Raw genomic sequence first — 230686 nt, 5'->3', positions numbered from 1 at the left:
GATGGACGAAGGTTTTACGTCATTTATTGAAGACAGCGCGCTGAACAGCATAGCGCCAAAACCGGTCGACAATCCATACGCAGGTGCTTATGCCGGCTACATCGGGATGGCAAATTCAGGCAAGGAACTTCCGCAATCCACGCATGCTGACCGTTTTGATGAAAACCGGGTTTACAGCATTACGTCTTACAGCAAAGGTGAAGTCTTTCTCGCGCAGCTTCGTTACCTGATCGGCAAAGAAAATCTGGAAAAGACACTAAAGAAATATTACGCAGATTTCAAATTCAAACATCCGACGCCGAACGATATTAAGCGCACCGCCGAACGGGTTTCCGGAGCCAATCTCGACTGGTATCTTGTCGATTGGACACAAACCACCAACACGATTGACTATGGCATTAAAGAAGTGACGGAACGCAACGGCACAACGGCGGTTTCTCTTGAACGGATCGGGCGTATGCCGATGCCCATCGACATCACCGTAACCTACACGGACGGTAAGACTGAAAACTTCTACATCCCGCTGCGCATGATGAGTTTTTCAAAAGAAAATGAAAATCCGTTGGTAAAAAGGACGACGCTGCCTGATTGGGCATGGGCGTATCCCACCTACGAATTTGAAATTCCCGCCGCAAAAGCCGGTATCCGCAAAATTGAGATTGACCCCGCCGGTTTTATGGCCGACGTGAAAAAAGAAAACAACGTCATTGAAATAAAATAGTTTGAGCCGCCTGTCGCGGTTCAACATAATCCATAAAAAAACTCCCGTTGCGCTTCGGGAGTTTTTATTTTTATGCCAACGCATAAAATATGTAGTTATCCGCTTTTCCGGCAGTTGCTTCTTCAACCCGCGGATAGTGCTTCTGTATTGATACTTCAAAGATAATGCACTGATACTAAAGGTGTATTTCAAAATTTCAATTGCGGTTTACAGAATTTTAAGCTGTGCGGAATTGGGAAACCCGCGTTTAATTTCGTCACCATCCGTTAGCACTTAAAATTTCGTTAACTATCGGGTATGTAAAACGGAATTTGTAGTTTTACCACACAAAATTCACGATAATGAACACACTCAAATCCGTATTGCTATGCCTTGTCCTGTTGTTATCAGCATCAAAGACTGTTGCGCAGACCTATCGTTTTAAGGCCAGCAGCTTTAGTGTTGCCGAAAAAAATGAGGACGGCAGCTGGGGAAAATGGACCGAACCGGAGCAATCGACCGTCATCATTACGCTTGATGGGAAAAAGGACCGGATTGTCATCGGGTCAAAGGAAATTCAGGTGTACAAAATCATGAGTTACGGTGAAAAAGTCGTCAGTGGTGATGACGAGACCATTCCGCTGAACTGTATGATGACTGATGGCAGGGCGTGTACGATACTCATCATCACGCGCAAAGGACAGGGCAACCGCAAGCAGTTTTACATCAATTTTGAGGACGTCAGGATTGTCTACAATGTCTACGTTAACTGATTAAAGCGGAATTGACAATCCAAATTCGAGATTGGCCGTGTTAAAACCCGCATTCGAACTTTGCAGGCCGGCGTTTGAGGTATGCCTGAGGTTTGGACGCAAATCAATCGTAACGCCATTTACACGGTACGAAAAACCAAGCGACAGCACATCTGAAAATGCAAATCCTCGGGACAGCCTTTCGGTTTCCGTATCGGTGATCATCGGACCTACACTTCCCAGAACATAGATGCTGAATTTTTCGGTAATCGGTCTTCGTACCAGAAATCCGACATTCAGGACATATTCGCGGATGTCCTTCAGTTTGGTATATCTCGCCCGTTTCGCTTCGTAATCAGGCTCTTCGGGTGTAACGAAATACAAATTGATCAGTTGGTGCGTCGCAAAATTGATTTCGGGCTGCAACAGAATCTGGTAGGTGAAATGGTTGCTTTTTTTAAGTTGCCAATAGAGCTGTGGCTTGATGTAATGGTTCGTGTAGGTGTAATCGGTGTTCCTGATTTCGTCGCCAAAACCGAAATGCAGGCCCACAGCCATCGGATGTTTTTTTACCTGTTGTGCAAAACTGCCTGAAACGACAAGCAATCCGCACACGAGAAAGCGTAATTTCTGGTACATCAATTGTTATTTGGTTAGAAAGGTTTGGCTAAAAGTACTCAAATTTCAGGAAGTACGCCGGCATCTTTTGTAACTTTGGACCGAAAACCCGCGTTATGCCATTCAGTTACCCGAAAAACGAAAAACTCAAAAGCCGAAAAACGATCGACCTGCTTTTCTCAGAAGGCAAATCGGTGTCGAAATATCCGCTGCGTTTGGTTTACATGCCTGTCGATCAGGCCGATGGTCCCTTGCGCGCGGGGGTATCGGTGAGCAAAAAATATTTTAAGAAAGCCGTAGACCGGAACTATTACAAGCGTGTGCTTCGGGAAACCTATCGGCTCAACAAGGCCATCCTTGATAATCTGGACAGGCCGTACGCATTTATGTTTTTTTACCAGACCAAAGACCGTCTTACCTACCAGGAAATCAACCTGAAAACGATCCAGCTTTTTGAGAAGTTCGTCAGTCAGGTAAATGCAACGCCAATCCGTTGATTGTTTTCCTCTACCCGTAATAAAAATCGGTAATTTTCCGTTATCTAACGGCTAAAATAATGGTCATTACTGTTGTTTGTGCTGTTTTATTACTATTTTAGTTGCCTTGTTTTTCCGAAACAAAAGGCATCAATTTGACACAATCCATTATGAATATAAGTACCGTTTTCAGGAAGAAATATGTGCTTACGGCCGCGGCCGCGGGTATTTTTTACGTAGGCGCCAGCTTTAAGGACGATTTCTTTGAGATTGCCAAACAAATCGAGATTTTCACCGAAGTCTACAAAACCGTCAACATGAACTATGTCGACCAGACCAACCCGGGTGAAATGATGGACAAAGCCATCAAGACCATGCTTGCGGATCTCGACCCTTACACCAATTATTTTAACGAACAGGACGTCCTCAAGTTCAAGATCAACAACACCGGGGAATACACGGGAATCGGCGCCATGATGACACGAAAGAACGGGCACGTAATCGTGAAGGAGCCGTATAAAGGTTATCCCGCTGACAAAGCCGGGCTCAAGGCTGGTGACGAAATCATCCAGATCGGCGATGTGAACCTCGCTGATTACAAAGACGATGCCTCTCAACTGCTTAAAGGAGGGAAAAATGCCAAATTCGACATCAAATACAAGCGTCAGGGAAAAATAAATTCCACCCAGCTCGTACTCGATGAAGTAGACATCAAGGCGGTGCCCTATTATGGCAAAATCGATGACAAAACCGGCTACATCGTCCTTTCACAGTTCAACCGGAAAGCCTCATCCGAAACCAGGGAAGCGTTGGAACAGCTCAAGCGCGAAGGCGCACAACGGATCGTACTGGATCTGCGGGGCAATCCGGGCGGGCTCTTGGGGGAAGCCGTCAACATCTGCAACCTGTTTGTCCCCAAAGGTGAGGTGATCGTAACCACAAAATCAAAGGTCGAAAAACACAACAACACGTACAAAACCAACAACGAGCCGGTGGATCTTGAGATCCCACTGGTGGTGATTGTCGACGGAAAAAGCGCCTCGGCCTCAGAGATTGTTTCCGGGGCATTACAGGACCTCGACCGCGCCGTGATCATCGGCAGCAGGAGTTTCGGGAAAGGGCTTGTGCAGCGTCCCATCGACCTGACTTACGGCACGCAGGTCAAGGTGACCATTTCGCGTTATTACACGCCGTCGGGCAGGTGCATCCAGGCGTTGGACTATGCCCATAAGGATGCTGACGGTAAAGCGATCCGGACTGATGCTTCCAAATACAATGCCTTTAAAACCCGCAAAGGCCGTACCGTGTATGATGGCGGCGGCATCCAGCCTGATATCGAACTCGAAGAGACCAAACTCAGTGCCATTACGCAGGCCTTGCAGAAAAACGATGCGATTTTTGATTATGTGACTTCGTATTACTACAAGAACCCGAACCTGGGCGATAAGATCCCGACCATTACTGACACGGATTACGCCGACTTCAGGCAGTTCCTGAAAACACAGAAAATTACGTACGAAACAGAGACCGAAATCGCATTGAAAAAAACGCTCGAAGCTGCGAAAAAGGAGAAACTCGACGAGAGCATTACGTCAGAATACCAACAGTTGCTGAATTCCCTGCAGAAAAGTGAGGACGGTCAGCTCATGCTGTATCAGAAAGAAATCAGGAAACTCATCCTTGACGAGATCATCCAGCGTTACCAGTACAAGGAGGGCTTGTATCAATATTATACCAAAAACAATTCCGAAATCAAAAAGGCTACTGCCCTGCTCGACAACACTTCGGAGTACAATAAAATACTGAAAAAATAATGTTCAAGGTTTTAAGGTTACTGCCGTTTTTTATTTTTGCCACGCTGCAGGCACAGGAGGAAGTCGTCCAATCCATCTATTTTCAGACCAGCAAGTATTCGCTTGATGAAAAACAGGCCAGGGAAGTCGTGGAATTTATTAAAAAAACCGATTCCACCCGAATTGAGTCGATCCAGATTTTCGGCTACACCGACGACCTTGGGAAAGAATCCTACAACCGAAAATTGTCTACAAACCGCGCCAATACCATCAGGGACAAGCTGATCCAGCAAGGCATCAAAAACAAGATTATCGTGACGATCGAAGGCAAAGGGCGCATCCTGATTGACGACGACGTGGTCGATAACCTGCCCGAAGTGCGATCAAAGAACCGCCGCGTGGACGTCGTGTTGAACCTCAAGCCGCTGCCCGCCATCGAAATTCCGGGCTTCTTTACATCGATTCAGAAGAAGCACGTGATTGGCGACCACATTTACCTCGAAAACCTGTTGTTTGAACGCGGCAGCAGCAAGCTCACTTTCAAATCGAAAACCGATCTGGATAAGCTCGCCCGCCTTTTGGCAAAGTACAAAAACCTGGAATTTGAAATCCAGGGCCATGTATGCTGTACACCGCCCTATCAGAAAGAAGCCATAGACCGCGACACGAAGAAAAGGCAACTGTCGCAAAATCGTGCCGAAAGCGTATACAAATACCTCATCTTCAAAAAAATCGCGAAGACACGCATGACATTTAAAGGGTATGGCAATACCGTCCCGCTGGGGAAAGGCCAGGAATATGACCGCCGCGTCGAATTGGTCATTACCAAAGTCTGATGCGCCGCCATTTCCTATACGCCGCACTTTTATACCTAGGCACATTGTCCGCACAGGTCGGACAGAAAGAAATCCTCGTCTACTTCGATTCGGGCAGCCATGTCATCTCCGCTGAGGGCGCCTCCACACTTAATGCCCTGTTCGTTACGGATTCCCTCACTATAAATTCGGTATCTGTGGAAGGATTTTGCGATGATATCGGCACGGAATACGACAACCTTGCGCTGTCCCGCAAAAGGGCTGAAAGCGTTGCCGAATACATCCGTACGCACGCTGCAATTCATGATCTGAGCGCGACGGGTAAAGGTGAAATCGCATTAAACAGTGCTGCTGACGCTCTGTCACAACGCCAACACAACCGTAGGGTCGCTGTCGTGGCTTCTTACGCCGTTGCGCCCGAAGAGCCAAAGCCAGTCCGCAGTCAGCCCGCAGCAGTCGACCTGTTTGAAGGCTATAAGATGCCCGGAGAGAATCTTTCTGAAGGGGACAAACTCATATTGCGACAGTTGGTTTTTGTAGCAAGTACAACCGTTTTTGAAGATGCGGAAGCCTGTGAAACCGAGCTGTCAAGATATGTACAATATTTTAAGGCCAATCCTGGCATAAATTTTGAAATTCACGGTCACGTTTGCTGCATCTCGAAATCTTTTTTTGACGCACGCAACATTTATACGGGGAAAAACAACCTGTCTGAGGACCGTGCGAAGCGCATCTACGATTATTTTATTGAGAAGGGTATCGACAAGTCTCGCATGGCTTATAAAGGTTTCGGGCGGAAATTCCCAAGACCGGGTGTCGCGGAAAAATTCAATAAACGCGTCGAAATTGTCATCACAAAGCTTTAATCCCGGATCATCCTGATGTGCGGAATTCCGTCTTCCAAATAGGTTTCGCTTGTCGTGTGAAATCCGCAGTTTTCGTAGAACTGCTGTAGGTAAAGCTGCGCAGAAATTTCAATGCGGCTTTCGCCAAAATGCCTCAGGATACCTCCAATGGAAGCCTCCATCAGCGGATATCCCCACTTTCTGGCACGGAATTCGGCATCAATGACCACGCGCCCGATTGAGGCATTCGCGAAGTAATCACCACGCTTAAACAGCCGGGTGTACGCGACTACCTTTCCGTCGTATTTCCCGATGACATGCCACGCTTTCTGATCCTTATGGTCAATATCCTGATAAATACAGTCCTGCTCGATGATGAACACCGATTCGCGCAGGCGCAGTATCTGATACAGTTCGATTACTGAAAGTTCGCTGAAAGGCTTGATTGTTAGCTGTAACTCCATAAAAATAAACCATAAAAAACCCTGATAAATCATCTCTATCAGGGTCTTCTTATTTTGAAGGGTTGATTAACCGTTGATTTTCAATTTCATTCCCGGCTTTAAATTGTTGCTGCTGATTCCGTTCCATTTCTTGATATCCGAAACGGTGACACCGGGATACTTCTGCGCAATCGTAAACAGCGAGTCGCCTTTTTTCACCAAATAGTGGCTCTGCTTTGCAGCATTGTCCTTTTTAACCCTGGCGGCCACCTGATTGTCGGCTGTAGGTGCTTTCATGATGGTCAGTTTGGCGCCCAGTTGCACATTGGCATCCTCCATATTGTTCCATTCCTGGATCTGGGCGACAGTCACGCCCTGCTTTTTAGCGATAGCGCTCAGGTTGTCTCCTTTCTGCACAACATAATACGAAGGCACCAACGCAGCGGCCTCGTCTTTTAACTCTGCAACTTCGACTTTAGACTTATTGATCTTGAGTTTCGTATCCAAAAGCACATTGGTATCTTCCATATTATTCCATTCTTTCAGATCGGCAATGGAAACACCATATCTTTTAGCGATTGAACCAAGGTTGTCGCCTTTCTGCACCGTGTAGAACTCCGGTGTTGTTTCGGCCATCTCGGTATTCTTTGCCTCCCTGGATGCCAACGCGGTTTTTTCCTCCCTTACAGCTGCGGGTTTTTTTGTGGTTGCGGCGATACTGCTGTTCTCACTGTCGGAAACCACAATCTTTAACTTCCTTCCCAGCGGGGCGCTGTTGCTCCGCAACTTGTTCCATCTTTTGATTTCGCCAATCGTTACGCCATATTTCGAAGCAATCTCACTCAGGTTGTCGCCGCGACGCACGGTATGGAATCTCGTACGCGATCCTGAAGTCAGCACAGAATCTGCGGAGGCGATGGCGGTCGAATCCTTTGCCGTTGTCAGGCGGATGCGCTCAAAAGGCCTTTCCCTCTTTTCACTTTCGTGCTTCACGTAAGCATACACCTTATCCTCGTTTGAGGCAAACATCGCAATCTTTTCAGCAGGCAGCCTAAGGTAATGGGGTACGTTATTATAGTAAGGAATGACATTCATCTTGTAAGACGGGTTCAGCAATTGCAGTTGCGCCACAGGCACGTCGAGCAGGTCTGAAAGCTGCTTGAAAGAAATCTGCTGCTTGATCATAATCGTGTCTGTTGCAAAATGCTTGATGATGGCGCGGTTTGGCACTATCCCGTGCTCTTTATGATAAGTATAAATGTACATTGTAGCGAGGAATGCCGGTACATAACCCTGGGTCTCCTTCGGAAGGTTCTTTCGGATATTCCAGAAATTCTGCTGCCCTCCGGAACGACGGATTGCCTTGGCCACGTTACCCGGACCCGAGTTGTACGATGCCAGGACCAAGTCCCAGTCGCCGAAAATCTTGTACATATTGCTCATGTACTGTGCTGCGGCATCACTCGCTTTCTGCGGGTCGCTGCGTTCGTCTACATAAGAATCGATGTTCAGGTTGTACTGCTTTCCGGTTTGGTACATGAACTGCCAAAGTCCGGTCGCGCCCACCCTCGACACCGCTTTCGGGTTCAACGCCGATTCAACAATGGCGAGGTATTTAATTTCCAAAGGCACGTTCTGCCTTGCAAGAGATTCCTCGAACATCGGGAAATAATACTCCGAAATCGCCATGAGCCTTTCATAGGATTTCTTGCGGTTTTTAAGGAACGATTTGATGATGTTCTCGAGTCCCTGATTCCATTCTATATTGAAAGGTGACTTGGCATCCATTTCCTTAAGGCGTGACTTGAGGAGCTCAGTCGACAATTCATAATCTACTTTCTGGTCCAGATTGATGTTCTTGATATCGGCTGAAAGGTTGTCAAACAGGTCAAGGTTTGTAAGTTCCTTCATCCAAAGGCTGTCCACGCACGAAGCCACGGCATCGCGGCGAAAGGTAGATTTTATGGAGTCCAGGTAGGAAATCTTGATTTCAGGTTTCAGCAGATTAGCTGCGGTTTTGGTCGAGTCCTGGGCAAAAATGGTCCCGGCAACCATCAAAAGAGCAGTTAAGGTGATGTTTTTTATATTCATTATTTACGTTTTTAGGGCTTCTGCATGACAATGTCAGGGGACAGCAAAAGCTTCAATTCGTCTGGGTTACATTGTATAAAAAAGAACTTAGGGGTAGCAAAATGCTATATTTCAAACTATTGCAAAATGCAAACATAGTAATCTTATAATAAAGTCGCCGTATTCTATAACTTAAAATTGTGTGAAAAATTGTTAATTCTATATTGATCAATCGATTATAGCAGCAATTCCGGGTAGCGTTTTACCTTCGAGCATCTCCAGCATGGCGCCGCCGCCGGTGGACACGTAGCTCATTTTCGGCTCCAATCCGAACTGTTTTACGGCCGCCACCGAATCGCCCCCTCCTACGAGCGAAAAAGCCCCGGTTTGGGTTGCTTCGGCAATATAATTCCCGAGTTCGATGGTCCCTTTTGCAAAAGGCTCGAGTTCAAAAACTCCCAGCGGACCATTCCAGAGAATGGTTTTCGATTCAAGGATAACCTTTTTAAACTGCTCCAGGGATTTAGGCCCCGCATCGAGCCCTTGCCATCCGTCAGGAATCTCACGCACGTCTACAATCTTCGTGTTTGCATCTTTTGAGAAAGCATCGGCAGCAACCACATCCACCGGAAGATGGATCTGTACGTTTTTGGCTTTGGCTTTTTCAAGGATTTCGAGCGCTAAGTCCTGCTTGTCGTCTTCGCAGATCGAGTCGCCGATCTTCCCGCCTAGCGCTTTTATGAAAGTAAAAGTCATTCCGCCGCCAATAATCATGTGATCGACCTTGTCGAGGATATTTTCTATTACCGTGATTTTTGAGGATACCTTGCTGCCGCCCAATACCGCTGTTACCGGTTTTTGAGAATCTTTGAGCACTTTGTTCAGGCTTTCGATTTCCTTTGCGAGCAATGCCCCGAAACATTTGTCATCAGGAAAAAACTGTGCTATGATGGTCGTGGAGGCGTGTGCGCGGTGTGCCGTCCCGAAAGCATCGTTTACGTAGACATCGCCCAGCGACGCGAGCGCTTTGGCGAAATCGACATCACCCGCTTCTTCTTCATTATGGAAACGCAGGTTCTCGAGCAGCAATACCTCCCCGGCCTTGAGGGCTTCTGCAGCTGAACTGGCTTTGCTGCCGATACAGTCCTCGGCAAATTTCACCTCGGCGCCAAGAATTTCAGCCGTTTTCCCGACAATATGTTTTAACGAATACTTTTCTTCTGCCCCTTTCGGACGACCCAGGTGCGACATCAGGATGACGCTGCCGCCATCAGCCAGGATTTTGTCGATGGTAGGCTTCGCGGCCTCAATGCGCGTGTCGTCGGTTACATTGAATTCCGCATCCAATGGCACATTGAAATCCACACGGATTAAGGCCTTCTTATTCTTGAAATTGATGTCGCTGAGTGTTTTCATGGGCAAAGTCGTTTGTTTATATTTTAAGAGCGCCACAAATATAAGGTTTTTCGTTAAATCGGGTCCGGAACGGATTTCAACTGAAGCCATTGCGGTCAGTGACAAAAGTAAACCCCGCCGGGAAGCGGGGTTTACCTAACCAAAAAAACCTTAAAATCACGAAATTACTTTTATCAGCGAGTGCTTATTAAAAGTGAGACAAAGGAAAGGCAAATGAGAAAGCACTGAAAATTAATGAGGTAAACGGATAAAAGTTTGCGGTAAACTTTACGGCTTGTAAGAATAAGGCGTCAGGACTGTGCTCTGAGCCCGCATCCGATTTTCGGATCCGGTATCTTACGCCAAAAAAAAACGGCCTGCCGAAGCACACCGTTTCTCAAAAACTATTTATCTTAAAATCTAAATCACGCAAATCTAAAAAATTTTCTGACAATATGAAGGGTGCGACCGATATTTTTCGGATCAAAACTGTCTAGCCGCCGTCATACTGCCAAGTTCCTCCGGACGGGGCATTCAGGAATTCATCAGCGACTCAATCTCATCCGCCTCAATCGGGATGTTGCGCATCAGGTTAAAAGGTTCGCCCTGTTCCTGAACGACCACATTGTCCTCAAGCCTGATCCCAAAACCTTCTGCAGGAATGTAAATACCCGGCTCTACGGTGAATACCATGTTGGCTTTCATCGGTTCGTGTAAAAGTCCGTAGTCATGGGTGTCCAGGCCCAAATGGTGCGATGTCCCGTGCATGAAATATTTCTTGTATGCCGGCCAGTCGGGATTTTCATTTTGCACGTCTGCTTTGTCGATCAGTTTTAATCCGAGCAATTCTGACGTCATCAGCTTACCAACTTCCACGTGGTATTGTTTCCAAAGCGTTCCGGGAACGAGCATTTTCGTAGCTTCATTTTTTACGCGTAAAACGGCATTGTACACCGCTTTCTGCCTTTCGGTATACTTTCCTGAAACCGGGATCGTACGCGACAAATCGCTGGAATAATTCGCATACTCAGCGGCCACATCCAACAGGATCAGATCGCCGGCCTTACATTGCTGGTTGTTTTCGATGTAATGCAAAACGTTGGCGTTGTTTCCTGAAGCGATGATCGGCGTATAAGCAAAACCTTTCGAACGGTTGCGGATGAATTCGTGGATCAGCTCCGCCTCGATTTCGTATTCGGTGACATTGGGTTTCACGAATGACAACAGCCTGCGGAAGCCTTTTTCAGTGATATTACAGGCCGTCTGCATCAAATCGAGTTCCTCACTTTCCTTCACCGACCGGATCCTTTGCAGGATTGGATTGCTTTTTGCCACGGCATGTGCCGGATATTTCTCTTTCCACCATTTTACGAAACGCGCCTCACGGGTCTCAGTTTCGACGGACTGCCGGTAGTGTTCATTGGTGTTGATGTACATCGTGTCAGCGTAGGTCATCAGCTCGAACAAGATCTTCTCAAAATCCTGAAGCCAGTACACCGTCTTGATTCCTGACACTTCAAATGCCCGTTCCTTTGTCAGTTTTTCCCCTTCCCAGATGGCGATGTGCTCGCTGGTTTCCTTCAGGAATACTATTTCTTTCTGGTGTGCATACGGCGCGTCCGGGAACAAAAGCAGGATACTTTCTTCCTGGTCTACACCCGAAAGATAAAAAATATCACGGTGCTGCGCGAAAGGCAAAGTCGAATCTGCCGAGACCGGATAAATATCATTGGAATTGAAAACGGCAACACTGTTTGGTTTCATCTGCGCCGTAAATTTTGCGCGGTTCTTGATGAAAAGGCTGCGGTCGATTTGATGGTATTTCATTGGAATTGCGAATTAAGGATTACAAACCAAAATTAATCAAACCATTGAAACCCCATCCGGCCAAATGGCGTTATTTTATGTTTTTACGGATCCGGCTCATGTGCCTGTCGGAAATACCCAGAAACGAAGAAAGGTAATGCAGCGGTACTTCCTGTAACAGTTTCGGCTCGGATTGCAGCAGCTTTGTGTACCGTTCTTCGGGGGTCATCGTCAGTAAATCGATACGGTAGTCGTCAATCAGGCAAATTTGCTTTTCGATCAGGTTGTAATAACATTGATGGAATGCCGCGTTATTTTCGATCAGATCCTTAAAGGTTTTTAAATCGGCTACATACAGCGTACAATCAGCGATGGCCTTGATGCTTTTGCGGGAAGGTTTCCGAAACAGGAAACTGCTTAATGAGCTGGTGAAGGTATGACGCAGCGCAAGATACGTCGTCACCTCATTACCCGAAATTTCGATCGCGTGCTGCAGGATCCCGCTTTCAATAAAACAGAAATACGGACAGATACCGCCTTCCCTGACAAGGAATTCATTTTTTTTAAGCGTGATTTTCGAAAACGCCGTTGTGGCTTTCCGGAGCATGTCTGCGGAAGCGCTTTTACCATCAGCAAATTGCCGTAAAGCGCTTAAGAATAGATCCGTTTGCTGATTGTCGACCATAACACAAAGCTATGGAATTTGATTCAGGAAATCCATTTGTAATAACGCGCACCGACGAGGTTTGGATTTTCTTTTTCGATGCGTTCGAGAATCCATTCGCCTTTCGGCGGCACAACACTCCCTTTTTGCTCCTTCTTATGCAATTTTTCGTAAGTGCTGAAATCAATCTCACGGCTTTGTTCCAGCGTTTCAAAAAGCTTCACTTTTTCAATCGATGGCTTCCAGTCCTGTTGAATTTCTCCTTCAAAAACCTTCGATTTCGATCCGCTTCCGTAAGCCATAAAACCAAATGTTGCTCCGGAAATTGCACTATTGGTCTCATAAAAATGGCAAAGCGCAGAAAGCAGTCCCATGAATATAGAAGCGGTATACAGGTTTCCGATCAATGAAGATCCGCGTTCTGCCGGCTGCAGTTTTTTGGAAACGAAATCGAGATACCCTGCAGACTTCGCGATGGATTTCAAATCTTCCAACGTGCCATCACCGGCTTCCGTCGCGTACAGTCCCGGCAGCATGCGCCGCCCCTGAAACGCGTACGGCAGGTGCATGATGACGCTGTGCCAGGAATCGAGAAGGTTTCCCTTATCGTTTTTCAAATCCTTAAACCGGAAATACGCATTCCGCGTCCTGTCCGTATAACACTGGTTAGAATACTGCCCGTCAAAAACCGGCTGGTCCTTGTGGATTTGGATTTCGGCTTCCAGGTGACCGAACCAGGCGTCATTGTCTCCATTTCCGGTAATTTCAGATTTGGAAATCGTATGATACGGCTTAAAGAAATCGAAAACGCCCTGGGTATCCACGGCCCATTTGTCTGTAAACGCGATGATTTTTGGATCCGCCGAAACCAACAACGCCACCGCGCCAGCACCCTGGGTATATTCGCCGGTAGAGCCGAGGTCGTATCTGGCAATGTCAGAACAAACAACAATGGCTTTTTTGTGCGGATTCAGGCGGACGAAGTCGAGGCAATTCTGCAGCGCGTCTACCCCGCCGATACAGGCAAAAGTGAGGTCGACGGCGTCGCAATGGCTGAAGCGCCCGTCACCCCACTGCTGTTCCATCAGCGAAATCAAAAATGACGCGATCGGCTTGGAACCATCGACAGCGCTTTCCGTACCTACGTAAATCCGTGCCACGTCATTCGGATCGATGCTATGCTGCGACAACAGGCGGGTCAGGGCATTGGCCGCAAAAACCACGCTGTCCTGATGCGCGTCGGGCAAAGTCATTTTTGACAATCCCAATCCTTTTTCGAGTTTCTCAGCGTCGATGCCACGCGCGTCAGCGAGGGTTTTTACGGGCAGGTGGATTTTGGCCACGTCGAATGCGATTGCTTCGATTCCTGTTATCATGGGTGCAGATTTTGTAAGTGTAAATGTAAGACTATGGGCATGATTTGGCAGCAAATTCCAGATTTCCGAAGCACTTTTACGGATATGGAAATTCAACCCCGGAGAAATTATCGATTCTTCAAGAATTATTTTTGAAAATGGCGTTTTTGCAGTATTTTAGCGGCACTCCTATAATTCCCATCATGAGGTCCATTCCTTTTTTAGCGTGCCTGCTCGCCCATGCGTTGATTTTTTCCCAGCAGAAACCGGCATACCGGATTTTTGACAAATCGGGCAGGGAAACCACTTACGCCAGGATGCTCAAAGCGACGTCAAAAACCGAAGTCGTTTTGTTTGGGGAATTCCATGACAATGCCATTTCGCACTGGCTCGAACTTGAGCTTGCGAAGGATTTGGCGCAGCGGACGAAATTGGTTTTAGGCGCTGAAATGTTTGAAGCCGACAACCAAACGCAGCTTGACGGGTATTTACAGGATCCTTCAGAGGATGCGCAAATAGACAGCACCGCGCGGCTTTGGCCCAATTATAAAACCGATTACAAGCCGTTGGTTGATTTTGCGAAAGAAAAGAAATTCACATTTGTCGCGACAAACATCCCGCGGCGGTTTGCCGGCCTGGTATATAAAAAAGGTTTTGAGGCATTGGAAACCCTGACCGATGCAGAAAAAAATTGGATTGCGCCACTGCCGATCGCATACGACGCGAACCTTCCGGGCTATGTGAAAATGGTACGTGAAATGGGCGGCCACGGCGGTGACAATCTTCCGAAAGCGCAAGCGGTAAAAGACGCGACCATGGCGTACTTCATACTCAGGAACCTGAGAGACGGCTCGGTCTTCCTGCATTACAACGGCTCATACCACAGTGATGATTTTGAGGGGATTTTCTGGTATCTCAGGCAGCGCCGTCCGGATTTGAAAATCCTGACCATTTCTACGGTGACACAGGCCAATATTTCTAGTCTTGAAAAGGAAAATCTGTCTAAGGCTGATTTCATTTTGGTCATTGATGAAGACGTCACCAAAACGTACTAGTTAAACATTTTATATTGATTATAAATAAGCCGTAAAACATTGCGGCAAACCGCAAATAGCACTATTTTTGTATGCTTTTTAAAACAATTAACCGACATGGCACAAACTGCAATCTTGAAGTCCTCCATTGCTAAGAAAGTCGCAATGGCGCTTTCAGGGCTTTTCCTTATTTCATTTTTAGCGCTGCACGTTTCCTTAAATATGGTTTCCGTATTCAGCGAGGATGCTTTCAATACCGCTTCGCATTTTATGGGCTACAACCCTATTATACAATATGTTATGCAGCCTATCCTGGCGGCGGGCGTGATTTTTCACTTCGTCATGGGCATCGTGCTCGAAATCCAGAACCGCAATTCCCGCCCGGTACGATATGCCCGGAACAACGGGGCAGCAAACGCGCCATGGCCTTCACGCAACATGATCATTACGGGATTGGTGGTACTCGCCTTCATGGGATTGCACTTTTATGATTTCTGGTTCCCTGAACTCAATTTCAAATACGTGGCGGCCGAAATGCCTGACGCGACAAGGTATTACGGAGAGCTCGTCGAGAAGTTCCACGATCCGGTACGCACAGGGATTTATTGTGTGTCCTTCATCCTGCTCGCATTGCATTTATGGCATGGTTTTGCCTCCTCGTTCCAATCGGTCGGGTTCAACAACAAATATTCAAGGTCGTTAAGCAAATTCGCTTACGCTTTCGCGGTGGTTGTACCGCTAGGATTCATTTTCATCGCTTTGTTTCACCACCTCAATCATTAATATCATTTCATAATGGCATTAGATTCAAAAATACCTGAAGGTCCAATTTCAGAAAAATGGACAAACTATAAAGACCATATCAACTTAGTCAATCCGGCTAATAAACGCAACCTGGACATCATCGTGGTGGGTACCGGATTGGCGGGCGGTTCGGCAGCAGCAACGCTGGCTGAACTGGGTTACAATGTAAAGGCGTTCTGTTTCCAGGATTCCCCGCGACGTGCGCACTCGATTGCCGCGCAGGGCGGAATCAATGCTGCGAAAAACTATCAGGGAGACGGTGACTCTACATTCCGTCTTTTCTACGATACGGTGAAAGGCGGCGATTACCGCGCCCGTGAAGCCAACGTCCATCGTCTCGCGGAAGTTTCGGCGAACATCATTGACCAATGCGTTGCCCAAGGGGTGCCGTTGGCCCGTGAATACGGCGGATTGCTGGACAACCGTTCATTCGGGGGTACTTTGGTTTCCCGAACTTTTTATGCCAAAGGACAGACCGGGCAGCAATTGCTGCTTGGTGCCTATTCCGCGATGAACCGCCAAATCGGCCGCGGGAAAATCAAGATGTACAACCGCCACGAAATGCTTGAGCTGGTTGTCGTAAATGGCAAAGCAAGAGGGATCATTGCGCGTAATTTAATTACCGGTGAAATTGAACGGCATTCTGCACATGCTGTGGTCATTGGTTCGGGAGGATACGGGAACGTGTTTTTCCTTTCTACCAATGCTATGGGAAGCAATGCCACTGCAGCCTGGAAAATCCACAAAAAAGGGGCGTTTTTCGCGAATCCTTGTTACACGCAGATCCACCCTACCTGCATCCCGGTGTCCGGAGACCATCAGTCAAAACTGACTTTGATGTCCGAATCGCTTCGGAATGACGGAAGGATCTGGGTGCCAAAATCTCTTGAAGATGCCAAGGCAATCCGTGAAGGCCGCAAGAAACCGACCGATTTGTCTGAAGACGAAAGGGATTACTATCTCGAGAGAAGGTATCCTGCGTTTGGAAACCTTGTGCCGCGTGATATCGCGTCCCGTGCCGCCAAGGAGCGTTGTGACGCCGGTTTCGGTGTAAACAAGACCGGTGAAGCCGTGTATCTCGATTTTGCCTCCGCCATCGAAAGGTACGGAAAGGACCAGGCCAGGATCAAGCACCTGGATGAAAATGATGCCGCTTTGGTTAAAAAATTAGGAACAGAAGTCGTAGCAAGCAAGTATGGCAACCTGTTCCAGATGTATGAGAAAATCGTCGACGAAAATCCGTATGTCACCCCGATGATGATTTACCCTGCGGTGCATTACACTATGGGCGGAACGTGGGTTGATTATAACCTGATGACGACCATCCCGGGATGTTTCTCGATTGGTGAATCCAACTTCTCAGATCACGGTGCAAACCGCCTCGGTGCTTCCGCATTAATGCAGGGATTGGCCGACGGTTATTTCGTACTGCCATACACTATCGGAGACTATTTAGCCCCTGATATCAAAATGGGAAAAATCCCAACCAATACACCGGAATTTGACGAAGCGGAAAAAGCAGTCCGCGATCAACTCGAAAAATTCATTAATAACAAGGGCACACATTCTGTTGACCATTTCCATAAGAGACTGGGTAAAATCATGTGGGATAAAGTCGGTATGGCGCGTAACGCCAAAGGCCTTACCGAAGCCATTTCGGAAATTGCCGCATTGCGAGAGGAATTCCACCGTGATGTAAAAGTTCCGGGAACGCTCGACAGTTTCAACCAGGAATTGGAGAAAGCGATGCGTGTAGCCGATTTCCTTGAACTCGGAGAATTGTTTGCCAAAGATGCTTTGCACCGAAACGAAAGCTGCGGCGGGCATTTCCGTGAAGAATACCAGACACCCGATGGTGAGGCACAACGCGATGATGAGAATTTCGCCTATGTAGCGGCCTGGGAGTATAAAGGAAAACCAAGCGATGCGGTACTGCACAAAGAGCCTTTGGTTTTTGATAATGTTAAGCTGGTACAACGCAGTTATAAATAGTATCATGAAAAACAAATCCTTTTTTACGGTATTGTTTGCAATTGGAAGTCTTACGCTACAGGCACAAACCATTTCCAAAAGTGTGATCAACAGTTTTGGAGGAACACAGAGCAGTTCATCTGTAAAACTGACCTCTAACGTGGGGGAGATTATCACCGGGCTTACCGGAAGTGAGGCCTCAGGCCAGCTCAGCAGTGGGTTTTTACCTGCGTTGGATATGAGTGCACTTTCCATTGAAGATCAATCCGTAACCGCAGTGTTGGTTTATCCGAATCCAACAACTGATAAGCTTTTTATTGCCAATAAAAATGCACTTGAACTCTCGGTGACAATCTATTCTGAGACCGGCCAATTGCTTAGGTCCGCCAAAACCAATGAAACCCAGTCCGGTGTTGATGTAAGTGATTTTTCCAAAGGAATTTACATTGTAAATATCGCTTTACCCGGCAACAAAAACAATGCCTATAAAATAATTAAAAACTGATGTTTCCCCTTAACATGAAAAAACTGTTATCCCTTTTTCTATTGATTTCCGCAGTGGCTGCTGCCCAGATTCCTCAGGGACTCAATTATCAGGCTGTCGTCCGTGATGGAAACGGTATTGTATTGGCAAATCATGAAGTGACTTTTTGGATGGGTATCGTAAAGAACACCGCCGATAATTCGGAGACTGAATATCTTGAGACACATACCGTTACAACTGATGATATTGGCCAGGTAAGTTTTGTAATCGGGCAAGGTAACTTTGAAGCAGGAACGCCTTTCAGTCAACTTGACTGGGCACATGGTAATACATATCTCAGAATCGGGATTAATACCGGTAGTGGCTATGTCAACCTTGGAACAACACAATTCATGAGTGTGCCTTATGCTTTGTTTGCCGGTAATGCGATGCCGAATGGAAACAACCCCGGAGATATGCTGTTTTGGAACGGAACCCAATGGCAAACTGTTCCTGCGGGATATAATGGCCAGACATTGACTTTTTGTAACGGTGTACCCACGTGGGGACCTTGTCCGGATTACTTTTCGAGATTGGCTGTCCCGGGCAACCATCAGGGATGGCTCCCGGCCACCGCAGATCAGGTTGCGCTTGATGGCCCTACCGCTACCTACGAAGGTTATATGAGCCTCGATGGTGAGTACAAATTTGTAGCTCCAAACGCAACAGGCAGTTTTGAATGGAATAATCCGATATACGGTGATGACGGCTCTTTTAGCGGTACTCTAATGCCATTTCCCGGAGAAACAAATTGCACCGCTCCTGACGGTTATTATCTCGTGAAAGCAAATATTCAATCCTTGACTTATTCCACGACGCCAATAACAACGTGGGGCGTAATCGGTTCGGCCACACCAGGCGGTTGGGATTACAGTACGCCGCTGACCTACAATACCCAGACCAAAAAATGGACTGGCGTCGTTACCATGAACAGCGGAGAGTTTAAATTCCGTGCCAATAACGAATGGACGTTAAATCTTGGCTTAAACCCGAACTCTGACAATTTCATGGACTATGATGGCGCAAACCTGTCCGTTGACGCCGCCGCTTCTTATTATATCGAGTTGGACCTCAGCAATCCCAGACAATACACTTACACCGCTGTCATGCAATAATATCGGACTTCCGAAAAACAATATTTAATACCGAGCGTATGAAACTCACATTAAAAATATGGCGCCAGAAAAACGCCAAAGACACAGGAAAAATGGTCGATTATCCAATCGATGGAATCGAACCCGACATGTCGTTCCTTGAAATGCTGGACGTTTTGAACGAACAGCTCATCAACAAGGGCGAAGACCCGGTATCATTTGACCACGACTGCCGCGAAGGCATCTGCGGGATGTGCTCGCTGTTCATTAACGGAGAGGCCCATGGCCCGGACCGTGGCGTAACGACCTGCCAGTTGCACATGCGTATGTTCAAGGATGGCGATACGATCTACATCGAGCCGTTCCGTGCGAAAGCATTCCCGGTGATCAAGGATTTGGTTGTCGACAGGAGCTCGTTTGACCGCATCCAGCATGCCGGGGGTTTCATCTCCGTCAACACTTCAGGCAATACCATTGATGCCAATACGATCCCAATCCCGAAACATGATGCCGACCGCGCGTTTGATGCCGCGACCTGCATCGGTTGTGGTGCCTGTGTCGCTTCGTGCAAAAACGCTTCGGCGATGCTGTTCGTGTCTGCAAAAGTGTCCCAGTTTGCGTTGCTTCCCCAGGGAAAAGTGGAAGCCGCCGACCGTGTGCTAAACATGGTCCGCCAGATGGATGCGGAAGGTTTCGGAAACTGCACCAATACCGGTGCCTGCGAGGTGGAATGCCCTAAAGGAATTTCGCTGGAGAATATCGCCAGGATGAATCGCGAATACCTTTCAGCGAGTCTCAAAGGATAGATTAGCAAGAAAAGAATTTCGTAAAGCCGCGTTCATTAATTTGAATGCGGCTTTTTTTTGGCGTCACCCTTCGGGTCGGGCACTCCGCTGTATCTTTTGTTCCGCTGCACGTCACAAAAGGATGCCGCTGCGGTCCCTGACGCGACACCAGCCAAAAGGGAATTCCGTATATTTGGGATGCAAAACCGAAATCATGAAATTTTATTTTTCCCTAGCCTCCCTTTTTATTTCATCGTTTTTCTTCGCCCAGGACTATTCCAAATCCGTAAACCCGTTCATCGGTACGGGCGGTCATGGGCATACCTTTCCCGGCGCAACGCTGCCTTTCGGAATGGTGCAGCTTTCCCCTGATACAAGAGTGGACGGCAGCTGGGACGGCTGTTCGGGCTACCATTATTCCGACAGCGTAATCTACGGGTTTTCGCACACCCACCTGAACGGCACGGGCGTTTCCGATTTCGGGGACATTATGCTCATGCCGACCATGGGTGAACCGTCATTGGACAACAAACAATACGCCTCCTCCTTTTCCCACGAGAACGAGAAAGCGTCAGCCGGATTTTATTCCGTAAAACTGGACAGGCACAACATTGACGTGGCATTGACCGCAACCACGCGTGTCGGACTGCACCGGTATACTTTTAATGCACCCGGTCAGGCCAACATTATCCTGGATTTGAACCACCGCGACAAATTGCTGATGGGCGAAGTGAGGGTCATTGACAACAGAACCATCGAAGTCCTCAGGCGAAGCGAAGCCTGGGCCCGTGACCAATATGTGTACGCACGAATCGAGTTCAGCAAACCGATGGCAATCACCAGAGTGAACAACAATGCGTTTGTACCTGCCAAAACCACCGATACATTCTTTGCCGGAAGCATCCTGGCCTTAAGCTTTTCCACTGATGTAAAAAAGGGTGAAATCATATCCGTAAAGGTCGCCCTGTCCCCCACCGGTTACGAGGGCGCCAAAAAAAACATGTCGGAACTCACAGGCTGGGATTTCGACAAAACGAGAAAAGCCGCTGAGAAGGCCTGGGACAAAGAACTGTCAAAAATCCAGATTACAACATCGGATAAGGATAAGAAAACGGTTTTCTACACCGCTTTATACCATACCATGATGCAACCCAATATCGCGCAGGATACCGACGGAAAATACCGCGGGCGCGACAATGAGATCCACATTGCGGAAGGGTTCGATTATTATTCCGTCTTTTCGTTGTGGGATACATTCCGCGCGGCCCATCCATTGTACACTTTGATCGAAAAGAAACGTACCGCCGATTTCATCAACACCTTTATCAAACAATACGAACAAGGCGGCAGATTGCCGGTCTGGGAACTCGCTTCCAATGAAACCGATTGCATGATCGGCTACCACTCGGTTTCCGTCATGGCTGATGCAATGGTAAAAGGCATCAAAGGTTTTGATTATGGAAAAGCGTTTGAAGCCGCCCGGCACAGTGCCATGTTAGACCATCTCGGACTGGACGCGTACAAAAAAAACGGCTTTATTTCGATTGACGACGAGCATGAAAGCGTGTCAAAAACTTTGGAATATGCCTATGATGACTGGTGTATTGCACAAATGGCGTGGCTTTTGGACAAAAAAGAGGACTATGCCTATTTCATGAAGCGTTCCCAGAACTGGAAAAACCTCTTTGATCCCGAGACCTTATCGATGCGCCCGAAACAAAACGGTGGTTGGAAAAAACCTTTCGACCAAAGGGAAATCGACAATAATTTCACAGAAGGCAATTCATGGCACTATTCCTTTTTCGTACCACAGGATATCCCGGGCATGATTGAAGCGTATGGCGGAAAAGAAAAATTTGAAGCCAAACTCGATCAAATGTTCAACAGCGATTCGGGTACGACCGGGCGTGAACAAGCGGATGTTACAGGTTTGATCGGGCAATATGCCCACGGCAATGAGCCGTCACATCATATGGCTTATCTGTACCAGTTTGTTGGAAAATGGAAAAAAACGGAGGAAAAAGTGAAATACATCCTCGATACTTTTTATAAAAACGCGCCGGACGGACTCATAGGCAATGAGGATTGTGGCCAGATGAGCGCCTGGTATGTGCTGAGTTCGATTGGGATGTATGCAGTCACTCCGGGTTGTAGCGAGTGGAACATCTCCGCTCCTTACTTCAAAGATTTCAGGATAAATTTTGAAGACGGGACGTCAGGTAATCCACACCGTGATATGATATCATCGACGTTCGGAATGGATTTGTCTGAAACCGGCAGCGAAAAGCGATTCTCCACAGAATTTCAAGCGATTCTCCCCGTCCCCGTCATCAATGCGAAAAGCAAATCGTTTCAGGATAAGTTAACCATCGACATGGACGCCAACAACCTTTCTAACGGGAAGTACAGGCAGCCTGTGATTTTTTATAAGGTCGATGGAGATACCGATTTTCGATTGTATGCAAATCCTTTCGAAATCGACAAATCCACTACGGTTTACGCTTATTGCCGGCAGGATTTGGAAGGGCAGAATGTAAGTGACACCATTTCGGCCACCTTCTTTAAGAAACCGAATAACTACACGATCGACATCAAATCAAAATACAACCGCCAGTATGCAGCCGGCGGCCCTGAGGGTTTGATTGACGGCATCAACGGCTCCGATAACTGGCGCAAAGGCGACTGGCAGGGCTATCAGTCACAGGATTTTGAGGCGGTTGTCGATTTACAGCAGCAGCGAAAGGTTTCAGAAGTTTCCGCCGATTTCCTTCAGGATTCAAGATCGTGGATATTGATGCCTGTAAAAGTGGAATTTTACACATCAACAGACAATGTCAGCTTTACTTTGGTCAAGACCATCGAAAACACTTTGGATCCCAAAATTACAGACACCAAAATCATCGATTTCAAAAGCAATATAACTCCCGTAACAGCGCGCTATGTAAAGGTAAAAGCATACAATTACGGGCCGCTTCCCGAATGGCACCAGGGTTATGGGGGCGACGCTTTTATTTTTATCGATGAGATTTCAATCAGGTAACAAATAGACACTATCATGAAAGCAGCGCTGATTCAAGCCACACTGATCTGGGAAAATGCCGAAGCAAACCGAAAGCACTTTCAGCAAATGATTGATTCCATCATCGAAAGTGTGGATTTGATCGTACTTCCTGAAATGTTTACGACGGGTTTCTCGATGGCCCCTGAGCATGCGGGCGAAACGATGGAGGGCGAAACGGTTCGATGGATGAAGGCACTCGCCAGGTCCAAAAATGCCGCTGTTACGGGAAGCGTCATCATCGTGGAAAATGCCAAGTTTTACAATCGGCTGTTATTCGTACATCCTTCCGGGGAAATCCACACCTACGACAAAAGGCATCTGTTTTCGCTGGCAGGCGAAGACAAAGTATACACAAAGGGGCAACAACGCCTGATCATCGATTACCGCGGCTTTCGGATATGCCCACTGGTGTGTTACGACCTTCGCTTTCCTGTGTTCTCAAGAAATACTGAGAATTTCGACGTCCTGCTGTATGTCGCCAATTGGCCCAAGCCACGAATCAACGCCTGGGATGCGCTGTTGAAGGCGCGTGCCATCGAGAATATGTGTTATGTAATCGGTGTGAACCGCGTCGGGGAAGATGCCAACAACCACAACTACATAGGGCATTCACAGGCTTTTGATTTCCTTGGGAATCCATTGTGCGGGGTTACTGAAAAAGAAACGGTCCTCATTGCGGAAATGCAAAAAGGACCGATGCTGGATGTGCGCGCTAAGATGTCATTTCTCGATGACCGTGACCGATTTGATATCGTATTTTAATGGTCAGATAATGTAAGTGTGTTTTTCATCGAAACGGGAAGCTCTTCCCCTTCCGTCCTGACCACGGCCTTGATTTCCTGCACCACCGTCGATGCGGCAACCCAACCGGTTTTTTTGTTCAGTTTAAGATCCGAAACCATTGTGCCGGTGACGTTGGTCATCTCGTTTTCTTCATTAGATTTCGCAGTTCCGGGCGTAACCTTCGCATTGCCTTTAAGCAGATAATACTCAGGCGTGATGTCCGCCAATTCATATACGGTCTCGATTTGCGCGTTCGTGCCTGCTGCCATAACGGTCATCACCGTCCACTTGTCGCCCTTCGCCACGGGCTTCGAGGGATAAATGGCAAATGAGGATTCCATGTTTTTGCTGATGGACTCCTTGCCGTAAGACTGTTCGAGCTGGCCCATGATCTGTTCTTTCTGCATGTCATCGACCTGGCTGAGCTGGCTGATTGCTGCGTTAAAAACCGCCTCGATGCCGCTGACTTCCGTCACTTTGCCCGCCGATGTCATTTTCATCGTAAAGGGTTTGTCAATGATGGCGCCGAGTGTCGTAGAAAAAACGTCCTGTGTGTCCTTTTTTTCAGAGTCGAAGCTCAAATTTCCCTGAGGCATGGTCATCGATAACGTCATTTTCCTGTAACGCGCTTCGAGATTGAAGGTGCCGTTTTCAATTCCGTTGACCTTATAGGACAATTGCATGTCGGCCATCATTCTCATTTTTAAGTTCTGTCCCGCAAAACTCTGCTCGATTTCCGCGTCGATCTTCATATTCTGGTTATAGGTTTTGCCCTGGGCCAGATTGAGCTTCGGCTGCACTTTTTGTGCGGACATCAGGCAGCTGCAGCAAAGTAGGATGATAATGCTAAGGAATTTTTTCATATCAAGTGTTTCTAATTGTTATCCTCCAAGATCGACGTCTTCGGTCACGTCCCAATTCGATCGGACTTCGAGTGGCTCCGCGAAATAAATCACCTCCTCAGGCAGACGCCGTTCGAGGAAATCCCCGGTGTCCCAGTACCTGTTCTTATTGGTGTCGTAGATGACCCGCAGTGTGAACTTGTTCGGCTCCAGGCCAATGAATTCTACCAATGGGGAATTTTCAGCATATTCTTCAGCAAAGACTTTGCCTTTCCCGTCAGTCAGCTGCACAATCACAGGAAACTGCTTCACGCCCTTGAGGTTGATCATCAGGTTTCCATATTCGGATAGTTTCCGGGTGGACAGCGTGTACGACAAGGTATCATTGGCATGGTCATATAAATCTGTCAGCGCTCCGGGCAGTAATGTCACTTTATACTTCTGCTCCTCGTCGCGTCTAAAACCGAAATTCAGCCGCTGTTCAAAGCTGTCGTATGCGGTTTTGTATGGTACCGGCTTGTTGTTTAAATCGGTGACACTTATTTTCGTGGTATCGGTAGTGGCGAGCGGCACAGACAATCTCAGGCTGAATTGCTGTCTTGGGTGAAGCGTGCCTGTGTTTGACGGCGTGACGGCAAGCGAATCTACCTTTTGGTTTTTTAACCTGACGACAAAATCCTTCATGAATTTGTCTTTATCCACGTGAACGGTAATCGAATCGGCTTTGATGGGCTTGAACCAGATTTGTACGGAATCTTTTTCGGGGAAACGCGTCACGACTGACGGGATGATCTCGTTGCCGTTCTTTACGGTCGCATTGACCCCTGCCGGACTGCCCTCATACCCCATCAACAGCCTGCCACCGGCGGCCTGCGTCGGTTTCTGTGCCTTGAATATGGGTACTTCGCTGAACAGTTGCAGGTTGTATTTACGATCGGAAGGCAACACCACGGGTTCGGGGTAAAATGCGATTTTGTCCTTTTTAGGATCAAATTTGTAGTTGGCGACATTGTCTTTCAACGCAATCAGCAGGTATTTTCCGGCTTTGATATTTTCAATCTGAAAACTGGTGAGGCTGTCCAGCGTGTTGGTCACATAACGCGGTTTTGCTTTATAAATGACCGAATCGTTGAATGTCTCGTCCATTTCATACAGCATTACATTGACAAAATTGTCGGTCTTTGTTTCCAGCGCATCCTTGATGCTGCCTTCAATTTTTAGCGAATCGATATAACTGCCCGTTGAAAAAACGTAACGGAACTGCGGGTAAGGATTTCCCTCGTTGTTGTCCTGTATGCTCTGCCCGAAATTCAGGCTGTAGGTCGTATTGGGCTTCAGCGTATCGGTGATGCGGATGTTGATGAATTTGCTGGCCACGGTAGGCGTAATGTCCGGCGCCGAATTCATCGGTGGTGATACGACAAGCTGCTTGCTTACATCCTTCAGTTTCACATATTCGTCAAAATACAGCCTGATGTTTTTCGCGTTGAAGTTCACCGTGCCGTTTTCAGGCTCACTCCGCTGCAGTACAGGCGACAGCGTGTCTTTAGGCCCGCCCGTAATCGTACCCCTTTTGGCGCAACCGATTACGGCTGCAGCCATTATTAAAAAAAGGATAAAAATTCTCTTGTTCAGCATGCCGCATTTTTCTGCCACAAAATAACGATTATATTTAGTGCTGGCGAAATCTTTTAAGAAAAAAACAACCTATGAATGAGACATCGCCATCGTCACCACGCTGAGTTTTGCACCAGGAATCTTCAGTATGGCCTTTCCGCAGGATTCAAGTGTGGCGCCGGTTGTGAGGACATCGTCTATCAGCAGGAAATGTTTGCCATGGTGCTCGTCTGTAAACACGACGTCGAAAATAGTTTCGCTGCCGTAGGCGCGTTGCTGGCGGTTTTTCCGGGACTGTGTTTCAGAATATATTTTACGCAGCAACAGTCCGGGGTCATAATGCACCTGCAACGTTTCCGACAGCGCCTTTCCGAATGCCGTCACCTGATTGAAACCGCGCTGCCGCAGTCTTTTCTTATGGAGCGGTACGGGAATGATGCAGTCAATTGTCTGATCCAGCGCGATCGATTTTAAGTCTTCCGCATACCACTTCCCGATGACGGTTCCGATTTCTTCATGCCCGCGGTATTTCAGGCTGTGGATTATTTCCTGCACAATGCCCTTTTTGTTGAAATACATGAATGCGGAGGCATGCTCCACCGGCAGACGCCCGTAGAACTTTTTCGCAGCTTCATTGTCTGGGTTTCTGTAAAATTCGGTCAGCGGGATTTCATGCCGGCACCAGGTACAAATGACATTTTCGTGCTGCAACAGCACCTCTTTACAGCCGCAGCAGATTTTTGGAAAAAACAAATCAATGAGTTTCTTGAACATCGTAGCGGGATTTTATCTGCCCAAGTTACTCTAAAGCGGCACGTCTGATGTGTGGAAAGTACGCAGCATTTGTTAAAAATAGTGGCATCGGAGTGATTTATGAAAGGGCCATCGTACGTGTCATGCCTGCATACTTTGCATCGGGAAAAATATTTTTATTAAGAAAAACTGCTATTTTTGCACCACTATGGCAAAACAGGAAGATTTATTTAAGAATGTAGTTTCGCACGCAAAGGAATACGGATTTATTTTTCCGTCGAGCGAAGTCTATGACGGTTTGAGCGCGGTCTATGATTATGCGCAGAATGGTGTCGAACTCAAGAAAAACATCCGCGAATACTGGTGGAAATCGATGGTGCAGATGCACGAGAACATCGTTGGGCTTGACGCCGCGATATTAATGCACCCGACAACCTGGAAAGCTTCGGGGCACGTCGATGCGTTTAACGACCCGTTGATCGACAACAAGGATTCCAAGAAAAGATACCGCGCCGATGTCCTTATCGAGGATTATGCCGAAAAACTGAACCAGAAAGCCGAAAAGGAAATCGAGAAGGCGGCTGCCCGTTTCGGGGAATCGTTTGACCGTGCGCAATATGAAACGACCAACCCGCGCGTGATGGAATACCTTTCCAGAAAGAAGGAAATCCTGGAGCGCATGGGCCGTTCTTTAGGTTCGGGTGACCTGGATGATGTGAAAGCGCTCATCGAGGAACTCGAAATCGCCGATCCTGATACCGGCTCGCGCAACTGGACTGATGTCAAGCAGTTCAACTTAATGTTTGGAACGAAATTAGGCGCTTCCGCAGAAAACGCTATGGACTTATACCTGCGTCCCGAGACGGCACAGGGTATTTTCGTGAACTTCCTGAACGTACAGAAATCGGGCCGTATGAAAATCCCATTCGGGATTGCACAGACCGGAAAGGCGTTCCGAAATGAAATCGTCGCGAGACAATTTATTTTCCGCATGCGCGAATTTGAGCAGATGGAAATGCAATTTTTCGTGAAGCCGGGCGAAGAAATGAAATGGTACGAATATTGGAAAACGACCCGTTTGAACTGGCATTTGTCTTTGGGCCTAGGAAAAGAGAATTACCGTTTCCATGACCATGAAAAGCTGGCGCATTATGCCAATGCCGCAGCAGATATTGAATTTAATTTCCCATTCGGTTTCAAGGAACTTGAAGGAATCCATTCCCGCACCGATTTCGACCTCAAGGCACATGAAAGTTATTCGGGCAAGAAGATGCAATATTTCGATACCGAGGAAAACAAGAATTATACCCCGTACGTCGTGGAAACTTCGGTAGGGCTTGACCGTATGTTCCTGGCCGTATTCTCCAATTCGCTTAAGGAAGAAACCCTGGAAGACGGTTCGGTAAGGACCGTACTGCAACTGCCGTCCGTGCTCGCACCAACGAAGGCAGCGGTATTGCCACTGGTCAAAAAAGACGGCTTGCCGGAAGTGGCACGCCGCATCATTGACGATTTGAAGTGGGATTTCAATATGGCTTACGATGAGAAGGATGCCGTCGGCCGACGCTACCGCAGGCAGGATGCCTTAGGCACGCCGTTCTGCATTACCGTAGATCACCAGACGCTGGAAGACCAGACGGTGACGATCCGCCATCGCGACAGTATGAAGCAGGACCGGGTCAACATTTCGGAGCTAAGGGGCATCATCGAAAACGAGGTGTCTATGAAAAACTGGCTCTTGAAAATATAATCTTACACGCTCAAATAAAAAAACCCGATTTTCACAAATCGGGTTTTTTCTTCTTTATTAATTACAAACTACTGCTTGACGATAAGGAACTCGCTTCGGCGGTTTTGCGCGTGCTGTTCTTCGGTGCAGTTTTCCTTACAGTCTACCTTCGGCTCGCTTTCACCATATCCTTTACCAGAAATGCGGTCTTTCTTCACGCCTTGTGAGAGGACATATTGTACGGTAGATTTCGCCCTCCTGTCAGACAGTGCCATATTGTACTGATCAGATCCACGGTTGTCGGTATGCGACTTTACCAGGATCACCATTTCGGGATATTTGGTCATCGCCTGAACCAGTTTGTCGAGTTCGTACGCGCCTTCTTTGGTAATATTGCTTTTGTTGTATTCGAAATAGATGTCATTCAGCACAACGGTTTCCTTCTCGATGATTTTCTCGATGGGCTGCAGCGACGCGTCCACATTAATTTTCCCGCCCTTGCTTTTGGCAACAGGGAAAACTGCACTTTCATAACCGTCTTTGGTCACCTGTACATTGAATTCCTTGTCGCAGTCCACCGTATACACCACTTCGCCATTGGCTCCGGAATCTTTGGTTTCGATGATGTTCTTTTTGGCATCCAAAATGGCGACGCGTGCGCCTTCGAGCGTATTTCCGGTCAACGCATCTTTCACGGTCGTAATCACGTCCACGGTACAAACCGGATTGGCTATATACAGGTTGTCGTTACCGTCTCGGTTGCTCGAGAAGAATCCGATGTTTTTCACTGTATTGAAGCTGAATGCGAAATCGTCTTTGGGCGAATTGATGGGCAGGCCGACGTTCTTGGCTTCCGCCTCGCCGGCTTTCAGCATGAATACGTCAAGTCCGCCAAAACCCTTACGCCCATCAGAAGAAAAGAAAAGGGTGTTGTCATCGGTGATGGATGGGAAGCTCTCGCTTCCTGCGGTATTGACATTTTTTCCAAGATTTTCGGGCGTACCAAAACTGCCGTCCGCCGCGACCGATACTTTCCAGATGTCGTTTCCTCCCTCTCCTGCCGGCATGTTCGAGGAGAAGTATAACGTTTTCCCGTCTTTGCTCAGGCTTGGATTGCTTACAGAATAGCTCTTGTCGTTGAAGGAAACCTCCTTGATGTTGCCCCATTTGTCACCGTCTTTGGTTGCTTTAAATAGGTATACCTGTCCTTGTTTGAGGTTGTTCTTCTTATCCTTAACCGATTCCTTCTCCTTGAAGCTTTCACTGGCAAAATACATCGTATTCCCGTCAGCGCTGATCGTCGCCGGGCCATCATGCCACCTGCTGTTGATTTCGCTCACTGCCTGTGGTTCGCCGAAAGTACCGTCGGCAGACATGACCGAACTGTACAAATCGAGGAATGGCTCCTCGTTCCAGCCGTACTTTTTCTTGCCTTTGTTCCTTGCCGAAGTGAAATAAAGGTGGTTGTCGGCCGACAATACCGCGCCGAAATCCGATTTTTCACTGTTGATGGACATGCTCTTGAGGTCATACAGCTTTTGCTGGCTGCGAAGTTTCGGCAGATAATTCGGATCCTTTTTGAATTCAATCGCGCGCTGATCATTGGGCGCTTTGGTAGCAAACGCGCTCATTTGCTTGTTGGCTTCCTCGTATTTTCCGTCGGCCTTAAGCATTTGGGCGTATTTGTAGTAGGTTTCGGCATCCTGCGGCGTTTCGATCACCTTGGCATACCAGCGGGCGGCTTCCTTGTAATTGAATACATTGTAATAGCTTTCTGCGAGTTGGCTGTATACGTACGGATCGCCCTTGCCGTCCTCCACGAGTTTCTTGTATGCCTCCGCGGCATCCACGTATTCGAGGCTGATGTACAATTTGTCTGCTGCCTCCGTATACTTGTTCTGTGCATTGAGGACAGCGCTGCATACTAAAATCAATACTATATATAATTTTTTCATTATCGGATTGGCTTTTATGTTAGAAATATCTTGGTGAACGTGATACCTTTTTCGGGAAATTCAGGTCGAAGAGCAGGATGATCTCGTGTGAGGACGTGGTCACTGTCTTCAAATCCGAAATGATGTGGTCGTAAGCATAACCGATCCTAAGGTTCGGCGTGATCGCATAGTTCACCATACCCCCGAAGCTGTCATCCACACGGTAGGTCGCCCCAATCTCAAACTTCTCGCTGAAAAGCGCATTGAGCGACACGTCAAGCGAGCTCGGCGAGTTGAAAGCCGACTTAAGCATCGCGAACGGCTTGAGCTTCAGGTCAGGGTTGATCTGGAACACGTAACCTCCCGTCAGGAAGTAGTGCTGTGTCTCGGTACCGTACTTGATCCCGTTGTAGTCCAGGTGGTTTGCCTTGAGCATGTTCGGGACCGAAAACGCCACGTAGTAACGGTCGGTGTAGTAAAAGAATCCGGCCCCCACGTTCAGGTACACATTGTTGGTGTCCTCGCGGAAAGCGTCGTCGTCAAGGTCCGGAAGGCTCGGCGCAATCTCGCTGTTAAGACCGATCCGCTGGAATGTCGCCCCGGCCTTAAGACCAAGTGCCAGGCGGTGCTCACCGCCAAGGTTCAGCGTATAGGAGAAGTCGCCGTATGCGTTCTGCTCCTTCACCGGACCGATCTCATCGGAGATCAGCGAGAGACCCACGCCCACGTTCTTGCCCACAGGAGTAGATCCTGAAAATGAAAACGTGGAAGGTGCCCCGTCGACATTGACCCACTGCTTGCGGTAGAGCAAACCAAAGGACAGGTTTTCCTTGGATCCGGCATAAGCGGGGTTCATCACGTTCATGTTATACATATACTGCGTATAGTGGGGATCCTGCTGCGCACTCGCATCAATCAGGGCAAGCAGGAATAATAAGGCGGCTAATTGTATTTTCTTCATCTCTTTGATTTGTTATTTCATTTGGTTGTGAAAGCTGCCCCGAAGGGCAGCATATCCTTTGTTCCTGTTCGCGGTTACCTGTTGATGTAAACCCATCCGGTCTTCTGCTCGCCGTCGGCCTTGTCGATCACATAGAAATACGTGCCGTCAGGAAGCTCATCGCCCGAGTTGTCCTGGCCTACCCATTGGTTGGTGTAGTTGGTAAACTCGTAGATGACCGTACCGTAGCGGTTGAAGATTGAAAGGTGTTTCACGTTCAGCGCGGTCAGGTCGAACGAATCGTTCTTCGTATCGTTGTTCGGGGAAATCCCTTTCTGGATTACACAGGAGATGTCAGAAACTGAAATAGCGTCTTCTGAGCTGCAGCCATCCTGGCTTACCGTCACATGGTATGTTGCAGGGGCAGAAGTAGCGATGATTGACCCCGGAACTGGACCCTGAGTGAAGTTCCCTCCATCCCAGTCAAAGTCGGCAAGCTGCGGATCAAACGATCCGTTGACAGGAAGCGCAGTGATCACAAAGTCATTGCCGTTGCATTCCGCGGTAAATTCAATGTCAATAGCTGAAGTATTTAACGTAACCGACACCGGGAACAGGGTTTCGCATCCGAACACTTTCACTAACAGGTCATAATCTGTGTTGCCGGTCACCTCAGCTGTGTAGGTAAGCCCTGAGCCGACGACTGTCCCGTTTAGCAGCCAGGTATACTCTGCTGAGGGCTCGTTGATATCAAAATCAACCGCCTCAAATGCCAGTGTCACCGGTTCGCCCAAACAACCACTGTAAGGGCCACCAAATGCCACGTGGTAATCAGCCTGTGTCGTCTGGCTAATGGTAAATTGCTGCGGATCACTGATACATCCCTGGATGTCTGCCACAATTTCATAAGTGCCGGGTGCCTGACCTGAAATCGTAAACGAATTGCTTGTGGTAGATACCGGCGCACCGTCAGGCAGCAATCGGTAAGTATACGTTACAGGAAGATTGTTGGTGTTTCCATTAATGGTAACCACCAGGTCTCCGGATCCGCCCGGGCAAAGTTGCGTAGGACCGGTTACATCTACGGTCCAGTCAAAACTGCCTCCGGTGATTTCGATGTGCCCGGTATTGTCACAACCTGGTCCGATGCCGTTGACAGAATAAGTCACTTTAACGGAATAATCCCCGTAATTCACCGGGTTGTTCGGCGCTGTTCCGGCCACCAGGAGCGTAGGACCATTTTCATTCGCGATCAGGTTACCCTGGTAATACCATTCGTAAGAAATCGAAGCATCATTCAAATTGAAATTGGATGGTGTTACAAAAAGGGTTGTGCTGCCAAACGGGCAGACTGTAGCATCATCGGTGTCCAGCGTGAATTGTGGCCTGAGATCCTGCACACCCAAGGTGAAGGTTACAAACTGGTGACAAGTCGTCGTGAGTTTATTTATCCTGACGTAAATGGTCTGATTGTTGGTCCCTTCGAATGCCTCCGGATTGGTGATCTCATTTTCGTTGCCATCCGCATCTTCCTGCGAAAGGTAATAATGGATATCGTGTGTTCCCGGTGCAAACGGCTGCATAATGGCCGCTTCGTTTACCGTCAGGTCAAAGATGGACGTGCCTGAAGCGTCGCAATCCAGTAAATCCGCGGGTTGACCTGCAACGGCATCCTGGAAGTACTCTACCGTCACGGAATCAGTCGTGTTACAGGTTGTATTTTCATAATTCGCCTGTACGGTATAGACGCCTTCCTCATGTACGATAAGGTTTTCCGAGGTTTCATTCGGGATGACATTGCCATCCTTCAGCCAAACGAAATCATATTCGTCAGGGTTCAGTCCGGAAGTGACCGTAACCGCATCGCCGGTACAAATCGCGCTGCCGTCAGCCTCAAGGAAATCGTTACCCAACTCCACATTCCCGATGTCAAGACTTCCTCCTTTCAGAAATACGACGGAGTCATAAGAGTTGTCCCCCCTGTCGCCAATAACGAGCTTGATGTGGTAGAGATTCCCAGGCGTTACTTCGGCGTGCGCGGTCAGGTCTACGGTAATACCATCATAATCGATAGGTGCGCCGATCGGATTCACGCCGTTGTCACCATAATAGGTATCGAACTGATCCGCATGGGCAGATTCGCAAAAATCATTATAAAGCTCATTGCGGACGTTTGTTACCGACACCTCTGTGCCATCAGGTAACACCGCAATATTCGTCGTGGTGTTGGTTACTGTATCGGTAAGCAGGAAGGCAAAAGCATCCGAATAGCCACACTGAAAGTCTCCATACTCTTCTGATGCAAATTTGTAGTGGAAGTTCAATTCATCGCCATATGGAATGAAATCGAACTCAAGGATGGTGGCATTGTGCGAAGGCTGATCCATATTCGTGGCTACCTCGAGTTCCTCATCTCCCGGCCAATCATAATTACCGTCACTCAATGTCGAATCATTCGGGCCTGGCACATTCAGGGCATTACCCGATGACAGGATGATTCCGTAATCGTAGGCAAAATCAGACAAAGCCTTATTGAAATAACCAATGCCGTTTGTAGAACCGAAATTTGATCCCGTGGACCACGTCACGTTGCTCACCAAAGCACAATCCGAACCAAGGAATACATCCTGTACAAGTTGCGGAACGGTATATTGGTTGGTATTGGTTGTGATCGGAGGAAGGATGCGTCCGATACACAGGTCAAATGTAACATCCTGAAGTACGGCTTCAGAACTCCATACACGGATCTTATAGACATCGCCGACGACGAGATTGTTGACGATGCTTTCGTTTGGATCACTGCAATACAGCGCTGTCAGTGCGCCGCACTGGTCGCCATGATACAAAGCGTGGTTTAGGTTTTGGGTGGTACCCACAATGTTTGATAATGTGATGATCTGCTTTTGGCTCGTGGCAGTAAATTCAAACCAGATGTCATCGTCCTCCGTTCCCGAGCAGGTGCTTGATTGCGCAGACGCCGAAGCCCCTGTGATAGAACCCGGTGTGGACACTAAGCATTCGATGCCCGTGTTGACGACGGCCGGAGTAGCAGCCGCACATTCGTCATTGAGCACAGGCGGTGGTGTGGTGATGCATATCTTAAATGATGCCGAAGGACCCGCATTGCCCGTACTGGTGTAAACCCTGATTTTATAGAAATTTCCAATGACGAGATTCGTCGCGACACTCACATTCGGGTTGCTGCAATACATTTGGGTGAGGGCAGCGCAGTCGTTGCCTGAATATAAAGTGTGGTTGATGTCATCCGCAGCGGCCACCGTCGATACCACATCACTGATCGTGATGATGTGGACGGTTGAGGTCGCCTGGAAGGTAAACCATATATCGTCGTCGGTGTTTCCGGGACAGGCCGGAGCCGTATTCGGGAGCGAACGCGTGGCACCGAGCGTGTTTCCGGTAGCTGACAGCACACAATCCCTCGTCGGGTTCACCGGTACTGTCGTGGCAAATTCACATTCGTCATTGACCGGCTTGGTCGTAAAGGTTTTCGGATTCAATATGGTCCAGGTACTTACGTCGGTGTCTGAACAAATGGCGCGAACATAATAAATATAAGTAGTGCCCGGCTGTAATCCCGTGAGTGTAAAAGGATTCGACGTGGTGATGTGGTAATCACCCGTTCCGGTTACCGGAGACCCGTTTACTGGAGGTACAGCGCCGTTGACCGGTACGGCATACACTTCCCATTTGGTGGCGCTGCCGCTTTCCGTCCATTGTAACTCAACGGAATTCTGGGTAGTAACGGCCACGTTTACATCCAAAGCGGTCGGCTTCGGACAGGTCGGTGGAACGCAATTCCCTAAAATGTTGTCTGCGTACAAAACGGTCAGCGGTGTCCCTTGTCCCGGCAATTTCGTATACACCACGTCGGTGAACGGATTCTGGATCGATACCCCCACCTGGTCCGGCAGTGTTCCGGCCGCACTCCAGTACAAATCAAATGGTACGTTGTCACAGAGCGCGACGGTTACCGTAATCGGGCCGCCTCCGCCAATGGTCTGCCCAATGGTTTGTACGATGATTCCGTTCTGCCTGATCTGCATCCTGGCGCCATTCCAGCCATTGTTGCCTGAATCGGTCATTACAAATTTATAATTGCACTTGTCTGCCGCATCACATGTTACCGTATTGAAGGTATACGGTCCTGACCAGGTACTTTTGTCATTACCCGGGCAGATTGTCCTCATATAAAAATAATAGATTGTCGCGGGAGTAAGCGTTGTTATCGGATGCAATTGTGAATTGGTAGTCTGAAAGAAAAAGCCGCCGGCAGGCACTGTAGGGTCTGCTGGTGATGGTGCCGGAGCCGGCGGTGGTGTAGGGCCGGGCAAGAGCAGTATTTCCCAAAGTGTATCAGCAGGCGTACCGTTGATCCAGGTCAGGTCGGCGCTCGTTGTGGTGATGTTTGAAGCGCCCAGGTTTGTCGGCTTGGGGCAGGTCGGCAGTGTGTGGAATGGGAAAGGACCCGCCCACGCTGAATCTCCGGTAGGGCAATTGACACGTACATAGAACACATAGTCGGTATCCGGAGCAAGTCCTATTACCGAATAAGGGTTTTCATCGATGTCGTTGTATGTCGGTGTCGTATCGACATCAGGCGCCGGATTGCCCGCCGTCACCAGGTAGATGTCCCATGACGTCGTTGCCGGCGCGACCCACAGCAGATCGGCGGTGTTGGTCAGCACGTTATTTGCGGCAAGACCTGTCGGGGTTAGATCACAGCGCGGTGTAGTACAATTGACAATATCGGTGTAGACGACGGAGTTTACCGCACCGGTTCCTGCTGGCTTTGTGAAAATGGTCTGTCCGAAAGAGTTGACTACCGCTACAATACGTTGTTGCGGACTCGCGCCGGCAACACTCCAGAAAAGGTCAAAAGGGATACCGTCACACAATGGAACGACCACCTCAACGGGCCCGGTTCCTGTAGCGGTAGCGCCGATTGTAGCAACGACGATCCCATTCTGCCTTACCTGCATCCTTGTCGCACCCCATCCGGCATTTGTAGTGTTGCTCATGCGGAAAGTGTAGTTACAGGCCAGCGACGGATCGCAAATCAATGTATTAAAGGCGTAAGGCCCTGCCCATGCGCTGTAAATCCCTGAACCGGCGATGCACTCCACCCTTACCCAGAATTGATATTGGGTGGCTGCCGTCAGCCCGGTCTTGACAAACTCGGGTGTACCTGTTACGATATCGTCACCTGGGCCTGAAGGCACCGCAGCGCCTAAAGGCTGTACGGCGACCTGCCATGAGGTATAGTTGTTCGGGTTGTCCCAGGATAAAGTCGCCTGGGTCAACTGGATGTCGGTTGCATTCAGGTTCGCAGGTTTCGGTGTACAATCTTCTTTCTGTATCAAGAGGTTGTACGCGATGGTTTGCGTATTACCACCCGAAGAGATTACTATGGTATAGGTTTGCCCTGCAGTGACGTTGAGCGTAAAAGTCCTCACGTTTAAATTAGAGCTTGCCGCTCCCGCGAGACAGTTTGCGCCAACAGAACCGCACCCTTGGTAAACAAATACCGACGAATTGGTCGACGACGCGCCGATGGGTGTCATCGTCACACTGATCAATCCGGTCTCATCAGCCGTATAGCTGTAAAAGACCTCATTCCCCTGAAGGTAGTTTGTTCCTGTCGGCTGTGCACCGCAATTGGTCCCCTGCGGCGTATCAATGTCGTCACCATAAAGTGCCGTATTTCCGTTGACTTCCTGAAACGGCAAGGCACCGATGACAAGGGGATCAGCACACACTGAGCCTAATGGCAGCGTCGTGGAAATAACCGGCCCGATCCATTCACTATAAGAGGTGTCCGTCCCGATCACGCAAACCCTCCTGAGATAGAATTTGTACGTGAGTCCCGGCTGGAGGTTGGTATAGGTGTAGTTTGTCGGATTGGTTGCCGGAACTGTTATCGGTGTTCCAATATTGTTAAACTCATCGGTCGCAAGCACCGCAGCTACCTCAAAAGTCGTCGACAATTGCGGGTTGGGCCACGATAGCGTCACGCTCGTCGAAGCGATTGATGTCGGAATGACCTCAAGCCCCGACGGATCAGCGCATTTTTCGATAATGTTGACATCATCGATGAGCCAACGGTCACCGTCCCGGCCGGTACCGATCTGGGTGTGTTTTCTTACGAAAGCTACATATACATTCTGCCCCTGCAATGCGGCCGGGAAATCAACCTTAACCTGCTGGTATTCTAACAATGGCAGGGTCGGGTCGATAATCTCATCCTCTCCCCAGCTTTGGAGTACGGTGTAAGCGGCCTGGTTGGTCTGTGAGGCATTGGTGGAAACGCGTATTTCATACACCGTGCCCTGATCGCCGACCGTGGTAAGCCTGGTCCAGAACTGCAGCTGCCCGTTTGCCGGAATAAGCCGCTGGTTCATGATGAGCCAGTCCTCTTCCGTATTTCCGATACCGATCTGCTCATTGTTTACGTAAGCCGCGTTGAGGTTACAGTCGGGGTCGATGTGCGCGCAGTATGGAGAACGGAACGTCGGAAACGGTGTCGTATTTAATATCCACGGCTGTAAGGTCCCTGCGCCATTGGTACCGTTCATCACGGCCCATGTCGATGGGATCCCCCCTTCGAAAGTCTCCAACTGGCTGTAACCAAGTGCAGAGAAAAGAAGGAAGGTAAGTAGTAACGTAATTTTTTTCATAGAATGAAAAGATTTAAGGAATTATTTTCAGTTGAGGTGTTAACTCAAAATTAACTAATTTTAAATAAAAAAAAGAAAAAACGGGATATTTCACAAAATCCTCAATATCGAAGCCATATGTAACACTTTACTGCCGTATTCTCAATCTTTAACAGGATTTCTTTTAACAACGTAATTTCTGTAAACCGCATACCGATCCCGTTTCCCAACAATTGTTATCTTTGGATCCAAATTCCGACACATGCCACTATCCGACGGTAAGAAAATCTATTTTGCTTCCGACCAGCACTTTGGGGCGCCTACCAGGGCACTCAGTTTCCCGCGTGAGCAGCAGTTTGTGAGGTGGCTTGACGAGATAAAATCCGATGCCGGCGCCATCTTCCTGCTTGGTGACCTTTTCGATTTTTGGTTTGAATACAGCACCGTCGTTCCCAAGGGCTTCATCAGGGTATTGGGCAAGCTGGCCGAAATCCGCGACAGTGGCATACCGATTTATTTTTTCGTCGGGAACCATGATTTGTGGATGCACGATTACTTCGAAAAAGAGCTCAATATTCCCGTTTATCACGACAACCAGGAGTATACTTTTGGCGGAAAGACTTTCCTGATCGGCCACGGCGACGGCAAAGGTCCGGGCGATAAAGGGTACAAACGGATGAAGAAGGTCTTCACAAACCGATTCTCAAAGTGGCTCTACCGCTGGCTGCATCCTGATCTGGGTATGAAACTTGCCCAATACCTGTCGGTAAAAAACAAGCTGATTTCCGGCGATGCCGATGTGAAATTTTTAGGGGAAGACAAGGAATGGCTTGTGCTTTATGCCAAACGGAAACTGCAAACCAGGCATTACGATTACTTCGTGTTCGGGCACAGGCATTTGCCGATGACGATTCCCGTCGGCGAAAATGCGACCTACATAAACTTAGGCGATTGGATTGGGTATTTCACGTATGGTGTTTTCGACGGGGAGCGTTTTGAATTGAAGGAATACAAGGGTTAGTTCCCGATATCCTTCACCCGCAGCTGCACGCTCACAGCGCCTTGCCACTCGTTTTCATCAATACAGAAAACAACATCAAACGGCTTGCGGTCTGCAGCGACAGCCGCCTTTTTTCCGAGTCCGAATCCGATAGCGGCAAATCCTTCCGAATCACCCTGCTTTAAAAACAGTTTCAGGTGCGCCTCATCCTGCCCTATTTTCTTTGCAAAACCCGTATCGGTCACCTGTCGTGCCACGAATACCGGCGCCATGTTCATCGGGCCGAACGGCTCAAATTGCTTTAAGATCCGGGTGAGTTTTGGGGTGATTTGCGAAAAGTCAATCGCCGCATCGATTTCTATTTCGGGGGTGCGCAGTTCAGGCAGGATCGTATCGCGCACGCATTGCTCAAAAGCCGTCTTGAACCGGGAGTAGCTTTCCTTTTTCAGCGTCATGCCCGCAGCGTACTTGTGCCCTCCGAATTGTTCAAGGTGCTCCGAACAACGCTCCAGCGCATCGTATACGTCAAAACCGCTCACCGATCTTGCCGATGCCGCATATTTTTCACCCGATTCAGTGAAAACGATTGTCGGGCGGTAATAGGTTTCAATCAGGCGCGAGGCGACAATACCAATGACGCCTTTGTGCCAGCCTGCATTGAAGACCACCGTGGTATAATCTTCCTGTTCCCGGTTTTGCTCAATCTGAGCCAGCGCCTCGGTCGTAATCTGTTTGTCCAGCTCCTTTCGGTCGGCGTTGTATTTTTCGATTTCCGAAGCGTACAGGACAGCCTGATCGAAGTCTGCTTCCGTAAGCAGTTCCACGGCGTGGTTCCCATGGCGGATCCTACCTGCGGCATTGATCCGCGGCGCGATGATAAACACCACATCAGTGATGTCGAAATTTTGTTTTTTGGACAAATATACCAAAGCCTTAATCCCGTTTCTCGGGAACGAATTGATTACCTGCAATCCGAAATGCGCCAGGATCCTGTTTTCTCCGGTAATCGGGACAATATCCGCAGCGATGGCTACGGCCACCAGATCCAGGTACGGCAGCAGATCATCAATGGTCTGGCCTCGCCCGGCACCCATCGCCTGGATCAGCTTGAATCCGACGCCGCAGCCGCAAAGCTCGTCGTACGGATAATGACAGTCGGCCCTCTTCGGGTCCAGGACGGCCACTGCGTCAGGTAAGGTATCGCCGGGGCGGTGGTGGTCGCATATGATGAAGTCAATGTTTTTGGATTTGGCGTACGCGACATGCTCCACCGATTTGATGCCGCAGTCCAACGCGATAATCAACGATACGCCGTTGTCATCCGCATAGTCGATGCCCGCGAACGAAATGCCATAGCCTTCGGCGTATCGATCGGGGATGTAGGTGGCCACGTTCGGGTAAATCGTCTTGAGGTATGAGGAAACGAGCGAAACGGCTGTGGTGCCATCGACATCATAATCGCCGAAAACCAGGATGTTTTCGCTGTTTTCAATGGCTTTTTCAATCCGCAGCACCGCCTTGTCCATATCCTTCATCAGGTACGGATTGTGCAGGTCGTCGAGACTCGGCCTGAAAAATTGCCGCGCTTGGTCATAGGTTTCAATGCCGCGTTGTATCAGCAGTAAGGCGACCAATGGTTCGACGTGTAAGGACTGCGAAAGGGATTGCACCTTTTCAGGTGCCGGTGAAGGTTTGAGTGTCCAGCGCATAGAGTTGATTTTGTATGGTGTATAAGTCTTCCAAAAGTAGCATAAAATCGCGAAAATTTTTGTTTCTTACCGCCACAATTTAATTTTAAAAAAACGAATCGGATGGAACTCAAAGGACAAATCGTCGATATCAGGAACAAGCGCATTTTTCCCGGGATTGTCACGGTAAACGAAGGCCGAATCACTGCCATTGAAGCCAGACAGCACGCTGAAAAACGCTTCATCATGCCCGGCTTCATCGATGCACACATCCATATTGAAAGCTCGATGCTCGTGCCGTCTGAGTTTGCGCGGCTTGCCGTAACGCATGGCACGGTGGCCACCATTTCCGATCCGCACGAAATCGCCAACGTACTGGGCGCCAAGGGCGTGAAATACATGATCGAGAACGGGAAAAAAGTGCCGTTCAAATTCCATTTCGGGGCGCCATCCTGCGTGCCGGCGACGTCGTTTGAGACCGCCGGCGCAGTGATTGATGCTGAAGGCATTAAGGATTTGCTCGCTTCCGCAGACATCTATTACCTGGCCGAAATGATGAATTATCCCGGCGTGATCCATGATGATGCCGAAGTGCTGAAAAAAATCGCCTGGGCAAACCATTTCCAAAAGCCTGTCGACGGGCACGCCCCTGCCGTAAGCGGTGAGGCCCTGAAAAAATATATCGATGCCGGCATTTCCACCGACCACGAATGTTTTACCAGTAAGGAAGCGCTGGAAAAACTGGCGCTCGGCATGAAAGTCATTATCCGTGAAGGCAGCGCCGCAAAGAATTTCGAGGCGCTGGTCTACCTGCTTTCGAAACACTATGAGAACATGATGTTCTGCTCTGATGACAAGCATCCTGATGACCTGATCCTCGGGCACATCAATGAGCTGTGCGCCCGCGCCGTATCCAAAGGCATTGACGTATTCAAGGTATTGCAGGCGGCGTGCCTCAACCCGATTGCGCATTATAATATCCCGGTAGGGTCTTTACGGGAAAACGATCCCGCTGATTTTATTGTCGTAGAAGATCTGGTTGATTTCAAGGTGCTGCAAACCTACATCAACGGGCAGCTCGTCGCTGAAAACGGACAGTCGTTCATAGAACAAGTCGTTTTCGAAAAACCGAATCATTTCAAGGCAAATCCCAAAAATCCCTCCGATTTTGAAGTGGCAGGTTCCGGCGGAAACATCCGCGTGATTGAAGCACTTGAAGGACAATTGGTCACCAAAGAGCAGCACCTGAAATCCTCGGTCAAGGACGGCAAAATTATTTCGGATACGCAAAATGACATCCTGAAAATGGTCGTTGTAAACCGTTACGAAAAAGATGCCCCACCCGCGGTAGCCTTTATCAAAAACTTCGGGCTGAAAAAAGGCGCGATAGCGAGTTCTGTCGCGCACGACTGCCACAATATCGTCGCGATAGGTGTTTCCGACGAGGAAATCTGCAACGCCGTAAACCTTGTCATTGAAAACAAAGGTGGCGTCTGTGCCGTAGACAGGAAAATCCGGAAAATCCTTCCGTTACCCATCGCCGGCATCATCAGCGACCTGGACGGCTGGGAAACCGGAAAGAGATATCAGGAAATTGACAAACTCGCAAAAAGCTTCGGCTGCCGATTGAACGCGCCGTTTATGACGTTGTCGTTTATGGCATTATTGGTAATCCCCGATTTGAAATTATCGGATAAGGGTTTGTTTAGTGGGGAGCGTTTTGAATTTGTGGGGTTGGCGGTTTAACCAATATTCCGTTGATTTTGAAAACAATAACCTGAATGCGATGGAACCGTAAAGTTGGATAATTGCATGTAAGGGGGCGACGTTCGGTGTCCTATTTTTTTAAATCCTGATTATCTATTTTTAAGGTGTAGTGGTTTGCCCCAACTTTTATGGTGCCAAATTTTCTAACTTCATTTGAATAAGTCCAATTGTTTCTGTCGCGGATATCTTTAAAAACCTGCCCTGAGTCGATTGTTTTTACATTCAATTTATCAAATGGATACAGAAAGTCTTTTTTTTCATCGTGCGGGTTTGCGCCACGCATTTCCACGATTTCGATCAGCGTTATTTTGTGGGGTGCGCAGACAGTGAGACTGTCCCTGGCGGCAGCATATCCGTGCTTATACCTGAATACCAAAGACTTGTCAGATTGGTTGTCCACAAAATAATTGTAGCTTATGATGGGATCACAGGCTAACAGGAAATAAGAGATTACCGCTATGGCTATCCATTTTTTCATACGCCAATAAAATGTTTGACGGGGAAAGCCTAAAAATCGCCCCAGTGATGATATATAATCAGTTGATGATTTTGAGAGGTGATAATTGCGAAACCGTTAATCTGGGTTTCCAAGCCCTGGTCTTCGTCAATCGTCAGGAGATCTGATTTAAAATATTGTATGCTTTTATTTTCCATTTTGCCAAATCGCCGTTCAAGGATTTGGTTTGAAAAACTTAAACCGGAATCTGGTTTCCTTACGAATTTCCAGCCATTCATTTCGGCAAACTGCACCACTTCGCCTCGGGTAATTTCCGTTTTGCCTTTCCAGTGTATTTCAGTGGTCCCTCCATATGGACCATTGTTTATTTCTGTTGATATCATTTCAGGATTCCTGAAATTTGTCCAAAATGACCCCGGAGAAATTTTGCTACAGGAAATCATGGCGCCTAAAATTGCAACTGCTAAAAAATATTTTTTCATCGATGACACTATCCCTCTTTTTTGTTCGATTCGCATTTATGAACAATGTATCTCGTACCCTTTGTTCCGGAAATATCCTTTAGTCCTGGGCCTTGTCCCTTAATTCCTTCTTCTCCACGTTTCCCCCGACAACCACAACAATCTCACCCTTCGGCGCCTTAGCCTCGAAATGGTTCAAAACGGCCGCAGCACTCCCGCGCACATTTTCCTCATGCAGCTTCGACAATTCGCGCGATACACAAATGGGCCTGTCCGCACCGAAGTACTGTACAAACTCCGCCAAAGTCTTCACTAATTTGTGCGGCGAAACATAAAAAATCATCGTACGCGTTTCTGCCGCCAAAGCCAGGAAGCGTGTCTGCCGTCCCTTCTTTTCCGGGAGGAATCCTTCAAAAATAAAACGGTCATTTGGCAGTCCGCTGTTGACGAGTGCGGGCACAAACGCTGTAGCCCCCGGCAGGCATTCCACATCAATGCCGTGTTCCACACAGGCACGCGTGAGTAAAAATCCCGGGTCGGAAATGGCAGGCGTACCCGCATCGGAAATCAAGGCGATGGTTTCACCGCCTTTAAGCCGTGCCACAAGATTTTCAACCGTCTTGTGCTCGTTGTGCATGTGGTGGCTGTGCATGTGTGTGGCAATCTCAAAATGCTTGAGTAATTTGCCGCTGGTGCGTGTGTCTTCAGCCAAAATGAGGTCGGATTCCTTCAGGACGCGGATGGCGCGGAAGGTCATGTCTTCGAGATTCCCGATCGGTGTCGGGACGATGTATAACTTGCCCATATAAAAGAAAACCACGGCTTCCCGTGGTTATGATTGTCAGTTGAATTTCCGCTCTACAATATCCAGGAACCGCTGTGCGTAATCGTCCTTGCCTTCCCAGTCGTTGTAGTCGGGTTTTACCATGTCCTCGATGAAATTGCGCGCCTCTTCAAACGAGTCGAAAGTACTCAATTGTGACACCACACGGTTCATGTCCTCGCTGCTGCCTCCAAAAAGGTGTTTTTCAAAACCGATGCGGTCATTCAGCCCGAACGTAAACGAACGCAATGGCTTTTCAGTGGCGGGCTGCACGGGTTCGTAAGCGGGCTCCGGGGTTTGTTCTGCGGCTTCAGCTTTTTCGTGACCGGTGTCGGATGGTAGCGCCTGAGTCGGCGCGGTGGTTTCCGCTGCCGGCTCTTCCTCCTGCGTCGCGTCGTCTTCCGGCTCCGGTGCCTGGGCTTCTTCCTTCCTGTCGCTTACTTTCTCAAACACGGGCTCGGTATAATTGCCCAGGAAATCCTCGAATGAGATCTGTTTTGGCGTTTCCTTTGGCTCGTCTTCTTTCTTTTCAAATGAAAGATCAAATGCGGGTTTAAAGTCTTCTTTTGCTGTTGCAGCCTCCTGTGTTGCTGTCTCAGGATCCGCTTGGTCATGTTCTTCAGTATCCTGTTCATTTGCCGCCTCTTCCTCCCGGTGTTCCGAGTCGGTCGCGCCGGCTTCTTCCTGCAGCGTTTCAGGTACTGCAACCGCCTCTTCCTCTTCGGCAGGCGCAGGTGTTTCTTCCTCCGGTTCGGCAGTCGCTGCGGCAGTTGTCGGGGTGTCCGGAGTATCCTCCGCGGAAGCGCTATCCGCATTATTTTCCGAAACGGTTTCTTCTTCCTGATCAAAAATCGCCTGTAACGATTCAGTCACTTCCTGGTGCCCAATGGTCGGCCTGGTATCTGAGAAATGCGTTTCGACAAACTTCAATACGGCTAATTTTTCATAAAGCTGTTTGGCTTCAAGGTAAAGTTGGTCGATTTCGGACTTGTTCTTCAATTTCAGGATCCGGTGGGCGATGCTGATCAGGTCAGCCTCCAGCTTTTTTTTCATAGTTTTCGGTGCTAAGGAATTTGGCGTGTCGTATTAAAAATTAACTTCTTTCTCATGATATTTCGCAGTCGAAAGAAGTCAGCGTCATAAAATTTTTCTACATTTGAAACCAGCCAAACCACAGCATCCCGATGCGGTTTGTTGGTGCTACAAAGTAATAAAAACTATTCATTTTTACGGGCAGAAAAATAAAAAATGTTTCTCGAAAACACAGTAAACCATAAGGAGCAATTTGGCTGGATTGAAGTGATCTGCGGCTCGATGTTTTCGGGTAAGACCGAGGAACTGATCCGGCGGCTCAAACGCGCGCAGTTCGCGCAGCAGAAAGTCGAAATCTTCAAACCCGCCATCGACACCCGCTACCATGACGAAATGGTGGTGTCGCACGACAGCAACGAAATCCGGTCGACACCGGTGCCTGCCGCTGCGAATATCCGGCTGCTTGCGCAGGGCTGTGAGGTCGTAGGGATCGATGAGGCACAGTTTTTCGACGACGAGATCATCAGCGTTTGCAACGACCTCGCGAATTCCGGGATCCGCGTCATTGTAGCAGGGCTCGATATGGATTTCAAAGGCAATCCTTTCGGTCCGATGCCGGCTTTGATGGCCACTGCCGAATATGTGACCAAAGTACACGCCGTATGTACGCGCACGGGCAACCTTGCCCACTACAGTTTCCGTAAGACTGACAGCGACAAGCTCGTGATGCTTGGGGAAACCGAAGAATACGAACCGTTGAGCCGAGCGGCATATTACAATGCGATGCATAACTCACCCGAAAAAGAGGATTTCCAGGAACGCAACGAACGCAACAAGACCGACTCCATCCTGTAATTGCTTTTGGGTTAAACCAAGAAAAACGTGACACTCTCCATCCAAACTATTGTACCGATACTGCAGGCCCAGACCAACTGCGTTCAGGAAGACTACGACTCGAGCGATAGCGAACAGGCGAAGCAAATCGATTCGGTTTCCATAGACAGCCGTTCACTGCAGAATGGTCCGGGTACTTTATTTTTCGCTCTTGCGGGGCCCAACTACGACGCACACAGTTACATCGCAAACCTGATTGACACCGGCGTACGGCAGTTCGTCGTATCGCACATTCCTCAAAATCTTGAAGGTAAAGCCTGTTTCCTGATCGTTGGAAATACGCTGGATGCGCTGCAGCAGTTTGCGGCATACTACCGCGGGCTGTTCGATTTTCCCGTCATCGGGATTACGGGAAGCAACGGCAAGACCATCGTAAAGGAATGGCTGAATTTCCTGCTCGGACCTGACTATAACATCATCCGCAGCCCGAAAAGCTATAACTCGCAGGTGGGCGTGCCGCTTTCGGTCGTTTCCATTAATGAAAACCACAACCTCGGGATTTTCGAAGCGGGGATTTCAACAGTCAACGAAATGGCGAAACTGGAATTAATGATACGCCCGACAATTGGCCTGCTGACAAACATCGGTACCGCGCACGACGAAGGTTTTTCTAACCTCGGCGAGAAAATCAGGGAAAAACTCAAATTGTTTGCCCACACTGAGCTGCTCATCTGCCATAAGAACAAGACCGTGGAAGCATTCATCAGCCAAAAAGTGAAGACGTTTACGTGGAGCTGCAAGGATGAGTCGGCGGACGTATTCATAGGAAAGACCGCATCAGTCGACAAGACCCTGCTCAACGTGCGGCACCACGGTGGAAAATTTGACATCAGGATCCCGTTTCAGGACGATGCCTCGATCGAAAACGCGATCCAATGCCTGATGGTTTTGCTGCATTTCGGTTACAGCCATGAGACCATCGAGCAGCGTATGGCGCTTTTGTATCCGGTGGAAATGCGCCTGAAAGTCAAGAACGGCATCAACAACACCACACTGATAGACGACAGTTACAGCTCGGATTTCCAGTCGCTCAAGATTGCGCTCGATTTCCTTGAAAGCCAGAAACAATACAAGAAAAAGACGGTTATCCTTTCGGACATTTTCCAAAGCGGACTCGATACCGAAGAACTGTATTCGCGCGTGTCGCAACTGATCATTTCTAACAAGATCCATCGCGTGATCGGCATCGGCGAGACAATCTCAGCATACAAGAACAAATTCGTGAACTGCGTCACCTTCAAGGATACTGAGGCATTTGCGGAGGCATTCGACACGCTGGCTTTCGGCAATGAGACCATCCTGATCAAAGGCGCGCGCACCTTCGAATTTGAAAAAATTGTATTGCTGCTCGAAGAAAAAACGCATGAAACGGTGTTGGAAATCAACCTCAACGCCATCAGCCATAACCTGAATTTCTTTAAATCCAAACTGAATCCGGAAACGAAATTGATGGTCATGGTCAAGGCGTTTGGTTACGGAAACGGCGGTTTTGAAATTGCCAAGCTGCTGGAACACCACCATGTCGATTACCTCGGCGTGGCTTTCGCCGATGAGGGAATTTCATTAAAATCAGCGGGGATTAAACTCCCGATTATGGTGCTGAATCCGGAAACGACCAGCTTTCAGTCGATTATCCAGCACGGACTCGAACCCGAAATCTACAGCCTCAAAGGACTGAAATCCTTTTTACAGATCGCGAAGCAGCGAAAACTCGAACAGTTCCCGATTCACATCAAGATTGACACCGGCATGCACCGTTTGGGCTTCGAGGAAAACAACATCGACGAACTCATCGCCATCTTAAACGAAAACAAATCGGTGAAAGTAAAAAGCATCCTGTCACACATGGCAACGAGTGATGACTTACGCTTTAAGGATTTTGCGCTTTCGCAGATTGCACGCTTCGAAAAATTATCGTCCAAATTGATGCAGGCGTTGCAAATCAGCCCGATCAGGCACATCCTGAATACTTCGGGCATTACGAATTTCCGTGAGGCGCAGTACGATATGGTTCGCCTGGGCATCGGACTCTACGGTGTTTCAAACGATCCCGAGGAGCAGAAGAAACTTGAAAATGTGGGCACGCTGAAATCGGTGATTTCACAAATACGCAGCATTCCCGCCGGCGACAGCGTGGGCTATGGCCGGCGGTTTATCGCGGACAAGCCTGCAAAAATAGCGACGATCCCGATTGGATACGCCGATGGCATTTCGCGTGGCTGGGGCAATGAGAAAGGCTTTGTCACCGTGAAAAACAAAAAAGCCCCGATCGTTGGCAGTGTGTGCATGGACATGCTGATGGCTGACGTGAGCGGAATTTCCTGTAAAGAAGGCGACCGCGTGGTGATTTTTGGCGAAAGCCCGACGGTAAACGAGATGGCGGCGGCGCTGGACACAATTCCTTACGAAATACTTACCGGAATTTCGCAGCGGGTCAAACGGGTTTTTTACAGGGAATAAAGCTTGTTTGGAATTTTTTGTTAATTTTAGTTTACTAAAACAATTAAAATCAAAAATTATGGGAATGATTTCAGAATTCAAAGCCTTTGCCATGAAAGGCAATGTGGTAGACCTGGCCATCGGGGTCATCATCGGTGCGGCATTCAGTAAAATCGTAACTTCATTTATTGAAGATGTGATTACGCCGCTGCTTTTAAAACCTGCGCTGGATGCCGCGCACCTGAGCAAGCTCGAGGAACTCACGATCTTTGGGTCAGTCAAATACGGCATGTTCCTCTCTGCCGTAATCAACTTCCTGATCGTGGCTTTTGTGCTGTTCCTGATCATCAAGGGAATTAACGCATCACGCAAAAAAGAAGCGCAAACGCCAGCTGCCCCGCCGGCACCATCCAACGAGGAAAAACTGCTCATGGAAATCCGCGATGCACTGCGCAACAGACCGTAACCGAACGCTACACTATATATTCTAACTTAAACCACGCCGGCGAGCGTGGTTTTTCTTTTGCTGATAAATCTTCTCAGGAAGAAATATGTTACTTTTGCAAAGCAAAAACACACATTATGAAAGTTGCAGTCGTAGGCGCTACCGGAATGGTAGGCGAAGTCATGCTGAAAGTACTCCGGGAAAGGAATTTTCCGGTAACAGAATTAATACCTGTCGCGTCAGAAAAATCTGTTGGTAAGGAAATCGAGTTCAATGGAAAAAATTACAAGGTGGTCTCGTTGCAGACCGCCGTGGATATGAAAGCCGATATTGCCTTGTTTTCAGCAGGAGGCGACACTTCAAAAACCTGGGCTCCAAAGTTTGCGGCCGCCGGCACCACCGTCATCGACAACTCGTCTGCATGGCGCATGGATCCGGATAAGAAACTGGTCGTTCCGGAAATCAACGCGCATTTGCTGACCAAGGAAGACAAGATCATCGCCAACCCGAACTGCTCGACCATACAGATGGTACTGGTTCTGGCTCCGTTACACAAAAAATACGACATCAGGAGAATTGTAGTTTCGACCTATCAATCCATTACAGGGACAGGGGTAAAAGCTGTGCAGCAACTCGAAAATGAATATGCGGGCATCACCGGCGAAATGGCCTACAAGTATCCGATCCACCGCAACGCGATTCCGCAGTGCGATGTTTTTGAAGAAAACGGCTACACAAAGGAAGAGATGAAACTCGTCCGTGAAACCCGTAAGATTATTGGTGATGAGCACATCAATGTGACCGCCACCGCCGTGCGTGTACCCATAGTGGGAGGGCACAGCGAAGCTGTTAACGTTGAGTTTGCCAATGATTTCGACATCGCCGAAGTGCGGAGCTTACTGCACAATACCCCGGGTGTGGTCGTGCAGGACAATATCGACACATTTACCTATCCGATGCCGAAATATGCGCAGCACAAGGATGAGGTGTTTGTGGGACGCCTCCGCCGTGATGAGAGCCAGCCCAACACGCTGAACATGTGGATCGTTGCCGATAATCTACGCAAAGGCGCTGCGACCAATACCGTACAGATTGCCGAATATCTCGTTAACAACAATTTGGTGTAAGCGGAAATGAAAAATAGGCTGGCTTTCCTGAATGTGTTTTTCGCGCTGTCGATGCTCGCGGCCATCGTGTCGCAGTCGGTGCACGAAATAGCACATTACGCCGAGTTCCAGAAGGAACGCCATTGCCATCATGAGCAGCAAAGCCGCGAAAACATCTCCCACGAACACGTTAACCTGAATCATTGCCCCGTCTGTGATTTGGCTTTTACGCACTTTACGACGCCGGACATTTTCGGCTTCCGGTTACACCGTCCGGTTTTTTCAACCGATAAACCTTTCTCACAAAGCAACGGCATCACGCAATTTTTTCGCGGAAGCCTTTTTGCGCTGCGGGCACCGCCCACTTTAGTGTAAATTGAATTAGAGATTCAGAAATGGAGGCGCTGGATATTGACCGATAACGGATCATTATGCCTGTCAGCTGCCATTGCCTGATGACGTCACCACCTCATTACAATTTCACTAAATCATTTCCAATGAAAAAAATATTCCTGGCCCTGCTATTGGGGTCGCCCCTATTGAATTTTGCCCAGAATAAGCTATCCGGCGTTGTAACCGACAGCGTCAACAAGCCACTGAAAGGCGTTTCGGTATTCCTGCCGGACATTCACAAAAGCGCCGTCACTGATGAAACCGGTGCGTACGTTTTACAAAATCTGCCTTCGGGAACCGTAAAGATTGCCTTTTCGTTTGTCGGATATGACACGGACAACCGATCGATCCCAATAAATCCGGGTGAAAACGTGCTTGACATCCAACTGCAGCCATCGGAATTCAAAATGGATGAAGTCGTCGTATCGACTGTTTTCAACAAACTCCAATCCCAGAATGTCATGAAAGTAGACCACGCCAACGTGCGTCAATTGCAGCACAAAGGCGCAGTGACGCTGATCGACGGCGTTGCAACGATGCCCGGCGTGTCGCAAATCTCAACCGGGACGTCGATTGGCAAACCGGTCATACGCGGACTCAGCGGCAACCGCGTCCTGGTGTACTCGCAGGGTGTACGGCTTGAAAACCAGCAATTCGGCGATGAACACGGCCTGGGACTCAATGATTCGGGTGTGGAAAGTGTCGAGGTCATCAAAGGCCCCGCGTCGCTGCTTTATGGATCCGATGCCTTGGGCGGTGTCTTGTATTTCAACCCGGAAAAATTTGCTCCGGCTCAAACCGTCATGGCTGATTTCGGCCAGAAAGTCTTCTCGAATACTTCAGGAAGCAACACGACGCTTGGCTTAAAAACCTCAACGGAAAACCTGAAATTCCTCGTGCGCGGCAATTATACGACGCATTCGGATTATGCCGTCCCGGATGGTGACAGGGTAACGAACACCCGTTATAATGAGCAGGATTTCAAAACGGGAATCGGCTTCAGCAATGCCAATTATTCGGGTGTCTTACGGTATAATTTCAATGCCTTGAATCTGGGTATTCCGGAAAACGGCATTTCGGAACAAACCCACAGTAAAACGCCAGATTATCCGCGGCAGCGCGTGTACAACCATTTGCTGAGCCTGAACAACTCGGTGTTTTTAGGGAACTCGAAACTCGACCTGGATCTGGGATATATCGCCAATACGCGCAGCGAATTTGAAGAAACCGCCACGCCGAACCTTAAGATGCAGCTCAACACCGTCAATTATGATGCGAAATTCCATTTGCCAAAATTCGGCCGTTGGGAAAGCATCGTGGGCATTCAGGGCATGCACCAATCCAACACGAACAAAGCGGAGGAATTCCTGATTCCGGATGCTGCCACCGATGATTTCGGGATTTTCGGCACGGCAAATTACGAGTGGAAATCAGATGTACTACAGGCCGGACTACGCTACGACAACCGCAGGATCAGCAGCGAGGCACATGGGATTGCAGGGGTTGAAGGGTCTTTTAAATCGATGGCGCGTTCCTTTGACAGTTTTAACGCTTCAGTAGGTTATAAAAAGAATTTAGGCAAACCGGTGACAATACGGCTCAATGTGGCTTCGGGTTTTCGCGCCCCAAATCTGGCCGAGCTCGCCTCAAACGGTGTGCATGAAGGAACCAATCGTTATGAAATTGGGGATCCCGACCTCAAGACGGAGCAAAACCTGCAAACCGATTTGAATCTGGAATACAAAAACGATCATTTCGAGTTTTTCGTAAACGGGTTTTATAACTTTGTAAATCACTACATCTACACCGCGCCGACGGCAGCGCAGATCGATGACCACGACGTCTTACGGTATGTGCAGGACGATGCGGCACTTTACGGCGGCGAAGCCGGATTGCATATCCACCCGCATCCGCTCGACTGGCTCCATTATGAAACCAGTTTTGAGATGGTAAATGGCAAAAGAAAAGATGGCGATTACCTGCCATTGATTCCGGCCAACAACTGGAACAATACCCTACGGGCTGAATTCAGTCTTAAAAATTTCACTGACGGCTATGCCTCACTGAATGTGTCGCATACCTTTGGCCAGCCGCACGTAGGGGCGTTTGAAACCGAATCAGGTGGTTACACTTTAGTCAATTTGGGTTTTGGCGGAAATGTTAAATTAGGGAAGGCTGCTTTCAATGTCAGCCTAAACGGGAATAATATCCTTGGCGAAACATACATTGCGCATTTGTCGAGGCTTAAAACCGACGGCATCCCGAATATTGGCCGGAATATCATCTTAGGGGTACATTTCAATTTGTAGGCGCAGGATAGCCGCGGCACTCATTGCTCAATCGGTTGTTACATCCATGAAAGACCGGCGGATGTTTAGGTACAGGGTACAGGCAGGCGTAGGAATCGTAACCTGGACCCTGTGCTTTTTAAAACCGGTTGTCCCCGTCTAGAAGATTCCCCAGTCCGCCGAGGATACTGCCTTCCTCGCGGTTGCTTCCGCCTGATCTCGGCGCCGAGGCAATGATCCTGTCCGCAAGCCTGCTGAACGGCAGCGACTGCACATATACGGTCCCGGGTCCGCGCAGCGTCGCAAAAAACAGTCCTTCACCGCCAAACAAAGAATTCTTGATCCCTCCGATAAACTCGATATCGTAATCGACATCTTTCGTAAAACCAACGATGCAGCCGGTGTCTACCTTTAGGATTTCACCGACCATCAGCTCTTTTTTGGCTAAGGTTCCGCCGGAATGCACAAAAGCCATCCCGTCGCCTTCGAGCTTCTGCATAATAAATCCCTCACCGCCAAACAGGCCTGTACCCAGTTTCCTTGAAAATTCAATCCCTACCGAAACGCCCTTGGCGGCGCATAAGAAAGAATCTTTCTGGCAGATGAATTTCCCCTGGAACTGCCGCAGATCGATCGGGATAATTTTTCCGGGATACGGCGAAGCGAAACTTACCTTGGCCTTTCCGAAATTGTTGTTGGCGTAGGCCGTCATGAAAAGACTTTCGCCGGTGAGCATCCTTTTTCCGGCCGACAGGAGTTTGCCGAAAAGGCCGCTCTGCTGCTGCGAACCGTCGCCGAAAATGGTTTCCATCTGTATGCCGTTGTCCATCATCATGAAACTTCCGGCTTCAGCGACCACAATCTCCTGCGGATCGAGCTCTATTTCAACGTATTGCATTTCTTCACCAAAAATATGGTAATCGATTTCGTGTGCCTGCATGATTGTTTGATTTTTAATTGTGACTAAGTTAGTAGTATTTTAACCCGATTGGTTACAAACCGGCGGATGCATCAAAGAATTAACGCATCCTTTGAGGATGATTGTGAACTTTCGGACACAAAATCCAATGATAAATAAAAAATTAATTATATTTTTACCATATCCACAACATTTTAAACTGCAATTATGAACTCACAATTTACAAAGATCGTCAGGATAGTGCTGGCGATAATCCTGATCGCGTTTGGACTGAACAAGTTGCTTCCTTCCCCATTTATCCCACTGCCTGCGCCGCCTGAAAAAGCGATGGCTTTCCTGACTTCACTTGGCGAAACCGGCTATGTACTTAAAATGGTGGGCAGTATGGAAATCCTCATAGGCCTGTTGCTGATTTTTAAGAAATGGGTGCCTTTTGCATTGATACTGCTTGTGCCAATTTCGCTCAACATCCTGCTGTTTCATTTGTTCCTCGACGCGTCAGGCATTGCCGGAGCCATCATTGTGGCAGTGTTGAATGGAATTTTGATCTACAAACACTGGAAAGCCTACAAGCCACTTTTTAACTAATTCGGAAGTCGTTTTTGCCTATTTTTACGCAGCCAAAATTTCAATCTATGAAAAAAACATTTCTAATGATGGTTGCTACTTCTGCCATTACGGCCCATGCACAGGAACCGATCGCGTATCCGAAAACCGAAAAAGGCCCGATAACCGATACTTATTTTGATACCAAGGTAAGCGATCCGTACCGTTGGCTCGAAGACGACCGTTCAGAAAAAACCGCAGACTGGGTGAAACGGCAGAACGAAGTCACTTTCAATTATTTATCCAAAATCCCTTTCCGCGATGCCATACGCGACAGGATGGAAAAATTGTGGAATTACGAAAAAATATCGGCCCCGTCGAAAGAAGGGAATTATACCTACTATTACAAAAACAACGGCCTGCAAAACCAGAGCGTGCTGTACCGCAAGGATAAGAGCGGCAAAGAAGAAGTTTTCCTCGACCCGAACACCTTTTCGAAAGACGGCACAACCTCATTGGTCACCGTAGCTTTTTCAAAAGACGGATCGCTGGCGGCTTATTCAGTTTCTGAGGCCGGAAGCGACTGGAATAAGATTACCGTCATTGATGCCGTAACGAAAAAGAAACTTGAGGAAGAGCTCGTCGACGTGAAATTCAGCGGGATTTCGTGGCTGGGCACGCGCGGCTTTTATTACTCAAGCTATCAAAAACCGAAAGGGAGCGAGTTGTCGGCGATGACGGACCAGCACCGGTTGTATTTCCATCAATTGGGCACGATGCAGAAACACGACAGGATTGTATTCGGGGATAAGGACAAAAGGCGCTACGTGGGCGCCAATGTTTCGGAGGATGAAAAATACCTGATCATCAGCGCGGCAAACTCAACTTCGGGCAATGAATTGTACCTGCAGGACATCAGCGCCCCGAATAACCCGATTGTGCCTGTCATCACAGGATTTGATACTGATACGGACTATCTCTACAATATCGGTACAAAACTTTACCTGACCACAAACGACAATGCGCCTAACAAAAAAGTGGTCATGGCCGATGCCGCCGCACCCCAACGCCAAAATTGGAAGAACCTGATCCCGCAATCTGAATTCGTGCTGTCCCCGTCAGTGGGCGCGGGCTATATTTTTGCCAATTACATGAAAGATGCCATCACAATCATAAGGCAATACAGTTTCGACGGCAAAGTGATTCGCAATGTGGAATTGCCCGGATTGGGTACGGCGAGCGGTTTTGGAGGAAAGGAAAAGGATACCGAATTGTATTATTCGTTTACCAATTACACTACGGCAGGTACCATTTACGCCTACAACCCGAAGACCGGCGAATCGAAGATTTATGACAAGCCGAAAATTGACTTTGATGCCGGCCAGTATGAGTCAAAACAGGTTTTTTACAAATCCAAAGACGGCACAAGCGTCCCAATGATCATCACCTACAAAAAAGGCACGCCGCTTAATGGCAAAAACCCGACGATGCTGTATGCCTACGGCGGATTCAACGTAAGCCTGACTCCGGCTTTCAGCATCTCCAATGCGGTATGGCTCGAAATGGGTGGCATATACGCCGTAGCCAATTTGCGCGGCGGCGGTGAATACGGCAAACAATGGCACGACGACGGCACCAGGATGAACAAGCAAAATGTATTCGATGATTTTATCGCTGCTGCAGAATACCTGATTGCCCAGAAGTATACCTCGCGTGATTTCCTGGCGATAAAAGGCGGGTCAAACGGCGGGCTGCTCGTAGGCGCGACAATGACGCAGCGACCTGACCTGATGAAGGTGGCTTTGCCTGCAGTTGGGGTAATGGACATGCTGCGCTACCACACGTTTACGGCCGGTGCGGGCTGGGCCTACGATTACGGCACAGCACAGGATTCAAAGGAAATGTTCAACTACCTTAAAAAATATTCCCCGGTACACAATGTAAAGTCAGGCGTTAAATATCCGGCGACACTGGTAACCACAGGAGACCACGATGACCGTGTCGTGCCGGCGCACAGCTTTAAATTTGCCGCCGAACTGCAGGCGAAGCAAACCGGGAATAACCCCGTCCTGATCCGGATTGAGACCAACGCGGGACACGGAGCCGGAAAACCGGTTTCAAAAACGATTCAGGAAGCTGCAGACCTACAGGCGTTCACCCTATTCAACATGGGCGTAAAGCCGTCGTTTAAATCCTGACACCATGAAATAAGATCCCGGTACTCCCGGGATTTTTTTATAGAAGGAAATACCCCAGCGTTATCGAGCCGTAAATGAAGCCTTTCACGCCATCGTTCTTAGGTTCCTTCCCGCGGTATACAAATATGTAGGCAAGATCCCAGCGGCCTTTCCGATATTTAAGGCCGGCTTCCGCATTGAAACGAAAGGGTACGACCTGAAAAGTCACCGGGCTGTTGTCTGCGAACATACTGCCTTGTATCGTGGCGTCATACAACTGGTAATTCAGGTGCGGCGCAAGGAACAGGTAAAATTCCTGCTGCCGGTCAAAAGCATCCCGGTCCCGGTCTACTGAAGCGTGGTACATGTTCGATTGGTGCATCGGCAAAAGCGGCCTGAGACTGAGCCTGGACAAGATCCCGATTGAAAGGCCTGCATTCACGGTACCTGCCTTTACCTCTGCCGAAGCATACAAATCATGGTAGGGACTGCTTAGTTTGTTCAGGATTTTATAAGTATAGGATCCATTGAGCTGGAGCGCGAGCGCATTCCTGATCTGGTGTTCCCAGCCTTCTACGGCCACATAGCCGAAAGTATTGTGAAAAAACTCCTGCATGTCCCGGCCAAACGCATTCGGGCCCACATATCCGGCCTGGAAATCAAGTTTTAACACCGATTCGTTTTCGAAGAAAATGTGCCTGCCGTAACTCCCGAACAGGTAGCCCGCGAAAGGCCTGTCGTTTCGAGAAATCTCTGCAGCACGGATGTTGTAAGGATTGTAGATGTATTGCCCGATCCGAAAATCATTAATCGATTTGCGGATGGTTGCGGTTTGCTTTTTAGCCGGGTAGCGGTAAAAAATCTCAAAGCCGTTCGTGTAATACCGGTCACTGACGGTAGAGACATACAGGTCGTTGTCGAGTACCAACCCGATTTCAGCCGGGGATTTTTGGCCGTATTCAAAGATCGGAATGAAGAGAACCGGAACTAAAAGACTTTTAATAATCGAGTTTACCGACATAGCGCATGTGATTGATGATCCGGCTTTTGCGCCTTTCGATTTTCGATGAGGAGTTGCTGGCCTTAAATTTTCTTGGATTGGGTAATATCGCGGCGATACCGGCCGCATCACGCTTGGACAAATCGTCGGCTTTTTTCCTGTACCAGTATTGCGAAGCCGCTTCCACGCCATAAATGCCGTCGCCCATCTCGATGCTGTTCAGGTAGACTTCCATGATACGCTCTTTGCCCCAGATCAGTTCGATAAGCACTGTGAAATAGGCCTCAAATCCTTTGCGGATGTAGCTTCGGCCCTGCCAGAGAAATACGTTTTTTGCGGTCTGCTGTGAGATGGTGCTGCCGCCGCGCAGCCGTTTTCCCTTTTCATTGTTTTTCATGGCTTTCTTCATCGCCTTGAAATCGAATCCGTTGTGTTTGAGGAATGTCGCATCCTCGCTTGCAATGACGGCTTTCTGCATGTTGATGGAAATATCTTCGATGGGCACCCAGTCGTGTTTGCAGACCATCTCCCTGCCGTCCCATTTCTGCTCGATGCTGCGGGTGATCATCAGTGGCGTAAACGGCACCGGGACCCATTTGAATACAATAACCGAAAAAATGCTAAGCCCGAAAAACCACAGCATCACTTTCAGGATCAGACGCATGGCCTTGCGCAGGCGCGTCTGTTTTTTGGTTGACGCCTTTTCTGCTCCCTGCTTTGCCGGTTTTCGTTTTGTAATTTTTGTTGCCATCTATACTAAATCTGCTAATTCCTTACCTACGAGGCTGCCAATGGCCACGCCCATACCGCCAAGACGAACGCCACAATAGACATGATCTGTCAATTGGGAAACTATCGGGTTCTTGCTGGCGCCCATGCCCATAATACCACTCCACCGGTGTTCAATCTGCACGTCGCGGCCCGGCAAAATTACTTCTTTCAGGAGTTGCTCCAACCGATCCTGAATTTTTTCAGTCAGGCCGAACCCGGTCGTACATTCCCCTTCAAAATCGAGGTTCCTGCCACCCCCGAACAGTATCCTGTCGCCGAAATTCCTGAAATAATAATACCCTTTGTCGAAATGGAAGGTTCCGCGCAGGTCGAGGTCGGGAATCGGTTTGGTAATTAAAACCTGTGCGCGGGCAGGTTTTACAGCACCGTCGGTCAGCGCCGAAGCAAATCCGTTGGTGGCAAACAACAACTTTTTGGGAAAAAAACTGAAATCGCCCAAAGCCACTTCCACACCATTTGTTTTCTCATGATAAGCGGTGACGGTTTGCCGGTTCAGGATCTGTATGTCCGCGGAAACGGCCAGCTTTAACAGTGCCTGCATCATATTACCGGTATCAATCTGCGCCTCAAATGGGTTGAAGAACAGGTATTCGTTCGTCTTCCCGAAACCGAATCGGTCAACGACCCTGGAAAACACCTCGGTTTTAAAAATGGGAGACAGGATCTCATTGATGAACGGCATCCTCGCCTGCGCTTCAGAAAATCCACTTTCATCGTCTTCGGGAAACAACTCATAGCCACCGTACGGCCTGAAATCAAGGATGCTGTCGCCGAGCGTTTTGCGCAGCCGCTGCAGGCCTTCCCATCTCCGTCTTATGAGTTCAATCACTTCCTGTTCGGAATGGCTCTTTAGATCCTCTATAATTTCCGAAAGGCTGCCGAAACATGCAAATCCGGCATTTTTTGTACTGGCGCCCTGCGGCAGTACGCCTTTTTCAAGTACAAGGATTTTACTTTGCGGAAAGCGCTCGCGCAGCGAGAGTGCGGCATGCAGTCCGACAATCCCGCTTCCGACGATGGTGTAATCGACGTCTGTAAACCAATTTTTGATTTCCCAGTAACTGAAATCCATCTGCTCAATTTTTTTGTAAAAATAGTCGTTTTGCGCTTCTTCCAAGCGCAGGGACTGAAATTAAAAAACGTTACATTAATGGCAATAACAGCGCGACATTTGTTAAATAAATAACTTTTGTTGAAAATTTTGTTATAAAATTTATTTTGGAAGTGATTTAAAATTTTATATTTGGTTGTTAAAATTTTATTAATACCCCAAACCTAAACTAAATTATTTATGAAAAACAAACTACTCTCGATTGCCTTTCTGGTAATCTCCGGTTTTTCGTTTGCGCAGTCTGGCAAAGTCTGGCAAAATACGGTTCGGAAAGCTGATGCGGCTATTGTCGAAAACAAGACCAACCTGTCTAATCCCAGGCTGTTCTCACTCGACATAAACCAATTAAAAAATTCGTTAACGGGAGCCGGCAACAGGGGATCCTCCGGACAGTCGGGCGTGGTGATTTCACTCCCTGATGCTGACGGCGCGATGGTGCCATTCCAGGTGTACCTGAATTCCAATATGGAACCCGGACTTGAGGCGAAATATCCGGATATCAAATCGTACATCGGTATCGGCATTAATGATGCTTCGATGACCGCCTATTTCAGCGTGTCACCGCTTGGTTTCCAGAGCATGGTGCTGTATGCGGACAAGTCGGCCACCTTTATCGAACCTTATACCAAAGACCTGAGCACCTATGCCGTTTACCGAAAATCGGACAAAATCGGCGGTTTAGGACGGTTTGAGTGCCGTGTGATTGAGAAAGTAAAGAATGAGGTACAGCCATCCACCCTGAGACCAAATGCCGATGATGCCATGTTAAGGACGTTCCGTCTGGCGATGTCCGTTACCGGTGAATATACGGTATACTTTGGCGGGACCAAAGCGCTGGCTCTGGCTGCCATCAACAACACGATGACGCGTGTCAACGGTATTTTCGAGAAAGATTTTTCAGCCAGGATGGTGTTGATTTCCAATACTGACACCGTGATTTATACCAGTGCTTCGACAGACCCATATTCTGCAGCCACTGCAGGTGCCGGCGGGGCCTGGAACCAGGAACTACAGACTACATTAACCAATAACATCGGCAGTGCCAACTACGATATAGGACACCTTTTCGGTGCATCTGGTGGTGGGGGTAATGCAGGATGTATTGGTTGTGTCTGTACCAACCCTACCGCGTCTGTTCCATTAGGAAAAGGAAGCGGATTTACATCCCCTAACGACAACATCCCGTCGGGTGACAATTTTGATGTGGATTACGTAGCGCACGAAATGGGTCACCAGTTCGGTGCGAACCACACCTTTACGCACAGTAACGAAGGCACAGGAGTTCAAATGGAACCGGGGAGCGGATCTACCATTATGGGCTATGCAGGAATCACGGCTGTAGATGTCCAGCCACATTCTGATGCCTATTTCCATGCGGTGAGCATCCAACAGGTTACCAATAATATCAAAGCGAAAACCTGTCCGGTAAGCACCGCTACTGGAAATGCCATCCCGACTGTCAATGCCGGAGCGGATTACACCATCCCTAAAAGCACCCCCTTTATGCTGACCGGTGCAGCAACAGATGCGAATGGCGATACCCTCACCTATTGCTGGGAGCAGTTCGATTCCCAAAGCAATGCCACAGCGCCGAATGCTACAAAAACCAGCGGTGTAAACTACCGTTCTTACAACCCTACAACTTCTCCGGTAAGATATTTTCCAAGGATGGCGTCCGTGCTGACCGGCGCGACAACTACTGCCGGAACAGAATTGACCGTAGAGGCTTTGTCATCAGTGGCAAGGACACAGAATTTCAGGCTTACTGTGCGTGACAACCGTGCAGGCGGTGGCGGAAACAACAGTGATGATATGGTCGTAACTGTAAACGCCACAGCGGGACCATTTGCGGTAACGGCTCCAAACACAGCGGTTTCATATGTAGGCGGTTCTTCCCAAACTGTGACCTGGTCTGTGGCCGGGACGACCGCAAATGGCGTAAACTGTGCCAATGTAGATATCTTATTGTCTACAGACGGCGGGAATACCTGGAATACACTATTGGCTGCCACTCCAAACGACGGAACAGAAGCGGTAACAATCCCAAACACCCCCGGGACAACCAACAGGATTATGGTAAAAGGAAGCAATCACATTTTCTTTGATGTGTCTAACACGAACTTCACCATCACAGCCGGCTCGACAGATACGACCGCACCAACAGCCCCAACGTCATTGGCGGCTTCAGGCACCACCCAGACCACCACGAACCTTTCATGGACCGCTTCAACCGATAACGTCGCGGTAACGGGTTACGATGTGTATCAAAATGGTGTATTCAAGGCAACGGTAACGACAACCTCGTACGCCGTCGCAGGATTGACCGCTTCTACTGCTTACGCTTTTACGGTAAAGGCGAAAGATGCCGCAGGAAATGTTTCAGCGGTAAGCAACACGGCAAACGTGACGACTTTAGCCAATGCAGACACTACAGCACCCTCTGCTCCAACGGCACTTGCTGCTTCGGGAACCACTTCAACTACAACGAACCTTTCCTGGACTGCTTCTACTGATAATGTAGGGGTAACAGGCTACGATGTATATCAGGGTGGCGTGTTCAAGGCAAATGTCGCTACAACTTCGTATGCTGTAACAGGATTGACACCATCCACTGCATATTCTTTCTATGTGATCGCAAAAGATGCTGCAGGAAATGCTTCTGCTGCAAGTAACACCGTAAACGTGACAACTTCTTCAGTAGCGGTTTCGTATTGCGCTTCCCAGGGAGGCAGCGTTGCCGATGAATTGATCGGTCGTGTACAATTAGGAACCATCAACAACCCTTCAACAGGAGGTACAGGTTACACTGATTTTACTGCGATATCCACGAATCTTTCACAAAATACTGCGTATACCATCACTGTGACGCCAACCTGGACAGGCAGCGCTTACCCTGAAGCGTACAGCGTATGGATTGATTACAATAAGGATGGAGATTTCATTGATGCCGGTGAGCAGGTTTGGACGTTAGCCGCTTCAACTACAACCCCTGTCAGCGGATCATTTACAGTCCCGGCCGCCGCTTCAATAGGCGCGACAAGGATGAGGGTTTCCATGAAATACAACGGCATCCCAACAGCATGTGAGGCATTCTCTTATGGACAGGTTGAAGATTATACTGTAAATATCCAGGCCGCTTCCGCAGATACTACTGCGCCGTCTGCACCGACTTCACTTGCTGCCTCAGGAACGACACAGACAACCACTAATCTTTCATGGACCGCTTCTACTGATAATGTAGGCGTAACGGGTTATGATGTCTATCAGGGAGCTACCTTAAAAGCGACGGTTGCCACAACAACTTATGCCGTAACCGGACTTACTGCTGCAACTGCTTATACTTTCTCTGTAAAAGCAAAAGATGCCGCCGGAAATGTTTCTGCATCGAGTAACGTAGTGAACGTGACTACGCTTTCAGCCACAGCGACTTACTGTACCTCACAAGGCAACAGCACTGCTGATGAAAAAATTGGCAAAGTGGTTTTCGGAACCATCAGCAATACTTCGACAGGCACGGCGGGTTATGAGAACTTTACGGCGCAGTCGACCAATGCGGTACGTGGAACGGCGTACACCATTACCATCACGCCATCGTGGACGAGCACCGTCTACAGCGAAGGGTATGCTGTATTTATCGATTACAATCAGGATGGCGACTTCATTGATGCCGGCGAAACCGTATTTACCAAAGCGGCCTCTACCGCGACTCCTGCGTCAGGAAGCATCACGATTCCGACTACCGCTACCTTAGGCACTACAAGAATGCGGGTTTCGATGAAATACAGCGGAATCCCTACAGCCTGTGAAGCGTTCTCTTATGGACAAGTAGAGGATTACACTGTAAACATCACGTCTACTGCAAAAGGAATTGAAACTGACGAAACACCTTCAATGGCTATCACCCTGTATCCAAACCCTGTAACAGGCGGGCAACTGAACGTTTCTAACGTAAAAGATGGCGCTGATTTCCGCGTAGTCAATACATTAGGCCAACAGGTCGCAAAAGGTAAAATTGCAAACGGCATGGTCAATGTGTCGAACATCAACTCAGGAACCTACCTTCTCGAAGTGAATGTCGACGGACAAACCACCGTAAAGCGATTCATCAAACAATAATAGAGTGGGTTAAAAGTGAAAAGGCTGTCCTTCGGGGCAGCTTTTTTTATTGTAATAAATCCTTACTTTTAAGGCTCGAAAATCAAACACAATGAAAAAACTCCTTTACCTGATATTGATCATGATAAGCGCAAAAGCTGCCGCACAAAATGTAATGACTCCCGAGTTGCTTTGGAAACTTGGAAGACTGACGCCGATGGGCATTTCCGCAGACGGAAAAAGCATTGTCTATAAAGTGTCCACCCCTTCCGTTGAAGAAAACAAATCCAATTCAAAATACTATACCATTCCTGTAAACGGTGGCAATCCCATTGAAGTTACCGACTATAAATCATTGATAAAAGACAAAAATATTTCCGCCGATGGGAAATACATGGTATACAATGAAGAAGTGAAACTTGCCAATGTCCATGGAAAAGATTTCTATCCTGAACTCGACAAATCCGACGCACAAATTTATGACGGTCTCGATTACCGCCATTGGGACACGTGGAATGAGGGCAAATACAACCATGTGTTCTACAAGGAAAACAAGGAGGGTGCGGCAGGAACCGACATCATGAAAGGCGAAACCTATGATTCCCCGCAAAAACCTTTTGGAGGTGACGAAGATTATATCTGGTCGCCTGATGGCAAAAGCATCCTTTACGTTTGCAAGAAAAAAGCAGGCACGGCTTATGCCATTTCAACCAACACAGACATTTACGAATACAATCTTGCCACAGGTAAAACCACCAATCGGACCGAAGGCAATTTAGGCTATGACACCAATCCACAGTTTTCCCCTTCCGGAAATTTAAGCTGGCTGCAAATGAAACGCGACGGTTATGAAGCAGATAAAAACGACATTGTCGTTGATTTCAAAGGCATCAAGATGAACCTGACCGCCAATTGGGATGGCACCGTAGAAAGTTTCCTGTGGAGTCCTGACGGAAAGAAAGTTTATTTTCAGGCACCTGTAGACGGTACTTTACAACTGTTTGAAGTCAACTTCCCGGGGCTGACAAAGATTGCCGTCACAGTAACACAAGTTACCAAAGGTGATTTCGATATCTCAGGCCTTGTAGGTTTTTCCGGAGATAACATTATCGTGACCCGTACGGACATGAACCACGCCGCCGACCTGTTTTCTTATGACTTAAAAAAGAAAGCCTGGAAACAGCTTACAAACGTCAATGAATCCATTTATTCAACGCTTTCCCTTAGCAAAACTGAAAGACGCTACGTCACAACCACCGACGGCAAAAAGATGTTGGTATGGGTCATCCTGCCGCCAAACTTTGACGCTTCTAAAAAATACCCCACCTTATTGTACTGCCAGGGCGGTCCGCAATCTCCGTTGACGCAATTCTATTCTTTCCGCTGGAACTTCCAGCTGATGGCGGCCAACGGTTACATCGTGGTGGCACCAAACCGCCGCGGTATGCCCGGCCACGGTGTCGAATGGAACGAGCAGATTTCAAAAGACTGGGGTGGACAGGTGATGCGAGATTACCTTTCCGCGATTGATGATGTGGCTAAGGAGTCCTATGTAGACAAAACTCGTTTGGGCTGTGTCGGCGCAAGTTATGGCGGCTACTCCGCGTTTTACCTTGCCGGTATCCACAACAACCGCTTTAAGACTTTTATCGCCCATGATGGTGTGTTTAACACCCAAAGCATGTTCGGCACGACAGAGGAAGTATTCTTTAACAACTGGGATTTTGGCGGTGCGTATTGGGAAAAGGACAATGCCGTTGCACAAAAAACCTACAACGAATTTAATCCGGCCAACCACGTCGGCAAATGGAACAAACCAATCCTGATCATTCAGGGCGGCAAAGACTTCCGTGTCCCGATCGGGCAGGCGCAGGAAGCGTTTCAGGCGGCACAGTTGCGCGGCATTAAGAGCCGTTTCTTATACCTTCCGGAGGAAAACCATTGGGTACTGAAGCCGCAGAATGCCATTGTTTGGCAAAGGGAGTTTTATAAGTGGCTGAAGGAAACGCTGTAGTCACGACCGAATACTGTTTCATCGGGCGCGCCCCCGTTGCGGAACCTGCCTACTTGCCGGAACGCATCCCCGGCAACCGGGTCAGGCTGTCCGCTGTATCTTTTTTTCGTCGCCCGGAACGCTTTGTTTTGTAACCCTGAGGGAACAGATGGGCTCCTCAAAAAAGGATGCCGCTTCCATCCTTCGCGCTGGCAACAACTTCAAATGAAAATGATGCCATTTTTAACCTGACAATGAATAAAAAAACCCGCCTTACAGCGGGTTTCATTATTTATGCAGGTTCTTCCATTTTAAAATCATCCATAAATGCCGTCGTATAATCTCCGGCGACATATCTCGGATCATCCATCAATTGCCTGTGGAACGGGATTGTCGTCTTGATGCCTTCAATCACGAATTCATCCAAAGCCCTTTTCATTTTGTTGATGGCCTCCTGGCGTGTCTGTGCCGTCGTGATCAGTTTCGCAATCATCGAATCGTAGTTCGGCGGAATCGAGTATCCGGCGTAAACGTGAGTATCCAGACGTACACCATGTCCGCCCGGAGCGTGCAGCGTGGTGATCTTGCCCGGCGACGGACGGAAGTCATTATAAGGATCTTCCGCATTGATCCGGCACTCGATAGAATGCAGTTGCGGCAGGTAATTCTTTCCTGAAATCGGCACACCGGCAGCTACGAGTATCTGCTCGCGGATCAGGTCATAATCAATCACCTGCTCGGTAATTGGGTGTTCAACCTGAATACGGGTGTTCATTTCCATAAAGTAGAAATTGCGGTGCTTATCGACCAAAAATTCTACCGTGCCTGCACCCTCGTATTGGATAAATTCTGCCGCCTTGACAGCCGCTTCCCCCATTTTCAGACGCAGTTCATCGGTCATGAACGGTGACGGTGTCTCTTCGGTCAGTTTCTGGTGCCTTCTTTGTACTGAGCAGTCCCTTTCAGACAAGTGGCAGGCTTTTCCATAAGAATCTCCTACAACCTGGATTTCAATATGGCGTGGTTCTTCGATCAGTTTCTCGAGGTACATGCCATCATTACCGAACGCGGCAGCTGACTCCTGACGGGCGCTTTCCCATGCCTTGAGCAGGTCTTCTTCTTTCCATACCGCGCGCATCCCTTTTCCTCCACCGCCGGCTGTAGCTTTGAGCATGACTGGAAAACCGAATTCCCTTGCCAGTTTCAACGCCTGCTCGTACGATTCCAGGATGCCGACTGATCCGGGTACGCAAGGCACGCCTGCGGCAATCATCGTGGATTTGGCGGAAGCCTTATCACCCATACGGTCAATCATTTCAGGACTTGCCCCGATGAACTTGATGCCGTGTTCCTGGCAGATTTTCGAAAATTTTGCATTTTCAGAAAGGAAGCCGTAGCCGGGGTGTATCGCATCAGCATTGGTGATCTCTGCGGCAGCGATGATATTTGACATTTTAAGGTAGGACAGGTTGCTTGGCGGCGGCCCGATACAGACTGCCTCATCGGCAAATTTTACGTGAAGGCTTTCCGCGTCAGCAGTAGAGTATACGGCGACGGTCTTGATGCCCATTTCCCTGCAGGTCCTGATTACGCGAAGCGCGATCTCGCCGCGGTTTGCTATAAGTATTTTTTTAAACATCTCTTTTGAATTAGATAATTAGACAATCAGGTCATTAGATAACAATGCGATTCCCGATTTACAAGGTAAAATCTGAAATCTGCATTCTAAAATCTAAATTCTTTAAGATGGATCAACCAGGAATAGCGGCTGGTCGAATTCTACCGGAGACATATCGTCTACGAGTATTTTTACGATCTTACCTGACACTTCCGATTCGATTTCGTTGAAAAGCTTCATCGCTTCGATCACACAAAGCACATCGCCTTTTTTGATCGCTCCGCCGACCTCAACAAATACCGGCTTATCCGGAGACGGTTTGCGGTAAAATGTCCCAATAATTGGCGACTTGATTGTAATGTATTTCGAAGATTCGTCAGCGGCGGGAGCCGGGGCAGCCGGAGCGGCAGGGGCAGCCGGAGCCTGTGGCAATTGTGCCTGCGGGGCAGCCTGTTGCAACATACCCTGCGGAGGCATCTGAACGTAAGTGGTTTCAGGAACACTTCCTTCCAAAGTGGTCTTAATGGTGATTTTTACATCGTCCATCTCCAGTTTCACTTCAGCAACTCCTGAATTGGCCACAAATTTAATCAGGCTCTGAATTTCTTTTAAATCCATAATATAATCGTTTTAGTTATCAGTTATCGTTTGTTTTAATATGCCCATTTTAAGTAGATCGACCCCCAGGTAAATCCGCCGCCGAAAGCCGCGAAAATCAGGTTGTCGCCTTTTTTGAATTTGTCCTCGAAATCACTCAGCAGCAGCGGCAAAGTGCCCGAAGTCGTATTGCCGTAACGGTGAATATTGACCAAAACCTTGGCCTCATCAACGCCCATCCTTGACGCCGTTGCATCGATAATCCTTTTGTTGGCCTGATGCGCCACAAGGAAATCCACATCGTCTTTTGACAAACCATTGCGCTGCATGATTTTCTCACTCACATCGGCCATGCCGGAAACCGCGTATTTGAAAACGGTCTTCCCGTCCTGAAACACATAATGCTGCCTGTTTTCGACCGTTTCCTTCGAAGCCGGAAGTATAGACCCGCCGGCATCAATTTTCAGGAATTCACGCCCGATGCCGTCTGACCTCAGGTATTCATCCTGGAGCCCGAGACCTTCCTGGTTTGGCTCAAATAAAACGGCACCTGCGCCATCCCCAAAGATGATGCAGGTGGCCCTGTCTGTATAATCAATAATCGATGACATTTTATCAGCCCCGATCAGCAGTACTTTTTTGTAACGTCCGGACTGGATGTAGGCGGCAGCGGTCGACATGCCGTAAAGAAACCCCGAACAGGCCGCCTGTAAGTCATAGGCAAATGCGTTCACCGCGCCAATCTGGCTGGCCACGTACACCGCTGTAGACGCCACAGGCATGTCCGGCGTAGTGGTGGCCACAATGACCATATCGATTTCGGCCGGGTTAATGTTTTTTCTGGAAAAAAGATTTTCTGCCGCTTTGATGGCCAGGTAAGAAGTGCCGAGGCCTTCCCCTTTCAGGACCCGTCTTTCTTTGATACCGGTCCTTGAGGTGATCCATTCGTCATTGGTATCCACCATCGATTCAAGCACCTGATTAGACAGTACAAAATCCGGGACATAGCCCCCAACTGCAGTAATAGCGGCTGTTATTGTGTTCATAGGGTTCAATTATTTTCTCTTGGAAACTGCCGTTTAAAAAGAGGTGGAAATTACGAAAAATTTTCTAAACCTGATGAAGTATTTTACCATCATGATTTGGAAACCGCAAGATCAACTCCAAAATATTAGGCAACAAAAAAACTCCCACCAGGTGAGAGTTCGTATTTTTTATACCGAAAAAGTATTAGGCAGCAGCAACTGATTTGTCAATAACAACCTGTCCCCTGTAATACATTTTCCCTTCGTGCCAGTAAGCCCTGTGGTACAAATGTGCCTCGCCTGTTACAGGACATGTAGCGATTGTAGCAACGGTTGCTTTGTAATGCGTTCTTCTCTTATCTCTTCTCGTTTTGGAGACTTTTCTCTTAGGATGTGCCATTTTACTATATTATTTATCCGTTAATAGTTGTTTTAATTTGTCCCAACGGGGATCTGTATTTTCCTCTTTCGTATCTGCTGCTTTTACTTCTTTCACACTCATTTGCTGCAGCCTGTCCAGTGCTTCTGATTTCAATGTGCCGTCCTTAATGCCGGGATGTATCCTTTTGGTCGGAATCGACAACGCAATCATTTCATAAATGTACTGCGATACGTCAATCTGGTGCTCGCCATGCGGCAGGATCAGCAGTTCCTCATTGTCATTGTTGAATGCCTCACCGAACTGCACCACAAGCCTGAGCTTTCCTTTCACGGGCAAATCAAACATTTCGCCGGTTAAGTCGCATGGTACATGAACCATACCCTTATGCTTGAAATGCAGCTCGAGCATCGTGCTTTTCTTCTCGAGAACGACATTTACCTTAATGTCGCAGCTTTCGAAGTCATCGTATTCATAAGCGGCAAAGAACGTTTTATCTATCTGATATTCAAATTGGTGTTTCCCTAACTTTAACCCTATAAAAGGAATCAAGAACTCATTCAGCTTTTTCATCGTAACCTCAATTTGACCCGGTCCTGAAAATTCAAAACGGGTGTGCAAAGATATAAATTTATCGCAATAACAAAAGGGTTATAAACATTTTTTTGTTTATAAGTGTTTTTCCTTTGTTTTCAATGGTTTCTTACTGATTTCGGCGTGTTGATGACGCGAATTATAAATGTCAATTGCCAGATATACAGCTTCCTTAAACGAATTATAGTCGGCCTTGTCCTTGCCGGCAATGTCATAAGCAGTACCGTGGTCCGGCGAGGTCCTGATCTTATCGAGACCCGCAGTATAATTTACGCCATTCCCGAAAGACAGCGTCTTAAATGGTACAAGCCCCTGGTCGTGGTAAGCCGCAATCACCGCATCATATTTTTCATATTGGCCACTGCCAAAAAATCCGTCCGCAGGATACGGGCCAAAAACCAGTGTGCCTTTCTCGAACATCCTTTTCACGACCGGGCGGATGATCATCTCATCTTCCTTACCGATGACACCGCCATCGCCTGCATGGGGATTCAGTCCAAGCACCGCAATCTTGGGTTTGTTGATGCTGAAATCCTGTATCAGCGATTGCCTGACCGTCTCGATTTTCTGCCTGACCAACGCTTCTGTCAGATGCGAAGCCACTTCATTTACCGGAACATGGTCCGTCAGCAATCCCACGCGCAGCTTGTCGTGCACCATCAGCATCAGTGCATTGCCCTGGAGTTCCTTGGCGAGGTAGTCCGTATGTCCGGGAAACTTAAATTCTTCGGACTGGATATTGTACTTATTGATTGGTGCCGTGACCAGCACATCCACAAGGCCTTCCTTCAGGGCATTGGTGGCAGCCACAAACGATTTAATGGCATATTCCCCCACCACCGGATCGTTAACCCCGTAGGCCAGTTCTATATTCTCACGCCATACGTTCAGCACATTGATTTTCCCGGTAACCAGCTGCTCCAGCTTGTCTATGCCGTGAAGCGGTGCGGCCGATTCAAAACTCTTGCGCAAATGCGACAAGGTCTTTACGTTAGCAAAAATCACCGGCGTACACATTTCCAGCATGCGGTTGTCCTCGAAGGTTTTGAGCACGATCTCGCTCCCAATCCCGTTAAGGTCGCCGATGGAAATCCCGACAATGATATTTTCTGCTTTTTTCATGGTAATTATTGTAATTTTGAACTGCAAATCTAAGTAAAATAAACCACAAATGTTTACAGGAATAATCGAATCGATGGGCGTTGTCCGCGAACTTAAAAAAGACGGCGGCAACCTGCACATCACCGTTTCGGCTGCCATTGCGCATGAGCTGAAAATCGATCAGAGTGTTTCCCATAATGGCGTATGCCTGACCGTCGTCGGGATCAATACCGATGAATACACTGTTACTGCAATCCGCGAGACGCTGGACAAAACCAACCTCTCCGACTGGAACGTGGGTGACTCCGTTAATCTCGAACGTGCGATGAAACTCGGAGACCGGCTTGACGGCCACATCGTGCAGGGCCATGTCGACCAGACCGGAGTATGTACGTCCCTAGAAAACGCAAATGGCAGTTGGTATTATACGTTTGAATATGATTCTTCCTTAAATAACATCACCATAGAAAAAGGCTCCATTACCGTAAATGGCGTAAGCCTCACGGTCGTCAACTCACACAAAAACAGCTTCAGTGTGGCCATCATTCCCTACACATACGAACATACCAATTTCAAGGATTTTCAAGCCGGGACACGCGTGAACCTCGAATTTGATGTCATCGGGAAATATGTTTCCAGACTGCACGCGCTTACAATTTAAATGTCTATCTTCCGTTTTCTTTTCCAAAAAACATCAATTGCTATGAAAAAAATCATTACTCTTTTACTACTCGCTACTACGACAATTTACGCACAGGACCAGCGTCCTGACATTTTTGACCGAAAGCACGAAGTGAAACTGGGCGCGATCAAATTGCTTGCCGGCCCGATCCTCGAAGGCACATATGAATACATTCAGAACCGCGATTTTACCTTTGGCGTTTCCGTGCTGGGCAATCTCGATAGCAAGAACGATTATTACGAAGACTTTTCCGTTACGCCATTCGCAAGGTTCTATTTCCAGGAAACCAAGGAATTCGGTGCCAAGGGATTTTTTGTCGAAGGGTTTGCAAAATATTCGTCAGGAAGGAATACGACCGATGACTGGCTCGATGAAGAGTCAGAAAAATACAGTGCAGCAGCCTTAGGCATCTCGCTGGGCAAAAAATGGATCAACCGTACCGGCTTCGTGTTCGAGATCCTGGGTGGTATCGGCCGTACGCTGGGCAATTCTGACGCCGCACCTGACGTGATTTTTCGTGGCGACCTGAATTTAGGGTACCGGTTTTAAGAAGTCGCAGGGCGTTAAATCCTGTTTCACCCGCTGAAATTCGTCACGACACCTGCTGCGTTTGCCTTATTTTAAAGCCGTAACCTTTGCCGGACCCGCCGTCAAAACTGGTCGGTAAGTAAAATCACCGCTTTTCGGAATTGTTATATTTACAAAAAACGATTCCGTTATGCGCTACTTTACCGTGTTTGCCTGTTTCCTGATTTTTCTCGTCACTTCGGCACAACAACGCAGCCACCGCAACTTTGATGAGGGCTGGAAATTCCATTTTGGACATGCGGCCAATCCCGAAAAGGACTTCAATTATGGTATCGCCGCGTCTTTCTCAAAATCAGGCAAATCTACAGGCACGGCCATCGAGCCCAAATTCATCGATACGGCCTGGGCCAATATAAAGCTGCCGCACGACTGGGCCGTAGCACTGCCTTTTGTGAACGTTGACAACTTCGATGTACAGTCGCACGGCTATAAACCGGTGGGCGGATTGTTCCCGGAGACCAGTATCGGTTGGTACCGCAAGCATTTTACCCTGCCAAAATCAGAAGAAGGCAGGCGATTCGACCTCCAGTTCGACGGGATATTCCGCGATGCCGAAATCTGGGTGAACGGCTTTTACCTTGGCAATAATAAAAGCGGCTACGTGGGCGCGCATTACGACATTACCGATGTTTTGAAATTCGGAGAGGACAACGTGGTCACCGTACGCGTCGACGCCACGCAATACGAAGGATGGTTCTATGAAGGCGCTGGCATCTACCGCCATGTGTGGCTCAACAGTTACGACAACATACACATACTGCACGATGGTATTTTCGCTTCCGCAGAATATACTCCGGGGAAAATGTCGCTTACCGTCGCCACCGAAACCACCAATGAAGGCTTCAGCCCGGCAACTTACAATGTTTCCTATTACGTTAAAGACCGATTGGGAAAAACCATCTGGAAATCGGGTTCAGAAATGGTCAAACTTGCCGTGAATGAAACCAAAACCACCAGACAAACGGTAAAGACGCCCTATCCCGTGATGTGGTCACTGGAAAACCCATACCTGTACCGCATTTATGTTGAAATAAGGCAAAACGGAAAGCTCATCGACACGCAAACCGTAAAGTTCGGGTTCCGCGAAATCGAGATCAAGGCAGACGGCGTTTATCTGAACAAACAGCGCATCAAGATTCAGGGCACCAACAACCATCAGGACCATGCGGGCATCGGCAGCGCGCTGCCGGACTACCTGCAATATTACCGCATCAGCCTGCTGAAGAACATGGGCTGCAACGCATACCGGACCAGCCACAATGCGCCCACACCGGAACTGCTTGAGGCCTGTGACAGCCTGGGCATGCTGGTCTTAGACGAACAGCGGCTGCTGAACAGCGGCGCAGAATCGCGCGACCAGTTTACGCGGCTGCTAAAACGCGACCGCAACCATCCATCAGTGTTCCTGTGGAGCATCGGCAATGAGGAAGGGATGATCCAGGCCAACCAGACCGGGAAGCAAATTGCCCGAACACTATTGGCGCAGCAAAAACAATTCGACCCTACCAGGACCAGCACGTACGCCGCTGATTTGCCGAATGTCTACACCGGCGTCAACGAAGTGATTCCTGTGCGCGGCTTTAACTACCGGCAGTTTGATGTCGCTGCCTACCACAAAGACCATCCGTTGCAACCCATTATAGGCACTGAGATGGGCAGCACCGTCACCACCCGGGGCGTGTATGTGAAGGATTCCATCCGCGCTTATGTGCCTGACCAGGATATTACCGCCCCGTGGTGGGCGAGCACCGCAGAAACCTGGTGGAAACTGGCCGCAGAAAACGACTACTGGCTTGGCGGATTCATCTGGACGGGTTTTGATTACCGCGGAGAACCGACGCCATACCAATGGCCCAATATCAATTCCCACTTCGGGGTGATGGATGTATGCGGTTTCCCGAAAAACATATATTACTATTACCAAAGCTGGTGGACCGATAAGGATGTGCTGCACATTTCCCCGCATTGGAACTGGCCCGACAAACAGCATTGGGACAAACCGAATGATGAGGTCGAGGTTTGGGTAAACTCCAACGCAGATAACGTCGAATTGTTCCTGAATGGTAAATCATTGGGTAAAAAAAACATGCCACGAAATGGCCACCTGAACTGGACAGTGCAATACAAACCCGGGAAACTCGAAGCCATCGGCTATAAAAAAGGCAAAAAGCTCACTGCTATGGTAGAGACCACCGGCGCTGCCGCAGAAGTGGTCATGACACCTTATAAAACGACTATTTTGGCCGACGGCAGCGATGTGTCTGTGATCAACATTTCAGCGGTTGACAAGGAAGGCCGCGAAGTTCCGGATGCCGACAACATGATCCGGTTTTACCTCTCGGGCGATGCCAGGATTATCGGTGTGGGCAACGGCGACCCCAGCAGCCACGAGCCGGATCAGTGTCCTGACGGCGCCTGGCAGCGTTCTTTATTCAACGGCAAATGCCAGCTGATTGTGCAATCGGGAAAGACGTCGGGGCTCATACACCTCGAGGCCAAAGCGGCCGGATTGTACGCGGGCGCCACCGACATCGTAACAGTACTTCCCGAAGCCGCGGCTTTGGTAACCAAAGACGCCGCATATCAGTTAAATGGCGAGGCAGCGCAAATGCGTCCCGTCGACAAGGCCATCGGAGCCGATATTTCCTTTTTGCCCGAACTGGAGGCGCGCGGCATGAAATTCTCAGACAAAGGCGTAGAGAAAGATGCCATACAGATCTTAAAAGACCACGGATTGAATTATGTGCGCCTTCGAATCTTCAACGAACCTGCAAATGAAAAAGGTTACTCGCCGGGTAAAGGCTTCTGCGATTTGGAGCATACGAAGGCTATGGCCAAACGCGTCAAGGCAGCGGGCATGAAGTTGCTGCTGGATTTCCATTACAGTGATTATTGGGCCGACCCGGGCAAGCAATACAAACCGAAAGCGTGGGAAGGGCTTTCGTTTACCGAATTAAAGAAAGCGCTTTACGACTACACTGTCAAAGTGATGACTGAACTGAAAAATCAGGGCACCACACCCGATATGGTACAGGTAGGCAATGAAATCAACCATGGCCTCGTCTGGCCAGAAGGAAATGTAAACAATCCTGACGGCATGGCCCAATTGTTTAACGCGGGTACCGCGGCCGTAAAATCGGTAGAACCGACTGTCCCGATTATGCTCCACCTGGCGTTGGGCGGACAAAATCACGAATGCGTGGAATACATTGACGGGATGCTCAGGAGGGGCGCCCATTTTGATGTGATTGGGTTGTCATATTATCCGAAATGGCATGGCACGCTTGACGACTTGCGCGACAATATGAACGACCTGGCAATGCGTTACCGGAAAAACCTCATCGTGGTAGAATATTCCCAGCTGAAACGTGAAGTGAATGAGATTGCGTTTAACACCGTGGCGCAGAAAGGAAAAGGGACATTTATCTGGGAACCGCTAAGCACCTGGGAGCAATTTTTTGACGCCGACGGAAAATCGAATGAATTGTTGCAGATATACGATGAACTCAGTGGGGCATTCCTGAGCCAGGGGCCCTCGGTGAAACCGGCCGAACGCAAATAAAATTCTAGTTATCCGACGCGTACCATTCCGCAAACGAGGTTTCGGTTTCCTGAAGTTTTAACGAAAACAACGAGATCCCGGCTGGCAGCCTTTTCTGGATCTTTTGGGCGAAATCGATGACCATATTTTCACTCGTGGGTTGGTAATCTACCAAAATCACATGGTGCCCGCGTGTCTTAAGCTCACTGGCGAGTTCGACATGGGGCGTGTTTTTGTTGAACACGGTGGCGTGGTCAAAATGGTCTACGATTTCTTCTTTTACGATGTGCTTGAGGTCGGTAAAATCAATGACCATGCCGAATTTCACATTGCCGGCGTCGGAAATGGGCGTACCGATTACGGTTACCGAAAGTTTGTAACTGTGCCCGTGTACGTTCTTGCATTTGCCGTCGTAACCATACAGTGCATGCCCGGTTTCAAAACTGAATTGCTTGGTAATCCTGATCTTACTCATCGTCATTAATTTGGCGCAAAATTACGCAAATAAATACAAATACGTCGTATCGCGCGGAAGCCTAGCCCCGATAGAGGCAAATATCCTTTTGATTTTTTCTTTAAAAATCAAAAGATATGGCCGAAAGCGGGACCATGCTTCAAATAATCAATATTATTTTAGAAATGTTTTGCAATATGCCGTAAAATAGTATATTTGCCGAACGATTTGGGGGATTAGCTCATTTGGCTAGAGCGCTTGCCTGGCAGGCAAGAGGTGACCGGTTCGAATCCGGTATTCTCCACACAAAGCAGTATCTACGGGTGCTGCTTTTTTTGTTTACAGGATGGGGGTTAGCCCGGAAGTTGTGTCAATTAACATTTACTCATCAGAATGCCGCCGTCACCCAAAATCCAAAGCTCAGCTTGTCGTTGCGTGTATTCCATTTGCCCTGGCTCGCGGCGCGCGTGATTACGGGGGTTCCTTTATAATCTGCGAGGAAATGCAGGCCACTTTCGCCCATTTCCTCAATCAGCTCGATAGACACGAAAAAGTCGCCTTCAGCCCAGATGTTGTAATCTGTGAGGTCTACATTGAGCAGGCCGCGCCTAATGTCTGTCGTCACGATGATGTTCTCGCTCAGGAGGCTGTTATTGGGCAGGCCGTCTTTCAGATCATAAAAATTGAGCCTGAATTTGAGCTCGCGGTAGCGGTTGAAATCGATTACTGCATGAAAGGCCTTAATATAAGCCGGTTTGCGTTTCAACTTTATGGTTACGCCCATTTCGTTACCCAGGATATTTTTCTCAAATCCAGCCGATTCCGTTTTCTTTCCGGGTATATTGCCCAGCGTTCCGGTCTGCAGGTTTTTATTGCGGACCACCACTTCTTTTAATGCCGACATGCTGCGCTCGAGCAATAAAACGGGATTTTCGGTGACTTTGGCTATGAAGTCTGATACGGTGAAGGTTTGCGGCTCATAGCCCACCATCGAAATCCTGATTGTTTCCGCATTAAGCGCCGTCGTCAGCGGCAGTGTAAAATGGCCGTTCACGTCAGAAACGGTCCCCATATTTTTATTGACCACACCGATATTGACATACGGCAATGCTTCGCCTGAAGCTTTGTCCTTTATCGTACCGGCATATTCTGTCTGTGCATGTATCACCGTGCCGCACGACAGCAGCAGGATCAGCAGGGCTTTGAAGAATTTCATTTATTCTGTCTTGACAGGGGCGGACTCGGGATTCAGCAATGCCGGCGTCGATGACGGCTGTGTCACCGGAGTGATCGTGGCGGTTCCCGCTTTTTTAGGGGCCGAACTCAGCGGTTCTCCTACCCCGATGTCGCAGCGGTGTCCCGGCTGCCCGTGAGGCGGGTTCATTCCCGGCGCGGTCTTTACCGGTGTTTGTGTTACGGTCATCCCGTTAGCGTTGGCCGGCTTTCCGGGTGTGATGGTTGCGGTGGCTCCCTTAGGTGAATTCAGCGGCGCGCCTACGGCGATATCGCAACGGTGTCCCGGCTGTCCGTGTGGCGGATTCATACCCGGCGCGGTTTTTACCTCGGCCGGAGCAGTGGCCTGCACAGTTTGGGTTTGTCCTTGTACGGGCTGCTGCATAGTGATAGGTTGTGCATTGGCCGGCGCAGGGGTCGCAGCGGTTTTAGGGGTGTCCGAATTGTCCTGTGGCATAAGCTCTTTCTTGCAGGAGGCGAGCAGCAAAGCGGCTGCAAACAATATGGGAAGGGATTTTGATGCCATAATTTAAATTTTTAATGGTTTCAAATATAGCTAATTTGGGGAATTATTGGTCGATTGGGGAATATTTAACGGAATGGGGGCCTTTATCTTTTTGGTATTGCAGGCTGAGTCGATTGCTGAATTACCTGCCCTGGGGCTTCACCGTATACATCGCCTGGCCAGACCAAACGGACTAAAAAACAAAGCCTTACAAACATTATGTTTATAAGGCTTTCCAAATTTAAAACGTGGTCCCACTTGGGCTCGAACCAAGGACAACCTGATTATGAGTCAGGGACTCTAACCAACTGAGCTATAGGACCGGGTTAGGGCTGCAATATTAGTGTATTTTTTGATGGGGTGCAAATGTTTTTTGCGGATTTTAAGGCGGCATCCGTTAACACGACAACCGCCGGTGTGCGGCCACTACGGACTGGAGATTCCAACCGATTTAGGGCTACTACATCCCTGCAGTGTCTGTCATCCGCGCTCCTGACACAGCTCAATGAGCACGCCATTGGTGCCTTTGGGATGCAGGAAGGCCACAAGCTTGTTGTCGGCGCCGGGTTTTGGGGTCTCGTTCAACACCGTAAAGCCTTCACTTTTAAGCCGTGCGATTTCAGCCACGATGTCTGTGACATCGAATGCGATATGATGGATTCCCTCGCCCTTTTTTTCAAGGAATTTCGCAATCGGGCTTTCCGGGTGGGTAGCTTCCAGCAACTCGATCTTGTTGGGGCCGTTCATGAAGAAGGAAGTCTTCACCCCTTCACTGGCGACCTCTTCACTTTTGTAAGGCGGCGCGCCGAAGATTTTCTCAAAAAGGCGGTTCGAAGCCTCAAGATCGCTGACCGCAATGCCGATATGTTCAATTTTGTTCATCGTTCCTTTTTAAAATGATACGCAAATATAATACAATCCGCTAGCCCTGATGGCAGCGGATATCCTTTTTCCTGCTTCTTTAGCAGGGAAAAGATAGCAGCGTACAGCAGGATCAGGCTCCCGGACAAAAAACTCAATGGCGTGTTAAACCAGCCACTCGGCAACTTTTTCATACCTTTGCCTCATGGAAACGAACAGACAGAAAAAAATAGGCGGCGTACTGCAACAGGATTTGGTGGACATTTTACAGGGGGAAATCCGCAAGAACGGGATTACGAACCTGGTCATCTCTGTGTCTAAAGTCAGTGTCACCACCGATTTGTCGGTAGCCAGCGTGCACCTGAGTATCTTCCCACAGGACAAGGCGGCGGAGACGCTGGCCGCAATCCGCTCGAACGGCCCGTTGATCAAGCATGACCTTGCCCAGCGCGTTAAGATGCAGCTGCGTAAAGTACCCAACCTGACGTTTTATCTCGACGATTCTTTGGATTATATTGAAAAAATCGACAATGCGCTGTCCGGAAAAGAGAATCCGATAACCAATCCGGAATTGCTCGCGCGTAGAAAAAAATTCTAGTGAATTTTCCGCTGTACATAGCCAGGCGCTACCTCAAAAGCGTCAGTAAGAACAACGCGATCAACATCATCAACCGCATCGCGTCGGTGGGGATCATTACGGGTTCCGCGGCTTTGTTTATTGTACTTTCGGTATTCAGCGGACTGGTGAACTTCAGCCTTTCTTTTTCTAACACCATCGATCCCGACATCAAAGCGGTGGCCGCTACGGGCAAATCGTTTTTCATTTCACCGAAACAGCTGCAGGAACTCCGCGATGTAAAGGGCGTAGCAGCATTCAGCAGTGTTATTGAAGAACGGGTGCTTTTTGTTTTCGATGAAAAATCGGAATTTACCTACATTAAAGGCGTCGACAGCCTTTGTACTAATGTGAGTACCATCAAGAAGGGCGTCGTGAATGGCGCTTGGCTTGAAACCGGGACAAACCAGGCGGTCATCGGGTACGGTTTATATGAGAAACTCGGCGTAGGTCTGGGCGAATACAACCGGCAGCTCGAGATTTATGCCCCAAAACCGGGCAAGGGCCTTATCGAAAACCCTGAAGAAGCGTTCCGCCGGACGTCTGTAATTCCCGTCGGGATGTATGCCATCAGCGAAGAACTGGATTCGAAATATGTGTTTACCGATCTGGGCCTGGCCACAGAATTGATGGGCTACCGCCCGGGACAGGTTACTGCCCTGGAACTCAAACTTACCGCTGCGGAAGACGAGGCCGCGGTGACCAGGTCGCTGAAACGGATTTTCGGGAACCAACTGGTCATACGCAACCGCGCGCAGCTCAACGATGCATTGTACAAGATGCTGCGCACTGAAAACCTCGCGATTTACCTGATTTTTACACTGGTTATCATCCTGATCCTGTTCGCCTTCGCCGGTGCAATCATCATGATGATCCTCGATAAAAAATCCAATCTGAAGACGCTGTTTTACCTCGGTGCCGAAATTCGCGACCTGCGTAAGATTTTCCTGTTGCAGGGTACATTGCTATGCCTGAAAGGCGGGTTGATCGGCATTGCAATCGGAAGCGTCGTGGTGGTGGTGCAGCAGTATTCGAAACTGGTCATGATTACCGATACGCTGGCTTATCCGGTAGTGTTTTCCATCATGAACATCGTGATTGTGATGGCAACGATCATTTCACTTGGATTCCTCGCGTCGCTGATTGCCTCGGGCCGCGTGAGCAAAAAACTGATGGAATAAAAAAACGGACCAATTTGCATTAGCCCGTTTTTCCGTGTTCAAAAAAAAATCTAAAATCTCAAAACTTAATTTTACTTCTCCAGCGCGTACCTTCTGGCGACTTCTGTCCAGTTGATCACGTTGAAGAATGCCTCGATATAATCAGGTCTCCTGTTCTGGTAATTCAAATAGTAGGCGTGTTCCCACACATCCATGCCAAGGATCGGAGTGCCACCGCATCCGGTATCAGGCATCAGCGGATTGTCCTGGTTTGGCGTGCCGCATACTTCGAGCTTGCCGCCCTGGTGCACGCAAAGCCAAGCCCATCCGGACCCGAATTGTGTTGCGCCCGCTTTTGAGAACTTTGCCTTAAACTCATCAAAACTGTCAAAATCCCTTTCAATGGCGGCCATCAGGTCGCCTGTCGGCTTGCCGCCACCATTTGGTGACATGACGGTCCAGAACAGGTTGTGATTGTAATACCCGCCGCCGTTGTTGCGTACGGCAGCATTTTTCTTATCCAGGTTGATCAGTATGTTCTCGATGGTCTTGCCTTCCATATCCGTACCGGCGATGGCCGCGTTCAGGTTTGTGGTGTAGGCATTGTGGTGTTTCGTGTGGTGTATTTCCATCGTACGCGCATCGATGTGTGGTTCCAGCGCATCGTATGCATACGGCAATTTGGGTAATTCAAAAGCCATAATGTTAGTTTAAGTGGTTTCAAAAATCAAATTTAAACATTTAACTTTGGAAATGGAAATACTATTTGATTATAATGGAATTAAAATTACTGATAGGCTGTTACCGGATAATTTTCGGCGGTCAGTCCGGATTCCGCTTCAGTTTTTCCTGAAAAACCAAATGGAAAAAGCCAGTTCGCTTAATCACTAGCCGTAAAGCTTTCATCAAGACACCGCTCTCAATCCAAACTTATATGCAAACACCTTCCTTTTCGCTCTACGACGCTTCAGCGGGCTCCGGCAAAACCTACACCCTCGTGAAGGAATACCTGAAAATTATCCTGCGGTCTGAAAAACATGATGCCTACCGAAACATCCTGGCCATCACCTTTACGAACAAGGCAGTGCATGAGATGAAGTCACGCATCGTGGGGAGCCTTTCTGAATTTGCAAAAGACAGTCCCTCGGGCAAAGCGGCGGCGCTCATGGAAACCATCGCAGGGGAAACGGGGATTTCCGTCGCTTCGATCAGATTGAAAGCGCAGCAGATCATCCGGCATTTGATCCATAATTATGCGGCTTTCGACATTTCCACCATCGACAAATTCACGCACCGCGTCATCCGTGCTTTTGCACACGACCTCAACCTGCCTGTCACATTTGAAGTCACGCTGGATACCGAAAATCTGTTAACGGAAGCGGTAGACACGATCATCGCACGCGCGGGCGAAGATGAGACACTTACAAAACTGCTCGTTGACTTCACGATGGAAAAAACCGATGACGATAAAAGCTGGGATATTTCGCGCGAGATCCTTGAAACGGGCCGACTTGCATTAAACGAAAACAACCGTCACGAGATTGTACATTTCAATGAAAAGACCATTCCGGAATTCATTGCCATCAAGAACAAACTGGTCGAATCGATCAGGGAATTGGAGTCAGGCGCCGTGGTTTTCGCCCAAAGCGCGCTGGATATCATCAAAGCCAACAACATCAATCCGGCCTCATTTTCAGGCCAATATTTTCCGAAACACCTCGAATCCATCATAGAGGGCCGCTTCAACCCGAAAAACAAAACCTACCGAGAGCCGGAAGATTTCCGCATCAATAAAAACGCACAGGACAGCGAAGTCATTCAAGCGCTGGTTCCTGAGTGGATTTCGATCCTGGCGCAGGTGTACAGGAATTTTGAAAAACGGGATTTTTACCGCGCATTCCTGAGGAACATTACACCGCTGTCGCTGCTTAGTACCGTGAGCCGCCAGCTGACTGACATCCAAAAGGAACAAAATGTGCTGTCCATAGCCGAATTCAATGCGATCATCCACCGCGAAATCCAGAACCAGCCTGCGCCATTTATTTATGAAAGGCTCGGCGAGCGTTACCGGCACTTTTTTATCGACGAATTCCAGGATACTTCGGAAATGCAATGGCAAAACCTGATCCCGCTGATTGACAACGCGCTTTCCGGGCAGGACGAAACCGGGCAGAAAGGTACGCTGATGGTTGTGGGCGATCCGAAACAATCCATTTACCGTTGGCGTGGTGGCAAGGCGGAGCAATTCATCGAACTTGGAAAAGGACACAATCCATTCAGCAATCCGGAGAAGGAACGTTTTTCGCTGGATACGAATTGGCGCAGTTACTCGGAAATCATCCGATTCAACAACGATTTTTTCAGATTCCTTTCGGGTGAATTTGAGCATGCCGACTACCGCGATCTTTACGAAAAACAAAGTTTCCAGAACACCAACCACAAAGAAGGCGGCTACGTGGATATTTCGTTTATCGACGGCAGTACGGCAATCGAAGAGAATGCACCCGAAAAAACCGACCTGTATGTGCAGGCCACACTCGATACGATCAGGAAAGTAAAGAGTCTCGGTTTCCACTACAGCGACATCGCCATCCTTACCCGGAAGCGCGGGCAGGGCATCGCGGTGGCTGACTTCCTTACGGAAAACGACATCCCGCTGTTGTCGTCAGAAACCCTGGTGATCGGCAATGCGTCTGAAGTACGCCTGGTCATCAGTGTGCTGCGCTACCTGAAAAACGGCCGCGATGTCGAGGCCAAAGCGCAGTGGCTTGTGTTTATGGCGAAAAATCTTCAGGTTGGCATGGCAGTTCATGATTTTGTTGCGGAAGGCATGGCTTTTGACACGGAAAAGGATCTTGAGCAATGGCTTTCGGAAATGGGCATCAGGATGGTGTTTCAGGAAGTGCGGCGCAAATCATTGTATGAGGCCGTCGAAGTCATCATTGACGCCTTCCTGGCTAAAAAGCACAATGCTTATCTACAATATTTCCTCGACATTGTGCTCGAGCGGGACGTGCGTGGACAAGCAGGGATTTCAGATTTCCTTGAATACTGGGAGAAAAACGGCGCGAAATTCAGCGTTCCATCGCCGGAAGGCAGTGACGCGGTGCGGATCATGACCATCCATAAATCCAAAGGACTTGAATTTCCCGTGGTGATTATGCCGTTTGCAGAAGAAGATTATGGCAGGAAACCGAAAGACAAACTTTGGCTGGAAACCGACGAAGAAAGTCTGGGCCTGCCCAAAGCCCTGATTGACAACAGCAGCGCCGTAGCGGGTTTTGGCGAAAGTGCATCGGCCATTTACCTGCAGAAAAAGCAGGAAGAGCTGCTCGACAATGTGAACGTCCTATATGTCGCGCTGACCCGGGCTGAAGAGCAACTGTACATTATTTCGAATAAGAACATCAATGCGAATGGCGAAGTCAAGGCGAATGACATGTCGTCCTTTTTTGTAAAATACCTTATCGACAAAGGTGTGTACGATGAAAATACCCTGCGGTATGCTTTCGGAAATCAACTAAAATTATCTGCCGCGGCGGCGAAAAACGACGACAACAAACGTATCGAAACGGTGCACGAAGCCCTTGACATGGCCAACATCAGGATTGCCCAGCGCGAATCGTTAATGTGGGGCACCAAACAGCAGGCCTCTATTGAATACGGCAACCTGCTGCACGAAATCCTTTCCGGGATCAGGACGGGGAAAGACGTCGATTATGCCATTGAGAAAGCTGTCGGCGACGGACTGATTTCAATCGACAACGAAGTTACGATACGGGAAAGTATTGACTCCATCATGACGCATCCTGAACTGGAGGAGTATTTCCTGGCTGAAAACAAAATCCTGAATGAGCAGGCGATTATCCGAAAGGAAGGTGCGCTTATTAAACCCGACCGGATCACCATAACACCTCAAAACGAGGTGATGCTGCTCGATTATAAAACCGGCCTGCACCAGCCTAAATACAAGCTGCAACTGGAAACCTATGAACAGGCCATCCGGAAAATGGGCTATAAAGTGACAAAAAAAATACTGGTGTATATCGGCGAAAGGGTGGAAGTGGTAACTTTGTGACCAATCGGGTCATTGCGCCTGCCGCCTTTTGACTTAAACAAAACAACCAAAATTATGTACGGAAAAATCAAAAACCACCTGCAAAGTGAGCTGCAGGCGATTGAAGACAACGGGATTTTCAAGAAAGAAAGAATCATTACCACGCCGCAGGGTGCCGAAATTAAGGTGTCAACGGGAGAAACCGTCCTGAATTTCTGCGCGAACAATTACCTGGGGCTGTCATCGCACCCTGAGGTAATCCAGGCGGCAAAGGATGCCCTCGACAGCCACGGTTTCGGGATGTCGTCGGTGCGTTTTATCTGCGGTACCCAGGACATCCATAAAACGCTGGAACAGAAAATCGCTTCGTTTTACGGCACAGAGGACACAATATTATATGCTGCCGCTTTTGATGCGAATGGCGGGGTTTTCGAACCTTTGTTCAACGAACAGGATGCCATCATTTCGGACAGCCTGAACCACGCGTCCATCATCGACGGCGTGCGTTTGTGCAAAGCCATGCGCTATCGGTACGAAAACAGCAATATGGAAGACCTGGAGCAACAGCTTGTTAAAGCGGATGAAGCCGGGGCGCGGTTTAAGATTATCGTGACCGACGGCGTCTTTTCAATGGACGGCCTGGTGGCGCCTTTGGATAAGATCTGCGACCTGGCCGACAAATACGATGCGATGGTGATGGTCGACGAATGCCATGCTGCCGGATTCATCGGGGCAACCGGCAAAGGCACGCTTGAGGCCAAAGACGTGATGGGACGTGTAGATATCATTACTGGAACCCTCGGGAAAGCACTCGGCGGCGCGATGGGCGGCTACACGACCGGCAAAAAGGAAATCATCGAATTGCTGCGCCAGCGTTCGCGCCCGTACCTGTTTTCGAATTCGCTCGCGCCGGCTATAGTGGGCGCCTCGATCAAGGTTTTCGACCTGCTGGAACAGGATACCACACTGCGCGACAAGCTGGAGTGGAACACCAATTACTTCAAAGAAGGCATGAAAAAGGCGGGGTTTGACATTATCGACGGCGATTCGGCGATAGTGCCCGTGATGCTGTACGACGCAAAATTGTCGCAGACCATGGCCAACGAATTGCTTAAAAAAGGGATTTACGTGATCGGATTCTTTTTCCCTGTAGTCCCGAAAGACAAAGCGCGCATCCGGGTCCAACTCTCTGCAGCTCACCACAGGGAACATCTTGACAAAGCCATTGCCGCCTTTACGGAAGTTGGGCGCGCGCTGGGGGTTATATAATTTTTTTCAAATGTTATAAGGTTTAAATTTTATAGTATTTTTCAGCGTTTTTTTTAACATCATATTTTGTAGTTAGGTATTAAGCACTTACTTTTGCTCCATATTTAACTGATGATAATCAAATAAAAACAAGTATGAAAAATCTAAACAAAATTTTTGCTGCCGCCTTACTGCTTGCAGGATTGAGTTCCCAGGCACAGGACGCTGACAACCCGTGGGCTATTTCCTTCGGTGTGAATGCGGTTGATACCAGGACCAGTGCAGGAGACAAAGACTTCTTTGCGCATTTTGACCAGCCTTTCCACGTAAAGGAAAACTGGAACATCCTGCCTTCAGTATCTTACTTAAATGTGTCTAAGTATGTTGGAAGCGGATTTACATTCGGTGTAACAGGATCTATCAACAGGATTGATAAATTGGTTTACCGTTCAGAATTGAACCCAAAAGACTTCGTCGTACAAAATCCTGGTGATTTAAGTTATTACGCTGCTGATGCTGTGATCAAATACAGCTTCATGCCTTTGCTTGATTCAAAATGGTTTGATCCTTCGCTTCATATTGGTGGAGGTTATACCTGGTTCGGAGATTACGAGACAGGAACTGTGAATGGTGGTTTGGGACTGACTTTCTGGTTGTCTGAAACTGTAGGTCTTTCATTGCAATCTACATACAAGCATTCGTTTGATGACAGCGATGACAGGGCCGTTGGCGTTCCTTCACACATCCAGCACTTTGCAGGCCTTACTTTCAAATTCGGAGGTAAAGATACTGACGGTGACGGAATCTACGACAAATATGATGCCTGCCCTGAAGTAGCAGGTCCTAAAGAACTGAATGGTTGCCCTGATACAGACGGCGACGGTATCCTTGACAAAGATGATGCCTGCGTTACTGAGAAAGGTCTTGCAGAATTCCAGGGATGTCCTGACAGGGATTCCGATGGTGTAGCTGATAAAGATGACGCTTGTCCGGATGAAGCAGGTTTGAAAACTTTCGGTGGATGCCCTGATACTGACGGTGACGGAATCCAGGATAAAGATGACAAATGTCCTACAGTAAAAGGACCAAAAGACAACAAAGGATGTCCATGGCCAGACACTGACGGCGATGGTGTACTTGACAAAGATGACAGGTGTCCTGAAGTTAAAGGTACTGTAGCTAACAATGGTTGTCCTGAAATCACTGAGGAGCAAATCAACAAATTGAACGCTTACGCTAAAACGATCCTGTTCAACAGTGGTAAATCAACTTTCAAACAGGAAACTTATGCTGTACTTCAGTCAATCACTGCAATCCTGAAAGAATATCCTTCTTCAAGATTCAGCATCGAAGGTCACACTGACAGCGACGGTAAGGATGCCATGAACCAGAAATTATCTGAAGACAGGGCTGCTGCCGTGAAAAACTACCTGATCGAAAACGGCATTGCCGCTGAAAGGTTGTCATCTGCAGGTTTCGGTGAGTCAAAACCAATTGACACGAACAAAACTGCTGCTGGTAAAGCAAATAACAGAAGGGTAGAAGTGAAATTGGTAAAATAATTTCCTCCCTTAAATAAATAGGAAACGCCCCGATAATATCGGGGCGTTTTTTTATTTTTATGGCATGGCACAACATACTTTCCTCGCCCGACTGGCCTCAGTCATCCTGGCCGACTATTCCGGAAATTTAACCGAAACCACAATCATCCTGCCCAATAAGCGCGCCAAGGTTTTCCTGATCAATGAACTTAAGCTCCAATCAGAGCATATCATCTTTGCGCCGGATATCATCAGCATCGAGGATTTCATCCAGGATATCGCTGCCATCCGCGCTGTCGATCCGATTGAATTGCTGTTCCATTTTTACGACGTATATCTTTCGGTAACCGAAAAAGACCCACAGCCGTTCGAATTGTTTGCAAACTGGGCCAAAACACTGTTGCAGGATTTCAATGAGATCGACCGCTACCTGCTCGACCCGCAGCATGTCCTTTCTTACCTCAAAGACATTGAAGACATCAGGCGATGGGGTGTCGAGCCGGAGAATAAAACCGCCCTGCTGGAGAATTATGTCGGCTTCTGGAAATTGTTGCCTGCCTATTACGACGCATTATACCAGCACCTGCTTGGTAAAGGGATGGGATATCAGGGCCTGATTTACAGGGAAGCCGTTAACAACCTGAGCCATTTCTCGGCCACGGCGGAACATAAAAAATTCGTTTTCGCGGGTTTCAATGCGCTCAATGCCGCCGAGGAACACATCGTGCAGCACCTGCTTGCTGCCGGCCTCGCCAAAGTGTACTGGGACGCAGACCGCGCATTCCTCGATGACACCTACCACGACGCCGGACTTTTCCTGAGACGCTTCAGGGCGCAATGGCGCCATTATAAAAGCCACCCATTTGAGTGGATTTGGGACGATTTCAGCACTGAAAAGCAGATCCGTGTGATTGGCACGCCAAAGACCGTCGGACAGGCTAAAATCGCCGGAAAATTGCTCGAAGACATCATGGCTGCCCCTGAAAGTCAATGGGACAAAACCGCCCTGGTCCTTGGGGAAGAAAACCTCCTCATTCCGGTCCTGCACGCGCTTCCGGCATCGACGACTTCATTGAATATTACCATGGGTTATTCGGCGAAAAATAACCCGGCGCAAATCCTCGTATCTAAATTTTTCAAGATGCACACCAGCGCGCTCCAGCGAAGCGCCTATGTTTTTTACTACAAAGACGTGCTTGACGTGCTCACCCACCCGTTAATCGAGCCATACGCGGGTACGCAACATCTCGTAGACACCATCAACAACAACAACTACACGTTCATCACGCACACGCGCCTGCTTGAACTCGGACCGAAAAATTCGGCCCTTTTCACCCTGCTTTTTTCACAGTGGCAACAGGACAATATCGCCGTGCTGGATTCGGTCTCAGCGCTGTTGCAGGCGATCAAGAGCAACCTCAGCAATGAAAACCGGGAAGAGAAAATTACCAAGGCGTTCATTTATGCTGTCTTCAAGGTTGTCAACAAACTCATTTCGCATTATACCACGCATCCCGCAATCGGTAAGGTAAACACACTTTACGCGATATACAAGCAGGTCATCGACCTCGCCGAAGTATCATTTGAAGGCGAACCGCTGACCGGATTGCAAATCATGGGCGTACTCGAAAGCCGCGTACTCGACTTTGATACCGTGATCGTCACTTCGATGAACGAAGGCAATTTCCCCGCGGGCAAATCCCAGCAGTCGTTTATCCCCTACGATGTAAAGCGCGAACTGGGCCTGCCGACATTCAAGGAAAAAGACGCGATTTATACGTACCATTTTTACCATCTGTTGCAGCGCGCCAAAAACATTTACCTGTTGTACAACACCGAAAGCGAAGGTTTGGATGCGGGCGAAAAAAGCCGTTTTATTACGCAGCTTGAAGTAGAAAAGCAGCCGCGACACCTGTTGACACAGGAAATCTACAGTCCGTTTCTGCCCGAAAAGGCCTATGAGCCGCTGGTCATCCCGAAGTCTGAAAAAGTCATGGCGCGGCTCAGGGAAATCTGTGAGAAAGGATTTTCGCCATCGGCGCTGACGATGTACATCCGCAACCCGATTGACTTTTACTATAAAAAAATCCTGCGGATCAGCGATGTCGAGGAAGTAGAGGAGAACATAGCGCTGAATACGCTGGGCACGATCATTCATGAGGCGCTTCGGGTATTGTATGAGCCTTTCATCGGCAAATTCTTATCGGAACGTGATATTGAAATTTGTTTTAAGAACCTCGATCAGGCGGTCCTGGAACAATTTAAACTGGTCTACAAGGAAGGTGAAATCCGGAAAGGCCGCAACCTGCTGGCATTTGAAGTGGCAAAGCGCAATATTTTCAATTTCCTCACTGCAGAATTGGAGTTGCTTAAACCAAAAAATGGGGTGGAAGGCGACAGCGTAAAAATCATCGCGCTGGAACAAAACTACTCCCGCCTGCTCGAACATCCCGATTTGCCGCATCCGGTCCTGATTGCCGGAAACGTTGACCGTATTGAGCTTCGCAACGGTAAAATCCGCATCGTCGATTATAAGACCGGGAAAGTCGAAGCGCGCGATGTAACCTTAAAACAGTGGGAAAACCTGACGCAGGACATCAAGAGCGACAAGATCATCCAGGTTTTGGCTTATGCCTTTATGTATGCGCCGGAAGTAAGGACGGAGGAAACAGAAGTCGGGATTATCTCCTTTAAAAACCTCAAATCCGGGTTTCTGCCGTTTAATTTCAAACAGGAAAAATCGGTTGTTTCGGTTGTCAATGAGGCGCTTGCTGAAAAATACATAGATCAGCTGGTACTGTTGCTGAAGGAAATCCTGGATCCTGAAATTCCGTTTGCAGAGAAACTATAAAACCTGAAGGCATGGAAATGAAGCCGCTGCGAAAAATTATTTTACAGACCTTAAAAACAACGCCAATTCCTGCAGCAGCGCGTCCCTGTTCTCGATCGGCGACATATGGCCATCGGGGAATGCCACAAGTTTCACGGCCGTATTCTCGATTTGGTCCAGATTTTCATGGTAGTTTAAAACCGGATCTTTTTTACCCAGAAACAACACCATCGGGTAGGGCGCAAAATGCAGCAGTACTTCACGGTCTTTCCTGATTTTCATGCCTTCGAGCGAGGCCACAATGCCTTGCAGCGGGGTTTTCAAAGCCTGCTGTTTTACGTGCTCAATTTCCGACGCGAGCTTCTCACGGTTTTCTTCACTGAAAAGATTTGCGATCGAGAGCCTGACAAAATTGGTATAATTCTCTTTGACGGCTTTTATTGCCCGGTCGCGGTTGGTTTTGCGTTCGTCGCTGTCGGCAAGGGAAGTAGAATTAATCAATGCCATCCCCTTTACCATGTCCGGGTACAATTCGGCGAAGGCCAGTGCGACATAACCACCCATCGAATGACCCGCCAAAACGGCCTTCCTGACGCGAAGCTCCTGTAAAACGGCATGTACCGCGTCCGCATTGTCTTCCATTGTCTGCACATAACCCATGGGCTGCGTTTGGCCATGGCCAAGAAGATCTATCGTGATTACCCGGTATTTCCTTGACAATTCAGGTACGAACTCATCCCACATCGTGCTGTTTTCCAGGAAACCATGCAGCAATATCAGGGCTGTTCCTTTGCCGGATTCAGCATAAGCTATGGAAGTGTTTTTATGGAGTACGGTTTTCAAGGGTGCGCTTTATACAAAAATAATCTTTTTCGGTTAACCGCCTCAATTATTCAGAATTGCCCTGCTTTTCCGAAATAAAATCACATAACGGATTGGTTTTCACCGCGTAATACATTTTGTTAGCCGCAAAAAATTTGCTGTTCGCGAAGTGGCCCCTATTTTAGCGGCCGGAATTGAGGTTGCAAGGGCCTGTTCCTGCCTCAAATACACTTTATGTTTACACTTTTCAAAAACCGAAGCAAAAGCAAACCGAAGCATTCTGCGGTAATCCATAAATCGGATTCCCGTGCCCGATTGGAAACTGATATCTTCCAATGCCTTTCGGTTTTTAATTTCGGATCTGCCTATGATGAATCCCGAAAGCCATTTGGCGCGCTGAAGGTTTTCAACGAAGAGACTTTGGGTGCCGGCGAATCCGTGACGATGTCAATTCATGAAAACAGCGATGTACTGCTGCTTCCGCTCGCCGGTTCCATCGATTACATGGACACTTTGGGCAACCAGGACATGATCAATACCGACGAAATCCGCGTTTTTTCAGCTCAGAAAGACATGGCTTTTGACCTTGTAAACCCTTACGAAACGAAAACGATCAATTACCTGCAGATCTGGATTTCTAATGAGCGGGGAGACGCTGCGCCGTTCTCGTTCCAGCACAAATTTGATTTTTCGATCCGTAACCTGCTCATGCCTTTGTACGAATCTTCGTTTGCCAGCTGCAGGATGGGCGTATTTGATCGGCGACGGGGTGATGTTTTCACGATGGCTGACAACCGCGACGGACTTTTTGCATTTGTAGTCAGCGGCACGTTCGAGCTCGACGGAAGGGTGCTTGACGAGCGCGATGCCGTTTCAGTCTGGCAGCCCAGCAGGGTATCGTTCAGGGCGCTGTCTGACAATGCCATTATCTTATTCATTGAAGTGCCGCTTTTTAAACACGAACCATGATTATTGCGATAAGCCTTTTTTGCCTCAAAATGCTTAAGAAGTTGAAACACCCCTAACCGCCTGGAAAACGGCAGTGGCCGGCATGTTCAATTTTTTGCCCTTTACCCCAAATAAAAAAGCCTCTTTACGGAGGCATTTTTTTTATGACGCAATCGGTCTTAGTCGTCCTTTTGGATCCTGGCAAGGAATTCCTTCTCATAGCTGGCACTAATCGGAATCTCCTCATCGCGGATGAAAATCACCTTGTTGCGGATCTTTTCAATTTTCGACATTGGTACGATAAAAGAGCGGTGAACGCGTGCAAACTCTGATGCCGGAAGTTTTTCAGTAATCGACTTCATCGTCATGCGGGCCACTACGGTTTTCTGGTTGTCAATGTGGATCTTGAGGTAATCGTCAAGCCCCTCAACGAACAGGATGTCTTTGAGCGGGATTTTCATCAGGCTGTAATCGGCGCGGACGAAAAGGAATTGCTCTTCGATTTTCTGGTTTTGGTTTTCGAGTTCCATCTGTGCTTTGACGCGTTCCATAGACTGCAGGAACCGCGGCTGGGAAATCGGTTTTAAAAGATAATCCATCGCACTGAGGTTGAAACCCTCGACGGCAAATTCAGAATAGGCGGTCGTAAAGATCACCATCGTCTTATGCGGGATCTTCTTATGAAAATCTATACCTGAAATCGACGGCATATTGATGTCGAGGAACAATAGGTCGACCGGATATTTTTTTAAGTATTTCAATGCCTCTTCGGCTTTGGTAAAGGTTTTCTGCAAATCGACATACTCGACCTTGCGGCAGAAATTTTCGAGTATCGCCAGCGCAGGCGGTTCGTCGTCAAGGGCAATTGCTTTTATTGTCATAATTCCATGGTGAGTTTTACCGAATAACTTTCGTCAAGATCAGCGATTTCGAGCGTATGGTCAGGGTACAGGTGTTCGAGCCTTTCAATGGTATTGCGCATACCCATGCCGCTTTCTGTCTGTACTGAATGGACTTTCCTATTGTACACCAAAAGCCTGAGTTCCTGTCCCGTCACATCAATCAGGATGTCAATTTCGGAATTTTCTTCCGGATTCACACCATGTTTAAATGCATTTTCGATGAAGGAAATCAGGATCAGCGGCGTGATTTTTTTCCCGATCATGTTCCCTGTCGCCATGTAATTGATCTTCGCGGTCTCTTCGAGCCTCGATTTCTGTAAAGAAATGTAGTTGCTGATGTAGTCTATTTCCTTATTGAGGTCGATCATATTGTCATTGGCATTGTTCATGATGTAACGCATCAGTTCGGCGAGCTGCACGATACAATCAGAGGCGCGGTCGTCATTGCGGATCGACAGAGAATAAATGCTGTTCAGGGTGTTGAAGAGAAAATGCGGATTGATCTGTGCCTTGAGCAAGGAAAGTTCCGCAGCGATCTTCTCCCGTTCGGTGGCCTGCAAACGCTTGTTTATCGAAAAGAACAGGCTGCTCAGTACTCCAATAATGTACACCAGGATGGTATGCTCATCCTGTGCGGGTTTGCCAAACGGCGGCGCAGCATGAAGATGCCCGCCGGCCACAGCATCGGCAGCCGGACGGTCGATGAAATTGGAGACCCAGAGAAAAAAAAGCAGCGTCAGCACGATGACCACCACGTATAAAAACCGTTTTTCGTGGAAATACAACTTGGGAATCAGTACAAAATAATTGAAATAGAAGAACAGCAGCAATGCAAAATACATCCCGAAGTAGGTGCGGTCGTGCTCATTATTGAAGTCCGGGAACCTCAGGAAAGTCCCGGCTGAACTGAACATGTAAGGCAAAAGGATAAATGCTGTACAGATACAGATGTGCAACGCATAAACCGCAATACTGTTTTTCATGCTCTTGTTGATGTAAGCGTAAAAATAACGAGGCACCCCCGCTTTATCAAGGTTTTGCGGTGAATGGGAGATTTTTGTAGATGAATGCTTTTTTTGCTGCAACATGAATTTATTGCCAAATATAGGTAAACGTGAAAGCTCTGTAGTCATTCCGTACGGAAGTGCCCCCGAAAATCCTGGATATGGTGATGCAATACGCGATAGGTACGGGCGGCGGACTTACGAACTTTTCCTATATTTGCCTTCATGCAGTTTTCACACATCCTGGCACAGGATTACATCAAAAGCCATTTGACCAAAAGCGCCGGCTCAGGACGCATCCCGCACGCGCAGCTTTTTATCGGCCCGGAAGGCAGCGGTACATTGCCGATGGCAATCGCCTACGCCCAATACATCCTATGCCACAATATTTCAGGCGAAAATACCGGAGGTAACGAATCCTGCAACCTCAAATTTGAACATTTTTCGCATCCCGACCTGCACTTCGTTTACCCTACAGTCACTACGGACAGTATAAAATCGAAACCCAAAAGTGTCGATTTCCTAACCGAGTGGCGCGAATTCCTTGCGGCCAATCCCTATGGCAGCCTGTTCGACTGGTACAGGGTGTTGGGCGTACAGAATAAACAGGGTGAAATCCGCGTGGACGATGCCCAGGAAATCCTCAAATCGCTATCGCTGAAATCTTACGAGGGCGGCTATAAGGTCATGATCATCTGGATGGCCGATAAAATGAATGTTCCCGCGTCGAACAAATTACTGAAATTGCTCGAGGAACCTACTGACAAAACCCTTTTCATCCTGATTTCCGAAAACGAGGAAGACATCATACAAACGATCCGTTCGCGCTGCCAGGTACTGCATTTCAATGGGCTGAGTGAAAACGTGATTGCGCAGGCCTTGGTCTCGCGCCACCATGTCGAGCCACGGCTGGCCGCAAAAATCGCGCACCAAGCGCAGGGCAACTACAATAAGGCGCTTCAGTTGCTAAGTGACGACGGTGAAGAGGTGTATTTCGAAAAATGGTTTGTCGATTGGGTCCGGGCCGCTTTTCGCGCAAAAGGCAATGCGGCCGCAATCCAGGACCTGATCAGCTGGAGCGAGCTGGTGGCGGGTCTGGGCCGCGAAACCCAGAAAAAATTCCTTTTATTCTGCACCGACATGTTCCGGCAGGCATTGCTGCTGAATTACCAGGCGACAAGCCTCGTGTACATGGAACCGAAAATCGAAAAGTTCAAGCTCGAGAATTTTGCGCCCTTTGTTAACGGAAAGAACATCAACGAGATTTTCACCGAGCTGTCCGATGCCATGTACCACATCGAGCGCAATGGCAATGCGAAAATCATCCTGACCGATTTGTCAATAAAACTCACAAGGCTCATCCATAAAAAATAAGTTATGAATAACATCGGGTCTGTATTGCTGCTGATATTGCTCGCGATCACTTTCGTACAATCCGGGTATGAGAAAACCATGTACTGGAACGACAATGTGACCTGGCTCAGGCAACATTTTGAAAAAACGCCCATCAAAAACACTGTGCCTGCCGCGCTGTTCCTGATCCTGGTTTTAGAGGTAATCTCTGGCATTCTATGCATTTCGGGCTGTATCCAGATTTTGGTAAACAATGTCCGTACGTTCGGGCTGTATGGCGCCATCTTCAGCTGCGTGACGCTGTTGTTCCTGCTTTTGGGTCAGCGTATGGCGAAGGATTATGATGGCGCGCGCACTATCGTGATCTATTTCATTCCTGCAGTCATGGCGGTGTACTGGCTCAGTTAAGCCGTCTCCGCATTCAGCGCGGCCCTGAATAATCTCAGTTCATCCCAGGTAAACCGATCGCCATGAATTTCCCTGAGCCCATGCAGCGTCTCTTCATGGTAATCCCTGAAGGCGTCGGCAAGGGCTCGGATTTTGTCTTCAGGCAACACATCGGTGATGCTGATCGTATGCGCTTCGATGAGTTTACCCAGGTGCGTATTGATCGTTTGTACCGTCAGCTTGCGTATGCCGGCGATTTCCTTCACCGAGTGTTTTTGAAGCCACAGTTCGTACGTTTCGTTCACCGTGTTTTTTTTGGGTGCTTTCTGCGCTTTCTTTTTGGGTGCGTAGCGACCGTAGTCCTGTTCGTCATCGATCATAGTCACATTTAAAGCCTTGAATTCGCGTCGGACGAGATCAGCCTTCCTGCTTCTGTAGCCGCTGATTTCGACGGACTGCATGGTTTCCCTGGAAATCGGTTTTCCGGAGAGCACTGTTTGTATCAGCAGCCGCGCCTTCATAAGCCGCTGGATCGCCTGCAGCTGCAGGTCTTCAAGCTGCGCCAATTCTTCATAAAACGCCTTCGCTTTTTTCATGCGGCCGATTTCCTCCAGTTTCCAAAGCAGGTCATAATGGATCTGTTCCATCGGTCCTAAAAAATAATCGATAGCGGCATGGATCCTGTCACTGATAAACGCCAGATCGGTATCAGGCCCGTAAAATAGCTTGTCGAGCTGGGATTTGAATTTCCCGGCGGGCTCGAGCAGGCTCCATATTGTCCTGGTCCTCTCGGCAGCCCAGAGCGCGTGCCCGGTTTTAGGCGATTTCTCTGCGTCTGTGCGGTAGCTGTACTCGTGGTTACGCCATTCCTGTGCAATATCGTCCCAATGAAAGCTGCCCGTGAGGTACTGGTGCAGGAATTTTTTAGTTTCCGATTCCAGCAGGCTTTCCAGGACGTCGCCGTCAGCTTTGCTTTGAGCGTAATCCATGACATCGCGGTCATTCGAAAGTCCGTTCATCTGCAGCGGCGAAAGCAAAATAAGCCCTTCTAACGAACGAAGGCGCGACAAAGCCACGTAAGCCTGTCCCGGGAGAAAAACCTGCGATACGTCGAGCGCTGCTTTGTCAAACGTCAGTCCCTGGCTTTTATGGACGGTGATCGCCCAGGCAAGTTTGATCGGATAATGCACGAAAGTGCCCAGAATGTCTTCCTGTATCTCTTTGGTATCGGGGTTTACGGTGTATTTGATGTTTTCCCATTCGTAGCGCTCCACCTCGATGGTCTTATTCTCCTCAGGGAAATGCACGAGGATTTCCGCTTCCGAAAGTGATTTGATTACACCCATCTTGCCATTGAAATAATTTTTTTCGGGTGAAAGATCGTTTTTCACAAACATGACCTGCGCACCGGTTTTAAGTTGCAGATTGGCATCGACAGGAAAAATTTTATCCGGGAACTCACCTGTAATTTCAGGCGAATACGAATGCAGCTGGCCCGGAAGATCACCTAATGCCGCCGCGTTTATCTCGTCGGCTTTCGCATTGTGGGTTGTCAGGACAATATAGCCCTTGTGTTCCCGAACGTCGAAATCCGGCTTCACATAAGCATTCAACGCAGACACATCTGCGGCTGAGATCGTGTTGTGGCGCAGGTTGTTGAGTATTGAGATGAAGCGGTCGTCAGTCTGCCTGAATATTTTCGATAATTCGATGTATACCGGTGGGTGCTGCTGCACTACCTGCGAATGGAAAAAGAATTTCCCTTTGTAATACTGCCTCAGCGTGCGCCATTCCTCATCTTTGATTACGGGCGGCAACTGCAGCAGGTCGCCGATAAACAGCACCTGTACGCCGCCGAACGGTTTTTTATTGCGGCGCACGCTCTGCATCATAAAATCGATTGCATCGAGCACATCGGCACGCAGCATACTGACCTCATCGATAATGAGCAGTTCCATATTTTGGATTACGGCTTTCTTTTGGCCATTCATCCGGAAATGCCGGCCCAGCGTATTCTTGTTTTCAAATTTGACAGAATCCGACAAATGTTTGCCTGAATGGTCCGGGATAAATCCCGCAAACGGCAGCTGGAACATGGAGTGGATCGTAACCCCTCCGGCATTCAGGGCGGCGATTCCCGTAGGCGCCACCACCACCGTGTTTTTATGTGTCGTTTTGATGATTTCGCGCAATAGTGTGGTTTTTCCGGTGCCGGCCTTGCCGGTAAGGAAAACGGAGCGCTGGGTCTGGTTGATGAATTGCAGGGTGTAAGAAGCGGCTTCTGTAATGGTGTCCATGGCGTATAGTTTATGTCAGGCGCTGGTTACGGTCACTTTCAGACTGCATTCGGAACCTGCACCTGTTTCAGGGATATAAAAATATTGAAATAAATCAAAACAGCGCCGGGTTTTCAGGAAAATGAACCCATCCCGATTGAAATGAAAAAAAAGGGATCAAAGCTGCGCACCATAAAAAAAGGCCACCCTTTCGGGCGGCCCTAAAAAACAACTGAAAAAACCTTTATTTTTTGATAAGCTTTCTGGTCTCTGCCTCGCTTGAAGAAGGATCAGTGAACCTTACGATGTAAATGCCTTTAGGCAATCTTGAAATGTCTGTAGCAATTGTGTTCGCGCCCGCATTCAACTGGTGTTTCACGCTGCTTACCAGATTGCCGCTGAACGCATATACGGAAACGGTTGTTTCAGACGCCTTGTCAGTCCTGATGTCAATGTTAAAAACATCCGATGCCGGGTTGGGATACAGTTCTGAATAGGTTGTTGTCGCAACAGACTCGGCTGCAGGACGGGCACAGCTCTCCTTAGTAAGGGTCAGTTTCTTTTTACCGCCAATGCCGTTGCAGGCGTTGTTATACTGAACCGAAATGGTTGAAGATGCAGGAAGTGCATTATTGAAAATTACGGTAAGCGATGCCGTTCCCTGACCGCTGACGATGGTAGCTCCCGGTGGTACGATCCAGATGTAAGACGTCACATTTGGTGCGCCCACAGTGGTATACGTCACCTGCTGTCCGATCAAGGCGCAGCTCACAGTCGCCGGGCCGTTCAAAACCGTTGGGGTAGGCATTGCTTTAGCTACATCCTGGTTGTTAGGGCCTACGCTCATGCCACAGCCGTTGGCCGATCTGAAGCTCAGGGTTCCCGAAACGAAATCCACTGGATAAGTTACCGTAAACGCGTTCTCAGACGTCGTCAAAGTGTTCGTGGTGTTCGACGGGAAGTTTAACGACTTGATTACCGCTCCTGCAGGCGCCGTAAAGGTATATGACGTCGCTGCCGCGATAGCTGGAAACGAGTAGCTGTAAGTGTCGCCCGGACAGATTCCTTTTAGCCTGCCGTTGATGCTTGAAGGGTTTTCAGGCAGGTTACGGTATACCGTCAGGTTCCTTGCCGCACTTGATCCGATATTATTCACAGAACTTACCGAGACCACGCCGTTTGCAGTAAAAGCAGCTGTGTAGTTCACGGTTATGGAAGGTCCGTGGGAATTTCCGACGATGGACGCACCCGCAGGCACGGTCCAGTTGTAGGTCGTGACGTCAGCAATCGGTGCAATGGAGTACGTGATGCTGCTTGAAGGACCGGCAGTGACGCATACGTCAGACGACGAGGCATTGATATTGGCCGGCCTGGCAGGCAACGCTTTGAAGAGGCTTAAATTTCTGGCTGGAGACGGGCCGCAGGGAGCGACAGACTTAACAGAAATTACACCCAAAGAACCCACCGCTGTAGAAGCATTCAGGAAATTTACTACAACGGACGTACTGCCCTGGCCTGAGATAATCTGTACACCGGCAGGAACGGTCCAAAGGTACGATTGGGCATTGGCGACAGCAGTCGTCGTGTACGTAACTGTTGTGGTTGTGCCAACATAATTCCCAACAGAAGTAGCACCTGAAATACTTGCCGGTGCAGCCGGAAGGATTTTGGTCAGGCCTAAAGTCCTTGCAAGACTCTTACATCCGTTTACAGAGACTGCCTGCACACCGATGTAAACCGTACCGCTGCCCTGGGCCGCATTCTGGAAACTCACCGTGGCGGTCAGCCCGTCAGGCGATGTTGAAACCAAAGTGGCACCCGCCGGCAATGTCCAGCTGTAGCTCGCTGCGCCTGCAACTGCAGTCGTGGTGTAGGTCAACGTATCGGTGCTTCCGATGTAATTACAGATTGCCGTTGTTCCTGTGAGTGTTGCCGGCATGTCGGGCAGCCCGTACACATTTACCGTAACGACCGCTTTCGGGCCTTCCAGTCCGTCAGGATAAACCTGGGCAACATAATAATTCCTGGTGCCCACGCTTGATGAATTTGTCATGGGTGTAGGCGTTCCGGCTAAAGGCGTGGTGCTGCCTGCCGATGCGTACCATCTCAATTGCGTACCGCCGTACACCAAAGTCGCTGACAATGGCGAGGCGACATCATTCCGGCAATAGTTTACCGGGGAAACTACCGTCGGGGCTGATTTCTCAAGTTTTCCGTTGAACGGCGCGTCAGCAAAACTGGCGCCTGACAGCAGGATAGAACCTGAAGCCGGCCTGTAATCCAATCCGGTATAGGTGAACGCGTTTCCGTTGTCGTAAGCATTGGCCAGCAATCCTGAATTTGTAGCGACGGTCGTGTTGCCATTGGCGGCGTACCAGCTTGTCATGTTAAAGGCGGCGTTGTTCCCGGCAGTGATTGTTCCCGGAGCGGTAATCTGCAACACTTTTGACGTGGTGGTGATGCCTGCCAAAACGTTGTTGTTGAAACGCAGCTGCCCTGCGACCGCGGCATTTTCGGAAGCGATTCCGTCGATATGAAGCCCTTCTAGGTAATCCATGAAGACCGAGTTGTATATTTTCAATTGTGACGCCCTGCGGATGCGAAGCGCCCTTTTGTAACCTGCTGCGAGTGTGCCTCCGTTCGGCAACGTCTGGCGGAACGTGGGCCCCACCATCGTGAGGTTAGAGAAGATGGCGCTGGTGTATGGAGACACGGCGCTTCCGGTGCTGTTGTTATCGGATTCAAATCCTTCAGAAGTGGACACCGCTGGTACGTCAGCAATTTGCGGATCCCTTACTGATAAAGCAAATTGCACGTTCCCGCTGTAACCGTTATCGGTATCAAAATCGTCGTCGAGGTTGCGGAATGACACCAGGTGTTTGCAATTGACGGCGCCGCCGAACCATTCGAATCCGTCGTCATTAATAAACGAGGTCTGTACATAATCGATAGTCGTCCCACGGCCTACCGCGCCCATGGTGAGCCCGTTAATCTCGTTGTTCGGTGCAAAAACGTAGCCTCCGAACTCGATGCGCACATACTTCAGCATACCCGAATTGTCATTATCATCAGGATTGGCACCTCCGCCATATTGCGTATCGGCAGATGCGGTGATCCCTTCAATATTGTTCGTACCGCCGTTGATGTTGAAAGACCCTTTACCCAATAGGATAATGCCTCCCCAATCGCCTTTGTTCCTCGCGCCAACCGGTTTATCCGACGTGAATACGATCGGGTTGGTGGCGGTTCCGACGGCGTTGATTTTTGCGCCTTTGGTCACTACCAATGCAGAACCCGAGTTGTCACCCAGGATTTTTGTTCCCGGCTGGATCGTCAGCGTCGCATTGTTCTTGACGTAAATTAATCCGGAGAGTAAGTACGTGTTTCCAGAAGTCCATGTCGTATTTGTCGTAATCGCGGCATTTACCGTCACTGTAGGTGCAGGATACACCGTATTCTGCGGATCAAAATTGGTCCAGCTGTCAGTCCACATGGCTGCGGGTGCAGGGGCAAATGCCCCACGGTAGCTGGTAGGCTGGATTTGCGCATGTAAAAGATTGCCTGCCATCATGAGCAATCCCAATAGATAAATTTTTCTCATTGTAGAAGAAATTAAATTGGTTTATAATGTCCAAAACTACATCGGCTATGTTAACAGGATTTTAACACGTATTTATCTAATAATGATTGTTGTGTTAACAAACCAAACAATTGGAAATTAATCGGTTATAAAATGTTAAGGGAATGTAGTCTAGAAGTTGTAAGTGGCTGTAAGGGAGAAGGTTCGGCCGAATTTCTTAGTTTTCCAAAACAGGTCATCATTTTTGTCGTAACCGTTGTTATTGCCGGAATCGCCAGTGAAAATATTGTTAAAAAAGCCTTTGATGCCTGAGGCCTCCCTGTGGTCAATATTCTTATTTTGGTAAAAGATGGATTCCTGGTCGAGCAGGTTTTGCATATTGAGCCTGATTTCAATGCGCTTGTTCAGGAATGTTTTCGAGAGTTGTGCGTCGAGCAAAGTCCGGCTTTGTTCCCACAGCGTAGGCTCACCATCAGGCGGATTCCCTACGATTGCGATCCTGTCGCCGATGCGGTTTAAATTGGCTGACAGCGACCAGCCATTACGGCTGTCAATGTACTGCGTGCCCAGGTTGAACACGTAGGGCGACTGGCCCTGCATCGGGCGTGACTTTTCCTGGTTGGTGATCGAGACCACATCGGAAGCATCCACTTCTGATTTGATTACTGCCAGGTTCGAAAACACGGTCAGGCCATTGAGGAACGCTGAGTTTTCGTTGTTAAATACCGATCCCAGCAGTGCGCGGAATTCCATTTCAAATCCGTAATTCTTTGCGGAATTCGCGTTACCGAAAGTCACTTCCTTATTGTTTGCGCCGGCGACCGTCTCAATCGGATTTTTAAACTTTTTGTAAAATGCTGATACGGAAAACAATTGGTTCTTCCCCGGGAAAATCTCATAACGCACATCGGCATTGTCAATCACTGCTATCCCAAGTTCCGGATTTCCGTTGGTGAAATTCTGCGTCATAAAATCATAAAAGCCAAATGGTGCCAGCTCGCGGAACTCCGGACGGTTGAGCGTCTTCGAATAACTCAGCCGGAGGTTTTGCTTCTCGTTTAGCGCGAAAATCGCATTCGCAGAGGGCAGGAAATCGGTTTGCTCGTTATACACATTCAGGCTTTCTGTATCCGACTTTTCCGTTTCAAGACGCTGTATGTAATTTTCGGTGCGGAAGCCCCAGATTAATCGCAATTTCCCGATGTTGTTGTCAAGCATGATGTAGGCCGCCTGCAATTCAGAAGATGCCGTGTACGCGTCAAAATATTTAGTGCCGTCAAAAATCGTGAATCCGCCGACATTGGGCGCAATGACACCGATATTTTCAGGCTGGAAAATCGCGCTGTCCCCAAGCAGCAACAAATCCCCATTGAAAATAACGGGATCATCGCCACCGAGGTTGTTTAACTGATTGTACTGCAATTGCCTGGCGTAAAAGTCCCTGTTGCGGTACTGGACAAACCCACCGAACTTAATTTCATCGCTCTTAACTGGACTGTCGCTGATTTTAGCCGAATAATCGGCTTTGCCGCTATAGATGTCCTCATTATTTTCCGAAAAAAACATGCTGCCTCCGTATAGCGTACCGGCGTTCCCATCTGCAATGTTGGCGTAAGGCACGACATCGGAAGGATTGTCCGGATCCTGTGGTATTAGCGTGTATGAATTGCGCCTCAGGTTGGGGATGTCGCGGCTTACGCGGCTGTAGGCGCCCATCCAGTTGAATTTTGTACGGCTTGCAGGGAAAAAGTGTTCCCCGTACAACTGTCCGGAATAAATGGTATTGCTTGTAAACCACCGAACGGTAGACGATACTTTCAGGGCATTCGGATCGGCTGCCTGATCAGGCGCGCCGAAACGCTCTACGACCTTATCGTCGGAATTGATGCTGAAGATATTCTTGAAGCTTATACTGTTGTTGGCATTGAATTTCAGGCTGAAATTTCCCATCAAGCCCAGCATGTACTGCTCGATATAGTTTTTGTCGTTGTAATCGCTCAGGATGGTCGAGGGGACGTCGTCAGCCGGCGCCTCATAATCCTTGCGGACTGTCTCGTTGAAGGTGTTGTTTCGGCTATAGGAAACCGAAAACAAAGCGCCCAGGACTTTATCGCCGCCCAATCCGAACCTCCTGCCATTGGTATACTGCAGACTTAAATTAGGTGCAAAATTTTTGGTTTTCAGGCTCCAGTCGCTATTGAGGTATTTGGCGTATGCGGCCCTTTCCACCGGACCCAGAGAATTTAAGGTGCGGAAATCTGGAATTTTTGAGGAAAGTTCGCGCGTACCGTCATCGAGACCGAGCCAGTCGGTTTTGCCGCCTTCATAATACAACTGCTTTTTTCCGGTGGTGATGGTGTTATAACCGCCACCAACAGAAATGGTCTGGAAATTCCTGTCCGGAATGCTTTTGGTATTGATTTGGATTACACCCCCTGCGAACTCGCCCGGAATATCCGGTGTAGCCGTTTTTGTAATCACGAGGTTGTCGAGCATGTTAGCCGGAAAAATGTCAAATGAAAAGGCCTTCCTGTCCGGCTCTGAACTGGGCAGTGGTGCGCCGTTCAGGTACGCCGCATTGTAACGGTCGTTCAACCCTCGGATTACGACGAATTTGTTGTCCTGTATGCTTGCACCGCTAATCCTTTTGAGCACATCGGAGGTGTTCTTGTCCGGCGTACGTTTGATGGTTTCGGCCGAAATCCCGTCAGACACATTGATGCTGTTTTTTTGCATCAGCAATAGCGTCTTGACTGATTCGGCCCGCGCTTTAGCCGATTTGATCACGACTTCATCAAGGGCTTTTGTACCGCCCTCTGCGAGCGAGACATGCAGCACGGTAATGTCGTCTGAAAGCACTTCGGTCTCGGTAATTATTTTGGGTTGGAATCCCATCATTGAAAATGCGATATCATACTTGCCGGGCGGCAGACTGGCGAAGTAGTTTCCCTGTGCATCGGACATCGTTGAAACTCCGACGCTTTTTACAGTGACCGTTACGCCGGGAATCGGCTGGCCGCCTGGTTCAGAAACGATAGTGCCCTTGACGCCGGACTGGCTGAAAATCAATTGCGTGAATAGAAATAGCAGGAACGTAGTTGTAATTTTCATTTCAGGTTAGGTTTAGTCATTTTGAAAGTGGCTAATCTATCCTGTGGCTATGTGCTGAATGTTAAAACGGGTTTATAAAATGTTAAACAAAAGGAGGCTCGAAAGACGTAAATGTTAAAATAAAATGGAAAAATCGTTAAATTAAAAAAGCCCTTACACTGATTTCCAATGCAAGGGCTTTCAAATAATGTGGTGTCCGTTATTTCTTAGCTGCCGTCTTCGTTTCTGCAGCGGCGGGTTTTTTGCCATTTGCCTCATACTTTTCGTTGAGGAGTTTTACGATGTCTTTGGTGATGTCATACTGCTCTTTGCCGTACAAGAGCGCACCGCCGTCGCCTGACACATAGATGTAGTCATATCCGTTCTTTTTACCATAGTCAGAAATGAACGCTTTGATGCTCTTAACCAGGGTGTCCATTTCTGCGCCCTGCTCCTGGCGTAATTTGGCATCTACCTGCTGCGCGTAGTACTGAATCTGTTGTTGTCTTTGTTGCAGTTCGCCGCCTTTCTGCTGCGCCCACTCCTGACCATTTGACTTGGCATTTTTCTTGAAGTAATCTACATCAGAATCGAATGCGGCCTGTGCTTCGTCGAGTTTCTTGCCTTCCACCTCGGATTTTGCCTTGAACTTTGCTGTCAGGTCTTTGGCTTCGGTATAATCTTTCATCAGTTTTTCGGAATCCACGCACGCGGTCTTCAGCCCATTTGATGCTTTAACGGTATTTTCCTTGTTGCAGGAAATCAGGCTTGCGGCACAGAGTAATATTGCAATCGATTTTTTCATGATATGACTTTTATTTTTTCGTTGCCAAAAGTAGCGAATTTATAGTACGCGTGGAAGTGAAATTTCAGTGACGATACGGTATAAGAAAAACTTATTTGTAATCGGAAGGTCATTATTTTTCGCTATTAATTTTGACTTTAAATAAAGCGTTTTAAGCCACTTTTAAATTTAAGCGATATCTTTTACGATGGTGGCTTCCGAAAGTTGATCAAATGTCTTTATTTTACTTTTTAGTGCTTTTCAACACATAAATATGCGACGAATACTCCATATTTCGTCTTCCGTTCCAATTTGACCGAAGTCCGGTCATAAATGCCTTTACAAAATTCATCCGGCCGGTTTTATACTTTTCGGAAAGCAGGCTGACATAAAACGCATCGTATTTCATCGGAAGGATTTTTTCCAGTCGGAATTCGTGTGCCTCAAAAAGTGTTTTTATGGCCGTTTTTGAAAAGTGTGTTAAATGTCTTGGGACGTCGTAAGCTGCCCAAAAGCTGCCATAGTATTTAGCGTCGTAAGAATTGAAATTCGGGACAGCGATAAGCACGGTCCCGTTTGGTTTTATCAGTCTGCTTAAGGTGGCAATTTGCTTTTTTACGTCGGGGACATGTTCGAGCACATGCCACATGCTGATTACATCAAACGCGCTATCATTTAATGAATCATCGTTTTCGGCAAACGGAACACCTTTTTTTGACGCGGTTTCTCGTGCTTTGGCATTGGGCTCGATACCGAGTACGTTCCATCCTTCGTTTTTCGCCGTGATTAGAAAGTCGCCAGTTCCCGCACCGATATCCAGAATAATGCCTTTCGGACCAAACGAATTTATCAGTTTCACCTTTTTGCGCAAAGCCCGCGATTTCACAATATGATAGGCCTTCTCAAACAAAGACCGTTTGGCATCAGTGTGTGAAATATAATCCTCACTTTCATAATATCGTGCGAGATACGCGCCTTCAGGTTTGGGAAACGTCACAAGCATGTCCAGCGCCTGATCCTTGAGGAGCTCGAAATCCTCGCCGGAAACCGAATGGTCCCTGACGGTAAGGAATGGGGTAAGTTTGGATGAATCCATCAGCGTTTGTAGTAATCTTGTTTTAGTGTTTTGAGAAAATTAACTGCCACGTTGTAGTAAAGCGACCGCTCCTCGAGACAGTCTTCATTGTACTCATTGATCATTGAGATGGCGATAAATTTAGGCCGGTTGCTATTGTCAGGATCGGTATCAAAATGGGTTTGTATGAATTCTGATACACGAAAATACTTCTCGAGTTCATTGTTATCGTACACGAGTATCTTATATCTCGAACCATCAATGGTCACCCAGAATTCGGGAGCCCTGAAATTATCGACAGGGTACCGCTCGGCAAGAAAAGCCTGGAACGATGTTGGTTTGGTCAGTGTTTCGAAAATAAACGCATGTAGTCCACTCTTTACACCGACAACCTCTTTTCCTTCCGGTAGCACCACGTAATCATTGATTACCGTCTTGTAGCGGGAAGCGCAGGAAACAGTCAATAAAAGGGCAAATATGATAGCAATACCTTTATTCATAAGCATTCGCAGTTGTCGTTCCACGTGAAACATAGATTATCTTCCCATATAAATCAGTAAGACTGAAATGTCACTTGGCGATACGCCACTGATCCTGGACGCCTGTGAAATCGTAACCGGTCGTATTTTGGCGAGTTTTTGCTTTGCCTCGGTAGACATCGATTTAATTTTATTGTAATCAAAGTCAGCGGGAATGGCAAGGTCTTCCAGTTTCGTGAGCTTATCAGCATTGTTCCGTTCCTTGTCAATATAACCGGAATACTTCACCTGGATTTCTGCCTGTTCCAGCACTTCCCTATCCAGTTCATTTTGCGAAAGGTATTCCTTCACCTTTTCAAACTGCATGACGTCTTCAAGATTAATTTGGGGTCTCGAAAAAATCTTAAACATTTTATCTGATTGATTCACCAAAGCGCTTTCCTTGGCTTCAAGAATCGGGTTTACTTCAGCGACAGACACACTGGTTTCCCTGAAAAATGCGACGAGTTTATCGGATTCGCGCTGCTTGAACTCCATTCGCCTCATTCTTTCTGCGGAAGCGAGCCCGATTTCAAATGACTTTGGCGTCAGCCTGAAGTCGGCATTGTCCTGCCGCAGCAACGTACGGTACTCTGCCCTTGAGGTAAACATCCTGTAAGGCTCCTCCGTACCTTTGGTAATAAGGTCATCAATTAAAACCCCGATGTAGGCTTCATCGCGCTTCAGGATTAGAGGCGCCTGCTCTTTAATTTTCAGGTGTGCATTGATTCCGGCCATCAATCCCTGGGATGCGGCCTCTTCGTAGCCCGTCGTGCCATTGATCTGCCCGGCGAAATACAAGCCGTCTACTAGCTTGGTCTCCAGCGTATGTTTGAGTTGTGTAGGCGGAAAATAGTCGTATTCGATGGCGTATCCGGGCCTGAAGAACTTCACCTTTTCAAACCCGGCGACACTGCGCAATGCTTTAAACTGAACCTCTTCGGGCAGCGAAGTGGAAAACCCGTTTACATAGACTTCCACCGTATTCCATCCTTCGGGTTCAACAAAAAGCTGGTGCCGCTCTTTATCAGCAAACCGGTTGATTTTATCTTCTATGGACGGACAATACCGCGGCCCGATGCTTTTGATACGGCCGTTAAACATGGGCGAGCGATCAAAACCCTCGCGTAATATGTCGTGCACAAGCTCGGAAGTATACGTCATGTAACATGACTTTTGGTGTTTCAGCGGTTGCGTCGCGTCTGAATAGGAAAACTTGTCGGGACGATCGTCTCCTTTTTCCTCATTCATTTTGGTGTAGTCCAACGACCTGCCGTCAACCCTTGGAGGCGTCCCGGTTTTCATTCGTCCCGCTTCAAACCCGGCCTTAACGAGATCTTCAGTAATACCAAACGCCGCACTCTCGCCTGCCCTGCCACCGCCAAATTGCTTCTCCCCAATGTGTATCAAACCATTTAAAAATGTGCCGTTGGTCAACACTACTGCTTTCGACCTAATCTCGACACCCAATGAGGTCCGGATGCCTTTTACCTTTCCCTTTTCAATAATCAACCCTTTTACCATCTCCTGGTAAAAATCCAGATTAGGGGTTTGCTCCAGCATCAGGCGCCATTCTTCAGCGAATCGCATCCTGTCGCTCTGAACTCGAGGCGACCACATCGCAGGTCCTTTAGACTTGTTGAGCATCTTAAACTGTATCGCAGTCTTGTCTGAAACAATCCCTGAATACCCGCCCAACGCATCGATTTCCCTAACAATCTGCCCTTTTGCAATTCCGCCCATTGCCGGATTGCACGACATTTGGGCGATGTTTTGGAGACTCATCGTTACCAAAAGGGTTTTCGAACCCAGGTTAGCGGCAGCAGCGGCAGCCTCAGAACCGGCATGTCCCGCACCCACAACAATCACATCATATTCATCTTCAAACATGCTCATATTTGTATTGTTCCACGTGAAACATTTGAATAACTAGGAAAAACTACAGTTCCACGTGGAACATTTTCATTTTCTCGTCTTCCTTTTCACGCATTAAAACTTCGTCTTTGTTGGTTTTGTCCTTGTAGCCACAGAAATGCAGTATACCATGAGCCATGACCCGCCTGAGCTCGTCATCAAACGACACACTGAAGTCCGCCGCATTGTCGCGTACCCTCTCAACGGAAATAAAAATATCGCCATGGATCTCGTTGCCTAATGAATAATCAAAACTGATAATATCCGTCAAGGTATCGTGCTGCAGGTACTGCATGTTGATATTATGAAGGTAATCGTCATCACAGAAAATGTAATTGATGTCGCCCCCTTTCTTGTTTTCAGACGTGACCACCGCACTAACCCATGACCTGTATCGGTCTTCGTTATCGAGCTTAAAGTCGGTCTCGTAGTTAAACTCAATCATCTTTCCTAAAATATTCCTGAACCTTCTGGTTAAAATTGGAGCGCAAAGGTAAGCTTTGTCTGTTTAAAATCTCCACACTATTCAAATATTGTTGCAATGCCGGATTTAACGCATTGGTCTGGTTGTTAAACTCCTTTTTGTTCGTTTGGGATTGCCGCTTCTTTTCTTCACCCTGCTCCTGTATGGCTTTGTCGAGCTTCAGAAGCTCCTGCTTCACGTTCAGGATTTTTTGAAGGACTTCGTTCTTAAACCCCTTATTCAAAAGCTGCTTCTCGATATCTTTCATCTGATCTAAGGTCTTCTGTCCCGCACCATTCATGCCATTCTTCTCGAGTTCCTTTTGCAACGCATCCCGCAATTGACGTTGCTCCTTGTAGATGTCCATAATGGCTTTGGCATTTCCCTCGCCGCCTTCACCTTCTCCGTCTGCATCGCTCTTACCGTCCTTACCGCTTTGGCCTGGCTTTCCTGTCTGGCCCGGCTTGCCTTTATCGCCGGGCTTTTGCCCAGGTTTATCGCCTGGTTTTTCTCCCGGTTTGTCACCGGGCTTTTCTCCTGGTTTATCGCCGGGTTTATCGCCGGGCTTGTCACCGGGCTTCATGCCTTCTTTCATCTTTTCGCCGAGCTGCCCCTGTTTCATGATGATGTCAGGAAGCTGCATGCCTTCTCCCTGTCCCGGTTTTGGCTTACCCATGCCCATCCCTGACATCGACATCTGCATGCCGTTGAGTATATCACTCAGCATATCAGCCAGCTTGTTCGAGGACGTAACCGCATACTGCTGGTGCGATACACCTTTGGCAATCATGCCCTCTACAAGCGTCTCTAACGAACGGTCCATATTGTAGTGCACGTTACCGATTTCCTTTGTAATCTCCTCACCGATTTTGGGATTGCGCAACGACATCGCAAAAAGGCTGTCGTCAACATGTCGGAACTGTTGCTTGAGGTCCTGTTGTGCCTTCAGACTCTTGTTAAATGATGGAGAGGTGCGTTTAAGGTCTTTGAACTGCTTCAATAAGTCCTCCTCTGAGAATGAAAACGCCAGCAAATTATCGAGAATCTGCCGAAGCATCTTGACGTCTTCATCTATTTGCTCCTGTTCGCCACTTTGCATGCTGTCGCTCATCTTGGCGCTCATTTCGCGCATCTTCTTTGAAGCGCTTTTCTGCTTCGGTTTGGCCTTCGACTTATTGTTTTTCTTCAACTCCTCTGAAGCGTTCTTTAAATCCTGGTCGATATCTTCCTGTTTCTGCCCGTCGGTTGGGATGTCCATTGGCGATTTAAGGTCCTTATTTTCCTTCTCCAAATCTTTCAGGTCCTCTTGAATCTTGTCAAATTCCTCATTGATTTCCTTTTGCTTCTCAGCATTATTCTCATCCTCCTTGTTGGCCAGTTGATCCTGCTTTTCAGCCAATTTTTCCAAACGGTCAGCCAGTTGCTCCGCCTTCTTCTGCACGTAGTAACGTTTGGTGAGTTCTACAAGCTGCTGGAGGTTTTTGGTCTGGTTTTTGGAACTTTGCTTGAGTTTGTCCATTTTCTCCATCAGGTCCTCCTGTTGGATTTTATCATTGAGTTCCTTGAGTTCGTCTAGCAACTTTTGGGTTTCTTCAGACACTTTCTCGACCTTCTCCATCTTTTCCAACAGTTCCTTTTTCTGTTCGTCTTTCGGATCCGACTTGAATTTTTCAAGGTTGTCCTTCATCTTTTCCGAAAAGCGTTTCATTATCTCATCCTGTTCCCGTTGCTTTCTGATGAAATCATTCACCTTCTGCTGGTCCTTAAAATCGAGATTATCCTTTTCCTTTGCCATTTTCTGGAGCTTCTCAAGTTCACTAAGCTGCTTGTCTTGGCTTTTCAGGGACTTTTCCATACCGTTGATATTGTTGTTCTGGTCCTGGAATATCTGGTCCTGCTTTTCCTCTTCAGTCGCAATCCTGTCAGAAAATACCGAAGATTTAGTACTCTTGTAGTGATGAATGGCATCGTTGTCGAAAACTTCGAAGTAATACTCATAGGAAACACCCTCATCCACGGGCAGCGTTCCGGGGAAACTGAAAACGAACTGGTCGAAAACGTCGCGCTTCACACTTAAACCCGCCTTGCGTCCATTTTTAGGATTATTCTTCGGATAGTAAACAATCTGTAATCTGGAAATCCCGTAGTCATCAGAAACCTGGCCGATAACCACATTTTTAGCCACATTAAGGCTATCCGGGGCGTTGCCCGCGCTGATGGTAGGAAATTGGTCTTTTACGACAGAAATCTGATAATTCAGCTTTTCATAATGCTTCACTTTCGCATTCGACGTCAAAATCTGATAGTCGACGTTTTGCATGATGCCCTTAGACAAACTAAAATTATTTTCATTGGCCGCGAAGGGCACCGTCGTTGTCATATCGGACCATTCCACTTTGCCCGTAGCCAGCGCCGATACTTTCCAGGTTACACGCGTGCCTTCGGGTACGATCGCATTACCGGTTCCCTGTACGGTTTCCGATTTCTTACGCAGGTAGGACGGAAAATCAAGGACCATCCGGAAGTTGGCGATCGTTGGCACCGCCACCACGCCAAGCTTGTAGTCGAGTGAAGCGATATCGTTAGCCTCCACGTGAAACGCAACATCCTTCGACGGCTTTTCAAATCGGTACTGAAAAACTCCGGGAGAAACATTTTCCATAGAATATGATTCATCACCGATAAAAATCATCGTGTTTTCAGGTACAACCCTGCCTTCCGTCCTGATCTTCAGGATGAAATCGTTGCCCTGTTCGGTTTGCAAATTCTTGTTGAGGAGCTTAAATTCAAACGGCGCGGGCGGTAAGTACTGCTGCTTGAAATGCACTACGCGATCGAGGCTTTGCGAAATCATCCTGCTATTGCCTGAAATGTAGAAAAAGGCGAAAAACAATATCGGAAGAATCGCCAATGGCAGGTACTTCCTGTTCTTCCGGAAGTTGACCGCATTTGTAAACGGAACGGGCTGCAACGTACCGGCCTTCTGTTCAATCGACGCAAGCAGCAGCTCTGATTTGTTGTTATCGTGCGCCAGTTGCAGAAAATTGGTCAGTTTGTCATCTACCTCTGAGAAATGATTGCCGATAATCTTCGAGGCCTCGGCGTACCCGATCCCTTTCTGTATCTTGAATAATTTCGAAATCGGGAACAGGATATAACGGAACAGCAAAAACGTCTCAACAGCAATAAACAGCCAGAAAAGCGCCGTTCGCCCGGTAGGTTTGAGCCAAAGGAAGTACTCAACAAACAACGTAAACAAAAGGTATATTAAGCCAAGGCCGGTAAAGAAAATCACGCCACGCAGCAATTCGTTCGTATAATATTTTCTGATAAAAGCCTCTAACTTCTCGTAAATGAGCGATGTGGTTTCCAATTTGTCTGCGATTTTATTTGTAACCGATAAAAGTAGTAATTATGGCGTTAGCGAAATGTTAAAAAACAAAGCCGGCGTTCAGGAGTTCCTTGCCCGCTTTTTCTTTTTACGAACCGCTGTACCCTGAACCCTGAACGTTTTCATATCTTTGCAAAAATTCCAAAAAAATGTCCAAGCCAATCCGTGTGCGTTTCGCACCAAGCCCTACAGGTCCGCTGCATATCGGCGGTGTCAGAACTGCGCTTTTCAATTATCTCTTTGCCAAAAAACATGGCGGTGTTTTCTATTTACGTGTTGAAGATACAGACCAGAACCGATTTGTTCCGGGCGCCGAAGAATACATCATGGAAGCGTTGGAATGGCTTGGGATTGCCCCTTCGGAAACCGTTGGAAAGAATGAGAAATTCGGGCCCTACCGCCAGAGTGAGCGAAAAGATTTGTACAAACAATATGCCGACCAGCTTGTAGATTCGGGTTGGGCGTACTACGCATTTGATACCGCTGAAGCCCTGGATGCGCATCGTAAGCAGCATGAAGCGGAAGGAAAGACCTTCATTTACAACCACCACAACCGTGAAAAACTCGATACTTCGTTAGTCATCCCAAAAGATGAAACCGAAAAAAGGATTGCTGCCGGAGAAGATTTCGTCATCCGTTTCAAAACGCCGGTGGATGAAACCCTGCATTTACATGACATCATCCGTGGCGACATTAAATTCGAAACAAACTTACTCGACGACAAAGTGTTGTTCAAAAGTGACGGCATGCCGACGTACCACCTGGCCAATATCGTCGATGATCACCTGATGGAAACTTCACATGTGATCCGCGGCGAGGAATGGCTCCCGTCAATGCCTTTGCACGTGTTGCTGTATCGCGCATTCGGTTGGGAAGCGCCCGGGTTTGCGCATTTGCCATTGATCTTAAAACCCATCGGAAACGGAAAATTATCCAAACGCGACGGCGATAAAATGGGTTTCCCGGTATTTCCTCTGGAGTGGAAATCTGAGGAAGGCATTTCCTCAGGCTATCGCGAAAAAGGATTTTTCCCTGAAGCGGTGATCAATTTCCTCGCGCTTTTAGGATGGAACGATGGTACGGACAAAGAATTATTTTCCCTGGAAGAACTCGCTGAAAGTTTTGATTTGAACCGCGTACACAAAGCCGGTGCCAAATTCGATCCCGAGAAAAACAAATGGTTCAACCACCAGTACCTGATCAAACAGGACGACGACACTTTGGCGAAAGCCTTTGCCCCTATCGTCTACGAAAAAGGAATTGCGACAGATTATGGTACTTTGGTTAAAATCGTGTCTGTGATTAAGGAACGGGCGCATTTCGTTTCTGAATTCTGGGATTTGGCTGATTATTTTTTCGTTGCGCCAACCTCGTACGATGAAAAAGCATCAAAAAACTGGAGAGAGGAAACGCCTGAATTGATGAAACAATTGATGTCCGTTCTGGAAAAAATGGAAGGATTCCATTCCAAAAACATCGAGGATATCGTAAAAGACTGGATGGCCAAAAATGAAATCGGTATGGGCAAGATCATGCAGCCGTTCCGTTTAAGCCTCGTCGGTGCGTTGAAAGGGCCGCATTTATTCGACATCGCTGAATTGATTGGTAAGGAAGAAACCATCAAAAGGATTCAAAAAGCCATCGACACCTTATAAAAAAAGCTCCTGATACGGAGCTTTTCTGTTACAGGTAAAATACCAGGTTCGCATTGAGCACCCCCGGATGCGCGCTGATGTGGCTTCCATGGTTTTTATTGACCCTTTCAAACGTATTGAGCACGCCATATTGGTAAGATACATTCGCCCGGAACTTTAAAAAGCCCGCTGTCAGGCCAACCACGGGTGATACATTGAATTTAGAAATGTCACGCAGCTGCTCAACGGTCAGCGGCGTTCCAACGACAAGGTCTTCTTTTTGCTGTCTGTCGTAATCCATTTTACCCTGGAAATGAAATGCCGGACCTATTTCTACGCTGAAGTGCCGCGGTACGATCTTGTAGCTGAACTGCAGCGTCACCTGCCCGCCCGACATCGTATAATCCGCTTCCCGGGGAATCCCGATCGCATTGGTCGACGCGACCGAAAAATGGTATTCGCTGAACTGCATCGCATACACCATATCCCAGTTGTTGTAAAAATTCCCGCGTACTGACAGCCCTGCGTTCCAACCGGTGCCGCCTTTTGTCTGCAATCCGTCGGAAACCATTGTCATCTGATTGATGCCTCCGGTAATCCCGATCATGTTTGAATCCTCGTAATCGTATTGTGCTGTGGCCGTGAATGATATTACCGTGGCGCACAGCAGGATGATGTTTTTCATAAGTGTAGATTTTTAAGGCAAACGTAGGATTATTTGCGGGAATTGCTGAACAACACAAAAAATTAATTTGTAACATTTAAATCATCGGACCGTATAAACACCATTAACCTTAAATCCAAAAACAATGACATTTGAAATTTCGTTTGCTATTATCGGTTTTATCGGTCTGTTTATTTTCTTTTCCTCCTTTTTTACGGTCAAGCAGCAAAGCGCTGTAGTGGTAGAGCGTTTCGGGAAATTCCTGAGTGTCCGTAACTCCGGTTTGCAGATTAAGATTCCGGTTTTCGACCGGATTGCGGGCCGCGTGAACCTCAAAATCCAGCAACTGGACGTGATCATTGAAACCAAGACGCAAGATAACGTGTTCATCAAGATGAAAGTGTCAGTGCAGTTCAAGGTGATTCAGGACAAGGTTTACGACGCATTTTATAAATTGGAGTATCCGCACGACCAGATTACGGCTTATGTGTTTGACGTGGTGCGTGCCGAAGTGCCTAAACTCAAGCTCGACGATGTTTTTGAAAGGAAAGACGACATCGCGATTGCAGTAAAGCGTGAATTAAACGATGCCATGATGACTTATGGTTATGACATTATCAATACTTTGGTTACTGATATTGATCCTGATATTCAGGTCAAAAATGCCATGAACCGCATCAATGCTGCCGATCGTGAGAAAACCGCTGCCGAGTTTGAAGCGGAAAGTTCGCGCATCCGGATTGTGGCCAAAGCCAAGGCCGAAGCTGAGAGCAAGCGTTTGCAGGGACAGGGTATCGCTGACCAAAGGCGTGAGATTGCCCGAGGTCTTGTAGAAAGTGTCGAGGTTTTGAACAACGTAGGCATCAATTCTCAGGAGGCTTCCGCGCTGATTGTTGTTACCCAACATTATGACACGCTTCAGGCGATTGGTGCAGATACAAATTCAAACCTGATCCTGCTGCCCAATTCGCCGCAGGCTGCCACAGACATGCTTAACAACATGGTCGCCTCATTTGCCGCCTCAAACCAGGTCGGTGAAATGATGAAACGCAAAACGCCGAAAATAGAAAAGAATACATCACGGTTCACTGACATGCCGGAGAATCCGGAGAACCCTGATATCACGGTATAAAAAAAGAGGCTTTAGGGCCTCTTTTTTTTATAGACGGAACAACTTCTTCAGTACAAACGAAAGCGCCATGCCCTTGATCGGGCCCGCAAGACCGCTTAACGCATTTACGGCAACAGAGGGCAAACTGCTTTTAATCATTTGCCCGGGCGACAGGCTGTCCTTGGTTTTACTGAAACTTTGCGCCAATTTTCGGAACTGGATCTCCTTTTCGAGTTGCAGGATTTCAAGGTCTCGGTCAATCTCTTCGTAAGAACTGTATCGTTTATTTTCCATCGCCTAATCGTTAAAAAAGAATTCAGAAAATTTCTCGAGGATCGGTCCTTCAACAATCTTATCCTTGATCCTGTACACAAAAAACCCGCAGATGGCATAAAATCCACCGATGATCAGGAACCCGTATGCAAAATTATCCAGCGCATAGCCGATGGCCAGGGCTCCTGCAACCGAAAAGAATAAAATCACGAGCACCAGCACCACACTCAAAAGGAAAATCTTCAACAGCATTGTCGTCGATTTCATAGCGACTTTGAAAAGCCACAATTTGTAATACGATACATTGCTTTCGAGGAATGCTTTCGCCTGTTCCTGCAAATCTTCAGCGTTCTCCCTGATATTGTCAAAAGCCATTATTTCCTGTTTTTGGTCGCTTCTGCCGTTTTCTTAAGTTCGGCGAGTTTATTCTCGAGCGTCACTATCACATCGTCAGTATGCTCATCGACGTTCGCAACCAGATCATCGAAACTCGATTCGAGATCAGCCTTGGTGGCGGCAAATTTGGATTTTACTTTTTCAGACAATTCACCAAACTTATTTTTAAGCTCGTCTTTCTTGTCATCAAATCCGTCCTTTATTTTTCCGCGTGTATTAGACCCTTTGTCGGGCGCAAATAGAATGCCGAGTGCGGCGCCTATCGCGGCTCCTGCCAAAATGGCGATAATGGTATTTCCCCTGTCGCTTGCCATGGTAATTGGATTTTTAAGATTAAACTTTTTAAAGTTAATGAATTTAACATTTTCCGATGTTAACACGCCGTTAAAAGTCGGATTTAAAAAACAGGGGTAGAAATAAGAACTAAAATCCAAAATGAAGCGTTCTTACGCATTTAATCCATTAGAATAAATAAGTACTTCAATTGAATTTTATTTTGCTTTAAATCGCTTGTATGTGAGTAGATTTTGATTGCTTCCGATAATTACGAATTAAATTACAATAGGATTTGTATATAATTGAGAAGCCCTTTAAATAAAGGGCTTCTTATATAAAAAATCGATAGTGCTGCCTAACGTGCTTTTTCAATTTCGGCTTGAAATTTTTCGGAATTTGAAAAATCTGCTTTTAAATTATCGATCGCCGCTTTTTTTACAAACACCGACTCGCTTCTTAAGGACATCGAATACAACTTTTCCAAAAGGTCAGCATCGACATCTGAAAATCTGATTTTGTCCGAATGTTTCAATATGAAATTCGAAAACAGCAACGAAGCTTTATTGTTGTTCACATTCTTACGGATCGAATTCTGAAGCAAACTGAAACTGCTTACTGATTTGATATTCTCAGCAATCATCTTTTCAATCGCCAGACGTTCGTCATCACCCTCCACTTTGAAATACTTATTGATTTCTTTCAATGAATTGTTGATGGCATTCTCTTCTTTTTTACCCTTTTCCTCCCAGGCATCTTTCAATCCTACAGTTTTATTGAAAACTGGTTTTTCCTCGGTAGAATCCTTGTCGACAGTGAAATACCCCAGTCTCTGGAACTGGAATTTCTCTTCATTTCTCGCCGATTTGAGGCTTGGTTCCAGATACCCCGTCACCACCTTCAATGAATCGGGATTGACGAATTCCAGAAAATCCTTCTCCTTATGCATATCAGGTGCCTCTTCGTTGAAAAGGCGGTCATACAGCCGCACTTCCGCCGGAATCGCGTGCGCTATCGAAACCCAGTGCAGCGTTCCTGAGACCTTTCTTTGGCTGGCTTCTGTCCCACTCCCGCTTAAGCTGTCGGTATCGTAAGTGGCATGAATTTCAGTAATATTCCCGTCACCATCCTTGACAACTGACTCGCCTTTGATGATGTATGCATTCTTGAGCCTGACTTCGCGCCCGATACTCAAACGGAAGAACTTAGCCGGCGCATCTTCCATGAAATCTTCCCTTTCAATATAAATTTCCCTTGAAAAAGGCACTTTACGGAAACCTGCCGTTTCGTCTTCCTGGTTGTTTTCGGCGTCAAGCCATTCCTCTTTTCCTTCCGGATAATTCGTAATCACGAGTTTCACCGGATCTAAAACCGCCATCACACGGGGTGCCGTTTTGTTCAAATCCTCACGGATACAAGCTTCCAAGCGCGACACATCAATCAGGTTATCACGCTTGGCAATCCCAATCACTTCGGCGAAATTGCGCAGCGATGCAGGCGTATAACCCCTTCTTCTTAAACCGGAAATCGTTGACATTCTTGGGTCATCCCAGCCTGCAACATGTTTGTCCTGAACGAGTTTCAACAATTTCCTTTTGCTGACAACGGTATGACTTAAATTTCTTCGCGCGAATTCCCTTTGCTTTGGCCTGACTTTGGTTTCATCATAAATCTGGTCTAAAAACCAATCATAGAGCTCGCGGTGCGGCAGGAATTCAAGCGTACAGAACGAATGCGAGATTTGTTCCAGATAATCGCTCTCGCCATGTGCCCAGTCGTACATTGGGTAAATACACCAGTTGTCGCCTGTACGGTGGTGGTGTTTGTGTAAGATTCGGTACATGATCGGGTCGCGCATCAGCATATTGGTCGATTTCATGTCGATCTTGGCACGAAGAATGTGCGTTCCTTCAGCGAATTCACCATTTTTCATTCTTTCGAACAAATCGAGGTTTTCTTCAACAGAACGGTTCCTGTACGGACTGTCGGTGCCTTCCGTAGAAGGAGTGCCCTTCTGCTCGGCCATCGCTTCCGAAGTCTGGCTGTCAACGTACGCCTTTCCCTTCCTGATAAAAACTACCGCCCAGTCGTACAATTGCTGGAAGTAATCAGAAGCATAACGTTCCTCAGCCCATTGGTAACCGAGCCATTGCACATCGCGCTTGATGGCATCTACAAACTCCTGCTCTTCCTTGGCCGGGTTGGTATCGTCAAAACGCAGGTTTACCGGCGCGTTGTAACTGAGGCCCAAACCGAAATTTAACGCAATGGAACTGGCGTGCCCAATATGCAGGTAACCATTCGGCTCAGGCGGAAAACGAAAGCGGAGCTTATCATCTCCGAGTCCGTTTTTCAGGTCATCTTCTATGATTTGTTCGATAAAATTCAGCGATTTCTCTTCGGTAGACATGTTGAAATAATTTGTTGCCAAAGATAGCAAAGAATCGTTTACAGTTTACGGTTTAAAGTCGGGCAAAACCTGTAACTTTACCCAAGGCGTTGCCGCCCGGCTGGGAGCGCAACAAAATTTAACCTTAAACGATGAACCTTTTATGGGAACGATAAAACTCAAAAATATTCGTACGCATTCTTTCCACGGCTGTCTTGAAGAGGAAAGCAAAATCGGGTCAGATTATATCGTAAATCTCGAAATCAAGACCGACTTAAGGAAATCTTCCGTTTCGGACGAGCTGTCAGATACGGTCGATTATGTGTTGCTGAACCGTATCGTAATGGAGGAAATGGCCGTACGCTCGAAACTCCTGGAACATGTGGCACACCGCATCATCAAAAGGATTTTCAGCGAAATCGCCGCTGTATCGCGCATTCTCGTGGCGGTGTCGAAAGTGAACCCACCGATCAACGGCGATGTGGAAATGGTGACGATTGAAGTGGAGGAATATCGGAATTAAGGCCATGTACATCTAGCAGCTTCTGGAAGCGTTTCCGAGGCACCAAACAGATTTGAAACGTAACTTTTAAAATGGTTTTTACAAAAAAAAACCTCCCGGTTTGGAAGGTTTTTCAGAGGCATCGAGCGGATTCGAACCGCTGTAGGAGCTTTTGCAGAGCCCAGCCTAGCCACTCGGCCACGACGCCATTATTTCTATGGAGCGCAAATGTAAATAAAAAGTTTAAATCAGCACAACTTTTTATGCATTTACTTCTTTTCATGAGGTCCGATAATATTTACCGCGTCCTTCACAAATTTCTGGTCGCTGGGAAACCAGCCCTGCAGCATGATGGAAATGCCGAAAATCACCAAAAGAATGCTCGTGACTTTCTTTATTTTTAAGATGTTAACAGGTGTCATTTTATTCTTAAGCTTTTTGGCGAGGAACATTTTTGCAATGTCCACTGCCAGATAGGTGCCTATTACCGAGGCGAAAAACAACGACATCCGGGAATAATCCAATTGTAGCGAGGGTCCGAAAGTGATAAAGATAAGAACCCAGAAACCCAACACGCCGACGTTGATGAAATTCAATAAAAAGCCTTTCAGATACAGGCTTCCGTAATTTTTTTTGATGATTTCAAGTTCGGGCTCCTCGGGCTCTATTTTTGCGTTCTTCCTGAGCTTCAAAAAGGAAATGATGCCATAGGTAACCATGATCAACCCTCCAAAAATAAACAAGGCCGGATCGTCCTTAATCCTGTTGATCAATCGGTAACTGCTGAAAAAAGCGATGGCAATGAATACGATATCGGCAGTAACGACACCCAGATCAAACACCATTGCGGCACGGAAACCCTTGGTAGCGGCCGTCTCGAGCAGCACAAAGAATACCGGGCCTATCATGAAACACAATAAAATGCCTAATGGAATGCCTAATAAAATGTCATGGATCATCCGTTTTTGGTGCTAAATTATTTTGTCCTGGGCTTGGAAACACAAATATAATTCAAAAAAATAAATCCCTGATCACTGTTTTGATTCGACGATATCGCCGCCGAGCATCGTATTCCTGTTGATCTGCTTCGGATGGCCGTAAATGGTGATCGTCCCCCCTGCCCTGACCTTTGCGTCTACCAGTTCCGATGCGTTCACGTCCGCTTCGCCGCCCGTGGTAATGGACACAGTGGTTTGAACGGTTTGCAGGTCCTGAGCTTCAAGGATTCCGCCTGTGCCGAGCGACGCTTCCTGGTTTTGTGCTTTCCCGCGGATCTTCACGATGCCCCCGGTAACCGATTTGATTTTGGCTTTTGCCACATCGAGTGCCAGGTTGATTTCGGCGCCTTCTTTGGCAGTAACCTCGAAAGCAGTTTGCCTGAAAGTGGCATCACTGCCGATGTACGCGCCTTCACTTGCATCTACGCTCTGGATTTTCGTAAAATACAATTTTGCCATAACGTCATCGCCTTCAAGCAGTTTACCGAATTTCATCCGAATTTTCAATAGCCCGTTTTTGTTGACGATTTCGACCTCTTCGCTGCGCTGTCCGCTGATCTCTATCCGATTTTCGGAAGATGGTACCAACTCCACGTTAATCCTGTCAAAGACTTTGACCTCATTGAAATCGCCAAGTGTCTTATCAATCTGCGCCGCGGCAATGTTGGCAAAAAATGCCATTAAGATGACCACTGATGTTTTCATACTCTTCATTTCTAAAAATTATTCGTTGCGCCTGATGAAGTGGAAATCAAGCTGCTTTTTGACCAAGTCCGCATTCTTTACCTTCACGAAAACTTCGTCTCCCAGTTGGAGCAGCCTCTTTGACACTTCCCCAACGAGGGCATACTGCTTTTCGTCAAACGTGTAATAGTCGTCCCGGATCTCACGGATGCGGCACATACCCTCACATTTGTTTTCAACGATTTCTACATAAATTCCCCACTCAGTCACACCGGATATTACACCCAGGAACTCCTGATCCTGATGGTCCTGCATATACTTGACCTGCATGTACTTGATGCTGTCCCGCTCAGCACTGGTAGCCAGGGATTCCATACTGGAGGCGTGCACGCATTTTTCCTCATACACTTCTGCGTCTACTGATTTACCGCCGTCGAGATAAAACTGGAGCAGCCGGTGAACCATCACATCAGGATAACGGCGTATGGGCGAGGTAAAGTGCGAGTAGTAATCGAATGCCAGACCATAATGCCCGATGTTATCCGTAGAATATTTGGCTTTGCTCATGCTTCGGATCGTAAGGGTATCGACCAGGTTCTGTTCCTTTTTACCGTTTACGTTAACCAGCAATTCATTGAGTGATTTTGAGATGTCCTTTTTCGATTTAAAATTGATGCTGTAACCGAATTTTGATATGATCCCCTGTAAGCCGATCAGCTTGTCTTCATTGGGCTCATCGTGGATACGGTAAACAAAAGTCTTGTTTTGTTTGCCTATAAACTCAGCCACCTTGCGGTTTGCCAGCAACATGAACTCTTCGATAAGGTGGTTTGAATCCTTGCTTTGCTTAAAATAAACGCCGATGGGTTCATCATTTTCATTCAGGTTGAATTTAACCTCCACCTTATCGAATGAGATTGCGCCGTCTGCCATCCTTTTGCTGCGCAGGATCTTAGCGAGTTCATCCAGTTTCAGGGTCGCTTCAGCAATGGCGTCCGGCACCCTGTACGCCTGGCCGGTCAATGAAATATCTGCCGGGATGGTCTTGTCCTTTGTTTCAATGATGTACTGCGCTTCTTCGTACGCAAACCGCTGGTCTGAATAAATAACCGTGCGTCCGAACCATTGATTGACGACCTGCGCTTTCTGGTTGATTTCAAAAATCGCTGAAAACGTATACTTTTCCTCATGCGGACGCAGCGAACACGCAAAATTCGACAGCACTTCGGGAAGCATTGGAACCACGCGGTCGACAAGGTATACTGACGTTCCGCGCTGGTAAGCCTCATCATCGAGGATCGTTCCTTCCTGCAGATAATAAGATACGTCGGCAATGTGGATTCCGATCTCATAATTGCCGTTGTCTAATTTTTTAAACGACAATGCATCGTCGAAATCTTTCGCATCTTTAGGATCAATCGTAAAGGTGAGCGTATCGCGCATGTCGCGGCGCCTGGCAATTTCCTCAGTGTGGATTTCAGTGTCAAGCTTTTGTGCAAACACTTCCACTTCTACAGGAAAATCGTATGGCAGTCCGTATTCGGCTAAAATGGCGTGGATTTCGGTGTCGTGCTCGCCTGGCTTTCCAAGGATTTTGATGATGGATCCAAACGGGCTGTCGGCTTTTTTCGGCCAATCCTCTATTCGGGCAATGACGACGTCTCCCTGTTCCGCATCGCCAATCTTATCTTTTGGGATGAAAATATCGGTATACATCTTCGCATTGGCGGTCGATACAAACGCAAAATTCTTCTGGATGTCGATCACCCCGACAAATTCCGTTTTCTTGCGTGAGACGACTTCAATCACTTCACCTTCAGGACGCTTCCCTTTACGACGGTTGTACACATATACTTTAACCGTATCGCCGTCAAGGGCGCGATTCAGGTTATTGGTCGGAATAAAGACATCTTCCGCAAACTCATCTTTACAAATAAAATAAGCCGTCTTGCGGCTGGTCATGTCGATAGTACCCTCGTAATAATCTTTACTGATGGCCTTTACAAGGTATTTCCCCGGCTCTGATTCAATGATTTTTTGCTGTGAGGCAAGGATTTTCAGGTCCTTGATAATTTCATTTCGGCTTTTGGTGTCGTCTACATCCAGGATGGCAGCAATCTGCTTATAGTTGAATCCTTTATTGGCGTGGGCTGCAAGGATTTTTAATATTTTTCCGGAGAAGTCTTTCTCTTTTTTTCCAAATTTTCTTGGCTTTTGACTCATATATATTTTCTTAAAAACGGAAAAATACGAATAAGAATCTACAACGCTTCCATACGCTTTAACATTTATAAAAAATATAACGCTTACGAATCGCCGAAGTTTTCAACAACAATTAAAAACATCAGAAAAAAAAGAATTGAAATTATAAATTTATGGTGGTTATTATTGCGTGTTAATAGCTGCAATAAATTTTCCGGCAATCCTATTGCGGAGCGGTTTACACTTCTTATAACAATTTACTAACATTATATTTACATTGCAACCGACTGTGGATTAGGAATTTTTTGCATTTAATTAACAGTTGTTGAAAAACTATAAAGCGTCAGGTTTGTTGCAAAATTAATCGTTCACAACTGTTGATAAACCACTATCGAGACATGGATAACTAATCAAAAAAAACTGCAAACATTTGTTGCGTGTGTCATTTCTGTTTTGGATTAGCAATTAAAGCGATACGGCCAAGAAAAACTTCTGAAATTCTGTTTTAAGTTGTAAACAAAATATGTTAATTTAAATCACCTTGACTATCAGTCGCTTGCATATTGTATTAACATCGGGATAATTTAACATTTCCGTACTAATATTTATATTAAACTTATAGGATGTCTTTCGCAATTGTTGGTATAAAAGTTTGTAACTAACTTTGTGCAACACAACTAAACTTCAAAAAATGAAAATCTCAATCGGAAACGACCACGCCGGCCCGGAATACAAAAAAGCCATACTCGAAATGCTTGAGTCGAAAGGTCATCACGTAACTAATCATGGTACAGATACCTCAGACAGTGTGGACTATCCCGACTTCGGGCATCCCGTCGCTGCAGATGTGGAAAGCGGGAAATCTGAATTCGGCATCGTTATCTGCGGCAGCGGAAACGGGATCAACATGACCGTCAACAAACACCAGGGCATCCGGGCAGCATTGTGCTGGACCAAGGAAATTTCGGCGCTGGCGCGCCAGCACAACAATGCGAACATCATCAGTATCCCGGCGCGTTTCACCTCGATTGCGCAGGCCGTCGAAATGGTAGATACTTTCCTGAACACGGCTTTTGAAGGCGGTCGTCATGCCAACCGTGTCGATAAGATAGCCTGCAGCTAGATGGCACACGATCACCACCACCACTCCCACAACGGCGACAAAAACCTGTCGGTTTCGATTGTGCTGAATATCGGGATTACGGTGGCACAGATTGTCGGAGGGATAATTTCAGGAAGTTTGTCCTTGATTTCGGATGCATTGCACAATTTCAGTGATGTCATTTCATTGTTTTTAAGCCTTGCTGCACACCGACTGGCCAAGCGCAAAGCCAGCGCGATGCGCACTTTCGGGTTCAAGCGTGCCGAACTACTGGCTGCGTTCATCAATGCCTCAACGCTGGTCATCGTGGCGTTTTACCTAATTTATGAATCGGTTGTCCGGTTTTCGGAACCAGTCGTGATTGAATCCGGGCTCGTGATCTGGATGTCATTGATCGGCATCTTATTCAACGGATTTTCAGCAGTCCTGATCCGCGAAGAAGCCAGGCAAAGCATCAATATGAAATCGGCTTACCTGCACCTTTTTACAGACATGATGGCATCCGTAGCCGTCCTGGCGGGTGGTTTGCTGATGAAATATTACCAGATATTCTGGGTTGACAGCGTGATCACCTTTGCCATTGCGGTGTACCTGATCATCATGGGTTTCGGTTTACTGAAATCATCCACAAAAATGCTGATGCTTTTCACGCCTGAGAACCTGAATATTGATGCGATAGCCGAAAGCGTGCATAAAGTTACCGGTGAAAATAAGCTTTATCACATCCACCTTTGGCATTTGAACGATAACGAACTGCATTTCGAGGCGCATCTTGACTGTACTCAGGACATGTCGGTGTCTCAGTTCAACGCGCTTGCCGATGAGATCGAGGAGCTGCTTCGCCATGAATTCAACATCACCCATTGCACGATCCAGCCGGAATTTGAAAAGGCCTGCCAGAAAGATTTCATTGTAGAGGAATAAATCCGCATAAATTCGGGCTTCAGGCACAAATGCCGTATAAATGTCACGTAAAAACCGTTACCAGCCGGTTGTCTCCGAGTATAATTTTGTATGAACTTTAATTACAAAAACATGGAAACCATTGGAGAGAGAATTTTAAAAGTCAGGAAACAAAAAGGAATGTCACAGGAACAGCTGGCCGATTTGTCAAAAATCAATTTGCGGACATTGCAACGCATTGAGAAAGGTGATAATGAGCCCCGCGGAAATACCTTAAGGCAAATTTGCGAAGTGCTCCAAATCAACATTGAAGAATTGGTCGATTACGGTAAAATCAATGACCGCAAGTATCTTATCTTCCTTCATTTATCAGTGATGACCGGAATTATCATCCCGTTGGGAAATATTATCCTTCCTGCTATTTTGTGGCTCAACAAGCGCGATAAAATTTTTAATGTAGATGTTCACGGAAAAAGGATCCTCAATTTCCAGATTTTGTTTACGATACTTGTCAATGTCTTCCTGGTTATTGCCGTTTACGGTAAGATTTCGCATGAATACCAAATCCCTTCATTTTTTTATATTTATTACCTGTTGATCCTGGTGGCGTTGCTTTACCCGATATTTATTGCGTCGAGAATCAATAAAGGGAATAATAGAAAATTTTACCCGAATCTGATTAGATTTGTGAAATAAGAATCAAAATTCATTTCATAAATGACCGCTGTCCAATTCATACAAAATCAGGTAAGTACCGCACCTAAAAACATTGAAAACACCTTAAAACTTTTAGCCGAAGACTGTACGATCCCTTTCATTTCGCGCTATCGGAAGGACCAGACCGGAAATTTGGATGAGGTCATCGTGGAGCAGATAGCGAAACTGAATGCGTTTTACCAGGCCATCATCAAACGAAAGGAAGCCATCCTGAAATCAGTGGAAGAACAAAACGCGCTGACACCGGAGTTCAGGCAGAAAATCGATCAGAGCTTTGACCTTCAGGAACTCGAGGATTTTTACCTTCCGTATAAAAAGAAGAAAAAAACCAGGGCAGACGTTGCCCGGGAAAATGGTCTTGAACCTTTAGCCAAAATCATTATGGCACAGGGAAATGATGATGTCGATTTTATTTCGACCCGTTTCCTGAACAAAAATGTCAAAAACGAAGACGAGGCTTTGCAGGGCGCACGTGATATTATCGCTGAATGGGTCAACGAAAATATTTACGTCCGAAAGCAGCTGCGCCGTTTGTACCAAAGAACCGCGTTGATCGAGACCAAGGTGTCAAAATCAAAAAAAGACGACGAGGCCGCACAGAAGTTCAGCCAGTATTTTGACTGGTCGGAAAGTCTCACGAAAGCCGCGCCACACCGGCTTCTGGCGATGCTGCGTGCGGAAAGCGAGGGATTTGTGAAACTTAAGATTGATACCGATCAGGACGAAGCGTTCAATCTGGTCAGCCAGATCATCATCAAAAAAAATAACGATACCACACCACATATCGAACTCGCGATTGAAGACAGTTTGAAACGACTGTTGGCGCCGGCGATTTCGAATGAGGCATTACAGGAAGCCAAAGCCAAAGCAGATGCCAATTCCATACAGGTTTTCGCAGCAAATTTGAGTCAGTTGCTGTTGGCACCGCCTTTGGGAGAAAAGCGAATCCTCGCGATTGATCCGGGTTACCGCAGCGGCTGTAAAATTGTCTGCCTTGATGAAAAAGGCGATTTGCTGTATAACGAAACGATTTATCCGCACGCACCCCAAAACGAGAGCGCAATTGCGATGAAGAAAGTAAAATCGATGGTCAATGCCTACAAAATTGAAGCCATTGCGATTGGAAACGGGACGGCTTCAAGAGAAACGGAATTTTTTGTCAAGAAAATCCCGTTCGACAAGCCGGTACAGGTTTTTGTGGTGAGTGAAGCCGGCGCCTCGGTGTATTCGGCTTCGAAGATTGCGAGAGAGGAATTTCCGTCGTATGATGTGACGGTCCGTGGCTCGGTTTCTATTGGAAGAAGATTGTCAGATCCATTGGCGGAATTGGTAAAAATTGACCCGAAAGCCATAGGCGTGGGCCAATACCAGCATGATGTCGATCAGGGAAAGCTGAAGGAGGAGCTCGATACTGTGGTCGTGCGCTGCGTGAATTCCGTCGGTATCAATATCAATACGGCGAGCAAGCATTTATTGTCGTATGTAAGCGGAATCGGGGAGAAGCTGGCGGAAAATATCGTGCAATACCGTTCTGAAAACGGGCCATTTGAAGACCGGAAACAATTGAAGAAAGTACCGCGTCTGGGAGACAAGGCTTTCCAGCAGGGTGCGGCTTTTATCCGGATTTCGAATGCCAAAAACCCGCTGGACAATTCGGCGGTGCATCCGGAAGCCTATCCGATTGTGGAGAAAATGGCCAGGGACCTGAAAATATCCGTAAATGAGCTGATTGCCAATAAGGAAAAAACAGCATTGATTGCGCCTGAAAAATATGTAACCCCTGAAATCGGTTTACTCGGATTGAAAGACATCATCCGTGAATTGGAAAAACCGGGACTGGACCCGCGGAAATCGGCCAAAGTTTTTGAATTTGACAACAATGTCAGGACAATTTCCGATTTAAAGAACGGCATGGTTTTGCCGGGGATTGTGAATAACATTACAAATTTCGGCTGTTTTGTTGATATTGGGATTAAGGAAAGCGGGTTGGTGCACATTTCTCAACTCAAACAGGGGTTTGTATCCGATGTGAATGACGTCGTGAAGCTGCATCAGCATGTACAGGTTAAGGTCACCGATGTGGATGAGGTCAGGAAACGCGTGCAGTTGACTATGGTGATATAAAAATAAAAATCCCGGCCTAAACCGGGATTTGATTAAATCTTTTCATCCTCCCTGCGCACCGCAGGGGCTTCTTCTTCACCTTTGGAGGCATTTTTGAATTCTTTGACGCCGCTTCCGAGGCCTCTCATGAGTTCCGGGATTTTCTTACCTCCGAAGAGCAACAACACGATCGCGAGAACCAGAATAACTTTCATGGGAGTGATTTCTCCAAGAAAAAAATATAGTGTATTCATAATAATTTATTATTTGTATAACCTAAAGATAGGCATTAATTTTTAAATCCAGCGGTTTCTTATGCCTTATCCTCTTCCTGCGGAGCAGGGGGGGTGTCAACGGCGAGCTCGGCGCAATCGGATCGGTGGATACCGGCCTGCTATCGGCAGACTTATCATCTTTGGCGGCATTTTTAAATTCCTTGACGCCGCTTCCCAGTCCACGCATCAGTTCCGGGATTTTCTTACCACCGAAAAGCAACAGGATGATTATAATAACAAAAATGATTTCGGGACCACCAAATTCACCCAGAAAAACAATCGAAGATATCATATGTAAGCAATTAATATAGGATAACAAAGGTATAAAAAATCTTTGGCCTACGGTAAAAGCGGGTTTTATTTGTGATTATTTTACCATATCGGCGCAGGCATAGGTGATGTTGACACAGATTCCGGATGTGGCTCCGATAAATTTTTATATTTGCAACACAAACACAGGCCAATGTCCAAAAAAAGACTCAAAAGACAGCGGATCAAAAACAAACTGTTTACCAAAAACAGGCTGGTAATCCTCAACGAGGACACCTTTGAGGAAATCTTCTCCCTGAGGCTTACGCTGATGAATGTCTTTGTGGTGGCGACGGTGGGCGCGGTACTGATTATTTTTGTAACCACTTACATCATCGCGTTTACGCCTTTGCGTGAGTACATTCCAGGCTATGCATCGTCCAAACTTAAAAAAGATGCGACCGAACTCGCGCTTAAATCCGACTCACTGACCAACGCGCTCAGGAAGAATGAGGCATACATTTCCTCCATCAGGAAAATCCTTACCGGCGATGTCGATTATGCCCGTCTCAATAAGGATTCAATTACGGCGGCAGAGACGGTCGACGTTTCCAAACTTGATATGGAGCCCGGGGGGGAAGACCTCAAATTGCGGAGGGAGGTCGCACAGGAAGACAAATACAATTTATTTGAACAGGCTTCGTCCAAGGCCGGCGCCGTGCTGTTCTCCCCGGTCAAGGGCATAGTAACCGAACCGTACAGCGTCAGGAACAGGCATTACGCGGTCGACATTGCGTTGGCGAAAAACACCCCGATCAAGTCGGTTGCATCGGGCTCAGTGATTTTTGCCGATTGGACGCCTACAAACGGTAATGTGATCCTATTGCGCCACAACGACGGACTGATCTCGGTTTACAAGCATTGTGAGTCGCTCACCGCCGAACAGGGCGACAAGGTAAAAACCGGCGAAGTCATCGCCATTGCAGGTTCGAGCGGCGAGCAGTCAACCGGAATTCACCTACATTTTGAATTGTGGAAAGACGGCTACCCGATTGATCCTTCACAGTTTATAGCATTTGAATAATATGGCATCCATCAAGGCAATCGCCGCAAAGATTTTCGCTGCACAGGTTTTCAGGAAAACGCAAAAATGGGCGCAAAATCCTGTCGTGTCACAACAGAAGGTCTTCGCATCGCTGATCTCAGACGCAAAAAATACCCGATTCGGGAAAGACCATCAATTTGGGCAGATTAAAACGCATCAGGACTTTGTAAAGAACGTCCCGATACGTGATTACGAAGAGCTCAGGCCGTATGTTGACGAAGTGGTCAATGGTGAACCGGATGTGCTTTGGCCCGGCAAGCCGCTGTATTTCGCCAAGACTTCCGGAACCACGTCGGGCGCAAAATACATTCCGCTGACCAGGGCGTCTATGCCGTTCCATATTCAGGCGGCACGGGATGCGATCCTGCATTACATCCATGAAACCGGAAATGCCGGGTTTGTAGACGGTAAAATGATCTTCCTGCAGGGCAGTCCGGAACTGGAAGAAAAAAACGGCGTGAGCTTGGGAAGATTGTCGGGGATTGTTGCGCATTATGTCCCTAAATACCTTCAGAAAAACAGGCTTCCGTCATGGGAAACCAACTGTATTGACGACTGGGAAACCAAGGTCGATGCCATCGTAGCAGAAACCCTGCGCGAAAACATGACCGTTATTTCCGGTATCCCGTCGTGGGTACAGATGTACTTTGAGAAACTGAACCAAAAAACAGGAAAGCCCGTCGGCGAACTGTTCCCAAATTTCAACCTGTTCATTTACGGCGGTGTCAATTTTGAACCGTACCGCGCCAGGTTTGAAAACCTGATTGGCAGGAAAGTCGACAGTATCGAGCTATTTCCGGCTTCGGAGGGATTTTTTGCCTACCAGGATTCCCAAAAGGAAAAAGGCATGTTGCTGTTGCTGGATGCCGGGATTTTCTATGAATTTGTAAAATCGGATGCATTTTTTACCGAAAATCCCAGGCGTTATACCATTGGCGAAGTGGAGTTGGGTGTGAATTACGTGCTGATTATCTCTACCAATGCGGGTCTTTGGGCCTATAATATCGGTGATACCGTACAGTTTACCTCTTTGAAGCCTTACCGTGTCGTAGTGTCGGGTCGCATCAAACATTACATTTCTGCGTTCGGGGAGCATGTAATCGGCAAAGAAGTGGAAAGCGCATTGCAGGAAGCCATGGAAAGTACCGAAATACGCGTCAATGAATTTACTGTAGCGCCACAAATCAATCCGATAAGCGGCTTACCCTATCATGAATGGTTCATTGAGTTTGAAAATGAACCGGCGGATATGGATGCTTTAGCCCAAAAAGTTGACAATGCCATGCGGAAGCAAAATACCTATTATGACGACCTGATTTCAGGAAATGTATTGCGAACGCTTGTCATTACCAAAGTGCCGAAAAATGGTTTTCAGGAATATATGAAGTCCATCGGGAAATTGGGCGGGCAGAATAAGATCCCGCGCCTGTCGAACGACCGGACGATTGCAGAGGCATTGGGAAATTTAAAAATTTAAACATTGAAAAACTTAAGAACTGTCTACTGGTATTTTCTGATGCTTTTCCTAAACTTTTCAGCGTTCGGTCAAATCCGGGGCGTCGTAAAAGACAGTATTTCGGGGCAACCGGTACCTTATGTAAACATCTGGATCGAAAACGGAAACATCGGGGCGACTTCGGAAGAAGACGGCAGTTTTGCGATTACCGCGACACGCGCCGATAAACTTGTTTTTTCTGCGGTGGGATACAAATCAAAAAAGGTTGCAGCCGCGAACATTGCAATGGTTAAAATGCAGGAATTGGTGCAGCAACTCGATGAGGTCCGCATTTCGGTTAAAACCCCCGAAGCCACCAGGACAATTGAGATTGGCGGATCGAAACAAATAGCCCATACTTATATATCCGGTGCGACACCGTGGATCTATGCCAAATTTTTTCCTTCAGACAGTTTGTACTCAGATACACCATTTATCAAAAATGCTATTGTATTTACAAAAAGCAATATCAGGAACGCCACATTCAAATTGAGGATATTTTCAGTGAACGATGAAGGATTTCCGGGGAATGACATGATTGATGAGGATATCATCGTCACTGTAAAAAAAGGCTCAGAGAAAAACACAATCGATCTTACGAAATTCCACCTCACTATGCCGGATAATGGAATTTTCATCGGCTATGAATGGATGATAATAGAAAAGAATAAATATGTTATGAAGTATAAGACGCTCGAGGGCAAAATGGAACAATTTGACACCTACGCTCCGGTTATCGTCTGCAATCCGGTCGACGCAGCAAACACATTCCATTTCATAGGAGGCAAATGGTATAAAAGGCAGTCTTCTAAATCCCGAACTAACGATGACGGAAAAATCACGGAACCCGCGATAAATCTTACACTAACCAACTAAAAAATAAAAACCCTACATTTGCGGGTTAGAAAATAACATTTAATGAGTGAAGTGAAACACATTTCGCGCTCCAGGGCGCAAGAATCGTCAGCAGCTATTGAACGATTGTACATTACCATCAGGCACCTTTTTAACCGCGGCTTCTATAAGCCCATGGGCGTTTCGGGCGAGACGCTGCGGGAGGCCCTGTTAGACCTCAGGCCTGAGATTTACGGCTCCATTGCCGAAGAAAAAGTAGAACTGAGCGGCCTTTTGTATGTGATTGAAAGGCTACCGGTTGGGATCGAGGAGTGCCGTTTTATTAATCTGATATCAGATGAAGGCTATTCAAAATCCCATTTCAAAGCCATCGTCCCGCCAAAAAGGAAAAGAAACTGCTACCGCATCGATGAGGAGCAGATGAATGTTGAGATTACGCGTGGGCGCTCTGATATTTATGACATCCTGACCCACCTGACGTTCATTTTCATCGAATCCCACAAAATCAAGAACCGCATCCTGCTCGATGAAAGCGGCGAAGTATCGCGCGATTGGCAGAAACTCGAACAGACGGTGCTGCAAACCAAAAAGCTCACTCAGATTGAGAAGGAAAAGGCGATTTCGCATACGGCTAACATATTGGGGCGTTCGTTTGCGGAAATCCTTGCCATCTACGACGGTTTCGGCACGGCAGACAAACCCGACCGTTTCCTGCATACGATTTACTGGCTCGGGAAAGGCGCCCTGGAAGAAGTCCTGGAAAGCAGCAAGCGTACAATCACGTTCAGCCCGATTCTGCGCGAAAGGCTTGGACACCACATCCATGGTGAGATCTGGGCGACCAACATCAAACAGACATTGAAGGAAAACAACCTGCTCGACAGGCCGATACACATCATCAGCGCCAACATGCACAGCGTGATGAACTCTATTTTTGCGCCGTATGTCCACCGGCTGAAATACAAGGACAAACCTGATTTTCACGTTTATGAGGAACTCAGTAAGCCCGGCGCGCACGAGGTGCGTGATAAGGTCGAGGAGTTTGCCAAACTGCACGGGATGATTTCGCTTCCGGATACTTCGGGGACCAACATCGACGTACAGGTTTTCGACACAGCGAAAATTGACTGGAAAAAATCCGCTTTTGAAAAAGCCAAACCCAACGGCGAACCCGTGATTATCGTCATGGATTATGCCTTCGGGGAGCAGGCCTACGAAACGATTGACGAGTTGCTGAAGCCGTTCCAGGAATCGAAGCACGAAAAGCATTTCCTGAATGTAGAATCGGTTTCGATCATGGGTAAAGCGGGCATCCTCGAAGGCGGCAAGGGCGACATCATGATCCCATCGGCACACATCAACGAGGGTACAGGTGACAATTATCCGTTTGAGAATGAACTCACTGCCGAGATGCTCGAAGGCAACGGCATACCGGTGTTTGCCGGTCCGATGGTGACCGTGCTCGGAACTTCACTGCAGAACAAGGATTTGCTGAAGTTTTTTCACGAATCTACCTGGGGTGTCATCGGACTCGAGATGGAAGGCGCCTATTACCAGAAAGCCATACAATCAGCATCAAAAATCAGGAAAAGCATCAATCCGGATGTGAAAGTCAGGTATGCGTATTATGCTTCGGATAACCCGCTGGAAACCGGAAGCACACTGGCTTCAGGCGGATTGGGTACGACGGGGGTAAAGCCGACCTACCTGATCACCATAAAGATATTGGAACAAATTTTTAACGTAAAATAAGACAAGCGAAATGAGTAATACCCCAAAAAAGGTTTCTGATGATCAGGAGATAGATCTGGCTCAGATTTCCAAAAAGATTAACAGCGGTTTTAAAAGTGTTGGTACCGGGATCTTTAAATCGATCCGGTTCTTTATAAAAAATGCGATCATTATCGTGATATTATTTGCAATAGGTGTTGGATTGGGAATATTCATGGATAGCAATCAAAAGAAATACAATCACGAAATCATCGTCCTGCCTAACTTCGGAAGCTCAGATTACCTGTATTCTAAAATTGAACTCATCAATTCCAAGATCAGCGAGGGTGATACGGCTTATCTGAAGTCTATGGGATTAAAGTTTCCTAAGAACATATCGAAGTTAAAAATAGAACCTATTGTTGACCCGTACAACTTTGTCAGGGACCGCGAAGAAAACATGGAACTTTTGCGCCTCATGGCCGAAAACGGAAGCATTGACAAGGTGTTGAAAGACAAGATTACAAGCAAGAACTACTCCTTTCACCTGATAACCTTCTCTACAAAAGGTAAGGCAACGGACGCCAATACCATTCAGCCGCTGCTTGCAGCCCTCAACGATAATGAGTATTTGAAGATTATCCAAAGAGAGGCGGTCGAGAATGTGAAGCAAAAGATGCAATATAACGAGCAGACCATCAACCAGATCAATGCGTTACTGGACAATTTTTCCAATACTGACGGGAAAGGCACAAAAAACAGCAACCTCATTTATTATAGCGAGGATACGCAAATCGATGAGGTGCTGAAATCAAAATACAATCTTGTCACTGAACAGGGCAACAGGAGAATCGAGCTGATCAACTATCAAAAAGTGATTAAGGATATCAGTGTCGTATCTAATATCGAAACGCCTTCTTCGGAAACCTATATTTTTCCGCTGCTCCTGATCATACTTTTCATTTGTGGAAAATTATTTATCAGCTTTTACAGAAAACAATCCTTAAAATTCAGGGAGAATACCGCAAACTAAGTCATATGAAAGGAATCATTCTCGCAGGCGGCTCCGGGACGCGTTTGCACCCACTGACACTCGCTGTAAGCAAGCAGCTGATGCCGATTTACGACAAACCGATGATTTATTATCCGCTTTCCACACTGCTGTGGTCAGGGATCAGGGAAATATTGATTATTTCCACGCCGCATGACCTGCCGCTGTTCAGGCAGCTGCTCGGTGACGGCTCGAGGCTCGGTTGCCGGTTTGAGTACGCCGTTCAGGAGCACCCTAATGGCCTTGCGGAAGCGTTTATTATCGGCAGGGACTTTATCGGAAATGATAAAGTAGCATTGATCCTGGGCGACAATATTTTTTATGGTACCGGTTTGTCTGACCTTTTGCAGGCCAATAATGATCCGGACGGCGGCATAATTTATGCCTACCATGTCCACGATCCGGAACGTTACGGTGTGGTGGATTTTGATGCCAATGGAAAAGTACTGTCGATTGAGGAAAAGCCTGCTGCGCCAAAATCAAATTATGCTGTTCCGGGCATTTATTTTTATGACAATGCGGTGGTCGACATCGCCCGCAATATTAAACCGAGCCATCGCGGCGAAATTGAAATCACCGATGTCAACAAAGAGTACCTCAGACAAGGCAGGCTTAAGGTCAGCATCCTGGATCGCGGCACAGCCTGGTTTGATACCGGGACATTCAACTCACTGATGCAGGCCTCGCAATTTGTGCAGGTGATCGAGGAGCGGCAGGGTCTGAAAATCGGGTCGATAGAAGAGGCGGCTTACCAAATGGGATTCATTGATGCGGAGCAACTCCGGGAAATCGCGCAGCCATTGCTGAAGAGCGGTTATGGAAAACATTTATTAGATATTATTTAACCGATGAATTTCATTAAAACGGAACTTGAAGGCTGTTTTATCATTGAGCCAAAACTGATTTACGACGGCAGGGGGTATTTTATGGAAAGTTTTAATGAAAAGCTTTTCAATGACAAGACCGGATCCGATACGCATTTTGTTCAGGACAACCAATCCTATTCCACCCGGGGCGTACTGCGCGGGTTGCATTACCAAACCGGTGACCACGCTCAGGCAAAACTTGTGCGTGTCCTGCACGGGGAAGTATTGGATGTGGCAGTAGACATCCGTCCCGGTTCCCCGACGTTCGGCAGGCATGTCGATGTAATCCTTTCAGGGGAAAATCAACGCCAGTTCTTTGTACCGCGCGGTTTTGCCCACGGATTTCTGGTGCTCAGCGATACGGCGACTTTTTTTTACAAATGCGATAATTTCTACAATAAGGAATCAGAAGGCGGCATCATGTATAATGACCCGGACATCGGCATCAACTGGCAATTCGACGCTGAAACACTGATCATTTCAGAAAAAGACCAGTTCCTCCCGAACCTTGCCAACGCCAGAGAAATATGGTAGTCTTAGTCACCGGAGCCAACGGCCAGCTGGGCCAGTCGTTACAGTCCGTTTCCGGCAATTATCCCGGAATGGATTTCCTGTTTTATGGCTCTCAACAGCTTGACATTTCCGACAAAGCGGCTGTAAACGAGGCTTTTGCGAGAACCAGGCCGGACTATTGTATCAACGCGGCAGCTTATACCGCTGTGGACAAGGCAGAAACTGAATCCGCCAAAGCCCGGCAGATCAATGTCGAAGGCGCTGAAAATATTGCGCAGGCGGCAAAAGAACACGGTACGGTCGTACTCCATATTTCCACGGATTTTGTCTTTGACGGGAACCAAACCGTCCCGTATACCGAGCTTGACACGCCAAACCCCACGGGTGTTTACGGCCAGACCAAGCTTGACGGCGAGAAGGCCATCAGCAACATACTCGATAAGTGTTTCATCGTGCGGACATCCTGGGTGTATTCTCAATTCGGCCATAACTTTATGAAAACGATGCTTCGGCTGGCAACAGAGCGCGACACACTCAGCGTCGTGGATGACCAGATCGGGACACCCACCAACGCCGTTGATTTGGCAGAAGCGCTATTGGACATGATCCAATTCTGTGCCGGGAACCCGAATTCTGTCTCCTACGGAATTTACAATTTCAGTAATGAAGGGCAATGCAGCTGGTTTGATTTTGCAAAGAAAATATTTGAAATCAATAAAATTAAAATAGATTTACAGCCGATTCAGAGTATTGCTTACCCAACCCCGGCTTCGCGCCCGGCTTTCAGCGTACTGGACAAAAGCAAAATCAAAGCGGTTTTTGGAATTCAAATCAACAACTGGGAAACGAGTTTAAAGAAATAATTGTGAACAATAATCCTAAAATATCGATTGTAAGCCCGATTTATAAAGCGGAACATTTTTTAGACAGACTCGTTGATGAAATTGAAAAAGCGATGCTCGTCCTTGATGTTGAGTATGAAATAATTCTTGTTGACGACAGGAGTAAGGACAGGTCCTGGGAAATTATGAAAGCCCTGTCGTCAAGGAAATCCAGTATAAAAAGTATACGATTGAGTCGTAATTTTGGACAGCATCCCGCAATTATGGCCGGATTAAGTCATGCAAATGGTGAATGGATTATCGTAATGGATTGCGATTTACAGGATCAGCCAAAAGAAATCGTAAAACTGTATCATAAAGCCCAGGAAGGTTTTGAAATCGTGCAGGCCAGAAGAAAAAACCGCGAAGACGGTTTTTTAAAAAAACTATCCTCAAAGATTTTCTCGAAAGTTTACGGCTATTTTACGGATACTAAATACGATAATGAAATAGCAAATTATGGGATTTACAAAAAACAGGTCATTAAATCATTGCTGGAAGTGTCAGATTACATCAAGTTTTTTCCGTTGTTTATAGCGTTTGTAGGGTACAGATCCACTTCAATAACTGTTGAACATGCGCCGAGAGCGTCAGGAACGACAAGTTATACTTTTTCAAAATTAATGAGTTTGGCTTTTAACACGATAATTTCCTTTTCAAACAAGCCTTTAAAACTTTTTGTGAAATTCGGGATGGTTATTTCGTTGTTATCATTCTGCGTAGGAATGTATTACATTTATCAGGCAGTGCACAATGAAATTGAGGTACTCGGATTCACTTCGATAATTGTATCAATTTGGTTCCTGTCCGGAATTATCATTACCACAATAGGGGTAGTCGGGATTTATATCGGAAAAATATTTGATCAGACCAAAGGCAGGCCAGTTTACATTATCGACGAAATAGTATGATACAGAGACTGGATTGGGATAGTGACTTCTTCGGGTTCAGGATTGGCGAAGTTTTTTATCAGGAAGACCTAGATGAAACGCCTGACTACGATTTATTATATGTGAAAGGCAGCAATGAGTTTAATGCCCGGATAACAGGATTCGAGGAAGGTTTTTCAGAATTAAAATTGGTTTTTTCAAAAGATATTCCAGTCAGGAATCGCGAGGCACGCCCTGTTTTCCCAATAGATCAAATAGTTTACGATATAGATGAAATATACAATCTGGCCTACGAAAGCGGTAAATTCAGCCGCTTTTATTTAGATAAACATTTTAATTCGGGAAAGTTTGGCGAATTGTATAGGAAATGGGTAGACAATTCCATTTCTAAAGCGATAGCAGACGATGTGCTGGTTTATGTTGAGGAAAATGAAATTTCAGGCTTTGTGACGTATAAAACCGCTGGCGATTCAGCAACAATCGGACTGATTGCAGTCAGCCCCAACCATCAGGGCAAAGGCATAGGCGGGAAGCTATTGCAATCTGTTGAGGACAGGCTGGCGGAACAAAACATAAAAAAACTTCGTATCCCGACACAGCAGGAAAATCAGCCGGCATGCCATTTTTACACGAAACAGGGATACGAGATTTGCGAAAGAACATTTATCAAACACTACTGGGCAGTAAAGAATGAGTAATAGAAACATGGGGTTTTTTAGTAAGAAACACGGAATTTTTGAGTTGATTATTCTGGTATTTTTAATTTCCATTTTTAATCATCTGACGTATGTTGTTGCGACCGACATCCAGTTGCATGCACAATTTATAAAAAGCTACGCAGACGGGCAGATTCCGTTTCAGGTAAACTTTATGTATTATTTTACGGTTTACGCGTTGAGTTTTTATTCCAGTGATCTGATCCTGATACTATTCGTATCCATTTACGTGTTGGCAGCACTGACATACTTTAAATATTATGTCGTCAAAAAAATTGTCTACTCGGAAATTGAGGGGTCTGCTAAAAATCCAGTTGTCGTATCGTCGCTCGCGGCCTTTTCGTTACTGGTATGCTTCAGCCTGCCATCAATCCTGTTCCTTGATAACATTTATTATCTTGCGAACTTCCCGGCGAATATCTGGCACAATTCTACGATAATATTTGCGATGCCGTTTGTTGTAATGCTGTTTTGGGTTTCATTGAAGCAAATTTCAGAGTACAAACACACCCGAACACTTGCCATCATCTTCCTGATTGCCCTAAATATCGTAATTAAACCAAGTTTCATTTTTGTGTACGTAATTGCCTTTCCGTTGATTAACTTGCTGAGGTTTAAGTTCGGAAGACATTTTTGGCTGAACCTCATTCCAGTTGTGGCAGCTTTCATTTTTGTAATCCTGCAGTATTATTATGTGTTTATTTCTGCTGAAACGATCACAACCCAATCTTCTGTAAAAATCCATTTCTTTAATGTTTTAGCCCATTGGACGGGATCAACACATTGGTATCAGATTTTATTTATCGTATTAAGTACGGTGATCTCGAGTTATTTGTTTCCTTTAGTTTTTTTAACGCGCAACAGGGGTCTTTTGAAGCAGGATATGGTTTTGTTCGCGGTTTTTTGCGCAGTGATTGGTTTGTTGATCTTTTATGCATTAAGCGAAACAGGTGCGCGGGAATTCGACGGCAATTTCATATGGCAAACCTTCATGTGCAGTTTCTTACTGTTTTTCGTGTGTATCGTTCAGTTGCTTAAATCCATTTTCGACAATCCATTGGGCTGGAAAGCATATAAGATTGAGATAATCGCTTTTTCACTCCATTTGATATCCGGGATTTATTATTTTTATCGCTTGATATCCTTAGACACCTATAATTAAAATGCTACCATTTAACAAACCTTACTTTACCGGAAACGAAACGAAATATATAGAAAGCGCCGTAAGTTCCGGCAAAATCTCGGGCAACGGAGACTACACCAAAAAATGCCAATCCTTTTTTGAACAGAATTTTGGCATCAAAAAATGCTTGCTGACCACATCCTGCACCGACGCGCTTGAAATGGCGGCAATATTAATCGATATTAAACCGGGGGATGAAGTGATTATGCCGAGCTATACTTTTGTGTCGACTGCAAATGCTTTCGTCCTGAGAGGTGCCACAATCGTTTTTGCCGACAGCCGGAAAGACCATCCGAATATTGACGAGAATGCAATAGAGGGATTAATAACTTCAAAGACCAAGGCGATAGTCCCTGTCCATTATGCCGGTGTTGCTTGTGAAATGGATACCATCATGGATATTGCAAAGAGACACAATCTCTACGTGATTGAAGATGCGGCCCAGGCTATTGATAGTTATTATACCGGAAAGGATAATGTGAAAAGGGCTCTTGGATCTATTGGGCATCTCGCCGCATTTTCATTTCATGAGACGAAAAACATCATTTCAGGAGAAGGTGGACTTCTCGCAATAAATGACGAAAAATTCATAAACAGGGCTGAAATCATTTGGGAGAAAGGAACAAACAGGTCGTCTTTCTTCAGGGGCGAGGTAGACAAATACGGTTGGGTCGATATCGGAAGCTCTTTTCTGCCTTCAGAAATCATCGCTGCATTTTTATGGGCGCAACTGGAAAATTTAGAGCAAATCCAGATGGTTAGGAAAAATCACTGGGAAAGTTACTTTGATAAACTGGCTACATGGGCTCGGGAGAATCGGATCGAATTGCCACAACTTCCGGATTATGCCAGCAACAATGCGCATATGTTCTACCTGATATGTGACAGTCTGGAACAAAGGACAAAATTGTTGGATTATTTGAAACAGCATGACATCCTTGCCGTTTTTCATTACATCAGCCTTCACGAAAGCCCGTTTTACGACAAATTGCATAAAGGCGGGGTGCTACCCGAAACAGACAGGTTTACAGACACACTGGTGCGATTGCCGCTGTTTTATGAATTAAACCCGAACGTAGTGATTGATGTGCTTCTGAAAGCGGCTTTCTAAATCCGGATTATTCAAAATAAAGTGGAGATCCTTTTTCATTTCCCAATTTCACAACGACGATATTGTTGAACATCCTAACTGATTCCTGGTTCGGCCAGACGGGCATCTTAGCGATAGAGTCCTTAACGGTGTTCAGTTGTTCTTTGGTGTCCAGCATTCGATACTCAGCAACGTCAGCTTCCCTGAAGAAATTTGTGATCCGGTAGTTGTTTCCGTTGTCCCAAACGAAAATCGAACCGCTGAAGATCTCGGAGTTTTTCAGTTGGAACTTCTGGTAACTGTCAAATGGGAAGTGGCCATAAAAATAGACGTATTTTTCTGAAGCTGAAAAGGAAGGGTATTTCGTTTGAATGGTAAAATCGATCTTTTCCGCAATCCTCCTGTCGTAACTGTATATTTTGTGCACAGCATTAAACAGCTTTGTGACAAAGAAGAAATTTGTGAACATTATCATAACCACGGCCAATTTGACGAAATTCTTGGCACTTAGGTTAAAATGGTCAGTGACGAACACTATAATAAATGCGAAAACAAGGTTAGAGGTCAGATATAAACGTGGAGGATGATACCCGTTTGTTATTATCGAAGACATCAGGAACGGAAGCATTAAAATAATCAGCAATGTTACGAAGCGCACAACCAGTTGTTTTTTTGCAATAAAAAAGTAAACAAAAAGAACTAAACCGCACAACGTCGCTAAAATAAATAAGGTCTCTCCATAATAAAATCCGCCTACAAGGTTTTTTGACCAGATGGAACAAAAATTCAGGAAGCGGTTATCTGTGGAACCTTCCGAAACGAAAGAAGTAAGATAGCCTCCCTGTTGGACAGGACAAATGATTTTAACCGAAATGTAGTATAATACCAACGCAGATACCAGGATACCGCCGAAAACCAATGTTTTCCGTATTTCCGATTTCAGGTCAAAAGATTGCTGAAAAGTATTCTGGAAAAATAGGATTGTGTATATCGCTGTGGGCACCAGGATGAATGCCTGATACATAGACAAAGTGAATACGAGAAGCAGTGCCGCTGATAAAAAATACGGGAATTTCTTTGCAGGTGTGGGTACCGCCAGGCCTTTCAGAAATAATTCGACCACAAAAACCGAAAACAGGATACCGAGCGCAGCAATATCTGCCATCATGCCAAAAACAACCTGATATGATATTTGTGGGAACGTAACAAACAGGCCACAGAAAAATAAAGCGGAATAACCCTGGAATTTGAATAAGTTCGACAGGCGGATAGCACAAAAACTAAAAAGAAAAAGGCTTAGTACAAGTGAAAAGTATTGCAAGTGTCCTTTAAAAATATGATAGACGATGAGGTTTTGACCCCATCTTCCCAAATCAAGCCCGTAATCCGGCAAAATCGGTATTTCATTGTCAATACTTACGGTGAAATTCGTAAGTGCAAAACCATATGTGAGCAAGGCCATTGCAAATGAAAAAACAAATAACTTGTATGGGCTGTCAGCACTGGTTTTAATGGAGTTTAACATAAAAAATATTACTAAGGAAAGGGGTTAATTATATTTGTGTATTAGGAAAAAAATCATTTAGTTTGCAAAATAAAGCAAATAAATTGTAACTCTCTAATCCAAAACTATATGAAATCCGGATTTTACTGTGTAATATCTTTTTTTATTTTAACATTAGTAGGCTGCAAAGACAAACCAGACAGCCAGACTGGTAATGAAACACCGGAAGCCCAGGTAAATACTTTCAAAGTGGTACTTAACGCCATCGTTAAAAAGAATGATGATTTTTGTGTACTTTATACAGAAAACGGGTCATTAGAATTCAATGATGGGAGCTGGAAAGGCGTTACAGGAATGGAGAATGAGCAGGCCATAGAAATAGCCTTACCTCCTAATGTATACCCGACGCAGTTGAGACTCGATTTAGGAAAAGGCCAGGAACAGGACGATATTGTGCTTAAATCGGTTAAATTTGAATATGCAGGCAAAACCAGGGAATTAAAGGGTGCGGAATTGGGACTATTCTTCAGGCCGGATCCATCAAAATGCACATTTGATTCTTCAACCGGCTTAATAAAAGCGTTAGTGAAAGACGGAAAAAAACAAACGCCTTCGTTATATCCTAATGAGTCGATAATGGCTGCAGAGCTTCCTAAGTTAGCGATGTAAATTTTAACATCTTGTACAAAAGCCATAGATTCCTATGGCTTTTGTTTTTTATACTATCGATAATGCGCGGCTAAACATAATGATAAAAGAAAAATTACTTTCCGTCCTGTATAAAAAAAAGACAAAAGACTTTTTGGTATATGGAATCGGACAGGTCGTAAACATTCTGACACCATTATTGATCACGCCATACCTGCTGCACATTTGCGGATTTGAGAAGCTCGGCATCATAGCGATGGGACAGGCGTTTGCCTACATCCTTATCGTCGTGGTAGATTACAGCTCCTATATCGTAGGTGTCCGGGAGACCTCGATTAACCGGGGCAACCACGCCATACTTCAGCACCTGTTTAAAACCACTTATGCAGCCAAATTTCTTTTGCTGTTCCTGGTGTGCCTGGTTACGGTACTGCTCACTTTATTCGTTCCCTATTTCCGTGAGAACATGACCGTTTTTTATCTGAGCGTAAGTATCATTGTAGGACAGGTCATCAATCCCACGTGGTTTTTACAGGGGCTGGAGAATTTTTTGTGGATTACAATTATCAACATCATCTCGAAAGTAATCAATGTCATCGGCGTTATTCTGTTTGTCACGTCGGACACCGACTACATATATGCTAACCTTTGGCTTGGAGGCAGCGCCATGGCAGCCAATTTAATGGGATTTTTGTGGCTCGTAAGAAAATACAACATTTCTTTCAGGAATATCTCCAAGGATGCAATTGCAGATTTGTTAAAGAAAGATTTTTCGTTCTGCGTTTCCCAGCTATTTTTTTCAATACGAAATTACTCGTCAGTGATGATTATCGGGTTTTTCGCCGGAAATTATGTGGCCGGGCAATTCAAGGTAATCGAGCAGATCATTAACCTGTTCCGGACGTATCTGCAGATGTTCTTCAAATTCTCCTACAGCTACATCTGTTTCGAAATTGACAGGAACTTAACCCGGGGGATCCAATTGTGGAAAAAGTTTAATGGCCTCAACACCATTTTCCTGATCAGCCTGCTCGCTGCTGTATTCGTATGTGCTGATTTCGTATTGCGATTTTTCAAAGTAGAAAATGCTTTGCTCCCGGAATTCATCACCTACCTGCACGTGGCCCTGTTTGTCCCTTTGCTTATAGGGATTACCCTGCCGATGGAGCAGCTGCTTTTCAGCCTTAACAAGAATAGGTATTATATCCGGATTACGATTCTCTCAACATGCCTGAACGCTTTGGGTATAGCACTTTCGATGACATTCTTTGGATTGCGCGAAGCGTTTTTCGTCCTGATCATTACAGAACTTTCGCTGACATGTATTTATTTATTGATATTAAAGCCTTATTTTGCGGCATCTAACAGCACGCGTTAATAATTATTTAAAATTGTAATGAATTTCCTAAGGCTACTTTACAAGAAAATTTACCAGAAGTTAAATTATGATGTCCAAAAGGCCCTGTTGCTCAACGGAAAGATCTTATCAAACCAAAATAACGGGAAGCAGCAAATTAAATCCTTGGATGAAGTGGAGTTTCAGGTGTTTTCGCAAAGGGGTGAGGATGGGATCATACAATACATCATCAACAAGATTGAGATACCCTATCCGATATTCGTAGAGTTCGGCGTGGAAACCTACACAGAGTCCAACACAAGATTTTTGCTGTTTAACAACAACTGGTCCGGGCTTGTGATCGACGGTTCTGCCAAAAATGTCGACTTCATCAGGAAAGACCTTGTGTATTGGAAATATGATCTTGTTGCCCTGAATAGTTTTATAACCAGGGAAAATATAAACAACCTGATCAGCAGCTACACCAAAGTACGCGACATCGGGTTGTTAAGTGTTGACATCGACGGTAATGATTACTGGATATGGGAATGTATTGACTGCATTAATCCGCGGATAGTGATTTGCGAATACAATTCGGCATTCGGGGGCAAAAAGAAAGTTACGGTTCCCTACAAAGCGGATTTTGTGAGGAGCAGAGAACACCATTCAGAACTCTATTTCGGCGCGTCGCTCGCAGCATTCTGTGATTTGGCGGAAAAAAAAGGCTACGACTTCATCGGAACCACACGGGCGGGAGTTAACGCTTATTTTGTGCGGAAGGATCTTTCGGCACCATTTTTAAAATACGATGCGCAAACCGGTTTCAATGAGTCAGCCAACAGGGATTCAAAAAACGAAAAAGGCGAATTACTTTTTCTAAGGCATCATGAAAGGCTGGACGTGATCAGGGAACTTCCGGTATTCGACATTGAAAAACAGCAACTCACCAAAATCAGCGACATCAACTGGTCATAAAATAAAGACGCCGGCAAAGCAATGATATCCATCCGTAAAAGCACATTCCATAAATCGCTACTGATCGCGTCCGTACTGGTGCTGTTATTGACGAGCTATGAAATGACATTCCTCGTGTGGTCATTGTCAGCATTTGTCTCATTAAGGAACCGTTATTCAGTTCAGATATCCAAACTGATCCTGATATTTTCCACAATTATGCTGATTGCGCTGTTCAGCTCCTTTTTTCAGGATTTCAGGAGTTATAATTTTTTCAGGGATGTTGCCTATCTGCTTAAACCGATCCTTGGCCTTTTGGTCGGATATAATTTTTGTAAGAGCGTCGGTAAGCCCGCGATTAAAACGATTATCCATTCAGGCGTCGCCCTTGCGGTAATACATATCGCGACCATAGCATTCTATTATGTGGTATTCGGGATAAGGAGCATGAACGAGTTGAGGCAGTACGGCGGCTATTTCGATGACTACGAAATATACGTCCTGGTACTTTTGATGTTTTACAAGCGCTTCGACATCGGCTTAAAACGGACTACGGTATATTTATTCATAGCGATTATTTCATTCTCTTCGTTTTTGTATCTCGCGCGAACAAACATTATTCAGGTCCTGATATTGGTGCTGGCCATGAAAGGCCATCTACGGATGACAAAGCGGAGCCTCAGCATATTGGGAGCATTTATCATCATTTCGACGCTTTCTTACACCGCAATTTATTATTCCTACCCCCAGCGGAATGCGCGGGGTCTAGAGGCTTTTTTCTACAAGATAAAAATTGCGCCGATTGAAGCATTTAAAACACATATCAACGAAGACGACTGGAAGGAATTTAACGATAATTACCGTTCTTTCGAAAACATCATTACCGTAAAACAGGTGACCGGAAACGGTTGGTTTACGATCATATTCGGTGAGGGGATGGGATCTACGATTGACATCGGCAGGGAAATGTGGACGAATGATGGGGAGTACATCCGGTACGTCCCGGCACTGCACAATTCGTACATGACTATTTTCCTGAAATCAGGGATTTTGGGCGTGTTGCTATTGATTTACAGTATTTACGTTGTCTTTAAGCAGCCGAGGTCGGACAGCGAAATCATCCGTAACATCAACTATTTGCTGGTAGGAAGCGCTGTTTTCCTGATTCTGTCGAATTGGGTATTCATGGGTTTTTACCTGAAGCTGGATAACAAATCCATTTTTATTGGTTTCTTACTCTGCTATAAAGAGCTCCTGTTAAAGGAACAAAAACAGTATGAAAACGAATAATAAGCTCCGCATTTTTGTCGATTGCCACGTGTTTGACAAAGGATTTCAGGGCACAAGGACATACATACAGGGATTGTACCTTGAACTGGTAAAAGACAGTTCAAGGCATTTCTTTTTAGCCGCTTCAGACACGGAGGGTTTACAGCGTATTTTCGGACAAGCGGACAACATTACCTACCTGAAATATAAATCGTCAGGAGCGTTATCAAGACTTGGCTATGAAATCCCAAGGATGATACGCAAAAATCAAATCGATTTCGCACACTTCCAGTACAGGGTCCCGCCGATAAAGCTCTGCCGATACATCGTGACGATACATGATGTGCTTTTTGAGGATTTTCCTGAAGATTTCCCAAAACTCAACCGCGTACAGAGTTTCCTTACTTACAAAGCCAGCGCGCAAATATCGGATATTGTCCTGACCGTTTCGCCATACTCGAAAAAACAGATACAGCGCCACCTGAAAGTAAAAAAGGTATGGGTGACACCCAATGCCGTTGAAGACGTTTTTTTCGAATCCTATGACAAAGCCCAGGCAATCGCACGGGTTTCAAAAAAATTCGCCATAGCCCCACGTTACATCATTTATGTGAGCCGATGGGAGCCCAGGAAAAATCATCACCTGTTACTGGAACAATTCGTTAACCTGGGGCTGTATCGTGATTTTGATTTGGTGTTTATTGGAGATACCACCTTTAACAATGGGAAATATGATGAACTCTTTGACAGCCTTGACGCCGATATCAGAAAGAAGATTTTCAGATTTCAAAAAGTGGATTTTCAGGACATGCTGCTCCTTTTAAGGGGTGCTTCCGTCGCAACGTATCCGTCCCGGGCTGAAGGATTCGGAATCCCCCCGCTGGAGTCCGTCGCCGCGAGGGTACCCACAATCACATCAAACCTTACGGCGATGTCCGATTTTGATTTTTTGGACGGTGTTTCCTTTAATCCTGATAATCGGAAAGATTTTGGCGAAAAACTTCTCTACGTGACACGTGACAATCTTGATTACGGCTTTGATGCGAAGATTGCGGCCCTGAAACAGAAATACAACTGGCCGCTGGCCGCTGCGATTTACAATCAGGCGCTTACTGATTTTTTGCAGTAGCGCTTCCGAAGAACCTGTTTTTTGTCTTTACGAGCAAATTATAGTTTTTGGCAAATTGCTTTTTCCAGAATGAGGCATCTTCTTTTGGAAACCAGTCTGTAGTCCTTGGTGTTTCGATCAGCATTTCATGTACCTGATACGCATAGGTCGCAATTGAGGTACGGTACCTTCCTTCCGGGAAGTTCGTCATGTCATATCCGTGAAGGGTATACGGGGCACACTGCTGGATTATCATCCTGTTGAACGGCACATCGAGTGCTGCCTCATCATTTGTCCTTAAATCCTTAATCTTAAGCTGACCTTTATATTCGGGCTTCCAGTCTTTGTTGAGGTACAAAAGCAGGTTCAATTCCCGATACCAGTTTTTATTCAGCGGGTGGTAATTGAAATCAAGGTGCATGTCCAGGAAACTGTTCTTCTTGCCCTGGTGCAGTCCGCCTCCGAAATTCTTTGGGTCGACAAATGTTTTTTTAGCCGTAATGAAAGCAAGAATCTTATTGAACCTTTCTGAAGACAGGTCATTGTACAATTCAAGGAACTCAGGACAGATCTCCTTGTAATTAGACTTTTCGAATTTATTATTCGCAAATGCGTAATCGCGGCTCTTGTTATTGAGTTCAGGTACATTGCTGTAAGCCTTCAACAGTTTTTCCTCATCACAGAAATTGTCAATCAGCAAATGAGGAAACGGTTGCGCGGATAAATACTGGATGCGTAGTGTTTCCAGGTTTTTTTCCAGAAAGTCAAAATTAATCATACGGATGAGGCATTACAGTTCGGACAAAAATAACAAAATAAAGAAATTAATCACACAGAATCATCCCGGTAAAAGCGGGAATGTTTGTTAAAGTTATAACCGCTAAAAAGAAGTTGATAAAATTGTTTTTCATTCAATGAAATAATTCTCATGTGAACCCCGCCGTCGCTGCAGTGTTTGTCGCCACCGAGGAGTCATCATAACCCCCGCCACAAAGTAGCCGTATGATTTGCGCAGGGACTTTTTCAGCCCGCAAATCCTGTCATGATGGTATCCCCGTCTAAAATTGCGTCTGTAATTCGGTTGATTTTCCTTAACATTACGGCTCGTAAGGGGGTTCCGCACTAGTCATTTTTGAGATGGTGCAGCCGTTGAACGCTTTTGAAGAACGTTAAAAACACTTGTTATGCTAAGTGAATCGCTCCATCAATACGGGAGTCAGGATACGGACTGCTAAAATTTGCAAACATAGCTGTGTTTTTGTTTGTGCCCGATTACAAAAAAAAACCTATTTTTGGCAACCGAAAAAGAAATGTACTGATGAAGATAGCGATACTCGGAACCCGCGGCATTCCCAACTATTATGGTGGTTTTGAGCAGTTCGCCGAATTTTTCTCAGTGTACCTTGCTGAAAAGGGGCACGAAGTCTACGTTTACAATTCCCACAACCATCCGTTCCAGGAACCGGTTTTCCACAACGTCAACATTATCCATAAAAATGATCCGGAACACAAGCTGGGCACGTTCGGGCAATTTATCTATGATTACAACTGTATCATGGATTCCCGTAAACGCGGTTTCGACATCATCCTGCAATTGGGCTACACCAGCAATTCAATCTGGTTCTTCCTGCTTCCGAAAAAGCCCGTCATCATCACGAATATGGACGGAATCGAATGGAAGCGTTCGAAATATTCGCGCCCGGTGCAGCAATTCCTCAAATTTGCCGAGCGGCTCGCCGCCTTGAGCAGTGATTTCCTGGTAGCCGATTCGCTGGGGATAAAAGATTTCCTCAAGAAACGTTACGGCAAAGAATCGACCTACATTGCCTACGGCGCGCATCCGTTTTACAATCCGGATGAGTCGCTGCTGGAGCAATACCAGGTCCGGGCCGGTCACTATAACATGATCATGGCACGTTTTGAACCCGAAAACAACCTGGACATGGTACTGGACGGCGTCGTGCTCAGTGGTGACAAAACCCCGATCCTGGTCGTAGGCAAGCATGAGACCCGCTACGGAAAATACCTTAAGGACAAATTCCGCGGGCATCCGCACCTCAGGTTCATGGGCGGTATTTACCACCTTGAACACCTAAATAATCTCAGATTTTTTTCCAATATTTACTTCCATGGGCATTCCGTCGGCGGCACCAATCCCTCGCTGCTTGAAGCGATGGCTTCGGGGGCATTCATCGCGGCGCACGACAACAGCTTCAACCGCGGCGTGCTCGGCGACAATGCAGCGTACTTTTCGGATCCGGCGCAGGTGAAAAATATCCTTCAGTCAATCAAAAAAAATGATAACTTGCATCTGGTTCAGCAAAACTTCGAATCCATCGTAAATGACTTCAACTGGGAAAAAATCAATGGCAAATACCTCCAATTATTCCACGAATGCCTTTCAGGAACTAAAAAACGAGACTAAGCGCAACCCGCCTTTTTTATTTTTCATCCTTGCGGTGCTTTCCATCCCGATGCCTTATGCGGTAAACGGGATTGCCGTCGGCCTGTTTGCTTTGGTGACCGTCATCAGTTGCAAAAAATCGAACATCCGCATTGAAAGATCCTTGGTTTTCCCGATTTTGCTGTACCTGCTTATGGCGCTCTCGCTGGTCTGGAGCCATGACAGGGAAGCGACGACCCGGGCAATATCCAAAGTACTGCCTTTGCTGGTTTTGCCGGTCTGCTTTATCATCGGGCCGAAATATTCGCTCAACCAGAAACGGAAAATCATGATGTTCTACAGTTACGGCATTTTGCTGTACTGCATTTTTTACCTGCTAAAAGCATTGGTGACATATTTCCGGACGCAGGATTTCTCTGTCTTTTTCTATCACAACCTTGTTACCGAAGATGTCAATGCCATCCACGTTTCGATATACGCCGCGCTGGCATTCTTTTGGTTTTTTACCAAGAACACCAAGCGCCTGGCCGACAAACTGGCGATGTTCCTGATGGCGACGTTTATCGTGTTGCTGTCGTCCAAAAACGTCATTTTCGTACTCGTGCTGCTCATTATCTTTTATGAGATTTTCTATTATAAGGCCACCCAGAACATAAAGTGGATCACGCTCGGGCTATTGGTCCTGCTTTCTGCCACCATGCTGTTTTCCGGCAAGATCCGCGACCGCTTCCTTGTCGAGTTCAGGTCGAACCAGCAGGAAGGAACGCTCAACACCGATTTCGGACCACAGGGACAGGTGTACAACGTAAGCATCAAACAGGCATGGGAAAAAGAGCATTTTCAGCAGAATGAGTACTTTCCGGGAGCGGCGTTCAGGGTGTACCAGTTCAGGATTTTTACAGAAATGCTTGCTGAGGACCCGATTTTTTTCACGGGCTACGGCCTCAACGCTACTGATTTCAGGATTGAGCAAAAAGGGCTCGAACATACCATTTTTTCAGGAAATGCGGAAAACGAGGGTTACCAGAAAAAAAACTTCCACAACCAGTATGTGCAGCTATTTGCGGAAACCGGCGTTTTTGGCTTCCTGCTGCTGTTGGTCATTGTTTTCCTGAATTTAAAAAACGCCTTTAAAACCAAAGATTTTGTGCATATTTCTTTCGCAATTCTAATGATAAGTTTATTTTTGACCGAATCATTTCTGGCGAGGCAACGTGGGGTGGTGTTTTTTGCAGCGATCTATTGCCTTTTCAATTCGGGGATTGCTATGAAATTCCGGGATAAAGAATAAAAAACACTATGAAAAGAATACTAATAACCGGCGCGGCAGGTTTTTTAGGATCGCATCTGTGCGACCGTTTTATCTCAGAAGGATATTACGTCATCGGGATGGACAACCTGATTACCGGCGACCTTAAGAATATCCAGCATTTATTCAGCCACAAGGATTTCGAGTTTTACCACCACGATATTACCAAATTCGTGCACATTCCCGGACCGCTCGACTACATCCTGCATTTTGCCTCTCCGGCCAGTCCGATTGATTACTTGAAAATCCCGATACAGACACTTAAAGTCGGCTCTCTGGGCACCCATAACCTGCTAGGATTGGCACGGGTAAAAAAATCAAGGATCCTGATTGCCTCCACATCTGAAGTTTATGGCGATCCGCTGGTGCACCCGCAAACAGAAGATTATTATGGCAACGTCAATACCATCGGGCCACGGGGCGTTTATGACGAGGCTAAGCGGTTTCAGGAATCCATCACGATGGCCTACCACACATTTCATAACGTAGAAACGCGGATTGTGAGGATTTTCAACACCTATGGCCCCCGGATGCGCCTCAACGACGGGCGTGTGATTCCGGCATTTATCGGTCAGGCGTTGCGCGGTGAGGACCTTACGATCTTCGGTGACGGTATGCAGACGCGTTCCTTCTGTTATGTCGACGACCAGGTGGAAGGCATTTTCAGGCTGCTGCAATCTGATTATGCGCTGCCGGTCAATATTGGCAACCCCGACGAAATTACGATTAAGGATTTTGCTGAAGAAATCATCAGGCTCACGGGTACCAAACAAAAAGTAGTATACCATCCGCTGCCCGTAAATGATCCGCTACAGCGTCAGCCAGATATTTCCAGGGCCAAAGCCATCCTCGGATGGGAGCCTAAAGTAGACCGTGCAGCAGGCATGAAAATAACCTACGACTATTTCAAATCGTTGTCTTCCGAAGAACTGCTTAAGGAAGAGCACAAAGATTTTACGGGATTTATACATTAAAATGACCGCAGCCCATACAGGTAGATATTCGAAATACATCCGTCCCATCAGTGTCGCCATCGACCTCCTGGTGATTAATGTATTGTGCCTGTTCTTCTTCAGGGAACTCAACCTGAATACGCTGTATTACATCGCTTACCAGACCCTTGGGTGGTTTATTATCGCCTATTTCGTGAAGTTCTATGAGATCTATCGCTTTACCACCCCGGTCGAAATCCTGTCAAGGCTCTTCAAGCAGGGTGTAATTTTCACATTGATTGTCATCGCTTTTTTTCCGTTTGCCAAAAAGGCGCTTTTCAGCGGAAACGCGATCGCAGTGTTCATGATCTGGAGTTTTTCCCTGATTACGATCTTCAAATTCCTGTTGTTCTATTACCTCAAGAAATACAGGATTGTCACCGGGAGCAATTTCCGAAGCGCGGTCATCGTCGGATATACTCCGGAAGCCATACGGCTCAAGGAATTGTTTGAGGTCAGGAACGACTACGGCTACCGTTTTATGGGTTATTTTTCCGATAAGAAAAGCAATCAGAACATCACCGGGAAAATCGACAGCCTCAAGGCATTTGTCGTGGCGAACCACATCGACGAAATCTACTGTTCGCTGAATGAGATGAGCAATGAGCAGGTCAGGGATCTGGTTGATTTTGCTGACGAGAATAACAAAACCATCAAGTTCATTCCCGATTCGAAGGAAATTTTCTCTAAGAATCTTAAGATTGATTATTATGAGATGTTTCCCGTATTGTCGTTAAAGAAAACCATCCTGCACGACCCGGCCACCAAAGTCTTTAAAAGGTGTTTCGATATGGTCTTTTCTATGGTCGTGATTGTGGGCCTGCTTTCCTGGCTTGTCCCGATTCTGGCAATCCTGATCAAGATGGAATCGCGTGGCCCGGTGTTCTTTAAGCAGGGCCGGCCCGGAATTGACGAAAAGGAATTTTTCTGCTATAAATTCCGCTCGATGAAAGTCAATAAGACCACCGAACGCGAAGCATCCAAAAATGACCCGCGCGTCACCCGGATCGGGAAATTCATGCGGAAAACCAGTATCGATGAAATGCCGCAGTTCCTCAATGTATTGCTCGGCGACATGTCGGTGGTAGGCCCACGGCCGCACCTTTGGTCACAAAACAAGGCATATGGCAGCAAGATCAAGAAATACATGATGCGCCATTACGTAAAACCCGGGATTACCGGGCTCGCGCAGGTTCGCGGTTTCCGTGGCGAAATCGAAACCGATGATGACATGATCAACAGGATCAAATTTGATGTGTTTTACATCGAGAACTGGTCGCTGCTGCTCGATCTGAAAATTATCGTGCAAACCGTCGTAAACATCTTCAAAGGCGAAGAAAAAGCCTATTAAGATGGAGAGGCCGATTGTCAGCATCATCACTCCCGCATACAATTCCGCTGCTTTTATTGCCCAGACCATAACTTCTGTACAGTCGCAGACATGCACCGACTGGGAAATGCTGATTACCGATGACTGCTCGACCGACGGCACTATCGGAATCATCAACAACTTCATTGCCCGGGACAGCAGGATCAGGCTGTTTACGCTGCCGCAGAATGCAGGGCCCGGCGTGGCACGCAACCACTCCATCAGCCAGGCAAAAGGCAGGTACATTGCCTTCCTCGATGCCGACGACCTTTGGATGCCCGAAAAACTGGAGAAGCAAATCCGTTTTATGGAACAGTCCCGACAGCATGTCACCTTTAGTTTCTATGATTGTATGGATGAGAGTGGGGTGCGGCTGCCACAACGCATCGAAGCCCCGAAAAACCTCTCGTACAGGCAGCTTTTCTTTTGCAACTATGTTGGCAACCTGACGGGGATTTACGACAGCGATTATTTCGGGAAAATCCCGATTTCGCCGATAAAAAAACGCCAGGACTGGATTGTCTGGCTTACTGTGTTCAAAAAGCTCCGCCATGCGCGTCCCGTCCCGGAAAGCCTTGCGGTGTATCGCGTCAGGACCGGATCGGTGTCGTCTTCAAAACTAGGTTTACTGTGGTACAACTACGCAGTATACCGTCAGTTTCATCGGCTGAACGTGGCCGCCGCATTGGGTTGCATGGCCGTATTCCTGTTTGTGCAGCTCCTGGTCAAGCCACGGTACGTAAAAAAATCAGAGTAAACTCCGGAACTGCCTGAGCTTGCCGCGGCTGCCGCGCTCGAGCACCGTTTTCCTGTTGAAATTAAAATGAAGTCCCGGCTCGAGGTATTGCGCAATCGCTGCTTCAATACCCGTTATCTGCTGCGGAGTCAGCGCCTTGTCGCTCACATAATCAATTTCAAACGCATCGGTTTTCGTCTGCGTGATGACAAACTCCTTGACATTCCCGTCGTCCTCAATGATGCTTTTGGTCACATAATAAAAGGTCAGACCCGGCGATTTTTTGCCGCTGGGCAGCACGGCAATGTCATTGGTGCGGCCTGTCAGTTTCTTCAACACAGGTTTCTGCAACGTGCTTTTTTCATCCAAAACCCCGATGTCGCCGATGTCGTACCGGAGAAACGGATGCGCGGTATTGTAAAGTGAACTGATCACAATGCGGCCTTCCCGGCCATATGGCAGCACGGCGCCGGCGTCGTCCAGGATTTCAACGAACAGGGTTTCTGCGTTTACCTGCCATTCGACGTGTGGGTTTTGGAAAGCGATGAGGTCGAGTTCCGAGGCGCCGTATTCATTCACGACAGGAATGCCGAACTGAGTTTCGAGCAACGTTTTGTCATCGTCAAAAAGCATTTCAGAAGTGACCATACACACTTTCAACGTCGGGCAAATGTCTTTTAGCACAATTTGCCGGCGTTTCAGGAATTTGGCAAAAAGGACAATTGAACTCGTATATCCGTTGATGTAATCAAACTTTTTAGTACGGAAATGGCCCAGAAATTGTTCCAGGACGGCATCCGAAAGGTCAAAGACCGGGAATCGGTATCGGTGTGCAAGCCAATCTTTGATGCGCTCTTTTTTATAGCCGAGGGCATCCAGTGGAATCCCGTAAAAACGTGCCTGCAGCGATTGGTTGAAGTCGATGCCGTACCATCCGAAACGGTAAATATTCGAGGCCCAGGTCATCGCGTGGCTGTACTTGTCCTTCGCGAAAACAAACGGATCGCCTGAGGAACCGGAGGTCTTGTTCACGTAAATTGATTTTGCCGAAAAACCACCGGAAAGCCTTTGCTGTAAAGGAATTTGCAAGGATTTTTTCGTAAGCACGGGCAGACTTTCCCACGAAGTAAAATCTGCGGAGGGGTTTAGATTCCTGTAAAAACCATTGTTTTTCAGATGGAATGCCGCGATGTCGCGTTTTTTGCCCTCTATGAAATCACGGTGTTCGCCCTCGCTGAACCGGACGATGCGATCCAATTCGGCTTTTGCTTCCCGCATCGGGAAACCATTGAGCGTTAAAGTGAGGTCGAATAATTTCAAAACGCGGCAGTTTCGGACAAATATATTGTTTTCCTGGCCAAATTGCGTGAAGCGGGTCGGCAGTTTGGACTGTAAAAATTATTTTTTATTCCCAAAACAGCCTATTTTTGCGGCACACAACTAAACACGACAAGATGACTATTTTACTTTTGGGTTCCGGCGGCAGGGAGCATGCGCTCGCATGGAAAATGCTCCAAAGCCCCTTATGCGATGCACTTTTCGTCGCACCGGGAAATGCGGGGACGGGCGCCATCGCAGCCAATGTTGCTATCAGCCCGACCGATTTCACAGCGATTAAGGATTTTGTACTGAGCCATAACATCGATATGGTCGTGGTGGGGCCCGAGGATCCATTGGTACAGGGCATTTTCGATTTTTTCCGTGATGACAGCTCCCTGGAGCATATCCCGGTGATCGGGCCGTCAAAGCTGGGCGCACAACTCGAAGGCAGCAAAGAATTTGCCAAGCAATTTTTGATGAGGCACCACATCCCAACTGCCGCTTATGAAAGTTTTACGGCTGACACCGTCGCACAGGGATGGGATTTCCTCGAAACCCTGCAGCCGCCCTATGTGCTGAAAGCCGATGGTTTGGCCGCAGGCAAAGGGGTGCTGATCCTGCACGACCTGGCCGAGGCCAAAAGGGAATTGCACCACATGCTCGTGGACCGGAAATTCGGTACCGCCAGCACCAAAGTCGTAATCGAGGAATTCCTGGACGGTATAGAGCTGAGCTGTTTTGTCATTACCGACGGCAAGAGTTATAAGATCCTGCCGACGGCGAAGGATTACAAGCGGATAGGGGAGGGCGATACCGGACTCAATACCGGAGGAATGGGCGCCGTGTCGCCGGTGCCATTTGCCGATGCCGTCCTGATGGATAAAATTGAAACGCGGATTGTGAAGCCAACGATCGACGGGCTTCAGCAGGATGGGATTCCGTATAAAGGTTTTGTATTTATCGGCCTGATCAATGTAAAAGGCGAACCGATGGTGATAGAATACAACGTGCGCATGGGAGATCCGGAAACGGAGGTTGTGATCCCAAGGCTAAAGTCGGACCTGGTGGCATTGTTTGTCGCGGTGGCGAACGGCCAACTCGACGATTTTCCGTTGGAAATCGACACGCGCAGCGCCACAACCATCATGGTCGTTTCGGGCGGATATCCTGAAGACTATGAAAAAGGGAAAGCAATTACCGGAATTGACAGCATTGAAGATTCCATGGTATTTCATGCCGGCACTGCCGAGCGAGACGGTGACATAGTCACTAATGGAGGCAGGGTACTTGCCGTGACCTCCTACGGTGACCACTTCGATGAGGCCATAAAAAAATCTTACCAAAACATAGCGAAACTACATTTTGATAAGATGTATTACAGAAAGGATATTGGCTTCGACTTATTTTAAGAACGAATGCGCCGTCGTATCCTGGTTTTCTTCATTGTTGTCCTTGTGTAGCTGCAACTGCTTGATCCAGTACACGGTATAATAAGCACAAATGCCCATCAGGATCCAGCTGATGCCGTTCGAAATCCACCAGCCATACCAGCTTTTCAGTTCCAGGTGCCTCAAAAGGTCAAGTGGCTTGAATAGGATGTCCACAAAAAGGAACTGGATGGCTTCAAAAAATGCTTTAAACATGGTTTCAAGTATTATATTTACAGCACAAAAATATAAAATATCCGCATGATAACAACTATTTTTAGCAAATCAAGGCCATTTAATTATGTTTTGGTCACGGTGCTGCTGATGATATGCTTCGTGGTGATTCAATCGGCCCACCTGACCTCGATTGGTTTCGGTTTGGTGCTGGCCAAAAAAGCGGCTTTCCTCGCGATACTGATCAGCTCGCTTTTCATTACGAATTTTGTTACCAAACGCAACGGACTCAGCAAAGACAGCACCTACCCGTTCCTTTTCTTCTTCCTTTTCCTGATACTGTTCCCATCGGTTCTGTTGGATTCGAAAATCGTAGTGTCAAACTTCTTCCTGCTTTTAGCGATGCGCAGGCTGGTGTCACTGCAGTCGCTGATCACGCCGAAGGAAAAGATATTCGACGCCTCATTGTGGATTTTCGTCGCGGCGCTGTTCCACTTCTGGGCGATCCTATTCATTCTTTTGGTGTTTATCTCCGTGTTTTTTCATGTGTCACGCGATTACAGGAACTGGATCCTGCCGTACATCGCATTTTTCGGAGTGGGCGTCACGTACCTGATGGTGGCGGTAATATTCAACAAAGGCCTTATCGACGATATCATCAGCCAATCACAGATTGACCTGACCTTCGATTATTTTACCAACAAGGCGCAAAATATTGCGTTCTCTGTTTTCGCCGCCATCGCGTTCCTGTTTTTTGCAGCCCAGCTGTTGTCACTGCCGTCAAAACCCCTCATTTTACATGCGTCTTACAAAAAAGTGCTCTTCTGTTTTGTCATTGCGGTGGTGGTGTTCGTAATCTCGCCGGGCAAGGACAACAGTCTGCTGGTGTATACCTTCATGCCGTTGTCTATCATGGCAACCAGTTATATCGAAAACCTTAAAATCATGACCGTAAGGGAAGTGGCCATGCTGATTCTTGCGGCGACGAGCCTGTTTTCGTTTTTTGCACAATTATAATTTGCTGCCGTAAGCCAGGTCACCCGCATCCCCAAGGCCGGGCACAATGTAATTTTTCGCATTGAGTTTTTCGTCGAGTGTGGCTACCCACAGGTGGCAATTGTCGGGCAATGCGTTTTTAAGGTAGGCCACGCCTTCCGGGGCGGCAATGACTACGGCGATGTGGATTTCCTTCGGACTTCCTTTCTCGAGTAACGTATTGAACACGGCCACCATCGAGTGCCCCGTGGCCAGCATCGGGTCGATCAGTAGTAACGTCTTGTCCCCAATATCGGGTACTGCCTGGTATTCCACCTTGATCGTAAATTCGTCATCGTTGTTGTGGTGGTGGCGGTACGCTGAGACAAATCCGTTTTCGGCATTGTCGAAATAATTCAGGAAACCCAGGTGCAATGGCAAACCGGCGCGTAGTATTGAGCACAGCACCAGCTCGTTAGCGATGGCTGTCGTCTTCTTGATGCCCAGCGGCGTGGTAATGTCAACATTTTCATACACCAGGTCCTTGCTGAGTTCATAAGCCATAATTTCGCCGATGCGCTCGATGTTCCTGCGAAAACGCATGCTGTCTTTCTGGACATGGATGTTCCGGATCTGGCCAAGGAAATGGTTCAGGACACTGTTGGCTTCGGAGAGGTAATGGATCTGCATGATAATTAGGGGATGATGGATTAGCGGATTGGCGAATGAATCCGCAAACCTTAAACTTTAAATTTTAAACTTTCCAAAAGTAAAAGTATAAAAAGTATCTTTGCTTTTTAAAATGTAAAAATATGTTTTCAAAACTAGCCTATTCCGTTTTTGAACAGAGTATTAAGGATTACCACCAGTTTGACAACGTGGACCAGCCGGTAAGCAATCCGTATCCTAAGGATAAATTCGAACATTTACTATATCTCAAAAACTGGATCGATACCGTGCAATGGCATTTTGAAGACATCATCCGCGACCCGCAGATCGACCCCGTAGCGGCGCTAACCCTGAAGCGACGCATTGACGCCTCAAACCAGGAACGCACGGATATGGTGGAATACATCGACAGTTATTTCCTGCAGAAGTACAGCGGCGTGAAGGTGAAGGAAACCGCAAAAATCAATTCAGAAAGTCCGGCCTGGGCGTTTGACAGGCTCTCCATCCTCGCACTGAAGATTTACCACATGCAGGAAGAGGCCAATCGTGCCGAAGCCTCGCAGGAACACCGTGACAAATGCCAGGAAAAACTCAACATCCTGCTCGAACAGCGCACGGATTTGTCTACGGCAATCGACGATCTGCTTAAGGATATTGAAAACGGCGACAAGTTCATGAAAGTGTACAAACAGATGAAGATGTACAATGACGACGACCTGAACCCGGTGCTGTATCAGAATAAGAAGTAATTTTTTCAGGAGCTATTCCGGCTATCCGTTCCAATCTTTTTTAGCGTCAGGACGAGCCTACTGCAAAAGGCGTATCGGACGCGCTAAAAAAGGATTTCCACTGCTATCCGGGCTAGGGTCTAAACGCTGTATCACTTGCCGAAGAAAATTTCACATATCGCCGTCATGAGGCTCTCCGCAATGGGAGACGTCGCGATGACGGTTCCTGTTTTGCGTGCGTTTTCACAGCAGTATCCGGACATCAGGATTACCGTCATTTCCAGGCCGTTTTTTAAGCCGTTTTTTGACGGCATCCCAAACCTTTCATTTTTCGCTTTCGATGATAAGGAAAGGCACAAAGGCTTTTTCGGCCTGCTGAGGTTGTTCCGGGATTTGAGAAAACGGGACATCGACGCTTTTGCCGATCTGCATAACGTATTGCGGTCCGTCATCTTACGCACGCTTTTCGCATTCGATGGTAAGAAAACCGCGTTTGTAGACAAAGCCCGCGCAGCCAAAAAAGCACTCGTGCGGCCCGACGACAAGATCTTCAAACCACTCCCGACAATGTTCGACCGTCATGCTGAGGTGTTCCGTCAGCTGGGATTTCCGCTGGATTTGTCACAGCCGCAGTTTCCGGCCAAGGCCATATTATCGCAGGATCTCACCGCAGTGACCGGCGAAAAGACGGCAACCTGGATGGGGATCGCGCCGTATGCACAATACGAATCCAAAGTCTATCCAGCCGATTTGATGCAACAGGTTGTTGACCGCCTCTCGGAAGATAAAGAATGCCGGATTTTTCTTTTTGGCGGAAAAAACGAAGTGGACTCCCTGGCTGCGTTCGCCAAAGGAAAACCCAACGTGATCGTCGTTGCCGGAAAAATAAACTTTGCACAGGAACTGCAACTCATCAGTAACCTCGACCTGATGCTGTCAATGGATTCGGGCAATGCGCACATCGCAGCGATGCTGGGCGTGAAAGTCATCACGCTTTGGGGTGCCACCCATCCTTATGCAGGATTTCTGCCCTTCAACCAAAAAATGGAAAATGCACTGACCGCTGACCGCAGCCAATTCCCGAAAATCCCCACATCGGTATATGGAAATAAGAAGGTTCCGGGATATGAGAAGGCGATGCGCACGATCACGCCGGCAGCCATTGCGGACCGGGTGTATTCCCAATTGCGGTCGGATCCGGAATAGTTGCGCGCATTCCAAGCGCCGGCTAAATTACACGTCGTCGTAATCCACGTAAATCGCGGCAGAAGTAGGATGTGCCTGGCAGGTCAGTATCAGGCCTTCGGCAATTTCGCTGTCGGTCAGGATCGCGTTTTTCTTCATTTCTGCGGTACCTGAAGTGATTCTTGCCAGACAGCTGCTGCAGATGCCGCCCTGGCAGGAGTAAGGCGCATCAAGTCCCTGCTTGAGTGCCGCGTCGAGCAGCGTCTGTTTTTTAGACATCTCGAAAGTGGTTTCCTCATCATCCACCATGACGGTGATTTTGGTGTGTCCTTCGAGCGGGTCATTGATGTTGTCTTTTGTCAATCCGGTTGAAAACAGCTCGAACTTAATGTCTTTTTCCGGCACATTGTGTTCCTTGAGCACACTTGACACCAGGTTGATCATTTCTTCCGGTCCGCAAAGGTAAAACTTATCAAAGGTGAGGTTTTTGTATTTGTTGTTCAGGATGAAATTTACGGTAGACTTCTCAATGCGCCCGAATAATTCGTTTTCAATTTTAGATTGGCTGTACACATAATGTACCATCAGGCGGCCCACATACTGCAATTGCAGGTCGTGCAGTTCCTGGTGGAAGATGGTTTCGGCAGGCGTGCGGTTTCCGTAAACCAGCACAAAAGTGCTTTCGGGTTCACCCATCAAAACCGATTTAAGGATACTCATCACGGGCGTAATGCCGCTTCCGGCTGCAAAGGCTGCATAGTTTTTTTGCTTGCCGGGTTGCGGTTCGAAGGTGAACTTTCCTTCAGGCGTGCCGACTTCCAGTATGTCTCCGGCTTTTAAAGTGGAATTTGCAAAAGGGGAAAATGTACCATTTTTTACAGATTTTACCGCAATGCGGAGCTCTCCGCTATCAGGCGACGAACAAAGCGAATAGGCACGGCGGATTTCATTTCCGTCGAGCGTCAGCTTCAGGTTGATGTATTGACCTGCGGTGAATTTGTAGTTTGGCCTGAGTTCGTCGGCAACATTAAAAAGTACGGAAACCGCATTTTCAGTTTCCCGTTTCACTTCTTTAATCTGTAATTTATAAAATGAGGACATGTAAATTTCTTTTTTTGCAAAGATACTAAACCGTTGAGCGTCCTGAAAGTGACTTTTGAAATTTATAATACATAAAATTCTTATGTATAAAAATCTTATGTATATTAGCGTCGAATTTTGCATCATGAAAAACTCTCAATTATACAAAGGAAGCCTTACGACAATCATCATGAAATTGCTGCAGGAAAACGGCCGCATGTATGGTTATGAAATCACACAGAAAGTGAAAGCCATTACCGAAGGCGACCTGAACATTACAGAAGGGGCACTATATCCGGCGCTTCATAAGCTCGAAGCGGATGGATTGCTTGAGGTCGAGTTTGAGAAAGTAGACAACCGTCAGCGGAAATATTACCGGCTGACTTCAAAAGGCGTTACAGAAACAAAAAATCTCCTGTCGGAATTGGAGGATTTTATTAGGAATATGCAAACATTAGTAAAACCAAACCTTGAATTCTGATGTCGCTTACATCTGAAAATATTGAATTTATCGACAATTATCTGAAGCATTCCAACGTAATCTATGCGGACATACGCTCTGAAATGACCGATCACATCGCTACGGCGGTAGAAGCGGGAATGACGGAAACCGGCTGGGAATTCCTTACCGTATTCAAAGAATACATGGCGAAGCATAAGAAAGAACTTATGAAAATGAATAATCGCAGCCAACGTTTTTCCATGGATTTATTGAAGCATTATTTCAGTTTTCTTACAAAGCCATGGATGATCTTTTTTGGGTTCGTGAATTTCTTCCTGCTGATGGTTTATTTCCGGATTCCTGCTAATGATTTCCAAATGGCGGTTGATTCTTATACCGTGCCACTCATTTGGCTATTGATCATCTTGTTACCACAATTGATAGTATACATGTTTACGCGGAAACGCTTTTACTATATAGAAAGAAATGGGTTCTTGGCAGCGGCGTTATACCAGATTTCGCTGCTGCTTACTTTGATTTCGGCTGAGGTAATGCCATTGGGTATCGCATGGTGCAGCTACGTCAGTATCGGGTACATACTCTACATCCTGGATAACCTCAGGCAATTTTACACCAATAAAATTTATTTAACATCGATAACAAAATGAGGCTAGACGACCAGCAAATACAGCAGCTTTACGATTTCACCAAAAAACATTACGTGGAATATTACGACGTGCAATCTGAACTTGTAGACCACCTCGCCAATGCCATAGAAGAACAGATGACTGAAAACCAGAACCTTAGTTTTGATCAGGCGCTGCAGGCTGAGTTCAAAAAATTCGGGATTTTCGGGTTTATGGATGTAGTGGAAAGCAGGCAGAAGGCATTAACACGGAAGTACCATAAGATGGTCTGGCAGCATTTCATCAATTTTTTTGGAATTCCAAAAATCGTATTGTCCGCTTCAGCGGTGGTGGTGCTTTTCTACCTCTTGAAAGTATTGTTGTGGAGCGAAATCATTTTTGGCACACTGCTGTCAGCTCTCACCCTGGTGCTTTATGTAAAGATGATTGCGTCTGCGATAAAGAGTCGCAAAAAAGCGACACCCGAAAAGAGATGGCTTTTTGAGCAGATTATCAATGGTTACGGGAGTATTTCGGCATTACTGATTATCCCGCTGCAGCTTGTCGGCAGGATATATGATAGTACGGCATTGCAAAGCGATAACGCGTTGTGGTTTGCGGCAACGGCAATGGTCACGTACTCTATTTTGGTGTATGTCATCGCGGTGTTGATTCCGCTTAAAGCAAAACGGTACCTGACCGAAATGTATCCCGAATATTCCGTTGCTTAAGTGTAACAAATTACTATTTTAGCAACTCATTCGCAACAACCAAAACCACATAACATGATTGGAAAATTCCTGTATCTTGAATGGAAGTCGTTTACCCGTTCGGCCTCCTTTGCGACAAACCTCGCCCTGAAAATTTTCATGGGATTCATGGCACTGTATATGATCACCGTATTCCTGCTGGCCGGGATAGCCGGATTTTATGTAGTGCGCGAGGAATTAGGGCTTGACCCTTTAAAATTCCTCAATAAAATGATTATTTATTATTTTATTATCGACCTGATCATCCGGCTGCTGCTGCAGAAAATCCCGGTAATGAACATCCGCCCGATGCTGGTGCTGCCGATCAAAAGGCCGGTAATCGTCAATTTTGCGTTAGGGAAGACGATGCTGTCATTCTTCAACCTGATCCATGCATTCCTGTTCGTACCGTTTACGGTCGTGCTGCTGCGCGAGGGCTACGATGTGAGCGGGGTATTGCTGTGGCACTTATCGGTTATCTGCCTTTTTTACTGCAACAACTTCCTGAACATCCTGTTGAATAACAAAGACAATCTTTTCGTTATTTTTCTCACGGTGGTAGCCGCACTCGGTGCGTCACAATACTACGGGCTTTTCGATGTAACAGCATACACCTCCGTTTTCTTCAGCGGGTTGTACACCACTGTCTGGATGTTTGTAATCCCGCTGGCCGCAGCGGTAGGACTGTATATCGTCACCCATAAATACCTGCTCAGGAACCTCTACCTCGATGCCGGACTTGCCGCAAAGCACGCCGTGGCAAAGACCGAACAGTTCGACTGGCTCAATCAGTTCGGCACCATCGGGACTTTCCTCAAGAACGACATCCGGATGATCAAGCGCAACAAGCGTTCGAAAACCACCGTTGTGATGAGTGTGGTGTTCCTTTTTTATGGGCTGCTGTTTTTCTCCGGCGGCATCGAAGCCTACGACAATCCGGCGATGCATATGTTTGCCGGTATTTTCGTAACGGGCGGGTTCCTGTTCACTTTCGGGCAGTTCGTGCCAAGTTGGGACAGTGCCTGCTACCCGCTGATGATGACACAGAATATTCCGTATAAAGGGTATCTGAGTGCCAAATGGTGGCTCATTGTGATTGCTACGGCGATATCGACGATCCTCGCATCCTTTTATGTGTACTTCGGATGGCATGTATACCAGATGATTGTCGTGGGCGCAATCTACAACATCGGATTTAATTCACACCTGGTGCTGCTTGGCGGCGCTTATACTAAAACACCGGTAGACCTGACTTCGAGCCGTGGCGCCTTTGGCGATAAGAAAGCTTTTAATGTTAAAACGATGCTCATATCGCTGCCCAAACTGCTTTTACCGATGCTGCTGTACGTCATCGGGACGAAAATCTACAACCCGAATCTGGGGCTTCTGCTCGTTGCCGCTGTCGGGATGCTTGGATTCGCATTCAGGAACAAGGTCTTTACCCTGATCGAAAAAATTTACAAAGCTGAAAAATATGCGACGCTCGACGCTTACAAACAAAAAAACTAAAACACACAAACCATGATACAAGTTACCAACCTTTCGAAATCATACAACGGCCAGCGTGTCCTGACCATAGAAAATCTTAAGATCAAACCGGGCGAGAGCTTCGGGCTGGTCGGCAACAACGGTGCCGGAAAAACCACCTTTTTCAGTTTGTTGCTTGACCTGATCGAGCCTTCCACAGGGCAAATTACCAGCAATGGTGTACAAATCAATGCGAGCGAGACGTGGAAGACATTCACGGCCTCTTTCCTCGATGAAAGTTTCCTGATCGGCTACCTGACGCCGGAGGAGTATTTTTATTTCATCGGGGAATTGCGCGGGCAGAACAAAGCCGATGTAGATGCGCTGCTTGCAAAACACGAGGAATTCTTCAACGGGGAAATCCTGAAAAGCAAGAAATACATCCGGGATTTCTCAAAAGGGAACCAGAAGAAAGTCGGGATTATCGCTACACTGATTGGAAATCCGGAAATCATCGTGCTTGATGAGCCGTTTGCCAACCTGGATCCCACGACGCAATTCCGGCTCAAGAAAATCATCAAGGAACTGGCAGACGACCCCAGGGTCACCATCCTGGTGTCGAGCCATGACCTGATGCATACCGTTGAGGTTTCGGACCGGATTGTGGTTCTCAATAAAGGCGAAGTAGTTAAAGACATTGTCACGTCAGCGGAAACGTTGAAGGAACTCGAAGCGTTTTTCGCGATATAAATATGTTTGATCGTTTTTTTAGTAAAAGAATACTACTGGCTGTACTTGTTACAGCCAGTATTTTTTCATGTAAAAGCCCTGCAAGCTCTATTTATGGTACAAATAAGAAAGTTGAAACTAATGTAATCCGATACCTTAATGTTTTCAAGCAGCATGATATTGATGTAGATAAGGTGTATTTTTTGGAAAGTGATTCTATCATAAATATAAATTACCGCGTTAATTTTTTGAGGTTATTTCACAGAAATTCAGACTATTTTTATTTCGGAACAGCATACACTACAGACTCGACTTTCTTTTTCAAGCAAACAAAAGATAAAAAATATGGCTGTAAAGAGGTTTATGAGTCAATAAGAAATGAAAATGAATTTCCATTTCATATTGATGGAGAGTTTAAAGAACTGTTATCAAAGTACAAATTTTCCACAGTGGATAACAACCCGCTTATCATCAAAGATAAAAAGACGGTCATATTACTTTACCATCACAGTATGGGGCGTTTGTTCTTTAAGGACACTAAAGATATCAGGGATTACGCATCCAAAAATAAAGGCATCCAATATATCATACTGAGTACGGATAGCTATGATTTTAAAAACAAAAGATTTCTTCCTTCATAAAAATTCACAGTAGGTCTCCCCGTCTTAATTCGGGAAGTTATTAAAACCGCCCAAATTTTTCCTCATATCAAAAAGAAACGTATTTTTACCGGTTGTATACTAAAAATAGCTTTTGGAAGTTATGCCTAAAAACGTTTTGAAATTGAAGAATAACCACTTACGATATATATTTTCCCTGTTTTTTCTGCTGTTATTGTTTGCCTGTTCCACCAAAAAGGACCGATGGGCAAACCGGAACTGGCAGGCCCTGAACACCGAATACAACGTACTTTACAACGGAAATATCGCGCTCGATAAGGGGATTGAAGACGTAAAACTGACATATGCCGACAATTTCTGGCAAATCCTTCCCGTAGAGCGCATGCAGGTTACCACCGAGAATATCCTCCCGGGCCAAAACCGCAATGCCAATTTTGCACGCGCAGAAGAAAAGGCCACCAAAGCCATACAGAAGCGCTCGATGAATATCGAAGGAAAGGAAAAAAACCCACAGATGGACGAAGCGCACCTGCTGTTGGGGAAGGCCCGTTATTACGACCAGCGTTACGTGCCCGCGCTCGAGGCGTTTAATTACATCCTTTACAAATACCCGGAAAGCGATAAGATTTATGAGGCCAAAATCTGGCGGGAGCGCACCAATATGCGTATGGACAATGATGCGCTGGCCGTGAAAAACCTAAAGAAATTACTGATTGACATCAAGCTTAAAACCAAACTCAAGAAGCAGGTATATGCCGATGTCAATGCCACTCTGGCCCAGGCGTTCCTCAATCTGGAAGAACGTGACAGTGCCCGCGCGCGGCTTAAGGATGCGCGCGAACTGACCGGTTCAAAGGAAGAAAAGGCGCGATACACCTTCATCCTCGGTCAGCTGTATGATGAGGCAGGCGAAAAGGACAGCGCCTATGCCGCGTTCCAAACCGTGATCGATATGAAGCGCAATTCGCCGCGGCGTTACATCATCCAGGCCCATGCGAGACAGGCGGCGCAATTTGACTTTTCCAAAGGCGATACGATCGCGTTCCTTAAGAAGTACAAAAAGTTGATGGACGACCGCGAGAACAGGCCGTTCCTCGACGTATTAAACCACCAGATGGCCTTGTTTTATGATAAGAAAACGAACAGGAAACAAGCCGTTGCATACTACAACAAATCGCTGCGGACCAAGTCGCAGGACCAATACCTGATGGCTTCAAACTACAGGAATCTGGCCAAGATTTATTTTGACAACGCCAAATACCAGCAGGCGGGACAGTACTACGACAGTACGCTCACCCGGCTTACACCGAAAACCCGCGAATACCGATACATTAAGAACAAGCGTGAAAACCTTGCCGACGTGATCAAGTACGAAGGCATTGCGCAGCATCATGACAGCATCCTCAATGTAGTATCGTTATCTCCGGCCGACCGTAAAAGTTTTTATGAGGATTATATCGTCAAACTGAAAAAATCCGACGCTGAGAAGGCCGCCGCGGAGAAAGCCGCACAGGAAAAGGCGGAAAGACTGGCCCGTAACGTGAACAGCGACGACGACGTCATCGATCCGGTGACCCGCAAATCGCCTGGCATGCCGACGGCTCCCGGGGCAGGCATGCAGGGAAAAACAGGTGCCGACAGGCTATCTGACAAAGCCGGATCGGCAAAGACAGGCACTGACATGGCGCCCAAATCGGGGGGCGCGAAAAACGACGCATTTTATTTTTACAATCCGTCGACGGTAGCGTACGGAAAACTGGAGTTCAGGAAGAAATGGGGCAACCGCGGGTTGAAGGACAACTGGCGCATCTCATCGACAAAGGAATCCGACGCCGATAAGAAAAGTGACTCGGCAGCCAGCAATGACAGCCTTTCCGGCAATTCGAAAAAAGACAAGATTGACGAACGATACACCGCCGATTTTTACCTCAAACAGCTTCCAGACGACAAAAAATTGCTGGACAGCCTGGCAAAGGAACGCAATTTTGCGTACTACCAACTCGGCATCATTTACAAGGAAAAATTCAAGGAATACCAGTTGGCCGCTTCAAAACTCGAGCAGCTGTTGCTCAACAAACCCGAGGAAAGGCTCGTGTTGCCATCGATGTATCATTTATTTAAGATTTACGAGATTATCGACAAGCCAAAGGCAGAAGCGATGAAAAACAAGATCATCAGCCAGTATCCTGAATCGCGTTATGCGCAGATCCTCAAAAATGGCGTTACCGATCCGGACAGCGCCGCACTTTCGCCCGAGCTCGCCTATAAGAACATTTACAGGATGTACGAAGACGGCCAGTTTATACAAACACTCGATGCATTGGACAAAGCCACCGAACAATTTACCGGAGAGGAAATTGTACCTAAGATGGAATTGCTCAAGGCAGCAGTCGTCGGCAAACTCAAGGGTCTCGGAGAATACAGGAAAGCGCTGAATTATGTGGCGCTGAATTACCCGAATGTGCAGGAAGGCAAACAGGCTGAGGAAATGATTGCCAAAGATATTCCGGCTTTAGAGCAGCTGCAATTTGATGCTGCTGAGCCGCTGAGCTGGAAAATCATTTACAAGGTCAGTAACGTAGAAACACCCGTCACCAAAGCCGCTGAAGACAAACTCAGGAAATTTGCCGCGGAGCGCACGACCGAAAAACTGACTTTATCACAGGATGTGTATACGATGACCGAAAACTTTATCGTCATCCACGGTATCGGCAGCCAGCAAAAAGCCACTGATATTGCCACGATCCTCAAAGACTACAAGGACTACAATATCCCGTTGCAGGCTATTGTGATTTCAAACGAAAATTACAAAATCGTCCAGATCAAGAAGAACCTTGAAGAATACCTCAAGCCGGGCCCTAGGGCCCAGGGTCCGACACCGGTAACACAGGACAAAGCCAAGCCTGCCGAAAAATCCGCTCAACCCGCTCCAAATCAGCCGCAGCCTCAAAAAGGACTGCCGCCGGCACCGGGCAGCATGCCGCCATCGGCCGCGGACGCCAAAAAGAATCAGCAGCAGATTATCGAGCAGCAGGTCCGTGAAGCGGAGCAGAGGCGAAGGGAACTTGATGAGAAAACCAGGAAATCTGAGCCACCGCAGCCGGTAGATTCCGATGACCCGGAAGAAGTACCCAGCACACCGGCACAACCTGTGAAAGGAAAATAAGCAATCATGTTTGAGAAAAGTCCCAAATCGTACACCGATCTTTTAGGAAAGACCAACCGTATTGTGGAAGGAACGACAATTACCGGTGATATCGTATCGCAGGCTGACTTCAGGCTCGACGGCGAATTGCATGGAAATTTTACTTCCAAAGGAAAAATAGTGATCGGGCCGGCAGGTGTAGTTAAGGGCGACATCATTTGTAAGAATGCCGATATCGAAGGTGTTTTCGACGGCAGGATACAGGTGACGGAAATCCTCAACGTGAAGTCTAAAGCCAGTATCCATGGCGAAGTGGTCTGCGGAAAACTTTCGGTGGAGCCGGGAGCCGACTTCAGTGCGTCCTGCCTTATGAAACCCAATAGCAAAAACCAGCCGCCAAATGACGCCAGACAATACCCCGAAGAAAAAACCCAATAAATGGCTGGCACTGATCAATATTCCGATACAGATGGGAATCATTGTTTTCGCATTTGCGTGGGGCGGGAAATGGCTCGATGAAAAATACCACAATGAGAACGGGCTCTGGGTCAAGATACTTACTATTGCAGGTGTTGGAATTGCTTTTTATAACATCGCCAGGCAATTGAAGGAAATCAATAAGATGGACAATGAATCCTAGCCTGAGACCATTATCCGAAACGGCTGTCTTAGCCGCAACGGCCTTCGCCGGCCATGCCCTTTTGCTGCATTTTATTTGGCCCGGGCGCACAGCAGACTGGCATTATCCCATTGTGGCACTGTACGGCTTTTTTTCACTCTGCTCATTGTTTATCGCCTACATCCTGGGCAGGACGAAGGTAAAGAATATCGACAGTGTAGGCAGTACCTTTATGTTGCTGACATGCATCAAGGCTGTGCTGGCCTATGTGTTACTGCATCCGGTCCTGACATCGGGCAAAATGGATGTCGAATTCGAGAAGATGAACTTCTTTGCGGTTTTTGCCATCTTCCTTACGATAGAAACTGTAGTTTCGGTAAGGCTGCTGCAGAAAAAATAGCATTTGTGCAAATTTCCCAGTTTTTCACAATGTATGGGTTTTCCCCGGGCGTATTATTGCAAATTAATGCGTAAAATTCTCCCATTCCCGAAAAATCAGCAAAAAAAGTTTTATAACCCTTTTTCTTATCAGGAAAAAATATACCTTTGCACCGAATTTCAGGAGACTAAATTTAAGTTTACACACTATGGTATTTTTGAAAAAAACACACCTTAATATTGTTGTTACATTTTCATTGCTGATTTCCTCGCTGGGATGGGCTAATCCGGCTGATTCTTTAGCGGTTAAACACGAAGCCAACACACCACATTCTGAGCTAGCCGTCCCCATGTCAGAAGACGAAAAGAAAGACAGCGAGCGTAAGGAGTTCATCAAGCACCACCTTTTAGATTCTCACGACTTCCACCTTTTTTCTTACGGCGAGGGTGCGCATGAAAGCCATGTCGGTTTTCCACTTCCGGTAATCTTGTGGGATGAGGGTTTGCACGTTTTCTCCTCTTCAAAGTTTGAACATGGCCATGCCGTAGCGGAATCTGACGGCAAATATTACATGATCAGCCACCATAACGGCAAGATTTACCGTACTGACGCCAACGGCACCGAAACACTCGACAAGAAAGGCCACCTTGAAAACGTACAGCCGATTGACTTTTCGATTACCAAAAACGTGGTCATGATCATTTTCACGGGTTTGCTGATGTTTCTGATTTTTGCCGGCCTTGGTAAGTCTTATTCCAAAAACGGATCAATCGCCAAAGGCGCGGGCCGCTTCTTCGAACCGATTGTATTGTATATCCGTGATGAAATCGCAATTCCCAATATTGGCGAGAAGCACTACAGGAAATACATGAGCTTCCTGCTTACGATTTTCTTTTTTGTGTGGTTCCTGAACATTTTCGGACTGTCGCCGCTCGGGGTTAACGTAACGGGTAACATCGCCATAACTGCGGCTTTGGCCATATTGACATACATCATTACGACCTTTACCGCAAAGAAATCATACTGGGGACACATTTTCTGGATGCCGGGTGTACCGGTTCCGATGAAATTCGTTCTCGCCCCGATTGAACTGCTGGGAACCATCATCAAGCCGTTTTCATTGATGATCCGTCTTTATGCCAACATCCTTGCAGGGCACGTCGTATTAATGAGCCTGGTCGCGCTGATGTATAAAGCGAACCACTTTGTAGGCACGCCACTGGCATTCCTGCTGTCTTTCGTATTGATGCTTCTTGAGGTTTTGGTAGCGCTGTTACAGGCTTATATCATCACGATGCTGTCAGCATTGTATTTCGGGGCGGCCGTTGAGGAGCACCACCACGAGGAGGCACACCACTGATAGCGATGGCTGTCAGCTTAAATTGAATGTTTAATTTTTAATATATACAACATGGAAATTCCTAGAATTATTGGAGCAGGTTTGGTAGTTATCGGTGCAGGTATCGGTATCGGACGTATTGGTGGTTCAGCAATGGACGCTATTGCCCGTCAGCCTGAGGCTACTGGTAAAATCCAGACTGCGATGCTGATCGCTGCCGCTCTTATTGAAGGTATCGGTTTCGCTGCAATCTTTGCATCGTAAATCAAAAAAGATCAAAAGCTGTAACGGTTGGTTGCAGCTTTTGTTTAAACATTAAATTAAGACTATAAAATACAGATATAATGGAAGAATTATTCGGACAATTTTCATTAGGCCTTTTTATCGTACAGACCATACTGTTTGTAGGTTTGATTTTGCTTTTGAAGAAATTCGCCTGGAAACCGATCCTTGACGCAGTCAATGAAAGGGAAGACGGTATCAAGAATGCGTTGCTTTCTGCAGAAAATGCGCGAAAGGAAATGCAAAATCTTCAGGCCGATAACGAACGGACTCTGCAACAGGCCCGTGCCGAGCGTGATGCGATGTTGAAAGAGGCGCGTGACATCAAGGAGAAAATGATCGCTGAATCGAAAAACGAAGCACAGGCTGCCGGCCAGAAAATGATCGAGCAGGCCAAAGCCGCTATCGAAAGCGAGAAGAATGCTGCCATGGCTGAGTTAAAAGCCAGGGTGTCATCATTATCCCTTGACATTGCGGAAAAATTATTGCAGGACGAACTTTCCAACAAAGAAGCCCAAACCAAACTGGTTGAGAAAATGTTGGGTGACGCTAAACTGAACTAATCATGGCAGGAAGCAGAGCAGCAATCCGTTATGCAAAGGCAATCCTCGACCTCGCACAGGCTAAAGGTGTGGCGGCTGAGGTGAGCAACGACATGGATACCATTGCAGCAACCATCAACAGCAACCTGGAACTCACTACTTTTATCCAAAACCCGACCACCAAAGTCGCGGTGAAGGAAAGTGCGGTGTCTGAAATCTTTGCAAATGTAAACGGCGTAACCAAAGGTCTTTTCCATCTGTTGCATGAAAACAAGAGATTCGAGATACTGGGAAAAATTGCTTCTGAGTACGGAAGGCTTTTTGACGAAATGAACGGTATGGAGAAAGCGACCGTTACGACGGCTTTCCCGATGACTCCGGAATTGGAAGCCAAGGTACTGTCAAAAGTACTGACGCTTTCAAACAAGAAAATCGTATTGGAAAATATAGTCGATCCGGCCATCATCGGCGGATTCATACTAAGGGTGGGCGACAAGCAGTACAATGCTTCAATTGCCAACAAATTACAGGGATTAAAAAGAGAATTAAGTAACTAGTTATTTATATCATTATGGCGGAAATTAAACCTGCTGAAATTTCAGCAATATTAAAGAAACAGGTTGAGAATTTTGAGTCAGGAGCCACACTTGAGGAAGTAGGGTCTGTACTACAGGTTGGAGACGGTATTGCCCGTGTTTACGGCTTATCAAATGTTCAATACGGAGAGCTCGTCGAGTTCGACAACGGTATGGAAGGTATCGTACTGAACCTCGAGGAAGACAACGTGGGTGTTGTATTGCTGGGCCCGTCAACAGGTATTAAGGAAGGTTCTACCGTGAAAAGGACGCAACGTATCGCGTCATTGAAAGTGGGTGAGCAGATTGTAGGCCGTGTAGTCAATACGCTGGGTCAGCCAATCGACGGAAAAGGCCCAATCGGCGGACAACTTTACGACATGCCTTTGGAAAGAAAGGCGCCTGGAGTTATCTTCCGTCAGCCGGTAACCGAACCGCTTCAGACCGGTGTAAAAGCTGTGGATGCCATGATTCCCGTAGGACGTGGCCAAAGGGAACTTGTAATCGGTGACCGTCAGACAGGTAAGTCTACGGTTTGTATCGATACGATCCTGAACCAAAAAGAATTTTACGATGCAGGCCAGCCTGTATTCTGTATATATGTTGCGATCGGGCAAAAAGCTTCGACCGTAGCGGGAATTGCAAAAACGTTGGAAGAGAAAGGTGCAATGGCTTACACTGTAATCGTTGCCGCTAACGCTTCTGACCCTGCTCCGATGCAGGTATACGCTCCAATGGCGGGTGCTGCTATCGGGGAGTACTTCCGTGACACCGGCCGCCCGGCATTGATCGTCTACGATGATTTGTCTAAACAGGCGGTTGCTTACCGTGAGGTGTCCCTTCTTTTGAGAAGGCCACCAGGGCGTGAGGCGTATCCTGGAGACGTTTTCTACCTACACAGCCGTTTATTGGAGAGGGCTTGTAAAGTAATCAACAACGATGAGATCGCTAAAAACATGAACGATCTTCCTGATAACCTGAAACCTATCGTTAAAGGGGGTGGTTCGTTGACGGCTTTGCCAATCATCGAAACACAGGCGGGTGACGTTTCTGCATACATCCCAACAAACGTAATCTCGATCACTGACGGACAGATCTTCCTGGAGTCTGACTTATTCAACTCGGGTGTACGTCCTGCCATCAACGTGGGTATCTCTGTATCACGTGTTGGAGGTAACGCACAGATCAAATCCATGAAGAAAGTATCCGGTACGTTAAAGCTGGATCAGGCACAATTCCGTGAATTGGAAGCGTTTGCCAAGTTCGGTTCTGACCTTGATGCCGTTACGTTGAACGTAATCGAAAAAGGTAGAAGGAACGTAGAGATCCTGAAACAAGGTCTTAACGACCCTTTTAAAGTGGAAGACCAGGTGGCGATTATCTACGCAGGTTCTAAAAACCTGTTGCGTAACGTTCCTGTAAACAAAGTGAAAGAATTCGAAAAGGATTTCCTTGAATACCTTAATGCGCAGCACAAAGACACGCTGAATGCCCTGAAGGCCGGGAAACTCGACGATTCCATCACTGACGTGATTGAAAAAGTAGCGAAAGAAATTTCAGCAAAATACAATTAAGATTATTTTAAATTTTGAATTTTAAATTTTGAATGTATGACTTTCTCAATTTAAAATTCATCATTTAAAATTTAAAATAATAAAAACAAATGGCAAACTTAAAGGAAATCCGTAACAGAATTACCTCCGTTTCATCAACGATGCAAATCACATCGGCGATGAAAATGGTTTCTGCGGCCAAGCTGAAGAAAGCACAGGATGCAATCACAGCCATGCGCCCTTATGCCGAAAAACTGACGGAACTGCTTCAAAACCTTTCTGCAACACTTGACGGTGATGCAGGCGGAGAGTTTACCACACAGCGCATCGTGAAACGCGTGCTGGTCGTGGCAATCACTTCCAACAGGGGATTGAGCGGGGCCTTCAACTCGAATGTCGTCAAGGAGACCAAGCGCCTGCTGGAAAACGAATACGCCGGGAAACAAGTTGATTTCGTGACCATCGGTAAAAAAGGAAACGACATCATCCGCAAGAACAATACGGTATTGTCAAACCACAACCACATTTTCGATGACCTGACTTTCGAGCGTGTATCCGAAGTGGCTGACGAGTTGGTAAAGCTTTTTACAGATGGCAAATACGACAAGATTGTTTTGGTTTACAACCAATTCAAGAATGCCGCCACGCAGATCATCCAGACCGAACAATTCCTGCCATTGGCGCCTGTAGTTTCAGGTTCTGCGAACGCCAACGTTGATTATATCTTTGAGCCCTCAAAAGAGGAAATCGTGCTGACATTAATCCCGAAAATGCTTAAGACACAATTGTACAAAGCTGTTCGTGATTCATTCGCCTCAGAACACGGTGCGCGTATGACTGCGATGCACAAGGCAACCGATAACGCGACCGCTTTGCGCAACCAGTTGAAGCTGACGTACAACAAGGCCCGTCAGGCTGCCATTACAAACGAAATCCTTGAGATCGTTGGTGGTGCGGAAGCATTGAAAGGATAATTATTTTATCAGAAATAGCAAAAGCCGGTCATTTGATCGGCTTTTTTGTTTTTGTTTTTTTGGGCGTTGCCTGCGGCCCGGACTTTTCACTGCAATCTTTTTATAGATTGCCTGCGCTCCGCTCCGGCATCTGTTGAAAGAATTTCCGCCGCATAAGGGGCCAAAGGCCGAACTGACCGAAGGCAATCCCTGACGCAGTCCTACTTACATTAATGTGTAAAGCAAAAACCCGAAGAAATCCGCCTGTGCTTCCTTACGGTCCTGGTAGGTGGATATTTTGCCCGAGTGCCCCGAATTGCGCTGTGTCCTGAGATACACCGGATTTTTCTGTGCGGGACGGTTTTGCATTTTGGCCGCAAACTTGTAGGACTGCAAAGGCGGTACGCGGTCGTCGTTTTCAGAAGTTACAATCAGCATCGTCGGGTAGTTTACGTCATCTTTGATATTCTGGTACGGTGAATAGGCCAGCATCCTTGCGTAATCCGCCTTGTCGTTCGGATTGCCGTATTCCTCCAGGTGAAATCTTCCTGAAGTATATTCGTCGATACTAAGCACATCCATACGTCCGGAATAAGGCACAGCCACTTTAAACAAATCAGGTCTTTCAATAACTGCGCCGGCAACGACCAACCCTCCATGCGAGCCTCCGGTAATGGCCAGCTTTTGCGGCGAAGTGTATTTTTCAGCAATCAGGAATTCGGCCGCATCGACAAAATCATGGATTGAATTGGGCTTGTTTTCATCCTTCCCGTCACGATGCCATCCCAATCCTTTTTCGCCGCCGCCACGAACTTCGGCAAAAGCATAGACACCGCCTTTTTCGAGAAAATACAACAAGCCGGTATCATAATCGGGTCCGGAAACATTCCCAAAGCCACCGTAGGCTGAAAGCAGCGTCGGATTGTTGCCGTCCAGCGTAAGGTTTTTACGGTATACAATCGTAATCGGGACCGGCACGCCGTCGCGGCTGTTGTAGGTAATGTTCCTGGTGATGAAATGATCAAGCGGAAACAGTAAAACCTTCGGTTTGATGTATTCATTGTAATAGTAACCGGCATCACCGGTTTCAATATTGAGACGGAAATTCTGGAAAGAAATGGTGGTGGAATAAAAGGTTACAAACAGTTCCTTGGTATCTTTTACATAAAAGCGCAGGTCGAAATCCATGCCTGCGGGCGCATCAAATTTCCTTACAAACTGCCCGGTTTTGGAATACACAACGATATAGTTCTTACTCACGGTCTTGTATTTGCAGAAAAGGTATTCGTCAGAAATTGTCAGTGAGACCAGCAGATTCTGGTACAACTGCGGGACCACCTGGACGTCGTCTTCCGGATGCCTCGGGTCGAATGAACGGATGTCGCCCCAATCAAATTTTCCGGAGGCATAATAGATCCTCCCGTCGCTGTACCCGAAAAAATGAAAGCCCGGCACCTCATTTTCATAGTATTTTACCAAATCAAATTCCTCGTCGTCCAGAATGCAGTAATAGTAGTTTGTCTTTCCGGTTTTCGGATTGGATTCATTCACGAACAGGTAATTGTCCTGTGTGTGGAAACTGATGGTCCCGTCGTTTTTACTGGTGTCAAGCACCAATTTGTCAGCGCTTTGTTCCGTCCCAACCCTGTGATAAAACAACTGATACGTCGAATCACGTGCGAAGGTACTTCTGTTCATATTCTTTTTGTAAAACACACCCTTGTCGCGGTTCCAGCTTACTCCGGAAAATTTCACATCTGAAATCACCTCGTCGACTTTAGCCGAGCCCGAAAACGTGCAAAACCGGATTTCCTTGCGGTCGCCGCCATTCTGGGTCAGCATGTAGGCCATATACACTGAATTTGCGGACGGCGCATACCCGTCGAGCACGACATTCTTGTTTTTGGTCACTTTATAAGGATCGACCAGTTCTATCGCCTCGCCGGCCAGTGTTTTGCGATAGTACAATGCGGCCGGGAAATTCTTGTCGGTGCGATAACGCGAATAAAAATAAGCGCCGCGCCTTACGGGCAGCGGGTTCGACGACAGGTAATCGTATTCCTTGATTTTAGAGATCGGATCATAGGATTTCCGTGCGAGGGCAATGGCCGCATCGGTATTCCGGTTGTTGGCTTCCACCCAGCTTTCGGTGTCCCGGGAATCCATCTGCTGCAGCCAAGTATAATCGTCTGTGTAGGACAGGCCGTGGCGCGTGATGATAGTTGGCGTCTTCCTGGTTTCGGGCAGCTGCGCCTTAAGAACAGAAAACGGGAACAGCAGGCAAAGCAACGCGATTTTTTTCATGATAAAGAATTTCACCGTAAAAGTATATGATTAAGGGTCAGTTGCGGCAACAAAATATAATTACACAGGCTACAAACGGCAAAGATTGGTTATTTTTGGGCCATAAAACGACCGATACCTTTGAGCCTGTACAAAAATCTTTTCAAGCAAACCGCCATTTACGGACTTGCCACGGTGTTACCGAGGATTTTCAGTTTCCTGCTCGTACCCTTATATGTGAAATTACTCGATACCGCCCAATACGGTTCGGTTAATGTGATTTTCTCGTACATTATTTTTTTCAACGTCATTCTTGCCTACGGCATGGAAACGTCGTTTTTCCGCTTTTACAATAAGGAATCCGATAAGGATAATGTGATAAGGACCGCTACGATATCCATATTCTGGTCGTCAATAGCATTTCTGGGCGGCGCACTGCTGTTTCGCAATGCACTTGCGCATTTGATCGGTTTCGACGTTCGGTTCATCACCTATACGATCTGGATCATCGTACTCGATGCGCTCGCGGTCGTGCCGTTTTCGAAATTGCGCGCGCATGGCCGACCCCTGTTTTATGCGTTTGTAAAAATCGGTAATGTGGTCGTCAACCTGCTGCTGAATCTTTTTTTCCTGATTTACCTGCCGAAAATTGCGACCGCCTGGCCGGACTCGTTCCTGGCCGGATTTTACTTCCGGGATTTCCAGACCGGCTATATTTTTATATCCAATATTATTGCGAGCGGCCTCACACTGCTGGTATTGTCCCCTAATTATTTCAACATCAGGTGGCGGTTTGATTTCGCGCTCTGGAAACGGATGATGGGTTACGGCCTGCCAATTCTCGTCGCCGGAATCGCGTTTGCAATCAACGACCAGTTCGACAAGATCCTGCTCGAGAAATTACTGCCCGCGAACATCGCCAAAGCGGAAGTCGGTGTGTATGCGGCCTGCTACAAGCTCGGCCTGTTCATGGTGCTGTACCGCACGGCCTACACGCTGGGCATTGAACCCTTTTTCTTCAGCCATGCCGACAAGGACAACGCCAGCCAGACTTACGCCACGATCACCAAATATTTTGTGATCTTCGGATCGTTCATATTGCTTTTTGTGATCGTTTTCGCAGACTTGTTCAAGAAAGTCATGATTCCGAATCCCGAATATTGGGAAGCGATGAAAGTCGTGCCGCTGATTATCCTTGCCAATTTCTTCCTTGGAATTTACACGAATCTTTCAGTGTGGTATAAATTAATCGACAAGACCTACATTGGCGCATACATTTCGGTCATTGGGGCGGTCATTACACTGGCGCTGAATTTCATGCTGATCCCTTTGTTTGAAAACAGCGGCTATGACGGATATATGGGCTCGGCCATCGCGACGATTGCCGCCTACGGCAGTATGATGCTGATTTCCTATATCTGGGGCAACCGCCATTACCCAATCCCGTACGACAGTAAAAAAATCGGAAGCTATTTAGGTATTTCCATCCTGCTCTCCGCGCTTTCATTTTACGTTTTCAGGGAAAATTACGCCATCGGCCTCGCCTTCCTGCTGATTTTCCTATATTTCATATATTACAACGAAAAAACGACGCTGCAGGCCATCCTGAGCCGGAAACAGGCGGCGCCATCGGCAAAAGATATAATACCAAACACCCAAAATCCAGATGAAGATCCAGATCGTCAATAAGTCACAACACGCATTGCCCCATTATGAAACCATTGCCTCGGCTGGCATGGATCTGCGGGCGAACCTTGACCGGCCGGTGATATTACAACCGCTGGAGCGGGCCATTATCAAAACCGGCCTTTTTATCGAACTGCCAGTAGGGTACGAAGCGCAGGTCCGGCCCCGCAGCGGACTGGCCGCAAAAAATGGCATCACGGTACTGAATGCGCCCGGAACGATTGATGCGGATTACCGTGGGGAAATCGGCGTGATTTTAGTAAATTTATCGAATGAGGATTACACCGTCGGAAACGGCGAGCGTATCGCACAACTCGTTATTGCAAAGCACGAGCGCGCCGAATGGCAAGAGGTAGACATGCTCAGTGAAACTTTGCGCGGCGAAGGGGGTTTTGGCAGTACGGGGGTGAAATAATTTATAAGAAATATCGAGAACCAATAAATAGGAAGCGGTCCGGAAAACCGGAGTTTCGCCTCCGCATTTTAAAAATTCAATTATTTAACATGAAAATAATAGTACCCATGGCCGGTCGCGGCTCCCGCTTGAGGCCACACACATTAACCGTCCCGAAACCACTGATCCCGATTGCCGGAAAACCGATTGTGCACCGTCTCGTTGAAGACATCGCGGGAGTAATCAACCAGCATATCGATGAAATCGCATTTATCATCCACGAGGATTTCGGGACGCATGTTGAAAAAGACCTGATTGCCATCGCCGAGAAGCTCGGTGCCAAAGGCACGATATACTACCAGAATGAAGCCCTGGGGACCGCACACGCAATCCTGTGCGCTAAAGAATCCATGCAGGGACCGATTGTGGTGGCGTATGCTGACACGTTGTTCCGGGCAGATTTCACCCTAGACACTACCGCGGACAGCGTCATTTGGGTAAAACAGGTGGACGACCCAAGCGCTTTCGGGGTAGTTCAATTAGACGAAAACAATCAGATTACGGACTTTGTCGAAAAGCCACAGACATTTGTCTCAGATCTGGCGATCATCGGAATCTATTATTTTAAAAGCGGTGAAACTTTACGCGATGAATTACAATATTTACTTGATAATAATGTTGTAAAAGGTGGCGAATACCAGTTGACCGATGGCCTGGAAAACATGAAAGTGAAAGGCCTCAGGTTTGTGCCCGGGAAAGTCGATGAGTGGATGGATTGCGGCAACAAGAATGTTACCGTGGAAACCAACTCGCGGATGCTGGCGTTTCTAAATGCCGATGGTGAAGACCTGGTCGATGCGCATGTCAAGGCGGAAAACTCGAAAATCATCCCGCCGTGTTATATCGGGCCGGATGTGATCCTGATCAATGCAACCGTCGGACCCAATGTCTCGCTGGGGCGCGGCTGTCATATCATCAACAGCTCGGTAAAGAACAGCCTGATCCAGACGCATTCAAAAATACGCAACGCCGACCTGGACAATGCCATGGTGGGAAGTCATGCCATTTTCGACGGTAAATTTACGAGCATCAGCATAGGCGATTACTCGGTTTTAGAATAATAAAATATGAAGAGGATTTTTTTACTATTGATTGTATTGCTTGCCGGTGTCAGTCCGCAGCCGCTGCATGCACAGGCCGAGCCTGAGGACATTGCCGCAGTGACCGACCAGTTCCAGGAATCGTTTTTTGAATCGCTGAAACAGAAAGGCATCGAAAACTATGACAAGGCAATCGAATCATTGGAAAAATGCCTCAAACTACAGCCGAATAATCCCGTTGTGCTTAGCGAACTCGGCAAAAATTACCTGCACCTGAAACGCTACAAAGAGGCCTACGATTCCTATGAGAAAGCCTCGCAGCTCGAACCGGATAACCGCTGGTATCTCGCCGGGATGTATGATGTCACTTACGAAACGAAGGATTACAACAACTCGATTACGCTGGTCCAGAAACTCATCCCGTTTGATGAGAGCTACAAGGAAGACCTCACTTCGCTGTACATGAAAACGGGCCAGTTTGATAAAGCCCTGACGTTAATTAATGAACTCAACGAATCGGCCGGGCATTCCGACAAACGGGATGCTTATAAGTCTGATATCCTGAAGGACACCCGGTACCAAGGGTCCGAGAAAGACAACCTGCTCGAACAGATCAGGAAGAATCCCAAAGAGGAGTCGAATTACATCGCATTGATTTACCTGTACTCCAACAGCAACCAGGAACAAAAAGCACAGGAAGTTGCAAGGCAGCTTGAGAAGGAAATCCCGACATCAGACTGGGCGCAGGTCAGCCTCTTCAAGTTCCACCTGAACAATAATGACGGTGATAAGGCGGTGGCTTCGATGAATCAGGCGTTAAAGAGCAGCAAGATCGATAATAAGGTCAAGCAGCGAATCATCAACGAGTTCCTGATTTTCACCAAGACCAATCCGAAATACGATGCCGATCTTGAAAAGGCAATCGGTTATGTGAGTGATGACAAAAGCGTCAATGCGGCCAAGGAATTGGGTAAATTTTACCAAAACCAGAAAGACTGGGCCAAAGCCGCCAAATACTATGAGATTGACACGGCGAACCATCCTGATGATCTGGAAACCAAGCTGTTGCTGATGCAGGCTTACGCCGAAGACCGGCAGTTTGATGTTTTGGCAAAAAAGGCTGACGCGCTGATCGAGCTCTACCCGCTGCAGCCGGAATTGTATTATTTCTCAGGATTGGCATACAACCAGCTAAAGAATTTTAAAAAAGCCAAAGACACGCTCGAAGCCGGAATCGATTACCTAGTCGACAACCGCGATATGGAAATCAATTTTAACATCCAACTCGGTGAAGCCTGGAACGGTTTGGGCGACGCCAGAAAAAAGGAACAGTATTTCCTGAAAGCGGATCAATTGCTAAAAAAGAAAAAATAATGAAAAAGTATATCCTTTTCGGGCTTCTCATCGGACTCGCATCGTGCAAGGCGACCAAAGGCCTCGTGTCTGAAACCATTGCGACCACGGCGTTGTCTGCAGCCAAGGTCATCGAGAGCCACTATGCCACCAGGCGCGATTTCAACACGCTTTACATTAAGGCGCGCGTTTCCTATAAAGATGACAGGCAATCCCAGAATGTCAATGCCGAGATCAAGATTAAAAGGGATGAAAAGATCCTGGTCAGCATTAGGGTGTTGGGCATTACGATGGCCAAAGCACTCATTACCCCGACGGAAGTGAAGTACTATGAAAAAATCAATGGCAAATTCTTTGAAGGTAATTATTCGACATTGAGCAAATGGCTGGGCACCGACCTGGATTTTTATAAAGTGCAGCACATGCTCATCGGTCAGGCCATGGACGATCTGGCTAAAGGCAAATACAAGTCGTCAATCGAAGACAACCTTTACAAACTGGAAGACCTCAATGGGCGCGACACCCAGAAGGAGTTCTTTTTTGAAGCCTCGAAATTCCTGGTCAAGAAGCAGGATATCGAGCAGATCCAGAAGAACCGCATGCTGCATGTTTCGTACCCGAATTACAAGGAATACCCTGTGATGATGCTGCCGTCCGAGATTAAGATCGAGGCCTATGACAACCAAAAGAAAACCGCCATCAACATTGAGTACGAAACTGTGACCTTCAACGAAGACCTTACCTTTCCCTACAGTGCGCCTGATGGGTATGAAAGAGTCAATATTGACTAGATGCAAAACCTGATCGATATGCCAAAAACCATTGCCACCTTACTGTTCTTTTTTGTTTCAGCGCTATGCTGGAGCCAGGCAGACCAGGAAAAGCTTGAGCGGCGCAAAGCCGAAATCCAGGAGGAAATCCGTGAGAAAGAACGCCTGCTCGAATCACAGAGCCAGAAGCAGAAATCGGTTACGACGATCATCGCCCAGCAGACCGAAAAAATCAAGCTGCGCGAAAAGCTCATCAATACCACCGAAAAGCAGGCAAAAATCCTCAAGAACAACATGTACATCAACCAGCTTGAAATCAACAGGTTGAACCGTGACCTGACTGACCTGAAGGCGGAATATTCGAAAATGGTCGTCAAGTCCTACAAAAGCCGTTCGCAGCAGAGCCGGGCGATGTTTTTACTGTCGTCCAAAAATTTCCTGCAGGCATACAAACGCGCCCAGTATATGAAGCAGTATGCGAATTACAGACGGGCACAGGGTGCCGAAATCGCGAAAAAGCAGCAGGAGCTGTCCAGTTTCAACACCAAACTTGACGTGCAGCAAACCGAAAAGCAAAAACTGCTGGCTGAGCAGGAACAGGAACGCAGGAAACTCGAGCAGGAAAAGCAGGAGCAGGAAAAACTGGTCAATTCGATTAAGAAAGACAAAAAGAAAATAGCCGCCGAAATCAAGAAGAAACAACAGGAAAGCCGCGCCATTGACCGTCAGATTGATAAGTTGCTGCGGGCCGCCATTGCGGAAGCCAACAAGAAGGCCGCGGCTGCAAACCTCAAAGCCAACCCCAAAACGACGACTGCCGCTGAAACCAAAAAGATTGAAACCTCTACTAAGATTGTGCTGACACCCGAAGCCAAGCTGGTTTCGGATAATTTTAAGGCGAATAAGGGAAAATTGCCATGGCCTGTAGAGAAAGGCACTGTGAGCCTGCGTTATGGTGACCAGCCACACCCGCAGATCAGTTCGCTAACCGTGCATTGCAGCGGTGTGGAAATCACGACAGATAGGGATGCCAGTGCCCGCGCGGTATTCGGCGGAATCGTGAAAAGTGTCCAGATTACCTCGCCCATAAACAAGGCCGTAGTCATTCAGCATGGTGATTTTTTTACGATATACCAAAACCTGAGTAGTGTTTCGGTAGGCATCGGCGATAAGGTCTCGACCAAACAGGCGATTGGCAAGGTGCGCCATAATAACGACACGGGAAAAACCGTAATCAAGTTCATGATTTCGCAGAACACGACCTACCAGAACCCGGCGAGCTGGTTGTACAATATGTAGTGCGATATGTTTTCCCGGATTCAAACCCATAAAAAAAGCGGCTCAGATTGAAGCCGCTTTTTTATTTCCAACCGCTGAAGGGCTTCTACAAGTCATTCAGCATCTTGCTGATTTCGTCCAGTTTTGGCGTCAAGATAATTTCAATGCGGCGGTTTTTCGACTTGCCTTCCGCGTTGTCATTTGAGGCAATAGGCGCAAATTCCCCGCGGCCGGCGGCGGTCAGGTTTTGTTTGTTGATGGATTTATTTTCCGAAAGGATGTTCACTACGGCAGTCGCGCGTTTGGTGGATAAATCCCAGTTATTTTCCACCCCGCCCACGGCACCGGCAAACTTATCATTGTCGGTGTGCCCTTCAATCAACACGCTGATGTCCGGATTTTGCGCAAGCACTTTTCCGAGTTCGGTGACGGCTTTCTTGCCTTCCGCACCGACGGTCCAGCTGCCCGTTTGAAAAAGCAGCTTATTCTCCATGGACACATATACTTTCCCATTTTTCTGCTCAATCGTAAGCCCTTTGCCTTCGAAAGCGTTCAGTGCCTTTGAAAGTGTTTCCTTGAGTTTCTTCATGCCGGCTTCTTTCGAGGCCATCATTTCCTCAAGTTCGGCGACGCGGTTCGAGCGCTCCTGGAAATCGGCCATGAGTTTGTTGATGCGCTCCTGCTCTGCGGCCAGCGCTTTTTCCTTGGCTTCGAGTTTGGCCAGCAGTTCGCGGTTTTTGGTCATATTTGACTGCAAAGCATCATCGCTGTTTTTTTCCAAAGCGGAATAGGAAGCCTGCAATGTTTTCATATTGGCATTCGCGGCGGCGAGGTCGGCCTGCAGTTTGTCGCGTTCGGATTTGGTTTTGTCGTACTCCTTCTGAAGGTTAGACTGGTCGATTTCGAGTTTGTTCTTGTCCGCGAGCAGGGCCTCGTTGTCATCGGCCATTTTACGGTTTTCTTTTTTCAGGTCGGCGAATTTGTTCTCCAGGTCAGTGTATACTTTTTTAGACACACATGAGGTGGACAATGCCATAATTAGTAAGGCGACAGAAACTTTCTTGATCATTTTTTCGATATTTAAATTGTAGTGTAATTGTTCATTGTATATGGGGCACCAACCTGTATGAAGGCGACCCGTACGTGGGAAAATGCCCAGGCAATACTCTTTATTTTTGTCACCGGGCAGGCTGTCCAACGGCTGTTATCCCAACAAAAAGACACCGCGTGCAGCAGCGATGGGCAACTACTGAATCTCAGCCAGCACCGGGCAATGGTCTGAATGCTTTGCGTCAGGCAGGATCACAGCGCGCGTCAACCTATTCTCTATGGTCTTGCTCACCAAGATATAATCGATTCGCCAGCCCTTGTTGTTGCCACGGGCACCGGCGCGGTAGCTCCACCAGGTATAATGGTGCGGGTCTTTGTTGAAATGTCGGAAACTGTCGACAAACCCACTATTGATAAAGACATCGAGCCATGAACGCTCTTCAGGCAGAAACCCGGAAACAGTCTTGTTGCGCACCGGATCATGGATGTCAATCGGTTCGTGGCAGATGTTGTAGTCGCCACAGATGATCAGATTGGGGATGCGCAGGCGTAAATCAGTGATGTAATTATGGAAATCGTCCATGTAAATGAATTTGTGGCTGAGCCTGTCAATGTTTGTTCCCGAAGGCAGGTAGAGGCTCATGACCGAAACATCGTCAAAATCCGCGCGCAGGTTGCGGCCTTCGAAATCCATATGCCCGATGCCGGTGCCGTAAACGACCTGGTTCGGTTTTATTTTCGACAGGATGGCGACGCCGCTGTAACCTTTCTTTTGTGCGGGATACCAATAATGGTAATGGTAGCCCAGGTTTTCAAACTCATGCAGCGGCACCTGCTCCGGTGTTGCCTTGATTTCCTGCAGGCAGATCACATCAGGATTTGCCTGTTCGAGCCAGATGAGGAAGCCTTTTGCAATCGCGGCGCGTATTCCGTTGACATTATAAGAGATTATTTTCATGTAAATCGAGGATATCTTTCAAAAATATTGGAAAACGCCGCAGGATAAAAATCAAAAAAGAAAAACTGTCAACAGAGATATGCACAAATCCCAATTGTAAATGTGATTTCCAAATCGGAATCGGCTGTCTTTGCTTAATTCATAATTCTGATTCATAATGAGCAATTCAATTTCGCGGTTGGCATTTTTTTCTATCTTTGTTTTCACCTAAAAAACAAGACAACAAATGGGTTTAGTAACCGCAAAGGAAGTGGCTAAGGCAATCAATGCGACAAAGTACGGGTTTCTCGGCACTTTTGCAGGTTGGCTGCTGATGAAGGTGCTGAAGATCTCGCGACTGAATGCCATTTATGACAAGAACAAGCACCTCAGTGATGTAGAATTCCTCAATGCGATCCTGGACCAGCTTGAAATCCGTTTCGAGATTCCTGAGGAAGACCTTAAGAGACTGCCGAAAGACGGCGCTTACATTACCATTTCGAACCATCCGTTGGGCGGTGTTGACGGAATCTTGCTGTTGAAGCTGATGCTCGAGCGCGAACCGAATTTCAAGATTATTGCCAATTTCCTGCTGCACCGTATCGAGCCGCTGAAACCGTACATCATGCCGGTGAATCCGTTCGAAAACCACAAAGATGCAAAGTCGAGTGTGGTCGGGATCAAGGAAACACTGCGGCATTTGAGTGACGGGAAGCCACTCGGGATGTTCCCGGCCGGTGAAGTGTCCACATATAAAGATGGAAAACTGGTGGTGGACAAAGAATGGGAAGAAGGTGCGATTAAAGTCATCCGCAAGGCACAGGTACCCGTCGTTCCTATTTATTTCCATGCGAAAAACAGCCACTTTTTTTACATGCTTTCAAAAATTGGCGACACGCTGCGTACGGCGAAGCTGCCATCGGAATTATTTTCGCAGAAAGACCGGATTATCAAGGTCCGTATCGGGAAGCCGATTTCGGTAAGCGAGCAGAATGAGCACGAGACGATTGAGGAATATTCTGAATTCCTGAGAAAGAAAACCTACATGCTCGCCAATCCTTTTGAAAAGGAGCAAAAACTACTCAACACACCGACGCTTAAAATTCCGAAGAGCCCAAAAAAGATCGCGAATGCGGCGAGCAACGACATGCTCGTGCGCGAGGTCGAAAGCCTCAGGAAACTGGACTGCCGTTTGCTGCAGAGTAAGAACTATGAGGTGTTTTTTACCAAAGCCGATAAGATCCCGAACATCCTGCATGAAATCGGAAGGCTGCGTGAGATCACCTTCCGCGAAGTTGGTGAGGGCACCAATGAGTCGACGGATCTCGACCCTTACGACAATTACTACTACCACATGTTCCTGTGGGATGAGGAAACCAGCCAGATTGCCGGGGCATATCGCATGGGGCTGGGCTCTGAGATTTTCCCGAAGAATGGGATTGAAGGATTCTATTTGCACGAATTGTTCCGTTTTGAGCCTGAATTGCACGACATGATGAGCAAATCAATCGAGATGGGTCGCGCGTTCATTATTAAGGAGTACCAGCAAAAGCCGATGCCGCTGTTTCTTTTGTGGAAAGGCATCATACACACCACGCTGCGCTATCCGGAGCATGTGTTCCTGCTGGGCGGCGTAAGCATCAGCAACCAGTTCTCTGAGTTTTCAAAGTCGCTCATGATCGAGTTCATGAAGTCTAACTATTACGACCCTTATATCGCGCAGTATGTACACGCCAAAAAGGAATTCAAGGTAAAGCTCAAGGATGCGGATAAGGATTTTATTTTCGATGAAGCGGAATCGGATCTGAATAAGTTCGATAAGATCATCGATGAGCTCGAACCGGGGAGCCTCAGGTTGCCGGTACTGATTAAGAAGTACATCAAGCAGAATGCGCGGGTGGTGGCCTTTAATGTCGACCCGATGTTCAATAATGCCGTGGATGGATTGATGTACATCCGGATTGCGGACATCCCCGAAAGCACCATGAAACCCGTCATGGAAGAATTTCAGGCCGAACTGGAACGGAAACTTCTGGAAAAAGGCGAAGCACTCTGAGCGATTGGTAAAGCATTCTTGAACCCGTACGGTTGCATTTTGTGCGCAATTTTATAAAATAAGTTTTCTTATTTGTAACAAATTTAAAATTTACAAAAAAAATGATAAATTATTGATAATTAATCATTTATTAACTTACTAATAAAATTACGATTTCTCTCGAAAATTTCCCCTCTTTCAAAAAAATCTACATCAAATTACACTATATTGTAAAATATTCTTATTTTATGATTTAAATACGCTGATTTACTCGTTAAATTTATTTCTTTCGTATTGCAAAAAATCGTATGTTTGTAAAAAATTTAAAACTTAGAATGATGAAAAAACTTTTACTCACATTAACTTTCGTTAGTACTTTGAGCCTTAGTGCACAAACTGATACTGAGACTGCTCCGGAAAGTGTCGATAACGGGTTCAATAAATGGTCGTTGGAACTGAACGGGGGTGTAAACAAGCCTTCAAGCCCATTTGCGCCCGGATACTTCAGTGCTACACCAAGTTTCTTTAACGCTGATTTCGGGGCAAGGTATATGTTTAACAACAAGTTCGGGGTCAAGTTTGATTTCGGATACTACAAATTGCAGGACAACGAAAGTTCATTGCCATTCAATACAAAATATTACAGGGCCGATATTCAGGGAGTTGCCAACATCGGACGCATCATGAATTTTGAAACCTGGACTAAAAGAATTGGCGCTTTGATCCACCTTGGAGGTGGTTACATGCAGTTCAGGAGTAACAATTTGAGCTATACAGACCGCGGCGGTAACTTCATCGTGGGTCTGACAGGACAATACAAGCTGGCCAAAAGGGTTGTAATTACAGGTGATTTTACCTCTATTACAAACGTTTCCCAGGATAAGACTTTCGACGGAACATCAGGTACAGGACAAATCAGGGGATTTGCCGGAGGTATTTTCTCAGGAACTATCGGTCTGACCGTATACCTTGGAAGCCACGAAGAGCATGCTGACTGGTATGTTGATTCTTCTGTAAAAGACGAAGAAGTTGACGCGCTTAAGAAAAGGGTTGGGGATCTTGAAACCATGCTGAACGATACCGATAAGGATGGTGTGCCGGATTACCTGGATGCAGAGCCGAATTCTATGACAGGCGTTGCTGTTGATTCTAAAGGAAGAACAGTCGATGCTAACGGAAACGGTGTTCCTGACGAGTTGGAAAGCTACATGAATAAGACTTACGGAGCCGGAAACACAGCCAACAATACCAACATCAACAACACGCCAAACAACAATGCTTTGGTGAAAGCGCTGATCAACGACGGTTATGTAACGACTTATTACGATTTCAATAAATCAACACCAACTAACGTATCTACTGAAGGTATTGACTTCATCCTTACTTACCTGAGGAATAACCCTACCGCTACAGTAGACATCATCGGTCACGCTGACGAAATCGGAAGGACACCTTACAACGATAAATTGTCACAGGCAAGGGCTAACAGTGTGAAAAACATCCTTATCAAAGCTAAAATCGATCCTTCAAGATTGAACGTAGTTCCTGCAGGCGAGGATGCATCAGTTGACAAAGAATCTGCCGGTGCAAGGAAACTGGTTAGAAGAGTGACATTCAAAGTGAAATAGTATTCCCTCATCATTATAAAAAAAACCCTGAAGCGATTCAGGGTTTTTTATTTTATATCTAATCCAAATGGTTCTCGGTGATGATTGTTAAGTGTTCAGGTTTCAAAGGCTGCTCAAAGCCCCAGCGTCGCTTTCCGGATGATTTTGCCGTTTCCGGTTTCAGAGAACTGTGCTACAAAAACAACCTCCCTCGGTTTTTCATATTTATCGAGATGATTAAAAAGCCCTTCAGGTAAAACGTACGGCGACCCTTCAACAACCAGGATGAGTCTTTCACCCAAATCCTCGTCAGGAACACCTGCAACAAAAAAGCGCCTGTCCAGTTGCTTGTAAAGCTTTTCCTCGATTTGCTCCGGGCTGAGTTTGACACCGCCGCTGTTGATTACGTTGTCAATCCTGCCTTTCCATATAAATTGCGTTTCGGAGATCAGGTCGACCAGGTCATTGGTCACGATAACATCAGCAGATATGGCAGGCGCCGAAATCACGAGGCAGCTGCGGTCATCTACTGTGACAGCGACGTTTGGGAGTACGGTAAAAGGGCGCTCACCGACTTTCTTCGCGGCAATATGCGACACAGTTTCGGTCATGCCATAGGTTTCAAACACATCGCCCGGAAGGTTTTGTAATTCTTTTTCGAGCGTTGCGTTGATTTTTGCACCGCCTACTATGAGTTTTCTCACCTGATGCAATTCGCCAATAGAATTTTGCGCCTGCAGCGGCACCATGGCTGAAAATTCGTACGGGGTGTCATTGTTCTTTAAAGGACGGGCGGTAGGTGCGACAAAATCCATATCAAGGCCCAGGATAAATCCGCGTACCAGCATCATTTTTCCCGCAACATATTTTACCGGAAGGCAGTTAAGGACCTTATCCCCGGGTGAGAGCTCGAAAAAATCCCCGGTAGCGAGCGCCGAATTGACCATCGCCTGTTTTTCCACCCGTATCACTTTTGGGATTCCGGTACTGCCGCTTGTATTCATCTCGATGAAATCGTTGTGGTCAAACCAATCGAGTAAAAAGTGGCCGACGGGACGCTCAAAGTCATCACCTTCTTTAATAAAACTGTATGCGACACGGCACAGGTCATCGCGGTCAAGATGAAATCCATTCAGCTTAAACTGGTTGTGAACGTTGAGGTAAGTAGGCGAACTCATAATGGTGGATTTTGATTTTCAACCGGGGGAAGTACAATTTTCCCGAAAAGTTTTTCCTTCCAGCCTGACCATTGGTACTTCTTACTAAAGATAAATAAAAGTATCGGGAATATGACCAGTACCGGAAAAATCACTTCCAGCCCCGCGGACGGCTCTGACTTGTCAATCAATACAGAATCCGTTTGGAACACCGTCCAGTCAGAAGTCACCAGCAGTGCCCCGGTGATATTATTTGCAGCATGAAAACCCAGCGACAACTCCATACCATCATCCATAAGTGTCATGATGCCCAGCAGGAAACCTGTGCCAACGTAATACACCAAAAGTATGTATCCCATTTTCTCCACCTCGGGATTTGCACCGTGCAGCAATCCGAATATGACAGACGTTGCCACGAGGGGAACCCATTTTCGCCTGGATACCAGCCCGATTCCCTGCATCAGGTAGCCACGGAATAAGTACTCTTCAAAGCTTGTCTGGAATGGAATCAGCGTTAAGCTTATCAGCGCTAAAGCCAGAAATGGCCTGAGGTTGAAGTTAAACAGGAAACTTTCCGGATCCGACTGGTAACTGATGAAAATCAGTAAGGTGCTGAATCCACCCCAAACCAGGAAAGAAAAAAATATCCTGTGCCAGTCAATTTCCGGACGCGAGGTCGTCAGGGAAAGTATCGATTGCCGGTGCATGTACTTTACCCAGAAAAAAAGCAACAGCATCAGGATTGCAAACGGAACCAGATTTGAAAAGAAAAACATGCTCTTTCCGTAGCGTGCAATCTCGTTCCGGATGATGGTGTTTGTGTCTTCGGTCGAAACCATGAAATTTGCAGCCATCAACCCCAGGAAAACCAATGGGAAAGGGAGGTATGCGATTAAATTTCTCCGATTGCGGTAAGCTTGTTCTATAAACATAAGCAACATTTATTTGGATCCGGATTTAGGATTGCCCTAAATTAGTCCAATTTTACAATTCAAATCGATTACTTTGCAAATAAAATGATACAGGTTTACCACAATCCGAAATGCTCAAAATCCAGGGAATGCCTGGCCGTACTCGATGCCTCGGGCCACGATTGTGAAATCGTGAAATACCTCGAGGAAACGCCAGACGAATCTGAAATCAAGACTTTGGTGGAAAAACTCGGAATCAAGCCGATCGACCTGATTCGCACCAAAGAGCCGCTTTGGAAAGAAAAGTTCCAAGGCAGGAAGTTGACCAGTGCACAAATTATCAAAGCCATTGTTAAAAATCCCATCCTGTTAGAACGCCCGATAGTGATTCATGGGGACAAGGCCATCATAGGCAGGCCGGTGGACCGCGTCTTCGATATTATAGGCTGATTGGTTTTTTAACAAACCATTGTGATTAGCCGCCTAAACCAAGCCTTACTTTTGTGGTCGTAAAGCGCTATAAAAATTAAGCCTGATGAAATTATCCAGATTTGCGGTTCTTATTTTGACGATTTTAATTCCTTTTGTGCACTCCGCACAACAACAGCAGGGAGGTGAAAAAGTGAGGGTTTCGGGGAAAATTATCGAAAAAGGGACCACCATCCCAATGGAATACGCAACCATCACGCTACAGGATGCCGTAAATCCGAAAATAGTTACGGGCGGCATTACCGATGGAAAGGGGGAATTTGATTTTGAAGTTGGTGTAGGGACATACAACATTAAGATCGAGTTTATTTCTTTCAAGCCATTTGAAATCAAGCAGAAAGCCATTACCGAAAACACCAACCTGGGGACGCTCTCGCTGGAACCGGATGCCACGATGCTTAATGAAGTTGAAATCCGTGTTGACAAAACCACCGTCGAAATCAAGCTGGATAAAAAAGTCTACAATGTCGGGAATGACCTGATGGTTAAAGGGGGTACGGTGAGCGATGTGCTCGACAATATCCCTTCGGTTTCGGTTGATGCCGATGGCACCGTAAGCCTTCGAGGCAATGAGAATGTGCGCATCCTTATCGATGGAAAGCCTTCCAACGCAATCAATATCACAGAAGCGCTGCGCCAGATTCCGGCTGACGCGATTGACAAAGTTGAAGTGGTTACAAATCCTTCTGCGCGTTATGATTCTGAAGGTGGCGGCGGACTGCTCAACATCATCCTCAAAAAAGGTAAGAATCTCGGCATCAACGGGACACTCATCCTTTCGACAGGTGATCCGGAGAATTACGGCGTTTCTGGCAATGTAAATTTTAAATCAGAGGGTTTTAATCTCTTTACCACGACCGGATACAACTACCGGAACAATCCCGGCAATTCCTTCACAGACACTCAATACCTCAATAGCGACGGCTCTACGCGGAATTTCATTGATGAAAAACGATACAACGAACGCCTCAGCGAAGGTGTGAATTCCAATTTCGGGATTGACCTGTATCTAGACAAATCCACCACCTGGACCCATATTTTCAACTACAGGAAAAACAACGGCAACAATCCTGAAAACGTAACGTACAATAATTATGATGCGAATCGTGAGAACCTTTTCGTGACCTCGCGCTTTAACGACCAGCGAAGCAACAGCCGCAATGTGGAATATTCGACCAATTTCACCAAAAAATTTAAAAAGGAAGGGCATAAATTCACAATCGACGCCTCGTTTGCGACCAATGACGACCAGGATGAATCCATGATTGAAAACAACTCGGATGTAATCAAATACGAACAAACCAGCAACGACCAACAGCAAACCCGGAACATGATCCAATCCGATTATGTGCTGCCCATCGGGAAGAACAGCCAGTTCGAAGCAGGTTATAAAGGGGAATTCAACAAGCTTCTCACCGATTATGAGGTGGATACGCTAAACACCGTCATCAACCGTTACCTCCCCAACCCGCGTTACACGAACGAGTTGCAGTACAACGAAAAAATCAATGCACTGTATACCCAATTCGGCACCAAAATCAAGAAATTCTCTATCCTGCTCGGCCTGCGCTGGGAAGATTCCAACATTACGATAAACCAACTTACCACTTCCGATTTTAACACCAAGAGGTATAACAATTTTTTTCCGAGTGCTTTCCTGACCTACGAAGTTTCCGACCAGTCCAGCGTGTCGCTGAGCTACAGCCGGAGAATTTCACGCCCGCGTGGCAGGCAGATCAATCCGTTTTCAAATTATTCGAGCAACATCAATATTTTCCAAGGCAATCCTGACCTAAACGCCGCTTTCACAGATGCGTTGGATCTGGGCTACCTGAAACGCTGGGATAAGCTCACGCTGAGCACTTCGATGTACCTTAACAAGACCACAGATTCTTTCCAGTTCATACGTAAGGAAAGCGGCGATTTTGTCCCGGTAATTGCCGGAGGTAAAGACATTGTGAACAACGATGGCAGCATCACAATCGTAGACGGTGAGGATTACAACATTCCCGTAATCCTGTCCACCCCGATAAACCTCGCTACAGAATACCGCTTCGGGTTCGAATTCACGTTGAACTATTCGCCCTACAAGTGGTGGAAGCTCAATTCGAACTTTAATTTCTTCCGAAACCAGACCGACGGCGACTACACGTATGTGGATTTTCAGGGCAACACCATTTCGCAGGATTTTGACAATACCGCCTACTCCTGGTTCACCAGGCTGACTTCGAAAGTCACGTTGCCTTATAAAATTGATTGGCAGACAAACCTGACCTACAATGGGCCACAGAACAATGCGCAGGGCCGAAGTCTTGGCAACTTCAGTGCAAACCTCGGTTTCAGCAAGGACATCCTCAAGGATAAAGCTACGCTCGCGCTGAATGTGCAGGATGTATTCAACTCCAGGAAAAGGATCATGGACACGAACCTCCCGCTCTTGAATTCCCACAGCGAAATGCAATGGCGCGTGAGGCAGGTGAATTTCTCCTTTACCTACCGCTTCAATAAAAAGAAAACCGATAAGGAACGCCAGCCGAAACGCGACAACGGAGACGACGGCGGGGATTTCCAGGGATAGATTAACAAGGATAGTTTCGGCAATCCTGTTTGTTTGGGCTAAATCGGGTATCTTTGCGCTTTTACGGTAATTATGAACGACAACAAGGAAAAAGCGGTACGGACAGCTTACCTGAGTATCTTCGGGAATATGGCATTGGCTTTTGCCAAAGGCATTGCGGGCTACTTCGGCAACTCCTATGCGTTGATAGCCGATGCGATAGAATCAGCTACCGATGTATTTTCTTCAGTATTGGTGCTTTTTGGCATACGATATTCCAGCAAGCCCGCTGATGAAAACCATCCGTACGGACACGGCAGGGCAGAGGCGTTGGTGACGTTTGCCGTAGTCGGTTTCCTGTTGGTTTCCGCGACCATTATCGCTTATGAGAGCGTCCACAACATCATGACACCCCATAAGACGCCTGAGAAATTCACGCTGATTGTGCTGGGTGCCATCGTCATCATCAAGGAAATCTTCTATCGGATTGTGTCCAAAAAAAGCGACGACGTCAACAGCAGTTCGCTCAAGGCCGATGCGTGGCACCATCGCAGCGATGCCATCACGTCGGCTATGGCTTTTGTTGGTATTTCCATCGCGATTATTTTCGGACCGGGGTATGAAACCGCCGACGACTGGGCGGCGTTATTGGCCTCGTTTTTCATTATCTACAATGCCTACATGATTTTCAGGCCGGCCCTGGGTGAGATACTCGACGAGCACTTGTACGACGATGTGATTGGTGAAATCCGGGAAATTGCCACCACTGTGGAAGGCGTTATTGATACCGAAAAGTGTTTTGTCCGGAAAACCGGAATGACCTACCTGGTCGACCTGCACCTGACCGTAAAAGGCAGCATCACCGTTACCGAAGGGCACGAGATAGCGCACCGCCTTAAAGACGCCATACAGCATCAAATCCCTGAAGTGGCCGATGTGCTGATTCACGTCGAGCCCAATCCATAAAAAAATCCCCATGAAGGGGATTTTGTTTTTTACCAGATCCTGACCCGTTTATCCGAGGGGATGAACATGCCGTCTCCCTGCTTGATGCCAAAGGCTTCATAGAATGCATCCACATTCTGCAAAGGCACATAGGCGCGGTACATGGCCGGCGAATGCGGGTCGGTTTTTACCTGGTTCTTTATCGCTTCATCGCGCATTTTAGCACGCCAGATGGTGGCCCAGGAAATGAAAAAGCGCTGCTCGGGTGTGAAACCGTCAATCAGTCCGGGGTTACCGTTTTCCTTCAGGTATAACTTCAAACCGTCGTAAGCCGCATTGATACCGCCCAGATCCCCGATGTTCTCGCCCAACGTGAATTTCCCGTCGACAAAGGTTCCCGGCAATGGTTCCAACGCACTGTACTGTGCAGCCAGTGCGCCGGTGAGTTCACCGAACTGCTTCAAATCATCGGCTGTCCACCAGTCCACCAGATTGCCGTCTGCATTGTAACGCGCTCCAGAATCGTCAAAGCCGTGCGAGATTTCATGCCCTATGACACCGCCTATGCCTCCATAATTCACGGCCTCATCAGCCTGGTAATTGTAGAACGGCGGCTGCAGGATGGCCGCAGGGAATACGATTTCATTGTATGACGGATTGTAATAAGCGTTAACCGTTTGCGGTGACATGCCCCACTCTGACTTGTCAACGGGTTTGCCGAGTTTTTTCAGGTCTTCCTCATAGTGCCATTTAGCGAGGTTTAGGCTGTTGGAGTAATAACTTCCACCGTCGGCAGGCGCCACGATGGTGAGTGACGAATAGTCCTTCCATTGGTCCGGATAACCGATTTTGACCGTGAGTTTGTTGAGTTTCTCAATGGCTTTCTTTTTGGTTTCGGCACCCATCCACGTGAGGTTATTGATCCGCATTTCATACGCACGCATGATATTCCTGATCATGGTTTCCGCTTTGGCTTTGGCCTCGGCAGGGAATTTTTTCGCTACATACAATTTGCCCAATGCTTCTCCGACCGAGCCGTTCACTGCCTGCAATGCGCGTTCCTCCCGCGGGCGTTGCTTCAGCGCGCCGGTAAGCGTTTTGCCATAGAATTCCCAGTTTGCATTTTCAATATCTGTAGACAACCTGCCGGCGGCGCCGTTAAGCAGGGTCCATTTGAGGTATGCTTTCCAGGTATCGGTTTTTTGCTCTTTGAGTATTTTTTCGAGTGCCGCAAAATAATTTGGCTGCGTAACAATCAGCGAATCGGTTTTCTGCAATCCCGTTTCATCGAAAAACTGCTTCCAGTTCACCGATGGCATCAATTGCTGCAATCCGGCAACCGACATCGGGTTGTATGACAAACGGCTGTCCCTGCGCTGCACCCGGTCAAAGCGGGGTAGCGACATCGCCGTCTCAATGGCCAGGATTTGCTGCGCCTCAGACTTAGCCTGTTGTGGCTTTTCGCCGAGGTACTGCAGCATTCGGCTTACATGGGCTGTATAAAGTTCCCGTTTTTCCTTTGAATCCTTGTCGTCCGAAACATAATAGTCACGGTCCGGCAAGCCAACACTGCCGGGCGCCAGGTATACGATATTGCGGTTGCTGTTCTTCTCATCAGCGTCAATGCCAATGCGGAAAAAGCCAAGCCCGCCATAAGGCTGCGCTTCAGTGAGCAATTTTTGGAGGTCCTTGATAGTGCGTACTGCATCGATTTTTGCCAGTGTCGCCTTGAGCGGATCGATGCCCTGCTTGTTTCGTCCGACCGTGTCCATCACCGATTTATACACGTTGATTGCCTTACCCTGGTCGGTAGCCGATTTGTATTTAGGATCAGCCGCTGCTTCCTTAAGTATGGCCAGAGCATCTTTATCGGTGTTCTGGCGTAACTCGTTAAAACTGCCCCAATTGGTTTTGTCGGCGGGAATTTCAGTTTTATCCAGCCACGCGCCGTTGACGAAACGGAAAAAATTATCGTTCGGCCGCACGCCCTTATCCATGTAGGATGTATTGACGCCGGGTTCTTTTTGTGCGGTGGCTTCGGCCATTGAAAGCAAAATCGCCGGAACCAGAATCGCGTTTTTAATATCTATTTTCATCAGTATGTAATTTGTGTGCAACAAAAATACCGATTATAGTTTTAAAAGGCGTTAATTTAAAAGTTAATGCGACGCCGGATACTTGCGCTTTTGTACTTTTGTACCAAATTTATCTCCATGGCTGGCTTCTTTAAGAAATACCGGATTTTCATTATCGCAATGGGCTTGCTCACAGTAGTTTTCCTGTCTGTGGCTTACCGGATATTGAAGCCGAAACCGCAATTGCCGGTATTCAATCCGTCCGATGTCAATCCTGAAATGGTGGACACCTCGATACAATATATCAGTAAAAACCACACGATTGCCGATTTCTCTTTTGTGAACCAGAATGGCAAAACCATTACGCAAAAAGACTATGAAGGTAAGATTTATGTCGCCGATTTTTTCTTTACGACCTGCCGGACCATTTGCCCCATTATGACAGACAATATGGTCGAAGTGCAAAAGGCTGTCAAAAACAACCCCAAAGTCATGCTGCTGTCGCACTCGGTTTTTCCGGATCAGGACAGCGTGCCCGTGCTTAAAAAATATGCGGTGGAAAAAGGTGTCATCGACAGCAAGTGGAACCTGGTTACAGGAAACAAAAAAGACATTTATTATCTCGCCCGGAAATCTTACCTGGCGGTTAAAACGGCGAATGCGTCGGAGCTGTACGATATGGTGCACACCGAGAACTTTATCCTTGTCGATACCCAGAGGCGCATCCGCGGATTTTATGACGGCACCAAAACCGAAGAAATTCAGCGGCTTATTAAAGATATCGCGATCTTATCTGCCGAAGAATAATTCGAAAATTGCAGCCTCGATTCCTGCCCGATCTCATTAATTTTTAATACTTTTGCCTTATTCAATCTAAATAAGATTTGCAGACCACCATTGCCCAGCTCGAAATAGGCGAAAAAGCCATCATCACTGATTTTGACATCAACACCGTCCCGTTGAAGTTGATCGAAATGGGCTGTTTGCCGGGAAACACCGTGGAATTGCTCCAGATTGCCCCGTTCGGCGACCCGTTGTTCCTTAACATCAACGACAGCCATCTTGCCATCCGGCTGGAAACGGCTTCCGCAATCGAGGTTGAAATCATTAAAAATCCTTCCTGAGAATGCCGGACCATAGCATTAAAGTTGCGCTTATCGGGAACCCGAACACGGGAAAGACTTCGGTATTCAACCAACTCACGGGACTGAACCAGCAGGTGGGGAATTATCCCGGAATCACGGTGGAACGCAAACAGGGTTTTTGTAATTTACCATTAGGATTTAAAGGGGTCATCCTTGATTTACCGGGTACGTACAGCCTCAATGCCAGTTCAATTGACGAAAACGTCGTGATTGAATTGCTGCTTAATAAGAACGACAGGGACTATCCGGATGTTGCGGTTTTGGTCACCGATGTGGAAAACCTCAAACGGAACCTGCTGCTTTTTACCCAAATAAAAGACCTCGAAATCCCTACGATCCTGGTCATCAATATGGCCGATCGTATGGAACTCAAAGGCATTTCGCTGGATATCCCGTACCTCGAGAGCCATCTCAAAACAAAGATTGCGCTGGTGAGTGCGCGGAAAAAAACCGGCATCGAAGCGTTGAAGAAGCTGATTGTCGATTACAACTCATTGTCGGTCGAACCGTGCCTGAACGCCTCAAATATCGACACTGATTACTTCAACGGCCTGAGAAAAGCCTTCCCGAAGCAATCGCTATACAAGCTTTGGCTCGTCATCACGCAGGACGTTAATTTCTCGAACCTGAACAAGAATTTCATCGATACGCATAATTTCGCAAAACCCAATGCTGAGCTAAAACGGCTGCAGCAGAAAGAAACCATCAAACGTTACCAGTTTATCAACGATGTACTCAAAGAAGGTCGTACCGTTGACACCGGGAAAGCGCGCGATTTCAGGAGCCGCCTCGACCGTGTCCTCACGCATAAAGTCTGGGGTTATGTGATTTTCTCGTTCATACTGCTGCTCATCTTCCAATCTATCTTTGATTGGTCCAGTTACCCGATGGATTGGATTGACAATAGTTTTACCTGGCTCAGCGCGTTTGCGGCGGAAACACTTCCAAAAGGCATTTTCACCGACCTGATTTCGCAGGGAATCATTCCCGGAATCGGCGGTATTGTCATCTTTATCCCCCAGATTGCCTTCCTGTTCCTTTTCATCTCGATACTTGAGGAAACCGGATACATGAGTCGCGTGGTCTTCCTGATGGATAAGATCATGCGCCGGTTCGGACTCAGCGGCAAAAGCGTCGTGCCGTTAATTTCAGGGACGGCATGCGCCATTCCGGCCATCATGGCTACGCGCAATATTGAAAACTGGAAAGAACGGCTGATCACCATCTTAGTCACACCATTTACGACCTGCTCGGCGAGGTTGCCGGTATATTCGATCATCATTTCGCTTATTATCCCGAAGAACAGGGTTTTAGGGATTTTCAACACCCAGGGGCTTACGCTGATGGCGTTGTACTTACTGGGGTTTGCGACTGCGGTATTGTCAGCCTATATTCTGAATAAAGTGCTCAGGATAAAAGGCAAAACCTTCTTTGTAGTGGAAATGCCAAACTACAAATTGCCGCTGTTTAAAAATGTCGCCTTGAATGTGGTTGAAAAAACACGAGCATTTGTGCTGGGTGCCGGGAAAATTATCCTTGCCATATCAATTGTGCTTTGGTTCCTGGCTTCATTCGGTCCGGGGAAAAATTTCAGGAATGCCGAAAACATCGTCCTGGATGAGATCAAGCAGGAGAAGGGGCATTTCGATAAGGCGTATGTCGATGAACGGATCGCGTCTTACAAACTCGAAAATTCCTATATCGGGATCATGGGGAAAACCATTGAGCCCGTCATCAGGCCGCTGGGTTACGACTGGAAAATAGGTATTGCAATTTTGAGTTCGTTTGCAGCCAGGGAAGTCTTCGTGGGCACGCTGGCAACCATTTACAGTGTGGGCGACGCAGACAACGAAGACACTATCAGAGACAAGATGCAGGCGGAAACCGATCAGCAAACCGGAAATAAAATCTTCAATTTCGCTTCCGGGATTTCATTGCTGCTGTTTTATGCATTTGCGATGCAATGTGCCAGTACGCTGGCCATCACGAAAAAAGAAACCAATACCTGGAAATGGCCGATGGCGCAATTGGTATTTATGAGTTCGCTCGCATACATTGTCGCGTTTGTTGCCTTCCAGGCCCTGAAATAAATAGAGTAGAAAGCAAAGCAATGGATGATATTCAGGATATATTGGCGTTCACGACATTGGCACTGGCCATCGCATTTTTAGTGCGCAAGTTTCTTCTGAAGAAAAGAAAACCTGCTAAAAACTGTGGCTCAGATGGTTGCGGATGCCATTAACTCCGCTGCACAAAGAGATTAGACGCAATCTTACTTGAGATTGCATTTTCTTTAGTTCCTATGGCAATCCGGAGCGATTGGTCAAAACTCTCTTTAACGAGCACCTTAATTTCTGCTCCTAATGCAATTCCCAGCTTGTCAAGGTATTGAAGGAACTCGGATGAGGTGTCTTTCACGCCAACGCAGACACCGGATTGGTTCTCGTTGAGTTCAGACAGCAACTGCTTTTCAATCTTAATGATACGGCCATTGGCATCCGGAATCGGGTCACCATGCGGATCTTCGGTCGGGTTGCCAAGAAAATCGTCGAGCTTGTTGATGAGCTTTTCAGACTTGATGTGTTCGAGCTGTTCGGCGATATCATGCACTTCATCCCAGGCAAAATCGAGCTTTTCCACAAGAAATACTTCCCAAAGGCGGTGTTTTCGCACAATCATTTTGGCCGCAAGCCGACCGTTGTCGGTCAACGATACCCCCTGATATTTTTTATAGTGGACCAAATCCTTTTCGGCCAGTTTCTTCAGCATATCAGTGACTGAAGAAGCTTTCGTTTCCATTTTATCGGCTATAGCGTTCGTGCTGACCCCACTGTCAGTGAGGATGGTGAGGTGGTAAATCGTCTTCAGGTAATTTTCTTCCGAAAAAGTCATAAGGTCAGTTTTGGCAAAAGTAGTAAAGGTTTATTTTTTTACAATAAAAAGCGGAATGCTGACTTTATGCCGGACCTTATTTACGGTGGTACCGAACAGCAGGTCCTTAAAACCGGTGTGCCCGTGTGCGCCCATCACGAGTACATCAAACGGCATTGAACTGACAATTTCAGGAATGACCTTGGCGGGTTTTCCGAAGCCGAGGCGGGTTTGCACACGGTAGCCTTTCAGCGTAAGCATTTCCCGGTACTCGGCTAGCAGCTTCTCATCGATACTGGTTTCATGGTCCTCAATATTGCCACCGTAATACATTGCCCCAACTGTTTCCACAACGTGAATCAGTGTGTACTGGGCTTCAATCCCGCCCATCTCAAAGGCATTGTTGATGGCAAATTCGTCCGCCGAAGAAAAATCGACCGAAATCGCAATGTTTTTCTTGCCAAATGCAGGAGACTTCGAAAACTTCAGTTGGAGATTGTGTGGCGAATGGTTGTCAATCGCATGGGAATGTTTCCTGAAAAATGGCGTAAAAACAATATACAACAGCAGGATCAGGAACCCGATTGCCAACGGAACGGCAGTAAGCCAAAGTACCAACGGGTTTTCAGAAGTTTCCAGCCAGCCATTCAATTCGTCGAAAACGAGTTTTGCGTTCAGCGACACAATGATGATGGCGATAATCCAGGCGGCAATCCGGGTTGGGATCCCGATTTCAAAACCTTTCATCTTGCGTTTGTCGCTCACAAAATGGATTAATGGGATGATCGCAAAGCCCAGTTGCAGGCTCAGAATCACCTGACTGAAAATCAACATTTTTCCGGTAACGCTTTCCCCGAAAACAGAAATCACGATCACAGCCGGTACAATAGCAATGAGCCGTGTCAGGATGCGGCGCACCCACGGTTGTATGCGCAAATTGAGGTAACCTTCCATAATAATCTGGCCGGCGAGCGTGCCGGTGACCGTCGAACTTTGGCCGGCTGCAATCAAAGCGACCGCAAACAGTACCGGAGCCCATTGCGTCCCAAGATAGGGCTGCAGGAATTGGTGTGCATCCTGGATTTCGGCGACATCGAACTTCCCGTTTTTATAGAATGTCGCCGCTGCGAGAATCAAAATGGCCGCATTCACGAAAAATGCCAGATTGAGCGCAATCGCCGAATCGATAAAATTGTACTTGAGAGCCTGTAAGATCCCGGCCTTGCTGCGGTCGAATTTCCGCGTTTGCACCAATGAAGAATGCAGGTAGAGGTTGTGGGGCATCACTGTAGCCCCGATAATCCCGATCGCGATGTATAAAGCCGTTTCATTTGGTATCGATGGAATCAGTCCCGCGAAAACCTTGGGTAGTTCGGGCTGCGCAAAAATCATCTCGAAAACAAACGACACCCCGATAATAGCGACCAGTGCGATAATAAAAGCCTCCATTTTGCGCATGCCCTTATTGATCAGGAACAATAATAAAAAGGTATCCAGCACCGTAATCATCACCGCGGGGACCAGGTCGATGTCGAACAGCAGGTTAATCCCGATAGCCATTCCGAGTACTTCGGCTAAATCGCAGGCCGCAATAGCAATCTCGGCCAGGAAATATAAAATGTAGTTGACAAAGGGCGAGTAGGTTTCTCTCGAGGCCTGCGCCAGATCAAGCTGCGTTACAATCCCTAACCGGGCACTGAGGCTTTGCAACAGCAGGGCCATGATGTTGCTCATCAGCAATACCCAAAGGAGCGCATAACCGAACTGGCTTCCGCCCGCGATGTCCGTAGCCCAATTCCCCGGATCCATATACCCGACGCTGATCAGGTATGCCGGTCCGAAAAATGCCAGGACTTTCCGGAATACGGAGGTCTTATTTTGTGTAGAAATGGACTGGTTGACCTCTTCTAAAGATTTGCCTTTCATAACGAACGTATTTTTTTCAAAGCAAATATAAATAATATTTTTGTTTGCAAAATAATATTTTTAGATTTGTCTAAAAATAAATTATGAAAAAATTTTCACTGATACTACTGATGCTGCCGCTGGGCCTTTTGGCACAACTAGTCCAGCCCATACAGACCGACCGCCCGGACCAGACCGAAACGCCGGCACTGGTCCCTAAAGGCATGTTCCAGATGGAAAACGGTTTTTCGTATGAAAAGGCAAACGCAGACGCGCAGGCTGTCACCGCGCCATCGTCCCTTATAAAATTTGGCGTAAACGACCATTTTGAACTGCGGCTGATCCTGGAGTTTGAATTCAGGGAAGAGTTTGACCAAAAGGTTTCAGGGCTGAATCCCGTTTTAATCGGGTTCAAGACCAGGCTGGCTGAAGAACAGGGCATCGTGCCAAAAACGTCGTTCATCGCGCACCTTGCCATTCCTGACCTCGCGTCGAAAGAAATGAAAGCCACGTTTTACGCGCCGGAGTTTCGTTTTACCATGCAACACACCTTGTCTGACAGGCTGTCATTGGGCTACAACCTGGGTGCCGAGTGGGATGGTGAAACACCAGAACCCACCTTTATTTATACGCTGACAACCGGAATTTCGCTTTCGGGCAAGGCGGGTTGCTACGTGGAATTATACGGTTTCTCACCGCAAAAATCCAGGCCTGATCACCGATGCGACGGCGGATTTACCTATTTACTGTCAAACGATATGATGGTAGATGTTTCCGCTGGTATCGGAATCAGCGAGAATGCACCCGATTATTACGCTGCGGTCGGATTTTCGTTTCGTTTGTAAGTGTAAAAATCTATCTTTATGCTTTAAATCATCAGATGAAGCATTACGACTATATTTTTTCGGGCACCGGGTTGGCCGCACTGATGACGCTTAACCAGATGGTCAAGTCCGGGGGATTTTCAGATAAAAAGATCTTATTGCTGGATCAGGATGCCAAGCAAACCAATGACCGGACCTGGTGTTTTTGGGAAACCGGCAAAGGGGCGTGGGACAAAATCCTCACGCAGAAATGGCGGTACGTTTGGTTTAAGAACGAAAACTCCAGCCGTAAGATGGACTTGTCGCCGTACGAATATAAGATGATCCGGGGGATTGATTTTTATAACAAAATCCTGAAACGGATCGCATTGCAGTCTAATATCGAGTTTGTGCAATGCAGGGTGACCGGTTACAGCGAATCTGCCGGGAACGTGGTCGTGCAGACGGATGCGGATGATTTTTCGTGCCGGAAGCTCTTCAACAGCGTTTATGACCAAAAACCGGTTTTGGAGCAAACAGGATTTCCGCTGCTGCAGCAACATTTCGTCGGTTGGAGGGTGAAGACGGAAACGCCTTCTTTTGACCCGAATGTCGCGACGTTTATGGATTTCTCGGTTCCGCAAAAAGGAAATACGCGGTTTATGTATGTGCTGCCGGTTTCTGATACGGAAGCGATTGTGGAGTATACGTTATTTTCAAAAGATCTTTTGCCGCAACACGAGTATGAAGCTGCAATTACAGCCTATCTGTCGGATCTACACATTGCGAATTACAAGATTGTCGAAAAGGAACGCGGCAGCATCCCGATGACTTCATACCGATTTTGGAAGCACAATACCAAAAACATCGTACATATCGGATCGGCAGGTGGCTGGACCAAGGCAAGTACAGGATTTACGTTTAAAAATTCCGATAAACTTTCAAAACGCCTGGTGCATTTCCTGCAGCGTCAGGCCGACTTCAGTAAGTTCCACAAAAACGACCGCTTTTGGTTTTATGACTTGTTGCTGCTCGATATCCTGTCTGAGAATAATGAAAAAGGCGCCATGATTTTCAGTGCGATGTTCAGGAAGTCACATCCCGCACTGATACTTAAATTCCTTGATGGCGAAACCACCCTCTATGAAGACCTGCAGGTGATATGGCAATGTCCGAAAGGGCTGTTCATCAGGGCGCTGGTCCGCAGGATATTCCGATAGGATTTGGCTATAAAACGGATAGTAAATCTTTATCGCTGCCTGAACAGCGGCACGAATTTCTGAGTAACTTTGCAACTCAACATTTAAAATTTAAAAATATGTATCCCGAAGAAATGGTAAGCCCCATGCGTGCTGAACTTACAGACGCCGGCTTTGAAGGACTATATAGCGCAGAGGCAGTAGAACAGGCTGTCGCAAAAAAAGGCACGACGCTCGTTGTGGTGAATTCCGTTTGCGGATGTGCCGCACGCAATGCGCGCCCCGGTGCCAGAATGAGCCTTAATGGCGCCAAAAAACCAGACCACCTTGTGACGGTTTTCGCCGGTGTTGACACGGACGCCGTCAATGCGGCCCGCCAGCACATGTTCCCATTCCCGCCGTCATCGCCAAGCATGGCCTTGTTTAAGGATGGTGAACTCGTCCACATGCTCGAACGCCATCACATCGAAGGCCGACCTGCAGAAATGATTGCTGAAAACCTGCAGGACGCATACAACGAGTATTGTTAATCAGTTACAGCGCGGCACCATCGCAACATGTTAGAGCACCGGTTTTCGGTGCTTTTTTTTTTGGAGCTATTTCCCACTTTTCGCAATATCTGTCCCTCCGCCGCACCCGAGGCCAAAGGCTGAACTGACCGAAAGTAATCGGAGCCAGGGCTTCCTCCCGCAAATGAGGGCATCGCCGTTGCCGCGGATTTCTCATAAAACGCGGAGTGTGCTGAGGTCTTGCAAATACGGATCTTTCCTTTAACTTTGCATCCGAAAATAACTCCACTTAAAACTGTTTATAGCATGCAACTGTACAACACTTTAAGCGCAGAAGAACGTGCCGTCCTTATTGATGACGCCGGAAAGCAACGACTCACGTTGTCTTTCTACGCTTATGCGCAAATTGAAAATCCGACACAATTTAGAAATGAACTGTTCCTGGCCTGGAATCCGCTGGAGGTCTTGGGGAGGATTTATGTTGCCCGCGAAGGGATCAACGCGCAGCTTTCCTTGCCTGCAGACAATTTCTACGAATTCAAGGACACCATCGAACAATACGATTTTATGAAAGGCATCCGGCTCAATGTCGCAGTTGAGCACGATGACCATTCGTTTTTAAAGCTCACGATTAAGGTGCGTGATAAGATTGTCGCTGACGGACTCAACGACGATACTTTTGATGCGACCAACATCGGAATCCATCTCAAGGCGAAGGAATTCAATGAACTGCTTGAAGATCCCGACACGATTGTCGTGGACATGAGAAACCATTATGAAAGCGAGATCGGGCATTTTACGAAAGCGATTAAGCCTGACGTCGATACCTTCCGCGAATCATTGCCGATCATTGAGGAACAGCTCGCCGAACACAAATCGGACAAAAAACTGCTGATGTACTGCACCGGCGGCATCCGTTGCGAGAAAGCCAGCGCGTATTTTAAGCACAAAGGTTTTGAGAATGTATACCAACTCGAAGGCGGTATCATTGAGTACACGCGTCAGGTCAAGGCAGAAGGATTGGAGAGCAAATTCATCGGGAAAAACTTCGTGTTCGACCACAGGTTAGGCGAGCGGATTACCGATGATATCGTCTCGCAATGCCACCAATGCGGTAAGCCATGCGACAACCATACAAATTGCGCCAACGAAGGCTGCCATTTGCTTTTCATACAATGTGATGACTGCAAAGCTTCGATGGAAAACTGCTGTTCTACAGACTGTGTTTCAGTGATCCATTTGCCGGAAGAGGCGCAAAAGGAAATCCGGCGCGGCATCAAGAACGGCAATATGATTTTCAAAAAAGGAAAATCCGATAAACTGACGTACAAAAATGCGGAACATCCAATTTCAAAATTAACGGAGCAGGCACCAAAACCCAATACCCAACGTGCAGCACCCAAAAAGAAGCTTATCGGGAAAGGACTTCATTTTTTTCCAAGAGCATCAATTGGACAGTTTTTTATGGAGTCCGGTGAATTGAAAATCGGCGATGAAGTCCTGATTAAAGGCCCGACCACCGGCGAGGAGCAAATGGAAATAAGGGAAATGTTTGTAAACGACGCTCCGGCGCAAACGGCCGTAAAGGGAAATGTGGTTTCGTTCAAATTACCATTCAGGATTCGTCTTTCGGACAAATTATATGTCATTGAACGACAAAACGCTTAGCCCCGATAGCCCCGGCCTCCCCTGTGAGGCACGAACGAAGATAAAGGCGACACCGGGATAAAGCGCGCCAAAAAATCAAAACTGTTTCATAAGATGAAGCAGTTTTTGCATTTAAAAACTTTGCGACTTTGCCGGTCAGTTACTTTGCCACTTTTCTCTAAAATATACTATCTTTACCCGCAAAACGTTTTACGAACTTAAGTTGTGCGCGTCACAACACTACATATAAAATATGGCATGTACAAGTTGCTCAACTGCTGACGGCGGAGCGCCGAAGGGTTGTAAGAACAATGGGACCTGCGGAACAGACAGCTGCAACAAGCTGACGGTTTTCGATTGGTTATCAAATATGAATTTACCGAATGGCGAAGCGCCATTTGATTGCATAGAAGTCCGTTTCAAGAACGGGCGCAAGGAATTTTACCGAAACACGGAGAAACTGACTTTGAGCATTGGCGATATCGTAGCAACCGAGGCGTCTCCGGGGCACGACATCGGGATTGTCACGCTGACGGGCGAGCTGGTGCGCATCCAGATGAAGAAGAAAGGGGTGAAGGACAACGCAGAAGTGCCTAAAGTGTACCGTAAGGCCTCTCAAAAAGACATCGATATCTGGTCGGCGGCCCGTGATAAGGAAGAGCCGATGAAAGTGCGCGCGCGTGAACTCGCCATAGCCCAGAAACTGCAGATGAAGATTTCGGATATTGAATTCCAGGGCGACGGTTCTAAAGCCACCTTTTATTACACTGCCGAGGACCGCGTCGATTTCAGGCTCTTGATCAAAGATTTTGCACGCGAATTCTCTACCAGGATCGAAATGAAACAGGTTGGTTTTCGTCAGGAAGCCTCGCGTCTGGGCGGCATTGGGTCGTGCGGACGGGAACTGTGCTGCTCTACCTGGCTGACGGATTTCCGCAGCGTGAATACCTCCGCAGCACGGTACCAGCAATTGTCGCTGAATCCGCAGAAACTGGCCGGACAATGTGGTAAGCTGAAATGTTGCCTGAACTATGAACTGGATACTTACATGGACGCCTTACAGGGATTTCCTGATTTCGATACCAAGCTGATGACCGAGAAAGGCATGGCGGTGTGCCAGAAGCAGGACATATTCAAAGGGCTCATGTGGTTTGCCTACACCGATAATTTCGCCAATTGGCACACGCTGAAAATCGAGCAGGTCAAGGAAATCATTGCCGAAAACAAAGAGAAAAACAAAGTCTCTTCGCTTGAAGATTACGCTGTCGAAGCAGCACCTGCTCCTGAAAAGGATTTCAACAATGCGATGGGCCAGGAAAGCCTGACCCGTTTCGACCAGCCGAAGAAACGAAAAAGGCCGAACAACAAAAAACGCAAGCCCGGAGACACGGCTGCCGTAGCGAGTGAAGTCATCCGTCCGAACGGCGACAACCGCCAGCGCAACGACAACCGTAATGAGAACCGGCAGCGCAACGAAAACCGTCCGCCTAGAAACGAGAACAGGAATTCAGGCGAAAATAAGAATACCGCGGACAACAGGCCGCAGGGACAAAACAGGCCGGCCGGCGACAAACCCCGGAATAACAACAACCGCAACCGGAACAGGAAACCATCGGACAATAAAAACCAGGGCAACAATGGGCCTAAAGAATAGTATAGTATTGCTTTTAACGTTGTCTTTGCTCGCCTCCTGCGACAAGAAGCGCGTGTTTGACGAATACAAATCGGTGGGGGCGGCCTGGAAAAAAGACAGCGTTGTGACGTTTAAATTCCAAAGCCCGGACACCGTAAAGGCATACAACCTGTTCGTGAACATCCGCGACAACAAAGATTACCAATTCAGCAATCTGTTCCTGATTGTGGCATTGGAGCAGCCCGGCGGACTCACAAAAGTCGATACGCTGCAATACCAGATGACAGAGCCCGACGGTTCGCTGCTGGGTGACGGTTTTACCGACGTCAAGGAAAATAAGCTGTTTTATAAAGAAAAAATGAAATTCCCGAAACAGGGTGAATATCAGGTGCGCATCAGCCATGCCGTACGCCAGACCGGAAAAATCCCGGGCGTTGCGGAACTGGCGGGCGTCACCGATGTGGGTTTCAGGATCGAATCAACAGAATAAGCTATGGCAATTAAAAAAAACAACAATAAACCGGACGTCGTCAGGGATATTGATTATTACAGGAAAAAGTTCTGGCGCGTATTTTTGTACACGCTCGGCGGGATTTTTCTTTTTTTCCTGCTTGCGTCCTGGGGGCTTTTAGGGCACATGCCTTCGTTTGACGAGCTTGAAAACCCGAATTCCAACCTGGCTACTGAGATCATTTCGGCAGATGGCGTCACGATCGGTAAATTTTACAATGAAAACCGTACTTCGGTAAAATATTCAGACCTGCCGCCCCATCTTGTGAAAGCGTTGGTTGCGACTGAAGACGAGCGTTTCTACGAGCATTCCGGTATTGACGGCAAACGAACCGTGGGCGCCGTAATGAGATTGGGGACCAATGGCGGTGCGAGTACGTTGACACAACAACTCGCCAAGATGCTGTTCCACGGGGAAGGATCGAGATTCCTTCCGTTCCGTGTGATACAGAAAGCCAAGGAATGGATTATCGCCGTGCGCCTTGAACGACAGTACACGAAAAACGAGATCATCGCGATGTATTTTAATAAAGCCGATTTCGTGAACACCGCCGTGGGCATCCGTTCTGCGGCCAAAGTGTATTTCGGCAAAGAGCCGAAAGACCTCAATATTGAGGAGAGCGCCATGCTTGTCGGGATGCTTACCAATCCATCCTATTTCAACCCGGTACGCCGCGCCGAACGTGTGAAGACGCGCCGCAACATTGTTTTGGATCAAATGGTGCGCAATGGCGTGCTGGACAAGGAAAAAGCGACGGTGTTGAAAGAGAAACCCATCACACTGCACTTTCACCCAGAGAGCCATACCGACGGGATCGCGACGTATTTCCGCGAATACCTGCGTGACTTTATGAAGGAATGGGTCAAGGAAAACAAAAAGCCGGACGGCAGCGATTACGACATTTATACCGACGGGCTCAAGATCTACACTACGATTGACTCCCGCATGCAGACCTACGCCGAGGAAGCTGTTACGGACCACATGGCCAACCTGCAACAGGAATTCTGGAGCCAGCAGAAAACCAATAAAAATGCCCCCTTTGTCAATCTGAACGAGGCCGAAACCGAAAGGCTGATGATGCGCGCGCGGAAGAACTCAGAACGCTGGAGCCTGATGAAAGCCGAGGACAAATCCGAAGAGGAAATCCTGAAATCATTCAACGTGAAAACCAAGATGAAGGTGTTTTCATGGAAGGGTGAAAAAGATACCATAATGACCCCTAACGATTCAATACGGTATTACAAGCATTTCCTTCAAACCGGAATGATGGCCATGGAGCCACGCACCGGGAACGTAAAAGTCTGGGTAGGCGGTATCAACTACAAACATTTCCAGTACGATCACGTGGCACAGGGAGCCCGCCAGGTCGGATCGACATTCAAGCCGTTCGTGTATGCCACGGCCATCGAGCAGGCGGGAATGTCACCGTGCGACTCAATCCTTGATTCGCCGTTCACCATCCCGAAAGGAAGACACCACGTTACTGAAAACTGGACGCCCAACAACTCCAACGGGGAGTACCGCGGTATGGTGACCCTCAAAAAGGCGCTGGCCCTTTCAATCAACACCGTGTCCGCAAAACTGATAGACAAGGTCGGGCCGGAAGCGGTCATTGACCTGACACATAAACTGGGCGTCAAGTCAGACATCCCGGCACAACCCTCGATTGCTTTGGGCGCGGTGGAAATCACCGTTGAGGATATGGTCGCGGCTTACAGTACTTTTGCTAACGAAGGCGTGTACGTCAAGCCCCAGGTGATCGTGAAGATTGAGGACAAGAATGGCGTGGAACTGTACAAGCCGGTGACCGAATCGCACGATGTACTCAACAAGGATATTGCTTATGCCGTCCTCAAATTGCTCGAAGGGGTGACCGAGTCCGGTTCCGGAGCGCGTTTAAGGACGCAGGGTGGCGGCAACGGTTACAATCGCGTGACCGGTTACCCATACGTTTTCAAAAACCCGATTGCGGGTAAGACCGGAACAACCCAAAATCAATCTGACGGCTGGTTCGTCGGGATGGTTCCGGACCTCGCAGCCGGCGTGTGGGTTGGGAACGAGGACCGTTCGGCCCACTTTAAAGGCATTACCTACGGACAAGGTGCTACGGCAGCGCTGCCCATCTGGGCCATGTTCATGAAAAAATGCTATGGCGACAGTTCGCTGAAAGTTTCTATGGAACCATTCAAACGCCCCGCGAATCTGGCCATCAAGGTAGACTGTTATACCCCTGTGGTAAAGGACACCACCGATACCGAGGGGGGTCAGGAGCAGGATACGGAGGAACTGGATCTGGGCGGTTAAACCCATGATTTTTATTTGAAGCCAATCCGGCTGTGCGCTGTATCTTTTCCCTGCTAAAGGAGCAGGAAAAAGGATGCCGCTTCCATCCGGGCTAACAACCACGATATGATCAACAAGAAAGTAAATACTGTCAGTGAAGCGCTCGCCGGGATTAGCGACGGGCAAACCATCATGCTGGGTGGTTTCGGGCTTTGCGGCATACCGGAAAACAGCATCGCCGAACTCGTCCGTATGGATGTCAGGAACCTGACCTGCATTTCGAACAATGCGGGCGTCGACGATTTCGGACTTGGATTGCTTTTACAGAAGCGACAGATTAAGAAAATGATTTCATCCTACGTTGGTGAAAATGCCGAATTTGAGCGCCAGATGCTGTCCGGCGAACTTGAGGTCGAACTCACGCCACAAGGGACTTTAGCCGAAAAATGCCGCGCCGCACAAGCCGGAATTCCGGCCTTTTTTACGCCTGCCGGCTACGGGACGGAAGTCGCTGAGGGAAAAGAGTCAAGAGAATTTAATGGGAAGATGCACATACTTGAGCATGCGTACCAAGCCGACTTTTCCATCGTAAAGGCCTGGAAAGGCGACGAAGCGGGCAACCTGATTTTTAAAGGTACAGCCAGGAATTTCAATGCACCTATGGCAGGAGCCGGGAAAATAACCATTGCCGAAGTTGAGGAGTTACTCCCTGCCGGCAGTCTGGACCCGAATGAAATCCACATTCCCGGAATTCTGGTGCAAAGGATTTTCAAAGGAGCAAAATTTGAGAAGAGGATTGAACAACGAACTGTAAGGAAAAAATAGACTTAGCAGTCAACAGTAACGGTTTACAGAAATACACAAGAATACTGTTTGCCGTTTGGACCACTGTTAACTGTAAGCCGTAAACTGTAAACTATGCTCGGTAAAGAAGAAATTGCAAAGAGAATTGCGAAGGAAGTCAAAGACGGATATTATGTAAACCTGGGTATCGGGATTCCGACTTTGGTTGCCAATTATGTCCGCACCGATATTTCAGTGGAATTCCAGAGTGAAAACGGCGTGCTGGGCATGGGCCCGTTTCCTTTTGAAGGGGAAGAAGACGCTGATGTAATCAACGCCGGAAAGCAAACCATAACCACACTGCCAGGCGCGAGTTTCTTTGATTCGGCTTTCAGCTTCGGGATGATCCGTAGCCAAAAAGTCGACCTGACAATCCTGGGTGCAATGGAAGTGGCCGAAAATGGCGATATCGCGAATTGGAAAATTCCCGGTAAAATGGTCAAAGGTATGGGCGGCGCGATGGATCTGGTCGCTTCCGCAGAAAACATTATCGTAGCGATGATGCACGTCAACAAAGCCGGCGAGTCAAAAATATTGAAGCGTTGTACTTTGCCATTGACCGGTGTCGGCTGTGTGAAAAAAGTTGTAACCGAACTGGCCGTGATGGAAATCACACCAAAAGGGTTTAAATTACTTGAACGTGCTCCCGGCGTAACCGTAGAACATATCATTGCCTCAACGGAGGCCGAATTGATTATTGAAGGAGAAATTCCGGAAATGGTAATCTAGACCCAGGTTTTTCAGCCTACTGCCCAAACTGCTTCAAATGATGATCGAGATGGATGTACTGCAGCTGGCCCCACTCCTCATCGGTCATCTGCCCAAAGAAAGGGTGCTTTTTATTTATGATTACTGCCGGTCCTTTGTGACCGAATTCCAATACCAAATCCATTAACGTCTTTTTTTCTCTTGTGAAATCCGGTGTTTCTGCAATCTTAAATTGTGGGGCTGTGGGGGAGTTTTTCCCGAATCCAAGATTTTTAAGGAAGCTTTTCTTGGCCATTTTCCCGAAAAGCCAACCAATAATGCCCGACTTCAGGGCGAGCCTGCCGGTAGCAACATCCAGGGGTTTCTGGCAGTGCAGCAGCATCTGGGAAACAGTCATTTTCCCCCACAGGGGCGTGGCTTCCGGAGACAGTCTTTCAAGTCGGATGACCAGCTCTTTATTGTCTGCAGCGTTAAAGATATCAGGCATACGGTAATTAATTTCCTTTCGGTATAGCGTTAATCAGCCTTTTTGTGTAAGCCGCCTGAGGATGCGCGTAAATCGCATCCGCATCGCCGATTTCCTCAATCCTGCCCTTATTCATCACCAGCACCTGGTCGCTCATGTACTTCACCACGGCAAGGTCATGTGAGATGAAAATATAGGTAAAACCGAAATTCTCCTTCAGTTCATTCAGTAAATTCAGCACTTGCGCCTGCACCGAAATATCAAGAGCCGACACCGATTCGTCGCAAACAATCAGTTTAGGGTGCAAGGCTATGGTCCGGGCAATCCCGATACGCTGCCGCTGCCCGCCCGAAAACTCATGCGGGTAACGGTGAAAATGTTCTTCACCGAGGCCAACGCGTTGCAGGATGTCAATGGTTTTGGCTTTGCGTTCCCGGTCATTTTTATAGAGGCCATGCACCTGCATCGGTTCCATAATCGCTTTCCCGACCGGAATCCTCGGATTCAGCGATGAATAAGGATCCTGGAAAATAATCTGGATCTCTCGGCGCAGGGCCTTGATGGCTGCGGCATCCAGTTTCGTAATGTCTTTCCCGCGGTACAGGACCTGCCCGGCGGTTGCTTTGTCCAGCTGGAGGATGACGTTGCCAAGCGTCGATTTTCCACAGCCCGACTCGCCTACCAACCCCAGGGTCTCGCCTTCGTACAGATCAAAACTGACATCGTTTACGGCCTTAAAACCGTGTTTTTTGCCGAACAGCCCGACGGCTGAAAAGTATTCCTTTTCGACATTCCGCACTTCGAGTAACGGGGGATTCTGATACAGTACGGATTGCCTGTTTTTTCTCGCTTCCGCAGAAAAGACTTCGTCAGGCACCTCGTGGTTGAGGTAGTCATGGATTGTCGGAAGGCGCTTGAGGCGTACGTCAAGCGATGGGCGCGAACTGATCAGCGCTTTGGTGTAGAGGTGTTCGGGATGGTGGAATACGGTCTTGGATTCGCCCTGTTCCACAATGTCGCCTTTGTACATCACCAGTACGCGGTCGGCGATTTCGGAAACCAGCGACAAGTCGTGTGAGATAAAAATGATGCTCATTCCGGTTTCTCTCTGTATTTCTTTGAGCAACAGTATGATTTCGTTCTGGACGGTAACGTCGAGCGCCGTGGTAGGCTCGTCAGCAATCAGCAGTTTGGGTTTGCACGCAATGGCCATCGCAATCATGACACGCTGCTTCTGGCCGCCTGAAATTTCATGTGGGTATCGTCCGTACAGGGCATGAGGATCGGGCAATTTCACCTTCTCAAATAATGAGATTACTTCTGCCTTGGCCTCTTTTTCAGACAGCCTCGTATGCGTCAGCAATACCTCGAGCACCTGGTAACCACAGGACAATGAAGGGTTCAGCGAACTCATCGGCTCCTGGAAAATCATTCCGATGTCATTTCCGCGCAGTTGCCTCATGGCTTTAGTACTTAATTTCGAAATGTCATTGCCTTCGAAAAGCACGCAACCTGACGATATTTTGGATATCTCCTTAGGAAGCAAGCCCATGACAGCCAGCGAGGAGACGGATTTTCCTGATCCGGACTCCCCGACGATTCCCAGGATTTCATCTGCGTACAGCGTGTAGGAGATATGGTGGACAACGGATTGCCATCCGTCCTTCCCCTTGAAAGAAATGCTTAGGTCCTGTACGGCCAGCAAAGGTTTTGGATTCATCGCATAAAAATAGTAAAAATACCCGGGAGCCACTTGGTTGCACGGGGTTTAAATCTTAAAATTTAACAAGGGAACGCACCACTTACTCATGAAATGCGTATATATTTGGCCAACTTTCCTAAAAAAGAAAACTATCTTGAAAACACTATCCAGAATCAATGCCCTGGTCGCTGTAGCGATGCTTATTTCGGCCGCTGCCTTTTCCCAGAATGCGAAACAGGTCGGAGAGATCGTTAAAACATACGACCTCAATAAACTGAAATCGCTCGAGCAGCGATACACACGCAAGTCTGAAATCGAAAAAAAGAAAGCGCTCGAAGCAGCCGCGGTAAATGGCTGGCCGGAATTCAGGACTGCGCGCGACGGTTCTTACGAGGAGCTTATGAAACTTTCGCCGCAGGGTTTCCCGATTTACTATTCCACCTCAAACGTGAATGCGGCCAATTCAACCCGTGCCAATGTGCTGCAGTCGGTTTATAACCTCAAAGGGCAAGGCATGACCGCACGCATCTGGGACGGTGGGAAAGTACGTGCCTCACACCAGGAATTCGGTGGGCGCGTCGCTGTCGTAGACGCAACTGCCGGCCCTGACGGAAATAATTTCCATTCGACACACGTTACGGGAACGGTCGTGGCTGCGGGAGTAGATCCGGCGGCAAAGGGCATGGCACCGATGGCCAATGCACGGACGTTCAACTGGACCAACGACACGGGCGAAGCGCTGTCAGAAGTGCAGGCCGGGATGTTGCTTTCCAATCATTCCTACGGCGTGCCGTCAACCTCGGTGCCGGGTTGGTATATCGGGTCCTATGATGACGATGCCAGGTCCTGGGATGAGATTGCCTACAATTCACCCTATTATCTTATGGTGGCTTCGGCGGGGAATAACGGGGATGATCTGAACAGTCAGGGGTCTACGTCGGGATTTGACAAGCTTACGGGCAACAAAGTGTCTAAAAACAACCTCGTTGTGGCCAACTGTCAGGACGCGGTGATTTCACAGTCGGGTAACCTGGTATCGGTTTCCATTAACAGCAGCAGCAGCCAAGGACCGGCGGATGATTTGCGCATCAAGCCGGACATCACCGGGAACGGCACCAATTTATATTCGACATTTGAAGGCAGCGATACCGATTACGGCAGTATCTCCGGGACATCGATGGCATCTCCCAATGTCATGGGAACATTGCTGCTGCTCCAGCAACATTACAACAATGTAAACCAGCATTTTATGAAATCGGCAACGCTCAAAGCACTGGCCTGCCATACGGCTGATGATGCCGGTATTTCGGGTCCGGACGCTGTTTTCGGCTGGGGGCTGCTTAACGGGAAAAAGGCTGCGGAGGCTATTTCGGGCAATGGCACAGCATCCGTGATCACAGAGGAAACCCTTACCCAGGGACAAACGTTTAGCATGACGGTAAACGCAAGTGGTGTCAGTCCGCTGATGGCTACGATCGCCTGGACCGACGTTCCCGGCAATGTCGGTAGCGGGAACCTCAATGACACGACACCTGCGCTGGTTAATGATCTGGATATCAGGGTTACAAAGAACGCGGCGGTTTATTTTCCATGGAAATTACGCGCCAATGCGAACCTGGCGGCAACCAACACGTCTGACAATAACGTAGACAACGTGGAGCGTGTTGATGTTTTGAACGCGACAGGTACATACACCATTACGGTGACCCACAAAGGCACACTCGTAGGCGGCTCCCAGAAATTCTCGCTGATTGTCACCGGCACCGATTCGGAATTTTCATTGACGCCATCATCACCGGACCAGGTGGTCTGCAGTTCAGGTACGGCATCATACAGCTTCAATTTCAATACGACTTCATTTAACACCACTACGTTTTCGGCGGTGGGATTGCCGCCCGGAGTGGTTGCAACTTTCAGCGAACCATCATTGGCACTGCCGGACGCTGTCACGATGACGCTTTCCAATCTTCAGGTTCTCGCTCCCGGCGATTATGTAGTCGGTTTCAAAGGGCAAACTGATACAGAGGAAGAAATCAAGAATGTGAATCTCAGGATTTATACCCCGGAATTTGGGAATGTGCAATTGAACGCGCCCGCGAACATGCAACAGGGACTGGCCACGACGCTGAATCTTGACTGGGAGCCTGACAACAACGCGCAAAGCTATCGCTTACAGGTTGCCACCACACCGGATTTCATCACTTTGATGACCGACACCGTCACCACCCAAACCGATTACACGCTGACCGGATTGAATGAGGCTACGAAATATTACTGGAGGGTGCTTCCAATCAATATCTGCGGCCAGGCAGCCTCAAATACCATAAACAGGTTTGATACAGGATCTCAGACCTGCAACATCGTGTATACTGCGACAGATTACTCCAATGCGGCTATTGCGGATACGGCCAATTCGGTTGGCTCTGTACCGATTAACGTATCCGGCGGAATGACCGTTGGCAACCTCTCTGTGAACCTTAATATCGCCCATACCTACATTGAAGATTTCACCGTATACCTCGAAGGCCCGGACGCTATCGGCAACCCATTCATCAGGTTGTTTGAAGAACCTTGCGGCGATAATGACAATATCATTGCTACCGTGAGCGATGCGGGAACGCCTTTTGTCTGCGGCGCGAATCCCGGCATTTCGGGAACCGTGAGGCCTGTCGATCCGTTAAGCAGTTTTAACAGCATGCCTGCAGATGGCATCTGGACACTCTATGTGGTTGATGCTTATAACGGAGACGGTGGAACCATCAACAATTTCAGCCTCAATTTCTGTAATGTCGTACCGGCCAACCTGAACACCGGCAGCCAGCAATTCGAAGCGGCAATATCGGTATATCCGAACCCGACCAAAGGCGTGTTGAATGTCAGGCTTCCGGATGGTGCGGATGCGACCACCATCACCCTGTATGATCTGCGGGGAAGGAAAATCTTTTCGAAACAGACCCAGGCCGTTTCAGACAGCATGAATATCAGTTCGCTCGAAGATGGCATCTACGTGTTGTCGTTTGAAAATGATAAATTTCGCGTTTCAAAGAAAGTGGTGCTGAGCAAATAGCCTTTCAGAAGTGTGTAAATCCGGGAAACAGCTATTTGTCATGCTGTTTCCCGGATTTTCTTTTTTAGACATGTATGATTTCCTCGTCAACAAGCAATTCCTCGCGCCGCAGCCTTAAAAATACCTGCGCGACGGCCACCACATCTTTTTCACAATAGGTAATGATGCGGTCAATGTCTTTCTCGACATAATAAACATGACCCACCTGGCTCCCGTCGATATCGCCTTTTGGAGACGGAATACCAAGGACTTTGGTGAGTAATTTTAATGAGGTAAAGTGTTTATAATCCCCGAACTTCCACAATTCCAGGGTGTCTAAGTGCGGTATTTCCCATGGCTTCTTGCCGAAAAGATTCAGTTTGGATGGGATTGCAATACCGTTAATGATCATCCGCCGGGCGAGGAACGGGATGTCGAATTCCTTTGCGTTATGTCCGCACAGCACATGTTGTGGCTGGCCAAAGTGGTTGTTGAGCAGGTTGTTGAACTCCCGTAGCAGGTTGCTTTCATCGCCAAAAAACGACGTCACCCTGAAATGCCGGATGTCACCCTTTAACGTGAAATATCCCGCGGAGATACAGATAATTTTACCGAATTCCGCCCAGATGCCCGCGCGGTCGTAAAAAGCTTCCGGCGTGTACTCGTCCCGTCGTTGGTACTGGGTTTTCTGTTCCCAGAGCAGTTGCCATTCGGGGTCCAGATTGTGGTAGTGCTCCTCACACGGAACAGTTTCAATGTCGAGGAACAGGATGTTCTGTAGTTGGATTTTGTCTATCATGGCGTGTATTTAGAATTTCGGCGTGTATCATTTCTTATTCGACAGCATCTTGGTCGCTTCTTCCAAATATACATAAAAATCATCACCAAACGGACTGTCAGTTGTCGTTTTAATCGTGCTTTTGCCGAGCCTTACGATGAGGACATCCTGGTCGGGAAGCACGATCACATACTGGCCCAGGTGCCCCCGCATGCAATAGCCTTTCTTGCCATCGTGGTCAAACAGCCACCAGCCGTAACCATATTGTGGCGACTCATCAAATCTCGGTTTGATGGATTTGGCGACAAACGCACTGTCGATAAGCTGTTTGCCATTCCATTTCCCATACTGCTTGTAAAGCCTGCCGAAACGCGCAAAATCCCGCGCATTGGAAGCAATACAGCAATAGGCTTTGACCATCCCGTCCTTATGATCGGTTTGCCAAAGCGCCTCGTTTTCTGCGCCCATCGGTTTCCAAAAACTGTCAGATACATAATCGGCCAGGCTTTTTCCGGTCGCCTTTTCAATACACATGGCGAGCAGCTGGGTGTTGCCACTAAGGTATAGGTAAGATTTTCCAGGGTCTGTCGTTCCTTTCAGTCCGAGGATTACCGAATTCAGGTCGTCGTCAAAATAAGCGCGTGTCGTGATTGAAAACGGACTGTAATAGGATTCATCCCAATTGAGTCCTGAAGCCATCGACGACAAATCGCCGACAGTCATGTTGGCCGATTTCCCGTCTTTGAATTCGGGAAAGAAATCCGAAACCTTCTGGTCCAGGCTTTTGATTTTACCCTCGGTGATGGCTTTTCCCAAAGCTGCCGAAACGACGCTTTTGGCCATTGAGAAGGAATTGGATCTGGAGTCCTTGTCATATCCGTCATAATATGCCTCATGCCAGATGCTGTCATTCTTAATGATCAGGAATGCCACGGTACCGGTTTTCCTGTTGATTGAATCGAGCGCATGGGTTTGCGCCACCTTATTGTAATCTTTGGCTTCTGCCCAGGGCTGGGGCTCGCCTTTAGCGACGGTACGATTGTCGAAATACTGGTAATCGTCGAGAAATGCGGTCACATGCCCGTGGAAATATATCGTGCGTACGGCCGTAAGAAGATAGCCGTACCCGGTAAGGTACAAAGCGGCAACCAGCACCATCAGGATGCCGAAAAACCAAAGCAGGAATTTTTTAAGGGATTTCATATAGCGGAAGGTTAGCTGTACGAATGTAGCGAAAATTTATTTCTGTCAGAAAAGGCTTTGCTGTGCCGAGGGCGATTCATGTTCCAAAAGCCATTTTTTACGCCAGAGTCCGCCTGCATATCCGGTAAGTGAACCATCGGTACCGATGACGCGATGGCACGGTACAGCAATCCACAATGGGTTTTTGCCATTCGCCGAGGCTACCGCGCGGATTGCCTTGACATCGCCGAGCTTTTTGGTAATGTCCATATAGGAAACCGTCTTACCGTATGGGATTTTGATCAATTCCTGCCAGACGCTTTTTTGGAATTCGGTGCCGGACGGGTTCATCCTGAAAGTAAAATCGGTTCTTTCGCCTTTAAAATAATCCCGGAGCTGGGTAACCGCTTCTTTCAGTTCGGCGGGGATTTTTTCGGATATTTCCTTTTCCGCACTTTGGATTGAGATTTTACAAATGCCGTTTTCATCTCCTGAAATTTCGGCGGTTCCGAGAGGGGTCTTGATGTAAGCGGTTTGCATTTGATAAAAGTAATCAGAAAGAGGCAGAGTTGCAAAGCGGCGGCGCGGCAGTTTTTTTGGCCGGGATCCTGCGACATCGAAAAGAACGTTTTATCGCTGTCAGGCGGCGCTACTCAAAAGAATAAATGTATGCCTCCAACCCCTTCAATTCCCCGTCTGAAAATGTCTTCGTCAGTTGCAGGTTGACTTTCATCGCTTCATATTGGGATGGATCAACCAACGGATCGGCATTTTCTTTCAGGAACTCGACAAGATTGCCTTTTTTGGCTTTATAGGTTCTGGAAATTTCCTGTATGCTTGGCCCGATGACTTTTTGGTCTTCGCGATGGCAGGCGAAACAGTTTCCTTTGCCGTTGAAAATCTCCTTTCCTAAATCTATAGGTGTTTGTGTTTCCGCAGCTTCGGGATACAATTCGGATTTCGGTGCTTCTTTTTTGCAGCTGATGAAAAGTACCGCGGTCAATAATAGTGCAAATGTTGTTTTCATGTTCAATCCCTAGCCCCGATTGAGCCGATATCCTCGTAGCGCAGCGGAGAGATAAAGGCGAAAGCGGGATTAGCTCCTTAAAAAATTATCTGTTTAACAAAGCCGAAGCCTCTTTGGCAAAATACGTCGAAATTAAGCTCGCCCCGGCACGCTTGATGCAATACAGCTGCTCAATCATAATGCGGTCATGGTCGAGCCAGCCACGCTCGGCAGCCGCTTTGATCATTGCATATTCCCCCGAAACATGGTAAACGGCCACGGGAACATTTACGGCATTTTTCACTTCACGGACGATGTCCAGGTAAGCGATTCCGGGTTTTACCATCACGATATCAGCACCTTCAGCGACATCGTCGAGCGCTTCCTTGATCGCCTCGATGCGGTTAGCATAATCCATCTGGTAGGTCTTCTTGTCTTTTGGGATATTTTGTGCATCGACAGGCGCAGAATCCAGCGCGTCGCGGAACGGGCCATAAAACGCCGACGCATATTTTGCACTGTAGCTCATGATGCCAACGTTATGGTGGCCGTTTTCTTCCAATGCTTTCCTTATCGCATATACGCGGCCGTCCATCATGTCGGAAGGAGCAACGAAGTCGGCACCGGCTTCGGCATGGGAAAGGCTCATGCGTGTCAGTGCATCAATCGTGGGATCGTTGACGACATAGCCGTTTTCAATAATGCCGTCGTGGCCATAGATAGAATACGGGTCGAGCGCGACATCGGGCATGACGATCATTTCCGGCACGGCATCTTTGATGGCCTTAATGGTTTGCTGCATCAGTCCGTCCTTGTTCCAGGCTTCCTTTCCGGTGTTGTCCTTGAGGTTTTCGGACACCTTCACATAAATATTGACGGCCCGGATGCCCAGCTCCCAGGCTTCCTTGACTTCCTTGATGGTATGGTCCAGCGAGTGCCTGTAAATGCCGGGCATTGATGGTATCGCGGATTTAATGTCTTTTCCTTCTGCGACGAACATGGGGAGCATGAAATCCTGGGGTGAAAGCGAGGTTTCGCGGACGATACTTCTTATGGATTCATTTACCCGGAGGCGACGATTTCTATTAAACTGATTCATTTTAAAAATTCAAAATTTATAATAATCAAACCCAATTGATTGGGCTTTCCAACACTTTAATCAATTTTTCCTCTTCACTTCCTGCTGCCGGATGATGGTCATACACCCATTGTACTCTTGGCGGCAAACTCATCAAAATGCTTTCAATGCGGCCATTGGTTTTCAGTCCGAACAGCGTGCCTTTATCATGAACTAAGTTAAACTCGACGTAGCGTCCGCGACGGATTTCCTGCCAGTTGCGGTTCGCATCGTTGTAGGAAAGGTTTTTTCTTTTGTCAAGAATGGGGATGTAGGCTTCGGTAAAACTGTTCCCGACTTCAGTTACAAACTCATACCAGCTTTGCATTGTCATGCCCTCATTGGCTTTACAGTAATCGAAAAACAACCCGCCTACACCGCGTGCTTCATGACGGTGAGCGTTCCAGAAATAGGCATCACACTGGACTTTGTATTTCGGGTAAAATACTTCCGAATGCCTGTCGCAGGCGGTTTTACAGGTTTGATGGAAGTGTCTTGCATCTTCATCAAACAGATAATAAGGCGTTAAATCCTGGCCGCCACCAAACCATTGGTCTATGATATTTCCATCGGCATCATACATTTCGAAATAACGCCAGTTGGCATGAACCGTAGGTGCCATCGGGTTTTTTGGATGGATAACAAGGCTTAATCCGCAGGCAAAAAAATCGGCTTCACCCACATTGAACAGTTGACGCATCGTGTCCGGCAATTGACCATGAACCGCAGAAATATTAACGCCGCCTTTTTCAATGACTGCGCCATTTTCGATCACGCGTGTCCTTCCGCCACCGCCTTCAGGCCGTTCCCAGAGGTCTTCGCGGAATTTGGCTGAACCGTCCGATTTTTCGAGTGCGGCACAGATCGTGTCCTGCAGAGATTGGATGTACTGGTAAAATTGATCTTTCATTTTGCAGTTACCGATGGTTGTTAAACAGCTTCAGGTCATCAAAAACGAAGTTCTGGGTCGTCATGTTTTATTGATTGTATTCCTTCACGGCATCCACAAAAGCCATTGCATGATCCACCGGAATATTGGGTAAAATCCCATGACCCAAATTCACTATATATTTGTCTTTCCCGAATTCGTCAATCATCTGGTGCACCATTTTCTTAATCGTCGGAATCGGCGATAATAAGCGCGATGGGTCAAAATTCCCCTGTAAGGTAATATTTCCGCCTGAAAGATAACGGGCATTCCTTGCTGAGCAGGTCCAGTCTACGCCCAGCGCAGACGCTTTACTTTTGCCCATTTCGCCCAAAGCAAACCAGCAGCCTTTTCCAAAAACAATTACATGTGTCTCGGGTGCCAAAGCTTCCACGATCTGGTTGATGTATTTCCATGAAAATTCCTGATAATCCACCGGCGAAAGCATGCCGCCCCAACTGTCGAAAACCTGTACGGCATTGACACCGGCTTTCACTTTTTCCTTTAAATAAGCAATCGTCGTATCGGTGATTTTCTGCAATAATACGTGTGCGGCTTCCGGATGCGTAAAGCAGAATCCTTTGGCGGTATCAAAACTTTTCGAGCCTTTGCCTTCGACGGCATAACAGAAAATTGTCCAGGGCGAACCGGCAAAACCGATCAGCGGCACTTCATCATTGAGCATTTCCTTGGTCAGTTTGATGGCATCCATGACGTAGCCTAAGGTTTCGTCGATATTCGGCACAATCACTTTTTCGACATCCTGCGGCGTACGGATCGGGTTTGGTAAAAATGGGCCAACGCTTTCTTTCATCAGCACTTCAATACCCATTGCCTGGGGGACGACAAGAATATCCGAAAACAGGATTGCCGCATCCGGAGCAATCCTGCGGATTGGCTGTACGGTAATTTCGGCAGCAAGTTCCGGCGTCTGGCAACGCGTGAAGAAATCATATTTATCGCGCAATGCTATGAATTCAGGCAAATATCTTCCAGCCTGGCGCATCATCCAAACGGGCGGTCTCTGTACGGTTTCGCCGCGCAGGGCTTTCAGGAATAGGTCGTTTTTTATTGTTGACACAGGTATTTATTTAAAATGTTGTATGGTTTGTATGATGACGTTTTCCACGCTGGGCTTGTTTGCCATCACGATATTTTTTGTTTGTTTCTCCAATGCTTTTGCGGTGATGGCACCGATGCAGAAGCAGGTTTGATTGTCAATTTTATTTTCCATTAAATAACTTTCGACAGCTGACGGACTGAAAAAAAGCAACCCATCCACTTCGGATTTTATTTTTTTGGGTGCCAAAACCGTTTCATATACTTGCATTTCATTAAAACGGATTCCGGAAATTTTCAGACTCACCGGCAGCGTTTCCATCCGCAGGCTTCCGCAAAAAAAAGTAAAGCTGTCGGCCGCATAATTATTTTTGATGATTGCTGCCAAATCTGATGCATTGTCAGCAGTTTCCATCACTGTAAACCCCACTTCGTCAAGCAACGCTGCTGTTTTTTCGCCTACACAAAAACACGGTTTGCGACGGATTTCCTGTACATCAGGATGTTCGGCTACAGCTTTTACGGCGTTGGCACTGGTGAAAATCAGGTTGTCAAAAATCTCAGTGAACGTGAATGGTTTCGCCTGAATCGAAATAAAATCGGCTTCGACGACCGATAATCCTGCATGCAGCAAAAACTGCCTCTGGTTCGGCAACAGCTTTTTTGTGGAAAGGATACGGATCATTTGTTTAAATCTTTCCGGATTTTCTCCATGACCGCTTCACCGCCATTTTCCAGAATTTCGACAGCGCATTGATTGCCGAAATGGTGATATTGGTCTATAGCGATTGCTTTTTCAATATTGATTTTCTCCTTTCCGTCGAGCGAACACAAAACGCCCGTAAAACGGATGTCGTTCCCGATGATTTCTGCCAGGGCCCCGATCGGCGCCGTGCAGCCGCCTTCGAGTTGTTTTAGGAAATCACGTTCAATTTTCGTGCATATTTCGGTATGGAAATGATTCAGTTTTGCCACTGCTTCAGTGCAATAATCGTCATGCTGCATGCTCACGACGACCATGGCACCCTGTGCCGGAGCCGGGATCATCCAGTCCAGATCGATATGGTTTTCGGGCTTCAGGTTGAGTCGTTCCAGTCCTGCGGCGGCAAAAATGGCACCGTTCCATTTGTTGTCCTTTAATTTTTGTAATCGTGTATTTACGTTTCCGCGTAAGTCAACTGTGGTGTGGTGTGGGAACCGATTCAGCCATTGTGCCTGACGGCGTAGGCTTCCGGTGGCGATGGTGGCGTTTTCGTGATAGAAATCCTCGTTTCCGTTGTAGACCAGGATGTCTTTTTCGTTTGCCCTTTCCAAAACTGCGGCCTGGACAATGCCTTTCGGCAAAGCCGTCGGCACATCTTTCATCGAATGTACGGCAATATCCACCTGGCCGTTGATCATGGCGATGTCGAGCGTTTTGGTAAAAATTCCCGTAATTCCTAATTCGTACAGTGGTTTGTCGAGTATGATATCACCGGCAGATTTCACGGCGATAATCTCAGTGGAATACCCTAAATCATTGAGTTTTTTTTCGACCGTGTGCGCCTGCCATAGAGCAAGTTCGCTGTCGCGTGTCCCAATCCGGATGGTTTTGCTCATTTTGCGGAAGCTTCAATCTGGAACACTTTTTCAATCCATTCAATGCTCTCATCGACCATGGTGTTGTCGTCTTTAAGATGATTGGCAAAATGCGTGGTGATTTTCTGGATGATGCGCGCACTGATAATCTCGGCCTGTTCTCCATTGAATCCGGCAATTTTCCGGCTTTGGAAATCCAGTTCTGAATCTTTTATCGCATTCAGTTTTTCTTTCAGCGCGTTGATGGTTGGGGCAAATTTACGTGCCTTGGTCCAGTTCACAAATTCTTCCTTGATGTCCTCGATAATGGCTTCGGCGGCAGGAATGTGTTTTTTCCTGTTTTCCAAAGTATCATCGGTCATTTGCGCCAGATGGTCCATGTGGATTAAAGTCACCCCTTCGAGTTCCTGGACGTCTTCGTTTACATTTTTCGGGATTGAAAGGTCGAGGATCAATAATGGTTTCTTCAGGTTCAGGATGGCTTTGTCGACCGTCGGGTTTTGCGCGCCCGTGGCCACAACGACCACATCGGCTTTTTGAAGCTCTAAATGCAATTCTGAAAAATCCTTTACAATCAGGTTCAGTTTTCCCGCAAGCTTTTCAGCCTTGTCTTTGGTACGGTTGATCAGCGTAATGTGTTCGTTCTTGGTGTGTTTAACCAAATTCTCACAGGTATTTCTTCCGATTTTCCCGGCGCCGAACAACAGGATATTCTTGTTGCGGATATCAGGCACATTGCGGATAATATATTGTACCGAAGCGAAAGCCACCGACGTCGCGCCGGAGCTGATTTCCGTCTCATTCTTGATTTTTTTGCTCGCCTGTATCACGGCATTGATCAGGCGGTCCAGAAAAGTGTTTATCAGGTCAAATTTACGCGATTCGCTAAAACCGGCCTTCAGTTGGCTGATGATTTCAAAATCGCCCAGAATCTGGCTGTCAAGGCCCGTTCCCACGCGAAAAATGTGGTTGATGGCTTCCTGGTTTTTGTACACGAAACCGGATTTCTGAAATTCCTCCGCAGTGCCTTTACTGTGGTCACAAATCAATTTTATCAATTGGTAAGGATGCTCCGCGAAGCCGTAGATTTCAGTGCGGTTACAGGTCGAGGTGACAATCAGGCTCTCAATGCCTTCTTGTTTCGCCTGTTGCAGCAGGCTGGTTTTGGCAGCGTCATCGAGGCTGAATTTTCCGCGCGCTGCGGCATCCGCTTTTTTATAGCTTACTCCCACAGCATAAAAATACTGGTGTTTCGATATGTAACTATTTGCCATAAACACTTCTTCAGAAAGTTAAACAAAATTATTATTATGACTTTTATAAAAATAACGCTGTAAGGACTTTTTGTATCGCTTCGGGATATTTTAAACCAAAATGCCCTGAACAACGTAAATCTTTGTAAATTTGTAATGAAATCAAGCCTTTTGAAATGACTTATGTAGAACTATTCTAAATAAATATTTTCGCTTATTTCAGATTCATATACGGAAAAACATCGCTATGGGTTCATTGGAAGAGATTAAAATTGAGGAAGATTTTGTAATGCTTCGATTACAGAACGATGGCAACGAGGTGTTTCGCGCTGAAAAACAGATACATCAGGGATTGATTCAGTTTCATTTCGGGATCAAGGGCAAAGCGAAATTTATCTTCAATCAGGGCAATTACGGTTTAGACCTGAATGAGGAAAAAGCACTTTTATTATACAATCCGCAAAAGGAACTGCCACTGAATCTCGAACTGGCACCAAATTCATGGGTGATCTCGATGATTATCTCTATCAAAAAATTCCACTCGCTGTTTTCTGCAGAGGCCGACTACATCCCGTTCCTGAGCGAAGGAAACCAGGACAGGAAATATTATGACGAAAGCAATATCAGCCCATCGATGGCGATTGTGCTGAGCCAGTTATTCCACTTCAACCTGAATCCGTCAATCAAGAACCTTTACTACAAGGGCAAAGGCTATGAACTGCTGAGCCTGTATTTCAACCGAAGCGAGGATCCTGATGCCGAGCAGTGTCCATTTCTTATCGATGAGGAAAACGTAATGAAGATACGGCGGGCGAAGGAAATCATTATTGCGAATATGGCTGAGCCGCCCGGGCTGCAGGAACTCGCAGACCAGGTAGGCCTGAACCTAAAGCGGCTCAAAACGGGATTCAAGCAGATTTACGGCGACACCGTGTACGGTTTCCTATTTGATTACAAAATGGACTATGCACGCAAATTGCTCGACAGCGGCTCGTATAACGTGAATGAAGT

The 230686-nt window shown here is 47.3% G+C and carries 193 protein-coding genes, 3 tRNA genes and 1 pseudogene (2 of these 197 running past the window's edge); 114 read left to right on the top strand and 83 right to left on the bottom strand.

Annotated features, from left to right (window positions below; all coding sequences use genetic code 11):
• Nucleotides 1–721: the 3' end of a M1 family metallopeptidase gene (locus tag HYN48_RS04245; RefSeq protein WP_108369944.1), read on the top strand. It extends 1154 nt beyond the left edge of the window; 721 of the gene's 1875 nt are visible here — the last part of the coding sequence; its start codon lies off the left edge, out of view; it ends in the stop codon at nt 719–721.
• 341 nt (nt 722–1062) lie between these two features.
• Nucleotides 1063–1473 carry a hypothetical protein gene (locus tag HYN48_RS04240; RefSeq protein WP_108369943.1) on the top strand — a complete coding sequence of 137 codons (411 nt, stop codon included), beginning with the start codon at nt 1063–1065 and terminating at the stop codon, nt 1471–1473.
• Here HYN48_RS04240 and HYN48_RS04235 read toward each other — a convergent pair whose 3' ends face one another.
• Entirely contained in the window at nt 1474–2091 is a 618-nt protein-coding gene (locus HYN48_RS04235) for an acyloxyacyl hydrolase (protein WP_108369942.1), read from the bottom strand. It lies immediately after the preceding gene.
• A gap of 95 nt (nt 2092–2186) precedes the next feature.
• On the opposite strand from HYN48_RS04235, the gene rnpA reads away from it, so the two are divergent.
• From rnpA to HYN48_RS04215, 4 genes are all read left to right on the top strand, one after another.
• Entirely contained in the window at nt 2187–2567 is a 381-nt protein-coding gene (rnpA, locus tag HYN48_RS04230) for a ribonuclease P protein component (RefSeq protein WP_108369941.1), read from the top strand.
• 149 nt (nt 2568–2716) lie between these two features.
• Nucleotides 2717–4360 carry a S41 family peptidase gene (locus HYN48_RS04225; RefSeq protein ID WP_181248525.1) on the top strand — a complete coding sequence of 548 codons (1644 nt, stop codon included), beginning with the start codon at nt 2717–2719 and terminating at the stop codon, nt 4358–4360.
• On the top strand, nt 4360–5175 hold the full coding sequence (locus HYN48_RS04220; RefSeq protein WP_108369940.1) for an OmpA family protein: 816 nt from the start codon (nt 4360–4362) through the stop codon (nt 5173–5175). Before HYN48_RS04225 ends, HYN48_RS04220 begins: the two co-directional genes overlap by 1 nt.
• Nucleotides 5175–6020, top strand: coding sequence for an OmpA family protein (locus HYN48_RS04215; RefSeq protein WP_108369939.1), 846 nt, complete (start codon nt 5175–5177; stop codon nt 6018–6020). Before HYN48_RS04220 ends, HYN48_RS04215 begins: the two co-directional genes overlap by 1 nt.
• Here the strand turns inward: HYN48_RS04215 and HYN48_RS04210 are convergent.
• From HYN48_RS04210 to HYN48_RS04185, 6 genes are all read right to left on the bottom strand, one after another.
• Nucleotides 6017–6463 (bottom strand): GNAT family N-acetyltransferase, encoded by a 447-nt coding sequence (locus HYN48_RS04210; protein ID WP_108369938.1) that lies wholly within the window; start codon nt 6461–6463, stop codon nt 6017–6019. The two genes, HYN48_RS04215 and HYN48_RS04210, sit on opposite strands and share 4 nt — an antisense overlap.
• A 66-nt stretch (nt 6464–6529) precedes the next feature.
• A complete protein-coding gene (locus HYN48_RS04205; RefSeq protein ID WP_108369937.1) occupies nt 6530–8533 on the bottom strand; it encodes a LysM peptidoglycan-binding domain-containing protein in 2004 nt (667 codons plus the stop codon).
• Nucleotides 8534–8740: 207 nt separating this feature from the next.
• The gene (locus HYN48_RS04200) at nt 8741–9928 is read right to left on the bottom strand and encodes a phosphoglycerate kinase (protein WP_108373358.1); all 1188 of its coding nucleotides are present in this window, start codon (nt 9926–9928) and stop codon (nt 8741–8743) included.
• 513 nt (nt 9929–10441) lie between these two features.
• Nucleotides 10442–11734, bottom strand: coding sequence for an aminopeptidase P family protein (locus HYN48_RS04195; RefSeq protein WP_108369936.1), 1293 nt, complete (start codon nt 11732–11734; stop codon nt 10442–10444).
• Nucleotides 11735–11804: 70 nt separating this feature from the next.
• Complete coding sequence (locus HYN48_RS04190; RefSeq protein WP_245945981.1) at nt 11805–12398, bottom strand: Crp/Fnr family transcriptional regulator; 594 nt, start codon at nt 12396–12398, stop codon at nt 11805–11807.
• A gap of 23 nt (nt 12399–12421) precedes the next feature.
• Nucleotides 12422–13753 carry a hydroxymethylglutaryl-CoA synthase family protein gene (locus HYN48_RS04185; RefSeq protein ID WP_108369935.1) on the bottom strand — a complete coding sequence of 444 codons (1332 nt, stop codon included), beginning with the start codon at nt 13751–13753 and terminating at the stop codon, nt 12422–12424.
• Nucleotides 13754–13935: 182 nt separating this feature from the next.
• Between HYN48_RS04185 and HYN48_RS04180 the strand changes: the two genes are divergently transcribed.
• The 8 genes from HYN48_RS04180 (at nt 13936) to HYN48_RS04145 (ending at nt 23766) form a co-directional block, all read left to right on the top strand.
• A complete protein-coding gene (locus HYN48_RS04180; protein WP_108369934.1) occupies nt 13936–14787 on the top strand; it encodes a ChaN family lipoprotein in 852 nt (283 codons plus the stop codon).
• Between the two features lie 96 nt (nt 14788–14883).
• Nucleotides 14884–15549: a succinate dehydrogenase cytochrome b subunit gene (locus tag HYN48_RS04175; RefSeq protein ID WP_108369933.1), complete on the top strand. Its 666-nt coding sequence runs from the start codon at nt 14884–14886 to the stop codon at nt 15547–15549.
• A 12-nt stretch (nt 15550–15561) separates the two neighbouring features.
• Nucleotides 15562–17562: a fumarate reductase/succinate dehydrogenase flavoprotein subunit gene (locus tag HYN48_RS04170; RefSeq protein ID WP_108369932.1), complete on the top strand. Its 2001-nt coding sequence runs from the start codon at nt 15562–15564 to the stop codon at nt 17560–17562.
• Between the two features lie 4 nt (nt 17563–17566).
• Nucleotides 17567–18046 carry a T9SS type A sorting domain-containing protein gene (locus HYN48_RS04165; protein ID WP_181248524.1) on the top strand — a complete coding sequence of 160 codons (480 nt, stop codon included), beginning with the start codon at nt 17567–17569 and terminating at the stop codon, nt 18044–18046.
• Nucleotides 18047–18060: 14 nt separating this feature from the next.
• Nucleotides 18061–19179 carry a cadherin repeat domain-containing protein gene (locus HYN48_RS04160; RefSeq protein WP_181248523.1) on the top strand — a complete coding sequence of 373 codons (1119 nt, stop codon included), beginning with the start codon at nt 18061–18063 and terminating at the stop codon, nt 19177–19179.
• A gap of 38 nt (nt 19180–19217) precedes the next feature.
• Nucleotides 19218–19964: a succinate dehydrogenase/fumarate reductase iron-sulfur subunit gene (locus HYN48_RS04155; protein ID WP_108369929.1), complete on the top strand. Its 747-nt coding sequence runs from the start codon at nt 19218–19220 to the stop codon at nt 19962–19964.
• Between the two features lie 193 nt (nt 19965–20157).
• Nucleotides 20158–22983 (top strand): GH92 family glycosyl hydrolase, encoded by a 2826-nt coding sequence (locus HYN48_RS04150; protein ID WP_108373354.1) that lies wholly within the window; start codon nt 20158–20160, stop codon nt 22981–22983.
• A gap of 15 nt (nt 22984–22998) precedes the next feature.
• A complete protein-coding gene (locus HYN48_RS04145) occupies nt 22999–23766 on the top strand; it encodes an amidohydrolase (RefSeq protein WP_108369928.1) in 768 nt (255 codons plus the stop codon).
• Here HYN48_RS04145 and HYN48_RS04140 read toward each other — a convergent pair.
• The 3 genes from HYN48_RS04140 to HYN48_RS04130 all read right to left on the bottom strand — a co-directional run bounded on the left by HYN48_RS04140 (nt 23763) and on the right by HYN48_RS04130 (nt 27020).
• On the bottom strand, nt 23763–24650 hold the full coding sequence (locus HYN48_RS04140; RefSeq protein ID WP_146171717.1) for a DUF6263 family protein: 888 nt from the start codon (nt 24648–24650) through the stop codon (nt 23763–23765). The two genes, HYN48_RS04145 and HYN48_RS04140, sit on opposite strands and share 4 nt — an antisense overlap.
• 18 nt (nt 24651–24668) lie before the next feature.
• A complete protein-coding gene (locus tag HYN48_RS04135) occupies nt 24669–26231 on the bottom strand; it encodes an Ig-like domain-containing domain (RefSeq protein ID WP_245945980.1) in 1563 nt (520 codons plus the stop codon).
• Nucleotides 26232–26336: 105 nt separating this feature from the next.
• Complete coding sequence (locus tag HYN48_RS04130; RefSeq protein ID WP_108369925.1) at nt 26337–27020, bottom strand: ComF family protein; 684 nt, start codon at nt 27018–27020, stop codon at nt 26337–26339.
• 187 nt (nt 27021–27207) lie between these two features.
• Here HYN48_RS04130 and HYN48_RS04125 point away from each other — a divergent pair, with 187 nt between their 5' ends.
• Nucleotides 27208–28749 (top strand): glycine--tRNA ligase, encoded by a 1542-nt coding sequence (locus HYN48_RS04125; protein ID WP_108369924.1) that lies wholly within the window; start codon nt 27208–27210, stop codon nt 28747–28749.
• A gap of 68 nt (nt 28750–28817) precedes the next feature.
• On the opposite strand, the gene HYN48_RS04120 is transcribed toward HYN48_RS04125, so the two are convergent.
• The 3 genes from HYN48_RS04120 to HYN48_RS04110 form a co-directional block, all read right to left on the bottom strand.
• Nucleotides 28818–30683: an OmpA family protein gene (locus HYN48_RS04120; RefSeq protein WP_108369923.1), complete on the bottom strand. Its 1866-nt coding sequence runs from the start codon at nt 30681–30683 to the stop codon at nt 28818–28820.
• A gap of 19 nt (nt 30684–30702) precedes the next feature.
• On the bottom strand, nt 30703–31623 hold the full coding sequence (locus HYN48_RS04115) for a PorP/SprF family type IX secretion system membrane protein (RefSeq protein ID WP_108369922.1): 921 nt from the start codon (nt 31621–31623) through the stop codon (nt 30703–30705).
• A gap of 74 nt (nt 31624–31697) precedes the next feature.
• A complete protein-coding gene (locus HYN48_RS04110; RefSeq protein WP_108369921.1) occupies nt 31698–38297 on the bottom strand; it encodes a choice-of-anchor L domain-containing protein in 6600 nt (2199 codons plus the stop codon).
• A 241-nt stretch (nt 38298–38538) separates the two neighbouring features.
• On the opposite strand from HYN48_RS04110, the gene HYN48_RS04105 reads away from it, so the two are divergent.
• Nucleotides 38539–39297: a UDP-2,3-diacylglucosamine diphosphatase gene (locus HYN48_RS04105; RefSeq protein WP_108369920.1), complete on the top strand. Its 759-nt coding sequence runs from the start codon at nt 38539–38541 to the stop codon at nt 39295–39297.
• Here the strand turns inward: HYN48_RS04105 and recJ are convergent.
• Nucleotides 39294–40985 (bottom strand): single-stranded-DNA-specific exonuclease RecJ, encoded by a 1692-nt coding sequence (gene recJ, locus HYN48_RS04100; protein WP_108369919.1) that lies wholly within the window; start codon nt 40983–40985, stop codon nt 39294–39296. The genes HYN48_RS04105 and recJ overlap by 4 nt on opposite strands.
• Nucleotides 40986–41087: 102 nt before the next feature.
• On the opposite strand from recJ, the gene ade reads away from it, so the two are divergent.
• Nucleotides 41088–42710: an adenine deaminase gene (gene ade / locus HYN48_RS04095; protein ID WP_108369918.1), complete on the top strand. Its 1623-nt coding sequence runs from the start codon at nt 41088–41090 to the stop codon at nt 42708–42710.
• Nucleotides 42711–42801: 91 nt separating this feature from the next.
• Here ade and HYN48_RS04090 read toward each other — a convergent pair whose 3' ends face one another.
• The 4 genes from HYN48_RS04090 to HYN48_RS04075 are packed head-to-tail and all read right to left on the bottom strand — an operon-like array spanning nt 42802 to nt 45525.
• Nucleotides 42802–43209: a hypothetical protein gene (locus tag HYN48_RS04090; RefSeq protein WP_108369917.1), complete on the bottom strand. Its 408-nt coding sequence runs from the start codon at nt 43207–43209 to the stop codon at nt 42802–42804.
• A 29-nt stretch (nt 43210–43238) separates the two neighbouring features.
• Nucleotides 43239–43706, bottom strand: coding sequence for a hypothetical protein (locus HYN48_RS04085; protein ID WP_219909598.1), 468 nt, complete (start codon nt 43704–43706; stop codon nt 43239–43241).
• Nucleotides 43707–43749: 43 nt separating this feature from the next.
• Nucleotides 43750–44454: a 16S rRNA (cytidine(1402)-2'-O)-methyltransferase gene (rsmI, locus tag HYN48_RS04080; protein ID WP_108369915.1), complete on the bottom strand. Its 705-nt coding sequence runs from the start codon at nt 44452–44454 to the stop codon at nt 43750–43752.
• A 36-nt stretch (nt 44455–44490) separates the two neighbouring features.
• On the bottom strand, nt 44491–45525 hold the full coding sequence (locus tag HYN48_RS04075; RefSeq protein WP_108369914.1) for a PspC-like choline-binding domain-containing protein: 1035 nt from the start codon (nt 45523–45525) through the stop codon (nt 44491–44493).
• Nucleotides 45526–45720: 195 nt separating this feature from the next.
• Between HYN48_RS04075 and HYN48_RS04070 the strand changes: the two genes are divergently transcribed.
• The 6 genes from HYN48_RS04070 to HYN48_RS04045 all read left to right on the top strand — a co-directional run bounded on the left by HYN48_RS04070 (nt 45721) and on the right by HYN48_RS04045 (nt 53090).
• The gene (locus HYN48_RS04070; RefSeq protein WP_108369913.1) at nt 45721–46359 is read left to right on the top strand and encodes a thymidine kinase; all 639 of its coding nucleotides are present in this window, start codon (nt 45721–45723) and stop codon (nt 46357–46359) included.
• A gap of 27 nt (nt 46360–46386) precedes the next feature.
• Nucleotides 46387–48858, top strand: a complete 2472-nt coding sequence (locus HYN48_RS04065; RefSeq protein WP_108369912.1) for a bifunctional UDP-N-acetylmuramoyl-tripeptide:D-alanyl-D-alanine ligase/alanine racemase — start codon at nt 46387–46389, stop codon at nt 48856–48858.
• 58 nt (nt 48859–48916) lie between these two features.
• Nucleotides 48917–49303, top strand: coding sequence for a large conductance mechanosensitive channel protein MscL (mscL, locus tag HYN48_RS04060; RefSeq protein ID WP_108369911.1), 387 nt, complete (start codon nt 48917–48919; stop codon nt 49301–49303).
• Nucleotides 49304–49419: 116 nt separating this feature from the next.
• Nucleotides 49420–50409: an aspartate-semialdehyde dehydrogenase gene (locus HYN48_RS04055; RefSeq protein WP_108369910.1), complete on the top strand. Its 990-nt coding sequence runs from the start codon at nt 49420–49422 to the stop codon at nt 50407–50409.
• Nucleotides 50410–50415: 6 nt separating this feature from the next.
• On the top strand, nt 50416–50763 hold the full coding sequence (locus tag HYN48_RS04050) for a DUF2946 family protein (RefSeq protein WP_108369909.1): 348 nt from the start codon (nt 50416–50418) through the stop codon (nt 50761–50763).
• A 122-nt stretch (nt 50764–50885) separates the two neighbouring features.
• Nucleotides 50886–53090, top strand: coding sequence for a TonB-dependent receptor (locus HYN48_RS04045; protein WP_108369908.1), 2205 nt, complete (start codon nt 50886–50888; stop codon nt 53088–53090).
• Nucleotides 53091–53208: 118 nt separating this feature from the next.
• Here HYN48_RS04045 and HYN48_RS04040 read toward each other — a convergent pair whose 3' ends face one another.
• Complete coding sequence (locus HYN48_RS04040; protein ID WP_108369907.1) at nt 53209–54009, bottom strand: TIGR00266 family protein; 801 nt, start codon at nt 54007–54009, stop codon at nt 53209–53211.
• 186 nt (nt 54010–54195) lie between these two features.
• Here HYN48_RS04040 and HYN48_RS04035 point away from each other — a divergent pair, with 186 nt between their 5' ends.
• Together HYN48_RS04035 and HYN48_RS04030 are read left to right on the top strand one after the other, a co-directional pair.
• Nucleotides 54196–54576 carry a DoxX family membrane protein gene (locus HYN48_RS04035; RefSeq protein WP_108369906.1) on the top strand — a complete coding sequence of 127 codons (381 nt, stop codon included), beginning with the start codon at nt 54196–54198 and terminating at the stop codon, nt 54574–54576.
• Nucleotides 54577–54623: 47 nt separating this feature from the next.
• Nucleotides 54624–56732 carry a prolyl oligopeptidase family serine peptidase gene (locus HYN48_RS04030; RefSeq protein WP_108369905.1) on the top strand — a complete coding sequence of 703 codons (2109 nt, stop codon included), beginning with the start codon at nt 54624–54626 and terminating at the stop codon, nt 56730–56732.
• A 37-nt stretch (nt 56733–56769) separates the two neighbouring features.
• Here the strand turns inward: HYN48_RS04030 and HYN48_RS04025 are convergent, their stop codons facing one another.
• From HYN48_RS04025 to HYN48_RS04015, 3 genes are read right to left on the bottom strand one after another with little or no spacing between them, the layout of a single operon-like run.
• Nucleotides 56770–57732, bottom strand: a complete 963-nt coding sequence (locus HYN48_RS04025; RefSeq protein WP_108369904.1) for a lipid A deacylase LpxR family protein — start codon at nt 57730–57732, stop codon at nt 56770–56772.
• Nucleotides 57710–58462 carry a monofunctional biosynthetic peptidoglycan transglycosylase gene (gene mtgA / locus HYN48_RS04020; protein ID WP_108369903.1) on the bottom strand — a complete coding sequence of 251 codons (753 nt, stop codon included), beginning with the start codon at nt 58460–58462 and terminating at the stop codon, nt 57710–57712. Before mtgA ends, HYN48_RS04025 begins: the two co-directional genes overlap by 23 nt.
• Entirely contained in the window at nt 58463–59575 is a 1113-nt protein-coding gene (locus tag HYN48_RS04015) for an NAD(P)/FAD-dependent oxidoreductase (protein ID WP_108373351.1), read from the bottom strand.
• 219 nt (nt 59576–59794) lie between these two features.
• Here HYN48_RS04015 and HYN48_RS04010 point away from each other — a divergent pair, with 219 nt between their 5' ends.
• Entirely contained in the window at nt 59795–63730 is a 3936-nt protein-coding gene (locus HYN48_RS04010) for a GEVED domain-containing protein (protein ID WP_108369902.1), read from the top strand.
• A 91-nt stretch (nt 63731–63821) separates the two neighbouring features.
• The gene (locus HYN48_RS04005; RefSeq protein WP_108369901.1) at nt 63822–65723 is read left to right on the top strand and encodes a S9 family peptidase; all 1902 of its coding nucleotides are present in this window, start codon (nt 63822–63824) and stop codon (nt 65721–65723) included.
• 271 nt (nt 65724–65994) lie between these two features.
• On the opposite strand, the gene accC is transcribed toward HYN48_RS04005, so the two are convergent.
• From accC to pdxA, 6 genes are all read right to left on the bottom strand, one after another.
• Nucleotides 65995–67341 carry an acetyl-CoA carboxylase biotin carboxylase subunit gene (accC, locus tag HYN48_RS04000; RefSeq protein ID WP_108369900.1) on the bottom strand — a complete coding sequence of 449 codons (1347 nt, stop codon included), beginning with the start codon at nt 67339–67341 and terminating at the stop codon, nt 65995–65997.
• 102 nt (nt 67342–67443) lie between these two features.
• The gene (gene accB, locus HYN48_RS03995; RefSeq protein WP_108369899.1) at nt 67444–67938 is read right to left on the bottom strand and encodes an acetyl-CoA carboxylase biotin carboxyl carrier protein; all 495 of its coding nucleotides are present in this window, start codon (nt 67936–67938) and stop codon (nt 67444–67446) included.
• A 35-nt stretch (nt 67939–67973) separates the two neighbouring features.
• Nucleotides 67974–68963: a beta-ketoacyl-ACP synthase III gene (locus HYN48_RS03990; protein WP_108369898.1), complete on the bottom strand. Its 990-nt coding sequence runs from the start codon at nt 68961–68963 to the stop codon at nt 67974–67976.
• A gap of 184 nt (nt 68964–69147) precedes the next feature.
• Nucleotides 69148–69342, bottom strand: coding sequence for a 50S ribosomal protein L32 (gene rpmF, locus HYN48_RS03985; protein WP_108369897.1), 195 nt, complete (start codon nt 69340–69342; stop codon nt 69148–69150).
• Nucleotides 69343–69351: 9 nt separating this feature from the next.
• Nucleotides 69352–69894: a YceD family protein gene (locus tag HYN48_RS03980; protein ID WP_108369896.1), complete on the bottom strand. Its 543-nt coding sequence runs from the start codon at nt 69892–69894 to the stop codon at nt 69352–69354.
• A 96-nt stretch (nt 69895–69990) separates the two neighbouring features.
• Entirely contained in the window at nt 69991–71037 is a 1047-nt protein-coding gene (gene pdxA / locus HYN48_RS03975) for a 4-hydroxythreonine-4-phosphate dehydrogenase PdxA (RefSeq protein ID WP_108369895.1), read from the bottom strand.
• A 49-nt stretch (nt 71038–71086) separates the two neighbouring features.
• Here pdxA and HYN48_RS03970 point away from each other — a divergent pair, with 49 nt between their 5' ends.
• The 3 genes from HYN48_RS03970 to galA all read left to right on the top strand — a co-directional run bounded on the left by HYN48_RS03970 (nt 71087) and on the right by galA (nt 75848).
• Nucleotides 71087–71677 (top strand): riboflavin synthase, encoded by a 591-nt coding sequence (locus tag HYN48_RS03970; RefSeq protein WP_108369894.1) that lies wholly within the window; start codon nt 71087–71089, stop codon nt 71675–71677.
• A gap of 42 nt (nt 71678–71719) precedes the next feature.
• A complete protein-coding gene (locus HYN48_RS03965) occupies nt 71720–72247 on the top strand; it encodes a DUF3575 domain-containing protein (protein ID WP_108369893.1) in 528 nt (175 codons plus the stop codon).
• A gap of 169 nt (nt 72248–72416) precedes the next feature.
• The gene (galA, locus tag HYN48_RS03960) at nt 72417–75848 is read left to right on the top strand and encodes a beta-galactosidase GalA (RefSeq protein ID WP_108369892.1); all 3432 of its coding nucleotides are present in this window, start codon (nt 72417–72419) and stop codon (nt 75846–75848) included.
• Nucleotides 75849–75852: 4 nt separating this feature from the next.
• Here the strand turns inward: galA and HYN48_RS03955 are convergent, their stop codons facing one another.
• Nucleotides 75853–76302 (bottom strand): 6-pyruvoyl trahydropterin synthase family protein, encoded by a 450-nt coding sequence (locus HYN48_RS03955; protein ID WP_108373349.1) that lies wholly within the window; start codon nt 76300–76302, stop codon nt 75853–75855.
• A 209-nt stretch (nt 76303–76511) separates the two neighbouring features.
• Between HYN48_RS03955 and HYN48_RS03950 the strand changes: the two genes are divergently transcribed.
• Nucleotides 76512–76585, top strand: a tRNA-Ala gene (locus HYN48_RS03950).
• Between the two features lie 84 nt (nt 76586–76669).
• Here HYN48_RS03950 and HYN48_RS03945 read toward each other — a convergent pair.
• From HYN48_RS03945 to mce, 4 genes are all read right to left on the bottom strand, one after another.
• A complete protein-coding gene (locus HYN48_RS03945) occupies nt 76670–77497 on the bottom strand; it encodes a carboxypeptidase-like regulatory domain-containing protein (protein ID WP_108369891.1) in 828 nt (275 codons plus the stop codon).
• Nucleotides 77498–78040 carry a hypothetical protein gene (locus tag HYN48_RS03940; RefSeq protein WP_181248522.1) on the bottom strand — a complete coding sequence of 181 codons (543 nt, stop codon included), beginning with the start codon at nt 78038–78040 and terminating at the stop codon, nt 77498–77500.
• 228 nt (nt 78041–78268) lie between these two features.
• Nucleotides 78269–78342: transfer RNA gene (locus HYN48_RS03935), tRNA-Ile, on the bottom strand.
• A 157-nt stretch (nt 78343–78499) separates the two neighbouring features.
• Nucleotides 78500–78901, bottom strand: coding sequence for a methylmalonyl-CoA epimerase (gene mce, locus HYN48_RS03930; RefSeq protein ID WP_108369890.1), 402 nt, complete (start codon nt 78899–78901; stop codon nt 78500–78502).
• A 184-nt stretch (nt 78902–79085) separates the two neighbouring features.
• Here mce and rbfA point away from each other — a divergent pair, with 184 nt between their 5' ends.
• Both rbfA and HYN48_RS03920 read left to right on the top strand, forming a co-directional pair.
• Nucleotides 79086–79478, top strand: coding sequence for a 30S ribosome-binding factor RbfA (gene rbfA, locus HYN48_RS03925; protein ID WP_108369889.1), 393 nt, complete (start codon nt 79086–79088; stop codon nt 79476–79478).
• Nucleotides 79478–80677: an ABC transporter permease gene (locus tag HYN48_RS03920; RefSeq protein WP_108369888.1), complete on the top strand. Its 1200-nt coding sequence runs from the start codon at nt 79478–79480 to the stop codon at nt 80675–80677. The genes rbfA and HYN48_RS03920 overlap by 1 nt, the downstream gene beginning before the upstream one ends.
• Before the next feature lie 71 nt (nt 80678–80748).
• Here HYN48_RS03920 and HYN48_RS03915 read toward each other — a convergent pair whose 3' ends face one another.
• Complete coding sequence (locus tag HYN48_RS03915) at nt 80749–81357, bottom strand: superoxide dismutase (RefSeq protein ID WP_108369887.1); 609 nt, start codon at nt 81355–81357, stop codon at nt 80749–80751.
• A gap of 233 nt (nt 81358–81590) precedes the next feature.
• Here HYN48_RS03915 and HYN48_RS03910 point away from each other — a divergent pair, with 233 nt between their 5' ends.
• The 4 genes from HYN48_RS03910 (at nt 81591) to HYN48_RS03895 (ending at nt 90353) form a co-directional block, all read left to right on the top strand.
• Nucleotides 81591–84734, top strand: coding sequence for a UvrD-helicase domain-containing protein (locus HYN48_RS03910; protein ID WP_108369886.1), 3144 nt, complete (start codon nt 81591–81593; stop codon nt 84732–84734).
• Nucleotides 84735–84788: 54 nt separating this feature from the next.
• Nucleotides 84789–85982 (top strand): glycine C-acetyltransferase, encoded by a 1194-nt coding sequence (gene kbl, locus HYN48_RS03905; protein WP_108373347.1) that lies wholly within the window; start codon nt 84789–84791, stop codon nt 85980–85982.
• A gap of 134 nt (nt 85983–86116) precedes the next feature.
• A complete protein-coding gene (locus HYN48_RS03900) occupies nt 86117–87523 on the top strand; it encodes an OmpA family protein (protein WP_108369885.1) in 1407 nt (468 codons plus the stop codon).
• A 64-nt stretch (nt 87524–87587) separates the two neighbouring features.
• On the top strand, nt 87588–90353 hold the full coding sequence (locus HYN48_RS03895) for a PD-(D/E)XK nuclease family protein (protein WP_108369884.1): 2766 nt from the start codon (nt 87588–87590) through the stop codon (nt 90351–90353).
• A 36-nt stretch (nt 90354–90389) separates the two neighbouring features.
• Here the strand turns inward: HYN48_RS03895 and HYN48_RS03890 are convergent, their stop codons facing one another.
• On the bottom strand, nt 90390–91175 hold the full coding sequence (locus HYN48_RS03890) for an alpha/beta fold hydrolase (RefSeq protein WP_108369883.1): 786 nt from the start codon (nt 91173–91175) through the stop codon (nt 90390–90392).
• A 213-nt stretch (nt 91176–91388) separates the two neighbouring features.
• Here HYN48_RS03890 and HYN48_RS03885 point away from each other — a divergent pair, with 213 nt between their 5' ends.
• On the top strand, nt 91389–92123 hold the full coding sequence (locus HYN48_RS03885) for a pirin family protein (RefSeq protein ID WP_108369882.1): 735 nt from the start codon (nt 91389–91391) through the stop codon (nt 92121–92123).
• 158 nt (nt 92124–92281) lie between these two features.
• Here HYN48_RS03885 and HYN48_RS03880 read toward each other — a convergent pair whose 3' ends face one another.
• Both HYN48_RS03880 and HYN48_RS03875 read right to left on the bottom strand, forming a co-directional pair.
• Nucleotides 92282–92983 carry a LytR/AlgR family response regulator transcription factor gene (locus tag HYN48_RS03880; RefSeq protein WP_108369881.1) on the bottom strand — a complete coding sequence of 234 codons (702 nt, stop codon included), beginning with the start codon at nt 92981–92983 and terminating at the stop codon, nt 92282–92284.
• Nucleotides 92980–93987, bottom strand: a complete 1008-nt coding sequence (locus HYN48_RS03875) for a sensor histidine kinase (RefSeq protein ID WP_181248521.1) — start codon at nt 93985–93987, stop codon at nt 92980–92982. Before HYN48_RS03875 ends, HYN48_RS03880 begins: the two co-directional genes overlap by 4 nt.
• 246 nt (nt 93988–94233) lie before the next feature.
• On the opposite strand from HYN48_RS03875, the gene HYN48_RS03870 reads away from it, so the two are divergent.
• Both HYN48_RS03870 and HYN48_RS03865 read left to right on the top strand, forming a co-directional pair.
• Nucleotides 94234–95382, top strand: coding sequence for a DNA polymerase III subunit (locus tag HYN48_RS03870; protein WP_108369879.1), 1149 nt, complete (start codon nt 94234–94236; stop codon nt 95380–95382).
• Nucleotides 95383–95385: 3 nt separating this feature from the next.
• On the top strand, nt 95386–95769 hold the full coding sequence (locus HYN48_RS03865; RefSeq protein WP_108369878.1) for a DoxX family protein: 384 nt from the start codon (nt 95386–95388) through the stop codon (nt 95767–95769).
• On the opposite strand, the gene HYN48_RS03860 is transcribed toward HYN48_RS03865, so the two are convergent.
• The 9 genes from HYN48_RS03860 to HYN48_RS03820 all read right to left on the bottom strand — a co-directional run bounded on the left by HYN48_RS03860 (nt 95766) and on the right by HYN48_RS03820 (nt 112821).
• Complete coding sequence (locus HYN48_RS03860; RefSeq protein ID WP_108369877.1) at nt 95766–98045, bottom strand: helix-turn-helix domain-containing protein; 2280 nt, start codon at nt 98043–98045, stop codon at nt 95766–95768. The two genes, HYN48_RS03865 and HYN48_RS03860, sit on opposite strands and share 4 nt — an antisense overlap.
• Before the next feature lie 223 nt (nt 98046–98268).
• Nucleotides 98269–101625 (bottom strand): T9SS type A sorting domain-containing protein, encoded by a 3357-nt coding sequence (locus HYN48_RS03855; protein WP_146171715.1) that lies wholly within the window; start codon nt 101623–101625, stop codon nt 98269–98271.
• Nucleotides 101626–101775: 150 nt separating this feature from the next.
• Complete coding sequence (locus HYN48_RS03850; RefSeq protein WP_108369875.1) at nt 101776–104715, bottom strand: TonB-dependent receptor; 2940 nt, start codon at nt 104713–104715, stop codon at nt 101776–101778.
• A gap of 199 nt (nt 104716–104914) precedes the next feature.
• Nucleotides 104915–105499, bottom strand: coding sequence for an OmpH/Skp family outer membrane protein (locus HYN48_RS03845; RefSeq protein ID WP_108369874.1), 585 nt, complete (start codon nt 105497–105499; stop codon nt 104915–104917).
• Nucleotides 105500–105722: 223 nt separating this feature from the next.
• On the bottom strand, nt 105723–106574 hold the full coding sequence (locus HYN48_RS03840; RefSeq protein ID WP_108369873.1) for a class I SAM-dependent methyltransferase: 852 nt from the start codon (nt 106572–106574) through the stop codon (nt 105723–105725).
• Complete coding sequence (locus HYN48_RS03835) at nt 106574–107053, bottom strand: hypothetical protein (protein ID WP_146171714.1); 480 nt, start codon at nt 107051–107053, stop codon at nt 106574–106576. Before HYN48_RS03835 ends, HYN48_RS03840 begins: the two co-directional genes overlap by 1 nt.
• Nucleotides 107054–107089: 36 nt before the next feature.
• The gene (gene mnmG, locus HYN48_RS03830) at nt 107090–108961 is read right to left on the bottom strand and encodes a tRNA uridine-5-carboxymethylaminomethyl(34) synthesis enzyme MnmG (RefSeq protein ID WP_108373344.1); all 1872 of its coding nucleotides are present in this window, start codon (nt 108959–108961) and stop codon (nt 107090–107092) included.
• A gap of 49 nt (nt 108962–109010) precedes the next feature.
• Entirely contained in the window at nt 109011–109430 is a 420-nt protein-coding gene (gene ybeY, locus HYN48_RS03825; RefSeq protein WP_108369871.1) for an rRNA maturation RNase YbeY, read from the bottom strand.
• Nucleotides 109423–112821: a DUF4175 family protein gene (locus HYN48_RS03820; RefSeq protein WP_108369870.1), complete on the bottom strand. Its 3399-nt coding sequence runs from the start codon at nt 112819–112821 to the stop codon at nt 109423–109425. Before HYN48_RS03820 ends, ybeY begins: the two co-directional genes overlap by 8 nt.
• A 167-nt stretch (nt 112822–112988) precedes the next feature.
• Between HYN48_RS03820 and gltX the strand changes: the two genes are divergently transcribed.
• Complete coding sequence (gltX, locus tag HYN48_RS03815) at nt 112989–114494, top strand: glutamate--tRNA ligase (RefSeq protein WP_108369869.1); 1506 nt, start codon at nt 112989–112991, stop codon at nt 114492–114494.
• 28 nt (nt 114495–114522) lie between these two features.
• On the opposite strand, the gene HYN48_RS03810 is transcribed toward gltX, so the two are convergent.
• A complete protein-coding gene (locus tag HYN48_RS03810) occupies nt 114523–115158 on the bottom strand; it encodes an outer membrane beta-barrel protein (RefSeq protein WP_108369868.1) in 636 nt (211 codons plus the stop codon).
• 124 nt (nt 115159–115282) lie between these two features.
• On the opposite strand from HYN48_RS03810, the gene HYN48_RS03805 reads away from it, so the two are divergent.
• Nucleotides 115283–116269 carry an SPFH domain-containing protein gene (locus tag HYN48_RS03805; RefSeq protein ID WP_108369867.1) on the top strand — a complete coding sequence of 329 codons (987 nt, stop codon included), beginning with the start codon at nt 115283–115285 and terminating at the stop codon, nt 116267–116269.
• A 27-nt stretch (nt 116270–116296) separates the two neighbouring features.
• Here HYN48_RS03805 and HYN48_RS03800 read toward each other — a convergent pair whose 3' ends face one another.
• From HYN48_RS03800 to HYN48_RS03785, 4 genes are all read right to left on the bottom strand, one after another.
• Nucleotides 116297–116542: a DUF6327 family protein gene (locus HYN48_RS03800; RefSeq protein WP_108369866.1), complete on the bottom strand. Its 246-nt coding sequence runs from the start codon at nt 116540–116542 to the stop codon at nt 116297–116299.
• 3 nt (nt 116543–116545) lie between these two features.
• Entirely contained in the window at nt 116546–116896 is a 351-nt protein-coding gene (locus HYN48_RS03795; RefSeq protein WP_108369865.1) for a competence protein, read from the bottom strand.
• On the bottom strand, nt 116896–117231 hold the full coding sequence (locus HYN48_RS03790; protein WP_108373342.1) for a YtxH domain-containing protein: 336 nt from the start codon (nt 117229–117231) through the stop codon (nt 116896–116898). Before HYN48_RS03790 ends, HYN48_RS03795 begins: the two co-directional genes overlap by 1 nt.
• A gap of 317 nt (nt 117232–117548) precedes the next feature.
• Nucleotides 117549–119600, bottom strand: a complete 2052-nt coding sequence (locus tag HYN48_RS03785; protein WP_108369864.1) for a glutamine--tRNA ligase/YqeY domain fusion protein — start codon at nt 119598–119600, stop codon at nt 117549–117551.
• Between the two features lie 142 nt (nt 119601–119742).
• Between HYN48_RS03785 and folB the strand changes: the two genes are divergently transcribed.
• Nucleotides 119743–120102 carry a dihydroneopterin aldolase gene (gene folB, locus HYN48_RS03780; protein ID WP_108369863.1) on the top strand — a complete coding sequence of 120 codons (360 nt, stop codon included), beginning with the start codon at nt 119743–119745 and terminating at the stop codon, nt 120100–120102.
• Between the two features lie 116 nt (nt 120103–120218).
• On the opposite strand, the gene HYN48_RS03775 is transcribed toward folB, so the two are convergent.
• The 4 genes from HYN48_RS03775 to rnr all read right to left on the bottom strand — a co-directional run bounded on the left by HYN48_RS03775 (nt 120219) and on the right by rnr (nt 123986).
• Nucleotides 120219–120289: transfer RNA gene (locus tag HYN48_RS03775), tRNA-Cys, on the bottom strand.
• Between the two features lie 61 nt (nt 120290–120350).
• Complete coding sequence (locus tag HYN48_RS03770; RefSeq protein ID WP_108369862.1) at nt 120351–121040, bottom strand: LysE family translocator; 690 nt, start codon at nt 121038–121040, stop codon at nt 120351–120353.
• 72 nt (nt 121041–121112) lie between these two features.
• A complete protein-coding gene (locus tag HYN48_RS03765) occupies nt 121113–121784 on the bottom strand; it encodes a head GIN domain-containing protein (RefSeq protein ID WP_108369861.1) in 672 nt (223 codons plus the stop codon).
• Nucleotides 121785–121802: 18 nt separating this feature from the next.
• Complete coding sequence (gene rnr, locus HYN48_RS03760) at nt 121803–123986, bottom strand: ribonuclease R (RefSeq protein ID WP_108369860.1); 2184 nt, start codon at nt 123984–123986, stop codon at nt 121803–121805.
• Between the two features lie 670 nt (nt 123987–124656).
• Here rnr and rpiB point away from each other — a divergent pair.
• The 4 genes from rpiB to HYN48_RS03740 all read left to right on the top strand — a co-directional run bounded on the left by rpiB (nt 124657) and on the right by HYN48_RS03740 (nt 128811).
• A complete protein-coding gene (rpiB, locus tag HYN48_RS03755; protein ID WP_108369859.1) occupies nt 124657–125088 on the top strand; it encodes a ribose 5-phosphate isomerase B in 432 nt (143 codons plus the stop codon).
• The gene (locus tag HYN48_RS03750; protein ID WP_108369858.1) at nt 125089–125991 is read left to right on the top strand and encodes a cation diffusion facilitator family transporter; all 903 of its coding nucleotides are present in this window, start codon (nt 125089–125091) and stop codon (nt 125989–125991) included. It begins immediately after the preceding gene.
• Nucleotides 125992–126102: 111 nt separating this feature from the next.
• Nucleotides 126103–126666: a helix-turn-helix domain-containing protein gene (locus HYN48_RS03745; RefSeq protein WP_181248520.1), complete on the top strand. Its 564-nt coding sequence runs from the start codon at nt 126103–126105 to the stop codon at nt 126664–126666.
• Between the two features lie 21 nt (nt 126667–126687).
• Nucleotides 126688–128811, top strand: a complete 2124-nt coding sequence (locus tag HYN48_RS03740; protein WP_108369856.1) for a Tex family protein — start codon at nt 126688–126690, stop codon at nt 128809–128811.
• 32 nt (nt 128812–128843) lie between these two features.
• On the opposite strand, the gene tatA is transcribed toward HYN48_RS03740, so the two are convergent.
• Nucleotides 128844–129044, bottom strand: a complete 201-nt coding sequence (tatA, locus tag HYN48_RS03735; RefSeq protein WP_108369855.1) for a twin-arginine translocase TatA/TatE family subunit — start codon at nt 129042–129044, stop codon at nt 128844–128846.
• Between the two features lie 136 nt (nt 129045–129180).
• A pseudogene (locus HYN48_RS15360) lies at nt 129181–129357 on the bottom strand (Sec-independent protein translocase subunit TatA/TatB); the annotation flags it as partial.
• A 171-nt stretch (nt 129358–129528) separates the two neighbouring features.
• Here HYN48_RS15360 and HYN48_RS03725 point away from each other — a divergent pair.
• Genes HYN48_RS03725 through rffA form a run of 12 tightly spaced genes read left to right on the top strand, consistent with a single transcriptional unit; the run spans nt 129529 to nt 141690 of the window.
• Nucleotides 129529–130398, top strand: a complete 870-nt coding sequence (locus tag HYN48_RS03725; protein ID WP_108369853.1) for a M23 family metallopeptidase — start codon at nt 129529–129531, stop codon at nt 130396–130398.
• A gap of 1 nt (nt 130399) precedes the next feature.
• Nucleotides 130400–131896, top strand: a complete 1497-nt coding sequence (locus HYN48_RS03720; protein ID WP_108369852.1) for a GH3 auxin-responsive promoter family protein — start codon at nt 130400–130402, stop codon at nt 131894–131896.
• 3 nt (nt 131897–131899) lie between these two features.
• Nucleotides 131900–132790 carry a carboxypeptidase-like regulatory domain-containing protein gene (locus HYN48_RS03715; protein ID WP_146171713.1) on the top strand — a complete coding sequence of 297 codons (891 nt, stop codon included), beginning with the start codon at nt 131900–131902 and terminating at the stop codon, nt 132788–132790.
• A 42-nt stretch (nt 132791–132832) separates the two neighbouring features.
• Nucleotides 132833–134521, top strand: a complete 1689-nt coding sequence (locus HYN48_RS03710) for a DUF6909 family protein (protein WP_108369850.1) — start codon at nt 132833–132835, stop codon at nt 134519–134521.
• Between the two features lie 10 nt (nt 134522–134531).
• Nucleotides 134532–135512, top strand: a complete 981-nt coding sequence (locus tag HYN48_RS03705; protein WP_108369849.1) for a hypothetical protein — start codon at nt 134532–134534, stop codon at nt 135510–135512.
• Nucleotides 135513–135517: 5 nt separating this feature from the next.
• Nucleotides 135518–136375 carry a glucose-1-phosphate thymidylyltransferase RfbA gene (gene rfbA, locus HYN48_RS03700; protein ID WP_108369848.1) on the top strand — a complete coding sequence of 286 codons (858 nt, stop codon included), beginning with the start codon at nt 135518–135520 and terminating at the stop codon, nt 136373–136375.
• Nucleotides 136376–136378: 3 nt separating this feature from the next.
• Complete coding sequence (gene rfbC / locus HYN48_RS03695; RefSeq protein WP_108369847.1) at nt 136379–136930, top strand: dTDP-4-dehydrorhamnose 3,5-epimerase; 552 nt, start codon at nt 136379–136381, stop codon at nt 136928–136930.
• Nucleotides 136924–137772 (top strand): dTDP-4-dehydrorhamnose reductase, encoded by an 849-nt coding sequence (rfbD, locus tag HYN48_RS03690; RefSeq protein WP_108369846.1) that lies wholly within the window; start codon nt 136924–136926, stop codon nt 137770–137772. The genes rfbC and rfbD overlap by 7 nt, the downstream gene beginning before the upstream one ends.
• A 2-nt stretch (nt 137773–137774) precedes the next feature.
• Nucleotides 137775–138701 (top strand): glycosyltransferase family 2 protein, encoded by a 927-nt coding sequence (locus HYN48_RS03685; RefSeq protein ID WP_245945979.1) that lies wholly within the window; start codon nt 137775–137777, stop codon nt 138699–138701.
• Entirely contained in the window at nt 138698–139378 is a 681-nt protein-coding gene (locus tag HYN48_RS03680) for a GNAT family N-acetyltransferase (RefSeq protein ID WP_108369844.1), read from the top strand. The genes HYN48_RS03685 and HYN48_RS03680 overlap by 4 nt, the downstream gene beginning before the upstream one ends.
• Nucleotides 139371–140558: a hypothetical protein gene (locus HYN48_RS03675; RefSeq protein ID WP_108369843.1), complete on the top strand. Its 1188-nt coding sequence runs from the start codon at nt 139371–139373 to the stop codon at nt 140556–140558. Before HYN48_RS03680 ends, HYN48_RS03675 begins: the two co-directional genes overlap by 8 nt.
• A gap of 1 nt (nt 140559) precedes the next feature.
• Nucleotides 140560–141690, top strand: coding sequence for a dTDP-4-amino-4,6-dideoxygalactose transaminase (gene rffA / locus HYN48_RS03670; RefSeq protein WP_108369842.1), 1131 nt, complete (start codon nt 140560–140562; stop codon nt 141688–141690).
• A 7-nt stretch (nt 141691–141697) separates the two neighbouring features.
• Here rffA and HYN48_RS03665 read toward each other — a convergent pair whose 3' ends face one another.
• Nucleotides 141698–143131 (bottom strand): glucosyltransferase domain-containing protein, encoded by a 1434-nt coding sequence (locus HYN48_RS03665; RefSeq protein WP_245946017.1) that lies wholly within the window; start codon nt 143129–143131, stop codon nt 141698–141700.
• Between the two features lie 171 nt (nt 143132–143302).
• Between HYN48_RS03665 and HYN48_RS03660 the strand changes: the two genes are divergently transcribed.
• The 5 genes from HYN48_RS03660 (at nt 143303) to HYN48_RS03640 (ending at nt 148509) form a co-directional block, all read left to right on the top strand.
• Nucleotides 143303–143842, top strand: coding sequence for a hypothetical protein (locus HYN48_RS03660; protein WP_108369840.1), 540 nt, complete (start codon nt 143303–143305; stop codon nt 143840–143842).
• A 79-nt stretch (nt 143843–143921) separates the two neighbouring features.
• A complete protein-coding gene (locus tag HYN48_RS03655) occupies nt 143922–145199 on the top strand; it encodes a lipopolysaccharide biosynthesis protein (RefSeq protein WP_181248519.1) in 1278 nt (425 codons plus the stop codon).
• 18 nt (nt 145200–145217) lie between these two features.
• The gene (locus HYN48_RS03650) at nt 145218–146132 is read left to right on the top strand and encodes a hypothetical protein (RefSeq protein WP_108369838.1); all 915 of its coding nucleotides are present in this window, start codon (nt 145218–145220) and stop codon (nt 146130–146132) included.
• A gap of 21 nt (nt 146133–146153) precedes the next feature.
• A complete protein-coding gene (locus tag HYN48_RS03645; protein ID WP_146171712.1) occupies nt 146154–147401 on the top strand; it encodes a hypothetical protein in 1248 nt (415 codons plus the stop codon).
• Entirely contained in the window at nt 147388–148509 is a 1122-nt protein-coding gene (locus HYN48_RS03640) for a glycosyltransferase family 4 protein (protein ID WP_108369836.1), read from the top strand. Before HYN48_RS03645 ends, HYN48_RS03640 begins: the two co-directional genes overlap by 14 nt.
• Here the strand turns inward: HYN48_RS03640 and HYN48_RS03635 are convergent.
• Entirely contained in the window at nt 148490–149266 is a 777-nt protein-coding gene (locus HYN48_RS03635) for a 2OG-Fe(II) oxygenase (protein ID WP_108369835.1), read from the bottom strand. The genes HYN48_RS03640 and HYN48_RS03635 overlap by 20 nt on opposite strands.
• A 540-nt stretch (nt 149267–149806) precedes the next feature.
• Between HYN48_RS03635 and HYN48_RS03630 the strand changes: the two genes are divergently transcribed.
• The 5 genes from HYN48_RS03630 to HYN48_RS03610 are packed head-to-tail and all read left to right on the top strand — an operon-like array spanning nt 149807 to nt 155319.
• Nucleotides 149807–150913, top strand: coding sequence for a DUF1972 domain-containing protein (locus HYN48_RS03630; RefSeq protein ID WP_108373340.1), 1107 nt, complete (start codon nt 149807–149809; stop codon nt 150911–150913).
• A complete protein-coding gene (locus HYN48_RS03625; RefSeq protein ID WP_181248518.1) occupies nt 150855–152183 on the top strand; it encodes an O-antigen ligase family protein in 1329 nt (442 codons plus the stop codon). The genes HYN48_RS03630 and HYN48_RS03625 overlap by 59 nt, the downstream gene beginning before the upstream one ends.
• Before the next feature lie 8 nt (nt 152184–152191).
• On the top strand, nt 152192–153175 hold the full coding sequence (locus tag HYN48_RS03620) for a UDP-glucuronic acid decarboxylase family protein (protein WP_108369833.1): 984 nt from the start codon (nt 152192–152194) through the stop codon (nt 153173–153175).
• Nucleotide 153176: 1 nt separating this feature from the next.
• A complete protein-coding gene (locus tag HYN48_RS03615; RefSeq protein ID WP_108369832.1) occupies nt 153177–154544 on the top strand; it encodes an undecaprenyl-phosphate glucose phosphotransferase in 1368 nt (455 codons plus the stop codon).
• A 1-nt stretch (nt 154545) separates the two neighbouring features.
• Nucleotides 154546–155319, top strand: a complete 774-nt coding sequence (locus tag HYN48_RS03610) for a glycosyltransferase family 2 protein (protein WP_108369831.1) — start codon at nt 154546–154548, stop codon at nt 155317–155319.
• On the opposite strand, the gene HYN48_RS03605 is transcribed toward HYN48_RS03610, so the two are convergent.
• The gene (locus tag HYN48_RS03605) at nt 155311–156576 is read right to left on the bottom strand and encodes a phenylacetate--CoA ligase family protein (RefSeq protein ID WP_108373337.1); all 1266 of its coding nucleotides are present in this window, start codon (nt 156574–156576) and stop codon (nt 155311–155313) included. The genes HYN48_RS03610 and HYN48_RS03605 overlap by 9 nt on opposite strands.
• A gap of 176 nt (nt 156577–156752) precedes the next feature.
• Here HYN48_RS03605 and purD point away from each other — a divergent pair, with 176 nt between their 5' ends.
• Nucleotides 156753–158027 carry a phosphoribosylamine--glycine ligase gene (purD, locus tag HYN48_RS03600; protein WP_108369830.1) on the top strand — a complete coding sequence of 425 codons (1275 nt, stop codon included), beginning with the start codon at nt 156753–156755 and terminating at the stop codon, nt 158025–158027.
• Here the strand turns inward: purD and HYN48_RS03595 are convergent.
• A complete protein-coding gene (locus HYN48_RS03595; protein ID WP_108369829.1) occupies nt 158019–158261 on the bottom strand; it encodes a DUF6341 family protein in 243 nt (80 codons plus the stop codon). The genes purD and HYN48_RS03595 overlap by 9 nt on opposite strands.
• Nucleotides 158262–158306: 45 nt before the next feature.
• On the opposite strand from HYN48_RS03595, the gene HYN48_RS03590 reads away from it, so the two are divergent.
• Complete coding sequence (locus tag HYN48_RS03590) at nt 158307–159236, top strand: DUF6427 family protein (RefSeq protein WP_108369828.1); 930 nt, start codon at nt 158307–158309, stop codon at nt 159234–159236.
• Here HYN48_RS03590 and upp read toward each other — a convergent pair.
• A complete protein-coding gene (gene upp / locus HYN48_RS03585) occupies nt 159231–159884 on the bottom strand; it encodes a uracil phosphoribosyltransferase (protein ID WP_108369827.1) in 654 nt (217 codons plus the stop codon). The two genes, HYN48_RS03590 and upp, sit on opposite strands and share 6 nt — an antisense overlap.
• Before the next feature lie 122 nt (nt 159885–160006).
• Between upp and HYN48_RS03580 the strand changes: the two genes are divergently transcribed.
• Nucleotides 160007–160612 (top strand): DUF4254 domain-containing protein, encoded by a 606-nt coding sequence (locus HYN48_RS03580; RefSeq protein ID WP_108369826.1) that lies wholly within the window; start codon nt 160007–160009, stop codon nt 160610–160612.
• Between the two features lie 165 nt (nt 160613–160777).
• Nucleotides 160778–161797: a glycosyltransferase family 9 protein gene (locus tag HYN48_RS03575; RefSeq protein WP_108369825.1), complete on the top strand. Its 1020-nt coding sequence runs from the start codon at nt 160778–160780 to the stop codon at nt 161795–161797.
• Nucleotides 161798–161824: 27 nt separating this feature from the next.
• Here the strand turns inward: HYN48_RS03575 and HYN48_RS03570 are convergent, their stop codons facing one another.
• Complete coding sequence (locus HYN48_RS03570) at nt 161825–162877, bottom strand: ferredoxin--NADP reductase (RefSeq protein ID WP_108369824.1); 1053 nt, start codon at nt 162875–162877, stop codon at nt 161825–161827.
• A 124-nt stretch (nt 162878–163001) separates the two neighbouring features.
• Between HYN48_RS03570 and HYN48_RS03565 the strand changes: the two genes are divergently transcribed.
• The 16 genes from HYN48_RS03565 to atpG all read left to right on the top strand — a co-directional run bounded on the left by HYN48_RS03565 (nt 163002) and on the right by atpG (nt 176897).
• Nucleotides 163002–163337 carry a PadR family transcriptional regulator gene (locus tag HYN48_RS03565; protein WP_181248517.1) on the top strand — a complete coding sequence of 112 codons (336 nt, stop codon included), beginning with the start codon at nt 163002–163004 and terminating at the stop codon, nt 163335–163337.
• Nucleotides 163337–163966 carry a hypothetical protein gene (locus HYN48_RS03560; RefSeq protein WP_108369823.1) on the top strand — a complete coding sequence of 210 codons (630 nt, stop codon included), beginning with the start codon at nt 163337–163339 and terminating at the stop codon, nt 163964–163966. Before HYN48_RS03565 ends, HYN48_RS03560 begins: the two co-directional genes overlap by 1 nt.
• Entirely contained in the window at nt 163963–164655 is a 693-nt protein-coding gene (locus HYN48_RS03555) for a hypothetical protein (RefSeq protein WP_108369822.1), read from the top strand. The genes HYN48_RS03560 and HYN48_RS03555 overlap by 4 nt, the downstream gene beginning before the upstream one ends.
• A 54-nt stretch (nt 164656–164709) precedes the next feature.
• Nucleotides 164710–166182 carry a DUF5687 family protein gene (locus tag HYN48_RS03550; protein WP_108369821.1) on the top strand — a complete coding sequence of 491 codons (1473 nt, stop codon included), beginning with the start codon at nt 164710–164712 and terminating at the stop codon, nt 166180–166182.
• 12 nt (nt 166183–166194) lie between these two features.
• Nucleotides 166195–166890 carry an ABC transporter ATP-binding protein gene (locus HYN48_RS03545; RefSeq protein ID WP_108369820.1) on the top strand — a complete coding sequence of 232 codons (696 nt, stop codon included), beginning with the start codon at nt 166195–166197 and terminating at the stop codon, nt 166888–166890.
• 2 nt (nt 166891–166892) lie between these two features.
• A complete protein-coding gene (locus HYN48_RS03540) occupies nt 166893–167510 on the top strand; it encodes a hypothetical protein (RefSeq protein ID WP_108369819.1) in 618 nt (205 codons plus the stop codon).
• Nucleotides 167511–167652: 142 nt separating this feature from the next.
• On the top strand, nt 167653–170655 hold the full coding sequence (porW, locus tag HYN48_RS03535; RefSeq protein ID WP_245945978.1) for a type IX secretion system periplasmic lipoprotein PorW/SprE: 3003 nt from the start codon (nt 167653–167655) through the stop codon (nt 170653–170655).
• Between the two features lie 6 nt (nt 170656–170661).
• Nucleotides 170662–171072, top strand: coding sequence for a bactofilin family protein (locus HYN48_RS03530; RefSeq protein ID WP_108369817.1), 411 nt, complete (start codon nt 170662–170664; stop codon nt 171070–171072).
• Nucleotides 171035–171274, top strand: a complete 240-nt coding sequence (locus HYN48_RS03525; RefSeq protein ID WP_108369816.1) for an AtpZ/AtpI family protein — start codon at nt 171035–171037, stop codon at nt 171272–171274. Before HYN48_RS03530 ends, HYN48_RS03525 begins: the two co-directional genes overlap by 38 nt.
• Complete coding sequence (locus tag HYN48_RS03520; RefSeq protein ID WP_108369815.1) at nt 171264–171653, top strand: hypothetical protein; 390 nt, start codon at nt 171264–171266, stop codon at nt 171651–171653. The genes HYN48_RS03525 and HYN48_RS03520 overlap by 11 nt, the downstream gene beginning before the upstream one ends.
• A gap of 187 nt (nt 171654–171840) precedes the next feature.
• Nucleotides 171841–172992, top strand: coding sequence for a F0F1 ATP synthase subunit A (atpB, locus tag HYN48_RS03510; RefSeq protein WP_108369813.1), 1152 nt, complete (start codon nt 171841–171843; stop codon nt 172990–172992).
• 51 nt (nt 172993–173043) lie between these two features.
• On the top strand, nt 173044–173235 hold the full coding sequence (atpE, locus tag HYN48_RS03505) for an ATP synthase F0 subunit C (RefSeq protein ID WP_108369812.1): 192 nt from the start codon (nt 173044–173046) through the stop codon (nt 173233–173235).
• 80 nt (nt 173236–173315) lie between these two features.
• On the top strand, nt 173316–173816 hold the full coding sequence (locus tag HYN48_RS03500) for a F0F1 ATP synthase subunit B (protein ID WP_108369811.1): 501 nt from the start codon (nt 173316–173318) through the stop codon (nt 173814–173816).
• Between the two features lie 2 nt (nt 173817–173818).
• Nucleotides 173819–174352 (top strand): ATP synthase F1 subunit delta, encoded by a 534-nt coding sequence (gene atpH / locus HYN48_RS03495; RefSeq protein ID WP_108369810.1) that lies wholly within the window; start codon nt 173819–173821, stop codon nt 174350–174352.
• A 14-nt stretch (nt 174353–174366) separates the two neighbouring features.
• A complete protein-coding gene (atpA, locus tag HYN48_RS03490) occupies nt 174367–175944 on the top strand; it encodes a F0F1 ATP synthase subunit alpha (RefSeq protein WP_108369809.1) in 1578 nt (525 codons plus the stop codon).
• Between the two features lie 89 nt (nt 175945–176033).
• The gene (gene atpG / locus HYN48_RS03485) at nt 176034–176897 is read left to right on the top strand and encodes an ATP synthase F1 subunit gamma (RefSeq protein WP_108369808.1); all 864 of its coding nucleotides are present in this window, start codon (nt 176034–176036) and stop codon (nt 176895–176897) included.
• A 204-nt stretch (nt 176898–177101) separates the two neighbouring features.
• Here the strand turns inward: atpG and HYN48_RS03475 are convergent, their stop codons facing one another.
• Nucleotides 177102–179180: a prolyl oligopeptidase family serine peptidase gene (locus HYN48_RS03475; protein ID WP_108369806.1), complete on the bottom strand. Its 2079-nt coding sequence runs from the start codon at nt 179178–179180 to the stop codon at nt 177102–177104.
• 120 nt (nt 179181–179300) lie between these two features.
• Here HYN48_RS03475 and HYN48_RS03470 point away from each other — a divergent pair, with 120 nt between their 5' ends.
• From HYN48_RS03470 to HYN48_RS03445, 6 genes are all read left to right on the top strand, one after another.
• Nucleotides 179301–180848 carry a lipopolysaccharide biosynthesis protein gene (locus tag HYN48_RS03470; RefSeq protein ID WP_108369805.1) on the top strand — a complete coding sequence of 516 codons (1548 nt, stop codon included), beginning with the start codon at nt 179301–179303 and terminating at the stop codon, nt 180846–180848.
• A complete protein-coding gene (dut, locus tag HYN48_RS03465; RefSeq protein ID WP_108369804.1) occupies nt 180826–181260 on the top strand; it encodes a dUTP diphosphatase in 435 nt (144 codons plus the stop codon). Before HYN48_RS03470 ends, dut begins: the two co-directional genes overlap by 23 nt.
• 89 nt (nt 181261–181349) lie before the next feature.
• Complete coding sequence (locus HYN48_RS03460) at nt 181350–182360, top strand: sugar phosphate nucleotidyltransferase (protein ID WP_108369803.1); 1011 nt, start codon at nt 181350–181352, stop codon at nt 182358–182360.
• A gap of 6 nt (nt 182361–182366) precedes the next feature.
• Nucleotides 182367–183713 (top strand): tetratricopeptide repeat protein, encoded by a 1347-nt coding sequence (locus tag HYN48_RS03455; protein ID WP_108369802.1) that lies wholly within the window; start codon nt 182367–182369, stop codon nt 183711–183713.
• Nucleotides 183713–184483 (top strand): lipoprotein insertase outer membrane protein LolB1, encoded by a 771-nt coding sequence (gene lolB1 / locus HYN48_RS03450; RefSeq protein ID WP_108369801.1) that lies wholly within the window; start codon nt 183713–183715, stop codon nt 184481–184483. Before HYN48_RS03455 ends, lolB1 begins: the two co-directional genes overlap by 1 nt.
• Nucleotides 184484–184501: 18 nt before the next feature.
• A complete protein-coding gene (locus HYN48_RS03445; RefSeq protein ID WP_108373333.1) occupies nt 184502–185761 on the top strand; it encodes a murein hydrolase activator EnvC family protein in 1260 nt (419 codons plus the stop codon).
• A gap of 85 nt (nt 185762–185846) precedes the next feature.
• On the opposite strand, the gene HYN48_RS03440 is transcribed toward HYN48_RS03445, so the two are convergent.
• Nucleotides 185847–186809: an OmpA/MotB family protein gene (locus HYN48_RS03440; RefSeq protein WP_108373330.1), complete on the bottom strand. Its 963-nt coding sequence runs from the start codon at nt 186807–186809 to the stop codon at nt 185847–185849.
• A gap of 177 nt (nt 186810–186986) precedes the next feature.
• A complete protein-coding gene (locus HYN48_RS03435; RefSeq protein WP_108369800.1) occupies nt 186987–187748 on the bottom strand; it encodes an exodeoxyribonuclease III in 762 nt (253 codons plus the stop codon).
• A 226-nt stretch (nt 187749–187974) separates the two neighbouring features.
• Here HYN48_RS03435 and HYN48_RS03430 point away from each other — a divergent pair, with 226 nt between their 5' ends.
• Together HYN48_RS03430 and HYN48_RS03425 are read left to right on the top strand one after the other, a co-directional pair.
• Nucleotides 187975–189783: a GNAT family N-acyltransferase gene (locus tag HYN48_RS03430; protein WP_108369799.1), complete on the top strand. Its 1809-nt coding sequence runs from the start codon at nt 187975–187977 to the stop codon at nt 189781–189783.
• Between the two features lie 314 nt (nt 189784–190097).
• Complete coding sequence (locus HYN48_RS03425) at nt 190098–191390, top strand: OmpA family protein (RefSeq protein WP_342747876.1); 1293 nt, start codon at nt 190098–190100, stop codon at nt 191388–191390.
• 113 nt (nt 191391–191503) lie between these two features.
• On the opposite strand, the gene HYN48_RS03420 is transcribed toward HYN48_RS03425, so the two are convergent.
• Nucleotides 191504–192547, bottom strand: a complete 1044-nt coding sequence (locus tag HYN48_RS03420) for an AMP-binding protein (protein WP_108369798.1) — start codon at nt 192545–192547, stop codon at nt 191504–191506.
• Nucleotides 192544–193458 carry a CPBP family intramembrane glutamic endopeptidase gene (locus HYN48_RS03415; protein WP_108373325.1) on the bottom strand — a complete coding sequence of 305 codons (915 nt, stop codon included), beginning with the start codon at nt 193456–193458 and terminating at the stop codon, nt 192544–192546. Before HYN48_RS03415 ends, HYN48_RS03420 begins: the two co-directional genes overlap by 4 nt.
• A gap of 84 nt (nt 193459–193542) precedes the next feature.
• On the opposite strand from HYN48_RS03415, the gene arsC reads away from it, so the two are divergent.
• From arsC to HYN48_RS03400, 3 genes are all read left to right on the top strand, one after another.
• Nucleotides 193543–193887 carry an arsenate reductase (glutaredoxin) gene (gene arsC, locus HYN48_RS03410; protein WP_108369797.1) on the top strand — a complete coding sequence of 115 codons (345 nt, stop codon included), beginning with the start codon at nt 193543–193545 and terminating at the stop codon, nt 193885–193887.
• 85 nt (nt 193888–193972) lie between these two features.
• Nucleotides 193973–196504, top strand: a complete 2532-nt coding sequence (locus tag HYN48_RS03405; protein ID WP_108369796.1) for a TonB-dependent receptor — start codon at nt 193973–193975, stop codon at nt 196502–196504.
• 72 nt (nt 196505–196576) lie between these two features.
• Nucleotides 196577–197449: a cation diffusion facilitator family transporter gene (locus HYN48_RS03400; RefSeq protein WP_108369795.1), complete on the top strand. Its 873-nt coding sequence runs from the start codon at nt 196577–196579 to the stop codon at nt 197447–197449.
• Nucleotides 197450–197478: 29 nt separating this feature from the next.
• Here the strand turns inward: HYN48_RS03400 and HYN48_RS03395 are convergent, their stop codons facing one another.
• Nucleotides 197479–199524: a M13 family metallopeptidase gene (locus HYN48_RS03395; protein WP_108369794.1), complete on the bottom strand. Its 2046-nt coding sequence runs from the start codon at nt 199522–199524 to the stop codon at nt 197479–197481.
• A 117-nt stretch (nt 199525–199641) separates the two neighbouring features.
• Between HYN48_RS03395 and HYN48_RS03390 the strand changes: the two genes are divergently transcribed.
• The 3 genes from HYN48_RS03390 to feoB all read left to right on the top strand — a co-directional run bounded on the left by HYN48_RS03390 (nt 199642) and on the right by feoB (nt 202738).
• Nucleotides 199642–200310, top strand: a complete 669-nt coding sequence (locus HYN48_RS03390) for an SCO family protein (RefSeq protein ID WP_108369793.1) — start codon at nt 199642–199644, stop codon at nt 200308–200310.
• 77 nt (nt 200311–200387) lie between these two features.
• Complete coding sequence (locus HYN48_RS03385) at nt 200388–200627, top strand: FeoA family protein (RefSeq protein WP_108369792.1); 240 nt, start codon at nt 200388–200390, stop codon at nt 200625–200627.
• Between the two features lie 2 nt (nt 200628–200629).
• On the top strand, nt 200630–202738 hold the full coding sequence (gene feoB / locus HYN48_RS03380; protein ID WP_108369791.1) for a ferrous iron transport protein B: 2109 nt from the start codon (nt 200630–200632) through the stop codon (nt 202736–202738).
• A gap of 148 nt (nt 202739–202886) precedes the next feature.
• Here feoB and HYN48_RS03370 read toward each other — a convergent pair whose 3' ends face one another.
• Together HYN48_RS03370 and HYN48_RS03365 are read right to left on the bottom strand one after the other, a co-directional pair.
• Nucleotides 202887–203540 carry a metal-dependent transcriptional regulator gene (locus tag HYN48_RS03370; protein ID WP_108369789.1) on the bottom strand — a complete coding sequence of 218 codons (654 nt, stop codon included), beginning with the start codon at nt 203538–203540 and terminating at the stop codon, nt 202887–202889.
• A gap of 30 nt (nt 203541–203570) precedes the next feature.
• On the bottom strand, nt 203571–205445 hold the full coding sequence (locus HYN48_RS03365; protein ID WP_108369788.1) for an Nramp family divalent metal transporter: 1875 nt from the start codon (nt 205443–205445) through the stop codon (nt 203571–203573).
• Nucleotides 205446–205528: 83 nt separating this feature from the next.
• Between HYN48_RS03365 and HYN48_RS03360 the strand changes: the two genes are divergently transcribed.
• From HYN48_RS03360 to HYN48_RS03320, 9 genes are all read left to right on the top strand, one after another.
• Entirely contained in the window at nt 205529–206269 is a 741-nt protein-coding gene (locus HYN48_RS03360) for a transporter (protein ID WP_108369787.1), read from the top strand.
• A gap of 35 nt (nt 206270–206304) precedes the next feature.
• On the top strand, nt 206305–207447 hold the full coding sequence (locus HYN48_RS03355; protein ID WP_108369786.1) for a lycopene cyclase family protein: 1143 nt from the start codon (nt 206305–206307) through the stop codon (nt 207445–207447).
• A gap of 98 nt (nt 207448–207545) precedes the next feature.
• Nucleotides 207546–207956, top strand: coding sequence for a BrxA/BrxB family bacilliredoxin (locus tag HYN48_RS03350; RefSeq protein ID WP_108369785.1), 411 nt, complete (start codon nt 207546–207548; stop codon nt 207954–207956).
• A gap of 285 nt (nt 207957–208241) precedes the next feature.
• Nucleotides 208242–209603: an oxygen-dependent tRNA uridine(34) hydroxylase TrhO gene (gene trhO, locus HYN48_RS03345; RefSeq protein ID WP_108369784.1), complete on the top strand. Its 1362-nt coding sequence runs from the start codon at nt 208242–208244 to the stop codon at nt 209601–209603.
• Between the two features lie 232 nt (nt 209604–209835).
• Complete coding sequence (locus HYN48_RS03340; protein WP_108369783.1) at nt 209836–211236, top strand: PSP1 domain-containing protein; 1401 nt, start codon at nt 209836–209838, stop codon at nt 211234–211236.
• Nucleotides 211220–211705: a gliding motility lipoprotein GldH gene (locus HYN48_RS03335; protein WP_108369782.1), complete on the top strand. Its 486-nt coding sequence runs from the start codon at nt 211220–211222 to the stop codon at nt 211703–211705. The genes HYN48_RS03340 and HYN48_RS03335 overlap by 17 nt, the downstream gene beginning before the upstream one ends.
• A 3-nt stretch (nt 211706–211708) precedes the next feature.
• Nucleotides 211709–214030 (top strand): transglycosylase domain-containing protein, encoded by a 2322-nt coding sequence (locus tag HYN48_RS03330; RefSeq protein ID WP_108369781.1) that lies wholly within the window; start codon nt 211709–211711, stop codon nt 214028–214030.
• A 105-nt stretch (nt 214031–214135) separates the two neighbouring features.
• On the top strand, nt 214136–214834 hold the full coding sequence (locus HYN48_RS03325) for a CoA transferase subunit A (protein ID WP_108369780.1): 699 nt from the start codon (nt 214136–214138) through the stop codon (nt 214832–214834).
• Between the two features lie 93 nt (nt 214835–214927).
• Nucleotides 214928–215581, top strand: a complete 654-nt coding sequence (locus HYN48_RS03320; RefSeq protein ID WP_108369779.1) for a 3-oxoacid CoA-transferase subunit B — start codon at nt 214928–214930, stop codon at nt 215579–215581.
• Nucleotides 215582–215597: 16 nt separating this feature from the next.
• On the opposite strand, the gene HYN48_RS03315 is transcribed toward HYN48_RS03320, so the two are convergent.
• Together HYN48_RS03315 and HYN48_RS03310 are read right to left on the bottom strand one after the other, a co-directional pair.
• The gene (locus HYN48_RS03315; protein ID WP_108369778.1) at nt 215598–216047 is read right to left on the bottom strand and encodes a DUF1569 domain-containing protein; all 450 of its coding nucleotides are present in this window, start codon (nt 216045–216047) and stop codon (nt 215598–215600) included.
• Nucleotides 216048–216054: 7 nt separating this feature from the next.
• Nucleotides 216055–217746 (bottom strand): ABC transporter ATP-binding protein, encoded by a 1692-nt coding sequence (locus tag HYN48_RS03310; protein WP_108369777.1) that lies wholly within the window; start codon nt 217744–217746, stop codon nt 216055–216057.
• Nucleotides 217747–217882: 136 nt separating this feature from the next.
• On the opposite strand from HYN48_RS03310, the gene HYN48_RS03305 reads away from it, so the two are divergent.
• Entirely contained in the window at nt 217883–220795 is a 2913-nt protein-coding gene (locus HYN48_RS03305) for a S8 family serine peptidase (RefSeq protein ID WP_181248516.1), read from the top strand.
• Between the two features lie 64 nt (nt 220796–220859).
• Here HYN48_RS03305 and HYN48_RS03300 read toward each other — a convergent pair whose 3' ends face one another.
• The 10 genes from HYN48_RS03300 to hemA all read right to left on the bottom strand — a co-directional run bounded on the left by HYN48_RS03300 (nt 220860) and on the right by hemA (nt 229696).
• Nucleotides 220860–221573, bottom strand: a complete 714-nt coding sequence (locus tag HYN48_RS03300) for a 3'-5' exonuclease (protein WP_108369775.1) — start codon at nt 221571–221573, stop codon at nt 220860–220862.
• A gap of 27 nt (nt 221574–221600) precedes the next feature.
• Complete coding sequence (locus tag HYN48_RS03295; protein ID WP_108369774.1) at nt 221601–222755, bottom strand: serine hydrolase domain-containing protein; 1155 nt, start codon at nt 222753–222755, stop codon at nt 221601–221603.
• 45 nt (nt 222756–222800) lie between these two features.
• The gene (locus HYN48_RS03290) at nt 222801–223274 is read right to left on the bottom strand and encodes a methylated-DNA--[protein]-cysteine S-methyltransferase (RefSeq protein ID WP_108369773.1); all 474 of its coding nucleotides are present in this window, start codon (nt 223272–223274) and stop codon (nt 222801–222803) included.
• A 109-nt stretch (nt 223275–223383) separates the two neighbouring features.
• A complete protein-coding gene (locus tag HYN48_RS03285) occupies nt 223384–223761 on the bottom strand; it encodes a c-type cytochrome (RefSeq protein WP_108369772.1) in 378 nt (125 codons plus the stop codon).
• 85 nt (nt 223762–223846) lie between these two features.
• Nucleotides 223847–224839 (bottom strand): porphobilinogen synthase, encoded by a 993-nt coding sequence (gene hemB, locus HYN48_RS03280; RefSeq protein WP_108369771.1) that lies wholly within the window; start codon nt 224837–224839, stop codon nt 223847–223849.
• Nucleotides 224840–224864: 25 nt separating this feature from the next.
• Nucleotides 224865–225767 carry an oxygen-dependent coproporphyrinogen oxidase gene (gene hemF / locus HYN48_RS03275; protein WP_108369770.1) on the bottom strand — a complete coding sequence of 301 codons (903 nt, stop codon included), beginning with the start codon at nt 225765–225767 and terminating at the stop codon, nt 224865–224867.
• Nucleotides 225768–225834: 67 nt separating this feature from the next.
• Nucleotides 225835–226866: a uroporphyrinogen decarboxylase gene (hemE, locus tag HYN48_RS03270; protein ID WP_181248515.1), complete on the bottom strand. Its 1032-nt coding sequence runs from the start codon at nt 226864–226866 to the stop codon at nt 225835–225837.
• A gap of 6 nt (nt 226867–226872) precedes the next feature.
• Complete coding sequence (locus HYN48_RS03265; RefSeq protein WP_108369769.1) at nt 226873–227529, bottom strand: uroporphyrinogen-III synthase; 657 nt, start codon at nt 227527–227529, stop codon at nt 226873–226875.
• Nucleotides 227526–228443: a hydroxymethylbilane synthase gene (hemC, locus tag HYN48_RS03260; protein WP_108369768.1), complete on the bottom strand. Its 918-nt coding sequence runs from the start codon at nt 228441–228443 to the stop codon at nt 227526–227528. Before hemC ends, HYN48_RS03265 begins: the two co-directional genes overlap by 4 nt.
• Nucleotides 228440–229696, bottom strand: coding sequence for a glutamyl-tRNA reductase (gene hemA / locus HYN48_RS03255; RefSeq protein WP_108369767.1), 1257 nt, complete (start codon nt 229694–229696; stop codon nt 228440–228442). Before hemA ends, hemC begins: the two co-directional genes overlap by 4 nt.
• A 226-nt stretch (nt 229697–229922) precedes the next feature.
• Between hemA and HYN48_RS03250 the strand changes: the two genes are divergently transcribed.
• Nucleotides 229923–230686: the 5' portion of an AraC family transcriptional regulator gene (locus HYN48_RS03250; protein WP_108369766.1), read on the top strand. Its footprint extends 109 nt past the window's final position; only the first 764 of its 873 coding nucleotides appear in the window; it begins with the start codon at nt 229923–229925; the stop codon falls past the right edge of the window.

Origin of the sequence: Flavobacterium magnum (assembly GCF_003055625.1) — a bacterium.
GTDB lineage: Bacteria > Bacteroidota > Bacteroidia > Flavobacteriales > Flavobacteriaceae > Flavobacterium > Flavobacterium magnum.
Note: the sequence above shows the minus strand (reverse complement) of the source record. Positions and strands in the feature narration are given on the sequence as shown.

Bases quoted from the DNA above. Each gene is read 5' to 3' on its own strand.
- HYN48_RS04240 (WP_108369943.1), top strand. From the start codon at position 1,063: ATGAACACACTCAAATCCGTATTGCTATGCCTTGTCCTGTTGTTATCA.
- HYN48_RS04235 (WP_108369942.1), bottom strand. From the start codon at position 2,091: ATGTACCAGAAATTACGCTTTCTCGTGTGCGGATTGCTTGTCGTTTCA.
- rnpA (WP_108369941.1), top strand. From the start codon at position 2,187: ATGCCATTCAGTTACCCGAAAAACGAAAAACTCAAAAGCCGAAAAACG.
- HYN48_RS04225 (WP_181248525.1), top strand. From the start codon at position 2,717: ATGAATATAAGTACCGTTTTCAGGAAGAAATATGTGCTTACGGCCGCG.
- HYN48_RS04220 (WP_108369940.1), top strand. From the start codon at position 4,360: ATGTTCAAGGTTTTAAGGTTACTGCCGTTTTTTATTTTTGCCACGCTG.
- HYN48_RS04215 (WP_108369939.1), top strand. From the start codon at position 5,175: ATGCGCCGCCATTTCCTATACGCCGCACTTTTATACCTAGGCACATTG.
- HYN48_RS04210 (WP_108369938.1), bottom strand. From the start codon at position 6,463: ATGGAGTTACAGCTAACAATCAAGCCTTTCAGCGAACTTTCAGTAATC.
- HYN48_RS04205 (WP_108369937.1), bottom strand. From the start codon at position 8,533: ATGAATATAAAAAACATCACCTTAACTGCTCTTTTGATGGTTGCCGGG.
- HYN48_RS04200 (WP_108373358.1), bottom strand. From the start codon at position 9,928: ATGAAAACACTCAGCGACATCAATTTCAAGAATAAGAAGGCCTTAATC.
- HYN48_RS04195 (WP_108369936.1), bottom strand. From the start codon at position 11,734: ATGAAATACCATCAAATCGACCGCAGCCTTTTCATCAAGAACCGCGCA.
- HYN48_RS04190 (WP_245945981.1), bottom strand. From the start codon at position 12,398: ATGGTCGACAATCAGCAAACGGATCTATTCTTAAGCGCTTTACGGCAA.
- HYN48_RS04185 (WP_108369935.1), bottom strand. From the start codon at position 13,753: ATGATAACAGGAATCGAAGCAATCGCATTCGACGTGGCCAAAATCCAC.
- HYN48_RS04180 (WP_108369934.1), top strand. From the start codon at position 13,936: ATGAGGTCCATTCCTTTTTTAGCGTGCCTGCTCGCCCATGCGTTGATT.
- HYN48_RS04175 (WP_108369933.1), top strand. From the start codon at position 14,884: ATGGCACAAACTGCAATCTTGAAGTCCTCCATTGCTAAGAAAGTCGCA.
- HYN48_RS04170 (WP_108369932.1), top strand. From the start codon at position 15,562: ATGGCATTAGATTCAAAAATACCTGAAGGTCCAATTTCAGAAAAATGG.
- HYN48_RS04165 (WP_181248524.1), top strand. From the start codon at position 17,567: ATGAAAAACAAATCCTTTTTTACGGTATTGTTTGCAATTGGAAGTCTT.
- HYN48_RS04160 (WP_181248523.1), top strand. From the start codon at position 18,061: ATGAAAAAACTGTTATCCCTTTTTCTATTGATTTCCGCAGTGGCTGCT.
- HYN48_RS04155 (WP_108369929.1), top strand. From the start codon at position 19,218: ATGAAACTCACATTAAAAATATGGCGCCAGAAAAACGCCAAAGACACA.
- HYN48_RS04150 (WP_108373354.1), top strand. From the start codon at position 20,158: ATGAAATTTTATTTTTCCCTAGCCTCCCTTTTTATTTCATCGTTTTTC.
- HYN48_RS04145 (WP_108369928.1), top strand. From the start codon at position 22,999: ATGAAAGCAGCGCTGATTCAAGCCACACTGATCTGGGAAAATGCCGAA.
- HYN48_RS04140 (WP_146171717.1), bottom strand. From the start codon at position 24,650: ATGAAAAAATTCCTTAGCATTATCATCCTACTTTGCTGCAGCTGCCTG.
- HYN48_RS04135 (WP_245945980.1), bottom strand. From the start codon at position 26,231: ATGGCTGCAGCCGTAATCGGTTGCGCCAAAAGGGGTACGATTACGGGC.
- HYN48_RS04130 (WP_108369925.1), bottom strand. From the start codon at position 27,020: ATGTTCAAGAAACTCATTGATTTGTTTTTTCCAAAAATCTGCTGCGGC.
- HYN48_RS04125 (WP_108369924.1), top strand. From the start codon at position 27,208: ATGGCAAAACAGGAAGATTTATTTAAGAATGTAGTTTCGCACGCAAAG.
- HYN48_RS04120 (WP_108369923.1), bottom strand. From the start codon at position 30,683: ATGAAAAAATTATATATAGTATTGATTTTAGTATGCAGCGCTGTCCTC.
- HYN48_RS04115 (WP_108369922.1), bottom strand. From the start codon at position 31,623: ATGAAGAAAATACAATTAGCCGCCTTATTATTCCTGCTTGCCCTGATT.
- HYN48_RS04110 (WP_108369921.1), bottom strand. From the start codon at position 38,297: ATGAAAAAAATTACGTTACTACTTACCTTCCTTCTTTTCTCTGCACTT.
- HYN48_RS04105 (WP_108369920.1), top strand. From the start codon at position 38,539: ATGCCACTATCCGACGGTAAGAAAATCTATTTTGCTTCCGACCAGCAC.
- recJ (WP_108369919.1), bottom strand. From the start codon at position 40,985: ATGCGCTGGACACTCAAACCTTCACCGGCACCTGAAAAGGTGCAATCC.
- ade (WP_108369918.1), top strand. From the start codon at position 41,088: ATGGAACTCAAAGGACAAATCGTCGATATCAGGAACAAGCGCATTTTT.
- HYN48_RS04090 (WP_108369917.1), bottom strand. From the start codon at position 43,209: ATGAAAAAATGGATAGCCATAGCGGTAATCTCTTATTTCCTGTTAGCC.
- HYN48_RS04085 (WP_219909598.1), bottom strand. From the start codon at position 43,706: ATGCGAATCGAACAAAAAAGAGGGATAGTGTCATCGATGAAAAAATAT.
- rsmI (WP_108369915.1), bottom strand. From the start codon at position 44,454: ATGGGCAAGTTATACATCGTCCCGACACCGATCGGGAATCTCGAAGAC.
- HYN48_RS04075 (WP_108369914.1), bottom strand. From the start codon at position 45,525: ATGAAAAAAAAGCTGGAGGCTGACCTGATCAGCATCGCCCACCGGATC.
- HYN48_RS04070 (WP_108369913.1), top strand. From the start codon at position 45,721: ATGTTTCTCGAAAACACAGTAAACCATAAGGAGCAATTTGGCTGGATT.
- mscL (WP_108369911.1), top strand. From the start codon at position 48,917: ATGGGAATGATTTCAGAATTCAAAGCCTTTGCCATGAAAGGCAATGTG.
- HYN48_RS04055 (WP_108369910.1), top strand. From the start codon at position 49,420: ATGAAAGTTGCAGTCGTAGGCGCTACCGGAATGGTAGGCGAAGTCATG.
- HYN48_RS04050 (WP_108369909.1), top strand. From the start codon at position 50,416: ATGAAAAATAGGCTGGCTTTCCTGAATGTGTTTTTCGCGCTGTCGATG.
- HYN48_RS04045 (WP_108369908.1), top strand. From the start codon at position 50,886: ATGAAAAAAATATTCCTGGCCCTGCTATTGGGGTCGCCCCTATTGAAT.
- HYN48_RS04040 (WP_108369907.1), bottom strand. From the start codon at position 54,009: ATGCAGGCACACGAAATCGATTACCATATTTTTGGTGAAGAAATGCAA.
- HYN48_RS04035 (WP_108369906.1), top strand. From the start codon at position 54,196: ATGAACTCACAATTTACAAAGATCGTCAGGATAGTGCTGGCGATAATC.
- HYN48_RS04030 (WP_108369905.1), top strand. From the start codon at position 54,624: ATGAAAAAAACATTTCTAATGATGGTTGCTACTTCTGCCATTACGGCC.
- HYN48_RS04025 (WP_108369904.1), bottom strand. From the start codon at position 57,732: ATGTCGGTAAACTCGATTATTAAAAGTCTTTTAGTTCCGGTTCTCTTC.
- mtgA (WP_108369903.1), bottom strand. From the start codon at position 58,462: ATGGCAACAAAAATTACAAAACGAAAACCGGCAAAGCAGGGAGCAGAA.
- HYN48_RS04015 (WP_108373351.1), bottom strand. From the start codon at position 59,575: ATGGATTTCAGTTACTGGGAAATCAAAAATTGGTTTACAGACGTCGAT.
- HYN48_RS04010 (WP_108369902.1), top strand. From the start codon at position 59,795: ATGAAAAACAAACTACTCTCGATTGCCTTTCTGGTAATCTCCGGTTTT.
- HYN48_RS04005 (WP_108369901.1), top strand. From the start codon at position 63,822: ATGAAAAAACTCCTTTACCTGATATTGATCATGATAAGCGCAAAAGCT.
- accC (WP_108369900.1), bottom strand. From the start codon at position 67,341: ATGTTTAAAAAAATACTTATAGCAAACCGCGGCGAGATCGCGCTTCGC.
- accB (WP_108369899.1), bottom strand. From the start codon at position 67,938: ATGGATTTAAAAGAAATTCAGAGCCTGATTAAATTTGTGGCCAATTCA.
- HYN48_RS03990 (WP_108369898.1), bottom strand. From the start codon at position 68,963: ATGAACACAATAACAGCCGCTATTACTGCAGTTGGGGGCTATGTCCCG.
- rpmF (WP_108369897.1), bottom strand. From the start codon at position 69,342: ATGGCACATCCTAAGAGAAAAGTCTCCAAAACGAGAAGAGATAAGAGA.
- HYN48_RS03980 (WP_108369896.1), bottom strand. From the start codon at position 69,894: ATGAAAAAGCTGAATGAGTTCTTGATTCCTTTTATAGGGTTAAAGTTA.
- pdxA (WP_108369895.1), bottom strand. From the start codon at position 71,037: ATGAAAAAAGCAGAAAATATCATTGTCGGGATTTCCATCGGCGACCTT.
- HYN48_RS03970 (WP_108369894.1), top strand. From the start codon at position 71,087: ATGTTTACAGGAATAATCGAATCGATGGGCGTTGTCCGCGAACTTAAA.
- HYN48_RS03965 (WP_108369893.1), top strand. From the start codon at position 71,720: ATGAAAAAAATCATTACTCTTTTACTACTCGCTACTACGACAATTTAC.
- galA (WP_108369892.1), top strand. From the start codon at position 72,417: ATGCGCTACTTTACCGTGTTTGCCTGTTTCCTGATTTTTCTCGTCACT.
- HYN48_RS03955 (WP_108373349.1), bottom strand. From the start codon at position 76,302: ATGAGTAAGATCAGGATTACCAAGCAATTCAGTTTTGAAACCGGGCAT.
- HYN48_RS03945 (WP_108369891.1), bottom strand. From the start codon at position 77,497: ATGAAATTCTTCAAAGCCCTGCTGATCCTGCTGCTGTCGTGCGGCACG.
- HYN48_RS03940 (WP_181248522.1), bottom strand. From the start codon at position 78,040: ATGGCATCAAAATCCCTTCCCATATTGTTTGCAGCCGCTTTGCTGCTC.
- mce (WP_108369890.1), bottom strand. From the start codon at position 78,901: ATGAACAAAATTGAACATATCGGCATTGCGGTCAGCGATCTTGAGGCT.
- rbfA (WP_108369889.1), top strand. From the start codon at position 79,086: ATGGAAACGAACAGACAGAAAAAAATAGGCGGCGTACTGCAACAGGAT.
- HYN48_RS03915 (WP_108369887.1), bottom strand. From the start codon at position 81,357: ATGGCTTTTGAATTACCCAAATTGCCGTATGCATACGATGCGCTGGAA.
- HYN48_RS03910 (WP_108369886.1), top strand. From the start codon at position 81,591: ATGCAAACACCTTCCTTTTCGCTCTACGACGCTTCAGCGGGCTCCGGC.
- kbl (WP_108373347.1), top strand. From the start codon at position 84,789: ATGTACGGAAAAATCAAAAACCACCTGCAAAGTGAGCTGCAGGCGATT.
- HYN48_RS03900 (WP_108369885.1), top strand. From the start codon at position 86,117: ATGAAAAATCTAAACAAAATTTTTGCTGCCGCCTTACTGCTTGCAGGA.
- HYN48_RS03895 (WP_108369884.1), top strand. From the start codon at position 87,588: ATGGCACAACATACTTTCCTCGCCCGACTGGCCTCAGTCATCCTGGCC.
- HYN48_RS03885 (WP_108369882.1), top strand. From the start codon at position 91,389: ATGTTTACACTTTTCAAAAACCGAAGCAAAAGCAAACCGAAGCATTCT.
- HYN48_RS03880 (WP_108369881.1), bottom strand. From the start codon at position 92,983: ATGACAATAAAAGCAATTGCCCTTGACGACGAACCGCCTGCGCTGGCG.
- HYN48_RS03875 (WP_181248521.1), bottom strand. From the start codon at position 93,987: ATGAAAAACAGTATTGCGGTTTATGCGTTGCACATCTGTATCTGTACA.
- HYN48_RS03870 (WP_108369879.1), top strand. From the start codon at position 94,234: ATGCAGTTTTCACACATCCTGGCACAGGATTACATCAAAAGCCATTTG.
- HYN48_RS03865 (WP_108369878.1), top strand. From the start codon at position 95,386: ATGAATAACATCGGGTCTGTATTGCTGCTGATATTGCTCGCGATCACT.
- HYN48_RS03860 (WP_108369877.1), bottom strand. From the start codon at position 98,045: ATGGACACCATTACAGAAGCCGCTTCTTACACCCTGCAATTCATCAAC.
- HYN48_RS03855 (WP_146171715.1), bottom strand. From the start codon at position 101,625: ATGAGAAAAATTTATCTATTGGGATTGCTCATGATGGCAGGCAATCTT.
- HYN48_RS03850 (WP_108369875.1), bottom strand. From the start codon at position 104,715: ATGAAAATTACAACTACGTTCCTGCTATTTCTATTCACGCAATTGATT.
- HYN48_RS03845 (WP_108369874.1), bottom strand. From the start codon at position 105,499: ATGAAAAAATCGATTGCAATATTACTCTGTGCCGCAAGCCTGATTTCC.
- HYN48_RS03840 (WP_108369873.1), bottom strand. From the start codon at position 106,574: ATGGATTCATCCAAACTTACCCCATTCCTTACCGTCAGGGACCATTCG.
- HYN48_RS03835 (WP_146171714.1), bottom strand. From the start codon at position 107,053: ATGAATAAAGGTATTGCTATCATATTTGCCCTTTTATTGACTGTTTCC.
- mnmG (WP_108373344.1), bottom strand. From the start codon at position 108,961: ATGTTTGAAGATGAATATGATGTGATTGTTGTGGGTGCGGGACATGCC.
- ybeY (WP_108369871.1), bottom strand. From the start codon at position 109,430: ATGATTGAGTTTAACTACGAGACCGACTTTAAGCTCGATAACGAAGAC.
- gltX (WP_108369869.1), top strand. From the start codon at position 112,989: ATGTCCAAGCCAATCCGTGTGCGTTTCGCACCAAGCCCTACAGGTCCG.
- HYN48_RS03810 (WP_108369868.1), bottom strand. From the start codon at position 115,158: ATGAAAAACATCATCCTGCTGTGCGCCACGGTAATATCATTCACGGCC.
- HYN48_RS03805 (WP_108369867.1), top strand. From the start codon at position 115,283: ATGACATTTGAAATTTCGTTTGCTATTATCGGTTTTATCGGTCTGTTT.
- HYN48_RS03800 (WP_108369866.1), bottom strand. From the start codon at position 116,542: ATGGAAAATAAACGATACAGTTCTTACGAAGAGATTGACCGAGACCTT.
- HYN48_RS03795 (WP_108369865.1), bottom strand. From the start codon at position 116,896: ATGGCTTTTGACAATATCAGGGAGAACGCTGAAGATTTGCAGGAACAG.
- HYN48_RS03790 (WP_108373342.1), bottom strand. From the start codon at position 117,231: ATGGCAAGCGACAGGGGAAATACCATTATCGCCATTTTGGCAGGAGCC.
- HYN48_RS03785 (WP_108369864.1), bottom strand. From the start codon at position 119,600: ATGTCTACCGAAGAGAAATCGCTGAATTTTATCGAACAAATCATAGAA.
- folB (WP_108369863.1), top strand. From the start codon at position 119,743: ATGGGAACGATAAAACTCAAAAATATTCGTACGCATTCTTTCCACGGC.
- HYN48_RS03770 (WP_108369862.1), bottom strand. From the start codon at position 121,040: ATGATCCATGACATTTTATTAGGCATTCCATTAGGCATTTTATTGTGT.
- HYN48_RS03765 (WP_108369861.1), bottom strand. From the start codon at position 121,784: ATGAAAACATCAGTGGTCATCTTAATGGCATTTTTTGCCAACATTGCC.
- rnr (WP_108369860.1), bottom strand. From the start codon at position 123,986: ATGAGTCAAAAGCCAAGAAAATTTGGAAAAAAAGAGAAAGACTTCTCC.
- rpiB (WP_108369859.1), top strand. From the start codon at position 124,657: ATGAAAATCTCAATCGGAAACGACCACGCCGGCCCGGAATACAAAAAA.
- HYN48_RS03750 (WP_108369858.1), top strand. From the start codon at position 125,089: ATGGCACACGATCACCACCACCACTCCCACAACGGCGACAAAAACCTG.
- HYN48_RS03745 (WP_181248520.1), top strand. From the start codon at position 126,103: ATGGAAACCATTGGAGAGAGAATTTTAAAAGTCAGGAAACAAAAAGGA.
- HYN48_RS03740 (WP_108369856.1), top strand. From the start codon at position 126,688: ATGACCGCTGTCCAATTCATACAAAATCAGGTAAGTACCGCACCTAAA.
- tatA (WP_108369855.1), bottom strand. From the start codon at position 129,044: ATGAATACACTATATTTTTTTCTTGGAGAAATCACTCCCATGAAAGTT.
- HYN48_RS03725 (WP_108369853.1), top strand. From the start codon at position 129,529: ATGTCCAAAAAAAGACTCAAAAGACAGCGGATCAAAAACAAACTGTTT.
- HYN48_RS03720 (WP_108369852.1), top strand. From the start codon at position 130,400: ATGGCATCCATCAAGGCAATCGCCGCAAAGATTTTCGCTGCACAGGTT.
- HYN48_RS03710 (WP_108369850.1), top strand. From the start codon at position 132,833: ATGAGTGAAGTGAAACACATTTCGCGCTCCAGGGCGCAAGAATCGTCA.
- HYN48_RS03705 (WP_108369849.1), top strand. From the start codon at position 134,532: ATGAGTAATACCCCAAAAAAGGTTTCTGATGATCAGGAGATAGATCTG.
- rfbA (WP_108369848.1), top strand. From the start codon at position 135,518: ATGAAAGGAATCATTCTCGCAGGCGGCTCCGGGACGCGTTTGCACCCA.
- rfbC (WP_108369847.1), top strand. From the start codon at position 136,379: ATGAATTTCATTAAAACGGAACTTGAAGGCTGTTTTATCATTGAGCCA.
- rfbD (WP_108369846.1), top strand. From the start codon at position 136,924: ATGGTAGTCTTAGTCACCGGAGCCAACGGCCAGCTGGGCCAGTCGTTA.
- HYN48_RS03680 (WP_108369844.1), top strand. From the start codon at position 138,698: ATGATACAGAGACTGGATTGGGATAGTGACTTCTTCGGGTTCAGGATT.
- HYN48_RS03675 (WP_108369843.1), top strand. From the start codon at position 139,371: ATGAGTAATAGAAACATGGGGTTTTTTAGTAAGAAACACGGAATTTTT.
- rffA (WP_108369842.1), top strand. From the start codon at position 140,560: ATGCTACCATTTAACAAACCTTACTTTACCGGAAACGAAACGAAATAT.
- HYN48_RS03665 (WP_245946017.1), bottom strand. From the start codon at position 143,131: ATGGCCTTGCTCACATATGGTTTTGCACTTACGAATTTCACCGTAAGT.
- HYN48_RS03660 (WP_108369840.1), top strand. From the start codon at position 143,303: ATGAAATCCGGATTTTACTGTGTAATATCTTTTTTTATTTTAACATTA.
- HYN48_RS03655 (WP_181248519.1), top strand. From the start codon at position 143,922: ATGATAAAAGAAAAATTACTTTCCGTCCTGTATAAAAAAAAGACAAAA.
- HYN48_RS03650 (WP_108369838.1), top strand. From the start codon at position 145,218: ATGAATTTCCTAAGGCTACTTTACAAGAAAATTTACCAGAAGTTAAAT.
- HYN48_RS03645 (WP_146171712.1), top strand. From the start codon at position 146,154: ATGATATCCATCCGTAAAAGCACATTCCATAAATCGCTACTGATCGCG.
- HYN48_RS03640 (WP_108369836.1), top strand. From the start codon at position 147,388: ATGAAAACGAATAATAAGCTCCGCATTTTTGTCGATTGCCACGTGTTT.
- HYN48_RS03635 (WP_108369835.1), bottom strand. From the start codon at position 149,266: ATGATTAATTTTGACTTTCTGGAAAAAAACCTGGAAACACTACGCATC.
- HYN48_RS03630 (WP_108373340.1), top strand. From the start codon at position 149,807: ATGAAGATAGCGATACTCGGAACCCGCGGCATTCCCAACTATTATGGT.
- HYN48_RS03625 (WP_181248518.1), top strand. From the start codon at position 150,855: ATGGCAAATACCTCCAATTATTCCACGAATGCCTTTCAGGAACTAAAA.
- HYN48_RS03620 (WP_108369833.1), top strand. From the start codon at position 152,192: ATGAAAAGAATACTAATAACCGGCGCGGCAGGTTTTTTAGGATCGCAT.
- HYN48_RS03615 (WP_108369832.1), top strand. From the start codon at position 153,177: ATGACCGCAGCCCATACAGGTAGATATTCGAAATACATCCGTCCCATC.
- HYN48_RS03610 (WP_108369831.1), top strand. From the start codon at position 154,546: ATGGAGAGGCCGATTGTCAGCATCATCACTCCCGCATACAATTCCGCT.
- HYN48_RS03605 (WP_108373337.1), bottom strand. From the start codon at position 156,576: ATGCGGGAAGCAAAAGCCGAATTGGATCGCATCGTCCGGTTCAGCGAG.
- purD (WP_108369830.1), top strand. From the start codon at position 156,753: ATGACTATTTTACTTTTGGGTTCCGGCGGCAGGGAGCATGCGCTCGCA.
- HYN48_RS03595 (WP_108369829.1), bottom strand. From the start codon at position 158,261: ATGTTTAAAGCATTTTTTGAAGCCATCCAGTTCCTTTTTGTGGACATC.
- HYN48_RS03590 (WP_108369828.1), top strand. From the start codon at position 158,307: ATGATAACAACTATTTTTAGCAAATCAAGGCCATTTAATTATGTTTTG.
- upp (WP_108369827.1), bottom strand. From the start codon at position 159,884: ATGCAGATCCATTACCTCTCCGAAGCCAACAGTGTCCTGAACCATTTC.
- HYN48_RS03580 (WP_108369826.1), top strand. From the start codon at position 160,007: ATGTTTTCAAAACTAGCCTATTCCGTTTTTGAACAGAGTATTAAGGAT.
- HYN48_RS03575 (WP_108369825.1), top strand. From the start codon at position 160,778: ATGAGGCTCTCCGCAATGGGAGACGTCGCGATGACGGTTCCTGTTTTG.
- HYN48_RS03570 (WP_108369824.1), bottom strand. From the start codon at position 162,877: ATGTCCTCATTTTATAAATTACAGATTAAAGAAGTGAAACGGGAAACT.
- HYN48_RS03565 (WP_181248517.1), top strand. From the start codon at position 163,002: ATGAAAAACTCTCAATTATACAAAGGAAGCCTTACGACAATCATCATG.
- HYN48_RS03560 (WP_108369823.1), top strand. From the start codon at position 163,337: ATGTCGCTTACATCTGAAAATATTGAATTTATCGACAATTATCTGAAG.
- HYN48_RS03555 (WP_108369822.1), top strand. From the start codon at position 163,963: ATGAGGCTAGACGACCAGCAAATACAGCAGCTTTACGATTTCACCAAA.
- HYN48_RS03550 (WP_108369821.1), top strand. From the start codon at position 164,710: ATGATTGGAAAATTCCTGTATCTTGAATGGAAGTCGTTTACCCGTTCG.
- HYN48_RS03545 (WP_108369820.1), top strand. From the start codon at position 166,195: ATGATACAAGTTACCAACCTTTCGAAATCATACAACGGCCAGCGTGTC.
- HYN48_RS03540 (WP_108369819.1), top strand. From the start codon at position 166,893: ATGTTTGATCGTTTTTTTAGTAAAAGAATACTACTGGCTGTACTTGTT.
- HYN48_RS03530 (WP_108369817.1), top strand. From the start codon at position 170,662: ATGTTTGAGAAAAGTCCCAAATCGTACACCGATCTTTTAGGAAAGACC.
- HYN48_RS03525 (WP_108369816.1), top strand. From the start codon at position 171,035: ATGACGCCAGACAATACCCCGAAGAAAAAACCCAATAAATGGCTGGCA.
- HYN48_RS03520 (WP_108369815.1), top strand. From the start codon at position 171,264: ATGAATCCTAGCCTGAGACCATTATCCGAAACGGCTGTCTTAGCCGCA.
- atpB (WP_108369813.1), top strand. From the start codon at position 171,841: ATGGTATTTTTGAAAAAAACACACCTTAATATTGTTGTTACATTTTCA.
- atpE (WP_108369812.1), top strand. From the start codon at position 173,044: ATGGAAATTCCTAGAATTATTGGAGCAGGTTTGGTAGTTATCGGTGCA.
- HYN48_RS03500 (WP_108369811.1), top strand. From the start codon at position 173,316: ATGGAAGAATTATTCGGACAATTTTCATTAGGCCTTTTTATCGTACAG.
- atpH (WP_108369810.1), top strand. From the start codon at position 173,819: ATGGCAGGAAGCAGAGCAGCAATCCGTTATGCAAAGGCAATCCTCGAC.
- atpA (WP_108369809.1), top strand. From the start codon at position 174,367: ATGGCGGAAATTAAACCTGCTGAAATTTCAGCAATATTAAAGAAACAG.
- atpG (WP_108369808.1), top strand. From the start codon at position 176,034: ATGGCAAACTTAAAGGAAATCCGTAACAGAATTACCTCCGTTTCATCA.
- HYN48_RS03475 (WP_108369806.1), bottom strand. From the start codon at position 179,180: ATGAAAAAAATCGCGTTGCTTTGCCTGCTGTTCCCGTTTTCTGTTCTT.
- dut (WP_108369804.1), top strand. From the start codon at position 180,826: ATGAAGATCCAGATCGTCAATAAGTCACAACACGCATTGCCCCATTAT.
- HYN48_RS03460 (WP_108369803.1), top strand. From the start codon at position 181,350: ATGAAAATAATAGTACCCATGGCCGGTCGCGGCTCCCGCTTGAGGCCA.
- HYN48_RS03455 (WP_108369802.1), top strand. From the start codon at position 182,367: ATGAAGAGGATTTTTTTACTATTGATTGTATTGCTTGCCGGTGTCAGT.
- lolB1 (WP_108369801.1), top strand. From the start codon at position 183,713: ATGAAAAAGTATATCCTTTTCGGGCTTCTCATCGGACTCGCATCGTGC.
- HYN48_RS03445 (WP_108373333.1), top strand. From the start codon at position 184,502: ATGCCAAAAACCATTGCCACCTTACTGTTCTTTTTTGTTTCAGCGCTA.
- HYN48_RS03440 (WP_108373330.1), bottom strand. From the start codon at position 186,809: ATGATCAAGAAAGTTTCTGTCGCCTTACTAATTATGGCATTGTCCACC.
- HYN48_RS03435 (WP_108369800.1), bottom strand. From the start codon at position 187,748: ATGAAAATAATCTCTTATAATGTCAACGGAATACGCGCCGCGATTGCA.
- HYN48_RS03430 (WP_108369799.1), top strand. From the start codon at position 187,975: ATGGGTTTAGTAACCGCAAAGGAAGTGGCTAAGGCAATCAATGCGACA.
- HYN48_RS03425 (WP_342747876.1), top strand. From the start codon at position 190,098: ATGATGAAAAAACTTTTACTCACATTAACTTTCGTTAGTACTTTGAGC.
- HYN48_RS03420 (WP_108369798.1), bottom strand. From the start codon at position 192,547: ATGAGTTCGCCTACTTACCTCAACGTTCACAACCAGTTTAAGCTGAAT.
- HYN48_RS03415 (WP_108373325.1), bottom strand. From the start codon at position 193,458: ATGTTTATAGAACAAGCTTACCGCAATCGGAGAAATTTAATCGCATAC.
- arsC (WP_108369797.1), top strand. From the start codon at position 193,543: ATGATACAGGTTTACCACAATCCGAAATGCTCAAAATCCAGGGAATGC.
- HYN48_RS03405 (WP_108369796.1), top strand. From the start codon at position 193,973: ATGAAATTATCCAGATTTGCGGTTCTTATTTTGACGATTTTAATTCCT.
- HYN48_RS03400 (WP_108369795.1), top strand. From the start codon at position 196,577: ATGAACGACAACAAGGAAAAAGCGGTACGGACAGCTTACCTGAGTATC.
- HYN48_RS03395 (WP_108369794.1), bottom strand. From the start codon at position 199,524: ATGAAAATAGATATTAAAAACGCGATTCTGGTTCCGGCGATTTTGCTT.
- HYN48_RS03390 (WP_108369793.1), top strand. From the start codon at position 199,642: ATGGCTGGCTTCTTTAAGAAATACCGGATTTTCATTATCGCAATGGGC.
- feoB (WP_108369791.1), top strand. From the start codon at position 200,630: ATGCCGGACCATAGCATTAAAGTTGCGCTTATCGGGAACCCGAACACG.
- HYN48_RS03370 (WP_108369789.1), bottom strand. From the start codon at position 203,540: ATGACTTTTTCGGAAGAAAATTACCTGAAGACGATTTACCACCTCACC.
- HYN48_RS03365 (WP_108369788.1), bottom strand. From the start codon at position 205,445: ATGAAAGGCAAATCTTTAGAAGAGGTCAACCAGTCCATTTCTACACAA.
- HYN48_RS03360 (WP_108369787.1), top strand. From the start codon at position 205,529: ATGAAAAAATTTTCACTGATACTACTGATGCTGCCGCTGGGCCTTTTG.
- HYN48_RS03355 (WP_108369786.1), top strand. From the start codon at position 206,305: ATGAAGCATTACGACTATATTTTTTCGGGCACCGGGTTGGCCGCACTG.
- HYN48_RS03350 (WP_108369785.1), top strand. From the start codon at position 207,546: ATGTATCCCGAAGAAATGGTAAGCCCCATGCGTGCTGAACTTACAGAC.
- trhO (WP_108369784.1), top strand. From the start codon at position 208,242: ATGCAACTGTACAACACTTTAAGCGCAGAAGAACGTGCCGTCCTTATT.
- HYN48_RS03340 (WP_108369783.1), top strand. From the start codon at position 209,836: ATGGCATGTACAAGTTGCTCAACTGCTGACGGCGGAGCGCCGAAGGGT.
- HYN48_RS03335 (WP_108369782.1), top strand. From the start codon at position 211,220: ATGGGCCTAAAGAATAGTATAGTATTGCTTTTAACGTTGTCTTTGCTC.
- HYN48_RS03330 (WP_108369781.1), top strand. From the start codon at position 211,709: ATGGCAATTAAAAAAAACAACAATAAACCGGACGTCGTCAGGGATATT.
- HYN48_RS03325 (WP_108369780.1), top strand. From the start codon at position 214,136: ATGATCAACAAGAAAGTAAATACTGTCAGTGAAGCGCTCGCCGGGATT.
- HYN48_RS03320 (WP_108369779.1), top strand. From the start codon at position 214,928: ATGCTCGGTAAAGAAGAAATTGCAAAGAGAATTGCGAAGGAAGTCAAA.
- HYN48_RS03315 (WP_108369778.1), bottom strand. From the start codon at position 216,047: ATGCCTGATATCTTTAACGCTGCAGACAATAAAGAGCTGGTCATCCGA.
- HYN48_RS03310 (WP_108369777.1), bottom strand. From the start codon at position 217,746: ATGAATCCAAAACCTTTGCTGGCCGTACAGGACCTAAGCATTTCTTTC.
- HYN48_RS03300 (WP_108369775.1), bottom strand. From the start codon at position 221,573: ATGATAGACAAAATCCAACTACAGAACATCCTGTTCCTCGACATTGAA.
- HYN48_RS03295 (WP_108369774.1), bottom strand. From the start codon at position 222,755: ATGAAATCCCTTAAAAAATTCCTGCTTTGGTTTTTCGGCATCCTGATG.
- HYN48_RS03290 (WP_108369773.1), bottom strand. From the start codon at position 223,274: ATGCAAACCGCTTACATCAAGACCCCTCTCGGAACCGCCGAAATTTCA.
- HYN48_RS03285 (WP_108369772.1), bottom strand. From the start codon at position 223,761: ATGAAAACAACATTTGCACTATTATTGACCGCGGTACTTTTCATCAGC.
- hemB (WP_108369771.1), bottom strand. From the start codon at position 224,839: ATGAATCAGTTTAATAGAAATCGTCGCCTCCGGGTAAATGAATCCATA.
- hemF (WP_108369770.1), bottom strand. From the start codon at position 225,767: ATGAAAGATCAATTTTACCAGTACATCCAATCTCTGCAGGACACGATC.
- HYN48_RS03265 (WP_108369769.1), bottom strand. From the start codon at position 227,529: ATGATCCGTATCCTTTCCACAAAAAAGCTGTTGCCGAACCAGAGGCAG.
- hemC (WP_108369768.1), bottom strand. From the start codon at position 228,443: ATGAGCAAAACCATCCGGATTGGGACACGCGACAGCGAACTTGCTCTA.
- hemA (WP_108369767.1), bottom strand. From the start codon at position 229,696: ATGGCAAATAGTTACATATCGAAACACCAGTATTTTTATGCTGTGGGA.